This is a genomic window from Ureibacillus yapensis (assembly GCF_003515775.1).
In the GTDB taxonomy this organism is placed as follows: domain Bacteria; phylum Bacillota; class Bacilli; order Bacillales_A; family Planococcaceae; genus Ureibacillus; species Ureibacillus yapensis.
This window is the reverse complement of record NZ_QWEI01000001.1, coordinates 461,371-692,056: the sequence shown is the minus strand read 5'-3', so window position 1 is coordinate 692,056 and position 230,686 is coordinate 461,371. Positions and strand designations below refer to the sequence as shown.

The following is a 230,686-nucleotide window of genomic DNA, read 5'->3' as shown; positions in this document are numbered from 1 at the left end:
CATCCGCATTACAATTTTTGCTCGTAAGGACGAAATTGAAATTATGAAACTAGTGGGGGCAACGAATTCCTTTGTTCGCATTCCATTTGTGCTGGAAGGTATGTGGCTTGGCATTTTGGGGTCAATTATACCAATCACGGTAATATCTGTTCTTTATTCAAATATTTATAAACTCATTCAGCCAAGTATGAACGGTGAGTTATTACAGTTGCTGGACACGACGCCATTACTTTATCAAGTGAATGCGCTACTTTTGGCAATCGGTGTCTTTATAGGTATATGGGGAAGTTTTATGTCGGTTAGAAAGTTTTTAAAAGTCTAATGCTCTCCATTTAGCGAAAAAAGTAGAATAATGGGCGAGAAAGCGAAAAGGAGTCAAAATCTGTGAAAATACGTAAAAAACCATTTGGAATTATGATATCATCTGTAGCGTTGGTGCTTGCCATGCAAATGCCGGTTTCCTATGCTGCAAGTTTATCCGATTTAAAAGATCAAAAAAGCAATGTTGAAGGTCAAAAAGAACAGTTAAACAGCGAGATTCATGAAAAAGCTTCCGAAATTAATTCAATTGAAAAGAAGCAAAAAAAGCTCTTGGAACAAATTACAAAAATAACAGATAAAATTACGAATACAAATAACGAAATCAGCATCGTTAAACAAGAAATTCATGTTGCTGCCGGTGAAATCGAGAAATTGAAAAGCAATATCACAGCACTTCAAGAAAAAATCGACCAGCGCAATGAGCTGCTTGCCGAGCGTGCTCGTGCACTTCAAGCAAATGGCTCTGTTGGCTTTTTGGATGTATTGCTTGGCGCCAATAGTTTCGTAGAATTTATCGATCGCTATTCGGCTGTTAATACATTAATGGATGCCGATCGCCAAATCATGAAAGAGCAAAAAGAAGACCAACTTAAGCTGGAAGAAGAAAAAGTAGTCTTGGAAAATACGAAGCAAGAATTGGAAAGTAAAAAAGCTGAACTTGATAGTTTAAAAGCTTCTTTAGATTCCCAGAAAAAAGAAAAAGACAATTTGATCGATAAGCTGGAAGCGCAACAAAAACAAGCTACTAGTGAAAAGAAAAAATTGGAAGTTAAATATGAAGATGCAGTTGAATTGAGTGATGATCTTAATGCGCAAATTGCTGCCGAACAACAAAGATTACTTGAAATTGCCCGTCAACAAGAAGCGGAAAGAAAAGCAAGAGCTGAAGCCGCAGCAGCTGCTGCAGCGAAAGAACGAGCTGCAAACAGTAATGCAAACAGCAACGCAAGAAGCAATTATAGCAGCAACTCTTATAGTGGTGGAGGCCAAAGTGGTGGTTCGGCACCGTCCGTGTCGGCAGGAAATTGGACAAAACCAGCGAATGGTACTTTCACAAGTCCATACGGTGCGCGTGTTCACCCGATTTCAGGATCTTATAACTTCCACTATGGCATAGATATTGCAAACGGAATTGGAACACCAATCGTATCGGCTGCAGACGGTGTGGTTACATATGCTGGTCCTTTATCTACTTATGGTAATGTCGTAATGGTTACACATTCAATTGATGGACAAGTCTTTACGTCACTTTACGCACATTTAAGCAGTATTAATGTAGGTGTGGGAACACAAGTTTCAAAGGGACAAAAAATCGCTGGTATGGGAAGCACGGGTGCTTCAACAGGCTCACATTTACACTTTGAAATCCATGTAGGTACTTGGGTGAACCAAGCTACAGGTAGTGTAAACCCATTAAATTATGTTTCTTTATAATTGAAAGAGTAGCAGGCTAAGACATTTTGTCAAAATTAGCCTGCTTTTTACTATTTTCCAACCCTATCAAATTTCCTTAAAATCCGATTCATATGTTATTCTAATGTAAGGAAATCATGTCTAAATTACCCACCTGAAAATAGTTTTTAATGTGGAGTGTGGAAAATGAAAAAAGCAATAGGTCTAGTCGTAGTGATGATGTTGGTCGCTATTATGGTAGGCACTTATATAAAAAATCAAATCGAATCAGGCAAGGCTATTTCGGAAAGAGCGGTTTCTTATGAAATGGATTTAAACAAAGAAGGACTGGAAAAAGGGCAATTGGCACCGGACTTTACCCTTCAAACATTGTCAGGTGAAAGCCTCACTTTATCCGAATTTAAAGGAAAAAAAGTGGTGCTGAATTTTTGGGCTACTTGGTGTCCGCCGTGTAAAGAAGAAATGCCGCATTTACAGGAGTTTTATGAAGAATACGGTGAAGAAGACAATGTGGAAATTATCGGGTTAAACTTTACCTATCGAGATGGCTCCATTGAAAAAGTCCAGCAATTTGTCGACAGCTACGACTTAACTTTTCCGATTGCCCTAATTGAAGAAGCCGGAGTAGATCAACGATATCAAGTGTTAACGATTCCCTCGACATTTATGATTGATTCCAATGGGCGCATCCAGCACCATATCGTCGGCCCTCTTGACCAAAAAGCCTTGCGGGAGTATGTAGCAAGTTTGGAATAATTGTTTGCTTTAAGATAAATTGAATACCAAATTTCGGCTTTTCCATGTGTTATCTCTTTTTGTTTTTTCATAGATTGAACGAGAGGAGGTAAAACATTGAGGAAAAGTCGATTTTTTTTCTTGCTGGCTGCTGTGTGTGTAATAATCGCCGGCTTTATATTTTGGCAAAACGCAAAAACAACCCAAACTGAATCCAAAAGTGTGAGCGGCGTACCTGTGATTGATGAAGCTTATTCTTTAATTACGCAAAAATCTGTTTACGGCACTTCAGAGGCTCAGCTGATCGAAGGAGCCATTCGGGGGATGGCCAATGCGATAAAAGATCCCTATAGTACGTACTATACGGAAAAAGAAGCGGCTTTGCATAAGCAATCTTTAGCTGGACAACGAGTCGGGATTGGCATTGAAATCACGGAGAAAAATGGAAAATTCATTGTGGTGTCCCCGGTTAAATCCTCTCCAGCTGAAAAAGCCGGCATTCGCCCATATGACGAAATTGTACAAGTTGATAATGTTCGGGTTGAAGGAAAAACGATCGGCGAGCTCATGCAAATGATTCAGGGTGAAGCTGGCGAAAAAGTAACGCTCGTTTTTTATCGCCCGAGTACAGAACGGCATATTAAAGTAAGTGTGGAACGGGCAGAAATCAATAACGATACCGTTGTTTCAAAAGTATTATCGGTGGATGATAACGAAATTGGCTATGTTTCGATTTCCATGTTCGGCGAAAAGACTGCAGAAGAGTGGCTGGAAGCAACAAAGAAACTAATCAGCGAAGATGTGGAAGGCATCATTGTCGACTTGCGGGATAATCCGGGCGGGTATTTACATAGCGTCGCAGCTGTCGTAAGTAGCATCCAAAAGGATGATACCATCTTTGCTTATATGCAAAACGGCCAAGGGGCAATGGAACCGTTAAAAACAAAAAAAATTGAAGCGGAAGATTTTTATCTAGAAAAAATGAAGAAACTGCCGATCGTCCTTTTGCAAAATGAAGGCAGTGCATCGGCAAGTGAAGTTATGGCAGGGGCGGTTCGAAGCTGGGAACGTGCATTAATCGTCGGTACCAAAAGCTTTGGAAAAGGGACAGTCCAGGAAACATGGGATCTTCAAAACGGTGGGGAATTAAAGCTTTCTACAAATAAATGGCTGACGCCGGCAAGAGAATGGATACACGGAAAAGGAATACAAGCGGATGTGGAAGTCGAGCAGCATCCATTATTTTCACTTGAAATCCTCCCTTTGGCAGGGGAGTATGGTGAAGGAGATTTCAATGAAGAAGTAGCATATACACAAAAAGTCTTAAAAGGATTGGGCTATACTATTACAAGAACAGACGGTTTTTATGATGAACAAACGGCAGCAGCAGTCTTGTTGTATCGCGAAAAAAATGATTTAAAAGATGGACGGCATATGGATGATCAATTCTTTGCAAGCATACGTGAACAAGTGATGAACTATAAACAAAATGTCGAAAATGACTTGCAACTGAACATGGGGCTGAGTGTTATGATGAACCGCCTAAACGGAGATATCTAGCCGATTTATCGCAGGTTGGCGGAAAATCCCTGTTTCCTTGTATGAAAATTGCAAGTTCATGCGGAAATCGGTCGTTTTTATCTACGCAATTGCCGCCTCGTTTGATACAATGACAATAGTTAGTTGTAAACAGGCGGTGGAAAAATGGTGACAGAACTATTATTAGAGATTGCCAGAGCCCTTGGGCGTTTATTTCTGAACCCAGTCTTTTATCTGGCAATCATAATGGCGATCTATTTGGGCTATCGTCGGGTAAAAAGGGAGCGTAAATTCTTCCATATTCGTATTTTATGGGGATGGTCGGAAACGGTTGGCTTGCTGAAGGAAGGATTGCTGGTGTCTTTGTGCATTTCCGTTCTTTCCATAGGTTTTGGCTTAACGTTGCCGACACAGTTCTTGTATGCAGTGACCATTGCTAGTTTTATAGCACTTATCATTTATGTATTTCATTTGCTATCCCCAATTGTACTTTTCACAGTTAGTTTAGCTGCACTTTACTTGCTTGACTTTTTTGAAGTGTCCTTCCAAATATTTGGGTTGAATGTGAATGGTGTGGATGTGAATGATGGTACAGCTGTAACAGCCACAATTTTGGCTGGGTTATTGCTGGTGGCGGAAGGATTGCTAATACGCAAATACGGTGCTCAATATGCCTCGCCCATCGTAGAACATTCCAAAAGAGGATTAAAGGCGGTAGCTTATTTAAGCAAAAAGATTTGGGTGCTGCCCATCTTTTTTGTAGTTCCTGGAGAGGCAATCCAAGCGTATTTTCCTTGGTGGCCGCAATTTTCTTTAGGACAGACGGAATTCTCGCTGGTTTTGTTTCCTATTATTATAGGATTTCAGCAAATGGCCCGTCATACGTTGCCGGTTTATTTGTATCCTAAACTTGGTCGTGCCGTTCTGATTTTAGGTGAAATTGTGATTATTGGCGGACTTATTACTTATATTGGCGCACTTTTCTCTTCGATACCACCTATTGTGGCTTTAGGGGTGCTGGTCGTTGGGTTGGTGGCCCGTATGATGATTTCCATTCGGTTTGCAATCCGCGAACAGAAGGATGTTTATGCGGTATCGGCGAAGTCGAGTGGCGTGATGATTGCTGGTATTTTGCCAGACTCACCGGCAGAAAAAATGGGCTTGAGTGTTGGCGAAATCATCCGTAAAGTCAATGGGGTGGAAGTGCATAGTGAGCGTCAATTATATGAAGCATTACAAATCAATGCAGCCCATTGCCGCTTGGAAGTGCTGGATCACCAACACGAAGTGCGGTTAACGCAGCATGTTGTTCATAATAATGACCATTACCAGATTGGCTTATTAGTTGCTGAATAGTTTTATAGGAAAAAGGGGCAATCCTGAAAGTTAGACTTTCAAGGATTGCCCCTTTACTGATTAATGCAGGAAAAATCGCAAAATAGCCATTGTCACAACCCCTGTTACTACTGTTTTCGATAAGCTTTTTGTCCAAATCGCAACAAGCAAAGTAGGGATAAATGCAATGAAATTCAAAAAATCCAATGTTACGAAATTATGTTCGACTCGGAAAAGGGATTCCAGCACAAGTGCACTTAAAATACAAACCGGTATGTAAGCTAGCCACTTCAATACGATATTTGGCATTTTTACATTGCGGACCAACATAAACGGAAAGACACGCGGAATCCATGTGACGAGAGCGCAGCCAAGCATCAATAAAATCATCGACAGGGAAGTTGTCATTTTTCCGTCACCACCCCAATGGTTGCCACAATCACGGTTGCAATGAGCACGGCCAGGTGACCCGGCACAAAGTATAACAAACTATATAGTAAAACCGCCATCAATCCAATGAGTTTTAAATAATGCAATAATTTACTTTTTCCTACGTTGGTCAAGTTGAGCACAAGCAATGCACCAAACATTGCAATTAATGCAAAATCCAATCCGAGACTTTCAGCATTGGGAAGCCATTTTCCGATCAATCCTCCAATTGTGCAAGAGGCAATCCAAGTCAGATAGGCAGTTACATTCAACCCGTCCATCCAATTTCCGCCAAGATGCTTTTCCTTCATGACCTTCGTAACAGCTACCCCAAATGTTTCGTCTGTTAGCAATGTACCAAACCCAACATTGCGTAAGGTAGAATAACGTGTAAGGTATGGTGCTACCGTCAAGGACATCAATAAATGCCTTAAATTTACAATGAATGTAGTAATGATAATAACCGAAAAAGGAGCCCCCGCTACATATAACCCACAAAAAATAAATTGGGCAGAGCCGGCATAAACAAGCACGGACAATAGAAAAATTTCAAGAACGGATAAATCGGAAGTGATGCCAATTACCCCGAAGGCCAACCCGATGCTGATATACCCCAATAAAGTTGGTAAGCAATCTTTGACTCCTTGCGAGAAAGAATCGGTTGTGATGGTAGATTCTTTTAAATTTGCTTGCATGCTGAATAGTTACCCTCTCTTCTAAAATATTGAATCATGAAAACGATCAGTTATCCTATAACTTTAATGGACATTATTAATGAAAACAACCGCTATTCAAAAAAGTGCAACAAATCCCACATTTATTTCGTTATTAAAAATATATAGGAAATGATGGATTGCAAATCGATAATGGCCGTTTACGTATCTTTTCTCCTATAATAAAATAATAGTATAATCATCTTTTTGGTATGAAAACATTCTTATGTTTCTTGAAAATAACATGGATCACTCGGTTTAACTTTAAATAATCTGGCAAAAGATATAAACAACATATTAAAAAGGGCAGCAGTGGACAAAGTGAAATAGAAGGCACCATGACAATTATATACAATTTGACAATAAATTGAGGTGGGACATGTGCACGATTTTTTTACAGTCGAAAATATCGAACAATTAACAACGCAATATCGGACACTTGGACCGCTGATCGGGATTCTGATTCCATTTATAGAAGCTTTTCTTCCGTTTATACCATTGGTTGTCGTCGTTGTGGCGAATGCAAGCACCTATGGTTTATTGCTTGGATTTATACTCTCGTGGGCAGGAACGGTTCTAGGCTCATATGCGGTTTTCCTCCTTGTGCGGAGATTTGGCAAACATCCCCGCTTTCGCAAATTTATAGAAAAAGAAAAAGTGCAAAAATTGATCAATTGGGTGGATATGCGTGGGTTAAGCCCATTATTTATTCTGCTTTGCTTTCCGTTTACTCCATCTGTTCTAGTAAATATCGTGGCTGGTTTGTCGCACATTAAGAAAAAATATTACCTGATTGTCCTAATGGCAGGGAAATTTATCATGATTGCAAGTATGAGTGTCCTAGGTTACGACCTGAAAGCTCTCATAACGGACCCTATTAAATTAATTTTCGCAGGAGTAGGGATTTTCTTGCTATGGATTATTGGAAAAGGAATAGAAAAACATTTAAATAAAAAAATTGAACGTGATTTAAGAACAGCAGCAAAAAAAAAGAAAAATAAAGAAATGAATGCCTCAGTCAACAAAGAGCGATTGCTGTAATCGCTCTTTTTTCTATTCATTCAGCAATGGAAATGAAGTAAAGGTTTTGGGTGGTGAATACAATCCCAACAATAGTTCTAACTGCAAAAAAGTATTATAATAGTTTGATGGAAAACACCCAAATATTTATTTTGGAAATAAGATAAATAAGAACATGCGTTCTGTTATAATAGAGATAAAAGTAGAGGTAGAAAGAAGGGAAGTTATGTCGTTACGAGTGATAAGTGGACGAGCGGGTACCGGGAAGTCGACTTTAATTCATAAAGAAATCGTCAAGGAATTAAAAGAACGCCCTCTAGGTGCACCGATCTATTTAATTGTTCCCGATCAAATGTCTTTTCAAGCAGAGCATATGCTGACGAATGATTATGGAGTTACGGGCATTATCCGTGCTCAAGTCATGACGTTTAAACGCTTGGCATGGTATATCCTGCAAGAAACCGGAGGAATTGCAAAAGAGCAGCTCGACCAAATCGGATATCGAATGCTGATCCGCCGATTGCTTTTGGAACACAAGGAAGAACTCTCATTATTTCGCCAAGCAGCCGATAAGCGCGGCTTTACTCAAGAAATTGAACTGCTCATTAAAGAGTTTGGCCAATATAACATTGATAGTGCAGCATTAAAAGAAGCAATCGACAGATTGGAAAGCTCCGGAGCGCCGAATACTTTAATTGCAAAAGCCAAGGACCTTCAGTTTATTTTGACGAAATTGGAAGAGTTGCTGGGAGACCGCTTTGTTGATAGCGATGGATTTTTCCCTGTGCTGATTGAACAGCTTCCAAATTCGAAAAAACTTAAAGAAGCGCATATTTATATTGATGGATTTACTGCTTTTACGGTAAGAGAATTCGAGATTGTGAAACAATTGCTTTCGTTGGCAAAGAAAGTCACGGTTGTTTTGCCTTTTGAAAATGAACAAGACAAATATAATGAACAAGCAGTATTTTATCGACCAGCCTTGATGTATGACAAACTTCTTCAAGAAGCTTATAAATTTCAAATTGAAGTAGAACCACGAATTCATTTAGATAAAACATATCGGTTTCAGAATAATGATTTACTGCAGGTGGAATCACAATTTCATGAACCGGTACCTGTTCCGGTTGAATCGACAGGTTTCCTGGAAATTATTGAAGGGGCAAACCGCCGGGCCGAAGTGCATGCAATTGCCCGGGAAATATGTCGAATTGTAAGGGAAGAGGGAATGCGTTACCGAGATATCGGGATTATGTATCGCCAAGCGGATATTTATGATCCTCTTATACGAACAACCTTTGCCCAATATGATATTCCATTTTTCACAAATGAAAAGAAGCCGATGCTGCATCACCCATTATTTGAATTTAGTCGGTCCATTTTGGAAATAATTTCGACCAATTGGCAGTATGAACCTGTTTTTAGAAGTGTGAAGACTGATATGTTTTTCCCTTTAAACAGCAATTTAAATGAAATGAGGGAAAAAGCCGACCTCTTTGAAAACTTTGTGATTGAACAAGGTATTTTCGGCTATCGTTGGTTCGAAGATTCTCGTTGGTTTTACAAGAAATATCGCGGGTTGGAGTTTTATTCGAAAAGACAAACCGATGCAGAGCTGGAAATGCAGAAACTGATCGATGAAATGAAAGAGTTGATCAGGGAGCCGCTGCAATCACTGCAGGATGCGTTGAAGAAAGCCGAAACCGGGCGGGAAATTGCGATGGCATTATATGAGTGCATCGATAAATTGCAAATCTATGAAAAGCTTCAGGCTTTAAAGGATACGGAACTGGAAGAACATGATTTGCATGGTGCAAGTGAGCATGACCAAGCCTGGAATCGCTGGATTAATGTAATGGACCAATTCGTTCTGATGTTCGGAGAACAAAAGCTAACAATTGAAGAAGCGGCAAAAATATTGGATGAAGGGTACGATACGCTGGAATTTTCAAAGATTCCCCCATCAATAGATGAAGTAACTGTTGCTACAGTGGAATATTCCCGCTTTGACAATAAAAAGTGCGTCTTTGTCATCGGGGTAAATGATGGCGTTTATCCGATGCGTATGGATTATGAGGGGCTAATTACCGATGTGGAAAGAGAATGGTTCACGCAAATTGATACCGAACTATCGCCAACATCCAAATACCGCCTATTGCAAGAAGCATTCTTGATTTATCGAGCCTTTTCTTCTCCCACAACCCGGCTTTACGTAACATTTGCCAGCAGCGATGAAGAAAGCAAGGCTTTATTGCCTTCTTTATACATTAATCGATTGCATAAGCTCTTTGAAGTAAATGGAGTAAAGACGCTTGTCCATAAACGTGTCCTGATTGATCCAATCGAGGAACTTCAGCCGAATAATGTTTTGTCATACTTACAACATCCCAGAACTTCCCTTGCTTATTTGATCATGCAATTGCGCCAGACGGAGTATTCACAAACGCTGGCACCGGAATGGCGAGCTTTAAAGGCATTTTATGAGCAGGATGGCTACTGGAGACATGCATTAAAAACTGTCATGCGTCCGTTGGAAAGAAGAAATGCCGCCGAAAAACTGGCTGTCGAAGTTACGGAACAATTATATGGTACAGAACTTACTTCCAGTGTCTCGCGTGTTGAACAGTTTTATCGTTGTCCATTCTCGCATTTCACAACGTACGGCTTGAAATTGGAGGAACGTGCGGTTTATCGGCTTGAAAACTTTGCAATGGGCGATCTTTTCCACGAAGCCTTAAAATGGATTACTCTTGAAACGGAAAGATTAAACTTGCAATGGAATCGTCTAACAAGAGCGCAATGCAGCCAGCTTGCACGACAGGCAGTAGAGTATATTGTACCGGTGTTCTCTCATCAGATTTTGTTAAGCAGTGCAAGGTACCGCTATATTCAACGGAAATTAGTCCGTATCGTGGAAAGAACGATGATGGCTTTATCACAGCATGCCAAATCATCCTTCTTTAAACCGATTGCGATTGAAGCTGCATTTGGGCCAAACGAAAAGCTGCCGCCTTTGGAGATTGATTTGCAAGGTGGGCGCAAAATGCGGCTGCGTGGCCGAATTGACCGAATCGACCGCGCGAAAATTGGCGACAAATCCTATTTGCGTGTGATTGATTATAAATCTTCCAGCCGCGACCTAGATTTAAATGAGGTCTACCACGGCATTTCGCTTCAGTTGCTGACATACTTGGATGTCGCCATGGAAAATGCAGATGTATGGTTCCAGGGCGAAGTGAACCCTGCAGGCGTTTTATATGTTCATGTGCATAATCCCATTTTAAAAATGGAGCAAGAACTGGACGAGATGGCGCTGGAATTGGAGCGCATGAAAAAATACCGAATGAAAGGGCTTCTGACAGAAAATGCGGAGTCACTGATTGCAATGGATGAAGAACTGGAAGAGGGAGGAAGCTCGAAAATCGTTCCGGTTTATTTAAAGAAAGATGGAACGGCTTCTTCTTCGTTATCCCGCGTTGTACAACCAAGTGACATGAGTCAAATCAAACATTATGTAAGAGATAAACATAAAAAAGCTGGTAATGGAATTTTAAACGGCGAAACAGGCATTTATCCATATCGTTTGAAAGGAAGAACAGCTTGTGATTTTTGCAGTTTCAAATCTGTTTGCCAATTCGACCCGACGGACAATGAACAAATGTATCATCATCTGCATGCAGAAAAACCAACGGAGATTGTATCAAAAATAAGAGAGGAGTTGAAAAACGATGGGTCTATCAATTCCTGAAAAACAACCTAATGTTACATGGACGGACGAGCAATGGAAAGCCATCTGGGCTACCGGACAAGACACCCTTGTGTCAGCTGCTGCCGGTTCAGGCAAAACAGCCGTATTGATCAATCGAATGATTGAAAAAGTCATTTCAACCGAAAATCCCATCGATGTTGATGAATTGCTGGTCGTGACTTTTACAAATGCTTCGGCAGCTGAGATGAGACACCGTATGGCGGAAGCGCTGGAAAAAGAAATTGAAAAAAATCCGCACAGCCAGCATTTGCGACGCCAGCTAAGCTTGGTCAATAAAGCGCAAATTTCAACACTCCACTCATTTTGTTTGGCGATTGTCCGTCAGTATGCGTATTTAATCGAAATTGATCCAGGTTTCCGAATTGCCAACGAAGGAGAGTCTGCGTTATTGCGCGACGATGTCTTGGCGGAAGTGCTGGAAGAGGCATACGACCAAGAAGACGAGGAAAAAGTGAATGCAGTTTACCGGTTGGTTGATAGTTTTACTTCCGACCGGGATGACCAGGCAATAGAAACATTAATCGATAAATTATATGACACTTCACGTGTTCATCCTGAACCGCTAAGATGGTTGCGCAATCTAGCGCAGCAATATGATTTGCCTGAAGACATCACAATCGATGAGCTGGATTTTATCGGACCGTTAAAAAACTCCATTTTATTTAGTTTGGAAGAAGCGAAAGCTCACATCGAGAAGGTTCGCCACTATTCTTTGGAACCGGATGGTCCTTATGCATATGGCGAAACGGCGCAGCTTGATTTTGCTTTAATCGAGGAAGCGATACGTCTTGTAAAAGCAGGGACCTGGCAGGAGGCATATGATTATTTCAATGCATTAAAGTGGTCGACATTAGCACGAATGAAAAAAGATAGTTGTGATCCGCAGCTTCAAGAAATGGCAAAGAAAAAACGAGATCAGGCTAAGAAGGTTGTCACTGGAATCAAAGAAGCGTTCTTTTTGCGAAAACCCGAGAGATTGTTGCAAGAAATTCGCTTGATGAGGCCGATCATTGAAACGCTCGTTGAACTAACGGAAAAATTTAGCGAAAAGTTCAAGCAAGCAAAGCTTGAACGAGGCTTGGTTGATTTTTCCGATTTGGAACATTATGCGCTTGAAATTTTAACAGTGGAAGAAGATGGCGAACTCCAGCCATCTCCAGTGGCCATGGATTTTAAAAAAAAATTTAAAGAAGTATTGGTCGATGAGTATCAAGATACAAATATGCTACAAGAGACAATCCTGCAGCTCGTCAAAAACGGCAGTAAAGAAGATGGAAACCTATTCATGGTGGGAGATGTGAAGCAGTCTATATATCGTTTTAGGCTGGCTGAACCAATGCTGTTTTTAAATAAATACGGCCAATTTGAGGAGGAACCTGTCTCCAATGGCTTAAAAATTGACTTAAATGCAAACTTCCGAAGCCGTAAAGAAGTCTTGCATGGAACGAACTATGTGTTTGAACAAATTATGGGAGAGACTGTCGGGGAAATTCATTATGATGAAAAAGCAGGTTTAAAGCCTGGTGCGCCATATGATGATGTGGAGATACCGATTGAACTTGCCATACTTTATGAAGAACAAGAAGATGAAATGGAAGAAGTCGATGAAGATGCCGAAATGGATGCTTTCATCGAAGAGGAATTAAAAAAATCACAGCAAGAAGCAAGATTTATTATTAAAAAAATTCGCGAACTGATTGATGGCGGGGCAACTGTATACGATGCAAAACAAAAAGATCCTGCCAAACGCATCCGTCCAATGGAATATCGCGATATCGTGATTCTCATGCGATCCATGACTTGGTCAGGGGATTTGGTAGAAGAGTTTAAATCTGCTGGAATCCCATTATATGCCGAATCGTCAAAAGGCTATTTTGAAGCGCTGGAAGTCATGATTATGTTGAATGTCTTAAAAGTGGTAGATAACCCATATCAAGATATCCCACTTGCTTCCGTATTGCGGGCGCCATTTATCGGCTGTACGGAAAATGAATTGGCAAAAATCCGGCTCGTCAATAAAAAGTCTCCATTTTATGAAGCGGTAAAACAGTTCGTGGAAGAAGAGCAATCTGGCATCAATAGGGAGACCGCAGAAAAATTGCGCATATTTTTAACACAGCTTGAAACTTGGCGCAATCTTGCAAGAAGAGGTTCCTTATCCGATCTCATTTGGAAGATCTTCATCGATACGAATTATTATGAAATGGTCGGGGCAATGGCAAACGGAAAACAGCGCCAAGCCAATCTTCGCACGTTGCATGACCGGGCGTTAATGTATGAAAAAACCTCATTCCGAGGCTTGTTCCGCTTTTTGCGATTTATCGACCGGATGCGAACACGCGGGGATGATTTAGGTGTGGCGAAGTCAATTGGTGAAAAAGATGATGTAGTGCGACTTGTAACCATCCACTCATCGAAAGGGCTGGAATATCCTGTTGTTTTTGTAGCTGGACTAGGGAGAAACTTTAACAAGATGGATTTTAACCTGCCATACCTTTTTGATCAGCAATTTGGATTGGCTGTTAAAGCGATTGATCCGGACGACCGCATCATGTTCACTTCCTTGCCGTTTCTGGCGATGAAAGAGAAAAAAATTCTCGAAATGAAAGCGGAAGAGATGCGTATTTTATATGTGGCGATGACCCGCGCCAAGGAAAGGTTGATTTTAGTCGGCTCCGTTAAGGATTGGGAAAAAGTTCGCTCTACTTGGTGTGAGGTACAACAACTTCCGACAGATAGCATGCTGCCTGATTTTATGCGGGCACGTGCGAATAACTATCTGAATTGGATTGGTCCTGCCATTGCAAGACATTCTTCGTTTGGGAATTTAAGCGATGAAGCATTTACGGCGATTGATCATCCTTCGAAATGGACTATTTCACCGATTTCCAATACATTTTTCATGAATTCCTCACTGTCCGAAAATGAGGATAAAACCGCAGAACAATTATCGGAACAAGTTGATGAATCATTATTGGATGAATTGCGCAATCGATTTACATCAAAGTATCCTTATCGCAACGCCGTGCAGAAAAAATCGAAAACAAGCGTGTCGGAAATCAAACGCATTGAAAGTTTGCGCCGCGAAGAAGAACCAGAAACTGCTGTGTTGCAAAAAAGGCAAACTTCCTTGATGAAGAGACCGCTGTTTTTACAGGAAAAAGCTTTATCGGCAGCCGAGATGGGGACGGTCATTCATACTGTCATGCAACACTTGCCGCAACAAGGCTTTTCTTCAATCGATGAAGTAGAGAGCTATCTGCAAGTGTTGGTGGAACGAAGATTGCTTACACAAGTGGAAACAGACGTGGTCGACCCAAGCAAAATTCTTCACTTTTTCTCCACACCTATCGGACAGCGTTTTGCATGTGCAAAACAAATTCATCGCGAACTACCTTTTACCTTAAGCATGGCAGACGAGGAAGGCGATTCCCAAATTATTCAGGGGATTTTGGATTGTTTGTTTGAAGATGAACATGGAACCTGGGTGCTGCTTGATTATAAAACCGATAAAATTCTGCCAAGGTTTAAAGAAGAACCTTATTTAACAAATGAAATGAAAAAACGATATGATGTGCAGTTAAGAATATACTGCCAAGCTGTCGAATCCATTTTAGGAATTACCGTCGATGAAAAAATATTATATCTTTATAATGCACAAAAAGAGCTCCGCCTGGATTAGCAAGAAAAGCAGCCTATTAATTTTCTAAATTAATAGGCTGTATTTCTCCAAGCGGAGTCTGGAATATTGTAGAATAATTGTAAAACGCCTTAAGGAGAAAAATTGTGAATTTCCAACCTACTTCTTTAAATGAGAGAGTTGACTCTCTTGATATTTTGCGCGGATTTAGTTTGCTCGGTATTTTACTGGTAAATATATTCGCTTTTTATTTACCCATGCCACATGTTGATTTGGGAAATTGGTTTACTGAAGCCAAAGATATTATTTGGCATCAAACATTGGATATTTATGTGCAAAGCAGTTTTTACCCTTTGTTTTCCATGCTATTTGGCTATGGCATGGCCATGCAGTTTATGAAAGCCAAACAGACAGGTAGCAATTTTTATAAATTCAGTTCGAAACGATTAATCATTATTCTGATCATCGGCCTCATCCATGCCTTCTTCATTTGGTGGGGAGATATATTAACGATGTATGCTTTTTGCGGCTTCTTCCTCATATTGTTTCTTCGATTTGGAAGTGGTTGGCTATTAACTTTTGCCTTTGTCATCAATGGATTGATGCAATTATTCTTTATCGGTATTTTCGCTTTATCCGGCATGGCCAATATGGAGGTCGAACCTCTTGCGGTTGACATTCAAACCATCAATAATGCCATCACCGCTTATGGAATTGGCAGTTGGACAGATGCTTTTGTCCAACGACTGAAGGATTTATCGGTCCAGATGAGCATTGCCATGTGGATATCAGCCTTAATGACCATCCTTCCTTATATGCTTATAGGAGCTGCTGCAGCAAAATGGCGGCTAGTCGAAAGATCGAAGGAATTAAAAGGATTTTGGCTTATCTTGACCATCATCTGCTTGACTGCGGGATTGTTTGTTAAAAGCGCACCCTATCTGTTTGGCCGTACTTACCTATTGGATTATTTAAAAGTTTACGTGGGTGGTCCAATTCTTGCAATTGGCTATACAAGTGCCATACTTTGTCTTTGCATGGTTCCGGTGGTGCGGAAAATTCTCAAGCCCATCGCCAAAGCTGGGCGCATGTCGCTGACGATTTATATCATGCAGTCCATCATACTATCTATTATTTTCTATAATTTTGGCTTCGGATTGTATGGAGAAGTGGATGTTCCGATGGGGACAATGATTGCTCTTGCATTATTTGTAATCCAAGTTATTTTTGCAGAGCTTTGGTTTACGAGGTTTAAACAGGGACCATTGGAATGGGCAGTTAAGAAATTGACTTATAGAAATTTATCTTCTGAAAAGTGAGCAATTTCAAAAAAATTAATGTATCATGAAATTAATCTAGCACTCTCATTATTAGATAGCTAGAATGCAAAACAACAAAGGAAAAAAGAAGGAGCCTTTATTCATGAAGATTTTATCGTTTAAATTAAATGGTGAAGTGAAGTTCGGTCCGAAAGTGAAAAAAGAGGAAGCAGTTTGGGATGTTCTGGCAATTCAAGAGGAACTTAATATTGTCCCTTCTTTTCCAACAAAAATTATTGATGGAATCGCATTAGGTTTTGACTTTGTTGAACAAATTCGTAAATTGGTAGAAGCCGTGGCCCATACAGAGCAAGCGGCACAGTTCAAATATTCTTTTACAGAAATTGAGTGGCTTTCACCGATTCCAAGAACTCCAAAGAATATTATTTGTATTGGCAAGAACTATGATGAGCACGCGAAAGAAATGGGTGTGGAAGCTGCACCGCAAGATTTGGTTGTTTTCACCAAATCGCCAACAACGATTGCTGCGGACGAGCAAGTGTTATCCATTCATGAAGGCAAAACAGATTCGCTGGATTATGAAGGGGAATTGGCAGTTGTCATCGGCAAGAAAGGGAAAGAGATTCCTAAAAAACAGGCTTATGACTATATTTTCGGTTATACTATCGCCAACGATTTGACTGGGCGCGATTTGCAGGATCGTCATCAACAGTATTTCATCGGAAAGAGTTTGGAAGGATCTTGTCCACTCGGACCATATATTGTATCAAAGGATGAAATTGCCGATCCGCAAAATTTAACGATTGTGACAAAAGTGAATGGGGAAGTGCGCCAAAATGGCTCGACAAAAGATATGATTTTCCCAGTGGACGAGCTAGTGTCCATTCTTTCAAACTATGTCACTTTAGAGCCGGGTGATGTCATTTTAACAGGCACACCAGCAGGAGTAGGAAAAGGGATGAAGCCGCCTACTTTCCTAAAATCGGGGGATGAAATTAAAGTATCCATCCAGGGAATCGGTACTTTGTCAAATCGATTCGAGTAAATTTTCGTCCAAGCAATTAAAACTCTAGTAAATAGGTTTATATTTGAATCCCGAAACGACACTATGGTAGGATAATGCTGATAAAGAAAATTAAGGTGGGGAAAACATGGACTTTTTAACAGGCTCTACGCATCTGCACATAACTACGTGGGTAGTTGCACTCGTACTATTTTTCGTGGCAGCGTTTGTGTCAAAATCTAAAGGGATTCATATGGCTTTACGTTTGTTTTATATTCTAGTCATTATTACAGGTGTTGCATTATTCATCGAAGCCATGGATTATGGACAAGGCATGCAGTACGGCATTAAATTCTTGTTGGGTATTTTGGTTATTGGCATGATGGAAATGGTCTTGGTTCGTCAAGCTAAAAACAAGCCGACAACAATATTCTGGGTATTATTTGCCGTCTTCTTATTCGCCGTATTATTCATGGGCTTCAAATTGCCAATGGGTCTTAATTTCTTGGCTTAAACAATAAGTTAATAGAGAATGTTAATCGCAAAGTAACGAGTACTTTGCGATTTTCTTTTGGCCAAAAATGGGGCTAATGAAATGCTGCGTACAAGATGCAGGCTCATGGATAACCGTTTAAGCAACAACCAAAGTTGACCAAAAATAAAGCCTCACCCGCAACTCCGGAGCTTAGTATCATAGCAGTATGGGATTAATGACAGATTGTCACGTATTTGTCGCAATTTAACATATATATTAACGATTTTCTTGTAAAGGATAGCAGAAAAACTTACAATTTTGGTAAAATGGCGATGGTATGGTTTTTACTTCATTCAGCTCATCTGTGGACTTTGGTAAAGGTGTCAATGACAGCCATATAAGTCTAAAGTGTAATGAAAGCGCAGCAAGCGACAGGTACCAAGCAATCTATTTTTATTTATAGAAATGCCTGTGAAGTAAGAGGCCATTTGATAGGAGATGGAAATATTTGAAACTTATAAAATGGATTAGCGCAGCGGGTTGCACAGCGCTATTGGCAGCATCTTTTTCTTTCACTGCTGTTGCAAAGGTGCAGGAAACGAAAACAATCGCGGATGAAACCATATATGATTTACTGGTTGACCGATATTTTAATGGAACTGCAGAAAATGATTTCGACACAGATCCGAAAGATATATCCCAATTTGCAGGTGGCGATTTTAGAGGGTTAGTTGATAAATCCTCTTTAATCACAAAAATGGGCTTTAGCATTGTTTCCATCGGCTCGGTCTTTGAAACCGAAACTTACGACGGTTCCATGGTTACAAGTTATAGTGAACTCGAACCACACTTCGGTACAAGCGAGGAATTGCAAAATGTGATTGCCGCATTTCAAAAAAGCAATATGAAAGTAATGGTGGATTTCCCATTAACCAATGTGAGTGAAAATCATGAATGGGCACAAGATCCTTCCAAATCCGACTGGATTGCAAGCACTTCAGAAGGCAAGGTTCAATGGGATTTGCAGAATGAAGAGGTGCAGCAAGCGTTGCTGGATGCAATTGTGGAATTTAGCTCAGCCTATGATTTCGGAGGGATGCGTTTAACGAATTTGGGAGACGCTCCTGTGGAATTTGTGAATGATCTAATCTCTGCCATCAAATCTGAAAATGAAAACCTTTATGTCATATCCAATGAAGAAAGCGATGCAAATTTTGATGCAAAATACTTTAACGACACAACGGAAGCCTTTCGGAATGCTTATAAAAATGTCAATGAAGATTCGTCAACTTTGCTAGACCATATTGAATCATTTGCCGAAGGGGAGCAAGCACCGCCCCAACTGATGCTTGATTCTTTATTGACCGACCGCTTTACGCTAACTGTTGAAGCTTATCCTCCAACACGTACACGGCTTGGCATTGTTTCTACATTGCTTTTGCCGGGTGTGCCCGTTATGCAGTATGGAACGGAAATTATCATGAATGGAGAAGCGGGTCCGGAGGCGCATCAGCTTTATAACTTTAAAACGGATGAGGAAATGATCGATTTTATCGGCAATATCCAAACATTGCGCACCCAATCCGATACTTTGCGCAACGGGGAATTTAAACTTTTAAAAAATGAAGATGGTTTCCTGGCATTTGAACGCTCTTCCGATGAGGAAACATGGGTGGTTGTCGTCAATAACACGGGTGAAACAACACGCCTGGATATTTCGGAAGAAGATATCGGTACCGGTAAAGAACTTCGCGCCATGCTGGATAGCGATACGGTTCGCATGAACGAAGACGGCAATTACCCGATTGTCCTTGACCGTGAAATTGTCGAGATTTTCCAGGTTACCGAAGAAAGAGGCATCAACAAGGGATATTTAGCCGCATTGGGCCTTGTTTATCTCTTATTTATTGCCTTCATCATTGCCATTATCAAACGCGGAAAGCGCAGACGTTCTGATCAGCAGTAGTGACTAGCGCAGAATGTTCTTGTTAAGTGGCCTTGAACATGCTAGAATCGGACTTAATATTAAACGAAAGAGATGATGGGTGGACAATGGATAACTAACCTAATTTTTTACCATTTGAAATTATATATTTCAGATCATAAAATTTAGGATTAGTCTGCTCATTTTTCATTTAACTAAATTATTGTTAATCTAGGTGCCAAAAGGGCAAGTAGCTTATTAAATGACGGCAAAAATGCGAATTGACTAATCCTTCCAAAATTATTTGGGAGGATTTTTTTTCTCCCTAAAATGAAGGGATGATTCTTTTGCTAGAACTAATGCAATTGCAAAATTTAAAAGTAGCCATTCAAGATTATACGATTTTTGAAAACCTAAATACGAATGTACACGAAGGAGATATTATTGGAATTATAGGTAAAAATGGTGCTGGAAAATCTACATTGCTGCAATTACTGAACGGAAATTTTCCGCCTACAAGCGGACACATTAAACACCACCAGAAACTTAACATAACGATGGTAGAACAAGAATGCGAGACGTATTCTTTTGATGAGATCACTCCTAAAGAAGCCGCTTTATTGAGGAAATGGGATGTGCCCATTCATGACTTCTTAAAATTAAGTGGAGGAGAAAGACTAAAAGCCAGACTTGCAAGAAGTTTAGCCGCAGATTCAGAACTTTTATTGTTGGATGAACCAACCAATCATCTAGATGAACAAAGTACAGATTTTCTCGTTAGCCAACTGAAAAGTTATAAGGGAACCATTATTCTGGTATCACATGACCGCTATTTCCTGGACCAAGTTGTTACAAAAATTTGGTCAATCGAAAATAAAACGCTTATAAGTCACCGTGGTAATTATACGAGTTATGTGAAATTCCGTGAAAGCCAAAGACTTACCCAGCAACGTGAATATGAAAAACAACAGAAGATGGTGGAACAGATTGAAGGCCAAATAAACCAACTGACATCCTGGTCAAAATCAGCCCATGCACAATCGACAAAACAGGAATTCCCTAAAGAATATTATCGTGTAAAAGCGAAGCGAAAGGATGCCCAAGTAAAGTCAAAACAAAAACGTCTTGAAAAAGAACTTGAAAAGCTAAAAATTGATGCTCCTGTGGCTGAATACCGAGTAAATTTTTCATTAAAATCAAATCATAAAGTCGGGAAACGTTTTCTGGAAGTGAAGAATTTAGGGAAGTCTTTTAAGGGGCGAGAGCTTTTTAAAGATGCTAACTTTACCATTCAACATGGTGAAAAGGTCTCGGTTACTGGCCTCAATGGTAGTGGTAAAACGACCTTTTTGAATATGGTAGTCGGAAAAGAAACAGTTACTAAAGGCGAAATCTGGGTTTCTCCATCAGCAAGGATCGGTTATTTAACTCAAGAAGTCTTTGACTTGCCTCTAAATCAAACACCCAAACAATTATTTGATAAAGAGTCATTTAAAGAAAGAGGGCTCATTCGAAATTTAATGAAACACTTGGGATTCCTTGACTCACAGTGGACTGAGCCAATTAGGGATATGAGCATGGGAGAGCGCGTGAAATGTAAGTTAATGAAATATATTCTAGAAGAAAAAGATGTACTAATCTTAGATGAACCAACCAATCATCTAGATATGCCTTCTCGGGAACAACTTGAAGAAACGTTAGCACAATATAATGGAACTTTATTGGTTGTGTCTCACGATCGCTATTTTCTTGAGAAAACGACAAGTACCAAGCTTGTTTTCTCAAATCACACTATAAATAAGCAATTTAATCAGGATGAATTATCACTAAAAAAAGATGATTATGAGGAACTGCGATTAACACTTGAAACCGAGCGACAAGAAGTTTTAGGAAAGCTTAGCTTTATGACTGCAAATCATAAAGAATATGAGCAGTTAGACCTTAGATTTAAGGAGCTCACAAAATTGATAAAGAATCTTGAATGAGTTTGGGCTTGTTAAAAACTGGGCGAAATTACAAAAGTAATTTCGTCTTTTTTTTATAGGAGTATCCCCCGGAAATTGTAAGATTTTATAATCATTTTTTTGTTATCCCTAAAAAATTAATGAAACGATTTTACCTTCAAATATTTCATAAATATATAATTTTTTTCATAAAAATATAGAATACTATGAAATTAAATTAAATATGCACATGATTCAAATTAATGAGGCGAACGACGATTGCTGGAAGGGTGGTTAATTTGAAATCAAATGAACTTTTAAAGATTGCTAACTTGTCTACAGGTTTTCGCATAAAAGATTCTTTTTACAATGCGGTAGATGGAGTCTCCCTAACCCTGAAGAAAAATGAAGTGCTTGCCATTGTTGGGGAGTCGGGATGCGGCAAAAGTACTTTGGCTACCAGCATTATGGGGCTATACGATCCTCATAATACTCGCGTTAAGGGTGATATCCTTTTTCAAGATAAAAATCTGGCGGCTCTTTCTGATGAAGAAATGAATGAAATACGCGGAGGCCAGATTAGCATAATTTTTCAAGATCCTTTATCGGCTTTAAATCCACTGATGCGAATTGGCGAGCAGATTGAAGAAGGTTTGCTCTATCATACGAAATTAAGTAAAGCAGAAAGAAAAAATAGAGCGCTGGAGTTATTGGAGCAAGTGGGAATCCGCCAGCCTGAAAGAATCATCAGGCAGTTTCCCCATCAATTGTCGGGTGGGATGCGGCAAAGGGTAATTATCGCCATCGCCGTCTCTTGTAAACCTAAAATCATTATTGCCGATGAACCCACTACGGCCCTTGATGTAACGATTCAAGCGCAAATACTTGATTTGCTTATCGAACTGCAGGCGGAAACAGAAGCTGGAATCATCCTCATTACCCATGACTTGGGTGTTGTAGCGGAAATGGCAGATAGAGTAGCCGTGATGTATGCTGGGGAAATTATTGAAGAAGCTGAAGTTGAAGAGTTGTTTTCAAATCCCAAACATCCTTACACGCGTTCCCTCTTTCATTCCATTCCACAACTGAATTCCAACTCAGACCGGTTAAATGTCATTAAGGGAATTGTCCCATCCTTGGTGAATCTGCCGCGCAGCGGGTGCCGCTTTTCTTCCCGAATACCTTGGATTTCGGCAGAAGCGCATGAGAAAAATCCACAACTTCATGAGGTAGCTCCCGGTCATTTTGTACGTTGCACCTGCTATAGGAACTTCAATCTGAGAGGTAAAAGAGGGGGCAGGAATTATGAGCTTTATACAAATAAATAATCTGCACGTTCACTATCCTGTTCGCGGTGGTTTTTTCAATTCAGTTATTGATCAGGTTTATGCAGTGGATGGGATCTCGATGGAATTCGAAAAAGGGAAGACTTACGGTTTGGTGGGCGAATCGGGTTGCGGAAAGTCGACGACGGGAAAAGCCATCATCGGTCTTGAAAGAATCACTTCCGGCAGCATTTTTTATGAAGGAGAAAATGTCACCAATAAAAGACGCAGCCGCAAATCCGCATTTAACCGGGATGTTCAAATGATTTTCCAGGATTCCCATTCAAGCTTGAATCCACGCAAACGGGTGAAGGACATTATTGCCGAACCCATTCGCAATTTCCTGAAGTTAACCCCAAAAGAAGAAGAGCGTAAAATTAGCGAGTTGCTGGAGATTGTCGGCATGCCGGAAGATGCCAAATTTAAATACCCGCATGAATTCTCGGGAGGACAAAAACAACGTTTGGGCATTGCCCGGGCCATTGCCACCAATCCAAAGCTCATTATTGCCGATGAGCCTGTGTCGGCACTGGATTTATCTGTTCAGGCACAGGTACTTAACTTTATGAAAGATATTCAAAATGAATTTCGCCTTAGCTATTTGTTTATATCGCATGATTTGGGTGTGGTGAAACATATGTGTGATCATATTTCCATAATGTATAAAGGAAGATTTGTAGAAATAGGTACGAAATATGATATTTACAATCATCCTCAACATATTTATACAAAACGGCTGCTTTCAGCTATTCCCGGTGGATCACCGATCGGCAGGGAAAAAAGAAAACGCGAAAGAATTCGCGTAGAACAACATTACAAGGCTGAACATAAAAACTATTTTGATGAAAATGACCGCGTTTTTGATTTAAAGCCAATTTCAAAAACGCATTCTGTAGCGGCTGCTTCTATTTCGAAAGGAGGCAAGTAGAATGTGGAAAACCATTGTCAGAAGGTTTTTGATTATGATTCCGCAGTTGTTTGTATTAAGTGTCATTATCTTTGTACTGGCAAAGTTTATGCCCGGTGACCCTTTTACAGGTCTCATAACGCCGCAAACCGATCCAGCGCGGATTGCGGAATTGCAAGAAAAAGCTGGTTTGCATGATCCCGTTCATATCCAGTATTTGCGATGGATGGGCAATGCCTTTCAAGGAGATTTTGGTCTTAGTTATACGTATAAAAGGGATGTTGCCGCATTGATTGGCGAACGGGCCATGAACACGTTTTGGCTATCTTTGCTAAGCGTCATTTTACTTTATGCCATCGCTATCCCTTTAGGAATTCTGGCGGGAAGATATCAAAATTCCCGGCTGGATAAAGCAATCGTTCTTTATAGTTTTATTACATATGCGATTCCGACATTTGTACTCGCACTTGTTTTTCTATTTTTATTTGGCTATCAACTGGAGTGGTTTCCAACCAAGGGAAGCGTGGAGATTGGCTACGAACCGGGTACTCTCCGTTATTTTTGGAATAAATTCTATCATATTCTCCTTCCGGCGATTACTTATGCCATTTTGGGAACAACAGGCATTATTCAATATTTGCGTTCGGAAATCATTGATGCAAAAGCAATGGATTATGTTCGAACAGCCCGAAGCAAAGGGATTCCCATGCGCAAAGTATACTCAAAACACATTTTCCGCAATTCTTTGCTGCCGATTGCCGCGTTTTTAGGATTTACCATTACGGGATTATTGGGTGGTTCGATATTTATCGAAACAATTTTTGGTTATCCTGGAATGGGGCAATTATTTGTTAGTTCGATTTCTTCGCGTGATTATAGCGTGATTACGGCCCTTGTTATGTTGTTTGGTTTTCTGGCCCTTTTAGGTAGTCTATTGTCCGATATTATCATGAGCATTGTCGACCCGCGAATTAGGATTGAATAGGTGAAAGCAAAGGTGAAGGAGGGAGCCAGATGGCCAAAAAAAGAAAATACAAAAAGAAAAAAAGCTATGTCAATGCACCTCCTACAGGGATGCAAGTCGTTTTTCGGGAGTTTATGAAAGATAAACTGGCACTATTTTCGCTTCTTGCACTAATTGTGGTTATTGTAGGCGTCTTTATCTGGGCATTTTTTATCATCGATCAGCAGCAGCTAATGCGCATCAGTCTTAGAGATAAGTTTGGGGCGCCAGGAGAGAAGTTTATCCTGGGGGCTGATCAAGGGGGCAAGGATATTCTTGGGCAAATTATCGTGGGGGCAAAAAACTCATTAATCATTGCCATTTCAATCACCCTCATCACAGGCATCTTCGGGATTATCGTAGGGCTGCTTTGCGGTTATTTTGGAGGATGGATCGATAATTTATTTATGCGGATAGTCGACTTTTTCGTCACGATTCCTTCCCTGATGCTGATCATCGTTTTTGTAACGGTTGTTCCTAAATATTCCGTTGGGGCGTTTATCTTGATCATGAGCCTTTTTTTATGGACCGGAACGGCCAGGCTCATTCGGTCAAAGGCATTGTCGGAGAGCAAACGAGATTATGTGCTGGCATCGAAAACGCTCGGTACGAACGACTTTGTCATTATTGTCCGAGAAATCCTTCCAAATTTAAGTTCGATTATCATAGTGGAGCTCACATTGAATTTTGCGGGAAACGTTGGCATTGAAACAGGGCTATCTTATCTGGGATTTGGGTTGCCGCTTTCCACTCCATCTCTCGGGACACTGGTAGCCAATGCCAACAATCCGCTTGTCTTGCAGCAATATTGGTGGGTATGGCTGCCGGCATCTATTTTCATACTGTTTATGATGCTTGGAATCAACTACGTGGGACAGGCATTGAGAAGAGCGGCCGACTCCCGTCAACGACTCGGCTAGAGGTACCGCCATATTTGCAAAAGTGAATATGTTAAGGATAAATTCGGTACAAAACGAAAGGGGAGGAATAAGAATGAACAAAACAAAGTGGTCATTGATCGCACTACTAATTTCAGTATTACTGATTCTGGCAGCATGCAAAGATAATAAAGAAGAGCAGACAGTTGAAGAAAAAGAGGAAACAATTGAAGTATCATCTGAAGGAACAAAAGGCACAACTGAAAACTCCGAAGCGTTATTTGATTTGGCAGTGGCAAATGAAGCCGATGCAATTGAAGGTGGAACACTTAAAGTGGCAATGGTGAAAGATGAACCATTTCAAGGCGTATTCTCATGGGAGCTTTATGAAGATGGCTATGATGCGGACTTGATGGAATGGATGACGAACGCACTATTTGATGTGGATGAAAACTTTATGATTACGGATGAAGGAATTGCTTCGTTGGAAGTGGATCAAGAAAATAATAAAGCGGTCGTAAAAATTCGTGAAGGAATCAAATGGTCCGACGGCGAACCGCTGACAATTGAAGACGTAATTTTGCCATACCATATTATCGGGCACAAAGATTATACTGGGGTTCGCTACGATACGGAATTCCAAAACATTATCGGTGCGGAAGAATACCATGCCGGAAAGGCTGAAACAATCAGCGGCCTTAAAAAAATCGACGACTATACGCTGGAAATTAGCTTTAAACAATTATCCCCGGCGGTCAACTATTCGGGCAATGGCTTATGGGCCTACGCAACACCGGCACATCAAATTGCGGACATTCCTATAGATGAACTGGTGGAATCGGATGCCGTTCGTAAAAACCCTGTCACATTGGGCGCATTCAAGATTGATAAAATCGTGCCCGGTGAATCTGTATCATTCGTAAGAAATGAAAATTACTGGAAAGGTGCAGCAAAACTCGATGGTGTTGTAGTGGAAGTTGTACCATCGAGCTCCATTTCAGTAGCAATTGGTTCGGGTGAATACGATCTAGTACAATATTTCAATGCAACAAAAATGCAGGAAATTCAAGATCTTGATAACATCACGATTTTAGGGCGCCCAGAGCTTTATTATTCATATGTAGGATTTAAAGTGGGAAAACTTGATACGAAGCAAGGCAAAGTAATTACGGATCTGAAAGGTTCAAAAATGGGAAGCCAAGAATTGCGTCAAGCAATGGGATACGCTCTGGACATTGAACAGGTTTCCGAAGTGTTTTACAATAACTTGCGTGAGCGCGCGAATTCTTTGATTCCACCGGTATTTGAAGCGTTCTATGATTCGGAATTGGATGGATATACGTATGATCCGGAAAAGGCGAAGTCTCTTTTAGAAGAGGCGGGCTATGTAGATGTGGATGGCGATGGGCTGCGTGAAGATCCAAACGGCAAGCCGCTTGAAATCAAATTGGCTGCGATGGCAAGCGACTCCACGCAAGAAGAAATTATTGCTTTTTACTTGCAGAACTGGGCAGATGTTGGCTTGAATGTCACCTTATCGACTGGCCGATTAATCGAATTCAATGCATTCTATGATATGGTGGAAGCAGATGATCCGGAGATTGATGTATTCATGGGCGCTTGGGGGACTGGGACAAATCCATCTCCAGCCGGCTTGTATGGTGAAGCGGATCAATTCAACTTCAGCCGCTATACTTCCGATATTTTGGAATCCACGGTGAAAGCGATCGATTCACCGGATGCATTTGATACGCAATACCGCGCAGAGCAGTTCAAAATCTTCCAGCAGCATATTGAAGAAGTGGCCACAACAATCCCAATGCAATTCCGCTATGAAATTTTCCCGGTCAACAAACGGGTGAAAAACTTTAGTGTGGATTATGCTAACGAATTTAAAGATCATTTGCACGAAATCGAGTTAAGTGCTGAAAAGCCTGTTTCTTCAAAATAATCGCTTTAAAATGAATCCGGGAGCATTGCTCCGTGGATTCATTTTTTTGTTGAAGAAGATTGCAGGATATGATGACTTCCAATCGTAAGCAGAAATTTCAACCTTTGTGAGGAGGATAGGGCGCTCTAAGACTAAAAATCTTGACATCTTGCGAGCCAGTCCACGAGAAAGTAACTTATAAACAAAAGTGGAGACTCTACAGCCCGAAATGTCACATTGACAGCAAAAAAACGAGCTGCTCCTCTTGGGAACAACTCGCTTCAAAGTTAGTAATCCTTGTCCGTAAAGAAAATCGCAATGGTGCCAGGACCTGCGTGGGCGCCAATGACAGCACCGACCATGGTCATTTCAAACGCTTTTGGATGTAATTTTTCTTCGATGATGGCCTGAACTTCTTTGGCAAACTCCAGATCATCACCGTGGCTGATTCCGACAATTTTATTCGAAAAATCGCCGCCGCGCTCGGCCATTAGCTCGACCATTCGGTTAATGGCTTTTTTGCGGCCACGGATTTTCTCCAACGGAATTATTTTCCCGTCTTCTACATGCAAGATAGGCTTAATGCTCAGCAATCCACCGATAAAAGCGCTCGACTTGGAAAGTCTGCCGCCTGCAGCCAAATAGTTTAAGTTTTCCACCGTGAACAGTTGGGTCATATGTTGGGCCATGCGGGTAATTTTTTGGGTCATCTCCTCAAAAGAAACCCCTTCATTTCGCAGCTTGACCGCTTCTTTAACCAATAATCCATAACCCAGCGAAGCACATTTGGAATCGATGATTTTTAATTTTAAGTCCGGATAATTTTCGCGTACTTGGGAAGCAATCATCATCGCTGTACTATATGTACCCGATAAATTGGAAGAAAAGGCAATATAAATTCCTTCCTCCTTATTTTTTGCCAGATTTTCAAATTGGTTTAGAAAGTATTCCGGTGAGACTTGGGACGTTTTCGGTACTGCTCCTTGCCGCATTGCGTCGTAAATTACTTTCGGTTCAATTTCAACAATATCATTGTATTCTCTTTCATTTACATCTACTCTTAGCGAAAAAAGCCCGACATTTTCATCTGAAAAAAAATGCATCGGCAAATCGCAGCCGCTATCCGCAAATATTTTCATTGTCATACCTCCCTGAAAGACATTTATTATAAGGGGAAAAATATTTCCCCATGAATTGTTACAATTTCAGTCTTTCTCTCAAGAACTCGGCAATGCCATCTTCGTTATTGCTTAATGTGACCTCGTTCGCAATACTTCTTAATTGCTCGATGCCATTGGACATGGCAACGCCCACACCAGCATAATCAATCATTTCCAAGTCATTGTCTTCGTCGCCAAATGCGATAATTCGCTCGCGGGGAATATTCATCTCTTTCGCAATCAGCGAGATTCCGACCGCTTTGCTCAACCCTTTTCGAACAATTTCAATAATATGGAACGGAGCACCCCACCGGCGATGTTCGATCAGCTCGGCATGCACACTTTCCAAGTGATCACGAATCTTTGCAACATTTTCTTCTTCTGCATGAATCAATAAACTCGTTGGATCTTCCGATAAATTCCCTCTTAAATTTCCAATCGTTACCTGAGGGTCGCCCATTTGGAAAATATCCATCATGCGCGTATCCTCTGTATGAATAAACACATCATCCAATACTTCGGCAATCAAGTTTTCATATTGATATTTGTCGACGGAATCGACTACATCATGAACAACACTCAAGTCGATTGGGGAATGAACCATTTCCCATGCCCTATTTCTGGGATGATGGATCAGGGCGCCATTAAAGTTGACAATCGGGGTCGTCAACATCAATTCATTATAATACAGCTGGCTGGCCCGAAATGGACGGCCAGTTGCAATCATTACTTGATGTCCTGCTTCTTTTGCTTTAAATAAAGTCGTTTTTGTTTTTTCGGATATGGTTTTTTCATCCGTTAATAATGTACCATCCAAATCCAATACAATTAAATGTTGTTTCATAAAGGAATTCTCCCTTCTCTATTAAACGATTTTATCCTCTAGATAGTAAGTTAGTCAAAATTTTGCATTTGGCGTTTCCAAAGAAGCGCAATAATTTTCTGACAATGTTATGATGAGGTAGAATTAGTTTTTTCGTTAACGAACAAAACTATTAGTCGTAGATGCTTAAAGCACAAAAAGGCATGCTTTTGAGGAGTGAAACAAGATGCGTGTTCAAGATGATATGTGGAATGGAATCCCTTTATTACATGTTTATGAAGAGTCAATGGATGAACAGTCACCCGTTGTTATTTTTCTTCATGGCTTTCAAAGCGCAAAGGAGCATAACCTGCACTATGCGTATCAATTTGTAAAAAACGGTGTTCGCGTCATTATGCCGGATGCTGAATTGCATGGAGCGCGATCCGAAAATCTATCGGAAATGGAAATGAATATGCGCTTTTGGTCGATTGTCCTCAACTCCATAAAAGAAGTGAGTTTCATTTATGAGGAATTAAAGATAAGAGGTTATGCAACAACGAATAAAATCGGCGTTGCAGGAACATCAATGGGTGGAATTGTAGCTTCCGGATGTTTAAAGCAATATGAGTGGATTGATGCAGCTGCCATTTGCATGGGAGCGCCGGGTTATGTGGAATTAGCAAATTGGCAAATCGACCAATTTGAAGCAGCTGGCGTCAAATTGCCGATGATGGAGGAAGAAAAAGAAGCGATTCAAGAGAGTTTATCGAATTTTGATATTACCGTTGACATCAAGCGTTTTAATCAGCGTCCTGTCATGTTTTGGCACGGACATAAAGACGAAACGGTCCCATTCCATCCTACATATCATTTTTATACTCAATTGCGCTCATACTATGCTGAGGCACCGGAGCGCCTGCAATTTATGGAATCGCCCAACTCGGGACACCAAGTGCCACGGAGCGGGGTACTCGCGGTTACCTCGTTTCTTTCACGGCATTTGGCATAAAGATTTTCATTTGCTATGATAAAGAGGTAAACACTATGAAGAGAGGGGAAAGAAGAGATGGCAATCAGCGAAGAAATGAAAGAAAGCATTTTGGGTGCACTGGAAAACGTAATTGACCCTGAGCTCGGCATTGATATTGTCAACTTAGGTTTAGTATATGATGTGGACTTGGACGAAGAGGGATTGGCGACTATTACAATGACGCTCACATCAATGGGCTGCCCACTGGGTCCAGTGATTGTGGACCAAGTCAACACTGCTTTAGGTGAACTGCCGGAAGTAAAGAAAGTAGATGTCAACATTGTATGGCAACCGGCATGGTCAAAAGAAATGATGTCCCGTTATGCCAAAATGGCATTGGGAATTCGATAAGAAAAAATTCACCCTTTCCACTGTGGAGGGTGATTTTTTTCTGCTTTTAAAAGTAGTTCCTACATCCAGCTTCAGCGCCGGCCCCTCGAGGTCGCTTCAGTCCCTCGGTCGAAAGCTGAAAAGATGCTTTCGATTCGGGCCTTCCAGCGCTTGTATCTGCCGCTCCGCTTTCGATACACAACACATCTGTCGGTGCTAACCCGGGCGCTTCCGCTTCTGAATTAGTCAATCCGGCAAACGGATATCGGGCATTCATCACAGCAAATTCCGTGTTTTAAATGCTCCAAATCCAAAATCGTAATATACCCTTTTTCAAATGTAATCACATTTTGTTTTTTCAAATCATTTAACATGCGGTTGATCATTTCCCGACTGGTTGCGCACATATTGGCAATATCGGTATTTGTTAAATTGATGTCGATGAACACTTGATTTGGGCCAATCGCCTTTCCGTAACTATTGGATAAGCGGATTAACGTTGAAAATAACGCTCCCTTTTTGCCATGAATGACAAGGTCGCGAATAAGGCTTTGGTTTTTTAGATTTTCAACTTGAATCCATTTTAAGTATTCAATCATCAATGCATGCTGCTCGGTTAAAATCATCTCAATCGATCGTTTGCTGATCGTAATTAACTCGGAATGGTTAATTGCCTTGGCCGTTGTTGTATGGGCGGTTGTTGGTGCAAAAAGAGTACTTTCACCGATTACGCTGTTTTTTCCACAAACACGAAAAGTTAATTCTTTCCCATTTTCGGTCTCTTTACTTATTTGAATTGTCCCTTTTTTGACCAAAAATAATTCTTCGGCACTTTCCCCTTCATGAAAAATATGATTTCCTTTTTCAATTTTAATCAATGCGCCATTATTTTCGAATAAACGATATATATCTGTGGGCAAAGTATCCGTTAATCCCATTTTTTCACATCCTTTTGACTCTATTCGGCACTTTTAGTTGGTAAAATGTAGGTAATATAACTATTAAAGGTATAATACCACATCCTTTGAACATGAATCGTAAAGATTGCGTGTTATTTTTTTGCATTTAATCCATCATCCTTGTTATAATTATATTAGTCAAAAAAGGTCAAACAATTTAGCGAATCTAATGTGAAAGGGTGTTTATACAAATGCAATTTCAACAACAAGATAATCGAAGTCCATTAGAACAATTTGGTCGAAATTTAATCGAAGAAGTAAAAAACGGCAAGATGGATCCTGTTATTGGCCGTGATGAAGAAATACGGAATGTGATTCGGATCTTATCCAGAAAAACAAAAAATAATCCCATTTTAATTGGAGAACCCGGAGTAGGGAAAACAGCCATTGTGGAAGGGTTGGCTCAACGGATTGTTCGCAAGGATGTACCGGAAGGGCTTAAGGATTGCATTCTTTATGAATTGGACATGAGTGCATTGATTGCAGGAGCAAGCTATCGCGGACAATTCGAAGAACGATTAAAAGGTGTCCTAAAAGAAGTAAAAGATTCAGAGGGACGCATTATTTTATTTATCGATGAAATCCATACTATCGTGGGCGCGGGCAAAACAGAAGGTGCAATGGATGCAGGCAACATGCTGAAGCCGATGCTGGCACGAGGCGAGCTGCATTGCATCGGTGCCACAACATTGGACGAATACCGCATGCATATCGAAAAAGACCCTGCACTTGAACGCAGGTTCCAGCAAGTGATGGTGCGCCAGCCGTCCGTTGAAGATACGATTTCCATTTTAAGAGGGTTGAAGGAACGCTTTGAGCTTCACCACGGAGTGCGTATCCATGACCGCGCCATTATTGCATCCGCTGAGCTGTCAAACCGTTATATAACGGATCGCTTTTTGCCGGACAAAGCAATCGATTTGATCGATGAAGCATGTGCCATGATTCGCACGGAAATCGACTCAATGCCGCAAGAACTCGATGCCGTGACAAGAAGAATCATGCAGCTTGAAATCGAAGAACAAGCCTTGACGGCCGAAAAAGATGAAGCTAGCAAAAAACGTCTGGATGCATTGCGCGAGGAGCTTACTACATTAAAAGAATCAACAAATCAGTTGCGCAAGCAATGGGAACACGAAAAGCAAGGATTGCAAACGATTCAGAAAAAACGTGAACAATTAGATGTTTTGCGCAGAGAGCTGGAAGAGGCCGAGAGTAAATATGATTTGAACAAAGCGGCTGAACTTCGCCACGGGAAAATTCCGGAGCTTGAAAAGGAACTTTCCGCCTTGGAAAAAGAGCTGGAACAAGGTTCGGACACACGCATCTTGCGTGAAGAAGTAACCGCAGATGAAATTGCCTCCATTATCTCAAGATGGACAGGCATTCCGGTCACGAAGCTTGTGGAAGGCGAAAGAGAAAAACTGCTCCGCCTAAAAGATACTCTGCATGAGAGAGTAGTGGGCCAGGATACGGCCGTAAAATTGGTAACGGAAGCGGTATGGCGTGCCCGTTCCGGCATTAAAGATCCAAACCGGCCAATCGGTTCCTTTATTTTCCTTGGTCCTACAGGAGTAGGGAAAACAGAGCTTGCAAAAGCTTTGGCTGCCCAACTATTTGATTCCGAGGATCATTTTATTCGAATCGATATGAGCGAATATATGGAAAAACATAGCGTATCCAGACTCGTAGGGGCACCTCCGGGTTATATCGGATATGAAGAAGGCGGCCAGTTGACGGAAGCGGTGCGAAGAAATCCATATTCCGTCGTGTTATTGGATGAAATTGAAAAGGCGCATCCGGATGTAGCAAATATTCTACTGCAAATTTTGGATGACGGCCGCATTACAGATAGTCAGGGCCGTTTGGTAAACTTCACAAACACGGTTGTTATTATGACTTCCAATATTGGTTCACATTATCTACTGGAGGCAAAACCTGACCACCAACAAGAGGTGGAAGACTTGGTCATGGGGGAACTGCGCAGCCACTTCAAACCGGAGCTGCTGAACCGTGTAGATGACATTATCATGTTCCATGCCTTAACAACTGAACATTTCCATGCGATTGCCTGGAAGTATATTGAGCAATTGCAACAGCGCGTGGCTGAACAAGAAATCCAACTAAACGTAAGCGAAAATGTAGTGGAATGGGTCGTTGAACACGGCATTGATCCGCAGTTTGGAGCAAGACCGTTAAAACGATTCATCCAGCGCAATATTGAAACAGCAGTCGCTAAAGAGTTGCTAAAAGGTGAAGTACTCCCTGGAGAAACTTTGCAAGTGGCAATGGATGGTGACCAATTGGTTGTAGCTAAATAGAAAAAGAGAAAATAAATGTACAATTCATTTTATATGGGTTGTACATTTTTTATTTTGGCTTAATGACATGTTAAAAAATATTCCAAAGAAAATAGCTTGTATAGGATTGACTTATTTCGTCCTTGAACGGTCCGAAATCAAAACTATGAGAAATAAAAAATGAACCTTTCTTCCTTTTCCAAACGTATTTAAGCAAGAGAAATTTAGACAGAAAATTTAGCCAATGGAGGGGAGAAGATGAATATGAATATGCTCAATAAGTTGATTGAACAAGCTAAAAATCCTGTTGGGATGGTTGGTTCAATCATGTTAAGGATTATGAACTCTGCTCATAGAGATATGAACGAATGGGCATTTGGAAAGATAAAATTAAACGAGGAAGCTGTTGTGTTGGATGTTGGTTGTGGTGGAGGAAGAACACTTCAAATGCTGTCATTGAAAAATCGAACGGGGAAAATATATGGGATTGATTATTCCGAACAGGCGGTAAAAGATTCTATAAGAACCAATAAAGCAGATGTGGAAAATGGTAAAATACAGGTTCAGCAAGCAAGTGTAACCAATATTCCATTCCCGGAAAATACGTTTGATCTCATCACTGCTTTTCAAACCCATTATTTTTGGACGGACATGGAGAACAGTATAAAGGAAGTTTTTAGAGTATTGAAAAAACAAGGTTGTTTCTTCATTATTGCCGAGGCATACAAAATTAATTATCATATGAAAAACTATAAATCAAAGGAAGATATGGAGAGGCTACTTAAAAAAGCGGGGTTTAATAAGGTCGAGTTTTATGCAAGCCCAAATAATAAATGGATATGCATCAGTGGAACAAAGTAGTTTTTATATAAAGAGCATCAAAACAAAAAGCACTTCAATCACGAAGTGCTTTACAACCATATTAGTGATGATCTGGTTCTGGAGTTGGTTCGTTAGGAATAACCGAACTAATTATAATTACCAAAATAGCAAAAATAATACCAAGCACGACGCTAGTAGATGCACTAAATTCAACCGCTAAAATTGAGCTTACTACATAGTTTAGCATAAATACTAATAGTAACGACCAAACTAAAGTCATTAGATATTTCATTTGTTTCACCTCAAAAGAATATTTTAAAATAGTATATCCATATTCATCTGTAATATCATACCATATTCCAATTTAAAAAAGAACAATAAACTTTAAAACAAAACATAATTAAAGGTTGAGGTTCTTTTTTTTATGAGCTATAATTATGACCAAGTACTAAATGTTAGTCGTAAAATGGGGGGATTACAATGAACGCAGGGATCATTGGAATAGGGAAATATGTTCCGGATAAAGTGGTAACAAATTTTGATTTAGAGAAAACGTTGGATACGAACGATGAATGGATTCGTACAAGAACTGGCATAGAAGAAAGAAGACTCGCAGCAGAAGATGAAGAGACTTCGGATTTAGCATTCAAGGCTGCCCAAAGTGCATTGGAAAATGCTGAAATTACGGCAGATCAAATCGGTTTAATCTTGGTAGCGACGGTTACACCGGACACTGCTTTTCCAAGTGTTGCGTGTCAAATACAAGAAAAATTGGGGGCAGCCAATGCTGCTGCAATGGACGTTTCCGCTGCTTGTGCGGGCTTTATGTATGGCATTGCGACGGCGAAACAATTTGTGGAAAGCAAAAGCTTCAAATATGTTTTGGTTGTGGGTGCTGAAAAATTGTCAAAAGTGACCGATTGGACGGACCGCAATACTGCCGTTTTATTTGGTGATGGCGCTTGTGCGGCTGTTATAGGTGAAGTAAGTGAAGGACGCGGTATTCTATCCTTTGAATTAGGGGCAGATGGTACTGGCGGCAAGCATTTGTATTTAAATAGTGAACGTGCGATTGCCATGAACGGACGTGAAGTATTTAAATTTGCAGTGAGACAGATGGGCGAATCGGCTGTTTCTGTTCTTGAAAAAGCAGGATTGTCGAAGGAAGATGTGGATTTCCTTATTCCGCACCAAGCAAACATTCGCATTATGGAAGCTGCACGCGAAAGACTTGAATTGCCGGAAGAAAAACTTTCAAAACGCATCCATCAGTACGGAAATACCTCATCGGCTTCAATTGGATTAGCTTTGGCGGATGAGCTGGAAGATGGTAAGATTAAAGATGATGATATTATTGTTCTTGTAGGGTTTGGCGGCGGTCTCACATGGGGCGGCGCGGTCATCAAATGGGGAAAATAATATAACTGATAAAAAGTAGTCTGGAACCTAAGGGGGAAAAGAGAAACTATGAATAAAAGAGTCGTAATTACTGGTATTGGAGCGGTTACACCTCTAGGAAATACGATTGAAGAGACATGGGAAAACATAAAAGCCGGCAAATCCGGTGTGGGCCCATTAACGCGTCTAGACGTCGAAAAATTCCCTGCCAAAGTAGCGGCGGAAATTAAAGATTTTGATATTGAACAATATGTGGATCGAAAAGAAGCCAGAAAAATGGACCGCTTTACGCATTATGCGTTAGCTTCAGCCATGATGGCAGTAAAAGATGCCGATTTAACAATAAATGATGAAATTGCGCCACGCGTAGGTGTTTGGATTGGTTCAGGCATCGGCGGAATGGAAACATACGAAAATCAATATATTACTTTCCAGGAACGCGGTGTTCGTCGCGTAAGCCCATTCTTTGTTCCAATGATGATTCCGAACATGGCTTCCGGCCAAGTATCGATTTATTTAGGGGCAAAAGGCATTAACTCATGTTCGGTAACGGCATGTGCATCAGGTACCAATTCAATTGGAGATGCATTTAAAGTTATTCAGCGCGGAGATGCGGATGCGATGATTACAGGCGGTGCCGAAGCGCCAATCGTCAACATGGCAGTAGCAGGCTTCTGTTCAAGTACGGCACTTTCATTAAATCCGGATCCTCAAACGGCTTCACGTCCTTTCGATAAAGAGCGTGATGGATTTGTCATCTCGGAAGGCGCAGGTATTCTAGTCTTGGAAGAGTATGAATTTGCCAAAGCGCGCGGTGCAAAAATTTATGCTGAAATCGTTGGCTACGGCGCAACAGGCGATGCTTATCATATTACAGCTCCAGCTCCAGAAGGGGAAGGTGCTGCACGTGCCATTCAACAAGCATTGGAGGATGGCGGCGTTGATCCTTCATTAGTAGGCTATATTAATGCACATGGTACAAGTACACCATATAACGACTTATTTGAAACAAAAGCCGTGAAATCGGTATTTGGAGACCACGCTTATAAATTAGCGATGAGTTCGACAAAATCCATGACGGGCCATTTACTGGGAGCAGCAGGCGGGGTAGAGACAATCTTTACTGCACTGGCGTTAAAAGAAGGAATTTTGCCGCCAACAATCAATTTAACGACTCCGGATCCGGAATGTGATTTGGATTATGTTCCTAATACGGCACGAAACCAGCAAGTGGAATATGCAATGAGCAATTCACTTGGTTTCGGTGGTCATAACGCAAGTTTACTATTAAAAAAGGTTGATTAATCGTATAGTATCCCTTTCATTTTAAAGTAGCATATAAGAAAATGTTTCATAAGTGTCCAGCTCCAGCGCCCAGCCCCTCGAGGTCGCTTCAGTCCCTCGGTCGAAAGCTGAAAAGATGCTTTCGATTCGGGCCTTCCAGCGCTTGTACCTGTCGCTCCGCTTTCGGTACACAAAACATCTGTCGGGGCTAAACAGGGCGCTTGCGCTTTTCTTGTCGATAAATGAAATGCCTTTAGCGAAAAGCTAAAGGCATTTTTATGTTCATCAATGAATATTAAGATACTAAAGGATGGTGGACATGTTTCGATTTATGTTGTTTTTATTTAGTTACGGCATTTGCGTGATGTCAGTTGGCAATTTGCTGCTTTATTTAAATTACCGTACGCTCGGTTATTCATGGCCGGCCGTGTGGTCATTTATCGTTAGCACGCATGAATTGTATTTAGCGATTGTTTCAATCGTTGTTTTGTTTATCTTGATTTTCGACCTAGTCCCATCGCGTTTTCCATTCTTGTAATGGTTTTTGAAGCAATGGCATTTGCTTTTTCGGCTCCTGCATCCAGGATGCGATCCAATTCTGCTGAATCAATGAGTTCGTTAAAACGCTCTTGAACAGGAGTTAAATGTTCAATCAGACTTGTAGCAACGCCTTCTTTAAATGCTCCATATCCCAATCCATCATATTTCTTCACAAGTGAAGGAATATCAATGCCGGTTACAGCCGATTCGATTGTTAATAGGTTGGAGACACCCGGTTTATTGGCTTCATCGAATGCTACATAGCCATCTGAGTCAGTCACGGCGGATTTAATTTTCTTTTCGATTTGTTTTGGTGTATCAAGGAAGCGAATCGTAGCCTTTGTATTTGGATCGGATTTGCTCATTTTCTTTGTAGGTTCCTGCAATGATTTAATGCGGGCTCCCGCCTTAGGCAATTGAATTTCGGGAATCACGAACACCTCACCGTATCGCTTATTGAAGCGCTCTGCAAGGTCGCGCGTTAGCTCGATATGTTGTTTTTGGTCATCTCCCACCGGCACAATATTCGTATTATATAATAGAATATCCCCGGCCATTAATGGAGGATATGTTAGTAAACCGGCAGTGACGGAATCTTTTCCATCCGATTTGTCCTTATATTGCGTCATGCGTTCAAGTTCCCCAATGGTCGCCACACATTGCAGCATCCAGCCTGCCTGTGCATGTGCAGGCACTTCTGATTGGATAAATAATGTAGCTTTTTCAGGATCGATTCCAGTCGCCAAGTAAGTCGCAGCCAGCGTACGGATATTAGAGCGCAACTCCTTTGGATCTTGCGGCACTGTAATGGCATGCTGATCCACGATGCAATAAATGGCATTTCCTTCCTCTTGCAATGCAGGGAATTGCATAAACGCTCCGATATAATTCCCCAACGTAATTACGCCTGTTGGTTGAACACCCGAAAAGATGGTTGTCATTTTGGTTTCCTCCTAAATTTGTTGATTAAAAAATATATACTTTTTTGAACAGTGTCCAGCGAAAGCCGCCCAGCCCGATCAGAGGTGGCGGGGCTAACCAGGGCGCTTGCGCTTTTCTTAACATAAAAAAACATCATGCGTCCTTACGTTTTCACGTAATGGGACGAATGATGTTGAATCCGCGGTACCACCCAGTTTGTCATAAATGACCACTTAAACTTCGTAACGTGAAGTAACCGGGCTAGACTACTGTAATTTCATAAAGCCACTCAAAAGTCCATTCCATTTGCTCCGTCTCCTGTTTGCACCGACCACAGTCTCTCTTTTCACGGAAGGCAAGTGTACTACTCTTTATCATCGTTTTTAGTATTATTTTTCACCATAAATCCTTTTGTATTCAATAAAAAATGATATACAAAAACAAGATTAAAAGCAAATAATATTTTTTCTATAAATAGAATGAAAAACGAACAATATGGGTAATAATGTAACGTGCAATAGTATATGACCATCCTCTAATGCATTTGACTGAAATTTTAGATTTTTATCGTTTGATAATGGCTAATTGAGAATATATTCAATTTGCACCAACGTAGTTTACATTGAATCCATTGGGGGAATAAAAATAGTATACTACAACAAATTAATGGGAATTACGTATATTCGAGCATATTTAGCGATAAATAATATCGTCTTTGCAACTTTTTTTGCTTGGGAGCTATATTCAAAAGGGTAAAAATAATATATAATGAAAACATAATCTTACATTAAACTCATTCTAAATTAATAAAACTTAAAATAGATTTAGGAAGCTAACGGAAAGGAAGTGTAATAATGATTGTAACATTATTTACATCACCAAGTTGTACATCATGCAGAAAAGCGAAGGCATGGTTGGAAGAACACGAAATTCCTTATAGAGAACGCAACATTTTCTCAGAACCTTTAACAATCAGCGAAATTAAAGAAATTTTGAGAATGACGGAAGATGGTACAGATGAAATTATCTCAACCCGCTCAAAAATCTTCCAAAAACTAAATGTGGATTTGGAAAGCTTGCCCCTTCAACAATTATATGAGTTGATTCAGGAATATCCTGGTTTATTGCGCCGCCCAATCATACTGGACGAAAAACGTTTACAAGTGGGATATAATGAAGATGAAATCCGACGCTTCCTTCCTCGGAAAGTGCGTGCATTCCAATTGCTTGAAGCACAAAAATTGGTCAATTAACTATTATTTGGAATATTTTGTTGAGTCAATCGATAAAATCCATTAACGATGGATTTTATCGATTTTTTATCTGAAAAGTTACATAATCCATGTCTTTATAAGAAATGTCTTTTCACCTTTTTTACTTAATTTTTAAAAATTTCTACTTGATTTCATGATTGTCCTCATCTACAATTTCAATATTCAAATTATTTTAGTTTATAAGCTTTTTTTCTTTTCATTTTAATTAGGTCATCATACAATAGAATTATAGAATAACGCATAGATATATAGAAAATGTTTTATTCTGTATGAAACTGCATTGACTGTTTATAAAAAATTCGAAAATTGGCTTAGGATCGCCGTCTCCTGTGAATACGGAAAATCCTGCTATAAAAGCCAAGGCGCATTTCATTTTTAAATGGTTAAACAATCGCAATGCAAAACATACTAAGAACGCTTTCTTTGTTTTTCAACGAATGACTGTGAAGGGAGTTGAAGTCTAATGGACATCGAACGCGTCAACGAAAACACAATAAAGCTCTTTATTACGTATCGTGATATCGAGGACCGCGGATATAGTCGTGAAGAGATTTGGTATAATAGAGCAAAAGGGGAAGAACTTTTCTGGGATATGATTGGAGAAATCAATACAGAAGATTACTTTGATCTTGATGGGCCAATTTGGATACATGTAAATGCTTCAGAACATGGTCTCGAGGTTATTGTAACCCGAGCTAACATAAATTCAGATGGAGAGTCCAACTCATTATTATCAAGTTTTGAAGAACATCGAGATGCCGCAAATCACAAGAATTTAGATGATTCCATCTTTGGTTCCTTCGATGAAGATGATGCAAATCTTGAAGGGATTAACCATGTATCTCTATATAAATTTAAAGACATTGATGAAATCATTCCTGTGGCAAACCGCCTCGTCTCATTTGGACTGCAGTCATCGCTGTATAAATTCGAAAATTACTATTATTTAGCAATCGATTTTACAAATGTGGATGAAAAGGAAGAACGTCAAAATATTCGCTCCATCATCAATGAATATCTTACTGGCTCCAAAATGACGATATATCGCCTGGAGGAATATGGCGAGCCCATCATGCCGGAAGATTGCTTTGAAACAATTATTCAATACTTTGCATAATGCAGCCAAAAATGGGGTGCCCTTATCCAGGCATCTCTTTTTTTGTGCCTCCGGATTGTTGAAAAATTAAACTTGGCTATAATTTACAAATTCAATTGATATAGTGCATGTTTCCTTTTACAATAAATTCAAGGAGGTAGATTATGCTTGTCGCTTATACGGAACAAAATGAACCGTTTGTTTTGAATTCTAGTATGCCTCACACAACATTACACCAACTTCGCACTACTACTAAATTCTATTGTCCACAATGCAAGGAACCTTTAGTATTTAAAATCGGAACTTTTAAAACGCCTCATTTTGCACATCTTTCAACGAATCACTGCGAAAATCAATTTTCCGAAGGTGAAACGGAACAGCACTTAAAAGGAAAAGAGCAGTTGTATCATTTCCTGAAGTCATTAGGTTTACAAGCGGAACTGGAAGCTTATTTGCCCACCATCAAACAACGGCCCGATATTTTAATTAACGCCCAGGAGAGGAGATATGCCATTGAATTTCAATGCAGCCCCATATCATTCGAGCGTTTAAACGAGCGAAATATTGGTTATAACAAAGACAGCATAGCGCCGATCTGGATTCCGGCTACTCCTGCTAAGATTGTTCAAAAAGGAATTCAAAAAGTTGCTTTAAGTGAACAGACAAAACAATTTTTGGCACCGTCTGACCGCCACCACTATCTTATGTCCTACAACCCCAACTTGCGACAGTTTTTTTATATTTCCAATCTAATGTTTTTACATGGCAATAGCTATTTAGCGAAAATACAAGTACTGCCTTTATCCAGACAAAACTTCCCCTTTTTTATTCCCAAGCTGCTCAATAAAAGTGAGTTGAAGCAATTTTTGAGTATTTACGAGCTGCTGAAACATAACTTTCTGCTTTCTCGAGTATTAATAAGTAGGCACGGGGTAAATGACTTAATGTTGAGAAGTATTTATGAGCTTCGCCTTCAGATCAATTCTTTGCCATCCTTTCTTGGGATTCCGCTTAAAGGCAGTGAAGCATTGAAAGTCTTTTCGATTGAATGGCAGATCGCATTATTTTACTTTATCTTTTTTACAAAAATAACGATTGCTGATTTAAATATCCCATCCATTCGATTCTTTTTAAAATGGGCAAAACTCCCGGAAACTCCCCAGTCAATCGAAGTGGTACAAGCTTATTGCCAAATCCTGAATTCTTTGGGGATACAAAATCATTTTCAAAAAGTGCCAGCAGAAGCTTTAGTTGAGCGGTTATGCACCCATTTTCTTGCAATGGGTATTGATTATTGAGAAAATAAACATGTTTTCGAATTTCAAAATGAATGGAATCGGAGGGTTTTGTGTATGGCAAAAAAAGTGTTAACTCGCGACCAAGTACCAGTAGAACTAACATGGGATTTAGATGGAATTTTTCCATCAGACGAAGCATGGGAGCAAGAATTCAAAGAAATTGAAAAATTAATTCCACAAGCAGAAAACTTTAAAGGAAAAGTTGCCGATGGGGCTAAGAACTTATTCGACACTTTGCAATTCAGCGATCAGTTATCGGAAAGATTTGGTAAATTATATGTTTACAGCCATTTAAAGCATGACCAAGATACAACGAACGGCAAATATCAAGCAACGGATAGCCGGGTTCGTTCGTTGGGAGCAAAACTTTCGGCAGCTTGGTCATTTGTTACACCTGAAATATTATCGATTCCGGAAGAGTCCATTGAAAAATATCTTGAAGAATACGAGCCTTTACGTCTTTATCGTCAAATGTTGACAGAATTGAATTTACAGCGTCCACATGTGTTATCGGCTGATAAAGAGGAGTTGCTGGCACAGTTTTCGGAAGTAACAAGAGCTTCCAGCGGGACATTTAGCGCATTGAATAATGCTGACCTGGAATTCCCTCTTGTTAAAAATGATAAAGGGGAAGAAGTGCAGTTAACTCATGGCAATTACATTACGTTCCTGGAAAGTGATCAAAGGGAAGTACGCGAAAGCGCATTTAAGGCGATGTATGAGACATATGGCAAATTTAAAAATACGTTTGCTTCCACTTTAGCGGGTAATGTAAAAGCACATAATGTAAGTGCAACAATTCGTCGCTACGATTCCGCACGTCATGCAGCGATGAGCAATAATAATATTCCGGAAAAAGTTTATGATCAACTGATTTCTACCATCCATGAATTCTTGCCGATTTTACATCGCTACATCTCTTTGCGTAAACGAGTGTTAGGCGTAGAAGAACTGCACATGTATGACTTATTTACACCGTTGGTAAAAGAAGTGAAAATTGAAATGCCTTATGAAAAGGCCAAGGAATTAATGGTCAAGAGCTTTGAACCCCTTGGCGATGAATATCAATCAACTGTCCAAAAAGGTTTGGATAGCCGCTGGGTAGATGTACTGGAGAACAAAGGGAAACGAAGCGGGGCATATTCTTCCGGAACTTATGGAACGAATCCATTTGTCTTAATGAATTGGCAAGATAACGTCAACAATCTATTTACACTTGCACATGAATTTGGCCATAGTATGCATAGTTACTATACACGCCAAAACCAGCCTTATCCTTATGCAAGCTACTCGATTTTTGTGGCGGAAGTGGCTTCAACGTGCAACGAAGAACTCTTGTTTGATTATTTATTGAGAACAACGGAAGATGAACAGCAAAAAATTTATCTATTGAATCATTGGCTGGATGGGTTCCGCAGTACGGTATTCCGTCAAACGATGTTTGCAGAATTTGAGCATTTGATCCATGAACTGGACCAAAAAGGCGAGGCTATTACTGCAGAGCGTTTAACTGAAGTTTATTATGATTTAAATAAACAGTATTTTGGCGACGAGATGGTTGTGGATGAGGAAATCGGTCTGGAATGGGCAAGAATACCTCACTTCTACTATAATTACTATGTCTACCAATATGCCACAGGGCAAAGCGCAGCCACGGCTTTAAGCAAGCAGATTCTGCAAGAAGGGAAACCTGCTGTAGAACGTTATATCAACAACTTCTTAAAGGCAGGATGTTCCGATTTCCCGATCGAAGTGTTGAAAGCTGCTGGGGTGGATATGGAATCTCCAACACCAATTCGCGACGCATGCAAAGTATTCGAAGAGAAGTTGAATGAGTTAGAGAAATTATTAATCAAAGGTTAAACGAAAATGTCCCGTAGCTGCTCATTTACGGGACATTTTATTTGTTTAGGATATTATTTTGTATCCTTTTTAAGGACATGTATTGGCATTTCCTGTTGAAAACGGTTACTATTTGACGAATTTGTGAAACTATTTTAGTAATGTTGCAATTCAATATTATTTCATGATAAAGTAAACACGTGAAATAAATCACATAACAAACACACCCCTTTGTTTGAACGTGAACATTTCTCCCATCCCCTTTGTAAGAGGCGTCACTTGGTGACGCCTCTTTTTTGTGCCTCAAAAAATTTTTCCAATAAAAAAAGGCAAAGAGAGGATCTTTGCCGACTTGTAAAATAGATTAATAGATTTTAAGAATGAGTTCTGCTTATATTTTGTGTTTGTGGCGCCATAGTGTTACTTCGTTATTATGAATGCGTTCAATTTTCTGCTGAAGCATCCGTTTCTTCAACTCACGTTCAGCCTCTTGTTCCGTAATGGAATAGATTTGTGCCACATCATAAGTTGTAAGGATTGGGTAACGTACAAATAACTCATCAAATGATGGTAGAGGATTACTCATAACTTCTTCACTCATCATTTCTTGAAGAATTTGGACGTATACTTCGTAAGGGTACATTCCACTTACTTTCAACCCTTCGTCTTCAATGCGTTCGTTAAAGAAAACAATGCTTGGAACTTCATCCACTTCCATTTCACGTGTGATATGCAAATCGCATTGAAAGGCACGAGCGGCTTCCTTTGAACCAAAGTCAGAAATGAATTCCTCCACATCAATGGCCGTTTCCTTTGCAATGTCGATTAAAGCGGCATAGGAATTGACTTCTTTCGTTTTAAGCAGTGCATGCTCCTGCAGTTTCAGCATATAGCGTGCAGCTGCACGTTTTCCTTGTAATTCAGCTGCCTTGATGGCAATCGAAGGTAAAGCCGGATGCGTAAAATCCAATTGGGTACCCGTCAAACAACCTTTAGTCCGACGACCCAGTGTATTCAGTGAGGCAAGTTTTGTGCTTAAAACATAACGCCAAGTAAAATAATGGTCGTATTCCAGCTGGAGTTTCCGCAAGACCGTTTGCATTCTTAGAGAATTAGCAGAAAGCGGGTCTATGAAAATATATAACTCTATTGGTTTCGTAATAGAAGCGGCGACAGGTTTTGTTAATAATTGAACATGATCCACTCTCATTCCTCCTCATCTTCATTTGGCGAGTTAATCATATGATTAGCCGTTAAGACAAGTCGTTGGTAATATACCTCTCTGAATTTCCCCTCGAGTCCCACCTCATCCATTGCTTCCTTCATGCATTCCAACCATGCTTGCGCCCGGTCAGGCGTAATTTTAAATGGAATATGACGAGCTCTTAGCATTGGATGTCCGTGTTCTTCAGTATATATATTTGGCCCACCTAAGTACTGGGTCTGAAATTGAATTTGTTTTCTAATTGTTTCAGTTAAATCGTCCGGGAAAATCGGTTTTAACTGTGGATGACTCGCAACGCGTTTGTAAAATGCGTGAAGGAGCTCAGAAAGTTTTTCAGCACCAATTTCCTCGTAAGGAATCGTATATTTTCGATTCATAGGTGTACTCCTTTACTTCGTTTAGTATACGTAAGAATGCCAGAGTAATGTATACCGTTTAGTGATTTGTCACAATTAGAATTTTTTTGTGATATCTACATTCTATCAACGTATTTCTATTTTCTCAAACAAATAGCATATCCAGGAATGCCATTGCTAAACCTAAATGAAAGAAAAATGGGAAAAAAGTAACGAAAAAGCACAAGCGCCCTGTGCGTTCCATGATTGGCGAAATTACCGTACATAAAGGAAAGAGGGAACCCAAAGCCTTAAAGGGACCCGGGCTGGCTTGTGCTTGTCAATGTTTTCTATGCTTGATAATAGTTCATAACTTTTTGTACATAGTTCTTTGTTTCTCTGAATGGAGGAATGCCGCCGTATTTTGATACATTTCCGGGCCCGGCATTATAAGCAGCTAAAGCCAATTCAATGTTTTGATCGAATTTTTCAAGCATTTGGCTTAAATATTTTGTACCGCCCATTATATTTTGTGCCGGATCGGTTGAATCCATTACACCAAGGTACCTTGCAGTTCCTGGCATTAGCTGCATCAACCCTGTTGCACCGGCGGAACTGACGGCACCTGCGTTATAGTTGGATTCTTGTTTAATCACGGCAGCGATTAACTTTTCGGGAACTCCAAATTTTGAAGAAGCCTGTTGTATAATTTCATGATATGCATTTGCTCCTTCCAATACATTCTCGAAACCGGCTGTATTTAAATAATCTTTATTTAAAGGTTGTACCGCATTTTGCTGGTCATTTTGCAATAAAGCATTGTAGCCCGATACATTGCCAAGTTGTGGATTGTAGTATAAATCACGGTTTGCCAAATCGGTATCCGAAAAGTTTGAATAAAACCCGAGCAAGTTTTCTGCTTCTGTTAAGGAGGAGGTAGTTGAACTCGTCATTTCCTCCAGTATTTGCGTAAAGATGGAATCTCCGCCTGTTAGTGGCTGAGTGCCGGAAGTTGAATTGCCAATGGTGCCGATTGCCTGTAATTCCATCAATGTTTTCATGGAAGATAGATTCATTACAATCAACCTTTCTCTGATTTTAGTGCTTTCATAAAACGAGCTATTTTTTTATCGGCAATTTGCGTCGGAATTTTATTTTCTTTTAAAAATTGATCAAAAATTTCTTTACCGGTGTGTTCTTCGTTTGTTTCATATTCTACCTCATAATCATCCTGGTTCAAATAAAAAGAGTGGTCCAATACCAAAGTGCCGCCTTTATAAGGCAATTCAACGCGATCGGTTGTCAATGATCCAAAAACGGAAAGCTTCTCGATAGGGACCTCAAGCTTCATCAATTTTTCTTTCACTGTGTTTGCCAAAAACGCTTCTCCTGACAGCATTAGCTGTGCCTGTTCTTCTGTTAACACATCCGTTGTTTCCAAATGGGTATGATCCGCCGTTTTTTCCTTTAATGTGCAGACAATTTTGCTGGAGGTTTCACGGATTCTTAATCCACTCCATAAAGCTTTTAAATGAAATTCCGGCGTATCAAAATAATGATTCGTTTGCCGAACTATCATTTCATCTTTCACATCAAATTTTCTTAACAGCAATTCATACTGTTCTTTCGTCAAACTATTTTTAAATTCAATCTCGATTTCCTGTGGCATGGTTTTTTCCTTTCTGGGTGTTGCGCTTTTCCCATCATGTATTTTTCTACAATCTTTTTCTCTTAATCAAATACGCCTTGGCGTATTTGAGCCTAGATTTTATCGAGCTTGCTCGATAAACTTCCTTTGAAAATCTGTGGCATCCGCCGGAGGCTCAACTTCATTCAGTGGATACTTATACTGTAATGCTTTACTTTTCCATTCATCTAACCTCTGATAGAAGTAGCTTTCAGACATAGAAGTTTGTGACTGCCGCTGACGCTATCGTCACATTAAGACATATGCTGAATGAAGTTGAACTATATGTTAAAATAGACAGAGAAAAAGAGCGGAAGGGAAGTTTACATAATGCGCAACATCTATACTATTGAAAATTGGCAATTTGTACATAATGAATTACATCTAAGTTTAAACGAAAATGAAAACAAAATCCAAATTCAACCTGCAGGAAAAGTCATCACGGACTCTGATCAATTGGCTTTGATTTATTTGGTGGAAGAAAATGAAGAATATAGTTATATTCAATTTCCACAAAACACTTGGTCCTCGATAGTGGAAGGTTTGAAGTCTGAAAAAAATCCAACCCTCGTTTTAGGGGATCAACACATCGAGTTGGTGGAATTCAACGAAGAATTAACCATGCTGCTTTTTAACATCGAAGGAAACGATAACTATGGAAAAGAATTCGTCGAAGCAATCGAAACAGCATTCGCTGAAATATTAAAAGAACAATAAAATTGTAAAATAAGTTGATAGAAAGCGCAGTAGGAGGAGTCTTTCATGGGACCGGGTTTGTGGGGAGTTTTTCTAAGTCCTTATATTCAGGCAGTTGATGAGTTGAAAATAAAATTAAAAGGGATGCGTTCGCAGTTTGGCATAACGGGCTCAACCTCGCCAATTGAATTTGTTACAGGCCGTGTAAAGCCTTTAGCAAGTATCTATGATAAAACACTTGAAAAAGGGATTCCTTTTGAACCATCATTGCAACTCGCTGCAGAATTGCAAGACATTGCGGGGTTGCGCATTATGTGCCAATTCGTGGATGATATTGCGACTGTAGTGGAATTGATTCGGCAAAGAGATGATATGAAGGTAATCGAAGAAAAAGATTATATTAGCAACAGTAAACCTAGCGGGTATCGTTCGTATCATATAATCGTTGAATATCCCGTGGAAACTATCAGCGGGAAAATTGAAGTATTGGCTGAAATTCAAATCAGAACGTTGGCGATGAACTTTTGGGCTTCCATTGAGCATTCCTTGAATTATAAATACAAAGGTTTATTCCCGGAGGAAATTAAAAATCGATTGCAGAGCGCGGCTGAAGCAGCTTTTAAATTGGATGAAGAAATGTCGTCCATTCGAAGTGAAATTCAGGAAGCGCAAGTCTATTTTAGTGAAATCAAAGAAGCGGTCAATCCAAATATTCGAACAACTGATGAAAAGGAGCGTGAATAGTTTGAGGTTTTCCATTCAATCACGAAGAGATTCCCAATCAAATGAACTAATGGAGCTCGCTAAAACTTATTTGACCGATTTTGGCCTCATCTTGGATGAAGAAGAACCGGAATTCGTCATTTCGATTGGTGGGGATGGGACTCTGCTGCACGCTTTCCATCGTCACTCCCATCGGTTGGATCAAGTTGCGTTCGTCGGAATTCATACGGGGCATTTAGGGTTTTATGCTGACTGGAAACCTTCTGAACTAGAAAAACTCGTACTGTCGATTGCGAAAAACGAGTTTAACATTGTGGAATACCCTTTGCTTGAAGTAAATGTTCATACGCAAAGCATGGAAACCGCGCGTTATTTGGCGCTTAATGAAGCAACCGTCAAATCTCCGGACGTGACGCTTGTGATGGATATTGAACTGAATGGCACTCCTTTTGAACGGTTCCGCGGAGATGGCCTTTGTATCTCTACGCCTTCAGGCAGTACGGCATATAACAAGGCTTTGGGTGGAGCAATCATCCATCCGAGCATTCCGGCACTTCAGTTGACGGAGATGGCTTCCATTAATAACCGCGTGTTTCGGACAGTAGGGTCGCCGCTCGTATTGCCAGCTCATCATCGGTGTATATTAAGGCCTGTGACAGAACAAAAGTTTACCATGACCATTGATCATAAACATTTGATTCAAAATGATTTAACGTCGATTACATTTAATGTGGCAAGTGAAAAAGTACGATTTGCCCGGTTTCGGCCTTTCCCGTTCTGGGAACGAGTTCACGACTCCTTTGTTGCAAATGAATAAAAGGTGATGTAATGAAAAAACGATTTCAATTGCAATTCCAAGCGGAAGTGGATGGACAGCTTCTCCGCCAGGCCATCCAAAAGCAGGGAATATCCAAAAAGGCGTTAACTTCTATTAAGTACAATGGTGGATACTTGCTTGTGAACGGCGAGGAAAAGACCGTGCGCCATGTCCTGAAAAAAGGGGATGAAATTACGATCCAGTTTCCGCCTGAACAATTCAGTGACGGATTGATTGTCGAGCAAGGAGAGTTAACCATCCTCTATGAGGACGAGGCTTTGTTGATTATTGATAAGCCGCCATTCGTCAATACCATTCCTTCAAGGGAACACCCAAAAGGAAGTATTGCCAATTTTATTTGCGGCTATTTTGAAAAACAGGGAATCGTTTCGACAGTCCATATTGTGACAAGGCTAGACCGCGATACTTCAGGTGTACTTTGTATTGCGAAAAACCGTCATATCCACCATTTAATGGGGCTGCAACAAAAGCAGCACAAAATGAACAAACAGTATGAGGCAATGGTTCATGGACATGTAATCGAAGAGCAGCAGGCAATCATTGCTCCAATTGGCCGCAAAGAAACAAGCATTATCGAACGTGAGGTTCGAGCGGATGGGCAATATTCCCATACGGATGTAAAAGTGTTAAAAAGAGGGTATACACAGAATGGGGAACCCATTAGCCATGTAAGACTTCAGCTTCATACGGGAAGAACGCATCAAATAAGAGTGCATATGGCCCATATTGGCCACCCGCTTGTCGGAGATGAGTTATATGGAGGGAGCAGGGTGCTTCTGAATCGCCAGGCACTTCACTGTGTGTCGCTCGAAATGAATCACCCTCTTACAGAACAAAAGCTGCAATTTACGAGTGAACCGCTTGAGGATATGAAGGGTTTGTTGATTGGCAAGGGAGATGTTCGATATTGAGCGAACATCTTTTATTTTTTGACTAGAATATTAGAAATCTTTGTCAAGATGGAAAAATGGCTTTACCTTAAAACAAAATCCGCCTATTATTACTTTGAGAGGAGGGGACAAGCATGGTAGAACAACAAAATAATAAAAATGAAGAGCTATTCAATGAAGAAGAATTGCGTCAATATTTGCTTGATGGAGACATTGAACGATTCCGCGATATTTTCTTCGAGCTTCATTCATACGATCAGGCCCAATTTTATGAGAAGGTTGGCCCCGACATACGGCAAACCATCTATCAATTCTTGTCTCCTCAAGAAATGGCGACAATTTATGAAACCATTGAATTAGAAGATGAAGAGTACGAGCAGTTTTTAAAAGAAATGGATACGGCTTATGGAGCGGAAATGCTTTCATATATGTATACCGATGATGCCGTTGACGTTTTAAATGAATTGGATGATGAACACCGTGAAAGCTATCTGGAAATGATGGATAGCGATATCGTAGATGAAATCAATGAGCTTTTGGCTTATGAAGAGTATACTGCCGGGGCCATCATGACAACGGAATATGTGTCCGTTCTTGAAAATTCAACCGTTCGGCAAGCGATGAACGTGCTGCGCAAAGAAGCGCCAAATGCCGAAACCATTTATTATGTGTTCGTCGTGGATGATGCGCACCGTTTAAGCGGCGTTATTTCTTTAAGAGATTTAATTATTTCGGATGAGGATACATTGATTCGCGACATTATGAACGAACGTGTCGTTCATGTAAAGGTTACAGATGATCAAGAGGAAGTTGCCCAGATCATGAAAGATTATAATTTCCTGGCGATTCCGGTAGTTGATGAATATCATGAAATGCAAGGGATTATTACCGTGGATGATATTATTGACGTTATTGATGAGGAAGCATCCGATGACTATTCGAAATTAGCAGGTCTTTCCGATGTGGATGATAAAGAAACAAGTCCCATCAAGGCTGCCAAAAAACGTTTGCCATGGCTGATTATGCTGCTGTTTTTAGGAATGATTACAGCAACGCTGATGGGCCAGTTTCAAGAGACGTTGGAAAAAGTCGCGTTGCTCGCATTGTTTATTCCTCTAATTTCCGGTACTTCCGGAAATAGTGGAACTCAGGCGTTGGCGGTAGCCATTCGCGGAATTGCAACGGGCGATATCGACGAAAAAAGCAAAATGAAAATGCTGCTTCGAGAAGTATTGACAGGCTTAACGATGGGAATTATTTGCGGCATACTTGTCGTTGTGATTATTTTCTTCTGGAAGCAATCACTGGAAGTGGGGTTGCTGGTCGGCGCGGCAATGGGTGTTTCGATTCTTGTCGCTACAATCGCCGGGTCTTTTATCCCGCTGCTTATTCATAAATTGGGGGCAGATCCAGCGGTGGCTTCCGGTCCATTTATTACAACATTAAATGATGTAACGAGTATTTTAATCTATTTAGGATTAGCGACGACATTCCTGGGGCAGCTAAATTAAGTTAGAAATTTCAACTGTGCTTTTTGCAAGATGGAGCTTACGGGGTTCTCCACTTTTTAATCAAGATTCACGTAAAATTTCATTTTGCATATTTATATGTAAAAAGGGATGTGTAAAATGGAAGAACCGCTGTTATTTATTTCAAGCCCACCATTTTATTTTACGGAAGTTGAGAAAACGGAAATCCCGTTTATAGAGGAAAGCACGTCTGTTTTTGTTCCAAATCGTTCTGACCGAATCGTTGATGGATTAATCGCCAGACAACTACACTTTTTTTCACAGCCGACAAATCAATTTAGAACCTTGATTTTTCATTTAACGAATGGCGAAAAAGTAATCGGCAGGTTACAGGGAGTGGAAGGAACAAACGTCCACATCCAATCCATCGATCAAAAGATTGTTATAAACGCCAATGACATTGAAACGATTACTTTAAAGAATGATTAATAAATGACAAACAAAGGATGATTCTAATTAAGGGGATCATCCTTTGTTATGTGCCGATTAGTATTTTATATATCTACGGAAAAAAGAAGAAGACCCAAACGGCCGCGCAATTGGCGGCAGTCTGGGTCCAGATTTCTTAGTGATGGTGAATGTTTAAGTCTACATCTGCAATACATTGAATCGCAGTGAAGTCATTTAAGTCTACTGTTACGCAAGTTTCTGTTCTTCTGAATCGTTTGATTTCCCCGAATGCGATTGGATCCAGCATTTGCGTTCCTTCTAGGAATACTGTGTCTGCTTCTTCTTCATCTACTTCTTCAGCGGCACCTGTTTCAAAATTATATGCAACTGCTCGCAATGTAGCACAGCAATCACCAAATACATCTTCTACACGGAAGAATGGAGTAGCTTGCCAAGTAGATCTTTTTCTAGCCAGTACAGTAAATGGTTTCCCGTGCTTATCTAATAGCATAAACACACGAGTATCCGCGTGGCCATGTTTGGATAGTCCGCCAATCGGTTCAACGAAACAACTCGTTCCGCATTTGTCGTCATGTCTGACTGCATGATTTTGTAATTTTAAAATTGTTTTTACTACTTCACAAATACACCCTTCATCATGAATGAAATCTTCTCTAGATGAGCTTTCTAAATCTTTTCTTCCACAACCCATTTTGTTTCACCCCTCTTAATTTTAGTTCAATCTACAATATGTCATTTCCCCGATGAAAACCGGGCTTTTGTACTGATGGACAGAAAATCATTCCAGCTTTTTTAAAAAAATTCCGTTAGAAATATGTTCCGCTTCCAAGCAAAAAAAACACTGTCGCTTCACTTTCGCGCAAAAAACATGTGTACCTGCCGCTTCGCTTTCGGTACAGTCAAAACATGGTGCTGCTGTCGCTTCGCTTTCGCGCAAAAAAAGATGTGTACCTGCCGCTTCGTTTTCAGTACAGCCAAAACATGGTTCTGCTGTCGCTTTGCTTTCGCGCAAAAAAACATGTGCTTCCTGAAATGAAACATATTGAATAGATTGAAAATCAGAAGTCCATAATGAATAGAAAAGGGGGTTGAATCTTGAAAAAATTCATCATATTTTTTTTCGTCCCATTTTTTTTGATTGGATGCTCTAATGAACAAATCGTGAAAGTGTCCAATAATGCAGCAGATGGAGAAAAAAGAGAAGAGATTGAAAATTTAATACGTGACACTAAAGAAGTGTATACGGGCACAGCCATTTTAGCGGGGGATGAATTACTGGTGGCCATTCAAGTGAATCCTTGGCTTGGCTACAAAGAGCAAAAGGTAGAAAAAAAATTGCAGAAAGAAATAAAAGAAAAGTATCCGGATTTACATGTTCTTGTCTCATCGGATTATAAAATGCATTGGGAGTCTCAAAAGCTTCTTAATGAAAAGGACTCCAAAAAATTAAAAGATGAAGTGAAAAAATTGAAAGACTTAGCTAAGGAGGAAACTTAAATGGATCCACAAGAATACCAGCAACTAGAGCAACAAATCACGCCTCCTACTCCTTATGTAAAAAATGTGCTAAAAGCATTTTTAGTTGGGGGACTCATCTGTACGATTGGACAAGCGATTATGTATTTATACATTATTTTTTTTGATTTTACAGATAAAACAGCAGGAAATGCAACAACAGCGACAATGGTATTTATCGCTGCGGTACTGACGGGGCTAGGCATATACCGAAAACTTGGCGCATTTGCAGGAGCTGGAAGCGCGGTGCCTGTAACGGGATTCAGCAATGCCGTTGTTTCCGCAGCCATTGAAGGCAGAACAGAAGGAATGGTTTTGGGTGTTGGAGGGAATATCTTTAAATTGGCAGGATCGGTCATTTTATTTGGAGTAGGTTCGGCTTTTTTTGTCGCTCTTATTAAACTGATTTTGGTAACGGCGGGCGTGGTGAAATGGTAATTTTATTCACATCCAAACCTTCCATTATTGCTTGTGGTGTTGCCGCTGGTCCTCTTGAACAACGCAGCGTATTTTATTCCTATTTTGACTCGGTCGCTGAAGATGAAAGATGGGGGCAAAAATCAAATGAGCAGGGACATTCAAAAATGATCCAGGAAGCGTGCGATATAGTCATGGAAAAGGCGAAAATTAAAAATCTGGATGTTGATTTCTTTTTAAGTGGTGACCTTGTGAACCAAATGACGCCAACAAACTTTGCTGCGCGGGAACTTGCCATTTCCTTTATCGGGCTTTTCTCTGCTTGCGCCACATCGGTTTCTTCCGTGATTGTTGCCAGTCTTCTAACAGAACTAGGGGCATCCCAATATGCCATTGCAGGAGCGGCTAGCCAGCATAACGCCATTGAACGTCAATTTCGTTACCCGATTAACTACGGTTTCCAAAAACCGGCAACAGCACAGTGGACAGTGACGGCCGCAGGATATGCCCTTATTGGCAAGCATGATCCAAATTTACCGTCAATAGTGGCTGGAACAGTGGGGAAAGTTGTCGATTATGGAGAAGTAAACCCGCTTCATATGGGCGGTGCAATGGCGCCTGCAGCGTATGATACCATTACATCCCATCTAAAGAAACGCCACCAAAAGATAACCGATTATGATTTGATCATGACAGGAGATCTGGGGAAAATCGGTCTGAAAATATTGAAAGCGATGTTTGCCCAAAGCGGCGAAAAACAAGAAGACTTGGAGATTTTCCGTGATGCCGGCGGAGAATTCTATGGTGAAGATGAAAAATTCCAAGCGGGGGCAAGCGGTGCAGGGTGTTCCGCTTCCGTATTCTTCAGCTATATTGAACAGCAGTTGAAAACAGGACGCTTTAAAAGAGTGCTGCTCGTTGCAACAGGCGCACTTCTCTCGCCGCTTTCTTACCAGCAAGGAGAAACAATTCCTTGTACAGCGCATGCAATCGAAATTACAATGGAATGAGGCAAAAAAATGCTTTTTTTTAACTTCTTAATTGCTTTTATGGTTGGTGGAATTATTTGTGTAATAGGTCAGTTATTAATGGATGTCGGGAAATTAACCCCCGGTCATACCTTGGTGACCCTGGTAGTTGCCGGATCTATCTTGGATGGACTGGGTTTGTATGATCCTTTAATAGATTTTGCAGGTGCAGGTGCAACCATTCCTATTACTTCTTTCGGCAACGCCCTAACGCATGGTGCGATGGCAGAAGCAGAAAAGCATGGATGGGTCGGTGTATTAACCGGAATGTTTGAAGTCACAAGTTCAGGGATAAGTGCCGCCATTGTGTTCGGCTTTCTTGCCGCTTTAATTTTTAAACCAAAAGGAAAAGTAGACTAGACGAATACCCCTCTTTCACTTTGTATGCCCACATACTATACAAAGTAGAAAGGAGGGGATTTTTTATGTGGAATTGCGGCCAAGTAAGCCCTGCCTATGATTACTGTGCACCATCTTATACGATGCCTGCATATGATATGTGTGAAGACCATGGTGGACACAAAGGTTCTTACTTTGTATTGATTGTGGTGCTGTTTATTTTATTAATTATTGTAGGAAAGTGTTATCTATAAGGGGGGAAAACAATGCAAAACCCTTTTTTCAGACAAATCGAAAATAAAACCGGCGTAAGTATGGATGAAATCTTCGCTTTAGCAAATGCAATTCAACATGCGGATTTTACCAACGAAAAGCAAGTACGCAAAATCATAAAACGCGTCAGCAAAATCGCAAATAAACCCGTATCTTCAGAGTTGGAAGATCAAATCGTAAAATCCATTATGCAAGACGGAAAATCACTCGACTTAGGAAAAATCCAAAAAATGCTGGGGTAATCTAGAAAAGCGCAAGCACCCCGGTAGCCATCGACAGTTATTTTTTGCGCGAAAGCGAAGCGACAGATATAAGCGCTGGCCGACAACAACGCCACGTCCTGTGGCAGATGTTTTTTGTACCGAAAGCGGCAGCGACAGGTACATTGTCGGCACTTGCACATCCATGTGCGGCGGAAGGCCCTCGGTCGAAAGCATCTTCTCCGCTTTCGACCGAGGGCAGATTTTTTTTGCGCGAAAGCGTAGCGACAGCAGCAGACCGCGACTCGAGGGGCTGGGCGCTGGAGCTGGACAATAATGAAAAGCGGAGAACGCTGTCTAGCTCCGACAACAACTGGAGAAAGCCACTTCGAGGACGCTCTTTGTCCTCTAAGAGGCTTTTGAAGTTGTCGAGGAGCTGGCGTTCGGAGCTGGACAACAAGAAAAGCGCAATTAGATTAATCAGCGCTATCCAAAACGGCATCCGTTTTAGGAGCGGCGTGATGACTCCTATGGTTGAGCGAACCAATAGAAAAGCAGCCGCTGGTCGGCTGCTTTTCATTGTTAAAGTTCTTTTTCCATTGCACGGTGTGGTATGCCGGCATCAAGAAATTCAGGGGATGTTACTTTATAATCCAGTTTTTCATAAAATGGAACCGCATAGCTTTGCGCATTTAGTTTCAACTTTTTAAAATCATGGTTCTTGGCATAGTGTTCGATTTCTTTCATAATGAGCAAGCCCAGTCTTTTTCCCCTGTACTCTTTTAAGACGCATACCCTTTCCACTTTTCCGATTTTTGGCTCCATTTCGCGCAGTCTTGCTGCTGCGATGGTTTTGTCCTCGTCCTTTACAATAAAGTGGGTGGCGGAAGCATCATGTTCATCCAGTTCTAAATGCTCGGGAACACCCTGTTCCTCAACGAAGACCTTTTTCCGAACGGCATATGCCAAGGAAAGCTCTTGTTCATTTTCAACGATTTTTACTAGCAAATTCTATTCAGCTCCAGTTAAACGATAAGTTTCATATGTCGTCCAAGATCCATCTTCGAGTTGATATACTAAATGAATGCGATCGATGGATTCTTGCTCATTTACCCCGATCATACGTAATTGGCCAAAGATATCGTCATGTTCTGTCGCTGTTAAATCTTGGGCAATTGTAATATGTGGAGTAAAGACATGTTTTGGTTTTCCGATATTCAAGGCATTTTGCAAATCTTGATGTATGTTTTGCAGTTGATTTGTTGGTTCAATTTTAAAATAAATGACATTCGTAGTTGGGTAGAACGAACTTACCTTAGATGCGTGAATCATTAAAGGTGCATATTTTTGTGCAATCGAAGCAATGGTTTGGGAGATATCTTGAATATCCGACTCGTCTGCTTCAAAAGCTTCTTTAAGGGTAATATGCGGAGTAATCTTTGAATAATGTGAATCGTAACGCTTGCGATAAGTATTGGCTAAATCTTGAAAACGTTTTGATGGAAATGCAACAATACCATATTTCATCGTTCCTGCCCCCTAAAATTCGTTATACATCCACATTATAACAGATATCGAATGCTGAGACATTTCTCTCGTGTTAAATTAACTGAAATTTTCAATTAAAGCTCTTCTAAGGTCGGGTTTCCAATATTTCCACGAATGGTTGCCATCAAATTCTTCGTAAAACGTTTTAAATCCCTTGGACACGATTAATTCATGAAGAGCACGGTTGGGTGAAAGAAAATCTTTTATTTTTTTGTCGGTCGTTAAAACCTCATCTTCTCCCGTACCGATAATATGGTAAATGGAAAGTGCAGTTTTAGCCGGTGAATTTTCAACCGATTTTAACACATAATCATCTACATAAGGGGATTGTAAAATCGCTTTGCCAAAAATGTTTGGATATTTTAATGCTGCAAGCAATGAAACAGTGGCTGCCATCGAATCTCCAATAACGCCCCTTGTCGACCCCATTTGGAAAGTGGAGAATTCCTCATCCAGGTAAGGAACCAGCTCATGCGCAAGAAAACGCAAGTACGCGTCATGCAGCTTTCCTGTCGGGATATATTTTTGACGGCGGTCTTCTACGCTCTTATAAGGAATTCCAACAATAATTATGTTCTCAATTTCATAATTGTCCAATAATTCATCCGCCAACCGGGTGATGCCACCTAGTTGAAAGTAATCTTTTCCATCTGATGCAATTAAAATGTTATATTTATTTAATGGAGTATAGTTTGCTGGTATATAGATTAATAATTCTTCTTCTTCCTCCAGCGAGTGGCTGTAAAATGAAACTTCCTTGATCGTTCCCTGATTCATGATGGAGTTCTCCTCTCTAAGTCTAAAAGAAATAAAACTCTTTAAAGTTTAGACAATGTCCAGCTACAGCGCCTTAGCCCGTTCTGAGGTCGCGGTCTGCTGCTGTCGCTTCGCTTTCGCGCAAAAAACATCTGTACCTGCCGCTTCGCTTTCGGTACAAAAAACATTTGTCGATGGCTAAGCGGGGCGCTTGCGCTTTACTTGGATGTCCAGCTCCGAACGCCAGCTCCTCGACAACTTCAAAAGTCCCTTACAGGACAAAGAGCGTCCTAGAAGTGGCTTTCTCCAGTTGTTGGGGCTCACAGGATGTGAGTCATGTCGACGGTGCAACACGATGTTGCGTTATCGTCGACTCGGAGCTAAACGGCGTTCTCCGCTTTTCTATATTACCGAAATTGTATCATATCCCATTATTTGCGTGTACTATGTAGTACGAATAGATTTTCTATGGCAGAAGGTTTAAACATTCTATTGAAAGAGGTCGATAAAATGGATAGTAAAAAGCGTATATCATCTGAAACAGTAACAAAAGCTACCAAAGAAGCATTAAAAAGACGTGGAGTGAAAATTGAAGATATTGCTGACATTGTTTATGAAATGCAATTGCCCTATAATGAAGGCCTAACTTTTGAGCACTGCTTGAATTCGGTTGAACGGGTATTGCGAAAACGGGAAGTGCAGCATTCTGTTTTGGTTGGAATCGAACTGGATGAGCTTGCAGAAAAGAAAATGCTTTCGGAACCGCTGCAATCGATTATCGAAGCAGATGAAGGGTTGTTCGGCGTTGATGAAACATTGGCTTTGGGCTCGGTTATGGCATATGGAAGCATTGCCTTAACAACCTATGGGCATCTGGATAAAAATAAAGTAGGAATCATCAAAAAGTTGGATACCAAAATTGGGGAGAACGTTCATACTTTCCTGGATGATCTCGTTGGAAGCATCGCGGCCAGCGCGGCTTCCAGAATTGCCCACCGTATGCGCGACTTGGAAGAAGAAGGCGAAACATTTGCAGATGTTCCGCCGTCGGACCTGGGTCCATCCGATAATTAAATGTTGCACATTAAGGCTGATGGCAACGAAATCATAAATTCACACTAACTAACTTGGAAGGAATATTTATGAAAGCATCCGATATAAAATCTTTAATCACAAGTGGAACCATTATTTTAGCTGTTATTTTATATTTACTGTTTAGATAGCCGGCAGTATAGTTGAAAGGAAATTCGCATTACATGTTTAAAAAGATTCTCCCCTTATTATGCTTAACCTTATTTTTAGGGGCTTGCAATATAAATGAAAACCTGCCAATAGAAGAGCATTTTGCCAGAAATGGAATAGCCGATACAGAAATTGGCGGTACGCATGATGTTACTTCTTTTGAAGAATATCCCCTCGTCAATGTAATAGATGGCGATACAATCAAAATCAAATATAACGGTTCCAATGAATCAGTCCGTTTCTTATTGGTAGACACACCTGAAACGAACCATGAAACGCTTGGTGAACAACCATATGGGCAAGAAGCCAAAGCCTTTACGAAAGCCTTATTGGAAGGACAGGAAACTGTTTACTTGGAATTTGATGTTTCTTATCGGGATAAGTACAAACGTTTGTTGGCCTATGTGTATACCGCAGACGGAAAAAGTGTACAAGAAGAATTGCTGAAAAATGGTTTGGCACGAGTGGCCTACATCTATGAACCCAATACAAAACATGTTGACTGGTTCGAAGCTGTGCAAAAACAAGCAAGAAAACAGGAAATCGGTATTTGGTCAGTTGAAAATTATGCAACGGCTAGAGGATACGATAAAAAAGTGTTTGAGGAAAAGCAAACAGAAGAAAATCATAACTCTAAATCCTCATGCACGATTAAAGGAAATATTAATTCCAGGGGCAAGAAAATTTACCACTCACCTGGACAGCAAAATTACGAATCTACAAATCCTGAAGAACTCTTCTGCTCTGCAAAAGAGGCGGAGGCTGCAGGATATAAAGCTGCTCCAAATTAACGAAAACTCGCAGGTAACGAATCAAACCGTTACTGGCGAGTTTTTTTATGATCTTTTTGTTAATCAGAAAAAGTATAGTACAGATAGACGGCAAGTTGTACTTTCAAATAATCTTCATAGTGGTTAAAGTCCAAATCCAATATTTCCTCGATTTTTTTAATGCGGTGGTAAAGCGTATTCGTATGAATATGCAGCTGCTTGGCAGTAGCAGTCATGGAACGGTTATTTTTTATGTACACAAAAAGGGTATGCAGAAGTTCTTCTTTGTTCTCCCGATTGGTCCATAAAATTGAAAATGTCTCTTGCAAAAAAGCATCGATTTCTTCAAGTGAATGGTTTAAAAAAAGAGTACTGATTCCAATATCCCTATAATTGAGAAGACCTTGTTTCTTTTGTTTTTTCAAATGAAGCAGGGCTTTTTCCGCTTTTAGCTGATTTTCCTCTGCTTGCCCGGGATAGTAATAACCTGTGCAATATCCTGCTCTGGCTACTACTGGAAACTCCTCGTTCCAACGATTGATGATCTTCTCGATGATTTTGAACATGGATGTTTTTCCCCCGGCCTCTTGGGCGGAAGAAAAATAAAGAACTTTGTTATGATAGCTAAAAAGAAGGCTATTTTCCAAAGGGATTTGCTCTTTTAACTGAGTTAAAAGAAGCAATGCGCTATTTTCAAGAGAACGCAAATCGACATTCCCATCCAATTCAATGATGGCTGATTGCAAGAAAGGATGATGCTGTAAACCTAATTCTTTGGCGGCAATTTCAGCCAGCTGGGGATTTTTGATTTTTAAGAAATTTTGGTAGTTCTCATACGTTTTTTTATACAAAATTTCAGTCTGCGATCGAAGCTTCATTATTTCCAGAGATAAAATGGGAGCTCCTTGTTCGATAATGAGCAAATCGAGCTGCGACAAAGGAGAACTTCCTTCTACAATCAGGCAGCCCAGAAATACAGAACCGGACCTGATGGGGTAAATATAGCATTCTATTTGAACCGTATCGCAGATGGATACGTAGCTTGGCTCGGTTTTGTTGGCAAAAATCAGAAAAATATCATCCAGACTTTTATCATAATATTTTATCTGCGCGGGCACGCAATTCCCCTCCAGATAATCTGCATAAACAAGTTTTCTCTCCATAAGACGATCCATCTCAAGGATAATCCCCTTTAATCCTTTGTTGTTATGAATTGATAATTCTGTTAAGTGACGGTGGATCTCATTTTGTTTTCCTAATAATGCGTTTGTTTCCTTGAGTTTTTGCGATAGGCTTGTTACATCATCAAGGCTCTTCTGCACTTCGGTATGAAGCTGGGCATTATGAAGGGCAATCGCAGCCTGGGATGCGAAACTCTCCAACAGCAGGAAATCCGTTTCATTTAGCCCTTCTTCTACATCAAAGCAATGAAAAGTCATTACGCCTATCCGTTTTGTTCCAAAAGAAACCGGCACGGATAAGAGGGATTTGATATTCTCGTTATTAGGATGCGCCTGATCGATAATGGTAAAATTCTCTTCACTTAAATCACTCATTCGGTCATAGATTTCTTCTCTTTTTGTAATGAGTTTTAGACGTCCATCCCTGAAAACTTTTCCTGTAATGGATTGCCCGACGCTTACTTTAAAGTCGCGGATGAGATCATTGAATCCCACATAAGACTTAACAATAAGTTTATCCAAAGATGCATCGTACATTTGAATATGTCCCGCTTCCGCAGTCTCTACAATTTTTAAGGCAAAATGCATAATCTTTTTCAAAACTTCATCCAATTCGAGGGTGGAATTGATTGCCCGAAAGCTTTCCATTAAATTCATCACATGATATTGGGTCTTCTGATTTTCTGCATTAAATTGGTCAAGAAGCGTTTCTTTCCTTTCCATATTTCCTCCTCTTCTGTTGAATCCAACAATTATAATCTATTAACATTGTGTATTTACACATTGACTGACATTTCTGAAATTATATACTATTTAATAAATAATAGGAAGTGTAAACGCTTCCTGCTTGAAAGGTGATTGATGTTTACAAAAAATCACTTTTTACAAGAAATCTAGTTTTTGATTGGTATAGGAGGAGAACGCCATTATGCAAAAAATCCAAGAGAATAATAAAAAAAGACATATCATTCTGGCATTGCTATTTTTAGGTTGGTGTTTATCTTATCTTGACAGGATGGCCATGAATGTCGGAATTGTGGAAATAGCAAAGGATTTTAATCTGAGTCCTTCTGTGATGGGGGTCGTGCTCAGCAGTTTCTTTGCCGGCTATGCGCTAATGCAGCTGCCTGGCGGTTGGCTTGCCGATAAATTCGGATCGCGAAAGGTAATCGCAATCGCTATTCTTTTTTGGTCCATCTTTACGATTTTGACGGGGATGGCTTGGTCCCTTATGACAATGATTATGGTTCGTTTTATGTTTGGGCTTGGAGAAGGAGCGTATCCAGCAGCAAGCTCCAAAGCAATATCCGATGTGTTTCCGAAGAAGGAACGGACAAGCGCGCAAACAATCATGATGTCATCGAATTCACTGGGAGGAGTAATTGCTCCTTTAATTGCAACGCCTTTGCTTGTATGGATTGGATGGCAACACCTTTTCATTTCCATTGGAATCTTGGGATTCTTTGTCGCTGCTCTACTTTGGTATTATTTAAGTCCCAAGAATATGCAGCCAAGCTTTGAAGAAGAAGAAGAAACAGGTGAAAAAGTTACATTTAAAGATGTATTGAAGCTTCGTCTCAGCTGGCAGTTGGCGGTTATGTGGTTTGGCGTAAGTACGGTTGTGTGGGGACTAATTTCATGGATGCCTCCATATCTTGTAGATGTAAGGGGTCTCGATTTGATGTCGATGGGTATGCTGACATCCATTCCAGCATTTGCCGGGGCAATCGGTGTATTGCTTGGCGGACAGCTCATTAAGTCGCGTTTAGCCGGAAAAGAGAAGTATCTTGCAATCGTTAGTTTTATTATCATGATTGTCTCTCTATATCTGTTGTTCAACGCACCTAGCGTTGGATTGGTAATTGTTTATCAGTCGATCTGTATGTTTTTCCATGGTCCGCTTGTAGCGATTATTTTTAGTCTTCCGCATAAGGTTTTCCCGAAGAATGTCATTGGGTCAACATTTGGGATGATCAATCTAGGCGGAATGATCGGGGCATTCCTCGCGCCAATGGTTATGGGCTATTTAATCGAAATATTTAATGGAGTCTACGCTTCTGCATTCATGTATATTATTGCATGTGCGATTTTGGGAATTATTGCGGCAGCGGGGTTGAAGCCAAAAAACAAACATGTTCAAACAACGGTCCATGAGGTAGAGACTCAAAATTAAATAGTTATGGCAAATTGTATGCTATTTCCACGATTACCATAGTGAAAAGGGGATTTGAAATGCTAGTCGATGAATTAATAAAAAAATTGGATGAAAAAAAGGAACACATAATAGAGATTCGCCGTTATTTGCATGCACACCCGGAGCTTTCTTTTCAGGAAGAAGAGACGGCAAAGTATATTAGCGATTTCTATAAAAATGTACCGGTCGATTCGGTTGAAACGAATTTTGGCGGCGAACGTGGTGTGGTTGTAACGATTAAAGGTTCCAAGCCGGGAAAAACGATTGCGATTCGTGCCGATTTCGACGCCTTGCCGATCAAGGAGGAAACGGGACTGCCCTTCGCTTCGAAAAATGAAGGCGTTATGCATGCTTGTGGCCATGATGGCCATACAGCATACATGTTGGTTTTGGCAGAAACTTTGGCGGAATATAAAAATGAGTTAAAAGGGACAATCCGAATCATCCACCAGCCTGCGGAAGAGGCTCCGCCAGGCGGGGCAATCGGGATGATTAAAGCAGGTGTCCTTGATGATGTGGATGCCATCATCGGCATTCATGTGATGAGCAATATGAAAACAGGCCATATTTTTTACAGAAGCGGGAATACCCAAACAGGGAGATCCTACTTTAAATTGGTCGTTCAAGGAAGCGGCGGGCATGGATCCTCCCCTCATTTGGCAAATGATGCAATCGTTGCCGCAAGTTCATTTGTGATGAATATACAAACCATCGTGAGCCGCCGAATCAACCCATTTGATATGGCCTCGGTTACCATCGGGAATTTTGACGGAAAAGGGACCTTTAATGTGATTAAAGATGCAGTTACGATTGAAGGGGATGTTCGTACAATGTCCCCGGAAACGCGGGAAATCGTGGAATCCGAAGTACGCACTTTTACGGAAGGATTGGAAAAATCCTATAAAGTGAATTGTAATCTTGAATACAAAAACGACTATCCTGTCCTGTACAATGATCCCGAAGTGACGGAACAGGTACTGCAAGCACTGGAGCAAGCACCTATTCCGGAAGTGGAGGCAATATTGGAAACTCCTCCGCAGCCGCCTTCGGAAGATTTTGCTTACTATCTAGAGAAAGTACCTGGCTGCTTTTTCTATGTAGGTGCACAGCCTGAGTCCGGGGAGGCCTATCCTCATCATCATCCTAAATTTGATATTAATGAAAAAAGCCTGATCATCTGCGCCAAAGCAATGGCTGCTGTTGTGGCTTCCTATTGTGATGGCAGCGAAGGTTAAGAGAAATTTTGGGATAGGGTTCATTGGTTGGAGTAAGTAGAACGCAGAAAAAAGACGTGTCCTTAGCGCTAATGTAAGACACGTCTTTTTGCTTTTACAAATTCAATTTTTTATTTTCGAAAAAGTTAAAGTTTAAAAATCACTCTGCTGGTCAAATTCCTGTGGCAATTCTTCTTCCTCTTCTTTTAGGAATAAAAAAGACTCGTCCTCTAATTGATGTACTCTTTCTCCATTTAAGCCAATAGCTAAAGCTCCCGAAAAAATTTTCTCCCACCAAGTATCAGTAGATATCATAGAAAATTGCCTCCTTTTTCTGTCCTTTACCTTCCAAATAGGAGATGTTACTTTCAATTACTTTTCCCTTTCTAGAAGGAATTACACGACAAATTGTAGTAAATTGTACATAATTATTATGGGCAATATAAAACGAATTATGTATGAAGCGAGGGATGAAGGTGGCAAGATATACAGCTCAAGATGTTGAAAACATGATAGAAGAGCAAAAAAATTTTTTTTTAACCGGTCATACAAAAAATATAGAATTCCGAAAAAATCAATTGTTGAAGCTAAAAGATAAAATCAAGGAATATGAAAAAGAACTATTGCATGCGTTAAACCTGGACTTGCGAAAAAGTGAATTTGAAGCGTACTCGAATGAAATCGGCATTGTCCTGGATAGTATAGATTATATGGTGAAACATGTTGAGGAATGGGTAAAACCGTTGCACGTAAAAACACCGATTCATTTTCAGCCTGCCAAGAGTTTTATAGTGAGGGAACCTTATGGCGTTGCATTAATTATAGGGCCGTTCAATTACCCTTTCCAACTCGTAATGGAGCCTTTAATCGGGGCAATCATAGCCGGGAACACGGCCATTGTAAAACCTTCTGAGTCTGCAGTGCATACGGCGGAGGTTACGAAAAAAATATTGGAAGAAACCTTCGATGCTTCTTTTGTGAAAGTAGTTGAAGGAGAGAAAGAAGAAGTAACACATCTGATCCACGCTTCATTCGATACTATTTTCTTTACTGGCAGTGTGGCAGTGGGGAAGATCGTTATGCGCGCGGCTGCTGAAAGGCTAACGCCAATCACTTTGGAGCTTGGCGGAAAAAGCCCTGCAATTGTCGACCAAACCGCCAATCTTTCTGTTGCAGCCAAACGGATTGTATGGGGAAAGTTCAATAATACAGGACAAACTTGCGTGGCACCTGATTATTTATTGGTCCATTCTTCGATTTACGAGAAATTCATTCAACAATTAAAGAAGTCCATTGTCGACTTTTATGGCCAAGATGCACAAAAAAGCGGGGATTACGGCCGTATTATCAACATGCGCCAATTCAATCGGCTTCAACAGTTGCTGCAGGCAGGAAAAGAAAATATAACCTTTGGCGGCCGTTTGGATGCATCGGATCTTTATATAGAGCCTACTTTGCTGGAAAATATCGATTGGGATCATCCAATTATGGAAGATGAAATTTTCGGTCCGATCCTTCCTATTATGAAATACGATAATTTAAAATATGCATTATATAAAATACAAAAGCTACCAAAACCTTTGGCGGCCTATTTCTTTTCGGAACATGAAAAAGCCATTGATATGTTTCTTGAGCAACTGCCGTTTGGCGGAGGGTGCATAAATGATACACTAACACATGTGGCCAATCCGTACTTGCCTTTTGGAGGGGTCGGTCCATCAGGTGTAAATGCATATCATGGGAAAGCAAGTTTCGAAAACTTTACTCATCCCAAATCCATCATGAAACGCTCATCTAAATTTGCAAATAATTTATTATTTCCCCCATATAAGCAAAAAGTAAAACTTGTAAGAACGATGCTGAATTAAAGATGCCGTTAACTAATCTCTTGCTTCTCATCTACCGGGAAAGGAAGAAATGCAGGCTTTTTTGGAAGATTTCTTGATTACTTCCAGCCTGGAGATAGTTGGAAAATACATACTTATTTCATGCAATCATAAAATTTTTGAATAACTTATCGAAAAGACTGTCGATATTTAGCGAATTTTGATATCATTATATTATTTAATCTTGGAGGGCTTTCTCATGAAGATGATTTTTGATGAAAAAAGTACAGTGGATTTATTGCGCCAACTCGTAAACATTCCAAGTCCTTCAGGTTATACAAATCAGATTATGGAGTTTATCGGAGCGTATTTACATAACTTGGGCATTGCCTATAAAAAAACACATAAAGGTGCCATTATTGCCAAAGTGGACGGCCAGAATGGCAGCGCGCATCGCCTTTTAACCGCACACACGGATACTTTGGGCGCAATGGTGAAAGAAATCAAGGCGAGCGGCCGTTTAAAATTATCAATGATTGGCGGGTTTAAGTGGAATGCAGTAGAAGGGGAGTATTGCACGATTCATACGGCAGATGGCCAAAAAATTCGAGGCACCATTTTACTTCATGAAACCACGGTTCATGTTTATAACCAGCCAGATACGATCAAAAGAGACGAAAACCATATTGAAGTCCGGATTGATGAAAAATGTTCGAGTGCACAAGATGTTCGAAATATCGGGATAGAAGTAGGCGATTTTGTATCCTTTGATCCACGTTTTGAAGCAACGGACTCCGGTTTTATCAAGTCCAGACATCTAGATGATAAAGCCAGCACCGCCTTACTCTTGCAAATGCTCAAAACCATTAAAGAGAACAACATTGCATTACCAAATACCACACATTTCTATATTTCAAACAATGAAGAAATCGGCTATGGCGGCAACTCCAATATCCCCGAAGAGGTAGTGGAGTATATTGCTGTGGATATGGGGGCAATTGGAGATGGGCAAAACTCGGATGAGTTTACCGTTTCAATTTGTGCGAAAGATTCTAGTGGTCCGTATCATTACAATTTAACAAGACACCTTGTGAAGCTGGCAAAACAGTATGGGATTGATTATAAACTTGATATCTATCCAAACTATAGTTCAGATGTTTCTGCAGCCATTCGGGCAGGTTTTGATGTGAAACATGCATTATTCGGTCCAGGAATTGAGGCTTCACATGCTTATGAACGTACGCATGTAGATTCACTAAATGCGACAGCACAGTTGTTATACGCTTATGTAACGTCAAGTATGGATTCGGAGGAATAATGATGTATACAGAAGAATTATTAAGTGTCATTCCATTAAAACAAATTATTGGTCAAATACCTAATACCATAAAAGATATATCGATTGATTCTAGAAGTGTTCAACCAAAAAGCTTGTTTATCTGCATTAAAGGAGAAACAGTAGATGGGCATGACTTTGCGCAGCAAGCGGTAGATGCAGGGGCGACAGTCATTGTGGCAGATCGCGAGCTTTCATTGGAAGGGGAAGCGGCACAGGTGATTGTGAAAGATACAGACCGCGTGTTGGGTCTTCTTGCCTCGAAATTTTTCGATTATCCGTCCAATGACTTGATGATGATTGGTGTCACAGGCACCAACGGTAAAACGAGTGTATCGGGTATTATCCATCATATGCTTGTAGGGTTTGGAGAGAGATCCGCTCTTTCCGGAACAATCGGATTTGAGCTGAATGGTGTTTTATATGAAACGGCCAATACAACAAATGATGTATTAAGTACGCAGCAAATGATATTCCGCGCCAAAATGGAAGGCTGCAGAGCGATGGTGATGGAAGTTTCGTCCCATGGATTGGCGTTAGGAAGACTGGCTGGCGTTGATTATGATGTAGCAGTGTTCACGAACCTGACGCATGACCATCTTGATTTCCATGGCACGATGGAGGAGTACGGACATGCCAAAGGCTTATTATTCTCTCAATTGGGACAAGATTTTACTAAGCCGAAATTTGTCGTATTAAATGCGGACGATCCATGGTCTGAGAAGTATGAAAAAATGACTTCCTATCCTGTTTGGTCGTACGGACTAAAAAATGATGCAGTTTTCCGGGCAGAAAATTGCAACTATGAAAACGGGATTACCACTTTCGACATGATAACACCGGAAGGCATCTTCCCGGTATCCATGCATTTGCTGGGTGAATTCAACGTATACAATGTGCTCGCAGCAACGGCCGTATTTTATGCCAGAGGATTTTCAATGGAAGACATAATCGAACAAATTGAAGATTTGGCGCCGGTACGAGGGCGAATGGAAAAAGTCAATACGGACCTGCCCCTGCAAATCTTTATTGATTACGCACATACGCCTGATGCGATTGAAAAAGCGATTAACGCAGCTTTGCCGTACAAAAAGCCTGAGAATAAATTAATCTTTTTAATCGGTACAGGCGGCAACCGGGATAAATCAAAACGTCCCGCGATGGCTGAAAAAGCATCGCGCGCCGACTATGTGATCCTTACGACAGATGACCCGCGTTTTGAGGAATATGATAGCATTACAGGCGACCTGGAAAAAGGAATGCTTCATGAAAACTATGCATGCATCGGTGACCGTGCTGAAGCGGTTCGCCACGCGATTTCCATAGCGAATCCTGGAGATATTATTGTCTTTGCAGGAAAAGGGCATGAAGATTATCAAATTATCGGAAACACAAAGTATCCGCACAGCGATGCGGAAATTGCCATCGAAGCAGGACGCTTGAAATTTGTTTAATATTACCCATAAAATATTTGACAACAACTCGACTATCTTGGTCGAGTTGTGTTTTTCTGGAAAGGTAAAAATTCGCAACAATCTATTCCCTTGGATTTTTTTACATAAACAATATTGAATTGGCTTCTAAAAATAGTTGTGCTATGAATGGATATTCTTTTATTATGGTAAAGGATATAAAAAGGAGACGAAAAAATGACTTCAAAATTGGAACAAGATATATTATCTCGTCGTACATTTGCCATCATCTCTCACCCGGATGCCGGTAAAACAACGATTACAGAAAAATTGCTATTATTTGGCGGTGCCATCCGTGATGCCGGTACGGTAAAAGGGAAGAAATCAGGCAAGTTTGCGACCTCGGACTGGATGGAAATCGAAAAACAACGCGGTATTTCCGTTACTTCGTCCGTCATGCAATTTGACTATCATGGCTTCCGTGTCAATATTCTAGATACCCCGGGTCACCAAGATTTCTCGGAAGATACGTACCGTACGTTAATGGCCGTAGATAGTGCCGTGATGGTTGTTGACGCAGCAAAAGGGATCGAGGCCCAAACTTTAAAATTGTTCAAAGTTTGCCGCATGCGCGGTATTCCGATTTTTACATTTATCAACAAGCTGGATCGCCAAGGGAAGGAACCTCTCGAGTTAATCGAAGAACTGGAAGAAGTGCTTGGCATCAATGCTTATCCGATGAACTGGCCGATTGGGATGGGGAAAGAATTTTTAGGGATTTATGATCGTTACAATAAACGAATCGAACAATTCCGCACAGAAGAAGAAGAACGTTTTTTACCGATTGATGAAGATGGGGAATTAGCCATTGACCATCCAATGAAAGTAACTTCCTATTATACGCAAGCAATGGACGATATTTTGCTTTTAAACGAAGCGGGAAATGACTTTTCGGAAGACAAGATTCGCCGCGGGGAATTAACGCCGGTATTCTTCGGTTCGGCCTTAACGAACTTTGGTGTACAAACATTCCTGGAAACGTATCTAAAATTTGCTCCGGCCCCTCAACCTCGTTTAACGGAAGATGAGCAATACATCGATCCGGTAGAGCATAAAGATTTGGCCGGGTTTATCTTTAAAATTCAAGCAAACATGAACCCTGCCCATCGCGACAGAATCGCATTTGTTCGGATTGTATCTGGAAAATTCGAACGCGGGATGAATATCACACTTGCGCGTACCAACAAATCCTTTAAAGTAACGCAGTCAACCCAATTTCTGGCGGATGATCGTGAAACGGTCGATGAAGCTGTAGCCGGAGATATTATCGGCCTTTACGATACCGGTACTTATCAAATTGGCGATACAATTGTTGGCGGAAAGAAAACATTCCAATTTGAAAAGCTGCCGCAATTTACTCCGGAAATATTTGTTCGTGTATCGGCGAAAAACGTCATGAAATCAAAACAATTCCATAAAGGGATTTTACAATTGGTTCAAGAAGGAGCAATCCAGTATTACAAAACCCTTCATACTGAAGAGGTTATGCTGGGGGCTGTTGGTCAGCTTCAATTCGAAGTGTTTGAGCACCGCATGAAAAATGAATATAATGTAGAAGTTCAAATGCAGCCCATTGGCACGAAAATTGCCCGCTGGATTGAAAACGAAGAGGACGTAAAAGAATCGATGTCTTCATCACGTTCAACTTTGGTGAAAGACCGTTATGATAACCTGGTGTTTTTATTCGAAAATGAATTCGCCATGCGCTGGTTCTCCGAGAAAAATGAACACATTAAACTTTATAGTTTGTTATAAAAATTCCCATGGAAATAATTTATTGCAAATGAATTTTGCTATGGTATAATAATATGGAATAAAAATTAAATATCCATTTGGCTTTTGTCAAAGGGGAGTAGCTATAAGTATTTAAATACTTACTTCACAGTCGTCATTACATGGATAAAACCATCGGGTGTGGAAGCATAGCAAATGAAACTTGAAAATCATTCCTATTGCTTAGCAAGACCTTTGCCTATTTTTAGGCATGGGTCTTTTCTTTTTGCCCAAAAATGGCAATGGATATTTAGTGGCATTTATTTATTAAAAACATCTCGATTTGGGTAAAACAATCAATAAGGAGGAAGATGACGTGGAGATATTTTTAGAGTATGCTTGGGTGCTTTTGGTACTCATTGTACTAGAAGGGTTACTGGCCGCCGATAACGCAGTTGTAATGGCGGTCATGGTTAAGCACCTGCCTCAGGAGCAACAGAAAAAAGCGCTGTTTTATGGATTACTGGGGGCTTTTATATTCCGTTTCGTAGCTCTATTCTTAATCACAATATTAGTGAATTACTGGCAAATTCAAGCAATTGGTGCAGCTTATCTTTTATTCATCTCCATCAAGAACATCTATGATCAGAAATTCAAGAAAGAAGAGGAAGATGATGACGGGATTGAAGAGCATTCGAAGAAAGGAAAAGGGTTCTGGCCTACTGTGGCAAAAGTTGAATTGGCAGACATTGCTTTCGCGGTAGATTCAATGTTGGCGGCTGTTGCGATTGCCGTTACGTTGCCGGAAGTCGGTAATTTCCATATTGGCGGCATCAATGCCGGACAATTCGGTGTCATGTTCTTCGGCGGTATCATTGGTATGATTTTAATGCGTTTTGCCGCTCAATGGTTTGTAAAAGTGTTAAACGATTACCCGGATCTAGAAACAGCAGCCTTCCTAATTGTTGGTTGGGTTGGTGTGAAGTTAGTGGTGTTAACATTATCCCATAATAAAGTTGGAGTACTGCCACATGACTTCCCTCATTCAACAACGTGGGAATTGATCTTCTGGGGTGTATTATTGCTGATTGCACTTGGCGGATGGTTTACAAGTGTGGCCAAAAAGAAAAAGCACGAACCACATCAATAGCAATGAAGAGGGGAACAGTTTTTGCTGTTCCTCTTTTCTTTATTATTCATTTTCCATTATAATTGGTTCACTAGAACAAATAAGCAAAAGAGGCGAATGAAGTGCCGAAACGACCAAGACGAACAAGAATTGCTACACCATTTCAGTTATTGGTAAGTTATTATTTTATTGCAATTGCAGGTTCATTTGTTTTATTGCGAATACCTGCTGTATATAAAGAAGGGGTTGAAGTATCGCTCGTTGATAGTTTATTTACTGCAGTAAGTGCAGTAAGTGTTACTGGATTGACTGTATTTGATATATCCGATACCTTTTCTCCTTTTGGAAAGGTCATATTGTTGATCATTCTTCAACTTGGTGCAATCGGTATTATGTCATTGGGTACATTTATCTGGATCATTATGGGGAAAAGAATCGGAATGCGTGAAAGACAGCTGATTATGATTGACTATAATCAGTACAATTTATCCGGCGTGGTACTTTTGTTAAAACAAATTGTAAAAATTCTTTTAATAATTGAAGCAACTGGCGCTTTCATTCTTTCAATTCATTTCCGCCAGTATTTTGATACATGGGGAGAAGCGATTCGCCATGGAATTTTCCATGCCATCTCGTCAACTACAAATGGCGGGTTCGATATAACAGGAAATAGTTTGATTCCATACCATCAAGATTATTTTCTACAGTTTATTACGATGATTTTGATTGTACTTGGAGCAATCGGGTTTCCGGTACTGATTGAGGTGAAGAATTTTCTATTTCGGAAAAATCCTGCGTTTCGTTTTAGTCTGTTCACCAAAATAACAACAGCCACATATGGTATATTATTTGTTGTCGGAACACTCGTTATTTTGCTCATAGAATCGTTCCAGTCTTTTCGGGGGATGGTTTGGCATGAGAAATTATTTACCGCCATGTTTCACTCGATTTCCGCAAGATCGGGAGGAATGACGACATTCGATGTGACTTTGTTCAGCGAAGCAACAGACATTTTCTTGAGCTTTCTAATGTTTATAGGTTCTTCGCCAAGTTCCGTTGGAGGCGGTATCCGTACCACAACTTTTGCGTTGGCGATTTTGTTCATGTATAACTTTGCGAATGGCCGTACAGATATCCAGTTATTTGGCCGGGAAATTTATTTGATCGATATTTACAGATCCTATGCTGTGATTATACTGGCATTTTTTATGGTAATGATTTCAACGATGATTTTGTTAATTACCGAACCGGCTGCAACCACAACGCAGATTATCTTTGAAATCACGTCGGCTTTCGGAACGGCTGGAATGTCTCTGGGGATTACGGAACATTTATCGACAGAAGGAAAGTTTGTTATGATGCTGCTCATGTTCATCGGGCGAGTAGGACTCATTTCATTTTTATACACGCTTGGAGGAAAGGTAGATAAACCACCTTATCATTATCCAAAAGAGCGTGTCATTATAGGGTAATAGATGGTTTGGGCTTCACTTTTTAGCTGTCGTTTAAATCTTTTTCTGCGTCCAGCGTTTCCCTATAGATTCGGTAAACGGGGTGCCTCATAAGTAATTGAGGCACCCCGTTTTATTTCGTAATTATAAAAATATTATAAATTTTCCCATAATAACGTGCAATTCCTGTGGAAATAGGCTAAATTAATAAATAGGAAAAAAACGTAAGTACTATTAGAATAGTATTTAATTTAGAGGCATAGTTATAATGCTTTAAATATTTTTAGACATGGGTATTCGAATGTTTTAAATGAAAACGGACGCAATAGTAAAATAGTAACGCGCCTTATTTTTTCATTAAAATGTCTAGAGGGTAAAAAGGCTTAGGGTAAAAGAGGGTTAAATCGCAAAATTATACAAATATAAACAATAAAATATTATAAAGGAGAACTGGAAATTTAAAAATTGCATTGTTTTACCCATTCAAATATGAAAAAGATTATGGAATAATTTGTATTAAGGTAATGTTAGAATATTTAGTATAGTGTAAAATCGGAAGTCATAAACTGGCAATTGAATTAATAGAATAGATATAAAAGGGAACTGTTATAAAAGAGCGTTTTTCTGATTGAAGGGATTGGGGAGTGGAAAATGGTGAAAACTGTTCGGCCTATTTTTAGGAAATTGTTGCAGACCGTTAAAGAACCAGTGCTGATATTGAATACTTCTTGTCAAATTGAGTCAATAAATGATTTTGCGGCTGAAATGCTGAATATTGATTCTTCGACACAACAGGTAATACAATTGGACGAGTTATCCCAAACTCGTTGGAATAATTTTTTATTAAGCATTAAAAGGAATCTGGGGGGATTTTGCCACCTAAACTTTCAAATTGGAGAGAACCATTTTAAGGATTTTCATTTAATGGGCTATTTCCATGAAAAAAAGGATTTAATTTTTGCAAGAATCTCCCGAATATCAGAAATCCCTCCAGTTTCACTGCAACAAAGTACTATGGAAATCTATTCTATTTTTAACGATATTTCACACGGTGTTATTCTAACTGATTTAAGCGGAAAGATTGTCGATTTCAACGATATAGCTTTAAATTATATTGGTTTCGACAGAAATACAGTATCCAACAAAGATCATGACTTTATTTTTAATACTTTTTTGGATTATGAGTCATCAAAACACCAATACTTTTCGGAACTGATGATTAATGGACGAGCTTCCATAAACGTACTGGTCCCAAGTGAAAATGGAAAAACAACAAAATATTATAAACTGGAAAGTAAATTAAACCATAAAGTAAACCTGATCATTACTACGATTACAGATGAGACGGAAAAAATGGCTTTGCAACAGCTGCTTGAACAACAGCAAACCTTAAATTCAATTGGTCAAATGGCGGCAAGTATAGCACATGAGATTCGTAATCCAATGACTTCATTGAAAGGTTTTGTTGAACTAATCAGACTCAATACAAATGATGATAATCAAAGTTACTTATCAGTCATGGATTCAGAACTGGAACGGATGGAATCCATCTTGAGTGAGTTGTTGTATTTATCCAAGCCAAAGGAACGAAAATATGAAGATACTTCAATCCTTCAAGTTGTCAATGAAGTGGTTGAACTCATGATGCCGCATGCTATGCAACATAACATCGTGTTAAGAGCGGACAAATGCGATTATTTTGATTTTAACATTCAGGGTAATTCCAATCGTTTAAAACAAATGCTGATAAACCTGGTGAAAAACGCCATTGAAGTGATGCCTCATGGAGGAGACATCGTTATTAAATTGGCGAATAAAAATGATAGCATCGAAGTTTCCGTGAAAGATGAAGGCAGCGGTATGTCGGAATCAGAATTGGATGGATTATTTACGCCATTCTATACAACAAAATCAGCCGGGACAGGGCTTGGTTTGGCATTGGTGAAAAAAGTAATCGAGGAGCATAGCGGTTCTATCGAAGTGGAGAGTGAAATCGGCATGGGAACAACCTTTAAACTATTATTGCCGATCAGCCATCAGCAAAAAATACAACAGGATGATGAAACATTTATCAAGATGTGGATGAAGAAAGATTCATTGGATAATTTATCGGTTGTTTAAACTAGTCTTGTAAGTATTTTGACAAAGCTTTCTTTTTATCGCTATAATTCATGTATATATTGATAAAAAGGATGTTTTGTCGTGTCTAATAATGATATTAAGCAATCGCTTAAATTGTATATTGTCTTGTCTCGTGCCAATAAGGCGATTAATGAAGTGACGAATCAGTTTTTCCAAGATCACGGTTTAAACCCTACAGAATTCGCAGTGCTAGAGTTGCTTCATCATAAAGGCCGCCAACCCCTTCAACAAATAGGGAATAAAATTCTGCTTGCAAGCGGGTCGATTACATATGTAATTGATAAACTGGAAAAAAGAGGATATTTGGAACGGGTATCTTGCCCGTCAGATCGCCGGGTAACTTTTGCTGAAATTACCGAGGCCGGTACAGAATTTATGAAGGAATTATTTCCGGAACATGAGGAAAATCTACATGAATTATTAAGTGTTTTAACGCCTGAAGAAAAGGATACGGCTATTGAGCTATTGAAAAAATTAGGTCTCTCTATCAAGGATTTGTCTTATTAGAACAAGATTAAAGGAGTCATCCCTATGCGGGATGACTCCTTTATATATGGAAATTATTTAATTGTCAGACCCATTTTAATCATTGCTTCGGATAAGTCGGCTTCTGCATTATCATATACTGATAATCGCACTACTTTATCTCCTCTTTCAAAAACGAAAGCAATTACTTCTTCAGATTCCAAATCTGCGATATAGGCTGCTTGATTTGATATGTCCTGGCCTTCAACTAAAGGAGCAACATCGTACTGTTCAACATTATCACTGATTGCAGCCATCATTTCTTCTGTATTGGCTACGACATCATCAAAAGCAGCATCATTGACGGATGACACTTCCACGCGCATGAAGACAGAATCGTTTTCGTCATAATAGACTACATCTTTTCCAGGCTCTTCTTGCGTGAATGTAAAACCATCCATGATATTCATGCTGTATTGTTCACCTGAAACAGGAGTTACTTCGGCAGTTTTTGTCTCGCCATTTGAAGTGTAAGTGATGGATTGAGTGTCTTCAGCTTTTGGTTCTTCTTCTGCATTCGGTTCTTCTTGTGCAGGTTGTTCAGCTTCACCATTTTCATCCTCTTCATTTGCAGAGCCATTATTAGGTTCTGCCGTTTCAACAGGTTTTTCGGAATTTACAGGCTCTTGCGTCTCTGTTTCATCTGTTGCTGTTTCGTTGGCAGGCTCTTCTTCTGCCGTGTTGCAAGCAGCTAGTACCCCAATTGACAGCAATAATGTTAAAGAAAGTAAACGGAATTTTTTAGTCATTTTTTTGCCTCCTTTAAAGAATTAAACGTTTAAGGTTTTGGAAAGTTTCACATGTTTTACTAAACAATACCTTACTATCATTTTAAACTCTAGCAGCATACTTTTTCAATATGACGAAAGCGTCATTACACAATGCGACATGGCCTATCCTATTGATTATTTAGAGGGGTAAAATCATGAATAAAAGCAAAATAAATATTTCATGCGAGACTATGATCAGCGGCATGCTTTTCTTCCATTCATAAAGAAACCCCAAAATTAGCCCTGCAGCCAATGCTGCCATAGCCCCCGGCAGAAATCCGCTTAAGGCAACAGATGATGCGAATAGGATACTAGTGATCACGACGGCGAATATTGGGGATACCCACTCTTTTAAATGCTGTTGAACAAATCCCCGCCAGAATAATTCTTCCCCGACTGCAATAATGCAAATGAGCAATAGATAGTGCCAAATAGTACTTGGTCCATATGTGTTCAGGAAATTTGACATAGAGGCGTTCATGCCGGAATATACCTGGGATAAAACGATATAGCCAATTCGGATGATTCCATATATAATGGTTCCATATCCAATCCCATACAGCAAATATCGCCAAGTGGGTAGTTCATCTTTAAATTTGCCATAAATGATCGCAATGGAAATCCCTATTAACAACGTAAAGGTATACAAATACCAAAAAATATCCGCTTCCTTGAAAGTGAAATATAACATACCATAGAAGAACAATAATGAAAGAAGGAGCCCAACAAGCTTTCTTGATTTGTACATATTTATGACCTCCTTCCCAACATCTTAACAGAAAAAAAAAACCCTATCATCTATTAACAAATGAAAAGGGATTTTTATCTATTATTAAAATCTATTAAATGGAAACTAAATTTCGTTAGGATGGTTTAAAATTTTATAGCGTTTGTGGTTGACTACCGTTTTTTCTTCCATATCCAAATCGTGGAAGTTATCCATGATTGTTAAATCTACGATGACGGAGTTTTCATTTACTTTTTCAACAACCCCTTGCAGGCCTTCTTTAAATTCGACAACATTTCCAACCTCTGCTATTTTCATAAGAGACAGCTCCTTATCGACTATTATTAAGAAAGTTAGCATGAAAACAGATTAAATGTAAAGAGGTTTTTTGAATTTTTAATTAACTTAACTAAAATTTAACAATTGGGGGCTAAATTGATGTACGAAAAAATGATTGAACAGTTAAAAAATGGGGAAATTAAAAGTATTAGGATTCCAAAAGGCGAATTTTTACTATTTAGAGATATATTGGTAAAAGATGATAAGTTCAAACATTTTCGCGGTGAAGCCCAGCAAGGCGGGGATGTTGTATTTACCTTTCTGGAGATACCAAGAAGTTAAGGTAAGATGTCGAACTTTGTCTAGCGATTTTCATTCTTATTTCTAAATAAAATTATATAATTAATACATCACATTTTTTTAGGAGGAGTTTTATGGTAAGAGACCTTTTAAACGAACTTGAGAAAAAGCGACAGTTAATGATTAAGTCAGGAGTTGAATATGGTCTGCAAAACCCTAAAACGATTCGTTTGAGCAAGGAATTAGATCGGCTAATGAATGAATATGACATAGAAGATATAAGCAATAAATTGCACCGAGCTGGACAACTAAAGAAAAATGCACAATACGATTTTATTCAATAAAAAAAATTTTAAAAAAATGGTTTAAAAAATAAAAAATGGGGGGATATTATTATTGAACACAGCAACATTCTCATTTCCCCCTTTAAGAGCAGAGGCTAAAGCCTTCTGCTCTCTTTTTTTGCATCGCTCTTCCTAAATGTGTAAAATTTCTGTTACGATTTATTCTAAATTCCCAATAACTGAAAATTTTTTGGTAAACTATTAGAAATTGGCTTATCGCAATTTTGCGGTAAGCCATAGTTGTACATATGAAGAATATAATGGAATTAGGGAGGAAATTACATGAGCCAAAAGAAAAAGATTTCGTTTATCGGCACGGGTGTAATGGGAGCAAGCATTGTTAGACACTTATTAAAAGCGGAACTTGACGTTACAGTGTATTCGCGTACAAAATCCAAGGCGGAACCATTAGTTCAGCTAGGTGCGCAATGGGCTTCAACCCCTAAAGAGGCAGCAAAAGACCAAGATCTTATTTTCACGATGGTTGGTTTTCCTTCAGATGTTGAAGAAGTTTATATGGGAGAAGAGGGAATTTTTCAATCTGCCAAACAAGGGGCAATTGTCATTGATATGACAACTTCACAGCCGACATTGGCGAAAAAAATATATGAAGCGGCCAAAGAAAAAAATATAGCGAGCCTTGATGCTCCGGTATCCGGTGGGGATATCGGCGCTCAAAACGGAACGCTATCCATTATGGTTGGCGGGGATGAAAAAATTTTCGAACAAGTATTGCCGATTTTCCAGCTTTTTGGCTCAAATATTGTCTATCAGGGAGCTGCCGGTGCAGGCCAACATACCAAAATGTGCAATCAACTGCTTATCGCAACGAACATGATCGGTGTTTGCGAATCCATAGCCTATGCATTTAAAGCAGGTCTGGATATTGAAAAAGTGCTGCAGTCGATTTCAACAGGAGCAGCTGGTTCGTGGTCGCTGAGCAATTTAGGTCCAAGAATGATTAAAGGAGACTTGGAGCCGGGTTTTTATATTAAGCATTTTATAAAAGATATGAAAATTGCCATTGATGAAGCCGAAAGAATGAATTTAAACCTTCCTGGCGTCAAGCTTTCGAAAGAACTTTATAACACCCTTCTTGAAAAAGGATATGGAGAGAAAGGAACACAAGCTTTAATTAAATACTATGAGCTTGATTAAGGGATACTGAACATGAAATCACTTTTTAGGAGCGAATGCCTTGAGTAGAACAGCAGGCAGTCAAATGTCAAAAAGCAGGAGCCCAATTGCTTTATACTTATCTTTGCCGATTCTTTCTTGGGCTTTCTATGATTTTGCAAACACTATCTTTTCTTCGAATATTAATACCGTCTTTTTTCCATTTTACATGGATGAAGTATTAGGCACAGATGAGGTTAGACAGCAAGTAGCAAGTACCTTTATCTCCTATGCCAATGCAGTGGCAAGTTTCTTTTTGGTTCTTTTCTCGCCGCTATTTGGTGTTTGGATTGATAATACAGGGTACAAGAAGCGTTTTATCGTTTGGTTTGCTTCCATTTCAATCTTCTTCACCTTCATGATGGGCGTATTTGCAGGAATTGATTTTAATACCGCTTATGCGGGCATTCCATTAAGTCTATTTTTAGTAGTAGTAAGTTTTGTGATAGCAAAGTTCTTCTTTAATTCGAGTTTAGTATTTTACGATACAATGATGGGCGACCTGGGGACAAAAGAAGAGATGCCCCTTATATCGGGATTCGGGGTTGCGGTAGGCTATTTGGGAACAATTTGCGGTTTGCTTGTTTATCTGCTGGTAAGTGATGGGGATTTCCATCGGGCATTTATTCCAACGGCCATTTTATACTTAATATTCTCGTTGCCGCTATTTTTCTTTATCAAAGACAAACCGATCCCGAAAGAACATAGAAAAAAGATTAAGTTTTTGGAGGGATATAAGGAAATCGTTCAAACTTTCAAGGAAATGAAAAAGTATAAAGCCATTTTTACATTCATGATTGCTTACTTTTTCTTGAACGATGCCATTGCAACTACAATTGCCATGATGGCTGTCTATGCAACGGCAATTGTCGGCTTTACATCCGGGCAATTCATTATTTTGTACTTGGTCAGTACGATTTCTACCGTAATCGGATCCATGGTATTTGGCTATATTACCAAATCGATTGGAGCAAGACGCTCTGTCACAATTGTGGCTATTTTAATGACGATTGCGTTGTTTGTGGCAGTTTTTGCAACAGAACAGTGGATGTTCTGGATTGCAGGAAGCATGTTCGGCATTTCCTTGGGTTCTATGTGGGTGACATCAAGAACTTTAATTATCGAATTGTCACCGGAGCATAAACGAGGCCAATTCTTTGGGCTATTTGCCTTTTCAGGAAAGGTTTCTTCTATTATAGGTCCGGCGCTTTACGGTACGGTAACCTTCTTGCTGAGGGATTATGGAACAATTGCCAGCCGGATTGCTTTGGGATCATTAATCGTTTTAACGATTGTAGGGCTTATTATCCATCTTCAAGTGAAGGATGAAGAAAATACATGATATGAGAATCCCTTCCTCTATGTTACAATTTACTTATTAAACCATTAATCGAAGTCATTGAATACTAAGCAAGTAAAGGAGAAAATAGCTTGGAACAAAAAGGGATCTTGCTGGAAAGCGGAACTAACGAACTTGAAATTGTCGAATTTGAAGTTGCGAATAATAAATTTGGCATTAATGTCATTAAGGTAAAAGAAATTATACAACCGATTCCTGTTACTTTTATTCCTCATGCACATCCGCATGTTGAAGGGATTATCCAATTGCGCGGCGAGGTGTTGCCTGTAGTAAACATGCTGAAAGTGCTTGGGATTCCAAACGGCGTTTTTAGTGATCAGCAAAAATATATCGTTGCAGAATTTAATAAACAAAAAGTGGTTTTCCATGTGGATAACGTAACTCAGATCCACCGAATTTCATGGAATGAAATCGAAAAACCTTCCGATATGTACCAAGGAGGTTCCACTCAAGTTATTGGCGTGATTAAACAACAAGAGTCGATGATTTTGCTCTTGGATTTTGAAAGAATCATGGTAGATATTAATCCGGAATCCGGAATCAACGTAGATTCAGTGAAAAAATTAGGGAAGCGGGAAAGATCAGAGAAGAAGATTGTTGTCGCTGAAGATTCACCGTTACTGCGAAAATTATTGCATGATACAATGCAAGAGGCAGGATATGTAAATCTTGAGTTCTTTGAAAATGGACGCGATGCCTATGAATATTTGGAATCTCTCCTTGCGACTGGCAGCAAGATTGAAGAACATGTTCAACTGGTTGTGACAGATATTGAAATGCCGCAAATGGATGGACATCATTTTACAAAAAAAATTAAATCCCATCCTGACTTGAAAATCATCCCGGTCATCATTTTCTCGAGCTTGATAACGGATGATCTTCGTCATAAAGGTGAAGTTGTCGGTGCCGAAGAACAAATTAGTAAACCTGAAATTGCAGAGCTCATCTTGAAAGTAGACGAGTTCATTCTTTAACCACTTTTTAGGGTATCCATAAAATTACATCAATCATGCAATGGCCGGATTCCTTAATTGGATTCCGGCCTTATTGCTTTCCGCGGTTTGCTTCATCAGTGGAGTACCCGGGAATGATGCTAAGGAATTTGGACTGGAATATTTTGATGTACCGAAAGCGAAGAGGCCATCATAAATACGCCAAGGCGCTATTGTTAACGTATTTTTACACCATTCTTAGGGTATAGATGAAACAATAATATATCTAATATAGAGAGAAGTGGTCAGCATCGGAAGTATGGAAAATTTAAAAACAGCAATTATAGATATTGGTTCAAATACCATTCGCCTGGTTCTTTATAAATATAATAAACTTGAAGGTTTAAGAGAGTTCGGGAATATCAAAACAGTAGCGCGTTTGCGAAGATATCTTCAACCTGATGGGGAAATGTCGGAAGAGGGCATTAAATTGCTGGGGCAAACGTTGCGTTCTTTCAAAGAAATTATCGATGATTATGAAGTTGAAGACATAAAAGCTACTGCGACCGCCGCGATTCGCCAAGCAAAGAACAACAAGGCAATTATTGAGCGAATGAAAATTGAAACAGGCATAGGCATTGAACTTTTGACTGAAGAAAAGGAAGCTTATTTTGGATTTATGGCAGTGGCACATTCCATGAATACACCATCCGCCGTTACAATTGATATTGGCGGGGGCTCTACCGAGATTACACTGTTCGAAGAGAAAACATTGAAGAAGGCTACTAGTTTCCCTTTCGGAACAGTTTCGCTAAAAGAAAAGTTTGTTTCGGGCGATATAATAAGTGAAGAAGAAAAAATACAAATGCATGATTATGTAAAAAAGCAGTTTGAACAATTAGACTGGATTAAAAATATGAATCTTCCTGTAATCGCCATTGGAGGAAGTGCACGCAATATTGCACAAGTCCATCAGCATCTTGTGGACTATCCGATTTCGGGAGTACATCAATATGAGATGACGAAGGAACAGTTAACTTATGTAAGTACTTATTTTGAAGGGATGACGTTCGAACAATTAAAGCAATTGGATGGTCTTTCTTCCGATCGGGCAGATATTATCAGCATTGCACTTGAAGTATTTCGTGTGTTAATGGCCGTAGTGGGGGCCGACGTATTTCAAATAAGCAAAAAAGGGTTAAGAGAAGGCATCATCATATCAAGAGTACTGCAAAATGATCCTGATGCTTTCAATAAATACACTGTTTTTGAAAAATATGCCCGGCGCATTACTTTCGAATATGGACGTTCGAAAGAAGAATGTGAATGGCTTCAAACGATTGCACAGCAGTTTTATGAAGAGTGCTGCCGACTTGAGGTATTCGATTATAATGAAAAACATTACGAACTGATCGGAAAAGCAGCACAAGTATTTGCGATAGGAGAATACATCGAACAAGATGCGTCCAATCAGCATACTTTCTATCTGCTTGCCAATCAATCGATTGAAGGAATGGACCATATGGAACGCATCAAGCTTGCGTTGCTGGCATCTTACAAGAACAGGGACTATTTCAGAAGGTTTTCAGCTCCTTTTATGTCATGGATGTGCAGGGAAGAATGGAAATTGCTGCGGGATTTTGGGGCACTTTTGAAATTTATCTATGCCTTGAACGTTTCAAAACGCAATATTGTGTCATCTGTCAAACTTGACAAAATAGATGAAGTTATTCATGTAAACGTTCTGACGGAATATAAACCAATGGCTGAAATTTACCAAAGTGAAAGACAGAAAAAGCACATAGAACGGATCTTCAAAAAGCCGGTACAAATTCATTTTTATAAAAAGGGTGAACAAGATGACAACTGAACATCAATTGGACTCATATGGTGAACAGCACAAACAAGAAACTTTGGAATACAAACGGATGCTGGAGGAAATCGCCAAGCCGCAGTATTACAACAACCGCGAATTAAGCTGGCTGGCTTTCAATGAACGCGTTTTGGAAGAGGCGGAAGATGTTAATAATCCCCTTTTGGAACGATTGAAATTTTTGGCAATCTTTAGTTCCAACCTTGACGAATTTTTTATGGTGCGTGTGGCAGGGTTGCAGGACCAAGTAAGAGCCGGCTATCATAAACCGGAAAACAAGGCAGGTTTGACTCCGAAGGAACAGCTGGAGAGGATTGCCGAAAAGACGCAAGCACTTGTCCGCAGACAAATGGAAGTTTTCAGATATTTACTATTTGAATTATTGCCTCAGGAAAAAGTGTATATTCGGGACTTTAAATCATTAAACGAAAATCAAAAACAATATGTGAATGAACTGTTCGAAGAGACAATCTTTCCTGTTTTGACGCCAGTAGCAGTGGATGCCTATCGACCATTCCCGACATTGCTGGGGAAAACATTAAACTTGCTTGTGATGTTGGAGGAAAACTCGTTTAGTGAACATAGTGAAAAAATGGCGATTGTACAAGTTCCCGCAGTGTTGGAACGTTTTATCGAATTGCCTAGCGACAAAGATGAAAAGGTATTTATTCTTTTGGAAGACGTCATTACTTCCCATATAGATAAGCTCTTCTACGGATATAAAGTAAATTCAACACAAGCTTTCCGCCTAACGCGCAATGCAGATTTAACGATTCACGAAGAAGGCGCACGCGACTTGCTCGTTGAAATTGAAAAAGAACTGAAAAAACGTAAATGGGGAGTAGGCAGCCGCTTGGAAGTGCGTGATGGCGAAATCAGTGACGAGGTTCTGGACTATTTATTGGATGAATTCGAAATCCAAGAGTCCGATGTATTCAAAATCGGAGGTCCGCTGGATTTGACATTTTTATTTAGCTTTGTTAAGAAAATTTCAGTCGGCCGAGAGCATTTACTATATGAAACTTTCTTTCCGCAGCGTCCAAAAGATCTGGATTTAAATGAAAATATTTTTGAAAAGGCACTAACGCAAGATCTCTTTTTCCATCACCCTTATGAATCGTTTGAACCAATTGTTGATTTTATAACGGAAGCTTCAACTGATCCATCTGTTTTAGCGATCAAACAAACGCTATATCGAGTGAGCGGAAATTCACCGATCATTTCCGCGTTGAAACAAGCTGCCGAAAATGGCAAGCAGGTGACAGTATTAGTTGAATTGAAAGCTCGTTTTGATGAAGAAAATAATGTTCATTGGGCAAAAGAATTGGAACAGGCCGGTTGTCTTGTCATTTATGGAATGAATAACTTGAAAACCCATTCCAAAATTACGCTTGTCGTTCGTCAAAATAATGGAAAAATCGAACGTTTTGTTCATTTAGGGACTGGGAACTACAATGATGCAACTGCGAAAGCTTATACGGATATGGGCATTATTACGTCGGAGAAGGAATTCGGTATTGATGCAACAAATTTCTTCAATTATTTAAGCGGTTATACAGAAAAGCCGCAATTCCATCATCTGGTAGTGGCGCCGTTTGATATTCGTGACCAATTTATTGAATTAATCGATGAGGAGATTCGTTGCCATAAGCAATTTGGAAATGGATTTATAAGGGCAAAAATGAATTCATTAACAGATAAAGACTTAATTATGAAATTTTATGAAGCTTCCATACATGGTGTAAAAGTAGAACTTTTAATTCGGGGTATTTGTTGTTTGCGTCCTGGAATTCCAGGGATTAGTGAAAATATTACCGTTACAAGTATCGTAGGGCGGTTTTTGGAACATACCAGAATTTACTGGTTCCACCACAATGGGGAGGATCGAGTCTTTTTATCTTCCGCCGATTTAATGACACGAAATATGATCAAGCGAGTGGAAATTTTATTTCCTATTTATTCAGTCGATATCAAAAATAGAGTTATTGAGATTCTAATGACTCAACTGGCGGATACAGCCAAAGCCCGTATTCAAGATGCCGCTGGAAAATATCATTATAAAGAAGTGCGTGAAGAATCGGTAAAATTAAACTCCCAAGAGCAATTTATAATGGAAGCAATGAGCAGCGTGATAGATGAAGAATAGGATTATTATTTTCTTTTCACTCTGAATCCCTCCGATTTGCCATGAATGAGATTAACTGGGAAATAATTCATGGCAAAATGGAGGGGCATGTTATAATATAAAAGAATAACTGAAACTGTATTTTGCTGCATCTGGTACTAACTAATGGGGGATATCATATGATTACATTTCCAATATTGAAGCTTGAAACATACTTGCGGGACATTATGAAATTAAATGCATTCGATTCCGTTATCATGGTAAAACAACAGCCTGAAGGGAAATACTCTGTCGAAATGATCAATTCCTATGCTTCAGTTTTATCCCCTAAACCTTTTATAAAAGGGATGGATGCAAAAACCTTCTTTGAATGGATTGATTGGGATCAATTGGAAAAAATGCTCCTTCACCCCAAGGAAGAAGTAGAATATTTATCGATAAAAGGCCATTCGAAGAAATTTTTACTTTTTATTGAACCCATACAGACAAAGGAAGACAAGTACTTTGCAGTCATCATCAAACATTTGATGGAAGAGTCCGGTTCTTTAAGCCTTTATTCTTTCAAAAATGAAAATACAGGTTTATTAAACAAAAAAGCCTTAAATACAAGATGGTCCGAGCATTACCAGAGTTATAATGATTTGCGTCAGATTTCATTGTTATTGCTGGATCTGGATCGCTTTAAAAAATATAATGAATCGCTCGGCAAGCAAAGAGCCGACAGAATGGTCAAGTTAATCAGCCAACGGTTTTACAGTGTGCAAGATGATTCCTGCGAGGTTTTCCATTATAGCGGCGATGAATTTGTATTTTTGGTGCGAAGTCATTTAAGGGAAGAAGTGGAGCTGGTTGTTCAGAGGATTTACGATCAACTGAAAGAACCTTTTTTAATTGATGACCAAGAATATTTTGTAACCTGCTCGATTGGAATTTCAACTCTCTCTTCCGAAACTGGCCGGGACTTGGAGACGCTGCTTCAACAGGCGGAACAAGCGTTATTTTATGTAAAAAAACATGGAAGAGCGCATTTTCGATTTTATCGCGAAGAGATGAGCCATACATTCCAAAATGAAGTTTTAATGGAAGCTCATTTAAAAAGAGCAATTGAATTCAATGAACTTTCCATTCATCTACAGCCGCAAATAGACTTTGATACATATGAAATTGATAGCTTTGAAGCTTTAATTCGATGGAATAACCCGAAATTCGGTTTTGTACCGCCTTCACAGTTTATACCTTTAGCGGAGTCATCGGGGCTGATTATACAAATAGGAGATTGGATTTTGGAAGAGGTATGCCGGTATCAAAAAGAGTGGAAAGATAAAGGATACCGAGCCGTTCGTATCGCGGTGAATATCTCACCCAAACAATTCAAACAGGATCATTTTGCAGAAAAAGTAAAACAAATCATCTCAAAATACAAGATAGAGCCGAAATATATCGAATTGGAAATTACCGAAAGTTCAATGGTGAATGTAGAAGAAACGGAAAAGATTCTAAAAAGCCTGAAAGAATTGGGTGTTTTTGTTTCAGTGGATGATTTTGGGACAGGTTATTCGTCACTAAGCTATTTGAAAAAATATCCGATTGATATTATTAAAATTGACCAGTCATTTATAGCCGATCTGAACAAAGATGAAAAAAATGAAGCAATTGTTAAAGCCATTATTGCTCTTTCCCGAAACTTAAAGATGGATGTAATTGCAGAGGGTGTGGAGGAAAGAGACCAGGAAACATTCCTTAAATTGCATCAGTGCAAAAAAGGGCAAGGTTACTTATACAATAGACCTTTACCCGTTGAGGAAATCGTTGAAACCTATTTTATAAGATAAGCGAAACCAACAAATTTTATATTAAATTTGTTGGTTTTATTTTTCGTTTTATTTATCTGTCTTTTCTGAAAATTCGAATGACAGGTTGGTGGACATGTAGTAAAATTGTGAATGAGAATTCATTTTAAGGCTGGGGGGCTTTCGATTGAAGAATGAGACGATCATTATTACGGGTGGTTCTAGCGGCATGGGACTTGCGATGGCAAAACAATTTGTCAAAGAGGGAGCAAATGTTGTCATCTCAGGGCGTGATCAAGAACGATTGGAAAACGCAAAAAATGAAATTTTGGAGATTGGTTCTTCTATAGAAATTTTCCAAATGGATGTAAGGGAAATTGAACATGTTAAAGCAATGGTTGAATTTACTTTAAACAAGTTTGGCAAAATTGACGGTTTGATTAATAATGCGGCAGGCAATTTTATTGTAGCAGCTGAAAAACTTTCGCCGAATGGCTGGAAAGCGGTAATTGATATTGTCTTGAATGGAACTTTTTATTGTACATCGGAAGTTGGGAAGTACTGGATTGAACAGGGAATCAAGGGAAAAATCTTGAATATGGTTGCTACATATGCCTGGGGAGCAGGAGCGGGTGTCATTCATTCAGCAGCCGCAAAAGCGGGTGTTCTCTCGTTAACGCGCTCCTTGGCGGTTGAATGGGGGCACCAATACGGTATTCGAGTAAATGCGATAGCGCCGGGACCGATTGAAAGAACAGGAGGAGCAGGGAAGCTTTGGGAATCGGAAGAGCAAGCAAACCGTACATTAAATTCCGTTCCATTAAAAAGGCTTGGAACTCCGGAGGAAATAGCCGAGTTGGCATCGTTTATAATGTCTGAAAAAGCAACTTATATGAATGGGGAATGCGTAACATTGGATGGCGGCCAGTGGTTAAATCAACATCCATTCTAATCGATGAAAGCTTGGGCACCGTACATGCATCCGTCAGGGAACACTGAATTTCAGAATAGAACACCCCGGTCGATGCATACTAATTACACTTTCTTAAATTTAGGGCGGGAGGTGTAATTATGGGGATGTGGACAATACCAACAATCATTGCCAGCGCCTTAATTGTGGCGGTTTCATACTATCTGACAGCTGGAGTTATGAAAAAGGCGAAACATCAATCAACTGCATCTGATTCACCGATTAGCAAAGTTATAAGAGATCATCCGGTAGCAGCGAATCCCATTATTATTATGTATCTAATTTTTGGGCTTTTCACTGGAATTATCATCTTTTATTACTGGGCCAAGACTGGATATTAGTATGTGAAGTTGAATAGCATGCATTCATTAGAATTCAGCGAATGTAGCAATAGTTATTGGACTTTAAGATTCTTACACTTTTTGGATGCACAAGGAGGTGTCTCAGGGCCATGAGACACCTTTTGTGTTGTTGTGCTTCAAGGGAAGGGCTTCGGTTTCGGAAAAATAGTTGAGTTGGCATAAAGAATAGTCGGTTAAAAACGTCTAATACCCAATCTGCTTTCTGCCTTTGGAAAACCCCCAAGCAAGAAACACCTTACTATCCAAATCGACCTTTCTGCCTACAGTATCTGAAACTCATCCGAAGTAAATTGCGTCAATAAAAATGTGACATTGCGTTTTGTTCGACAGGGCTAATTGGATACATTCTTTCGCATTTCAACAAAAAAATACTGGTTCTGTATCATGGTCAATTGTGAACAAATTGTGATATGATAGAAGGAGAGTGTAGCTTCCCTGTTCGTAAGTGATTGACAGACAAAGGAGTAGAAGGTCATGATTTCAACTAACACTAAAGCATTATTAGATACGCCAATTAGTGACTTTATTATTTCATCCGAGAAAGTGGCCCATGTGCAAATTGGCAATAGTGCTGAGCATGCTTTACTCGTCTTAACAAAAACAGGTTATTCTTCTGTTCCCGTACTTGACATAAAATATCGCCTGCACGGTCTTTTAAGCACCAAAATGATTACAGAATCCATTTTGGGTTTAGAGCGAATAGAATACGAAAAATTGCCGGATATTAAAGTGGACGATTGTATGGATTGCGACGTCACTTATCTGAAAATAACGGATAGCTTTCAAAAAGCGCTGGATCTGGTGATTAACCACGCCTTTCTGTGCGTGGTCGATGATGAAGGAACCTTTGTCGGAATTTTAACGAGACGCGTTATTTTAAAACAGTTGAAGAAATATATTTACCAAGTGGAAGATTAAGAGTATAAAGTGTAAAAGCGGCAAAATCCTATGATTTGGGTTTTGTCCTTTTTTACGCAAATTAACAGATATAAGGGGGAGTTGGATGACGGTTACAGAAGCGGAAATCATTAAGATACTAGCAGAAGAAAAGAACATGCGAAAAGCGGCGGAACGACTTTTTCTCACCCAGCCAGCACTCTCTCAACGACTGCAATCCATTGAAAAAGATTGGGGAGCGCAGCTTTTTATTCGTTCTCAAAAAGGGCTTGCCCCTACCCCCGCAGGAGAGTTGGTGATTCAATATGCCAACGAGACCATTGCCAAAAAGGAAGAAGTGTTTGATACGATTCAGGCGCTTCATTCGAAAGTACATGGAACCTTGAAGATTGCCTGCGCTTCCATTGTAGGCCAAAATTGGCTTCCAAAAGTGCTGAAGGATTTTGTTACACTTTATCCGGATGCGAAGATTTCGCTGATTACGGGGTGGAGTTCCGAAATTGTGAAAGCCATTTATGAAGGAGAAGCCCATGTCGGCATTGTTCGCGGGCAAACGGAATGGAAAGGAAAAAAAATCCACCTTTTCCGAGATATGATGTATCTGGTCGATCAGGAAATTCAAAAATTCGATGATATTTTAACGACAGATCGCCCGTTTATACAGTTCAAGAGTGATTCGAACTACTATCAGGAAATTCAGTTATGGTGGCAGCGTCATTTTTCCTCAAGTCCCAAAAGGCAAATCATTGTGGATCAAATTGAAACTTGCAAGCAAATGGCCATGAACGGAATCGGGTATGCGATTCTTCCTTCCATAACATTGAATGGTGGAGAGAATGTAAACAAAATTCCCCTAACAAACAACGACAAAGATACTGGCTTAACAAGGGATACTTGGTTAATCGGATACGAATCCTCATTTGAATTAAGGCAGGTAAAAGCGTTTGTGGAAGTTGTCACAGACCATGCAAGCTGTCTTTATGATTATACAAAATAAGTATTCCTTATAAGAAAGGCCATCAGTTCAACGAAGACATTTTAATCAATAGCGCTTTCATATTATACGTGCTATTTAATGGAAATTTTAGTACAATCATTTTATTACGGATACTACATAAGAATGGAGTTTGACCATGACGAATAAATTAAATGCGCAAGAAATTATTCAGTTTATCTCAGATGCTAAAAAAGTAACACCTGTAAAAGTTTATGTAAAAGGAGAAGGTGTTGCTGATTTATCATATGGTGAAAATTCAAAGGTTTTCGGTGAAGGAAATAATGCGGTTGTTTTCGGTGAGTGGAACGAGATCGAGGCAAGCTTAAAAGAACATGGCGAAAAAATTGTGGACTATGTAGTAGAAAACGACCGCCGCAATTCAGGGGTACCCTTGCTTGATTTAAAATATCAAAACGCTCGCATTGAACCTGGTGCGATTATTCGCGACCAAGTCACAATCGGCGATCAAGCAGTTATCATGATGGGTGCCATTATTAATATTGGTGCTGAAATCGGCGAAAAAACAATGATCGACATGGGTGCTGTTCTAGGTGGACGTGCAACTGTAGGGAAGAACTGCCACATCGGTGCAGGAACAGTTCTTGCAGGCGTTATTGAGCCGCCTTCTGCAACGCCGGTAATTATTGAAGATGACGTTGTAATCGGTGCCAATGCTGTCGTATTGGAAGGTGTTCGTGTAGGTAAGGGAGCTGTCGTCGCTGCAGGTGCCATTGTTATTGGGGATGTAGAGCCAAATACTGTAGTTGGCGGTGTACCGGCACGCGTCTTGAAAAAGTTGGATGAAAAAACAAAATCCAAAACGGAAATTATTGATGCTCTAAGAAACATTTAAGAAGGTGTGAAGATGGAGTCGCTCATTCAAGTTCGAAGAGAGTTGCACGAAATACCGGAGCTGGGATTTCAGGAGTTTAAAACCCAGCAGTATTTATTGAATAAGATTTCCGGTTTTCCGCAGCGGTTTTTAACGGTGACAACGTGGAAGACAGGTATTGTGGTGAAAATAGAAGGCAGTGATCCCTCAAAAACAATCGGATGGCGTGCAGATATAGATGGCTTGCCTATAGCAGAAGAGACGGGGGTGCCTTTCTCTTCAACTCATGGAGGAAATATGCATGCATGCGGCCATGATTGCCATATGACGGTTGCTTTAGGATTGATTCAGGCGTTTACGGCCAATCAGCCGAAACAAAATGTAATCGTCTATTTCCAACCTGCCGAGGAAGGTCCAGGCGGCGCCGAACCCATGCTTAATTGGCTAAAATCAGAGCGCCCCGACCTTTTGGCGAATGAAATTTATGCACTTCATATAGCGCCCGAGTATCCAGTCGGAACGGTTGCGACACGTGCTGGATTGTTGTTTGCCAATACATCCGAGCTTTTTATCGATTTAAAAGGCTTGGGAGGGCATGCCGCATATCCACATAAAACAAGGGACATGACCGTAGCAAGCAGCAATTTGGTCCTGCAGCTCCAAACGATTGTGAGCCGCAATGTTAATCCAATGGAAAGTGCAGTTGTCACAATCGGGAAGCTAACTTCCGGTACAGTTCAAAATATTATTGCAGAAAATGCAAGGTTGGAAGGGACAATCCGTACACTGAATGCAGAGTCCATGGCGCATGTAAAACGCCGCATTGAAGCAATTTGCGCAGGGATTGAAGCTTCCTTTGAATGCGAAATTTCCATTGATTATGGTTCCATGTATTATGAAGTGAACAACCATCCGGAAAGTGCAAAGAAACTTCTGGACTTTGCGAAAGAATTCGAAGGGGCAAACGCATACGAATGCCCGGCAGCCATGACGGGTGAAGACTTTGGCTATTTCTTGAAAGAAATTCCGGGCGCGATGTTTTGGGCAGGCGCAAATTGTGATTATGGCTTGCATCATTCAAAGCTTAACCCTGATGAAGAATTATTGACCTTCAATAAGAACTTCGTAGAACAATTTATCCGAACTTTATAATAGAAAAGCGGAGGCGGCTCGTCGGAGCTAGCAGCCTCCGCTGGACAATAAGCAATTCAAAAGAGGTATCTCAAAGTGAACTGAGATACCTCTTTCTATTGATTGTATATTCTATTTTTCCGTTGCGGGATGCATTAGACCCGGTGCTTTTTTCTTTGTCCAGGCATAAGCGAGCACAAAACAGCCTAATAAAATGATCGCGCCCAAGATCAATGGAGAGGACAATTTCCATTCAAGCAACACGCCAGCTAAGGAAGGGCCAATCATATTTCCCAAACTCATGTAGGCGTTATTCATACCTGCAGCAAACCCCTGCTCGTCTTCGGCAAATTTGGAGATGAGGGTATTTACCGACGGACGGATAAATACGGTCGCGATTTGGAAAAGAGTTGTTACCGTTAAAATAATGAAAAACCCGCCGACATATATCATTAAAATCATTGTCGCTGCGGCCACAAGCAAATTGACTAAAATAACTTTCATTTCCCCAAATCGTTTAAATAATTTATCGATAATAAACATCTGCAAGATGACGCCCGCAAAACCGCCAATGGTGATGACAATGGCAATATCAATTGGAGAATAAGCAAATTTGTAAGTTAAAAACATGGATAAGGTCGATTGGAAATTTGAAATGCCAAAACTAAAGGTAAAGACCACAATCAGCAAAACAAAATAAGAGGTTTTAACTGAACGAACCATTTGCGTAAAAATATTTTCCCCTTTTGACTGTGCATGCGGTACTGCTTGTTCTTTTACCTGTGGCTTCACATTTGGCAATACAATGTAGGAAAGAATAGCGGCAAGCAGCGCTACAACACCTGCCAAAAAGAATGGAAACTGCAGGTCCACTTTTGCCAGGAATCCACCCAATCCAGGTCCAATCATAAATCCAAGGGAAATGGCCGCTCCGATTAGCCCCATTCCTTTTCCTCGTTCTTCTACGGTCGTAATATCGGCTACATAAGCCATAATAGGGGGCATGATAAAAGCGGCACCCAAGCCACTTAAAAAACGTCCCAAAAATAAGATCCATACCTCGGAAGCCAAGCCAAAGATAATTTGGGCAATTCCATAAACAACTAGTCCACCGATAATAAATATTTTCCTGCCGAATCGGTCAGATAGATTTCCGGCGATTGGCGAAAATAAAAACTGGGCAAACGCAAAGATGGCAATTAAAAAGCCATACACTTCACCGCCCGCATTGAAAACATGCAAGTAGGAAGGCAAAACAGGAATGATTATCCCGACACCGCCCATGGTAATAAACATATTCAACATTAAAATAAATAAGGCGATTTTTTTCTTTTTTTGTGACAACCGCTAGACCACCTTTCCTCAACTTCATCCCCGAAATGTACAGATTAGTAATAACAAGCTTACCATATTGTAAATCTATTAACTACTTTTAAATAGAGCGAAATAAACCTCCAAAGAAAAAAGAAAACCCGTCCTGAAAGTTTAAATTTCAACAACGGGTTCTCCTTGTTATTACTGCAGACTCATTTTAAATTCCAAAAAGTATTCATTATATTTTCCCAACCATTCGAGGCCGAGGTTTTCGTATACTTCCAATTTATCGCGAAGTTCTTCACTGGGATAGAAGCGCTCGTCTTCGATTACTTCCGGGTCCATTAATGCCATGGCTGCCAAATTGGGCGTCGAGTAGCCAACATAGTCATTATTTTGGGCCGAATTTTCAGCATCCAGCATAAAGTTGATAAACGCATGGGCGCCATCTACATTTCCGGCTGTTTTAGGAATCACGAAATTATCGAACCATAAATTGGACCCTTCCTCAGGTACGGCAAAATCCAGATCTTCGTTTTCCCACATCATATCCGCCGCTTGGCCGGACCATGTTAGAGCAACTGTTGCTTCATTGTTAATCATCAAAGGAGTAATTTCATCGCCAATGATCGCCTTGATATTTGGAGATAGCGAAATCAATTTTTCTGTTGCTTGTTGCAATAGCGCTTCGTCTTTTGAGTTTAACGATTCACCTAATGAATTCAGTCCCATGCCCATTACTTCCCGTGCCCCGTCCACCAAGAATACCTTATCTTGCAACGAAGGGTCCCATAGATCTTCCCACGTTGTGAACGTCAAATGGTCTTCAACCAAGGTCGGGTTGAATACGATGCCAACCGTTCCCCAAAAATAGGGAATGGAATATTGATTTCCAGGGTCAAAAGCCAAATCTAAAAAGTAAGGGTCGATATTCTTCAAATTTGGAAGCTTCGAATGATCGATTGGCAGAAGCAGCTCATCTTCAATCATCATCTCGACCATATATTCGGAAGGTACTGCCACATCATAGGCAGAACCGCCTTGTTCGATTTTCGTTTTCATCGCTTCGTTCGAGTCGAAGGTTTCGTAAATCACTTTAATGCCTGTTTCTTCGGTAAATTGATCAATTAAATCAGGGTCAATATATTCACCCCAGTTAAAAACGGTAATCGTGTCCTGACTTCCTGCCGAACCTCGAGATTCAAGCTGGTGAGCAGCAAAGAAGAGGAGCGCACAAACGACTAATATGGCGATTGCGGCTTGAACCAATGATCTCATCGCTGTACCTCCTTGCTTACGTGTTTAGAGCGGTTCGTAACAAAATAATAACCAATTACCACTAAAATCGTTACCAGGAAAACAAGTCCTGAAATTGCATTCACGGTTAACGAAATGCCGGCTCTCGCCATGGAATAGATTTCAACAGATAATGTGGAAAAACCGTTTCCTGTTACGAAAAATGTGACGGCAAAATCATCCAATGAGTAAGTCATGGCCAGGAAAAACCCAGCAAAAATCCCTGGTTGAATATAAGGGAGGATGACGCGTGTCAATACTTGCCGTTTTGTTGCACCTAAATCCAAAGCCGCATCAATCAGAGTGGTATTCATCGCCAATAGTTTTGGCAACACCATTAAGACAACAATCGGAATGGAAAAGGCCACATGGGAGATCAGAACAGATGTAAAGCCCAATTTTATCCCAATCAATGTAAATAAAATCAAGAAACTTGCCCCAATCACAACGTCGGGGCTTACAATGAGCACATTGTTCAAAGAGAGAAGCGTATTGCGCATTTTCTTATTGCGGATGGAAACGATTCCGATTGCCCCGAATGTCCCAATCAGGGTTGCAAGGAATCCAGATAATAAGGCAACAATTACGGTGTTGATCAAAATGATGATTAACCGCGAATCCGCAAACACGGCTTGGTAATGCTCCAAAGTGAAGGATTCGAAATGATTCATGTTGCCGCCGCTATTGAACGAATAAAAGATTAGGTAAAAAATTGGCGCATAGAGTACAACAAAAACTAATACTAAATACAATTTAGAGGCAGTCGATAATTTTTTCATTATGCGCGGCCTCCTTTCTTCTGGCCAGTTAACAGCATAATCACTACCATTATAATGATTAAGAAGACGGCGATGGTCGATCCCATCCCCCAATTTTGCGAGACAAGAAACTGCTGCTCAATTGCCGTACCTAATGTAATGACTTTGTTCCCCGCAATCAAACGCGTGATCATAAATAAAGAAAGCGCCGGGATAAATGTAACTTGAATTCCGGATTTTACGCCATCAATTGTCAAAGGAAAAATGACACGGCGGAAAGTGGTGAAACTGGAGGCGCCTAAATCCCGTGCTGCATATACTAATGTAGGATTCAATTTATCAAGCGAATTGAAAATCGGAATAATCATAAATGGAATAAAAATATACACCGACACAAAGATGAAACTAAAGTCAGTAAAGAGAATTTGCTTTGACTCAAGACCAAAGACTTCGATAAAGGCATTAACCGGACCATACAACCCGAAAATCCCGATAAAGGCATACGTTTTCAATAATAGATTAATCCATGAAGGAATAATGATTAACATTAACCATAAATGTTTGTGCTTTGTTTTGGTCAATAAAAAAGCAGTAGGATAGGCAATGATTAAAGTAAATAAAGTGATCAGGAAAGCATACCAAAAACTCGTTAATGTCATTTTTAAATAGACAGGTGTAAAGAAGGCTTTATAGTTATTGAACGTAAAGTTCCCGTTTAGATCCAGCATCGAATAATAAACAATCAGGGCAATGGGTGCAATGACAAAAAAGGCAATCCAGATCGTATAGGGGAACAGCGAACCTTTTGATGCTTTATTGAACATTTTCTTGTTCTCCATAAGATTCCAGACGTCTATCAAAGTCTTCTTCCGATTCGTTTAATCGCATGACATGAATGCTTTCTGAATCAAAGTTCAACCCTATTTGTTCGCCTACTGCTGCCTTCTTTAGTGAATGAACGAGCCATTCGTTTCCATCATGATCGTAAGTGGAAAGTTCATAATGGACGCCGCGGAATAGTTGTGTATCAACCTTTACAATTAATTTTCCATTATCGACGGTTGTAATTTCCAAATCCTCAGGACGGATCACCACATCTACTTTTTCATTCGGTTTCATCCCTTTGTCTACACAATCGAAAATGCGGCCATTGAATTGGACTTTAAAGTCTTCAATCATGACACCATCCACAATATTGGATTCGCCGATAAAGTCTGCAACAAACCGGTTGATGGGTTCGTCGTAAATATCCACCGGGGTACCGGATTGTTCGATTTTGCCATCATTCAAAACGAATATTTCATCGGACATTGCCAGCGCCTCTTCTTGGTCATGGGTAACGAATACAAAAGTTTTTCCCAGTCGCTGCTGCAATTCGCGAAGCTCATACTGCATTTCGGAACGCAGCTTTAAATCAAGGGCAGATAGTGGTTCGTCCAGTAGAATGACTTCCGGATCGTTGACAATTGCACGGGCAATTGCCACGCGTTGTCTTTGCCCGCCTGACATTTCGGAAATTTCGCGATTGCCATAACCGCCCAAGTTAACAAATTTTAGTGCTTCTTGCACGCGTTCCTGAATTTCTTTTTCCTTCAGTTTTTTTATGCGCAGCCCAAAAGCGACATTTTCAAAAACATTTAAGTGAGGGAAAAGAGCATAATCCTGGAACACCGTATTGACTTGGCGTTCGTTTGCTGGGACGTGGTTGATTTTTTTATCATTAAAATAGATGCTTCCTTTTGTTGGATCGGTAAACCCGGCGATCATACGAAGAATGGTTGTTTTACCGCAGCCTGAAGGGCCCAACAATGTATAAAACTTGCCCCGCTCCAATTCAAAATTAATATTTTTTAAAACGACCGTTCCGTCATCATATGATTTTGAGACATTCTCAAATTTGATTATCGTATCGTTCATTTGCCAACCTCCTTATTTGTTGCTATTCACTAAACTGAATATGGAAATTCTCCACTAAGCGTAAACATATCCTTAAAATAAAAAAATGAGAGAACGAAATGTACCTTATCACCATATTACTATACAGAAAATCCTTTGCAATTCATTGAGTAATATTCGAATAATTTCAAATAAACTAAAGTCTTATAGTGCAGAGTTCCTTGTCGTTTACAGTTTTAGAAAAAAGAAGTGGGGGGAGACATGATTGGTTGTTTTACAGGTTGGCAAGCCTGCACCGAAATTTAAGATGGATGCGGTATTGCCGGATAAAACCTTTGGCACCGTTTCTTTGGAAGAGTTGATTTCCGGGCAAAAGTGGACAGTATTGTTTTTCTACCCGATGGATTTTACTTTTGTGTGTCCCACTGAAATTACGTCTATGTCCGATTATTATGAGGATTTTCATGATTTGGATGCAGAAGTAATTGGAGTCTCGACGGATACGGTTTATACGCATTTGGCTTGGATAAATACAGATCGAGATAAAAATGGCATTGGCCCGTTGCAATACCCTTTAGCTGCCGACCACAATCAACAGGTAGCGCGAAAGTATGGCGTTTTGGTGGAAGAAGAGGGGATTGCTTTAAGAGGGTTATTTATTATTAATCCGCAAGGGGAGCTTCAATACCAGGTGGTTCATCATCAAAATATCGGCCGGGATGTGGAGGAAGTGCTGCGTGTTCTCCAAGCACTGCAAACAGGAAAATTATGCCCGGCAAACTGGAGGCCAGGGGAAGAAACCTTATAACAGGATTTATTCGCACCCGGCATCTTTTGAGGAGGAGTTTTATGAAATTGCGTTCGCCCATGCCCGAGCTGACAGGAGAAACAGCATGGATCAATGGTCAAGTGAAAAGGGAAGAGTTGATGGGAAAACCGACAATCATTCATTTCTGGTCGATCAGTTGCCATTCCTGCAAAGAAAGTTTGTCGGAAGTTCGTTTTTTGAGAGAAAAGTACGGGAATCGCATTCATTTCATTTCAGTCCATATGCCTCGGTCAAAGGAAGATACCAATTTGGAAAAAATAAAGAAAAGAGCTCTAAAGTACAACATGACGCAGCCTATTTTCGTTGATAGCAAGTTGGAATTATCAGATCGTTTTCATAACCAGTATGTTCCTTCATATTATATTTTTGACCGTAAAGGAAACCTTCGATATTTGCAGGCAGGGGATAGTGGATTGAAATTGCTAGAAAAGCGGATTGTGAAACTAATGAATGAGTAGCAAATCGATGAAAATCATTCTTTCGTGCAGTGAACAAACAAAAGTAAAGTCGATTCTTCAAAAACTTAAGGAAGAATCGACTTTTATTTATACTGTTTTAGATTGCGCTAGTTTCTTGAGATAGTATTGTTCCTCTCTTAACATATGTTCTGCCATGGAAACAGTAAAAATACCCAGTACTTCCGCTGTTAACTCCATCTCTTCCAGTTCGTGCAAAAAAGTCTTGAATAAACCCATTTCAATTTCAGCTTCATGATTAAATCTTGCCAGTGCAGGAAATTCACTTGCATTCGTCCGTAAGTAACCTGTTAACTCGACAGCTTTTAAATAGAATTGTTCAAAATGCTTCGTAAACACATGGCTTTTGTCCTTGAGCCTTTTCTCTACACCATCAAGTCTGTCGTTGATGGCTCCTGCATGCCCGGAAGCATCGAGAAGCCAAAGCAGATGATGATGCAATTCATGAAATATGGGTGGAACCTTTCCCTCTTTGAGGAAGCTTAAAAGCAGTTGATATTCTTCCAATTCATTGACCATATGATTTAAAAAAGTTGGAGTAAGATGAATTTTCATACCGCCAGTAATATGGCGTCTTATAAGGGAAAGTTTAAACGATTTGAATTCTTCTACTTCTTCCTCCACGCTATTTGTAAACGGCAGGATTGTCGATTCATCCAATAGTTCAATTTGCGCGAAGAGTTGTTGAAATTGCTGAATAAAATGCGTTGCTTTCGCAATGTCGTCTTTTTCGGACGGATATAATGAATCATGAATAAAATGAGCGTGGTCACCTAGCACGGATAACCAAAAATCATGTTCAAAGACGGCCTGTTCAAAATAGTCCAGTTTTTACAGCTCCTTTTTTATTATTCAGATTAAGTTATTCAAAAGGGTTTTGGGATATTAAACATAAAGCCATATAACTATTATTTATAAAAAATATAAAAAATCGGAAATATTAATCTTTTCATCCTTCCAATATAATTAGCTCAAATAGGAGGGATCACATGCAGAATAGTGTAAAGGACCAGTGGAACGCGAAAGCTTATGATACGAATCATTCATTTGTTTCAAGATATGGCGCGGATTTAGTAGAATTATTATCTCTTCAGGAAAATGAAAAGATATTGGATGTTGGGTGCGGAACGGGAGATTTAGCAAATCAACTAAAAGATAGCGGTGCAGTCGTAACTGGGATCGATCAATCTGCAAATATGATTGAGCAAGCCATAAGCAAGTACCCAGCAATAAAATTTGAAGTGAAAGATGCAACTGAATTGGACTATGCTGAGGAATTTGATGCTGTCTTTTCAAATGCTACACTGCATTGGGTGAAGCCACCGGAAAAGGCTTTGCAATGTATTTATAAAAGCTTGAAATCCGGCGGGCGATTTGTAGCGGAGTTTGGGGGAAAAGGGAACGTTGAAATCATTACGAATGAAATTATTAATCAAATAAAAAAAGCAGGATATATCTTTAGCGATGAGAATTATCCTTGGTTTTATCCAAGTATCGGCCAATACACACCCCTTATGGAGCAAGCAGGATTTCGGGTAGTCTACGCCCAGCACTTTGACCGCCCTACTGAATTAAAGGGTGCTGATGGTTTAAGAAACTGGATCCATATGTTTGCCAATCAATTATTTACCGGGATCGATGCGGCCACGAAAGAATCCTTGATTAGTAAGGTTGAACAATCTCTTCGGTCTTCCATGTACCATAATGGTTCGTGGTTCGCGGATTACAAAAGAATACGGGTAGTAGGGGTCAAAGAGCATAAATAATCATGAATGACCTAATCGATTGACCATATAAATTTGAAACTGGCATTTGTACAAATGATATAGACTAAGTTAAACTAAAAGCATCTGCTTTGTACGGAGGTTTAACATGAAAAAAGAATTTGTTGTTGTAGGATTAGGTCGGTTTGGTGGCAGTATCGTAAGAGAACTAATTAGGCTTGGAGCCGATGTGTTGGCAATAGATGCCAAAGCTGAAAGAGTAGACGAGTATGCAAAGATTGCAACTCAAGCGGTTATTGCTGATACGACGGATGAAGAAACGGTTATCGCGCTTGGAATCCGCAATTTTGAACATGTCATTATTGCGATCGGTGAAAATATTCAGGCAAGTATTTTAACCACTTTGATTTTGAAAGATTTGGGGGTCCAGCAAATTACGGTCAAAGCCACAAATGACTACCATGCAAGGGTACTGCATAGGATTGGTGCGGACCGTGTTGTCCATCCGGAGCGGGACATGGGTATACGTATTGCCAATAATATAATGTCCAGCAATGTATTGGATTATCTAGAGTTATCTGACGAGCATTCCATCATGGAGATTCGGGCGAATGAACGAATTGCGGGATATTCATTAATCGACTTGGATATACGTGCAAAATACGGTATTAATATCGTAGGGGTAAAACGCGGAGAAGCGATTCTTATCTCCCCGGCGGCAGATGAAAAAATATTGCTTGGTGATATTTTGCTTGTGATTGGGGCAGATGTCGATATTAATCGCTTTGTGAAGAAAATGATGAGTTAAGAATTGTAGTTCATAAAAAAGGGCTTAGTTCGCAATTGTGAACTAAACCCTTTTTTTAAGTCAATTGACTATTCTATGCTTAAACTTCCATAATAATCGGCAAAATCATTGGACGTCGCTTTGTTTTTTCAAATAAATATGGTCCAAGTACGTCCGTAATTTCATTTTTCAATTCGGTCCACTGTGTAGACTTCAATTGAATCATTTCATTTAGATGGTTGTTCAACATTTTTTGAGCTTCACTGATGAGTGAACCTGATTCACGCATATAGACGAAACCTCGTGAAATAATGTCCGGGCCAGCCACCATTTTTTGTTTTTTCATATCGACACTTACAACGACAATAACTAAACCTTCTTCAGAAAGAATGCGTCGGTCGCGCAATACAATATTTCCGATATCCCCAATGCCGCTGCCATCAATATAAACATCGCCGGAAGGAATTTTGCCGGCAACGTGCGCTTCGTTTGCACTTAAAGCCAGCACCTCGCCATTTTCCATGACAAAGGTATTCTCAATAGGGACATCGCAATCTTCAGCAAGTTTTGTATGCATTTTCAACATACGGTACTCACCATGAATCGGCATAAAGAATTTTGGCTTCATCAAACGGAGCATCAGTTTTTGTTCTTCCTGGGATCCGTGCCCGGAAGTATGGATATTGTTCAAAGAACCGTGAATAACTTCGGCTCCCGCGCGGAATAAAAGGTTAATGATTTTATTTACGCTCATCAAATTCCCTGGAATCGGTGACGAAGAAAATACAACCGTATCTCCCGGCTGAATTTGAATTTGACGGTGTGTTCCATTTGCAATTCTCGATAAAGCAGCCATCGGTTCACCTTGGGAGCCTGTACATAAAATCAAGACTTCATTGGCCGGCAAGCGGTTAATCGTTTGCGCATCCACAAAGGTTTCCTTCGGAGCAGTAATATAGCCCAGTTCGCGGCCTATGGAAATGGCATTATCCATGGAACGGCCGAATACGGCAATTTTGCGGCCATATTGTGCAGCTGCATCCGTTACTTGCTGAAGACGATGAATATTTGATGCGAATGTTGCAAAGATAATGCGACCATCCACTTTTCGTAAAATGTCATCGATACTTTCTCCTACTTTGCGTTCAGACATTGTAAAGTTCGGAACTTCCGCGTTTGTACTGTCCGAAAGCAAGCAAAGAACGCCATCGCGACCGATTTCGGCCATTTTCGTTAAGTTGGCCGGCTCCCCGACAGGCGTAAAGTCAAACTTAAAGTCGCCTGTATGCACAATATTGCCGGGAGGGGTTTTCACGACAATACCAAATGCATCCGGAATACTATGTGTTGTTCTAAAGAAGCTAACAGATGTTTTTCTGAATTTAATCACATCGTCTTCTTTGATTTCAATCAATTTAGTCGTACGCAATAGGCCATGCTCATCCAATTTATTGCGCAATAGCCCCAAAGCAAGCTTGCCACCGTAAACAGGGATGTTTAACTGGCGCAATAAATAGGGAATTCCGCCAATATGGTCTTCGTGGCCATGTGTGATAAATAAGCCCTTTATTTTATCGATATTACGCACTAAGTATGTGTAGTCAGGAATCACATAGTCGATTCCCAACAAATCGTCCTCCGGAAACTTGATTCCGGCATCAATGACGATGATTTCATCCTGGAATTGTACTGCATATGTGTTTTTTCCGATTTCGCCCAGTCCGCCGAGAGCGAATACCGCAGCTTGGTCATTTTTTACAAATTTCATAATAAATTATGCATTCTCCAAGCGGAAGTTAGGGCTGTTTTGTTCATATTCCAAATAATTGCCCTCCAGTAATTGGATATACTCGATATTATAGTTGCGATCTTTTAGATAATCACGGACTTCTCTCTCAGAAGATGCTTCTAAATATAGACTTTTTGTATTTTCGCGAACTGGTACTTCTGACGCATTTTCTTGGTAATAAACTTTGTAAATCATAAATTCTCTCCTTTGATTAACGTACATTTGCTTGCACCATTACAAATTATTTAAAGCTCTTACATTGCCTGCTAAAACTTCAGTTTGCCATTCTTTCTTGTGGCGTTTTAAGGCATTCTCTTCTTTTTGCCATATTTTTCGGCACGGAAACTCACTATCACTCATATTACCATCAAATGGATGCAGAGTCTCGTTTTACTATCAGGTTGGTGAATTGAATTTTCCTGGTATCTAGTAAAAGAGAAATGTAATTGCCTAAAATCGGGTTGCATTTCCTTTATATTATCACGCGTCTCGCTTAAAATAAAGAAAAGCCCTTCAATTTTGAAGGGCTTAAGCAATTGACTTTTTACCGAGGATGCCATTTAATCGTTTCAAAATTTTCTTTTTGAGTCGCTTCAACATGGCACATCACTCCTTACTTGGATTATACTATTGATTTCTCTATATGTAAAGTATTTTCTATTTACATATAAATATGTGTTGAGAGGTTATGGACATGACAAGAATTCTATTTTTTGATGTGGATGGAACGCTTTATAATAGCAGAAAGGAAATTCCCGATTCTGCCAAAAAGGCGATTCAAAGAGCAAGAAATAATGGATACGAAATTGCTATTGCCACCGGAAGAGCTCCTTTCATGATCGAAAGCGTTCTGGAGGAACTGGAGATTGATACATTTGTTACTTTTAACGGCCAGTATGTCGTCTATAAAGGAGAAGTTCTATTTACGGATAGTGTGCCCAAAGATTATTTAGCCAAAATTATTCGCTTTGGAGAGGCGCGAAATCATCCGGTTGTATTTATTGACGATAAAGAAATGATTGCTTCGGTTGACGACCATTCTTTCATTGAACAAGGAATAACCACATTAAAATATCCCTACCCGCAGAGCAATCCGTTATTTTATGAGGATAATGAAGTGTACCAAACACTGATTTTTATGGAAGAAAAAGATGAACAGCTATACCGCGATTCTTTTCCGGAAGTTAAATTTGTTCGATGGCATCCTTACTCCTGTGATATTTTGCCAAAGGACGGTTCAAAAGCACGGGGAATCCAGTATTTGCTTGAAAGAATGAATATTCCGATTGAAAATTCAATTGCCTTTGGCGATGGGTTGAACGATATTGAAATGCTTCAGGCTGTGGGCACTTCGGTTGCAATGGGCAATGGTCATGAAAAAGCGAAAAAAGCGGCGAATCTTGTTACCGATCATGTTGACGAAGATGGTTTGGCAAGGGCGATGAGCAAGCTGAACATCATTTAAAGCAAATACTCTTCCTATACTATTTTATGTAGTATGTTTAATAATGCTTAGACTATAAATAAAAAATTTTGTTCATAATAAAGAAGGAGTCCTGAAAGCAAAACTTTCAAGACTCCTTTTTGGATTTTACTATAAAAAACATAAGCTTTCGGTACAAAAACATCTGTATCTGTCGCTGCGCTTTCGATACACAAAAAATCTATACCTGCCGCTGTGCTTTCGGTACAGGAAACATTTGCTGCTGTTGCTTCGCTTTCGCGCAAAAAATATCTGCTGCTGTCGCTTCGCTTACGCGCAAAAAACATCTGTCGATGGCTAAGCAGGGAGCTTGCGCTTTTCTTACTAATCCCCTAACGGAAAAGAATCCGGTACTGATGCAAATGGATTTTCAGGATTTATGTGATCATAAAACATGACACCATTCAGATGATCCAATTCATGTTGGAAGGCAATTGCAGGCAATCCTTTTAAGCGCAATTTCTTTTCTTCGCCATCGATTGTCCAAAACTTAACTGTTATTCTGGCATATCGAGGAACATAGCCAGGGACATTCCGGTCAACGGACAAACACCCTTCGCCTGAAGGGATGTATGTTTTTTCGACCGAATGGCTCACAATTTTAGGATTGATGGCAACAAAACTTAATAGTTCGCCTTGGTCATCTTCCAAATGAAGTGCGAACATTCTTTTTAAAGAATTAATTTGATTGGCTGCCAAACCGATACCGGATCGCAGTCCATATTTTTCTGCAATTTCAGGGTTTTGACTGTTAATCAAGTATTCTAGCATGTCATGAGCCAATTTGCGGTCCTCTTCGGTTAGAGGGAATTTTACTTCTTCTGCTCTGGCTCTTAACGTAGGGTGACCTTCACGGATAATATGTTCCATTAAAATCATCTTTTAACTTCCTTTCAACTAACAACTAAATAATTAAAGTATATAAGAAATGACGATTCATCGCCAAATTTTTTCGGGATGAAAAATTCTTGTGGCCACAATGTCCAATCTTTTTAAAAATATCACAATTCACTGGCTTTTGCTTTAGAAAAGTTTAGTCATATCAGTATATGTGAATAAAGATAAAGTGAACCTTTTTAAGGAAAGTTATATCGAAAATAGGAATTTATTCAGCGTTGGCAAATTCTGTTGTAATACAGATTTTGTTTTAATATATAACAGATTGAAAAAGACGATAGAAAATGTAATGAGAAAAAAAGTGCGAAATAAACGATAATCTATGATTGACCGATTGATTTTATTTTTATATACTCAATTTAACAATATATTGTACTAATATTTTTAAAATTAATTTTGATACAGAACTAAGGGAGAGGTGCTATATGGGAGAAAAGTTAAAAAAACAATTTGATCCTGCTGCTACTTTACAGGAAGTCGAAAGCAAATTTGAAATGTTCCAGATTCTGAATGAAGAAGGGAAAATTGTAAACGAGGATGCAGTTCCTGATTTGTCTGACGAAGAATTAGTTGAATTGATGACTCGCATGGTGTTTACGCGAATTTTGGATCAACGCTCCATTTCCTTGAACCGTCAAGGGAGACTTGGTTTCTATGCACCAACAGCGGGGCAGGAAGCTTCACAATTGGCTTCTCATTTTGCTTTGGAAAAAGACGACTGGATTTTACCGGGTTACCGTGATGTTCCACAAATCGTATTCCACGGACTACCTTTATGGAAAGCATTCTTGTTTAGTAGAGGCCATTTTGTAGGAAATCAAATTCCTGAAGGTGTCAACGTGCTGCCGCCTCAAATCATTATTGGCGCCCAGTATGTTCAAGCTGCAGGAGTAGCGCTTGGCATTAAAAAGCGCGGAACGGCAGATGTAGCCATTACGTATACTGGTGACGGCGGTTCATCGCAGGGAGATTTCTACGAAGGCATCAACTTTGCAGGAGCATTCAAAGCACCGGCAATTTTCATTGTCCAAAATAACCAATTTGCGATTTCAACTCCTCGCGATGTACAAACATCAGCAAAAACAATTGCCCAAAAAGGGATTGCCGCAGGTATTCCAAGTGTGCTGGTAGACGGAATGGATCCACTTGCCGTTTATGTAGCAACTCGCGATGCTCGCGAACGCGCCGTAAAAGGGGAAGGTCCTTCATTAATCGAAACAATGTGCTATCGCTATGGACCGCACACAATGTCCGGGGATGATCCAACTCGTTACCGTACAACTGATATCGATAATGAATGGGCAGCCAAGGACCCGATTGTTCGCTTCCGCATTTATCTGGAAGGAAAAGGGTTATGGGATGAGCAAAAAGAAACGGAAGTAATCGAACGAGCAAAAGAAGAAATTAAAGCTGCCATTAAAAAAGCGGATGAAACACCAAAACAAAAAGTTACGGACTTAATTTCAAATATGTACGAGGAAAAGCCGTATAACTTACAAGAGCAATATGAAATCTTTGAAGCGAAGGAGTCGAAATAACCTATGGCACAAATGACAATGATTCAAGCGATTACGGATGCACTGCGCTGCGAACTGAAAGATGACGAAAATGTATTAGTGTTCGGTGAAGACGTAGGTGTAAACGGCGGGGTCTTCCGTGCAACAGAAGGCCTTCAAAATGAATTTGGCGAGGATCGTGTTTTTGATACACCTCTTGCTGAATCTGGAATCGGTGGTTTAGCGGTAGGTCTTTCGTTAACTGGTTACCGTCCAGTTCCCGAAATTCAATTCTTCGGCTTCGTTTTCGAAGTAATGGATTCAATTAGCGGACAACTGGCTCGCTATCGCTACCGTACAGGCAATACTTTCAATATGCCTGTAACAATCCGTTCGCCATTCGGTGGCGGTGTTCATACTCCGGAAATGCACTCCGATAGTTTGGAAGGTTTAATGGCACAGCAACCAGGGTTAAAGGTAGTTATTCCTTCAACTCCATACGATGCAAAAGGGTTACTGATTTCATCCATTCGTGATAATGACCCAGTCATTTTTCTCGAGCACTTAAAACTGTATCGTTCTGTAAAAGGAGAAGTTCCTGAAGAATCTTATACTATTCCTTTAGGCAAAGCAGACGTAAAACGTGAAGGTAAAGATTTATCTATATTCGCGTATGGTTTAATGGTGCATGAAAGCTTGAAAGCGGCCGAAGAGCTTGAAAAAGAAGGATACTCAGTGGAAGTAGTGGATTTGCGTACGGTGCAGCCACTGGATATTGAAACGATTATTGCTTCTGTCGAAAAAACAAACCGTGCAATCGTTGTTCAAGAAGCACAAAAACAAGCCGGCATTGCTGCCAATGTGGTGGCGGAAATTACGGAACGTGCAATCCTAAGCCTGGAAGCACCAGTATTGCGTGTTGCCGCACCGGATACAATTTATCCATTCCCGCAAGCCGAGAATATTTGGCTGCCAAACTATAAAGATATTTTAGAAACAGCTAAAAAAGTATTAACATTCTAATCGAATGATTTGTGAGTAGAAAGGGTGAAATTGATGGCTTTTGAATTCCGCATGCCTGATATTGGAGAAGGTATTCATGAAGGTGAAATTGTAAAATGGTTTGTTAAACCAGGTGACAAAATTCAAGAAGACGATGTTCTGTGTGAAATCCAAAATGACAAAGCAGTTGTTGAAATGCCTTCACCGGTTGAAGGAACAATCGAAGAGATCCTGGTTAATGAAGGTGGAGTAGCGGTCGTAGGAGATGTAATTATTCGAATTGATGCTCCTGGGTACGAAAATCTTCAGTTCAAAGGGGATGACCATCAACAAGAAGAGGCTACTACTACAACAAACGCACAAGTTCAGTCTACTTTTGAAGATGGACAAGAAGTTGAAAAAGAACCAGTAAAAGGTGATTCGAAAGAAGACCCAGCCGTAGATCTTGCACCGGACACTTCAGAGAATAAACGTATTATCGCGATGCCATCCGTACGAAAATATGCACGAACAAAAGGCGTGAACATCCAGCTTGTGAGCGGTACTGGAAAAAATGGACGCATCTTAAATGAAGATATCGACAATTATTTAACTGGCGGGGCTGCAGCTTCAAAAGAGGAAACTCCAGCAAGCGACAATACTGCAGAAGTTAAATCAAGCGAAGAAACAGCTTCTACTCCGGTACCTGTAAATCTGGAAGGAGAATACCCTGAAACACGCGAGAAAATTTCAGGAATTCGCAAAGCAATTGCCAAAGCGATGGTTCATTCTAAACAAACGGCACCACACGTTACCTTAATGGACGAAGTAGATGTGACGGAATTGGTGGCACATCGCAAAAAATTCAAAAATATTGCTTTGGAGAAAAACATCAAATTAACATACTTGCCATACGTTGTGAAAGCACTGGTTTCCACATTGCGTGAGTTCCCTGAATTTAACCGTTCATTTGATGATGCAACAAATGAAATTATCCAAAAACATTACTATAACATTGGGATTGCAGCCGATACGGAAAAAGGTTTGCTTGTACCAGTTATCAAAAATGCAGACCGCAAATCAGTATTCACGATTTCTGCTGAAATAAATGAATTGGCAACAAAAGCCCGTGAAGGCAAATTGTCGTCAAATGAAATGAAAGGCGGCTCTTGTTCGATCACGAATATCGGGTCTGCAGGCGGCCAATGGTTCACGCCGGTAATTAACCATCCGGAAGTTGCAATTTTGGGTATCGGACGAATTTCCGAGAAACCAATAATAAAAAATGGTGAAATTGTAGGTGCACCTGTGTTAGCATTATCATTGAGCTTCGATCATCGTATGATCGACGGAGCCACAGCGCAAAACGCTTTAAATCATTTAAAACGTTTGTTAAGTGATCCGGAACTTTTATTAATGGAGGCGTAAAAAAATGGTAGTAGGAGATTTCGCAATTGAAATTGACACATTAGTAGTAGGGGCTGGTCCTGGTGGATATGTTGCAGCAATTCGCGCTGCACAAACAGGTCAAAAAGTTACAATCGTAGAAAAAGATGTAGTAGGTGGCGTTTGCCTTAACGTAGGATGTATTCCTTCAAAAGCGTTAATCTCAGTGGGTCATCGTTTTGAACAAGCAAAACATTCAGAAGATATGGGTGTCATTGCGTCAGAAGTTAAACTTGATTTTGATAAAGTTCAAGAATTCAAGAACGGTGTTGTCAAGAAGTTAACTGGCGGTGTTGAAGGGCTTTTAAAAGGGAATAAAATTGAGATCGTAAAAGGCGAAGCGTATTTCGTTGATGCCAATTCAGTTCGTATTATCGACGGAGATTCTGCTCAAACATATACATTCAAAAATGCAATTTTAGCAACAGGTTCTCGTCCGGTAGAAATTCCAACGTTCAAATTTACGGAACGTGTCCTTAATTCGACAGGCGCTCTTAACTTGAAAGAATTGCCGAAAAAATTAGTTGTAATCGGCGGCGGATATATCGGTACAGAGCTAGGTTCTGCTTTTGCTAACTTCGGTACTGAAGTAACAATTATCGAAGGCGGCAAAGATATCTTGGCTGGTTTCGAAAAACAAATGACGCAAATCGTGAAAAAAGGCCTTAAGAAAAAAGGCGTTTCAATCGAAGTTAATGCATCTGCAAAAGGCGTCGAAGAAAACGAAAACGGCGTAGTTGTGACTTATGAAGTTGGCGGAGAAGAGAAAACGGTTGAAGCTGATTATGTATTAGTGACAGTAGGTCGTCGTCCAAATACAGATGAATTAGGTCTGGAGCAAATTGGTGTTGAATTTGCAGAACGCGGGTTAATCAAAGTGGACAAACAATGCCGCACTAATATTCCAAATATTTATGCGATTGGTGATATTGTGGACGGACCACAACTTGCTCACAAAGCTTCTTACGAAGGTAAAGTTGCTGCGGAAGCGATCGCTGGGGAAAATTCAGTTGTTGATTACCTGGCAATCCCAGCTGTATGTTTCACAGATCCAGAAATGGCTACTGTAGGATACAGCGAACAGCAAGCAAAAGAAGAGGGATTAGAAGTAAATGTAGCGAAATTCCCATTTGCAGCTAACGGCCGTGCATTGGCACTAAACCAAACTGAAGGTTTCGTGAAACTAGTTGCACGTAAAGAAGATGGCTTGCTTGTAGGTGCTCAAATCGTTGGTGCTGGTGCATCCGATATGATTTCAGAGCTTTGCTTGGCAATCGAAGGCGGCATGACTGCTGAAGATGTTTCATTAACAATTCACCCTCACCCAACATTAGGTGAAATCACTATGGAAACTGCTGAAGTATTACTTGGCAACCCAATCCACATTATTTCAAAATAATCTATACGACAAAACGCATTTTGCTGCAACTTTATGCAGCGAATGCGTTTTTTTTTCACCTCTCCTATCTTGCTCCTGAAATGAGGCAAAATCCATATTTCATAAAATTCCCTTCAAAACTACAAAACATTCTAACAATTTAATATAATAGAATCATTATAACTTACATTGTGAGGGGTAAAATGAAATTGCGTTCCATGCAATCAAAAATCTTTAGCTATAATATTGTCATTATTTTGCTCATTTCCATTGCATTGGCCGTATCTTTTTATTTCATTTTATCGAATGCGATTAAAGAAGAAGTTGGATTAAAAGCATTGCATATTGCCAAAACAACTGCCCAGCGTCCTGATGTGATTGCAGGATTTTATGCAGAAAATCCTACAGAAGTGCTGCAACCCATTGCTGAAAAAATCCTGCAAGATACAGATGCGCAATATGTGGTAATTGGAAATGACCAGGGAATTCGTTATACCCACCCGATCGAAGAACGCATTGGCCAAAAAATGGTTGGCGATGATAATAAAGGAGTTTTGGAAGATGGCTTATCTTATATTTCCGAAGCTACCGGCACTCTTGGAGCGGCCATTAGGGGGAAAACTCCCGTCATTGGGAGGAACGGCAAAATAATTGGTGTCGTTTCAGTTGGATATTTGAAAAAAGATATAAGCTCCATCCTTCTCAAGTATTCTCACAACAGGATAGTGATTCTTGTCTTGATTGTAATGATTGGTTCTATTTTCGCTTCCATTTTATCATCAAGGCTAAAAAAAGAGTTATTGAATTATGAGCCGGTTGAAATCGCAAAACTATTGCAGCAACAAAATGCCCTGATAGAATCCATTCGTGAAGGAATCATTATGATTGATGAGAAAGGCAGGATTACAGTGATCAATTCTGCCGCCTATAAAACATTGGAGATTGATGAAAATAGTCAGGTTATAGGAGTTGATATTCGTACTTTTATACCCAATACGCAAATGTTTGAGATACTGCTTACTGGCGAGCGGCACTTAGATCGGGCGATGGAAATCAAGGGGAAAGATGTGATTGTCAATCGAATTCCTATTTTCAAGGAAGATCAGGTAGTGGGGGTCGTTTCAAGTTTTCGCCCAACTTCGGAAATTGACCGGCTGGCGATGGAACTTTCCCAGGTAAAAAAATATACGGAAGCTCTTAGGTCTCAAACACATGAATATAATAACTTCTTATATACTATCTCGGGCCTTATTCAATTGAAAAATTATGATTCGGCACTTGAGTTAATACATAGCGAGCGGGAATCTCAGGGAAATTTAATTCATTTTATTTCCGAGAGGCTGCAGGACCCCTTTATAAGCGGTATATTGATCGGATTTTTTAATAGAGCAAAAGAATTGAAAGTAAAATTTATACTTGACGAAGACAGCAAACTGGAACAATTGCCCGCACATGTCCAAAAGCACCTTTTTGTTTCAATCTTCGGGAATTTAGTAACGAATGCTTTTGAGGCAGTCGAGCACTTGCCTGAGGAAGAAAGAATGGTACGCATCTTGATTTGGGGCCACGGAAAAGGTTTGTTGATCGAGGTGGAAGACAGTGGAAGAGGAATTGATGGTAAAGTAAAAGATATTCTTTTTGAAAAAAGAGTGTCTACAAAGAATAAAAAGAATCAACATGGTTTTGGCCTAATTAAAGTGAAAGAAAATCTTGAAGAATTGGGCGGCGAGATTTATATAGAAGAAGGGGATTTAGGGGGCGCGTTATTTATAATTGAAATTCCGAAGGGGAGGAATGGCCATGAAGGACAAGGTCGAGGTGTTAATTGTTGAAGATGATAAACGAATCGCCAATATTCATCTAAAATTTATCGAAAAGATAAATGGTTTTCAAAGTATCGGAGTTGCTTATAATGCGGAAGAAGCGTTCGATTGGGTAGAAACTGTCAAGCCTGATTTGGTTTTGCTCGATGTGTTTTTTCCCGATAAACTAGGTACGGATATTTTGGAGTTCATTAAAAGGAATAGTCCGGAAACCGATATTATTTTTATCACGGCAGCTTCCGAAACTGAAATCCTGAAAAAAGCGTTTCGTGGCGGAGTGATCGATTATTTATTAAAACCCGTAACATTTGAAAAATTTAAAGAGTGTTTGGAGACTTATCAAACAAAAAGGCGGTTGCTTGAAAAAAAGTCGCGTCTTGAAGAGCATGAAATCAAGGAGATATGGTCCTCATCAAAAGAGATATCTGCCGGAGAATTGCCGCCCAAAGGAATCGATGTGATTACAAGAGGAAAGGTGTACGATTATTTAGTCTCGTGCCCGGAAGGAACAACGGCAGAAAAGCTGGGGAAAGATATGGGATTGAGTCGATCCACCGCGCGACGCTATCTGGAGCATTTAGTATCCGAAAGCAAAGTATATACAGATTTGATTTATGGTACAGTAGGACGACCGGAAAGACGGTACATTATTGGAAATAATAATTAAAAAATTTATAAAAACAGCGAACTTCTATTTGTAGATGTTTGCTGTTTTTTTGTGAACATTATGAACAAAATTAGCCTTTATAAAGAAAATACCATTTTAATCTCCTTTTATTGTCTTTTGTATTCGCTTTCATTAATTTAATGGTAGACACCATTTCTTAAGAAAGGTGTAAACAAAGGGGGATCATAAAATGAGGAAATTATTGATACTTTGTTTTGCCCTTGCGCTGTCAGTCATTTTAGCAGCATGCAGCGGGGACACGGCATCTAATAATGAAGAAACCAAATCGAAGGGAGAAACAGATTCTACAGAATCCACAGGTTATCCAGATAGCAATATTACCATTGTTGCGCCATCCGGGGCAGGTGGAGGATGGGATTTAACAGCACGTGCAATTGCAAAAGTTATGTCTGAAACTGGTTTAGTCGAGCAGCCTATCACGGTTGAGAATAGAGCCGGCGGTGGTGGTGCTGTATTTATGGCAGAATATGCAACAAAAGAAGTTGACAATGATTATATGCTGATGACAAAATCGCCGCCAATTCTTATAAATAATTTAAAAGCAGAAGGAAATAGCCCTTATGGTTATAAAGATACAACACCGCTTGCTCAATTAACGCGTGATTATGGAGCGATTGTTGTAAAAGCGGATGCACCTTATAACAATTTAACTGAATTATTGGATGCCATTAAAGCCGACCCATCATCCATTACAATGGCAGGTGGCTCAGCTCCTGGGTCAATGGATCATCTTGTTGGGATTTTGCCGGCATTTAAATATGGAATCGACCCAAAAGTTGTAAAATATGTTTCCTATGATGGCGGTGGAGAAGCTGTTGCTGCCTTATTAGGCGGGAATGCGGATGTCATTGCAACAGATGCATCATCGATTGGAGAATATGTAAAATCGGGCGATGTAAGAGTTCTGGCAGTAAGTGCAACTGAACGTCTAACAGGCACGTTGGCGGAAGTCCCGACATTCCAGGAACTTGGCATTGATGCCGAGTTTACAATTTGGAGAGGATTATTCGGTCCAAAGAATATGTCGGAAGAAGCTGTTAATTATTGGGCAGCCAAGCTAAGTGAAATGGTTGAAACAGACGAATGGAAAGCAGAATTGGAACGTAATGGATGGCAATCAGAATATCGCAACGCAGAAGAGTTTACTAAGTTTTTAGAAGAACAAGAGAATGTAATAGGTGAATTATTGCAAGCTTTGGAAATGCATAAGTAACTAGAGGGCTGTCCTATAAGCAGAGTCTTAAAGGACAGCATTTTTTTAAATAAATGGAGGCTGGCCTATGACGAATACTTTCGATAAAAGTATGGGTGTTATCTTATTGGTGATCAGTATTTTATTTGTAACAGAAAGTATGAAAATCTCGGGAAGCGCATATGGATCCGTGATTGGACCCAAAACCTATCCATTAATACTGGGAATCATACTTGGATTCTTAAGTTTACGGTTATTATACGAAACTTTTAGGAAGAATTCTGAAACACCGGAAAAGATGAAGTTAAATTATAAACGATTTGGAATAATATTAGTTTCTGCTATCCTATATGTATTTTTGCTAGAAATAATCGGTTATATTTTAGCTACTTTCCTATTCTTATTGATTTCTTTTTGGGTTATGGAAAAAGGGAAACTTTTATCTACCATACTTATTGCACTCTTTTTTACATTAGGCGTTTATTTGATGTTCGTGACTCTCCTAGGAGGATCTTTACCTAAATTTACTTTATTTTAAGCGGGGGGTTGTAAATGGCAACGTTTCAATTTTTGATGGATGGATTTGCCACAGCTTTACAGTGGCATAATATATTATTTGCACTGGTCGGTGTAATTATAGGTACGGCAGTGGGAGTTCTACCAGGTATCGGACCTATGAGCGGCGTGGCTTTATTAATACCCATTACTGCTACGCTAACATCGGGGCTGCCAACGGAATCAGCTGCAGCCAGTTCGATTATTTTACTGGCCGGCGTTTATTATGGAGCGATGTACGGGGGCTCTACAACTTCTATTTTATTAAATACACCGGGTGAATCTTCGTCGGTGGTTACTGCACTGGATGGCTATCAAATGGCTAGGCAGGGACGGGCTGGTGCTGCTTTATCCATTGCAGCGATTGGATCCTTTGTTGCAGGTATTGTGTCCCTAATTGGCTTAGTATTGCTGGCAGAGCCTCTATCCAATATTGCCTTGGAATTTGGACCAGCTGAATATTTCTCTTTGATGCTTTTGGGTTTATGTGCCGTTAGTGGTCTTGCGGGAAAATCAATGACCAAAGCATTGATTATGACAGTGCTGGGTCTGATGCTGGGGACAATCGGAATAGACGGAGTTTCTGGAATTGCAAGGTTTACATATGACATACCAGTGTTATATGGGGGAATTGAATTTTTAACAATTGCGGTGGGATTATTTGCCTTGGGAGAAGTATTTAAAACGATTCTGGAGAAAGAAGCAGACACAGACCCAATTGCCAAAATTACGCGTATATTGCCAACGAAACAAGATTTAAAAGAAAGCGCCAAACCAATTGCGAGGGGATCTTTATTAGGATTCTTCATCGGAGTACTTCCGGGTGCCGGCGCGACACTGGCATCATTCTTTTCCTATATAACAGAAAAAAAAGTCAGCAAAAATCCGGATTCGTTTGGGAAAGGAAATATCGCCGGAGTAGCGGGACCGGAGTCAGCCAATAATGCGGCTTCTGGCGGCGCGATGATTCCACTATTAACCTTGGGAATTCCAGGTTCAGGAACAACCGCTATATTAATGGGAGCACTCATTATGTATAACGTGCAGCCAGGCCCATTGTTATTCGATGACCACCCAGAAATCGCCTGGGGGCTAATTGCAAGTATGTTTTTTGGGAACTTGATATTATTGATCCTAAATATGCCTTTGGTACGGGTATTCGCTAAAATTATTCAAACACCTCAAAAATATTTGCTGCCGATTATTATTGCTATTTCCTTCTTTGGTGTTTATGCGGTTCAGTATTCGACGTTTGATTTATACTTGCTGCTTGCTTGTGGGGTATTGGGGTATTTATTTTCCAAAAATGACTACCCAGTAGCTCCATTAGTGTTGGCCTTGGTTTTGGGACCGATGATTGAGAATAATATGAGACGTGCCTTAACCATTTCAAACGGCGATTATAGCATTTTTGTTACGAGTCCGTTATCATTGGCATTTTTAATCGTTGCGTTTGCTTGGATTTTCGTACCGATTATCCTGAAATTTACTGGAAGAAAAGTTATTGTAAATGAAGAAGAATAAATCCTGCAGGAGAGATAAAGAATATTTTCTTTGTCTCTCTTTTAATTTCTTAATCCTGAGACAATGCTAACTCTCGAAAATGGAATGCTATAATTGAAGGGATAGTTTAAATTAGGAAGAATTATAGACAACCTATTTTTATAGGGGTAAAATAGCGTTTATTAAGGGGGTGAGTGGCAATAAGAGAAAGTTGCTTTCTATCTATTGCCGATTGATGCGAATCATAAGAATAATTGCTCAAATTCTATTATTGTATATTTTTTATTATATGGGTGTCTTTATTGTTGAATTGACAGGATTGCCATTGCCTTCCAGCATTATCGGCCTGGTACTGTTAGCGGTTTGCCTGAAAATGAAGCTGGTGAAAGTGGAGTATATCCGAGAAGGCGCGGGGTTTTTAATAGCGTTTATGACCTTGTTTTTTATCCCTCCGATTGTCGGCATTATTGATTATCCACAATTGTTGTCAGGCAATGGGATGATTCTGATGGGCACTGTTGTTGCAAGTACTTTGTTTGCCATTCTATGTACAAGCAAATTAAGTGAATTAATCGAGAAAAAAGAAATGGCCATAAAAGAAAAGAAAGAAAGGGAGGATGAAGGAAGTGAAGGCAGTCATTTACATAATTAGTACTGTCCTGGTATATATATTGATGTACCAGTTGCATAAAAGATATCCCTATGCTTTTCTTTTGCCAATCTTAACGACGACCATCGTCCTGGTAGCGGCATTATTATTGTTTGAAATTCCATTTTCCGAATACATGGAGGGCGGAAAGTATATTCAACATCTACTGGGTCCTGCTGTTGTGGCTTTAGCCTACCCGTTGTACAACCAACGGCATCTCATTTCGAAATTTAAATATACGATTCTTTCGGGAATTTTTATCGCCATGATCAGCGGTCTATTAAGCGTGTATTTCATCCTGAAAGCATTAAAATTGGAAGAGCGTTTTATCTTAACGTCCTTGCCAAAATCGCTCACAACCCCCATCGCGATGCAAGTAAGCGAATCAATTGGCGGGATTCCATCGCTAACGGCGGTTTTTGTAATGATTGCCGGGTTCACGGGCGCCTTATTTGGTCCAATTCTTTATAAGATGCTAAAAGTAAATTCACCGATTAGTAGAGGAATTTCAATGGGAAGTGCCAGTCATGGAGTGGGGATTTCAAAATTGAAGGATTATGGGGAAGAAGACCTTTCAATGGGTTCCTTATCAATGGGGTTGAGTGCTGTCATCGGTGCAATTCTCTGCCCGATATTTGTTTTCTTTTTCTTTTAAAATAAAAACACGATTTTCACTACCATTATAGTGAGAATCGTGTTTTATTTTATCGAAATTTGCCTTAAATGATTGGCATACGCTCTTTTATTACGCGGATTGTTTTTAGAGTAAGATCTTCAGGACCCTGTACAGGTAATCCTGCTTCTACATTCATTTTAATATATTCGATATTATCTTCCGTAATTATTTCCCCGGGAATGAAAATTGGGATTCCAGGAGGGTATACCATAATAAATTCTGCGCAAATATACCCAGCAGATTCATCTAAAGGCATTACTTCTGTACTAGCGTAAAACGCATCGCGCGGAGTCATCGCCAACGCTGGAATATCAGGTACATTAACAATCGTTTCTGTTACAGCCGCTTTCAATTCGTATTCTTGCGACATTCTTTGCAATGCATTGACAAGCAGATTAATTTCTTTTTTCGTATCTCCCAATGTAATCAAGCAAAGAATATTGTAAAGGTCGGATAGTTCAACTTCAATATTCGCGTTATTTCGCAGCCATTCTTCCGCTTGATGTCCCGTAATTCCCAAATCTTTTACACTAATAAGGATTTTAGTAGGGTCCATGTCATAAGTTGCAGAAGAATGCAAGATTTCTCTGCCTGCCACTTTTAAATGCGGAATCTTATTGATACGCTTTCTCGCATCTTTTGCAAGGCGAAGGCATTCATCGATTAAATCATACCCATGTACTGCCAACTGGCGTCTAGCGCAGTCCAGCGATGCTAGAAGCGGGTATGAAGTTGAAGTCGTCGTAAGCATAGATAAAACGGACTGAACTCGATTGACAGAAACTAAGCCTTCACGCACGTTCAAAACGGAACTCCCTGTCATGGAGCCGCCTAATTTATGAACGCTTGTTGCGGCCATATCGGCTCCCGCTTGCATAGCGGAAAGCGGTAACTCGTCATGGAATTTGATATGAACACCGTGTGCTTCATCCACTATTACCGGGATATTATGTTCGTGTACCATATCTACAATTCGTTTTAAATCAGTTGCAAAGCCAAAATAAGTAGGATTGATCACCAACATCGCTTTTGCATCTGGAAAAGTTTTAAGTGCTTTTTCAACAGATTCAACAGAAATTCCGTGGGCAATTCCATATTCTTTATCAACTTCTGGAGCAATGAATATTGGAATGGCACCGGAAAGGACAATCGCTGACATTGTTGATTTATGGACATTCCGTGGTACCAATATTTTATCGCCTGGACCGACGACGGATAAAATCATCGTCATGATGGCGCCACTAGTACCTTGAACGGAAAAGAATGTATGATCAGCACCAAAGGCTTCAGCTGCTAAATCTTGAGCTTCTTTAATCGCGCCTTTTGGTGAATGTAAGTCATCTAGTGGAGCAATATTGATTAAATCAATTGATAAAACGTTGTCGCCGACGAACTCACGAAAAGCTGGATCCATTCCTTGACCCTTTTTATGTCCCGGTATATGGAATTGTATCGGATGTCTATTTCGATGTTTGAGCAATACGTCGAACAATGGAGTCTCTAACTGTGACAACGCAGGTACCACCTCACTTTATATAAATTACAAAACAAGAAGAATTATAGCACCTATTCAATTTCAACGCCACAAAAAAATTAAAGGAATTTTTTCTATTAAAGAGAAGTATACAATAATTAAGAGAAAGGGGATATGAAAATGATTTGGGATACCCGGGTTGCAAGATTACTAGAAATCAACTATCCAATCATACAGGGTGGGCTTGCTTATTTGGCTTATTCCGATCTTGCGGCAGCTGTTTCCAATGCAGGCGGATTAGGTCAAATAACGGCCATGAGCTTAAAATCTCCACAACTATTAAGAGACGAAATAAAAAAAGTAAAGGAAAAGACGGATAAGCCTTTTGGCGTTAACTTTGCCATTGGGATGCATGGCACAGGCTTCGAAGAAATGGTTCGAGTGGCAATAGACGAAAAAGTACCTGTTGTTTCAATGACAGGCGGAAATCCGGCACCGATTTTTGAACTTTTGAATGGGACAAATATAAAAAAATTAGTGTTGGTCGCTGCTGTAAGACAGGCTCAAAAAGCTCAACAACTTGGAGCGGATGCCGTAATGGTAGTAGGGCAGGAAGGAGGAGGCCATCTGGGGCGAGATGATGTGGGAACAATGGTTTTGGTTCCCAGGGTGGCAGACAGTGTCTCCATTCCTGTTATTGCTTCAGGCGGCATTGGAGATGGACGTGGTTGGATGGCTGCACATGCGTTGGGAGCGGAAGGAATTGAAATGGGAACGCGTTTTATTGCAACAAAAGAATGCATCCATGCCTCCCCTGAGTATGTTCAGCGTTTAATTCAGAGCTCGGAATCCGATACTACGATTATTAAGCGCTCGATTGGTGCACCAGCACGGGTATTAAGAAATGAGTTTGCGGAAAAAATAATAGAAACGGAAAAAAAGACGCCTACTTACGAAGCTCTTAAAGAGTATATAAGCGGCGAAGTGAACAAAAAATTCATTTACGATGGCGATGAGCAGAATGGTTTTGGTTGGGCGGGCCAAGTAACCGGTCTGATCCAGGACGTTCCATCCGTTCATGAGTTAATCCAGCGAATGGTTGCACAGGCAGAAGAAATAAGAGTAAAATGGGGTCACTAAAGCAAGAAGGCGGGGTCTTTTAATGGAATATTCTTATCCATTTTCAACGGATTGGTCCACAACGGAAATAATTGATGTAGTTACGTTTTTTGAAGGAATTGAACAAGCATACGAAAAGGGAATCAAACGGGAAGATATGCTTGCGAGATATCGGCGTTTTAAAGAAATTGTCCCTTCTCAATCGGAAGAAAAAACAGTATTTCGCGAGTTTGAAGAAGTTAGCGGATATGTAAGCTATAAAGTTGTTAAACTAACAAAAGAGCTGGAAAATGGAAAAATCATAAAAATGTAAAGAATTTGCAGTTTCAAAAGTGCGCATGAATGTTTTTTAGCATTCATGCGTTTTTATTTTCGTTTTTTTCATGGAAGCGGGCTAGCGGATTAGGCAATGGACAACTCACAAAGGTTTTTTCTTTTGGGGGATACAATGTGTGTATCTGCGTTCTCTCTTCCTGCAATAAAATTACTGATCATTTTGGCGCCAAGTGCACTGTAGACTGTCCCGTTTCCGCCGTAGCCGAGCAAATAATAATGATTCGGTTTTGTGGGATGTGGGCCTATGAATGGCAATTGGTCTTTTGATTCAGCGAATGTAGCAGCATAGCAATAATCCACTTCTAAATCTAAATGCGGGAATAGTTGTTTCGTTTGACTTAAAAGCTTTTCCGCGCACTCATTAATTATTTTTTCATCAGTTGGGGCTTCCGGGATATTTTCATCCATGCCTCCAACCATAATTGCCCCTTCTGCAGTTGTTCGCATATACAAATACGGTCTGTTCGTTTCCCAAATCATTGCTTGATTATGCCAGTGAGTATTGGATTCAATTGGTTTTGTCACCATAACATAAGAACGATTGAACACGCTGTTTTCGCTTTCCGCATTAAGATTTTTTTCATAGCCAATAGTATAGATTACATCTTTGGCCAGGAATTGGTGAGAATTGGTTTGCAGCTGAACTTCGTTGTTTTCATAAGTGGTATCTTCAACAACGGTATCTTCAAATAAATGCACACCGTGATTTTGCAAATACGTTAATATGCCAGTAATGAATTTTAACGGGTTAATTTCTGCGTCTTGATACGTCACGATTGCTCCCGGTTTATAGAATGGCATGTACGTTGATAAAGTTAGCCCATCCCAATATTCGCAGGGGAATCTATTGTCGTACAACGTTTCATATTCTTTTTTCAATTTTTCAACATGGGAAACGTCGCTGGCAAAATAGATGCTGGGCCGTCGAACAAAATCAACATCAACAGGAAGCTCTTTTGCGATTTTTTCGATATCGTCTATTGCTTCGTAAGATAATCGATAGAAGCGGACAGCATCCTTTTTTCCAATCTGATCAATAAGATCTGAAAGCATAATATCATTTGAATATTGAAGCAAGCCGGTATTGGCGGCTGTACTGCCCTGTCCAAATTTTCTTTTCTCTAAAATGGCTACAGACAGCCCATCTTTTAATAATCTATAAGCGGTTAAACAACCTGACATACCGCCCCCTATAATAATCGCATCATATCGTTTTTTTGGTTTTTCCGGTTTTTTTGCTTTGAATGGAGTTGATAAAGTCGTCGGCCAATATAATGACCCATTATGAAGATTCATGTAGTACACTCCTTAAATGTCTAAATTGCTCGGTAAACTTTACCCGGTTTCGCTTTTTTATAATCATCCATTCTTTTGGAATTTCTAAAAGTACGCAAAATAATGAGTATGGCGGAAAAGAGTAATCCAGGAAGGGGATATTGGAAGCCGAGGAAAAAATAAGATGGAATTATGTAATGTTTGCTAGGTGGATGTGCATATTAATGATACAACACACCAAAACGAAACACAGAGAGAAGTAAATGAAGGCTGGAAATGAAAAAAAGCAAAAGCTTGTACACTTTTGCCTTTTGCAGCCATCAACCAAGTTGAGATTTGCTTTATTTTCCTATGATCAAGTTGTAGATGGGCAGTAAAGCTTCAAAAGTTTTCTCGGTCGTTTGCAAAAATTGTTCGGGAGAAAGATTGACCGCTTCTTTTTTTGAAATATGACGCCCAACCAGAAATTCACCCTTTTTAACGTCCCTTAAGCGAATGAGCAAGTCTTCAAGCTGTTTTTCCTCACGCCCTATTTTTAAAGAAATTGCGTCTTGTGACATGTGGTCACCCGAAATGATGAAATCATTTGGCAATTTGTCAAAGTGGTCAATATGCTCCAGTAAACGTGTTGCCATTTCAGATTTTTGGGGTGCTTCATAAATAATTGCAACAATGATGAATAAATGTGTATTCCAAAGCCCAACTTGAAAATGAGGAAGCGATTTATAGCCACGTTTATACGGCGCAAAAGCTACCCAGGAATCTTTGGGAGGATTGATTGTTCTTCGGGCATGTTTCGCAACATGTGCAAAGAATTCATCCCCGGTTTGAGCGCTAAAGTAACTGGAAAAAATATCGCCCAATTGCTGGAATTTTGGACGGACAACGGTTGTTAAAGCTTCCATTCGCTGCTCCAGCCCGTCTATTTCAAAAACTTCAAAGTCTTGGTTTGTCCATTGGATTTGGTCCATTAATTGCAGCCTCCTCATTGCATTTCATGTTTATTTTAACGGTTTTTTGGGAAAAATTTTGTAACAAACAACTTCATGAGACAAAAATTTTAAAAATGAAAGGGAAGTGATTTCTATGAAACAGATGATTAAAATTATACGCAAAGTCGACATCGAAAAGCAATATGAACAAGTTCTGCGCCTGGAGCTTGATTATGAGCTGGCCTCCTTGTATGCTGCCATGCAGGAAAAAGATGAAAAAGAAATGGAAAAAAGCAAGAAACGATTAAAAGAAATCCAAGATGAATTAGATGGTCTTCACGCTTATGTTTGACAAGTTAATCGATTGTTAAAATCACTTGCGCCTTCTTGGTCTGCAAGTGATTTTTGTTATAATTAAATGGTAAACCATGAATATTATGAAAATTCCTCGAAATAAAGTAGAACTTCAGTTATTCTAATGGAAAGGTTTATATAAAAAGGTGGGGGCTAAATGGATTTAAAAGTAATAGACAAGTTCGCGAAGGAAATGATTTTAGAGGCGGGTAAACGCATAAGAAGCGCTTTTTCATATGACATCATTATCGAAACGAAAGCAAATCCAAACGATTTGGTAACAAATATTGACCGGGAAACAGAAACTTTTTTTATTAACCACATAAAAGCAACTTATCCTACCCATAAAATTTTGGGGGAAGAAGGGATGGGTGAACGAGTGGACTCGCTTGAAGGCCCCGTCTGGATAATCGATCCGATTGATGGCACCATGAATTTTATAAAACAGCATCGGCATTTTATGATTACAATCGGTTTTTTTGTTGATGGTGTAGGGAAACTTGGGTACATATATGATGTAATGAGGGGGGATTTGTTCCATGCCATACATGGGGAAGGGGCATGGTACAATAATACGCCGCTAAGCAAACTGGAGCCTTTGAATCTTGAGGAAGCAGTTATTGGAATAAACGCTACTTGGGTCGCACCGAATAAAAAAGTAAATCACGAGAAAATCATTGATTTGGTCAAAAAGGTAAGAGGGACAAGATCATATGGCTCGGCAGCAATGGAAATTGCCTTTGTAGTAAGCGGGAAGCTGGATGCCTATATTTCGATGAGGTTATCGCCCTGGGATATTGGCGGGGGAACGGTGATTGCGCAAGAAGTTGGAGCCATTGCTTCCAACTTAAAAGGACAACCCTGCAATCTGTTGTCGCAAGATACGTTTATTATCGCAAACCCATTCATCTATGAACAAATACTGACTGATTATATTGAAGAAAAATAAAATAAAGAGCACGATTTGCGATTGTTTTAACTCGCAAATCGTGCTTCTAAAGGATCAAGAAAGAAATATGTTTTTCGGAGTCCAACGAGCTATTGTCCAGCTCCGGCGCCCAGTCCGAGTCTTGAGGTCGCGGTCTGCTGCTGTCGCTACGCTTTCGCGCAAAAAAAATCTGCCCTCGGTCGAAAGCGAAAAGATGCTTCGCGATTCAGCCGGCGCTTGAGGCTCACACGACGTGAGTCATGTCGGCGTTGCTGCTGTCGCTTCGCTTTCGCGCAAAAAACATCTGCCACAGGACGTGGCGTTATCGCCTACGCGGGGCAAAGCATGGCGCCTACGCTTTTCTATAAAAGCCCTTGGTCGCGGAATTTGCGTTTCGTTTTGAAGCCTACTGACATAACAACATATAATGCAACGATTCCTGCGATTGCACCGAGCCAAGTTTGTGCTGCAATTGCATAGCCGATGGAAATCATCGATAGCATTGCTGCAATAGCAAAAATAAACATAACTGCTTTTGCTTTGTTCATGGGAAATTGCCTCCTTGGTATGTATGTAAAAACCGGATTATTAATAATATTGAGAAACTGTAAAAAAACAAAAAAAGACAATTTACTCTTCTTGTGCTATAATAACACAGTTAATCATTCGAAAAAAGAATATGGAGTGGAATAATGACAAAGTTACGCGAAGATTTACGCAATATCGCAATTATCGCACACGTTGACCATGGGAAAACAACATTAGTAGACCAATTGTTAAAACAATCGGGAACTTTTCGTTCAAATGAACATGTCGAAGAACGTGCAATGGACTCAAATGATATCGAACGTGAACGCGGGATTACAATCCTTGCTAAAAATACAGCAGTAAATTATGAAGGAACAAGAATCAACATCCTGGATACTCCTGGACATGCCGATTTCGGTGGAGAAGTAGAACGTATTTTAAAAATGGTAGATGGCGTTTTATTGGTAGTAGATGCATATGAAGGTTGTATGCCGCAAACACGCTTCGTTTTGAAAAAAGCATTGGAGCAAAAATTAACGCCAATCGTTGTTGTAAACAAAGTGGACAAAGACTCTGCCCGTCCGGAAGAAGTCGTGGATGAAGTATTGGATTTATTAATCGAATTGGGCGCCGATGAAGAGCAATTGGAATTCCCGGTTGTATTTGCTTCCGGTGTTAACGGGACAGCATCGCTGGATTCAGACCCATCAAAACAAGAAGAAAATATGAAGTGCCTATTTGAATCAATTATCGAGCACATTCCGGCACCGGCTGATACACGCGAAGAGCCTCTTCAATTCCAAGTGGCGTTGCTTGATTATAATGACTTTGTAGGACGTATCGGAATCGGACGCGTTTTCCGTGGAACGATTCATGTAGGTCAACAAGTTGCTTTAATGAAACTTGATGGATCTGTGAAAAACTTCCGCGTGACTAAATTATTCGGTTTCTTCGGGTTGAAACGTGAAGAAATTCAAGAAGCGTACTCAGGTGATTTAGTTGCGGTTTCGGGAATGGAAGAAATCAATGTAGGAGAAACAGTTTGTCCGATTGACCATCAAGATGCGCTTCCACCGATGCGTATAGATGAACCAACATTACAAATGACTTTCTTGGTTAACAACTCTCCATTTGCTGGTCGTGAAGGAAAATGGATTACATCAAGAAAAATCGAAGAACGTCTTCGTTCACAGCTGCAAACAGACGTATCCCTTCGCGTAGAAGATACGGATTCACCGGATGCCTGGATTGTATCAGGTCGTGGAGAACTGCATTTATCCATTTTAATCGAGAATATGCGTCGTGAAGGCTATGAATTGCAAGTGTCAAAACCGCAAGTAATCATTCGTGAAATTGATGGCGTACAATGTGAACCGATTGAACGCGTACAAATTGATGTACCGGAAGACAGTGTAGGTTCAGTAATTGAATCTCTTGGTAACCGTAAAGGTGAAATGCTGGATATGATCAATGAAGGAAACGGACAAGTTCGTATTATCTTCATGGTTCCAGCACGTGGATTAATTGGCTATACAACGGAATTCATGAGTTTAACAAAAGGTTTCGGAATCATCAACCATACTTTTGATTCATATCAACCAGTTGTTGCCGGCCGTGTTGGCGGTCGTCACCAAGGCGCGCTTGTGTCCATGGAAACAGGGAAATCAACTACTTACGGCATGATGCAAATCGAAGACCGCGGTACACTATTCGTGGAACCGGGTACTGAAATTTATGAAGGTATGATTGTCGGCGAGAATAACCGCGATAATGATATCACCGTTAATATTACAAAAATGAAACAAAAAACAAACGTTCGTTCAGCTACTAAAGATGCAACAAACGTTATTAAACGCCCTCGTATTTTAACGCTTGAAGAGGCACTGGAGTTCCTTGATGAGGACGAGTATTTGGAAGTAACGCCAGAATCGATTCGTTTACGCAAACAAATTCTTGATAAAAACGAACGCGAAAAACAAGCGAAAAAGAAAAAGAACGCTGAACAATAAGATGTTCACGACTTTGCGGGGAAATGTGAAAGGTGTCCTAGAAGATGAACTATTATGGAATCCTAAACTATATTTCTGCATCTGCACCTACGAATGCGAGTGAGAATGCATTTGTGTTCAACCGTATGTCAGGCATCACTCGTTATCTATACGAAAATATGCCAAGTTACCAGTTGGCTGGTTATGCTACATTTATTTTGGTATTTGTTTTATCTGCAATTGTCTATAAACTTGGCTTTGCGAAAAATGATTTAAAACTCGTACAGAATGTGATCATTTATATTTTCCTTTTTATAGGTTGTATCGTTTTGACATTCTTGGCACTATTCTTGCCGATGATTGAAGGCTTGATTGTGGCAGCATTGATTTTAATTCTGTACAAGACACGTTTATGGCGTGAAAAACGTGAAGAAAAAAGAGCTGCGTCATAATTGAATAGTTTATTGTAAGCATTATGGGTGACCTGAAAGTTGTTGAAAAGCAACTTTCAGGTCGCTTTTTTTATGGTGTCATAGATGCAAAATAGGCGAAAGGAAGATTTGAAGTTTTCTATAAGGAGAAAAAAGCATGTGAGCCAGCGTTCCATAGCAAACCTTTTTATAATGCTATTGAAAGTCAAAAGAAGCTGCGATTCCGAAAGAAAAGCGCTTCATAAGCGGGATGAACTGCAAAACGCGAGAGGGAGGCATCGGAAAAGAGCTTCATAGGCAGGATGAACTGCAAACCTAGAGAGTATACCATTAGAAAAGCCTTTCATAAGCCCGATGAAGTGCAAATGAAGCAAACGTTTCTTTCGAAAAGCCCTTCATAAAATCTTTAAAGATAACATTTATCAAAATCCCCTATGACAACAAATTTCTAGGTATTCACACATTTTTCCCAAAAAGCATACTCTACCTATGATAAACCAGTAAGAATAGGGAGGTTGGGGCATTGAATAAATGGGTAAAGTCTAGTCTGTTTGTTGCAATTTTAAGTCTCGCGGTTCTTCTAGTTACAGCATGCGGCGAAAAGGAAGAACTTCAAAAAGTTAAGGTCGGTGAAGTAACTCGCTCCATTTTCTACGCACCTCAATATGTAGCCATTACCCAAGGCTTCTTTGAAGAAGAAGGGCTGGATATAGAATTATCGACAGTTGCCGGTGGCGATAAAACGATGACGGCGCTTTTGTCGGATGGCATCGATATTGCGCTTGTTGGTTCGGAAACGTCGATTTATGTAACTGCGCAAGGGGCAAATGATCCTATTAAAAACTTCGCACAATTGACGCAGACGGATGGAACGTTTTTGGTTTCAAGGGAAAAGATTGAAGATTTTTCGTGGGATATGCTAAAAGGTACCACATTCCTTGGTCAACGCAAGGGCGGGATGCCTCAGATGGCGGGCGAGTTTGTATTGAAGAAACATGGAATCGACCCCCACGCTGATTTGGAGCTAATCCAGAATATCGATTTTGCCAATATTTCAACAGCCTTTGCTTCCGGTACAGGGGATTTTGTTCAATTATTTGAGCCAACCGCTAGTGTATTCGAGGCAGAAGGAAAAGGGCATATCGTTGCTTCTTTTGGTACCGAATCCGGTCACTTGCCGTATACCGTCTTCATGGCAAAAGACAGCTTTATGAATGATAACCCCGAAACAATCGAGAAATTTACACGTGCATTGAAAAAAGCTCAGGATTTTGTTTATGAATCTTCTGCTGAAGAAGTCGCAAAAGCGATTCAGCCATTCTTTGAAGAGACAGAAGTAGAGTTGATTGCTACCGTAGTGGAACGTTACCGGGAACAAGAATCGTACGCAAAAGATCCGATATTGGATGAAGAAGAGTGGAACAACCTGCAAGATATTATGGAAGAAGCGGGAGAACTGCCAAAGCGTATGGACTATAACGAACTTGTGGACACAACCTTTGCGGAAAAGGTTTTGAAATAGATGGATTTCTTGACGGTTGAAAATGTACACCATACGTATTTATCCAAGGAAGCGGCAACAGAAGCACTCTCAAATATCAACTTAACCATCCATCAAGGTGAATTTGTTTCATTCATCGGTCCCAGCGGATGCGGCAAAACGACTCTTCTTTCCATTATTGCCGGGCTGTTTGAACCAGCGTCCGGTACCGTGAAAATCGAGAATCAATCGGTTTTCGGAAATAAAGATTTATCAATCGGCTATATGCTGCAGCAGGATTACCTGTTTCCTTGGAAGACAATCGAGGATAATATTACTCTCGGTTTGAAACTTCTTAACAAGGACAGTGAAAGCTACGCATCGACAGCCTCAAATCTATTGAAGGATGTCGGGCTGCCGCCTGTTGAAAAGAAATATCCGCGCGAACTTTCTGGCGGGATGCGGCAGCGCGTGGCATTGGCCAGAACCCTTGCAGTTGACCCAAAGATTCTGTTGCTGGATGAACCATTTTCAGCCCTGGATTATCAGTCGAAACTAAAACTTGAGGATTTGGTTTCGAATAAATTAAAAGAATATGGCAAAACAGCAGTTCTTGTCACTCACGACCTAGGCGAAGCCATTGCCATGAGCGATCGAATTTTCCTTTTTTCCGCAAGACCCGGCAAAGTATATCGAGTTTTCGAAGTGCCCGAGGAATTAAGAGCTCTAACGCCTTTTGAAGCACGAGCGCATTCAAGCTATTCCTCCCTGTTCCAGCTTATTTGGAAGGAGCTTGAAAGTCTTGAATAACCAAAAACTTCATGAACAATTTATATTGTCGCTAAAACAGGAAAAGAGATTGGTTCGATTTTATCAATTTTTGATTTTGATTGTCTTTTTTGGATTGTGGGAAGCTGCCTCACATTTAAGGTGGATAGACCCACTCATTTTCAGTTCTCCTTCGAAGGTATTTCATTTGCTTGCCGAAAAGCTGGCAGATGGAACCATATTGGTGCATATTGGCTATACCCTATTTGAAACGGTACTGGGATTCATCATCGGTACATTGCTGGGAACCATCTTAGCTGCGATTTTATGGTGGTCGCCGTTTCTTTCCAAAGTATTCGATCCCTATCTGGTTGTATTAAACTCCATGCCCAAAGTGGCACTTGGACCTATATTGATTGTAGCAATGGGACCCGGCATGACTTCGATTATTACAATGGGCGCGATTATTTCGGTCATTATTTCGACAATCGTGATTTATACATCGTTTCGGAATGTCGATGCCAACTATTTAAAGGTACTCCAAACTTTTAATGCAACACGAAGCCAAATGTTTAAGGAGGCAATCTTGCCTTCCTCGTTTCCGACAATCATTTCAACTTTAAAGGTAAACGTTGGTTTGTCATGGGTGGGGGTTATAGTAGGGGAGTTCCTTGTTTCATCCAAAGGGCTTGGATATTTGATCATCTACGGATTCCAAGTGTTTAACTTCAACCTCGTGCTTATGTCGCTGCTCATCATTGCGGTATTTGCAACAATCATGTACCAGTTGGTGGAAATGCTCGAAAAGAAATTGATTAAAAACGAATAGGCATAATGAAGATCTTTGTGCATTTGCGCGACCGATTTCAGCAAAGGAAACTTTGTCGATGAAAACTAAAAGGCCGGTTTTGAAAAATCATCATTTTTCAAACCGACCTTTTTTATGATTCCTTAGAACTCTTCATCAATCGGAGAGGAAGTTCGGAAAAAACGGAAATTTCCAGTTGCCAATCTTGCCTCCGTATTCGCTGCAATCCGATCATAGCAGGTTTCACACATATACGTATGAATCGGCCGATTGCGTAATTTCTTGGCTAAGGGTGCGTCATCATCAAGCTCGTTGATGGAATCACATATGACACATTTGACTCGCATTTTTTATTGGTCCTCCTATTAGTCAACTCGGATTGCCGCGATATTTTTAATGGGATTGTCAACATTTGAACCATCCGCATATAAAAGATGAACCGGACCGCCATCCATGATGGGTTTACCGTCTTGGCTATACTTAAAAATGAGTGAGTTCGCTTCTTCAATCGAGAAAGCATGCTCTTCTCCGTCTTTTAGCTCGAACACAACTTTTTCTGCATTATCCTGGATTTCTGCATTTTTCAGAAAGTGTTTAATCTGCATACCGAATGTACCCGTTTTCATTCCTTGACGGTCAAATTTTCTTTCTGTTTTTAAAGTAGGAGGGAATGTAGCTCCTTCCATAATTTCGCGCGACCAGTGTTTGCCAGTATTTAAAAGATATTTTAAATCCTCGTCTTCCTGTTCGTTGCCGACGGAAAAGTAGGTTGTTAAATCCAATCGGCGATCATCGAAGATCCAGACAGTAGGATCCAATGTAATTTTATATTTAACTGCACCTTTAATAGGTATGATATTTTCCATTTCCAAAGTCCCCCTATATCTATCAATCCTTTTTAAGTATAACGCTACTTATGGCAATTAATAAAGAAATTTAATCAAAAATCGCCTTTTCATATGTATGCACTTGCATTTTTATCAGCTTACAGATAAACTTTAATAAGATAGAATAGAAGAAATTCAAATGATGGGGGCGTCCTCATGGATACGAAATCACAAGCTTCCTACCAGGATCAAGCTTTGGAATTGCTGCTTAAAGATGCAGATAAAATTGCACGTTTAATAAAAGTTCAAATGGACCATTTAACAATGCCATCGTGTCCTTTATATGAAGAAGTACTAGATACGCAAATGTTTGGCTTATCGCGTGAGATTGACTTTGCCGTGAAGCTTGGATTAATTGACCGTGAACGAGGGAAAGACATCCTTGATACATTGGAAAAGGAACTTTCTTTGCTGCATGAGGCGTATACAAACAAATAATTTAAAACTCAAACGCTATTTTCGCGCTTTGAGTTTTTTTTCTAAGACGAGGAATTTAAAATGAAAAAATATCTTTATCATTATGTCAGGAACTTTGATTATCCGCTATTTTTTACATATATATTTTTATGTTTATTCGGGCTTGTAATGATTTATAGCGCCAGCATGATGGTGGCCATGGTTTATGAAGACCAGGATCCCGATTATTTTTATAAAAGGCAGTTGCTGAATCTTGTCGTAGCATCTGTTGCGTTTTTTGTCGGTGCGTTCATTCCGTATAAACATTATAGTAATAAAAAGTTGATGGTAGTTATGCTTTCCATTATGCTAATTTTAATGTTTTGGGTATGGAACTTTGGGACCGGGGCTGAAGAAACAGGTTCCCAAAGTTGGATCGACCTTGGTTTCATGAACTTTCAGCCTTCCGAATTCGCAAAACTATTTATCATTCTATATTTTGCAGGCGCCTTTTATAGAAAAAGTTTAAAGAATTCCATTGAGAACTTGGGTCCAAACAATATTATCTATCCGATTTTGGTATGGCTGTTCATTATATTCTGTGTGGCCAACGAAACGGATTTGGGTGCCGTGATGATTATTTCTGGAATCGCGATTGCTGTCGTTGCAGCAAGCGGTATTCAATTTAAAAAGTTTCTTAAATTTTTTGGTGTATTAGCTGGATTTGGTTCTGCTTTAATTGGTTTTGTCTTATTAATCAAAGGGGACGAAATTTTAACGGAAAATCGAATTGGCCGCATTAAGGCCTTTTTGAACCCTTTTGAATATGAAGATGGGTCAAGCTACCAAATCATTAATGGATATATTGCAATCGGTTCCGGAGGCTTGGATGGGGTTGGCTTAGGACAGTCCATTCAAAAACTGGGATATCTCCCGGAACCGCAGACAGACTTTATCATGGCAATCATTGCCGAAGAATTGGGGATTTTAGGCGTTATCATTGTATTGGGCGGGTTGGGATTTATCGTTTTTAGAGCTTTAAGTGTCGCACTGAAAACGAAAGATCCGCTAGCCAGAATGATTGCTGCCGGCATTGGGAGCTGGATTGCCGTACAATCATTTATCAACCTTGGGGGATTATCGGGACTTATCCCGTTAACCGGTGTTACGCTGCCTTTTATCAGTTACGGCGGAACATCTATATTATTGCTATCTTTTGCAATGGGAGTACTCATTAATGTTTCCATGTATGTGAAACTGGAAAAGAAGAGATCATAGGGGGTATGTTTTTGTGAAGAAAATCAACAAAATTTTGGTTGCAAACAGAGGGGAAATTGCCATCCGTATTTTTCGTGCCTGCAACGAACTAAAGCTAAAAACGGTGGCAATTTATTCAAGGGAAGATAGTGGTTCCTACCACCGTTATAAAGCGGATGAATCCTACCTTGTCGGCGAAGGGAAAAAGCCGATCGATGCTTACCTGGATATCGAGGGAATCATCGAAATCGCTAAAGATGCAGAAGTCGATGCCATTCACCCTGGTTACGGCTTCCTATCCGAAAACCTTGAATTTGCTAAGCGCTGTGAACAGGAGGGCATTATCTTTATCGGTCCTACTTCACAACATTTGGATATGTTTGGGGACAAAGTAAAAGCAAGAGAACAAGCTATTGCAGCGAAAATCCCAGTCATTCCTGGCAGTGATGGACCAGTTTCAAGCATTGAGGAAGTGATTGAATTCGGGGAGAGTCATGGCTATCCTCTCATGATTAAAGCAGCTCTTGGGGGCGGCGGTCGCGGGATGCGCCTTGTTCATTCAAAAGATGAACTTGCATCAAGCTATGAACGTGCGAAATCCGAAGCAAAAGCGGCTTTTGGTTCAGATGAAGTGTACGTAGAAAAAGCCATTATTAAACCAAAGCATATTGAAGTTCAGATCCTGGGAGATGCTTCGGGCAATATTGTTCATTTGTATGAACGTGATTGCTCGATTCAAAGACGCCATCAAAAGGTAGTCGAAATTGCTCCATCCAACTCCATCTCCGATGATCTTCGCCAACGAATTTGTGATGCAGCTGTACAGTTAATGCAAAATGTTAACTACATAAATGCAGGTACCGTAGAGTTTTTAGTTTCTGGCGATAATTTTTACTTTATTGAGGTAAATCCGAGAATTCAGGTAGAACATACCATTACAGAAATGATTACGGGTATTGATATTGTACATGCCCAGATTAAAATTGCCGAAGGTCACCAGCTGCATTCCAATGAAGTGGGAATTCCGGCACAAAATGAAATTCCTTTATTTGGCTATGCGATTCAATCCCGTGTGACAACGGAAGATCCGGCAAACGACTTTATGCCGGACACTGGCAAGCTGATGGTTTACCGTTCAAGTGGCGGTTTCGGAGTTCGTCTGGATGCAGGGAATGGATTCCAGGGTGCAGTTGTAACACCATATTATGATTCTTTGCTGGTTAAAATTTCAACTTGGGGAATGACATTTAAAGAAGCGGCGAACAAAATGCACCGCAATTTAAGAGAGTTCCGTATTCGAGGCGTTAAAACCAATATTCCATTCCTGGAGAATGTCGTTCTTCATGAAAAGTTTATTACAGGTGTGTTCGATACTAGCTTTATTGATACAACACCGGAATTATTTGATTTCCCGATTCGCAAAGACCGAGGAACAAAATTATTGAATTATATTGGAAACGTCACGCTAAATGGCTTCCCTGGTGTCGAGAAACGATCAAAACCAATTTTGGTTCAGCCTCACAAACCAAAGCTGGACCTTAAATCAACAGAAATTTTGCCTGGTACAAAGCAAATCCTTGATGAGCGCGGTGCGGAGGGGCTTGTTACATGGGTAAAAGAGCAAAAAGATGTATTGTTGACTGATACAACTTTCCGTGATGCCCATCAATCATTGTTGGCGACACGTGTTCGCTCCCAAGATATGTACCAAATTGCCGATTATAATGCCCGCATGCTAAACGATTTCTTCTCATTTGAATTATGGGGTGGCGCAACGTTTGATGTAGCCTACCGCTTCTTGAAAGAAGACCCATGGGCTCGATTGGAAAAATTGCGCAAGCAAATGCCGAATGTTCTTTTCCAAATGCTGTTCCGCGGAGCAAATGCAGTTGGTTACAAGAACTACCCAGATAATTTAATCCGTGAATTTATTCAGGAATCGGCATCTTCCGGAATCGACGTATTCAGAATATTCGATAGTTTAAACTGGATTAAAGGGATGGAAGTCGCTATTGATGAAGTACGCCAAACAGGAAAAATTGCTGAAGCGGCGATTTGCTATACGGGGGACATTTTGGATGATTCCCGCGCAAAATATACAGTTCAATATTACAAAGATATGGCGAAGGAATTGGAAGCTGCAGGAGCTCATATTTTGGCAATCAAAGATATGGCTGGCTTGCTGAAACCGGAAGCTGCATACCGTTTAATTTCAGAGCTGAAAGAAACGACAAATCTGCCAATCCACCTTCATACACATGATACGAGCGGCAATGGGATCTACACATATGCGAAAGCGATTGAAGCAGGAGTAGACATTATCGATACGGCATTGGGTGCTATGTCCGGTTTAACTTCGCAGCCAAGCGCCAACTCATTGTACTATGCGATGAAAGATGGACAACGCGAAGTACGTGCAAATATTGATGCTCTTGAAGAATTGTCATACTACTGGCAAGATGTTCGTACATTTTATGGTGATTTCGAAAGCGGGATGAATAGTCCGCACTCGGAAATTTATGTACATGAAATGCCAGGCGGCCAGTACAGCAACCTTCAGCAACAAGCAAAAGCTGTTGGATTGGGCGATCGCTGGGATGAAGTAAAGAAAATGTATTCACGCGTAAACTTGCTGTTTGGGGACATTGTTAAAGTAACACCATCTTCAAAAGTTGTGGGTGATATGGCATTGTTCATGGTGCAAAATGACCTGAATGAAGAAAATATCTTTGAACGTGGATGGTCTATTGACTTCCCGGATTCTGTAGTGGAATTATTCCAAGGATACTTGGGTCAAATCCCTGGCGGTTTCCCGGTAGAATTGCAAAAAGTCATTTTAAAAGACAGAGAAGCCATAACAGTACGTCCAGGAGAGCTGTTGGAACCAGTAAACTTTGCACAACTTGAAGAAACATTATCCGGAAAACTATCGCGTCCTGTGACAAAACAAGATGTTCTGGCATACGCGCTATATCCTAAAGTGTTTGAAGAGTATATGACAGCATGCAGCCTATTCGGCGATATTTCGGTTTTGGATACACCAACATTCCTGTATGGTTTAAAATTGGGTGAAGAAATCGAAGTGGAAATCGAAAAAGGAAAAACGCTGATTATCAAGCTCATCGAAATCGGAGAGCCGCAACATGATGGCACACGTATCATGTACTTTGAACTGAATGGACAATCACGTGAATTGGTTATCCAGGATATGACAGTTGAAGTTGATGGCAATACATCTGTTAAGGCAGATCCAAGCAATCCAAATCAAATTGGTGCAACAATGCCTGGTACTGTTCTTAAAGTTGTCGTTTCAAAAGGCAGTCCGGTAAAGCGCGGCGATCACTTATTGATCACCGAGGCAATGAAAATGGAAACAACTGTACAAGCTCCAAAAGACGGCGTAGTGAAAGAAGTGTACGCTTCAGCTGGAGATGCCATTTCAACTGGCGATCTATTAATAGAATTTGAGTAATAAAATCATATAACGGGGAAAGGGCAGCGAGTATTTGCTGCCCTTTTTAATATAATAATAATAATAAGAGAGGTTGTCCCAAAACTGGACAACCTCTCTTATGTGTTTATAAAAGTCAGCGATGATTCTTTTCGTTATAATTGCTGCGGGAAACGAGCAATATCATATAGCATAATAAACCGAATAGGCATGAGATAAATAATGAATGCAATAAAGAAACGATTAAGTTAAGTTTCGTAAATATAATCAACATGCCGGTCATCATTTGAGCGAGTAGAATCAGAAATGCAATTATCCAGCCCCAGTAAATAACACGCTGATTTTTGTAATGCTTCATGGTATGTATCAAAATATATAAAATCCATATGAAAATCAATAGTACTGCAAAACGGTGTCCCATTTGGACCCATTCATACATATTGCTTGGCAGTGCAAACGGGGTTTCGTTATTGCAGAACGGCCAATCCGAGCAAACTAGGCTGGACTGTGTATGTCTGACTAATGCTCCTGTATAGACGACTATATAGGAATATAATGTAACGCCAATCGTATGAGTTCTTAGTTTTTTCCCGATATATACTTGATCGGCATCGAATTTAGTATCCACTTCAAACACAATCATTGCCAGCAGCAGCACGGACGCGAATGAAATTAACGAGATACCGAAATGAAGCGCTAAAATAAAGTCACCCTGTCCCCATAATACTTGCGCAGCCCCGATTAAGGCCTGAGCCAACAAGAAAAAAATTGAAACTATTCCCAAAAACTTTACTTCGCGAATGTGCCCAAGTTTTCGCCATGTCCAAATAACCAAAGCGAAGACCAAGATTGACACTGCCCCGGTTACAAACCGATGCGAGAACTCTATCAAGACTTCAGTTGTTATTTCCTTTGGAATAAGGGAACCATTACAATCTGGCCAATTTCGTCCGCAGCCCAGTCCACTTTCTGTTTTTGTAACAAGAGCTCCACCCAAAAGAATAAGCAACATGCCAATCGTTGTAGCCAAGGCGATCCATTTCAGTAAGATATTTTGATAATGTTGCATTTTGAGCCACCTTCTTTACCTATCAATACGCTTATTGAAAAAACATGATTTACAGCAAAGTAGGGCAAATCGATGTCTTTTCTTATACTGATAGCCAATGATTATATGGCAATCAGCATAAAAAGCCTGTCTATTTTTGATAATATCGAATAAACAGATAAAAGACAACTTCAATCAGGGAAAGGTTTCCTGATGAGTAAGGGTTTTCACAAATTGTTCATAATTTCGTGCATTTCCATTCACATATATTCCCATAAAATGCATTACTATAGAGATGTTCAAAGGAAAATTATGCTAGCACACTTGCGTGTTTGTGCAAACTTCATCGAAATTTCACTTAATGTCTAGAAATTAGTGACAATTTTCGATATAGTTGTTGTTAGCGGAATATGCTTACAAAAATGAAAGGAATAATCATTTTCCCTTCTCCAAAACTGCAATTATATTACAAAAAAGACTTCATATTTTATGCACTTATAAGGCTTAAGATTATTTTTGCAGATTAGAATCATAGCTTTGATCTATCAAAGTTGAGGTTGAAAAAAGAAGTTCTTTTTTCTAGTTTTGCTGATTAGGCAAAGGGAACATGCTGGTTTTCTTTCAGAAGTTGTAGGTGAAATTTTAAGCACAAGGCACATCAAGCCTACATGTGCGGCTGGTTAGAAGTTGGCAATCATACTGCACAATCAACGATGAGACTGGAAGATAACAAGGTTATTAGATTTTCTTGTCCAGGCAGTTTTTACTAAACCAGTAAAAATGTATAACGATTTCATCGTTTTTTACAGTTTAGCAGAATGCCAAATTCTAAGGTGTAAGGTTCGACTGAAGAAGAAAATTTCAAACACACCCTTTTTTATTTTTTAACGCAGACTTGTTTATTTTCTTTCGGATTTCTTCCTTCAAGGGGGGATTCACATAGAACCACTAGGCCAATGTTTACAGTTGCACACGAAATTCACAAAGAAAGAGGGGTTAATTAAGCTATGATGAAAGGGCTTAAAAAGTGGCGTCTTTTCTCGCTGTTAGCGGTCATGACTGTTTTTCTTTCTGCATGTGGTGAGGAGTATATTTCTACACTTAAACCAGCAGGAGCAGTGGGAAAAGAACAATTTAATTTACTATTATTCTCGATCACGATTATGGCTTTGGTAGTAATAGTAGTATCAGTTCTTTATTTGTATGCTTTTATGAAAGCTCGCCGTTCTAAACTCGGCGATGACTACATGCCAAAACAAGTAGAAGGAAGCCATACACTGGAAGTAATTTGGACAGTAATTCCGATTGTATTGCTATTGATTTTGGCGGTTCCTACTTTAATCGGTACTTATAAGTTTGCTGATGTAAAAGCAATGGAAGAAGTGGATGAAGAAGGAAACAAGACTGCTCTAACGGTCAATGTTACCGCAAAATTATATTGGTGGGAATTTGAATATCCGGAGCAGGGCATTATCACAGCCCAAGAACTTGTGGTTCCTACAGGCGAAAAAGTTTACTTTAACTTAAAAGCTGCTGACGTGAAGCACTCATTCTGGATTCCGGCTGTTGGCGGTAAAATGGATACTAACGTTGAAAACATGAATAAATTCTATTTGGAGTTTGATGAAGAGTCAGAAGGTCTGAAAGATGGCGTATTCTACGGTAAATGTGCTGAGCTGTGCGGTCCTTCGCATGCTTTGATGGACTTTAAAGTGAAAGCTGTAGACCGTGCTGAATTTGACCAATGGGTTGCGGCAATGCAATCTACGGAAGGTGCAACTGCATCGGCGGATTCAACGGACTTAGGGGAACAAACATTTGCAAATAGCTGTTTAATGTGTCACGCAGTTTCCGGTGTTGGGGCAGCAGGCGCGATGGGACCAAACTTGACGGCGTTCGGGGACCGCAATCGTGTAGCGGGAGTGCTTGAACATTCAAAAGAAAGCTTGGAAGAATGGGTTGCTGACCCTGAAAGCATTAAACCAGGGAACTTGATGACTGGTAAATATGGAGAACTTTCCGATGAAGAAATCAGCGCGGTTGCCGATTACATTATGAGTTTATCTGTAGAACAATAATTCAATCTAGATAGTAACCTTGAAGGAGGTAAAAGTTGTGAGCTCTGTCGCAGTCTCAAATAAAAAAGGCTTTGGGGCAACATTATGGGACTATTTAACAACTGTCGATCATAAGAAACTTGGCGTCATGTACTTATTTGCCGGAACTTTGTTCTTTGCAATCGCGGGTTTTGAAGCGCTTTTAATGCGTATCCAGTTAATGATTCCCAACAATGATTTTGTTTCAGCCGGTACTTTTAATGAACTATTAACAATGCATGGTACAACGATGCTGTTCCTGGCAGCGACACCATTGCTGTTTGGCTTTATGAATGCAATTGTACCTTTGCAAATCGGAGCGCGGGATGTTGCGTTTCCATTCCTGAACTCCTTAGGATTTTGGTTGTTCTTTTTAGGGGCCATCTTCTTGCACTTATCATTCTTTTTGGGTGGCGCTCCTGATGCAGGTTGGACAAACTATGCTTCTTTAGCGTTATATTCACCTGGCCATGGTATTGATTTTTATGTCTTAGGGCTGCAAATTTCAGGTGCCGGTACGTTAATTTCCGGTATTAACTTCATTGTGACGATTATCACAATGCGTGCACCAGGTATGACATTTATGCGTATGCCATTATTCACATGGACTACTTTAATTTCCAGTACATTAATTTTATTCGCATTCCCTCCGCTAACAGTTGGGTTATTCTTCATGTTAGTTGACCGTATGTTCGGAGCAAACTTCTTCGATCATACCATGGGTGGTAACACAATTATTTGGGAGCATTTATTCTGGATTTTTGGTCACCCTGAAGTTTATATCTTGGTGTTGCCTGCTTTCGGATTATTCTCTGAAATCATTCCGGTATTTGCTCGCAAACGTTTATTCGGATACTCCTCAATGGTATTCGCTACAATCCTGATCGGTTTCTTAGGGTTCATGGTTTGGGCTCACCATATGTTCACTACTGGACTTGGAGCTACAGCTAACGCGATTTTTGCTGTTGCAACAATGGCCATTGCCGTTCCGACGGGTATGAAGGTATTTAACTGGATTATGACAATTTGGGGCGGTTCGGTTAAAGTGACTGTACCAATGCTATATGCACTTGGTTTCATTCCATCATTCGTAGCTGGTGGGGTAACAGGCGTAATGCAGGCAGCTGCACCGCTTGACTACCAATTACATGATTCTTACTTTATCGTAGCGCATTTCCACTACGTAATCGTTGGTGGTATCGTTACCGCAATCTTTGGTTCAATGCATTTTTATTGGCCAATCATGTTTAACCGTGCTTTAAACGAAAAATTGGGAGTTTTGACATTCTGGATCTTCTTTATTGGATTCCATTTAACATTCTTCCTGCAACATTTCTTAGGTTTAATGGGTATGCCTCGTCGCGTATTCACTTTCCAGGCAGATCAAGGCTGGGATTTATTTAACTTTATTTCATCAATCGGTGCAATCATGATGGCAATCGGGGTAGTATTATTGGTGATCAATATTATTATTACAGCTAAATCGAAACCATTAAATTGCCGTGATTACTGGGGAGACGGACGTTCACTTGAATGGGCCATCAAAACGCCGGTACCGTTCTACAACTTTAAACAAACGCCGCTTATTCGTGGATTCGACCCTTATTGGCTTGAAAAACATGATGGCAATAAAGAAGGTATGATTTATGCAGAGCCGCTTGGTGATATCCATATGCCAAATAACTCCATCTTGCCTTTAGTCATGTCAATCGGGACATTTATCGCTGCATTCGGTGCACTTTATCATCCAGACGGAGTAGCATGGTCAATTCCGGTTATTATAATAGGTCTTGGTATTACTGTTGCTTCAATGATTTTACGTTCCGTGAAAGATGACCTTGGTTACCATGTTCATGTTGAGGAAGTTATTGCAACTGAAGAACATCTTTATGGAAAAGGGGGTAACAAATAATGGAGCATACGAAATTCACCCCGCAAACGTGGCCCGATAAAGCCGAACAAGCCACTATGGAAGGAAGAAACAAATTCGTAGGCATTTGGATTTTCATCTGTAGTGATATTACGCTGTTTGCCAGTGTATTTGCTACTTACCTTTCTTTAAAAGACAAAGGACCTGCTGGCATGGAATTTTCAGCGGCGGAACTTTTTGAATTGCCATTGGCATTTGTTATGACGATGTTATTGTTAACTTCTTCATTAACATCGGTTTATGCTATGTACCATTTGAAAAATCATAATTTCAAAGGCGTTCAAATCTGGATGAGTATTACTGTATTATTGGGTCTCGGATTCCTTGCCCTTGAAATTTATGAATTCTATCATTATGTTCATATTGGATTTGGTTATACACAGTCAGCATTCTCGTCGGCATTCTTTACATTGGTAGGAACGCACGGATTGCACGTTGTTATTGGTCTGGTATGGATTGTCTGCTTAATCGTTCGTAATGCAAAACGTGGACTTAACTTATACAATGCGCCGAAATATTATGCTGCTTCTATTTTCTGGCATTTCATCGACGTTGTTTGGGTATTCATCTTTACTGTAGTATACTTGATGGGGGTGTTAGGATAATATGGGACACGATACACATGTTCAAGCCAAATCTAAAAAACAGTTTGAATACGATCGTCACCACAACGCAATGCACATGCGCAAGCAAGTAATTAATTTTGCAATAATGATTTTCTTGACATTTGTTGCTTTTGCTGTTGTAGTCGCAGATTTTTCACCTTACTTTATTAAACCAGTAATTTTGCTCTTAGCTGGTATTCAAGTTGTATTACAATTGTATTCTTTCATGCATATGGATGATAAGAAAGCAAGCCATATGGGTGTAATTGCCACATTTGTATGGAGTGGCGTATTAATAATATTCCCAGTCTTCCTTACATTCGTAACGATTATCTGGTGGTAAGAAACAATTCAAAAAAACATCAACTATGCTTTGGCTTAGTTGATGTTTTTTTAGCATATTTGTGAAGTATATATTATAAGTGACCGGAGTCCGAGAAGCGAGAATATGAATTTCCTCAACAAATATGCAAGGATAGCAGTTGGAAAATTGCTGAAAATTGTCATAGTTCGTTCATTGATGTTAAGAGGTAAGCATTCTATAATGAATCTATTGAAAATTAAAGGAGCACAAATCATGCCATTAAGTATATTTGGTTTTCAAGCGCTGTGGAGTCCTTATTTAATAGGAGTTATTGTATTTCTAATAGTAGTCTATTTTTTAGTAACAGTTGTCTGGAGAAAGGACTTTAAGGTTAGTGAGCCCTTAAAGAAAAGTGAGGCAACCTATTTTCTTTTAGCAATGATTTTGTTTTATATCATAAAAGGTTCTCCAATTGATTTAATGTCTCATATCATGTTTACATATCATATGGTTCAAATGGCATTTCTTCTATTATTAGTTCCGCTGTTTCTTATTAAGGGAATCCCTTGGTGGGTTTGGAAAGTGATGATCGAGGCACCAGTTGTCCGCAGTATTTTTAAAATATTTACGCAGCCGGTTGTATCTTCATTTGTCTTTGCGCTGATGTTTTCGCTCTATCATATGCCTGGGGTTTTTGATGCCATCAAATTAGATGAAACGTTCCATGGAATATTTACTTTCTTCCTGTTCTTATCTGCATTCTTTATGAATTGGCCGTTGGTAAGCAACATTCCAGGACAAAAGCAAATGAAGCATTTTTATAAAATTGCTTATGTTATTGCGAATGCGGTACTTATTACTCCTGCATGTGCATTGATCATTTTTAATCCGAATCCAATGTATGCAACTTATACAGATGGAGAGGCTTGGTTAAAAGCGATGGAACTTTGTGTTCCGGCAGCGACATTATCCGGATTATCTCTTTCCGGACCGGAATTGTTCAATAATATGAAACCGCTTGAAGACCAACAATTAGGCGGAGTTTTAATGAAAATCATTCAAGAAATTATTTTTGGGATTGTTTTATTTAAAGTGTTCCGACAATGGTGGAGACAGGAGAAGAAAGATGACCATTTTATTACGGAAAAGTCATTAAGAGAATTTCAAGCAAAGAAACAGAGCCAGCAATTTTAACTTCGTTCAGTCGTGGGTCCAACCCTACACCGAAATAGAAAAAGTAGTTTAATACAACGTCTCAACTTATTTGCATTTTGTGGATTGGTTGGTGATAGGAGGATGAAAAAATGGGTGTACCGGTTCTACCAACAATCAGTACTGCATTTATTGTGATTAGTGCCGTACTGGTCGCAATTGGTTGGGGTCTAATTTATAAAAGAAAAATTGAAGCACACAAGAAAGTGATGCTTGCTGCAGGTGTAGCCGCGTTAATTTTCTTCATTATCTATGCTTCTCGAACAATATTTATCGGAAATACTTCCTTTGGCGGTCCAGATGAATTGAAAGTGTATTATACTTTCTTTCTGGTTTTCCATATTACACTGGCAACTGTGGGAGCTGTCTTTGGAATTGTCAGTATTGTAACGGGATTGAAAACAAAACTTAGCATTCATCGAAAAATAGGACCGATAACTAGTATAATCTGGTTTTTTGTTGCCATAACAGGAGTAGCGGTTTATTTATTACTGTATGTTATTTATGAAGGTGGACAAACAACCTCACTGCTTAAAGCAATTTTTGGGTTCTAGCCTTATTCGATAAAGGCGCATATAATTTAAAACAGCCTATAAGCAAAAGCTTATAGGCTGTTTTAGAAAAATCAGATAGATTTTTCGAAGTTCTGTCAGTGAACAGCGGCGTTATCTTGTTGGTACGCGCTCTTCCGTTGAAACGGGATTATCCAAAGTGCTATCAAGTTTGCTTACTGGCACTTCAAGCCCGTATGATAAAAATTCTCTTTTTACATTTGCCAGAATTTGTTCGCATTCATTCACTAAATGTTTAGGGAATACTTCATCTACATATTCTACACCATGTGGGTAGTAATACTTGCCTAGAGCAGGCTTCAAGATTTTAAGGACTGCCGTGTTGTTTCCAACATCCCCTGAAAGGGCGCTGCAGAAAACACGCAAATAATAGCGACCTTCTTTTAAATCAAAGCGTTTGTCGAAAGTCATGCGGTCATAGTCCCAACCACCATCGCAAACAAGGCCGTTTTTCTCCATAACGCTTACAAGCAAGTCTTGTTCGGCAGTTATATTTTCAAGTGTTTTGTTTTCGAAATACATGATTATTAATCCTCCTTTAGCAAAATCGTACAATAAGTATACGCTCATTTTTTATAATAGAGCAAAAATTCTTTCGTTGCAATGGCAACATTGTGTCAACTAATAAATTGATAGAGTACCATTAATTAACTAAAAAGGATAAAAAATTTATGAAAACTCTTTTTCGAATCTTAATCATCCTTTCATTCCTTGCATTGCTATTTTTCTATACTTCTAGCACAAACAATGAGGAACCTTTAGAAGGGCCAAACTATTCATCTCAAATTATACCAAATATGGAAAAGGATTTACAAATTTCGCAAGAAGGGCTTCCGCGTCCAGAACAAGGATTATCGACCTTTATAGGCAAAAGCAGTGAAGAGTTGCTAAAAAAATACGGTGAACCCAGTCGTTATGATCAGTCCTCTTATGGTTATGAATGGTGGATTTATAATCAAGGTTCACCTGAATTTGCAATGTTTGCAGTAGATAATGGAACCATTACCCAAGTTTATACCAATGCACCCAATCCTGATGTTACGCCTTATAGAATAGGCCAAACTTTGGATGAGATTTATCGAATGACTATTATTGATCCAGAAGTAAATGCGGCAATTGATGAAAATATTTATACATTCACGATGAGTGAGGAAGATATGAATACAAGAATTTTAACGAAATTTGATCAAGTGTTCGCGCAATTATATATTGATAGTGAAACTGGCATGTTAAGCGGAATCCGTTTTATGGATAACAAAAGCTTGGTCATGCATCGTCCGTATGAAATGACTTTTGCAGGCGAGTTATTCTCTGCACCTAATCCCACATCGTACTTACTGGAGGAGAGCAGCAAGGCAAGTGCAAAACAATTAACCGATCTGCTTAATATGTTTCGATTAAATCATGGGTTGCTCCCATTGGTTGATGAGGAGCGATTATCAACTGTTGCGATGCAGCATAGTGAGGATATGTATAGCCAAAATTATCTTTCTCATGAATCTCCTACAGAGGGCTCGTTGAAAGAACGATTAAAAAACGAGGGAATTCAGTATGAAAGGGCGGAAGAAATCATTGCGACCTCTTATATTGATTCCATCGAAGCTGTACATGGATGGTTGAATTCAAGCGTTCACCGGGAGATTATGCTAAATGGGGGATTTACCCATATCGGATCAGGAACATTTATAAATTATTATACCCAAGTATTTATCGAAAAAGAGATGCCACAAATCAAACAATAAAGTATTAGAAACCCTTTTAGTCGAGTAAATTGACAAAAGGGTTTTTTTAATCTTCATTGAACCCAAATTACTAATGTTTTCAAAAGTTTGAGAAAGTCATCTATTCGCCTAAGCACTTTCGTGTGTCACGACTTGATACCGAGTCATAAAATAGGGAAAAGGAGTGACAACTTGCAATTAGCGGAACTTTTAAAAGAATGGCCGTGTTCGGTAAAAGGCGGTTCTATTCGAGTAGAAGTTAAAGGCATCGAGGATTATGCACAGGGTGTAAAAGAAGGGGACTTATTTGTTGTACGTAAAGGACGGAACTCGGACGGCTTAAAATATATCAATATAGCACTTGAGAATGGTGCAGTTGGAGTCGTCATTGAAGATGAAAAACAATTGGATTCGCTGAAACTATCTGTACCGGTAATCTGGGTTCCAAATGTGTTGAAATTCATGTCATACAGCGCAGCGAAAATTAACCGCTACCCGGCAGAAGCGATGCAAGTCATTGCCATCACGGGGACAAATGGAAAAACTACGGTTAGCCACTTTATCGGACAGCTATTATACGCACTACATAAAAACGTAATCGTCATTGGAACAAATGGAATCTATATCAATGGGGTTGAAGTTCATCTAGATTATGAACACCTTACAACTTTGCAGCCAAAACATTTGCACAAAATTCTAAAAGTGGCTTTGAGAAAAGGAGTGGAGTATGTAGTACTGGAAGCGTCTTCAATGGGACTGAGCAAGCATCGCCTGGATGATTGTTCCATTAATATTGGGGTATTTTTAAACCTTGCAGAAGATCATATTGAAGATCATGGTTCTTATGAGAAATATAAAGCGGCTAAGCAACTTCTTTCAAGTCTATCGGAACAACTTGTTTTGAATGGCGACGATTCATTTTGCCGGACGGTCGGCCTTCAAGCGAAAAAGAAAAAAGCCTATTTTGGATTGGGCAATCGCGTAGATTATCAATTGCAACTTCTTGCTGAAGGATTAGTGAGCTCTACTTGTTGTTTGCAAAGCAAAAAAGGCCAAAAAGTATTTTCGATTCCTTTTGTAGGGGAACATCATCTGCAAAATGTGATTGCAGCCATAAGCACGGTCAGTGAGCTAGGTTTTGGGGTGGAAGAAATTACGGAAGCTGTCGAAAAGCTTTCATTGCCAAAGGGTAGGTTGGAAGCAATCGAAAATGAAATGAATCTGGATATCTATATTGACTATGCCCATACCGAAGCGGCATTACGAGCAGTATTGCAAACGTTAAATAAGACAGTTAAACGAAACTTGATCGTTGTGTTTAGTTGCGGCGGAGACCGCGATAAACATAAAAGATTGAAAATGGGGGCAGTCGCATCTAAATATGCAGATATGATTTACTTAACATCGGATAACCCCCGCAGCGAAGACCCTGAGCAAATTAATGCACAGATAGCTGCTGGTTTTTCTCCAAAGCAACACTATGAAATGATTTTGGACCGAGCAAAGGCCATTGAAACTGCCATTCAAAATGCCCAGGAAGGGGATACCATCCTGATTGCAGGGAAGGGGCATGAAACCACACAAACAATTGGTTCTGCCGAAATCAAATTTTCTGATAGTGAGAGTGTAAAAATTGCGCTTGATAAATGCACGAAGAAACAATAGCAAAAGTGGAGAACACCTTTTTAGCCTGTATGGATGGATATGCAATGCTGTTAATCGGGTTTTCCAAAAAAAAATAAAACATTCATCATACAATCTTCCTTAAAATCTGCTATGATAATATCAGATTGGAGGAAAATATTGATGATGATGACATCAGAATGGGCCTTCATTTTAGATGAAGCAGATGAATTGAGTGCAATGATCCTCTCTTCAGAACAAGCTCAAAAATTACGTGATGCATATGCTGCTGTCTATGGTGATGAAAGTCTCGTGCACCAGATTTATGCATTCAATCGCATGAAAGAACAATATGAGGATGTACAGCGCTTCGGCAAATACCATCCCGATTATCATATAATTATGAAAAAAATTCGCCAGCAGAAAAGAAGTCTGGATTTAGATGAGCGTGTAGCGAATTTAAAATTAGCGGAGAACGATTTTCAGGATCTGTTGGATGAGATCAGCCTTCTAATCGGAAAATCAGTTTCCGACGCTGTCAAGGTACCGGTAAGCAATCCATTCTTTGCAACAAGCTCCTCTTGTGGAACAGGTTGCGGAAGTGGGGGAAGCTGCTCTTGTTCGGCATAAACATAGCCGCCCTTTAAGGGGCGGCTGTTTTTATGCGGCGAAAGGGACGCAACTGACATAAACAATTAAAGAGGAAGCTCCAGCATTTAATCTTCTTTTGCGCGATTTTGAATCTGTTCGATTGCCTTTACGGCAATATCCGGTCGGTCCGTTACAATGCCTCTTGCGCCATTTTCGATCAAGCGGCAGATTGTTTCTTCATCATCTATTGTCCAATAATGAACAGGAATGTTCAGTTTGGATAAGAAAGCGATAAACCTAGGCGAATCCAATGCTGCAACGCCATGTTTAGGCGGAATTTGGAATACATCCACTTTCGGATGATAAAGATGGCCAAATTGGCTGGTAAAAGCGGTAAAGGCTTTTCTTACATCATTTTCGCCCGCACCCAGAGCCACTTGATTTTGGGCATATAAATTAAATCGATCTACTTGTTCGCTATAAAAACTAGTTACCACTACCTGGTTTTCTGCTTTGAATTCCTCGATTAGCCTCCATAATTTCGAGGGCATCAGGCTACCTTCATACGATTCGGGATGATCTTTGATATCAATGTTGATATACGTATTCGGGAAGATTTCGAAAAGCTCGCGCAATGCAACAATTTCAACTTTTTGATCTTTATAAGGGCTATTGCCGTCCAAATCGACAAAATGATAGCCAAAATTAAACTGTTTTAATTCTTCCAGCGTATAGTCTTTAATAAAACCCGTTCCCTCGCACGTACGGTCGATCGTTTCGTCATGGAAAACGACAATTTCTTCGTCTTTTGTAAGACGTATATCCAGTTCAAAACCATCCACACCCAGTGCGAGCGCTTTTTCAAAGGCCAACATCGTATGTTCGGGTGCCAGGAGGGAACCTCCACGGTGCGCAAGTACAATTGGCCGGCTATATGTTAATACTTCTTTATCTTCTCTCTTTTGAGGTCTCGAGATTGCTTTGCTGCCAGCCCAAGCTGCTGCGCTGGCCGCTGCGATGGCAATCGCTGCTTTCGTTTTTTTCCCCATTAAAATCCTCCTTCAGCATGCAACATCATAATCGCAATATGATTGTTGTTGCCAACCATCTAAATTTAGGTAAATCATTTGTAAACTCTAAAATGATTATAACGGATATTTCCTCTTTGGTGTCATACAAATAAGCATTGAATTGAGGGTGATTTCAAACTTTCATTGCACCCCTAATAATTTGAGTTTTCGATTCAACCCAATAAAACATACAATAATCATATGCCTTTTACTAAAGGCTTGATTCATTCGGTTGTGCGATCTCACCTTTTGTGTTTTCCATTACACAGTAAAGACTTTTAGCGAATGAAGTTAAACTCTGTTGCTATCAAAATTAACCTTATGGTATTCTTTTATGTAAGAAAAGAGGGAAGTGAAATGCAAGAGCGACAAGGTTTAATCATTTATATTCATCAACTGAAGCATGCCAAAAGTTTGAGAAAATATGGACATGTTCATTATATTTCTCGAAAGTTAAAATATGTCGTCATTTATTGTAATCGTTCAGAAATTGACAGTACAATCAATAAAATACAACGCCTTCCTTTCGTGAAAGACGTTGTAGAATCGTTCCGGCCGTTTTTGAAAACCGAGTTTGAAAACGCAAAACCCGATAAGGCAAAAGAATATGATTATAAGGTTGGATTATAATATAAGTCAGTTGAATTTTCCCGCTTGGGATGATTAGCAAAGTTCAAATGCTATTGTTTTGGAGGGATAAAGTGATTCATTCGCAAAATCCCGATTAAATGTTGATAGAACAAAACAGGCTCCGAGAAGAAGGAAGAATGTTTTATTTCCATTGGTATCGCTTTTTTTCCAAGTTCACCCAATGCCTCTTCGAAAATTTGAAGGCGTTTGGAAGGCTTTTCGGGATTATATGGGATTCCTTCCCGGCAAACATATATTGGCATAAATTTGCTTTCCCCAACCGGCTTTAAAGCCACGGCAATGGAAGCAACTTGTGATGATCCGTTATTTGAAATGAAGATGAATGCGTGATGAAATCTTTTTTCGTTCGTTTTAGTTAATTCACAAAGTTCATAAATATCTCCATAACCTTGCCCAAGTTCGATAAATTGCTGTATCAACTTTTACACATCCTTTCCGATAACAATAGTAACACGACCAATGGGGGAAGGTACATGAAATTTGCAATAAGTTTTTTTGGGTTATTATTGCTCGCAATCAGTGGAATGCTCTTCTTCCAGTTTCAAGTCTATTCGAGTCATCTTGAAACGGGGGAAGACAAATTTTCATATACGCAAGAAATAGAAATTACATACCGCAATGGAAGCTTGGACATCCGCCAGCATTTCCGCAACTTACCAAACCAAGAAGTTAACATCTCTTGGCCAAATCTCGCAGTAAGTACAGATTGTTTTTTGGAAACCAAAACCAGCTGCGATCGCTTAAGCGATGATAAAACGAAATTTCTTAGCGGCGAGGCTAGAAATGCATCATTGTCTTATATTATTCCGCTGGATGGCAAGTTGCGTTCCAAACAATTATTAAAAGATATTTTTGTGACATTAAAAAATGGACAGGCTACATATTCTACAGTACATATATCAACCGACAATCAGCTAAAAGGCCAATGGATTACTGGGTTGCCTTTAGTCGGAAATCAAACTTTATCGCTTGTGAACTATTCCATGTTCAGTGGAACAGGAGGAGTGTCGGAAATTTATTGGCAGCGTGGGGAAATGAACATGCACAAAGTCGCGGATCATCTTTCCATTTACTCAGAATCTACCCTCAACACCAAGTTAAGTAAGCAACTAGAATCTCTCGCTTTTTTAAAGGATGAACATTTGGCGATTGTACATGGCAAAAATTTGTCCGGACAACAAGGAAATCGTATATTGTTTATAGATGAGCTTTCAGCAAATGGCATCAACAAAAAGATTTCTTTATTACAAGTTAGTCGTCTGTATGATTTTGAAGAAAGCCCATCGTGGGTACATGAGGTAGTGGCCTCATTTTTAACAAACTCATCAATCGGCGGCAACAAATCGATTGAAATGGTCGATACTTTAAAGGATAGGTTCACGGAGGAGCAATATCGACTTTGGATTGAACAATTGCAAAGCATCAAAGGTGAATCCATTACAGCGCACCGTTTGGATGAAATGCTGTCGGCTGTTTTCGGGGTTTCAACAAACTATTTTACGATGAATGAAAAAACGAAATCGGTTTATCCATTGTTGTATGTTGATGATCGTGAACTGTTTGTTCAGGATAAAAAGCAAGAGAATGTTACGGTTGTTTTAAAAGATGGGAATGTTTTGTATTCGGTAGATACTATCTTAAAGACATTGGGATATAAAACTTCTGTGGGGGAAAACGGATATTACGTCCAAAATGCAACGCAAAATTTCAGATTCCCGCTTCAGTATGGTTTTTATGTATATAACCAACAGCGGTACAATACGATTTCCGAACCCATCACTACCATAGAAGGCGATTATTACATCGAGGAATCATGGTTGCAGCGATTATTCAATGTGGATATTCAAAAAAACGAAGATTCAATTGCTATAAAGACGAACTAATACTATTTAAAGGCATGGTGATACGATGAGAGTTGTAGCAGGCGAGAGAAAAGGAATGCCTTTAAAAGCGGTGACGGGAACAACAACCCGACCTACTACCGACAAAGTAAAAGAATCGATATTCAATATGATTGGACCATTTTTTGATGGCGGCATTGTTTTGGATTTATTTGCAGGAAGCGGTGGGCTTGGCATCGAAACATTAAGCAGGGGGGCCGATCAAGCCATTTTTGTAGAAAAAGATGGCCGTGCTTTTCAAACATTGCAGGACAATCTTAAAAAGTGCCGATATGAAGAAGTGAGTGAAGTTTACAAGACTGATGCTTCACGCGCTGTAAAAGGGTTGATAAAAAGAGAGATTTTAATTGATTATTTATTTTTGGATCCTCCTTACCACAAAAAGGAGTATTATGATTTACTTTTAACATTAATCGAAAATAATAAGCTCTCAAACGAAGCGATTATCGTTTGTGAACATGCAACAGATGTCGCTTTGCCAACGAATTATGGCGCCTATCGATTAATTCGGCAAGAGACATATGGGAGTACAATTATTTCAATTTATCAAAAAGAGTAGAAGAGATGAATTGATAAGGGAAGAGGGAGAAATTGTTGTCTGAAAAAATTGCAGTTGTACCAGGAAGTTTCGATCCAATCACGAATGGGCATTTGGATATCATTCGACGGGCAGCAGACGTTTTTGATGTTGTCTATGTTGCCGTGCTAAATAATTCTTCGAAAAATCCGCTCTTTTCCATTGATGAAAGAATGGCTTTAATAGCCGAAGTGGCAAAAGACTTGCCGAACATTCGCATTGAAAGTTCATCAGGGCTATTGATCGATTATGCCAGAGCAAAAAATGCAAAAGCGATTGTTCGCGGCTTAAGAGCCATTTCGGATTTTGAATATGAGATGCAAATCACGTCCATGAACAAATTTTTGGATGAATCGATTGAAACCTTCTTTATCATGACCAAAAACCAGTATTCTTTTTTAAGTTCAAGCATCGTCAAAGAAGTAGCACAATACGGCGGTACAGTTACAGGTCTGGTTCCTCCGGAAGTAGAAAAGGCATTGCTGCAAAAATTCAATAAGTAGTTCTCTAATAAATCCAAAAAGTTTAACGACAGAATCCTATATTTGATTCTGTCGTTTTTTTATTAACCATCAGAGGAAGATAAAATAAAAAAGAACGGGAATTAATAGAGTGAATAGTATTCTCATTAAAATATAAGGTTTTAATGAGAGTTGTTCGGTTTTCGCAATGACGCCTACTTGCATGTGTATGCTTAAGCTTTGGCATGTTAAGAACGTTGTGAGCAGGATCGGCAATAGCGTTGGTTGGTTGGCAAACAACTCTTGTCCAATTTGCAAGCCGTTTGTCATTTCAAGCATCGCTGCAATGAGCAGCATCAACTGATCCGGGATATCCGGAAAAAAGCTTTTTACAGAATGCATGACAACCGTGTAAATCGTGGTAAAGAAAATAATGGTCGATGCGACAACAAGAACGGTTGGGATGCTATCCTTTACGCTGCTTGTAAAAGGATTGGTCGTTTTTGCCGGAGCCTCCATTGCAATAGGTTGTCCTTTCTTTTCTTTATGAAAATACCGATACGCCCAGAATAAAAAAAGGAGAGATACTCCATGGTATAAAAATAAAAATTGCCAACTGAAAGTCGTACTATTTAATAAATCATTCCCCACAAAGCCTAAAACGAATAAAGGACTGGGACTATGACAAATACTTAGAAGGATGTTTGCTTCGCGGATGGAAATTTGATCGCTCTTTTTTAAGTAACTGATTGTTGCAGCGCCAGTTGGAAATCCCCCCAGGGCACTAATGCCATACGTTTTAAGATAAAGCTTTAATCTTGATGAGGAGTTGCTTGTATTGGGGGTTAATCGAATAAACCATTGTGTCAAGATCAAGTAGGGCAGCAAATAGGGAAAAAGAGCCTCCATGAAAAGGTTTACACCAAGATCGGTTCCTTCATGGGCGATTCCCGGGAAAAGTAAGAGCAAAAAAATTAACGTAATGCATATCAACAAATAGAATAGTGGAATAAGCATCAACTCTCTTCAAATTTTTGTTTTCCAATAGCGCGAGTGCTAAACTAATATATGCGGCTTAATAAAATTTTAGTCTCAAAAAAGGTTTCTTCAGGAGGTGCTTTACAGATTGAGAAAATCGTTCATATCTATACTTTTGCTGGTCATCGTGGTCTTTTTCCTAAGCTTTTATCAACTGGATTATTATATTATGAAGCCTGGTGGTGCTTACGATGTGAGTGAATTTGTAACGGTGGAAAATAGAGATAAAGATCATGCAGGCACCATGAGTTTAATGACGGTTGCCATGGCTCCCGCGACACCTCTTACATATACAATCGCCCATTTTAGAGAGTATCAGGATATTTATAAAGAAGAAGATGTGCGCCAAGAAGAGGAAGATGAAGAAGAATATAATGTTCGTCAATTGGACCTAATGTCGGGTTCGCAATTCAATGCACTTTATGTGGCATTCAAAAAGGCAAACTTGCCTTATACAATTGAGTACCATGGTGTGACGGTGCTCAATGTTTTGGAGGGTGGCGCAGCAGACGGAAAACTGAAACCGGGAGACAAAATTGTTGAAATCGATGGGCAATTAATTGAAAAAGCGGATGAACTTACTGAAATATTGCGCACGAAAAAAGAAAATGACAAAGTTGAACTCGTCATTAGCCGAAATAATGAACTCCTCGATCGAACGCTTACATTAAAACCGATTCCCGGAGCAGGTAAAGGCCAGGTGGGCATCGGAATCACCTACTCCGAAAGCAAGGCAATTAAAACAAAGCCATACGTAAACGTAAATGCCGAAAAGATTGGCGGACCATCCGCAGGCTTAATGTTTACGCTGGAAATTTTGAATCAATTGCTGGAGGAAGATTTAACAAAAGGATATAGCGTAGCCGGTACTGGTCAGATGTTTGAAGACGGTACGGTTGGACGTATTGGCGGCATCGAAAAGAAAATTGTCGCAGCCGATCAAGATGATGTGGAAATCTTTTTCGCTCCAGATGATCTAATCACCGAAGGAATGCTTCAGGCAAATCCCGACATTCAATCGAATTATGAAGCGGCAGTAGAAACGGCTAAAGCCATTAACACCGATATGAAAATCATCCCTGTGAAAACAGTTGATGATGCACTTAATTATCTAGAACAACTTCAGCCGAAAAATAAATAAGGATTTGCTTTTGAAATTTAGCAGTCTTAAGGAGGTGTCTCATTCATGATGGAGACACCTTTTTCTTTGGTTGAGATTTCAGCGGCAAGTGTTACCTCAAATTAGTGTCCCATAGCTCCAACATCTGAGAAATCTTCAATAGTTTAATTTTTACTTTCCCAATCGCGGTACCTATCATAAGGCAAATCTTTATAAAATAAGGAGGATGGCTCCCCAGATTCTTTTCGAGATCATGCGGAATTTTTTTGCCCCTAGCTTTATAAGATTTACATTCGAATTGGCGGGGTTTGATAGTCAGTCGCGATTTTTTGGCCTGTTGCCAACTCAACCCCCAGTGCATACATATCTGTGGCATGAACATCCAGGGAAAGCATGGCATCATCTTTTGTTGAAGCAACGCGGCTGATTAACGGGAGTGAGAATTCTTTTTTATGCTGGGATAAATAAGCTTGGCCGTTCTGTGACATGCCCAGCAATCGAATGTAGGTCGGGTTTGTAAATTGATGCAATGCTTCCTTTGTAATCCCGGTATAAATATGCGTAACCATCCGCTGTAGTCTTGTCCAAGTATATCGTTTCGATTTAATGGCATTCATCAATTCGTTGAATGAATTGCTTCGCTTCGCTGCTTTTATAAGGGCGAATTCAATGCCTTCATTGACATCTGCATATTGGCTTAACTGCTGGGGCGTATTGCGCAAAATCGCATACTTAAGATATGGCCAAAATTTTTCCCAAGAGATAAACGTGTGGTAGTGTTCCATCCAGCTTTCCAATTCGTTGAATGTATGCTGTGGAACAAACTGCTTTATGTTTTCTATGGAATCATTTTCGGCAATTGCTTTTCTGATGCCCGTGGCGCTTGCTATAGAAGAATCCGGATTAATGTCCTCATGAAAGCCTGCTTGAATCCGAGGAATCGTGATGGGTTCGATCGCCAAATTTAACCGCTTTGCAGCCTCGATATAATGGTAGCCCAAAATATTATTGGGTTGCGATAAATCAATCGTTTTCGCGCTTTCTTTTTGCCGAAGTTCCTCATAAGCCTTGAATAAACTTTGCGGATAACTAATTCCTGTTGTCACATACTGTTTAATAAGCGAATTGTAATGTTCGTTTTGCTTATGAATTAAATCGAATGTATTTAAAAATGGGGAAATGGAGCCTTCTTCGCTTCCAAATGCAAAACTTTTACAGCCAATGGCATCCAATAGTTGAATGGCACCTTCGGCAAAAAGGGTTGCATGTGCTGTAGAGTAAACATACGGAAGCTCAATGACGAGATCCACACCATTCATGAGCGCCATTTTCGTGCGGTGATATTTACTGACGAGAGCAGGTTCGCCTCGCTGCAAGAACTGGCCGCTCATAACAGCGATCACTACATCTGCCTGTGTTTTGCTTTTTGATTGACTTATATGATAAAAATGTCCATTATGGAATGGATTATACTCAACAACAACACCAACTGCTTTCATTATGCTACACTCCTGTTAAGGGCAATATTTTCCTTAAAGTCACTTAACTTCATTCAGTAAGGCTCCACCTTCTATAAGTGGTGATTTGGATATGAAAAGTGAATCAATTCGGTGGGGTTCAAAGCCAGACTGAATGAAGTTATAGCCTCCGGCGGATGTCACAGATTTTTAAGGAAGTTTATCGAGCAAGCTCGATAAAATCTGGACGCAAATACGCCAAGGCGCATTTGATTAATTAAATTATATTACTCAATTCGTATAGTGACAAGAAAATATCTTGACATCTAAAATTACACATTATATAATCAACATTGTTGTCTCGAGGTGATTAATGAATGAAATGGTCAATTCATCAATTATCGAAGTATCGCCAAAATGGGATGCCGATAGATGCAGAAGTACAATTAGATGATGTAAAGAAACGAAATCATGATATACGTCATATTTCCCCTGTTCATGTAAAAGGACACTGTACTTTCGGTGCATCGCAAATGACATGTCAATTTACGATGACAGCGACATTGACGCTTCCTTGTGCTCGAACATGGGAAGATGTTGAATTTCCTATCAAAGTCGACGCAGTTGAAATTTTCAGCTGGATCGATTCTGAACTTCGCGGTAATGACGATGAAGACATCCATTATATCGATGGAGAAGTAATCGACTTAAAACCAGTTTTGGAAGAACTTGTTCTGCTTGAAGTGCCGATGCAAGTATTCAAAGAGAATACGGAAGGTACTGTAGAAGGCGGCAAGGGATGGAGTTATTCAACAGAAGATGATGTAGCTCGTCAAAACGAAAATGACGAACCAAAAGTGGATCCAAGACTTGCTGATTTAGCAAAGTATTTTGATCAAACAGATGAATAGATAATCTGTAAGGAGGTGCCAATAATGGCTGTACCATTTAGAAGAACTTCTAAAACTGCAAAAAGAAAGCGTCGTACGCATTTCAAATTATCTGTACCTGGTATGGTAGCATGCCCAAACTGTGGAGAAGCAACTTTATCTCACCACGTTTGTAAAGCTTGTGGTCACTACAAAGGTAAAGAAGTAGTTAGTAAATAATTCAGTATTTACTAGTATCAAGGCTATTAGAGAGGCCATGGCTCTCTAATAGCCTTTTTTAGTTGCCAAAATCTTGTAAAATGAAATTTTCTCTTTTACTATTAGTTGAAGCGGCAATAAAAAAGGGGATGTGCAGGAATTGGCTTATAAAATAGAAACCTACGAGGATTTCATACTTTTTACAATTGATCGGCAAGAGAAAAGAAATGCAGTAAATGGTGAAGTGATGAAAGGCTTGAAAGAAGCAGTTGCTCTTAGTAAAGAACAGGATCATGTTAAATTTTTTGTCATTACAGGAAGCGGCGACAAAGCTTTTTGCTCCGGCGGGGATTTATCGGAATTTCATCGTTTAAAGACTGAGGAGCAGGCATTTGGCATGTTAAGCGAGATGGGTGCTATTTTATATGACTTAGCGACGCTGGAAATTCCGACCATTGCATTGGTTAATGGAGCGGCAGTTGGCGGGGGCTGCGAAATTGCCACCGCATGCGATTACCGGCTGGTTGCAGGTCATGCGAAATGCGGCTTTATTCAAGGAACTTTAGCCATCACGAGTGGATGGGGCGGAGGTACTTATTTGCTTGAAAGAGGCTTGCGGCATGATTATGCTTTGAAAATGCTAAGTGATGCAACAACCTATGATGCGAGACAACTCTATGAAATCGGGTGGGCTACAAAACTCTTTGATAATTCTGGAGAACGAGCGCTGAACGAGTTTATAGCAAAAATGAGAAACTTGCATCCAACAGTACTTCGTGCTTATAAAGAAATTCAATTGCGAAAATGGAAGGAAAGCAAGATGTATAATCGAGTGATGGAGGAAATTCGATTATGCGCGAAACTATGGGAAAGTGATGTACATCATGAAGCGGTAAACCGCTTTTTGAATAAGTCCAACTAGAGAAAAGAAGATAGTTGCATACACTTAATTATTGGGCAAGAGTCGCTTGAAAGAAAATGGTTATGCTACTTCCTATTTTTCGATTAATGGTATTCTATTTATTCTATTGACATGCATATAGTAGTAAAAAATGCGAGGTGATAGAAATGGATGGAAAGCGACGCAAAGATCAATGGACAGCGGACGACGACGAAAAATTAGCGGAAATCGTCATTCAAGCGGTCCAGAATGGAAAAACACAATTAGAAGCTTTCGCCGAAGCTGCGAGTGTTTTAAATCGAACGAAACAAGCTTGCGGCTTTCGTTGGAATAAAACATTGCGGCAACAATACGGCCAAATGTTGAATAGTGTAAGAAAACGTCCGAAGCAATTAATGCGCAGCCATTTAAAACTAGCACTTAATAGTTTTGATGAACTGACGGAAGCATATAACGAATTGGAAATAAAATATCGTGAACTGCAAACCGAACATGAAAGAATACTAAAATGGCTTCAACAAGGAACAAGTTTCATCGAGAATCATCTTCATCAGCATAAATAAAAGGAAGGTTCAATGTCTTATCTTGTATAATCCAGCGCATCAATGTATTTAGGGTCGCCTACGAGAAAGTAAACGAAATAAATAAAGTTTGCTTTTAGAAAAATAGGCGGCGCAATAATGCATCCAGAGGTATGATGTGAATTGTTTAATAGGGGAATCTAAATAGATCTAAAAGGGCAAGTTTTGCACCAATGGTAAATAAATTTGCACGATCTTATCGAAAATCGTGAATATATCTATTATAATGAATAGAAATGAGACAAAAGGTCTGCCCATAAGGTGGACCTTTACTTTTGTGATCAGACAATATTTGCAGCAGATATGCTCGGCCTGCGTTGTATGAAAGAAGGGAAATTCATGGATATTGTTGTTGTTGGCGCTGGATCGGTAGGGATGTTAATCGCCAGCTATTTGGCAGAAGCTAATGAGCGTGTTACGTTAGTGGTGCGGAGGAAAGAACAAGCGGAAAATCTGGAGAAATATGGTCTGGTTCGTAAAAATATAGATGGTTCCCTCTCAAAATCAAGGATTAGGGTAGCAATGAACTTGGAAAATATATCAAAAGACACTTTGGTAATTATTGCCGTTAAATACGGACAGCTAAAGGAAATCTATAAACAATTGCAAACCCTTCATGTGGAAACTCCCCTTCTTTTCTTGCAAAATGGTTTGGCTCACTTCGATGAAGCTTCTATGCTCCCACAGAGAACCATTGCTTTTGGATCCTGTCAATTTGGAGCACAACGTGAAAATAATGTGACCGTAATCCACCGAGGACAAGGTGTTTTAAAAATCGCTGTTGAAAAAGGAGATTCAAAACAACCCTTCAGCATTTTCTCCAAAAGCAGCAATGAGCTCTTTCAAGTATTCTTTGAGAATAATGCGGAGAAGATGCTGTTCGAAAAAGCTCTATTGAATTGTTTTGTGAACCCTTTAACGGCCATTTTAAAAGTGAAAAACGGCATGTTGATCGAGAATCCGCAATCGCTATTGCTTTTGGAAAATCTTTATAAAGAATTAAAAGCGGCTTTTCCCGAAGAGATGACAAGCGTAAAATTTGAAGATGTAAAAAATTTATGCAGAAATACGGCAGAGAATACGTCTTCCATGTTGGGTGACTTCCTTTATGGACGGCCTACCGAAATAGAAACAATTGTGGGAGCTGTTTTGAAAAGAGCCAGAAAAAAAGGTAAGCAATGTCCCACTTTGCAAACATTATATTCGTTAATTTTGATAATGGAAGGAAGCGGTGAAATGATGTGATCACAATTCTTCAGGTTTTGGTAAGCGGGATTATTTTATGCCCTTTAATTTTATTTATCATTTTATTTGCGATCGGTCGAAAGCGAAAAAAAAGCGCGGCGAAATCCTTTGGTTTTGCGGCGGATTTTACCACATTTGTTTTATTTTTCTCTGTACCTCTTTCAATTTCCAGCTTGTGGGGGATGGATTACAATTCACTTGTTTTTGTGATTGCTCTATTCATAGCGATTATTTTTACATACATAGATTGGCGCAATAAAAAGGAACTGGAAATTTTTCCACTCTTCAAGAAAGTCTGGAGATTGTATTTTCTCTTGTTATCAGCAGCCTATACCGTCATATGGGTCATCGGATTGGTCCAGAGTATACTTGAATATGTTCTCGACTAAATCAACTCAGTCAGGGGTAAATCCACAGGTCCGGCTCTTCTTCGCCAAGTCCTTAGCGCAGTTACACATACGCCAAGGTCCCTTGATTTAAGCATTTTCTTTTGAAGAATAAGAAGGATACTTTACAATAAAGAATGGAAATATAGATAAATAAATAGATATTAGATGGAAATTAGAACAACGATCGATCACTGTTCGTATAGTAGAGGAGATTTTTTATGAAACTGGAACAGATTGAAATACCAGTTAACAATAATTTAATGCAAGATTATTGGGCGGGTAATGAGACATTACTTTCTTTTTTTGATTACAAATTGAACGACGAAGCATTTAAAGTGCGTTTGAATTATTTAAAATCAAAGCACCATTATTCTAAAGAACTTAGCCATATTATTCGCCAATATATGGAACCGCTTGGGATCTCCGAAAAAGCGGCAGAAAATCTGGATGCTTTGGAGAAAGGATCCGTTGCTGTTGTAGGTGGCCAGCAAGCTGGAATTTTAACTGGCCCATTATATTCTGTTCATAAAGCGATATCGGTCATTTTAATAGCAAAAGAGCAAAGCGCCAAGCTTGGGGAGAAAATTGTACCGATTTTCTGGATTGCCGGAGAAGATCATGATCTGGATGAAATCAATCATACCTATACAATAGCGGAAGGTACAATCAAGAAAAGAGTTTATAGTGAACGTTCAAAATTAAAAACAATGGCGTCCGAGACGAAAATCGTAAAAGAAGAACTGCAAAACCTAATTCAAACGGTTTTCCAAGATTTTGGCGAAACGGAATATACGCAAGAACTATATCAACGTTGTATAGAGCAATTGAATCAGAGTGAAACCTTCACTGATTTTTTTGCCCGTTTAATGAACGAATTGTTTAAAAATGAAGGATTGTTAATGATTGATGCTGCTTTTGTTCCTTTCCGTCAATTTGAATCGGACTTCTTTGTGAAAATGATTGAATGCAATGAGCAAATTTCTTCGGTTGTCGCAAAAAAGGAACTGGCCCTGCAGGAAGCTGGCTATGGTACCCCAATCAATGCGTCTGAAAACAATGCCAACCTTTTTTATGTCAAAGATGGGGAACGGTTTTTGTTAACAAGAAATAATCAAGGTTTTGAAGATGCTACCGGCTATATCTCTTTAACGGAAAAGCAATTATTGGAAACGGCAAAAGAACATCCTGAATGCTTGAGCAACAATGTTGTGACAAGGCCTCTTATGCAAGAGATGACCATACCGGTCCTGGCCTTTGTGGGAGGTCCCGGAGAATTAGCCTATTGGGCAACGTTAAAAGATGCCTTCCATGTGCTTGACTTGCAGATGCCGATTTTGGCTCCAAGATTCAGCATTACCCTTGTGGAGCGGAAAATTGAGCAACTGCTGGCTTCATATGAATTAACGCTTCCCGACATTATGAACGGCAAGGCACAGACTTTAAAAGAGCAATACATAGAAAGTATTCAAGAGGAACAGTCAAAACAGTATATTGCATCCTTAAAAGCGGTAATCAATGAGCAATATGAAAAAATTGAGGCACATTTAGAGTCCCAAAACCTTGAATTGCATTCTATTATTGATAAAAACTTGAATTACCATGAAATGCAACTGGATTATTTAAGCAAAAAAATAGAGCAGCAAGTTTTGAGCAAGCACGATAAAACAATTCGCCAATTTTCTGCAATCCAATGTGAACTTTATCCAATCAATAACCTTCAGGAAAGGGTCTTTAATCCATTCCAATATCTAAACAGCTATGGACCGAAGCTTGTGGAAGATTTATGTTCATTGCCAATGGGCCTAACAAGTAAGCACTATGTCATTAGCCTGTAATATTTGAATTGTAAAGTTTAAAAAACGTGTGCCTTTATACCTAACGGTGGATTCGTTGGTTTAATGTTGTGACTTTAGATTCACGAAAAGAGTTTTGAAAGAGCGAAATCTATTCATTAAATAGTGATTTAAGCATAAGTGAATCTTCATTACTAACTATTTTGCGCCTATCACTTTGCTTTTGGCGCAGCAAAAGGGGGTATCTCGATACTGAGATACCTCCTTTTTTATGTCTATTTTCACAGGGCAAAAACTGTAGAAAAGTTCTATGGACACAAATTGTAAAAAGTTCTTAACAATCTCTTTAAAAATGTGGAGGAAAGTGGGGGAATGTGGTACATTATTTACTAAAGTGGGGTGAGTAGCATGTTCATGGGAGAATATCAACATTCGGTTGATGCAAAAGGACGCCTAATTATTCCCTCTAAGTTTCGAGAAAATTTAGGAGAGACTTTTGTAATTACCCGAGGACTTGATAACTGCTTATTTGGTTATCCTATGGACGAATGGCGAAAACTCGAAGAAAAGTTAAAAGAATTGCCCATGACTAAAAAAGATGCACGTGCTTTTGCAAGGTTCTTTTTTTCTGGAGCAACAGAAGTTGAAATAGACAAGCAAGGGAGAATTAATATCCCAACCACACTAGCAAATTACGCAAAACTTGAAAAAGAATGTGTCGTATTAGGCGTATCAAGCAAAATTGAAATATGGGCCAAAGATACTTGGGAATCCTACTTCAATGAAGCTGAAAATTCTTTTAATGAAATTGCAGAAAATTTAATTGGCTTCGACTTTTAGAAAAGTTGTTGGAAAAAGGAGTTAGGTTAATGTTCGATCATACAACCGTGTTATTGAAGGAAACTGTTGATGGATTGAACATCAATCCACAAGGAATTTATGTGGATTGTACATTAGGTGGCGCTGGGCATAGCGAATACTTAGTAAAGCAACTATCACCAGAAGGTCGGCTATTTTGTTTCGACCAAGACATGACAGCAATAGAAAATGCGAAAATTCGTTTAGCGCAGTATTTGGATCGAGTGACATTTGTTCATTCGAATTTCCGTTATGTTAAAGAAGAAATGCAAAAACTTGGCGTCGAAAAAATTGATGGTATTTTATATGACTTAGGAGTGTCTTCCCCACAACTTGATACTCCCGAGCGTGGATTCAGCTATCATCATGACGCACCCTTGGACATGCGTATGGATCAAACAGCCTCGCTTTCAGCATTCCATGTTGTAAACGAATGGGCATACGAAGATTTGGTACGGATCTTTTTCCGTTATGGCGAAGAAAAGTTTTCTAAACAAATTGCCCGAAAAATTGAAGAGGCGAGAAAGCATGCGCCAATTGAAACAACCGCACAACTTGTTGAATTGATTAAGGAAGGAATTCCTGCTCCTGCCAGAAGAAAAGGTGGGCATCCTGCAAAAAGAGTTTTCCAGGCAATTCGAATTGCTGTGAATGATGAGCTGGGAGCAGCAGAGGATTCTCTAATGGATGCAATCGAACTTTTAAAAGTCGGTGGACGAATTAGTGTTATTACCTTCCATTCTTTAGAAGACCGTTTAACTAAAACGATTTTCAAAGAGGCTTCATCACTTCCTGATTTACCTCCCGGGTTACCAGTGATTCCAGATGAATACAAGCCAACTTTAAAATTAATCACAAGAAAGCCGATTGTGCCTACAGAAGAGGAATTGGAGGCCAACAATCGTTCGCGTTCGGCAAAACTCCGAATTGCTGAAAAAATAAATGAGAAAGGACGTGAGTAAATGGCAGTTCGTGTTAGGCAAAATTCTTATATTCAGAACCCAGACATACCACAACAGCAACCACCCCTTAAACAGCAGAGCAGCAAAAAGAAGAAATCCATTGTTACTGCAAAAGAAAAAATGATATACTTGGCATTTGTTGTCATGGTTGCTGTTTTGGCAGTTACAGTACTACATAAACAAGGTTCAATCCAGCAAACAAGTTATGAAATTCAAGAAATCGAATCACAAATCGCGGAAATTGAAAAGCAAAATGTAGATTTAAAAGTTCAAGTAAGTGAGTTGTCCACTTATGAACGCATTTGGGAAAAAGCAAAAGCACTCGGTTTAACACTAAATGAGAAAAATGTGAAGGTAGTGCCGGGAGAATGAAAAAACAGAAATTTCGATTCCAATGGGGAGCCTTTCTAATGTTAGTACTTTATGGAGGGCTCTTTTTTGCATTATTCATCCGTATTTTCTATATTCAGGCAACGGGAGAAGTGGACGGGCAGCAATTGGAAGCGAAAGCCGCGGCACTCTATGAAAAAGAAGCGGTGCTTTCGGCGGAACGTGGACAGATTTTAGATCGAAATGGAAGTGTTATTGCTCAGGATACTTTAAGCTACCGATTAATTGCTGTAGTAAATCCACAAGCAACGACAAATGAAAATAAACCGAGACACGTAGTAGATCCAAAAGAGACTGCATCCGTACTAGCAAACTATATATCAATGGAAGAATCCGAGATTTACAAGATTCTTACGAAAAAACTAAGCGATGGAAGAACGCCGTATCAAGTCGAATTTGGCGTAAGTGGACGAAGTATAAGCCACGAGACAATGACAGCGATAAAAAATGAAAAATTGCCGGGCATTACCTTTGCAAGCGACTCTACACGCTATTATCCGAACGGTCCGTTTGCATCCCACTTAATCGGCTTTGCCTTAAAGGAAGAACAAAAAGATGGCAATTTCAAAACAGTGGGCAAAATGGGACTGGAATATACGTATAATGAAGAACTTACCGGCAAAGACGGGTCCATGCAATATGAAAGCGACATTTTTGGCTATTTGCTTCCCAATAGCGAAAAGATGGTAGAACCCGCAAAAGACGGCAGCAATATCTATCTAACATTGGATAAAACAATTCAAAACTTCCTGGAAGAAGCAATGTCAGATGCCTATAAAAAATATGATCCGGAATCAATGGTTGCGGTTGTGGCAGATCCAAAAACCGGCGAAATCCTCGCAATGTCCCAACGACCGACATTTGATCCCGATACGCGCGAAGGCCTAGATTCATGGAACAATAAAGTAATAGAATCGGTTATCGAACCGGGTTCCACAATGAAGATTTTCACGTTGGCAACTGCGATTGAAACCGGAAACTGGCATCCGAACGCCTACTTCCAATCCGGTGCATATACTTTGCTTGGTGATACAATTCGCGACCATAACCAAGTAGGGTGGGGACCCATTACCTATTTGGAAGGTTTCCAACGTTCATCGAATACGGCCATTGCACATATGCTTGAAGATATCGGGAATGATAAACTGATAGATTACTTCAAGAAGTTTGGTTTTGGGGAAAAAACGGGAATTGACCTGCCTGGCGAAGCCTCCGGAACCTTATTAACAAAATACCCGATTAACTATGTAACGACTGCCTATGGACAAGGGTCGACAACAACTCCAATCCAGCTTGTGCAAGCGATGACAGCTATTGCGAATGATGGAAAAATGATGCAGCCCTATGTGATTGATAAAATAGTAGACTCTAGTACAGGGGAAGTAATTCAGGATGAGGAACCAAAAGCAAAAGGTACACCGATTTCAAAAGAAACTGCAAAACAAGTTAGTGAAATATTGGCTTCCACTATTACATCGGAAAATGGAACGGCGAAAAGATATGCAATCGAGGGATACGAAGTTGCAGGTAAAACAGGGACGGCCTATATCCCGAGATCAGACGGCTCAGGGAGATATTTAACGGGCAATAAAAATAATTATTTCTATTCCTTTTTAGGGATGGCTCCGGCAGAAGACCCACAATTAATTGTTTATGTTGGGGTAAAACAGCCGAAGCTGGAAGCTACTGAACCTGGTTCTCAACCCGTGGCGGAAGTATTTACGTCCGTGATGCAAAATAGCTTGAAATATTTAAATATTAATCCGGAAGATGTAGCAGAAGTACAAGCAACACCAATGAAAGATTATGTCGGCAAAAACGCAGAGAATGTCCAAGTCGAATTGATGAATGAAGGGGTAACACCGATCATTATCGGTGAGGGCGGCAATATTACATCCCAATATCCGGAAAAAGGGATATCGCTGACGAAAGGCAGTTTAGTCTTTTTGAAAACGGATGGCGCCATTACACTTCCTTCCTTTAAAAACTGGTCGCTGCGGAACATGCTTGTATATAAAATGATGTCTGGCCTGTCGATTGAAATTGAAGGGGAAGGATTCGTGGAAAGCCAAAGCGTCTCCGAAGATACAATCATTGGAGAGGGGTCTCCAATCGTGGTGAAATTAAAGACGCCGGAAGAGTCCTATCGTACAGCTCCAATAGAAGAAACGACTGAAGATGGGGAAGAACTGCCGCAAGATTCATAAACCTTTCGAATAGAAGTTGTTTTAAATTCATACTTTGTTAAAAACGAGGTGTGAATTATATTATGAAGTGGATTTCAGCCATTTCAAAAAAAAGGTTAAAGCTAATCATCTACGGGTTTATACTTTTTGGAATAGCGGTACTCATTAGATTGTTTTATGTCCAAGTCATCCAGCATGACAAGCTTACGGAACTTGCGAAACAAAACTGGGATAGGGAAATTCCGTTTGCATCTGAAAGAGGAGAAATTGTTGACCGAAATGGGGAAATTCTTGTCACCAACAAATTAGCTCCTACATTATATTTTATGCCTGCACAAAACGATGATATTGAAGGAGCGGCAAACCAGATTGCCTCGGTGCTGAATCTCGATGCGCAAAAGTTATACGAAAAAATGAACACACGCGCATATTTGGTTAAACTTGCACCGGAAGCAAAAAACATTTCGTATGAACAAGCCGTGCAAATTCAAGGCCTTAAAATAGACGGGCTTTATAGTGGAGTAGACTATGTCCGGCATTATCCTTTTGGGCAATTATTATCGCGTTTTATAGGCTTTACAGGCTATGATACGCAGGGCCTTGCGGGCATTGAATATCAATACGATCAGGTTTTAACCTCAAAAGATGCCGCGATTCGGCTCTTTACGGACGCAAAAGGGAATTCCCTGCCCCATGTTGATGATGAATGGCGAGAGGGTGACCAGGGGGCAACAGTTCAATTGACAATCGATTTGGATGTTCAGAAAGTGGTTGAAAGAGAACTGTCGCAAGCAATGAAAAAGTATGATGCCGACCAGGCGTTGGCAATGGCGATGAATGTAAATACTGGGGAAATATTGGCTTTGTCATCTTATCCTACATACGATCCCGCAAATTTTGAAGATGTTGATCAGTCCATATATAATCGTAATTTACCTGTCTGGATGACTTATGAACCCGGCTCGACATTTAAAATTATTACTTTAAGCGCCGCACTTGAAGAAGGTGTAGTAAATTTAGAGAATGATCGTTTTTATGACAAAGGCTACACAATAGTGGAAGATTCCAGGCTGAGATGCTGGAAACGCGAGGGCCATGGAAGCGAGACTTTTTTGGAAGTCGTGGAAAACTCTTGCAACCCCGGTTTTATCGAGATGGGCCAGCGTGTGGGTTCCCAAAAGCTCATGGAATATATTAAAAAATTTGGTTTTGGGGAAAGTACAGGTTCCAACATTGCGGGTGAAGCATCAGGAATTCTGTTTTCTGAAGAAGCTTTTGGACCGGTAGAACACGCAACAACTTCATTCGGGCAAGGAATTGCAGTGACTCCGATCCAGCAGGTCCAAGCGGTGGCTGCTACCGTAAATGGCGGGAAATTATTTACGCCCTATGTTGTTTCGAAAGTAATTGATTCCGAAACTGGCAATACTATCCTTGAGAATCAGCCATCATTAAAACGAACTGTCGTTAGCGAGGAGACATCCGCGAAGGTACGTTCGGCATTGGAATCGGTGGTTGCCAACGGTTCGGGACGTGCTGCTTTTCGGGATGGATTGCGAATTGGCGGCAAAACCGGTACAGCCCAGAAAGTAGCTAATGGCCGCTATAAGGATGGCGAATATATCGTATCATTTATCGGATTTGCTCCGGCCGATAATCCCGAAATCGTAGTATATGTGGCCATCGATAATCCGAAGGCTGCAACAGTTTTCGGCAGTACAATTGCCGCACCGATCGTCGGACAAATTATAGAAGATGTTGCGCCAACTGTTGGGATTGAAGTGGATCGGGAAGGCCAGATGGAGAAAGAGTATCGCTGGGGGGACGCAATTACCGAACGAGTACCCAATCTTGTCGGCTTTTCAGTTGATGAAATTATGAAATTGCAATACCCCTTCAAGCTGGAATTCCACGGAAAAGGGACAACTGTCAAAACGCAATTACCAGAACCGGAAAACATTATTTCTAATGATGGTACAATCCATCTTTATCTGGAAGAAAACAATTAACATCAAAGATATTGTTAGAATAGAAAATATGAAGTAAGAAAGAGAAATTAAAGGAGATTTAACATGACAATCACAACAACAATAACCATACTAGCGATTTCATTTATCGTTTCCGTGGTTCTGGCGCCTATATTGATTCCCATGCTGCGCCGATTAAAATTTGGACAGAGTATCCGGGAAGAAGGCCCGCAATCCCATATGAAAAAGGCTGGAACTCCTACTATGGGGGGAATCATATTCTTAATCTCGATTATCGCTACGACAGTGATTGTTGGAAATATGTTTGGCATCTTTACGACTCAATCGGTGGTCATCATCCTTGTTTTAGCAGGTTTTGGCTTAATCGGATTTTTGGATGACGGCATTAAAGTCATTTTTAAACGCAATTTGGGGTTAACATCCCTGCAAAAATTAATTGGCCAAATTATCATTTCGGTTGCAGCTTTCCTATTGTTGAGACTGGGATCATTTGATACGTCAATTGGCATTCCGTTTACGGATTGGTCGATTGATTTGGGAATTTTTTATGTAGGCTTTTTAATTTTCTGGTTGGTCGGCTTCTCCAATGCAGTCAATTTAACGGATGGTCTGGATGGATTGGTTGCAGGCACGGCATCCATTGCGTTTTCCGCATTTGGTGTCCTTGCGCTATATAATGAGCAAGCGGATGTTGCGTTATTTACATTTGCGGTAACGGGTGCGCTATTAGGCTTTTTAATTTTTAATGCGAACCCAGCAAAGGTGTTTATGGGTGATACCGGTTCCCTTGCATTGGGAGGGGCGCTTGCTTTAGTCTCGGTTCTGGTAAAAGAGGAACTGCTTTTACTCTTGATTGGCTTAGTATTTGTAGTGGAAACACTTTCAGTTATTTTACAAGTGGCCAGCTTCAAATTAAGAGGAAAACGAATCTTTAAAATGAGTCCCATTCACCACCATTTTGAATTAAGTGGATGGTCCGAACGCAAAGTGGTGGGCGTCTTTTGGTCAACAGCATTGGTTGTTGCTTTAATCGCAGTCGTAACGGAGGCATTAATATGATTCAATATACAAAATTGCAACATAAAAAAGTGTTGGTGCTGGGGTTGGCGAAAAGTGGCGTCGCAGCAGCCGAATTATTGCATGAATTGGGCGCTTTTGTAACTGTCAACGATTCAAAACCCTTTGATGAAAATCCTCAGGCACAAGGGCTATTGGAAAAAGGAATTACCGTTATTTGCGGCAGACATCCAGAAGACTTGCTGGATGAAGGATTCGTATTAATTGTTAAAAACCCTGGTATTCCTTATAACAATCCAATTATTGAAGATGCCATTGGACGCGGCATCCCTGTTATTACGGAAGTGGAACTCGCCTATTTAATAAGTGAAGCGCCGATTATCGGAATCACGGGTACAAATGGCAAAACGACAACGACTACTTTACTCTTCGAAATGTTACAGCGAGGCAATCGCAACCCTTTAATCGCCGGGAATATTGGAACCGTTGCCTGTGGAGTTGCCCGTGAAGCTGCGGAAGACAATGTAATCGTAACGGAACTTTCTTCTTTCCAGTTGATGGGTACAGTTGCGTTCAAACCCAAAATCGCCATCTTGACCAATTTATTTGATGCTCATTTGGATTATCATGGAACTTTCGAGGAATATGCAAAAGCAAAGTTTGCCATTACGAAAAACCAGGATGAAAACGACTGGCTGATTTATAATGCAGGCCAGGACGTTGTAAAAGAACTTGCTTCAAAATCAAAAGCTAGAAAAGTACCGTTCTATTCAGACGGCCGTACAAACGAAGGAATCAGTGCGGATGCTGCAACGATTTATTGGCAAGGCGAACCGTTTATTGAACGTAAAATTATTGCGTTGCCGGGAAAACATAACCTGGAAAATATTTTGGCATCCCTTGCCGCCTGCATTTTATATGGCTGTGATAAAAATGCCCTCGAGCAAGTTTTATGCACCTTTACCGGGGTACGCCACCGTACGCAATTTGTAAGGGAATGGAACGGGCGCAAATTTTACAATGACTCCAAAGCAACCAATTGCCTTGCAACAAAAGTGGCTTTGGATGCCTTTACACAGCCGACGGTTTTAATCGCAGGAGGGTTGGATCGTGGTCATTCATTTGAAGAATTGCGTCTATCGATGAAAAATGTAAGAGGTGTTGTCGCCTTTGGACAAACGGGCGAACGATTTCTTGAATTTGCAAAATCTTGCGGTGTAGAGGAAGTTGTGTTGGCGCAGGATGTTGAGGATGCTGTTTTGCAGGCCGCCCGTATTTCAAAGAGCGGTGAAGTTGTCTTATTGTCACCGGCTTGTGCAAGCTGGGATCAATACAAAAGTTTTGAAATACGCGGGGATTTATTTATTGAAGCGGTAATGAAATTGTAAAAACGATGATAACGGTATAACCTCTGTGCTTGGAGCAAATTCTCCGAGCACGGATTTGTAAAAAAACAGAACGTAATCATGAGAATAGGAAAGGATGCCTTAGCTGAAGTTTACTTATAAAAGGCTATTCATTGGTTCTGCGTTGATCTTGTCCATAATCGGGGTAATCTTCATTTTTTCTGCGGGTACATATTGGAGTTCCATTCATTACGAAGGCCAGTTGCCGTTCTATATGAAGCAAAGTATTTACTTGGTTCTCGCTATCCTCGTCTTTTTGTTCGTGACAAATACGCCGTTTTTCACTCAGGAAAAGACTTGGACTCTACTTTACGTTTTTTCATTGGTTCTATTGATCCTCGTATTGATACCGGGCATCGGCATATGGCGAAATGGCTCCAGAAGCTGGATTGGTCTTGGTCCATTGACGATTCAGCCGGCAGAATTGGTGAAAATTACAACTCTAATGTATTTAAGCTTTTTGCTTAGCAAAGTAAAAAAAGATGAGCGGGTTGTTCAAATAAAGCATTTTCTTATTATCATTCTTCCCAGCGCTTTAATTATGATGCAGCCGGATTTTGGCTCCGTTTTTATTCTGGTGGTCTCTTCTTTTTTATTGCTCTTTATTGCAAGATATCCGATAAAGTTGTATGTCGGGTTCATTCTGTTGGGAATTATGGGGTTGGTAGGATTAATCGCGTCTGCTCCATATCGGTTGAAACGGATTGAGGCTTTTATCAATCCTTGGGCAGATCCCCTGGTTAGCGGGTTCCAGGCAGTTCAGTCCCAATTAGCCATTGGTCCCGCCGGTTTGCTGGGCCATGGTTTTCAGGCAAGCCGCCAAAAGTTTTTATATTTGCCAGAGCCTCAAAATGATTTTATTTTCTCCATTATTTTGGAGGAAATCGGATTTTTGGGTGGCTGTGTTGTATTGGGATTGTTTGGTTTGTTTATTTATGCTGGATGTGGACTGGCAATCCAATCATTAAAGAGTGCCGACTTTTATGCCATATCGGCCCTTGTAGGGATGGTTGGATTTCAGGCCGCCTTGAATATTGGAGTGGTGATCGGCCTGATTCCGGTAACGGGCGTTACACTGCCGTTTATCAGCTATGGCGGAACATCACTGATGATTATTTGGTTTGTAGTTGCCATTATCATTAGCTTTGCAAACCGAAAGGATCCCACGTAGCAGTTAACAGTAAGTTGAATGAATCTATGAAAATGTTAATTCTTGAAGTATAGCAGTAGGCAACTATGTCGGCGAGAATGCAGACGATGTGTTTTCGTCGACGTGGGGCTGGACGAGCCGCCTGCGCAATTAATGTTGTCTAGCTCCGGCGCCCAGCCCCTCGAGTCGCTTCGCCTCCTCAGACAAAGGCAAAAAGCGCCTTTGTATCGGAGGCTCCAGCGCATGGGGCTCACACGAAGTGAGTCATGTCGACGATGCAACACGACGTTGCGCTTTCGTCGACGCGGGGCTAAGCAGGGCGCCTGCGCTTTTAATAGAAAGGAGGAGTAGAAATTATGGATAAAGTAATCGATATTGAAGAGCGTATACCAACCCTGCGAGAAAAACGAAGAAAGCGAACAAATTTCAAATTTATTTTCCTCCTGCTGATTTTTTTAATAACCTTATTTTTACTCCTTTACTTTCAATCTCCCTATAGCAAAATCAGTAAAGTTGAAGTAAACGGCGCCGACTTGGTGGGTGCTGAAGCATATGAAAAGCAATCGGGCTTGCAAACCGGCGATTCGATTTGGGGTTTTAAAGCAAATGACATTGAGGACACAATCGGTAAAGACTATTGGATAAAAGATGTGCAGGTTAAAAGAAAGTGGCTGACGACTGTGCAAATTGAAGTGGATGAATGGGAAACGGTTGCTTACCTTTCTCTTGACCAAAAACTTTATCCGCTGTTGGCAAATGGCGATGTTTTTAAAGAATCCAGCAAACTGAAGCCGATTGATGCACCCTTGTTTTTGAATTTTGAAGATGAAAAGGTTAGAAGACGGTTATTAAAAGAACTCGGAAAACTTGATAAAAATGTTTTATCGATGATTTCACAAATTAATTCCACCCCTTCCAATTCGAATCCTTTCTCTATCACTCTATTTATGAATGATGGCTATGAAGTTCGGGCGGAAGTAACATCATTGGCTGACAAACTGAATTATTACCCATCGATTGTCGCGCAAATCGAAAACGATGGGACCAATCAGAAAGGCATTATCGATATTGAGGTTGGGTCATATTACAAATCTTATGAAGATGAATATGCCCCATTCAGCAATGATTCGAATAAAGAAGAATCCGGTGAGGGAGAAGAGGAAGTGATAACTGATGAAGAAGCCACTTCACCTTAAAAGCGGCAAATTTAAAAGAAAGCAGCTCATCATACTCATTGTATGCATCGCTACAGGATTTATGATTGGCTATTCTTTTAAACTCACGCAAAATCAACAAAAAGCAACGGATCCTTATTGGAATCAAGAAGACTCTTATCGTGAAGAATTGATTGAGCAGCAGGAAAGAAATAAAGAATTGGCGGAAGAATACTATTCCTTGCAAAACAAAATGAGAGAATACGAAAAAACGTTTGCGGAAAATGAAGAAGAGTATGAGCATTTAATCGAAGAAGCAGAAAGATTGCGATTAGTGCTCGGGTATTTACCTGCACAGGGGGAAGGAATTCGGGTAACGCTAAAAGACAACGAATATAATCCGAACTCTACGAATCCAAATGATTATATTGTGCATGAATTCCATGTGTTGTCGGTTATCAATGAATTGAAAATATCCGGAGCAGAAGCCATTTCCATTAATGGACACCGACTCAAATCAAATTCCTATATCAGGTGCAATGGCCCAGTTATAACAGTGGATGGCAAGCAATATCCTGCACCTTTCGTAATTGAAGCTGTCGGTAATTCGGAAACGCTTGTTTCTTCGCTGAAAATAACGGGAGGCGTATTTGACCAATTATTAAATGATCGAATCGTTGTCACGCTGGAAGAACGAAATTTAATCAACATGCCAACCATTAATGATGAAATAGTATCGTAATTATATTCGTGGACAAGCCTGTTTAGCGTTTAGGAGGGGAACCAATGAAGAAAAAAATAGTGACCCGAATAACGATTATATCATTTATCATCGGCTTAATGATTGCGGTTCAATATAATACGGTTCAAAACCCAACTACGAGAGATACCCGTGACATCTGGGAAATCAGACAGGAGCTTTCCAAGCAGAAAGCATTGCATTCGGATTTATTATCGAAAATTGACAGGGTTAACCAATCTATCGGGCAGTATGAAAACGACAGTGAAAGCAGACAAGCGGCATTGTTGAAAAATACGGTGGAAGATTTGAAGCGTCAAGCCGGATTGCTGCCGGTCTCGGGGCCAGGTTTAGTATTGGAGATTGAGCCGGCAAAGGAATTAATCCAATTCGGCTATGAAATTGAACCAATTTCTCCTGATCTGTTGATTCGATTGGTTAATGAAATTTATCGTTACGATGGGCGCTATATTGAAATTGCGGGCCAGCGCCTTACCCATACATCCGCCATTCGATTCATCAGTGGGGAAACAACGATTAACAGTGTGCCAATTGAAGAAGCAGACATTGAAATGAAAATTATTGCCGAAACATATGAAGATGCCGAGAAACTCTACGGCTACTTATATGCATCTTCTTTCAGGGATGATTTTTACCTTGATAATCTAAGTTTGACAATCAATGAGCCGCAGCAAAAAATCACGATTACGGAATTTGAGGGACAATTGCCAACTGATTATTTAGCTGAAAATAACGAAGGGGAATAACTATGTGGTTACCGTTTTTAGGATTACTTTTAGGACTAAGTTTAGGGTTATTAACCGATATGCAAATCCCTGCCGTTTATGAAAACTACTTATCCATCGCTGTACTTGCGGCATTGGATACACTATTCGGCGGTATCCGGGCACACTTGCAGCAGGTATATGATGACAAAGTATTTATTTCAGGGTTTTTCTTTAATATCATCCTTGCGGCGGGACTGGCATTCTTGGGTGTACATTTGGGCGTTGACCTTTATTTGGCTGCCATTTTTGCCTTTGGTGTACGCCTGTTTCAAAATATAGCAGTCATTCGACGAATTTTGATAACAAAATGGGAAGAGAGACATATAAAAAAGGATGAAAATACAGTATAATAGCTGTAAAATGAAAGAATATGTATGGATTTTTTTAGACATCACTTTGGATTTACAATAGAATAAAATATAGTAGGAAACGAAGGAGGTGCGGAATGATGAATCATCAAGATATTTATATTTCACTAGATATCGGTTCATCTTCTATTAAAGTTTTGATAGGAGATATTACAAATAACCAACTCCATGTCATTGGCGTTGGCAATGTAAAATCAAATGGTATCCGAAAAGGCGCAATTGTTGATATAGATGCTACAGTACAATCCATTAAGAAAGCAATCGAACAAGCGGAACGTATGACTGGTATTAAAATAGAGGAAGTCGTACTAGGTATTCCAGCAAATCAAACTACTCTTCAGCCGGTAAAAGGTGTTGTCGCTGTCAATAGCGAAAACCGCGAAATCACGGATGAAGATCTAGACAGAGTCATCGAATCCGCACAAGTGATGTCCATTCCACCTGAACGGGAGCTTGTAAATTTGATTCCGCGTCAATTTATTGTTGATAATCTAGATGAAATCAAAGACCCTCGAGGGATGATTGGTATTCGTCTGGAGATGGATGCTACAATGATTACAACTTCAAAAACTTTGGTTCATAATGTGCTGCGATGTGTTGAGCGGGCAGGTTTAAGTATTAGGGAAATCTATTTGCAACCATTGGCTGCGGGTTTCTACGCTCTTACCGAAGACGAAAAAAACCAGGGGACAGCCTTCATAGATTTAGGTGGAGGTTCAACAACCATCGCTGTTTTTGAAGATGGCCTGCTTACAAAAACAGGAGTAATCGCGGTAGGTGGCGAACATATAACAAAAGATTTATCCATCGTACTGAAAACCCCTACTGAACAAGCAGAAATTATCAAAAAACAGTTTGGACATGCCTTTTATGAGGATGCTTCAGAGGAAGAAATCTTTGAAGTGCCGGTTTCCGGAACGGATGCAATGGATGAATACAGCCAAAAATTCATTTCGGAAATTATCGGGGTTCGTCTGGAAGAAATGTTTGAACTGATTTTAGACGAATTGGCTCGTTTAGGAGTGCGTGATTTGCCTGGCGGAGTGGTCCTTACAGGTGGGGTTGCACAATTAGAGGGAATTGCACAACTTGCACGCCAAGTTATGCAAACACGTGTAAGAATTTATACTCCGGATTATATAGGAGTTCGAGAGCCTGCTTTCACAACAGCTGTCGGTTTAATACGATATGCACATTTTGAGGATGAATTTTATAGTAGAAGTCCAAAACAAGCGCCTGCATATGCGTCTGTTGGTGCGGGAACAACTCCTCCTAAAAAACAATCTCATGCAGTAGAGAAAGAAAATAATCAACAAAACAAAACAAGCGTAATTAATAAAGCTAAAAAATTATTCGACAAGTTCTTTGAGTAAAATATATGATGAGCGTGGCAGGAGGAGAAACTATGTTAGAATTTGATACGAGTATTGACGAACTAGCTAAAATCAAGGTCATTGGTGTTGGCGGTGGTGGTAATAATGCTGTAAATAGAATGATTGAGCATGGTGTGCAAGGTGTAGACTTTATAGCGGTAAATACAGATGCACAGGCTCTGAATCTATCAAAAGCGGAGTATAAGTTACAGATTGGCAATAAGTTGACTAGAGGTCTTGGGGCTGGTGCAAACCCAGAGGTAGGAAAAAAAGCTGCCGAAGAGAGCCGTGAACAATTGGAAGAAGTTCTGCGTGGTGCTGACATGGTATTCGTTACTGCAGGAATGGGCGGCGGTACGGGAACAGGTGCTGCTCCGGTAATCGCTTCTATTGCCCGTGATTTAGGGTCATTGACTGTAGGTGTGGTCACACGTCCGTTCTCATTTGAGGGACGCAAACGCCAAACCCAGGCAATTGGCGGTATTGCGGCAATGAAAGAGGCAGTAGATACACTGATTGTGATCCCAAATGATAAATTATTGCAAATCGTTGATAAGAGCACTCCAATGCTTGAAGCTTTCCGTGAAGCGGATAACGTATTGCGTCAAGGGGTACAAGGGATTTCTGATTTAATTGCAACACCTGGTTTGATCAACCTGGACTTTGCCGATGTAAAAACCATCATGTCGGACAAAGGATCTGCTTTAATGGGAATCGGTATTGCCACAGGAGAAAACCGCGCTACGGAAGCAGCGAAAAAAGCAATTTCGAGTCCATTGCTTGAGACATCGATCGATGGAGCCAAAGGCGTAATCATGAATATCACAGGTGCTTCAAACCTAAGTTTATTTGAAGTGCAGGAAGCTGCAGATATTGTAGCATCTGCTTCTGATGAAGAAGTGAACATGATTTTCGGTTCTGTCATCAATGAAAACCTAAATGACGAAATTATTGTAACGGTTATCGCGACTGGCTTCTCTGATGATATTCTTACACAGCAACAACGCCAGACAAGCTCACGTCCAACGGGTACGATCCGTGGGGGTGGTAGTGGACAAGCTCAACCACAACAGCAAGCTCCAGTTCGTGAACGTGAACGTGTGCAAGAACAGCCAGTTCAACAAGAAACGCCAAGACAAGTTCAACACCAGCAAGATGATTTGCTGGATATCCCTACATTCTTACGTAATCGTCGCAACCGATAAGTCTATATTCGACAAAAAAGGAAGTGTCCCAAAGACACTTCCTTTTTCTGCGTCGAAAGCGAAGCGTCAGGCGCAAAAATCCTTTTTCTGCACCGAAAGCGCAGCGTCAGGCGCAAAAATCCCCTATGATGAAGCTCTCCATTTCTTGAAAAATACATAGAACATACAACTCATTGATTTATGAACTTACAAATCTTCTGTAAAACATGTCTAATTTCTTCAATTTATAAAAAATCTTGTCAAAAAGAAATCCATTATTCGAACGACGTTTTGACATATTCTTCAAACGAACGGTGTTACTCTAATTACAGGAGGACGTTGAAATGATTGGAGAATTACTCGTACTCTATAATACGTTATTTAATTATTTTTTATTGAAATTTACGCAAGAAATAACGGGATTATATGTTAAAAGGAGTAGATTGCTGCTTAGTGCGTTTTGCAGCGGACTCATCGCCAGCATTTTCTATCAGACATTAATAGGAGCATTACTAAGTTTTACGGTGTTAATCGGACTAGCATTTTCCTTTAAACTTCAGTCGCTGATCAAGCAAGGTACTGTACTGTTTTTAGCCAGCTTTTTTTTAGGCGGTGTATTAACAAGCTTACTGCCCTTTTTATTAAATCATTCGGATTTTACTTTTTTTCTTTTATGTACAGCCATTGCTTTTTTAAGCTTAACAGCGATTCACTCAAAATGGAAAAATATGATGCAATCAAAGATCCAGCTTTCATTTGTCGTAGATTGTGACCTCGTTTTATTTAAAAAAGCATTTCAGTTAAAAGGATTTATCGATACTGGAAATGAATGTACGGAACCAATGAGCGGAAAGCCGGTTCATTTTCTCTCCTATCAAGCAGTTTCAAAGGAGCTTCCTGAAGATTTTCATAAAGCGCTGCTGAGCTGGGATGAAAAAAATCCTTATCAACTCAAAATGTTCCCTGCGTATGTCTATCCAAAAGTACGAATCTTAACAATTTCAACCGTCCAACAAGAAAGGTCTACAGTACTTGCCTTTCGTTTTGAAAAACTGGTAATCAAAGGCACTACGACAAAAGAAATTTTTGATCAATATGTGGTCTTTACAAAACAGGATGCAAAATATCCGCAAGATGCACAAATGATTCTTCATGTTTTGGCGCTTTGATTTCATTCAGTGGAGCTTCTAAATTAGATGAATGGAAAAATCGATTCAATGATCGTTGGAAATCTGACTGAATGAAGTTAAGCCTCCGGCAAAATGCTACAGATTTTCAAAGGAAATTGATCGAGCTTGCTCGATAAAATCTGGGCGCACGGGTTTTGGCTGTGCCGAAAGCAAAGCGAGGCAAATTCGCCAAGCCGTATTTGATAGTGATGGTGCCTTCAAATTTATGCATAAAGGGGGAAAATGATTGTTTACTAAAATAATTGCCTTGATTAGAAAAATATTCAGTAAGTTTCGGCTAAAAGGAACCTACTATATAGGAGGACACGACTCATTGCCAGTACCATTGACTAGAGAAGAAGAGATAACAGTTATTGATGCCTTTATGAATGGAGATTTGAGAGCAAGAGATACATTAATTGAAAGAAACTTGCGTCTTGTTGTCTATATTGCAAGACGTTTTGATAATACGGGCACCCCGATTGAAGATTTAATCAGCATTGGATCGATTGGATTAATCAAGGCAATCGAAACATTTAATACCGAAAAGAATATTAAGTTGGCAACGTATGCATCCCGATGTATCGAGAATGAAATCCTGATGCATTTAAGAAAGACAAGCCGCATGAAAGGGGAAGTGTCCTTGGACGAACCTTTGAATTCCGATCCGGATGGAAATGAATTGCTGCTTTCGGATATTTTGGGGACGGAAGAACAAATTATCATGAATGATGTGGAAAAGAAAATCGAGCGGGCGACGATGTTCCAAGCAATCAATGGCTTAAGTGAACGCGAACGCTATATTATGGAATGCCGTTTCGGTTTGAATGGCAAACAAGAAATGACGCAAAAAGAAGTAGCCGATCATCTAGGCATTTCCCAAAGCTACATTTCACGTTTGGAAAAGAAAATCATATTAGATTTGCGTGAGCATCTAAACCAGCCAATTTCTTAAAGCGTAAGGAAGAATGTTAAACTGTTTTATAAGAATAAATTCAATTTGGAAGCGGGGGAAGTTAGCAGCCTCCGCTTTTTGGTGTCCAGTAAACTATGTGGGGCTGGGAGAGTTGCCTTCATTTTTATATTGTCCAGCTCCGGCGGCTAGCTCCTCGACAACTTCGAAAACCCCCGCGAGGACAAAAAGCGTCCTCTAGTGGCTTCCTCCGACGCACATGGACGTGCTAGTGCCGGCAATGCAACAGGACGTTGCGTTGTTGCCGGCCAGTTGTTGTAGGAGCTGGGCGAGCCGCCTTCGCATTTCTGGATGTCCAGCTGCGAACGCCAGCCCCTCGACAACTTCGGTACTGCCTAAAAGGGCAAAGAGCGCCCTTTTGTCAGTCCCTCCAGTTGTGTCGGGGCTAAACGGCGTTCTTCGCTTTTCTGGATGAAATTGGACGATTTCTTGATGCATATTCTTTTTTTTTCCGGACAAACTGAAAAAACAGTTCAGAGATAGAAGTGAAACTTCAGTCGGCATTTCCTGTCTCAATCGCATTAAGAGCCAGAAAATGCGGGGAAAAAACAGACAGTTCGGAGGAAAAGAAGATGGTTCGTACGAAAGTAGAACTTTGTGGTGTAGATACTGCTTCTTTGCCAGTGCTAAAACATGAAGAGATGAGAGAGCTGTTCGTTCGCTTACAAGCAGGGGAAGAATGGGTAAGAGATGAACTTGTATATTGCAATTTAAGGTTGGTATTAAGTATTGTCGGAAGATTTTCTTACCGTGGTGAGCAAGCAGACGACCTTTTCCAAGTAGGCTGCATTGGCTTATTGAAAGCAATTGATCATTTTGATTTGAAGCATAATGTACGATTTTCAACATATGCTGTACCAATGATCATTGGTGAAATCAGAAGACATTTGCGTGATCACCATGCTTTGCGTGTGTCCAGATCTTTGCGGGACATTGCCTATAAAGCTATGCAAGCAAAGGAGAAATTCATATCCGAGAATTTATATGAACCGACAATCGAACAACTGGCCGAAAGCATTGAAATGAAAAAGGAAGATGTTTTATACGCATTGGATGCCATTCAAGATCCATTATCATTGCAGGAGCCTATTTATTCCGATGGCGGCGATGCTGTCTATATTATGGATCAATTAAGAGATGATGATGTATCGGAAGACCAGTGGGTGGCATATGTTAGTGTAAAAGAAAGTATGCAAAAATTAGATGAACGCCAACAAATGATTTTATCCAAACGATTCTATTATGGCGAAACACAAACTGAAATTGCGAAATCACTCGGCATTTCCCAAGCGCAAATCTCTCGTCTAGAGAAAAATGCAATTGAGACAATGCAAAAAGACTATAAATTAGGGTAAAACTGCAGCGCACTTATTTTAAGTGCGCTTTTATTTTATAAAAGCGGAGGCGGCTCGCTTGCCTTCATTTAAAATAGCAACTTAAAACGAAAGGAGATTATATTGCGGTTTTCTGATGTGCAGCAAAAAGAGATTATTGAAGCGGGAAATGGGCGTTTTATTGGGTATATTGTAGATGCGGAGGTTAACGAGAAAACGGGAAACATTGAGGCATTTTTAGTCGCAGAACCAAAAAAGTTCATGTCGTTTATGCAAAATGAAGAACATGTTCGAAAAGTGCCGATTAATGACGTGCTCGTTGTCGGGAAAGATGTAATATTGATAAGAGAACTTTCTTAATACTAATCCTTTACATTGAAAATTACTATTTAGATTGATACAATAAAAGAAACTATTTAGGTAAAGTTGGGTTTAAATTGGCTAAAATCACTACAAACTTGCAAACAATTATGCACAAGATCGAACAAGCTAAAAACCGTGCAAACGCTAAACAAGAGATCAATATTATTGCTGTAACAAAATCGGTATCTATAGAAAGAACCGTGGAAGCAACCGAGGCTGGTCTCATCCACTTGGGTGAAAATCGTCCAGAAGGATTATTGGCAAAAAAAGGCGAAATAGGTAATAATGCAACATGGCATTACATTGGCACGTTGCAGTCAAGAAAAGTAAAACAGGTAATTAATGAAATCGATTACCTTCATTCGCTGGATCGTTTTAGTTTAGCAGAAGAAATCAATAAACGAGCGAACAAAACGATTAATTGCTTTGTACAGGCAAATGTGTCGGGTGAAGACTCCAAACATGGCCTTTCTGCCGAAGATGTGATTCCGTTTATTCAAAGTATGGAACAATTTGAACATATTCGAATTGTCGGCCTGATGACGATGGCTCCCAATACGGAAGATGAAACGATTATTCGCAACGTATTTAAAGAGTTAAAAAAAATGCAGCAAGAAGTTGTTAAGCTAAACTTGCCATATGCACCCTGCCATGAACTATCAATGGGTATGTCGAATGACTACGAAATTGCAGTTGAAGAAGGGGCAACATTTGTAAGAATCGGAACAGCTCTTGTTGGATAGAAATGAGGGATACGAGATGAGCATGAAAAATAAAATCAAAAATTTCTTTTACTTAGAGGAAGAAGATGAAGCAGTAGAAGCGCAAGTTCCAAGTAATACAGTTAACCTGCCGAGAGAACAAACTGTTGTAAAGTCGCGTCCCAAAAAGGAAAGAAAACTGGTAGAGGTTGAAACTCCTCAAGCTCAACCTCGTAATGTAGTCAGCCTACAAGCAGCTAATTCTATGAAAAATTCTAAAGTTGTTATTGTCGAGCCGCGTGTATATGCGGAAGCTCAAGATATTGCAGAGCACCTGAAAAATAAACGTGCCATTATCGTCAATTTGCAGCGCATTGATCGAGAAGCGGGAATTCGGATTATCGATTTTCTAAGCGGCACTGTGTATGCATTAGGTGGAGATATCCAGCGCATCGGAACGGACATTTTCTTATGCACACCGGAAAATGTAGAAGTATCCGGGGAAATCTCGAATTATCTATCCGAGGATTATTAACTTCATCTCCTTTCAGGAATGAAGTTATCCTCTCTTATGCATGTACATAATAAAAGATGTAAAAAAGAGATGAAATCGGAATTAAAAAGTAGAGAGGGTAATTTTTTTATATGAATTTATATTCCATCCTTACAGTAGTTACAATGGCATTCTCGATTTATTCGTTTATGCTGATTATTTATATTTTAATGTCGTGGGTTCCGGCAGCACAAGAATCCTCGTTTGGTCGTTTATTGGCCAAATTATGTGAACCATACCTTGGTTTTTTCAGAAAATTCATTCCGCCTATCGGAATGATCGATTTTTCACCCATCATTGCGATTTTATTGTTATCATTTATTGAGCGTGGTGTAAAAATCATTCTTATAAATCTTTTTGGTTAGTATCTATTTAAGGACAATCCCTACATCAGTAGGGTTTTTTTATATTTACATGGAAAGCTTAAACATAGTACTAGATAAAGCGAGGATTGCTTCATGGAGCACTTGATTCAGCATTTCAGAAAAGATGAACAAACATTTATAGAAAAAGTAGTTGGTTGGCAACGGGAAGTGGAAGATCGATTCGCGCCAAAATTAACAGATTTTCTTGATCCGCGGGAACGTTTTATCGTCTCATCGATCATCCATCAAAGCGAAGACCTTCAGACTACAGCTTATGGGGGCTTCCAGGAAGCGGAGCGGCAAAGAGTTATAATTTATCCGAGCTATTTTGAAGCGCAGTTGGACGACTTTCAAGTTGCTTTTTTCTCCATCAAATTTCCTTCCAAATTTGTTCAGCTAAAACATCCTGACGTATTGGGCGCATTGCTTTCTATGGGAATGGAGAGAAGTAAATATGGCGATATCCGGGTCGAGGACAATATTATACAATTTGCAGCGGCCGGGGAAGTGCAAGATTATATTATGGCCAACCTAACTTCCATCGGTAAAGCGAAAGTGCATGTCAAACCTTTAACCGAAACTGATCGTTTAATTACATTAAGTGAAGAATGGTTTGAGAAATCCTATACGGTTTCTTCCATGCGGCTGGATGTGATATTGGCAACCGTTGCCAATATTTCCCGTCAAAAATCGCAATCTTTAATCAAAGCCGGAAAAGTGAAAGTGAACTGGACGGTAAGGGAGGACGCATCCTTTGAAGTGCAGGAAGGGGATATTTTATCTGCCAGAGGCTTTGGACGGATCAAGATAATGATGACGGAAGGACGTACAAAAAAAGATAAAATCCGACTGCAGATAGGTCGATTAGAGCAAAAATAATAGCTAACTTGAAAATTTGCTAAATTTTGATGTCAAGAAACGACTGTGAATGTATAATAGAGTGAGATGTTTTTAAATAAGAAGGAGTGTTGACCATGCCATTATCACCTCTTGATATACATAACAAAGAATTTACGAGGGGCTTCCGCGGGTATGCAGAAGATGAAGTGAATGAATTTCTCGATCAGATTATTAAAGATTATGAAATAGTTCTTCGCGAGAAAAAGGAACTGGAAGATAAAATCAAAGTAATGGCCGAGCAAATGAGCCATTATAATACGCTGGAAGAGACGCTTCAAAAATCGATTGTGGTTGCACAGGAAGCGGCTGAAGAAGTACGCCGCAATTCCCAGCAAGAATCAAAATTGATTATAAAAGAAGCGGAAAAAAATGCAGACCGCATTTTAAACGAAGCATTGGGGAAAGCCCGGAGAATTGCCATTGAAATTGATGAATTGAAAAAACAATCCAAAGTATTCCGTAACCGGTTCAAAGTGTTGGTCGAAGCTCAATTGGATTTATTGAACACGGATGATTGGGATCACTTAATGGAATATAATGTAGGACTTACAGATATCCAAAAACACGCCAGAAAAGAACAAGATGACTTAGAATTATCGGAAGAAGAGTTAAATAATCTCTTATAATCACCGATTCACTTGACTAAATTTTTAGCTTTTCATATACTAATAAGAAAAGCGGAAGCGCCCTGTTTAGCCGCGACAAGCACTGGAAGGCCCGAATCGAAAGCATCTTTTTAGCTTTCGACCGAGGGACTGAAGTGACTCGAGCGGCTGGGCGCTGGAGCTGGACCAATTGGAGCAATAAACTAAATTAATAATGTGCATTGACGGAGACAGTATTTTTTGAAAGTGGCCAAAAGCGATTCGAGGATGGTGAAAGCTCGAACGAAGCATTCAGGAAGGAACATCACTCCCGAGCCAAATCACTGAACTAATAGGTGCTTGCCTATTGAACAGTAAGTGATTTCGTGAACACGACGTTACAGTGTCTAAGAGGCAATCAAACAACCTTTGATTGCAAATTAGGGTGGTACCGCGAGACTATAGCAACTCGTCCCTTTTCGGGATGATGTTGCTTTTTTTGTCCAGAAAAACGACACTTGGTATTGTTTTTATCAACAAAGTAAAATATAGGAGGAATTTTCAAATGGTAGAGTATAAAGATACCTTATTAATGCCGAAGACCGAATTTCCGATGCGTGGGAATTTACCGGCCAACGAACCCAAAACGCAAGCAAAATGGAATGAAATGGACATCAATGCGAAAGTGTTGGAGCGTACAAAAGATCGTCCGCATTTCGTTCTTCATGATGGTCCTCCATATGCCAACGGAGATATCCATATTGGCCACGCCTTGAATAAAGTAATTAAAGATATGATCAACCGCCATCGTTCCATGACGGGTTACTATGTGCCGTATGTTCCAGGCTGGGATACTCACGGTCTCCCAATCGAGCAAGCTTTGACAAATAAAGGCGTGAACCGCAAAGAAATGTCCATTGCAGAATTCCGCAAGCTTTGCGAGGAATATGCATATGAACAAATCGAAAACCAAAAAGGCCAATTCCGCCGCTTGGGCGTTCGCGGAGATTGGGAAAATCCGTATGTCACATTGCAGCCGGAATTCGAAGCTCGCCAAATTGAAGTATTTGGAAAAATGGCGGAAAAAGGCTATATCTATAAAGGGCTAAAACCGGTATATTGGTCGCCATCTTCAGAAACTGCATTGGCTGAAGCGGAAATCGAATACAAAGATGTAGAATCGTATTCCATTTATGTAGCGTTTGCTCTTAAGGATGCAAAAGGCGTTGTTCCTGAAAATGCAAAATTCATTATCTGGACGACGACTCCATGGACAATTCCCGCAAACCTAGGGATTTCCGTTAATCCGGAATTTACTTATACTGTTGTAGCAGCAAACAACGATCAATATATCGTGGCAAAAGACTTACTTGAAAAAGTAGCGGCTGAATTAGGATGGGAATCTTATGAAGTGGTTCAAGAAGTACAAGGTGCGAGCATGGACCGTTTAGTAGCGGAACACCCGATTTACAAACGCGATTCACTCGTTATGCTTGGCGACCATGTAACAACTGAAGCAGGTACGGGTTGTGTACACACAGCGCCTGGCCACGGTGAAGATGACTATCAAGTAAGTAAACGCTATGACCTGCCGATTTTAAGCCCAGTGGATAACCGCGGTTGTTATACAGATGAAGCACCTGGTTTCGAAGGGTTATTCTATGAAAAAGCAAACCCGGTAATGGTCGAAAAATTGCAAGAGTTAGGTGCATTGTTAAAAGTTTCGAAATTTGTGCACTCCTATCCACATGACTGGCGTACAAAAAAACCGGTTATTTTCCGTGCTACTCCACAATGGTTTGCATCGGTGGAAATGTTCCGTGATGAATTATTGCAAGCAGTACGCGATACGGAATTTACACCATCATGGGGCGAGACGCGTCTATACAACATGATACGCGACCGTGGGGACTGGGTAATTTCCCGTCAACGTGCTTGGGGTGTGCCAATTCCAATTTTCTATGCAGAAAATGGTGAGCCGATTATTACACCGGAAACAATTGCACACATCTCATCCTTGTTCCGCGAACATGGTTCAAACATTTGGTTCCAACGCGAAGCAAAAGAGCTCCTGCCTGAAGGCTTTACACATGAAGGTTCTCCAAACGGACTTTTCACAAAAGAAAATGACATTATGGACGTTTGGTTCGACTCGGGTTCTTCCCACCAAGGCGTGCTTGTTGAGCGCGGCATGAAATATCCAGCCGACCTTTACCTGGAAGGTTCGGACCAACATCGTGGATGGTTTAACTCTTCATTGATTACGTCTGTTGCGATTAATGGATACGCGCCTTATAAAGGGCTATTAACTCATGGATTCGTACTGGACGGCGAAGGGCGCAAAATGAGTAAGTCTTTGGGAAATGTCATCATTCCAGAAAAAGTAATGAACCAATATGGTGCGGATATCCTGCGTCTTTGGGTCGCTTCAGTCGATTATACTGGTGATGTTCGAATCTCGATGGATATGTTGAAGCAAATCTCGGAAGTATACCGTAAAATCCGCAATACGCTTCGTTTCTTGCATGGCAACGTTGCTGATTTTAATCCTAAAACTGATCGCGTTGCTTACAAAGATTTACGGGAAATGGATCAATACATGTACATGCGATTGCAGGATGTACTAAAATCTGTACGTCAAGCTTATGATCGTTACGAGTTTGCATCGGTTTACCATACGATTAATAACTTTGTGGCTGTTGAATTATCAGCATTCTATCTGGACGTAGCAAAAGATGTTGTATACATTGAATCCAAAAACAATCATGACCGTCGTGCAATGCAAACGGTTATGTATGACACATTGCTGACTTTGGTAAAAGTATTAACGCCAATCTTGCCTCATACGGCGGACGAATTATGGTCTTACTTAAACGAAGAAGAAGAATCTGTTCAATTAACAGACTTCCCGGAAGTTGACGAGCAAGACAACTTCCCAGAGCTTCGAGAAAAATGGGAAAAAGTGATTGAGGTTCGCAATGAAGTCCTAAAAGCCCTTGAAGAAGCACGTAATGCAAAAACAATCGGTAAATCGCTGGAGGCAAAAGTAACAATTTATGCGAATGAAGATGTGGAATCACTTCTTGCCGATCCAACGGTCAATTTTGCTCAAAGCTGCATCATTTCACAATTGGAAGTTATTTCGGATAAAGCAAAAGCGCCGGAAAAGGCACTTGTTTTAGAGAAAACTGCAATTGTGGTTGAAAAAGCTGACGGTGAAAAATGTGAACGTTGCTGGTCTTACTCTGAAAGTGTAGGCCAAACACCGGAGCACGCTACTCTATGCAATCGTTGTGCATCGGTTGTTGAAGCGGATTATCAATAATACACAATTCTCTTTGCATACAAAATGATGAAAAACAGATGGAGTCTGCTCTGGATTCTGTCTGTTTTTCTTTTTAGTAACGGTCTTGGTCGCGATTATGATAAAATGTGTAAGATATATACAAACGGGGGAAACACTATGTATAAATACTACGGTATAGCGGCATTTGTTGTTCTGCTTGACCAATGGACCAAGTGGCTGGTCGTAAAAAATATGGAATTGGGACAGCGTATTGCTATATGGGATCCATGGTTTGCACTCCTTTCACACCGTAATCGGGGTGCTGCGTGGGGAATGCTGCAAGGCCAAATGTGGATTTTTATCATTGTTACATTAGTCGTCATTGCGGGAATTATTTATTATTTCCATAAAGAAGCTAAAGGAAAACCTGCTTTTGCAATAAGTCTTATGATTCTCCTGGGTGGTGCCATTGGAAACTTTATTGATCGTCTTTTCAGAGGCGAAGTAGTGGATTTTTTCGATGTACTCATCCCGGTTATAAATTATCATTTCCCGATATTTAATATTGCCGATGCGGCGTTGACAATTTCTGTCATAATGTTAATTATCGTTATGCTCCTAGAAGAACGGAATGAAAAGAAAAAGGTGAAATAATGACAATCGTCACAATTACAATTGATTTAGAAAATGCAGGAGAGCGAATCGACAAAGCGCTTTCGACAATACAGGAAGATTGGTCCAGATCGCAAATATCTGCTTGGATTACGGATGGCATCGTGAAAGTAAACGGCGAAGCGGTAAAAGCGAAGTATAAGGTAAGAGAAGGCGACGTAATTGAGGTGGACGTGCCGGAACCGGAAAGTCTTGAAGTAATACCTGAAAACCTGGAGCTTGAAATTGTTTATGAAGACAAAGATGTTCTTGTCGTCAATAAACCAAAAGGAATGGTCGTTCATCCGGCGCCTGGCCATATGACGGGAACCCTGGTAAACGGATTGATGCACCATTGCAAGGATTTATCGGGAATTAATGGCGTATTAAGACCCGGAATTGTGCATCGGATTGATAAAGATACTTCCGGTTTACTGATGGTAGCCAAAAATGACCACGCCCACCATTCATTGGTGGAACAATTGGTGAATAAAACGGTTACGCGCAAATATACAGCTTTGGTTCACGGTCATATCGCACATGATAAGGGGACAATCGATGCACCGATTGCACGCGATCCAAAAGATCGCCAAAAGCAGGCGGTTGTGGACAACGGGAAGCATGCAGTCACTCATTTTCATGTGAAGGAGCGCCTTGGAAATTATACGCTTGTCGAATGCCGTCTGGAAACTGGACGCACACATCAAATTCGTGTTCATATGAATTATATTGGCTATCCGCTTGTTGGAGATCCGAAGTATGGTCCAAAGAAAACGATTGATTTTGGCGGCCAGGTTCTTCATGCAGGAGTACTTGGATTCATCCATCCAACATCAAAAGAATACCTGGAATTTGAAGTGCCGCTGCCTGATGATTTTGTGGCATTATTGGAACAAGTGAGAAGCGAAGCTTAAAAAAGCTTATTCACAATTTTGAAAGTAAAGTTGAATAGTATTGCAAACCCCCTGAATTGCTAAGCAAAATCAGGGGGTTTTTTGAAGATTTTTATTGCTGCAGATTGTTATAAAGGCGATATGAATCACCTCTATGTTGCCATAGAAAAAAATTTATAATGCAAAAGGAAAAACACAAGGCCTCTAATTTCCCATGGACGATCAATTTTTAATCCAAAGGGAAAATAGACGGCCTCTAATTGACCTTGCGTAAGCAAATTGCATTTCAAAGGTCAAATAGGGGGCTTCTAAATGCCTAACGTGAGCAGATTTGGCTTCAATGGGGAAATACAGCATCACCATTTTCCTATCCATATATATTTTTATACCTCTAAAGGTAATAAATAACGGTAATTCCAAGTTAATACTCAATTTCAATCCAAACTGCATAATAAATCTCTATTAAGCATTAAAATAAATTAATTTTCAAAACAAGGTTGACTTCACAAAATTAAAAGAATATACTTACAACAGTGAAAAACCTACGAGATAGGTATAAACTTACAATGAATTAGATAGATTCACCTTTAATGGCAGTCCAGAGAGGCTGAGAAGGTTGATGTTGAAATGTGTTATGGATTAGAAACTGTTCTAACGGAACAACAGATTTGACTGTTCCACTCCTTAGAATAGGTATCGCTGTATACTATTATGGCGAAATTTGTCCAAACATGTTTGATCGGATACGTTATTCCAACCTCTTGAGCGGATGCTTAGGAGGTTTTTATTTTGTCCAAAATAAGAATAACCCTCTAAAGAACTGCTTATGAAAAATTAATCGGGAAGGAGAAAATGAGAATGGGAAATATTACAGAGCTTTTGGATGCTCCTTCAATGAATCGCGTATTAACACGAATTGCCCATGAAATCATTGAGAGAAACAAAGGAATCGATGAATGTATCTTGGTCGGCATTAAAACACGCGGCGCCTATTTAGCAAGAAGGCTGGCAGAGAAGATTGAACAAATCGAAGGCAAGCCAATCCGCACCGGGGAACTGGATATCACTTTATACCGCGATGATTTAACGACAAAAAATAATGGGGAAGCGCTTGTTCAGCAAGTAGACATAGACTATGTTGTGGCCAACCAAAAAATCGTGCTTGTGGATGATGTTTTATATACCGGACGCACAGTACGGGCAGCATTGGATGCAGTGATGGATCTGGGTCGGCCGGCTCAAATCCAGCTGGCGGTTTTAGTGGACCGTGGACATCGGGAATTGCCGATTCGGGCAGATTATGTGGGGAAAAATATCCCGACTGCCGGGACGGAAAAAATCGTCGTTTGTTTAACTGAGGTAGACAAAGAAGATAACGTTACGATCCATAAATTGGATTAAAAAGAGGGGTAAAATTATGTCAAAAGCGGTTCTGGACATTCATGATAAACCAACAACTGGCCAACTGATCACACTAAGTTTTCAACATATGTTCGCAATGTTCGGTTCAACCATTCTAGTGCCAACATTGGTTGGCCTAAGCCCGTCAATCGCCCTATTATCGAGCGGGATTGCCACAATACTATTTTTGCTGATTACTCAATTTAAAGTACCGGCCTACCTTGGTTCATCTTTCGCTTTTATTGCACCAATCATTACCGTCGCGGGATTGAATGAAGCAGGCGTTGCCGTTAACCCAGGAAACGCAATGATTGGCGCAATGGCGGTCGGTGTGGTGTACGCCATCGTTTCCTTGATAATCTGGAAAACAGGTTATCAATGGCTGATGCGATTATTGCCGCCAATCGTCGTGGCGCCGGTAATTATTGTGATCGGGCTTGGGCTTGCCGGAACTGCGGTGGATATGGCGATGAATATCTTCGTAGAACAAATCGATTCTGCAACTGGAACAGTACATACTGTAAAGCAGTATAGTGGTCTGCACTTCTCGGCTGCACTTGTGACATTGTTTGCAGCCATCATCTTTAATGTGTACTTCAAAAATATATTGAGCGCAATGCCGATTTTGCTTGGACTTGTCGTTGGATATCTCTATTCTTGCATCATCGGAATCGTCGACTTTGGAGCTGTAAAAGATGCTGCATGGTTTGCAATGCCGGAATTTCTGATACCTGGTGTTGATTATGAGCTGAAAATTACATCAACCATCCTGCTTGCGATGGTACCGATTGTCATCGTAACGATTTCCGAACATATTGGCCACCAACTTGTGCTAGGGAAAGTGGTAAACCGCAATTACATAAAAGATCCAGGCTTGCATCGCTCATTGCTTGGAGATGGGCTTGGCACCTTCGTCAGCGCCATAATCGGCGGTCCGCCAAAAACAACATACGGCGAAAATATCGGCGTGCTGGCCATCACGAAAGTGTATTCGGTCTATGTGATTGGTGGAGCGGCAGTACTGGCCATTATCGTCTCTTTCTTCGGAAAAGTAATGGCAATTATTAATACAATCCCGACAGCGGTTCTTGGCGGCATTTCCATCCTATTATTCGGGATTATTGCCTCGAGTGGTTTGCGAATGTTTGTTGAAAACAAAACGGATTTCGGAAATAACCGCAACATGGTCATCGCTTCCGTTATTTTGGTAGTAGGGATCGGTGGGGCAAAAATTGCCATCGGCGACTCGTTTGAAATCTCAGGCATGGCGCTTGCAGCAATTATAGGTGTCTTGATGAACATCCTATTGCCCGGAAAAGATAAAGCGAATATAGAAGAATAATATGAAAAGACCTTTTTAAAGAATTGTCCAGAGAGGCAAAGAAGGGGCATAGAAAGCAAAGTACGAAGTCAATTTTTCTGTACTTTAGCTTGTTATACCTCCTAGCCTCGCGAATCTAGTTTTGCGAGGCATTTTTTCTAAGAATTTACCATCGGGCTAGACTGAAAAGTCCCAAACTTCTGAATATAATTTCAAAGAAGAAGCGTATTAGGAGGAAAAACAATGACAAATTTATTAACGATGAGAAATCTATTATCTATGGAACACTTAACGAATGATGATGTGATGATGATTATTGAAAGAGCTGCCCAATTTGAAGCGGGTGAACTTCCAGCGTTAGCGAAATCCTATCAGGTAGCAAATCTATTTTTTGAACCGAGCACTAGAACAAAAACTAGTTTTGAAATGGCTGAAAGAAATATAGGCTGCACTGTTATCCCGTTTGATACTGATTTTTCCAGCATGATCAAGGGAGAAACGCTGTATGACACAGTCAAAACGTTACAGATGATCGGAATGGATGCAGTCGTGATTCGCGCAAAGGAAGAGGAGTATTATAAGGAGCTGCTTACAGGGATTGATGTGGCAATCATAAATGGCGGAGATGGAACTGGACAGCATCCTTCCCAAAGCTTGCTGGACTTATACACAATATACAAAGAATTCGGCTCTTTCGAGGGATTGAATGTGACAATTGCTGGGGATATAACCCACAGTCGTGTAGCCAAATCAAATGCCACTGCCCTGAAACGCTTGGGCGTTAATGTACGTTTTTTATGTCCATCGGAATGGTCGGGTGAGTTTGAAGCGCATCACTCTTGGGATGGACTGCTTGAAGATAGTGATGTCGTCATGCTGCTGAGAGTACAACATGAACGTCATTGTGCGGACGAATGCTTTTCCAAAGAAGGCTACCATGAACAATACGGAATGACATTTGAACGTGAAGCAAGAATGAAGAAAAATGCCATTATTATGCATCCGGCACCGGTGAACCGCGATGTAGAGATTGCATCGGGACTTGTTGAATGTGAACGTTCAAGAATTTTTGAACAAGTGCGGAACGGCGTTTTTGTCCGAATGGCAATTTTGGAGACCATCCTGAAAGGAAGATGAGCCTGATGAAATTTATAAAGAATGTAAAGATGCTTAATGAGCAAAGTGAATTGATCGAAACAACCGTAACCATTGTAGATGGCCGCATTGAAGCGCTTGGCGCAAAACAGCCAGATGCAGCCGAAATAATTGACGGAAAAGGCCATTTGCTGTCACCAGGATTTGTCGACCTGCATGTTCATTTGCGAGAGCCCGGTTTTGAGCATAAGGAAACAATCGAAACAGGTACAGCTTCCGCAGCAAAAGGCGGTTTCACTACAATTTGCGCCATGCCAAATACAAAACCGGTACCGGATTCGATTGTCAATCTAAAATATATCAATAGTTTAATAGAAAAAAGTGCAAAAGTACGTGTGCTGCCTTATGGATCTTTAACAGTCGCGCAATCCGGAGATGAACGAACAAACTTGGCAGCTTTAAAAGAACACGGTGCTGTTGCCTTTTCGGATGATGGAGTCGGCATTCAGCTTGCATCGACAATGTACGAACAAATGCAGGATGCAGCAAAGCTGGACATGGTGGTTGTAGCACATTGCGAGGATAATTCATTAATATATAATGGCGTCATGCATGAAGGAAAACGCAACAAAGAACTTGGTCTCCCGGGCATTCCATCCATTTGCGAATCGGTGCAAATTGCAAGGGACGTCCTATTGGCTGAAAGTGCAGGAGCCCGTTATCACGTTTGCCACGTTTCCTCAAAAGAGTCCGTTCGAGCAGTAAGAGATGCAAAAGCGGCAGGGATTCGTGTCACGGCAGAGGTTTGTCCGCACCATCTCCTTTTGGAGGAAATGGACATCCCGAGTGATGATGCAAACTGGAAAATGAACCCGCCTTTACGTGCCGCTGATGATAAAGATTCATTGCATGCAGCGCTTCTGGATGGAACGATTGATTGCATCGCAACGGACCATGCCCCACATACGGAGGAAGAAAAATGCTGCGGCATGGTTGGGGCGCCGTTTGGGATCGTTGGTTTTGAAACGGCATTTCCGCTGTTATATACACACTTTGTTGAAACAGGAAAATGGACTTTGAAGCAGTTGATCGATTGGATGGCCATCAAACCGGCGCAAATCTTTAACCTTCCATATGGAAAGATTGAAGTAGGCGCTGCCGCTGATTTAGTCTTAATCGACTTGAGCAAAGAACAAACTGTCAACCCGGAAAGTTTTGAGTCAAAAGGACGCAACACGCCGTTTACAGGATGGAAGGCAAAAGGTTGGCCGGTATTAACTATGGTAGAAGGACGCATTGTTTACGAGGAGGCAAAATAATGAAAAAACGACAACTGATTTTGGAAGATGGCACAGTATTCAATGGCTACGCTTTTGGAAGCGAAAGAGCATCGCAAGGTGAAGTAGTATTTACAACGGGAATGACTGGATATCAGGAAACCTTATCCGATCCATCCTTTTACGGACAAATTGTTACATTCACATATCCTTTAATCGGTAACTATGGCATTAACCGCGACGATTTCGAATCGATATCCCCGGCTATTCGCGGAATGGTTTGTCGTGAACTGGCAAAAGAGCCTTCCAATTTCCGCAGCGATCTTTCATTGCACGATTACCTGGTTTCGCAGGATATCCCCGGCATTGAAGGAATCGATACTCGTAAACTAACTCGGATTATTCGTTCCAAAGGTGCTGTAAAAGCGATGCTGACAGCAGCAGATGAAGAAGCGAATATAGACGAAATAGCAGCAATATTACAAGCAACCCCACTCATTGCAAATCATGTAAAAGAAGTTTCGCCAAAAGCGGCATATCCAAGTCCAGGCCGAGGAAAACGCGTAGTGTTAATCGATTTTGGCATGAAGCATGGTATTTTAAGAGAATTAAATAAACGCGATTGTGACGTACTGGTTGTCCCTTACAATACATCTGCGGAACAAATTTTGGCATGGCACCCAGACGGCATTATGCTATCCAACGGACCTGGGGACCCGGCAGATGTAACGGAAGGAATTGAAACAATCCGCAATTTAATCGGAAAAGTCCCAATTTTCGGTATATGCCTGGGCCACCAATTATTTGCGTTAGCTAGCGGTGCGAAAAGCTTTAAGCTTCCGTTCGGCCATCGCGGCGCAAATCACCCGGTAAAAGACTTGCGTACTGGCCGTACTGAATTGACTTCACAAAACCATGGCTATGCAATCGATGAAAAATCGCTGGAAGGCACTGACCTGGAAGTAACGCATGTGGCGTTGAATGATGGGACAATCGAAGGCCTGCGCCATAAAAAGTATCCAATATTTACGGTACAGTACCATCCGGAAGCATCACCCGGCCCGGAAGATTCCAACCACTTATTTGATGAGTTTATTGAATTAATGGAAATTGAAGCAAAGGAAGGGAAACAACATGCCTAAACGTACTGACATTGAAACTATTTTAGTAATCGGATCTGGTCCAATCATTATCGGGCAAGCTGCGGAATTTGACTATGCAGGCACACAAGCTTGTTTGTCTCTAAAAGAGGAAGGTTATCGAGTAATTCTCATCAACTCAAACCCTGCCACAATCATGACAGATACTCAAATAGCTGACAAAGTATACCTTGAACCGATTTCCTTGGAATTTGTTTCCCGCATTCTGCGCAAAGAACGACCAGATGCAATCCTTCCGACATTGGGCGGGCAAACTGGCTTGAATATGGCGATTGAACTAGATAATTCAGGAATTTTGGAAGAACTGGGCATCGAAATATTGGGTACAAAACTGGATGCGATTCATAAAGCGGAAGACCGTGATTTGTTCCGTAACCTCATGTATGAACTTGGCGCTCCTGTGCCGGAATCCGATATCATTCATAATTTGGATGAAGCACGAAGCTTTGTTAAAAAAATTGGTTATCCTGTAATCGTGCGTCCTGCATTCACGCTTGGAGGAACAGGCGGCGGTATTTGCCACAACGATCAGGAGTTGGAAGAAATCGTAGCTAGCGGCTTGAAATATAGCCCAGTAACGCAATGTCTCCTTGAGAAATCCATTGCAGGGTTTAAAGAAATCGAATATGAAGTCATGCGCGATTCAATCGATAATGCCATCGTAGTATGCAATATGGAAAACTTCGACCCAGTAGGAATCCATACAGGGGATTCCATTGTTGTCGCTCCTTCACAAACTTTATCCGACCGGGAATACCAAATGCTGCGCAATATTTCGCTTGATATTATCCGCGCACTGAAAATTGAAGGTGGATGCAACGTACAGCTGGCGCTGGATCCATATAGCTTCAATTATTATGTAATCGAAGTAAACCCGCGTGTATCCCGTTCTTCGGCATTGGCATCAAAAGCGACGGGTTACCCAATTGCAAAATTGGCGGCGAAAATTGCGGTAGGCTTGACGTTGGATGAAATTATCAATCCGGTAACCGGTTCTACTTATGCAGACTTTGAGCCGGCGCTAGACTATATCGTTGCAAAAATTCCACGTTGGCCATTCGATAAATTCGAGTCGGCAAAACGTAATCTAGGAACACAAATGAAGGCAACCGGGGAAGTAATGGCGCTTGGCCGCACATTTGAAGAGGCGATTTTAAAAGCGGTACGATCCCTTGAAACGGGCCATTCACACATCGAGCTGAAACATCCAGAAGACAATAGCGATACATGGGTTGAAAAGCGAATTCGCAAAGCGGGAGATGAACGATTATTCTTCATTGGCGAAGCGATGCGGCGCGGTGTATCAATCGAAAAAATCCATGAGTGGTCTCAGATTGACTTATGGTTCCTAAATAAACTGCAAAACATTATCAACATGGAAACAACATTAGCCCAAAATGTAAATAATGCAGATATTTTACGACAAGCAAAACGAATGGGCTTTGCAGATAAAAAAATCGCCGAAATCTGGAACACAACTGCGAAAGAAGTATATGACTATCGCAAAGCACAAAACATCATTCCAGTTTACAAAATGGTGGATACTTGTGCAGCAGAATTCGAATCGACAACGCCATACTTCTATGGCACATATGAAGAGGAAAATGAATCAATCGTCACGGAAAAGCAATCAGTGATCGTGTTGGGTTCGGGTCCGATCCGCATCGGCCAAGGGGTGGAGTTCGACTATGCAACGGTTCACTCTGTATGGGCCATTCAGGAAGCAGGTTATGAAGCAATCATCATAAACTCCAACCCAGAGACGGTTTCAACGGACTTCTCCATTTCCGACAAATTATACTTCGAGCCACTGACGATTGAAGATGTGATGCACATCATCGACCTTGAAAAGCCGATTGGTGTGGTGGTTCAATTCGGCGGGCAAACAGCGATCAACTTGGCTGATAAATTAGCTGCAAACGGTGTGAAAATCTTGGGAACAAGCTTGGAAGATATCGACCGTGCCGAAAACCGCGATAAATTCGAGCAAGCGCTGCATCAATTAGGCATCCCACAGCCAGCAGGAGAAACAGCAGTATCAACTGATGAGGCACTGAAAATCGGCAAAAAACTTGGCTTCCCGGTACTGGTTCGTCCTTCCTACGTACTTGGCGGACGTGCAATGGAAATCGTTTATAACGAAGAAGAATTAAAACATTATATGGAAAATGCCGTGGAAGCTTCTCCTGACCACCCGGTATTGGTAGACCGTTACCTAACTGGCCAGGAAATCGAAGTGGATGCAATCAGCGATGGTGAAAATGTATTGATCCCGGGTATTATGGAACACATAGAACGTGCTGGTGTTCACTCAGGGGACTCTATATCCGTCTACCCGCCGCAAAAACTAACGGAACAGCAAAAAGCGACACTCGTGGACTATACTACTCGCCTTGCCAAAGGATTAAACATCATCGGTCTTATGAACATTCAATATGTCCTATCAAAAGGCGAAATCTTTGTGATTGAAGTGAACCCGCGTTCAAGCCGAACAGTGCCATTCTTAAGTAAAATCACAAATATTCCGATGGCAAACATTGCAACAAAAGCAATTCTTGGACAGTCGATTGTCGATCAAGGCTACGAAACAGGTCTTGCAAAGGAACAAAAAGGGGTATTCGTGAAAGTACCGGTATTCAGCTTCGCAAAACTGCGCCGCGTGGATATCACATTAGGCCCTGAAATGAAATCAACAGGGGAAGTAATGGGGAAAGATGCAACATTTGAAAAAGCATTATACAAAGGCTTTGTTGCAGCAGGCATGGAAATTAAAACGCACGGAACGGTCTTGTTTACAGTTTCGGATAAAGATAAAGAAGAAGCAATCGCGTTGGCGAAACGTTTCAACACGGTTGGATACCGCATCATGGCAACTGAGGGAACAGCGAAAGCATTCGCAGAAGCCGGTGTACATGCAGATGTAGTCGGAAAAATCGGTGCAAAAGAAAAAACATTGCTTGAAGTCATCCAGAATGGAGAAGCTCAACTTGTGGTGAATACTTTAACAAAAGGAAAACAGCCAGCTCGCGATGGCTTCCGAATTCGCCGTGAATCGGTGGAAAATGGCGTGCCTTGTTTAACTTCACTGGATACAGCTGAAGCGATGCTGGAAGTAATCGAATCAATGACATTTACGGCAGAAGAAATGCCAAAAGCGGAGGTATTTCATTAATGATTCAACAAGAACGAATGATTGTCGTTCGTCAAAGTGAAATTGCTCAACATATATTTGAACTAACATTGCAAGGTCAAATTGTTCAGGACATGGCTCCTGGACAATTTGTCCATATACGTGTGTCAGACAGCTTTGAGCCACTTCTTAGACGACCGTTAAGTATCGCAAATATTGACAAGGAAGCCGGAGAAGCAACGATCATCTACCGTGCGGAAGGCAGAGGGACAGAAATCCTTTCAACAAAACAAATTGGAGATGAAGTGGATGTTCTTGGTCCGCTGGGAAATGGATTTCCCGTAGACGCGGCACCTGAAGGAGGAACGGTTCTGCTCGTCGGGGGCGGAATCGGTGTACCGCCGCTATATGAACTTTCGAAAGTTTTAAACGCCCGCGGCATTCGTACTATTCAAGTATTTGGCTTTGCAACGGAAGATGTTGCTTTTTATGAAGAGCAGTTTTCCACTTTGGGAGACACTCATTTTGTTACAGTGGACGGTACGAATGGAACAAAAGGGTTTGTAACGGATTTGCTGGAAGAGCTTAAGCCGGAATTTGACCTGTTTTACGCTTGTGGGCCGCTTCCGATGCTTAGGGCGTTGGAACGTTTTTATCCGGAAAAGCCGGGATATTTATCATTTGAAGAACGAATGGGCTGCGGAATTGGTGCCTGTTTTGCCTGTGTATGCAAGACAACGGAAGCAACAGACCAGGATTATGTAAAAGTATGTTCGGACGGACCCGTTTTCCCGAAAGGAGTAATACAACTATGAGTCACTTAAGTATTCAACTCCCAGGGTTGGAATTAAAAAACCCAATTATGCCGGCATCGGGCTGCTTTGGTTTTGGCAAAGAATATGGAAAACTTTATGATTTATCAAAGCTTGGTGCCATTATGATAAAAGCAACAACGGTTGAAACGCGGTTTGGCAATCCTACGCCGCGCGTTGCTGAAACGCCTGCGGGTATGCTCAATGCCATCGGGCTTCAGAATCCGGGCTTGGAGAAAGTAATGAAAAACGAGCTGCCCTACCTGGAGCAATTCGATGTTCCCATTATTGCAAATGTTGCCGGAACAATCACGGAAGATTATGTAGAGGTAGCGGATAAAATTTCAGCCGCGCCCAATGTAAAAGCGTTGGAATTAAACATCTCCTGTCCAAATGTCAAGCATGGCGGCATTACGTTTGGGACAGATCCGGTCATTGCCCGCGAGTTGGTGGAAGCAGTGAAAAAGGTTTCCAAAGTGCCAGTGTATGTCAAGCTTTCCCCGAACGTAACAGATATCGTCGAAATTGCAAAAGCCGTTGAAGCCGGCGGGGCAGATGGCATTACCATGATCAATACTTTGATCGGAATGCGCTTGGATGAGCGAACAGGCAAACCGGTTATCGCCAATGGTACCGGGGGGCTGTCCGGACCAGCCGTAAAACCGGTTGCCATACGCATGGTTTATGAAGTCTATAAAGCGGTAAAGATACCAATTATCGGGATGGGCGGCGTATCGAATGCCCAGGATGTTATCGAGTTTATGTCGGCGGGCGCTTCTGCGGTGGCAGTCGGGACTGCAAACTTTGTAGATCCTTTTGTTTGTCCGAAGATTATTGAAGAATTGCCGGAGAAACTGGATCGGCTCGGAGTTAAGTATGTAAAGGAAATCATCGGAAGGAGCCACCGGTAAATGAACAATAAACCAATCATTGCACTGGATTTCCCTGGTGAAACAGAAGTATTCCAATTTCTTGGCTATTTTAATGAATCGTTGTTCGTCAAAATCGGCATGGAATTGTATTTGCAAGAAGGACCGGCCATTGTTCAAAAAGTAAAAGAACAAGGCCATGATATTTTCCTTGATTTGAAGCTTCATGACATCCCGAATACGGTAAAATCGGCGATGAAAGGCTTGGCCCGATTGGGTGTGGACCTGGTCAATGTCCATGCGGCAGGCGGCATCAGAATGATGGAAGGTGCTCTTGAAGGGTTGGAAGCAGGAACATCAGCCGGCAACAATAGAGCAAAGTTAATTGCTGTTACGCAACTAACGTCCACGACGGAAGAAGAAATGAAAAATGAACAAAAAATCAATTTATCCCTACTGGATTCTGTTCTGCATTACGCAGCAATATCGAAACAAGCAGGGCTCGATGGTGTGGTATGTTCCGTGCATGAAGCGGGGAAAATCGGCGAGACTTGCGGACAAGAGTTTCTCCGTGTAACACCCGGCATTCGCTTGGCTGGCGGTGCGGCCCATGACCAAAAACGAATCGCGACTCCAGATGGCGCACGTGCGGATGGTTCATCGCTGATTGTTGTTGGCCGTGCGATTACGGGCGCGCAAGATCCAGTGGCAGCATATAAAGAAGTTTGCGAATTATGGGGGGAACAATAATGTCAGTACAAAAAGAAATCGCACTTGGAATGTTAAAAGTAGGCGCTGTTGAATTAAATGTTTCGGAATTATTTACTTGGGCTTCCGGCATAAAATCGCCTATCTACTGCGACACGCGTTTAACGATCTCGGATCCGATTATCCGCAAAACGATTGCGAGCGGCCTTGCCCAAAATATCAAAGAATTTTTCCCCAAAACGGAAATCGTAGCGGGAACTGCAACAGCGGGAATTCCACACGCTGCCTGGGTAGCGGATCTTCTGGAATTGCCGATGGTGTATGTTCGTTCAAAAGCAAAAGGACATGGACGCGGAAACCAGATTGAAGGGAAATACCAGGAAGGGCAGAAAGTGATTGTCGTCGAAGACATCGTATCAACGGGCGGTTCCTCCATTACGGCAGTAGAAGCATTGCGTACGGCAGGTTGTGAAGTAGTGGGAGTAGTGTGCGTGTATACATATAATTTACCAAGAGCAGAACAAGCTTTTGAAGAAGCAGGTATAAAATATGTAAGTCTCACAAACTTTGACGTTTTAATAGAAGCCGCAATTGAAACGGGCGCCATCAAAACAGAAGACATTCCGTTTCTTAAAGAATGGCATGAAAAGCTTAAAGCGGGAACAGTTTAATATCAAGGTTTTAATTGCATCGTAATTTAATAAGTTATAAAAACTTTTATTTTTGCTTGTAGACTAAGTCAATATTAACTTTGTCTACAAGCTTTTTTATTAAATGCCGGAAATCCCCTTCTACGAAAAATCGAGTAAATAAGACAAAATCATTTTAAAACCTATTAACGTTTAGTAATATTTGTTAATAAAGGAGATTATGAACTTTTATTTGTGGAAAACAAAAAATATAATAATTTCTAAATCTCTAAAATATAAATGTAAGGCGTAAAGGAGTGAAGAGAATAGTGAATGTTATTTATAAAGATAAACTATTAGGCGTGGAAGAAGTTAGGCCTTTTTTCCATTTATTAAAAGAAAATATTGCCCGCTCCAGGCTGTCAATGACTGTTGTATTTATAAAAGCTTTTTCCGCAACAGAGGAGAAACAAGAGATTAATGATGAAATACAAGAGCAAGTCCAGCAATTTTTAAGATCTAAAGTTCGGGATACCGACTTGTTATTCAAACTCGATCAACCGAATAAATGGGGAATTCTATTGATGCAGAGTGCAGAAAAAGATGCAACGGCTTTTTTGCATCGCATTTTTAATCTTGTAAAAGACAAAGAGATTCCTTTTTATTCGGCAAACCAATTTGCATTATGCGCGATGGCGGCCGAAATAAAAACGAATAAGGTTGATCTCCAACAACTGATAAATGATAGAGACGAAGTTTTTCAGGAAATTGTGGAACCATGGAAAGTGGAAATAGTAACAAAATACAGAAACCCCGAACCCCAAGATATAAAAGTAAGCATCATTGAAAATAATGATATTTTCAGGGGCGTCCTTAAAACAACGATTGAAAAAATACAAATCAAGCACTTTGTTTTGGAAATTGCTGAGTTTGCAGACGGTTATGAGTTTTTAGAGTCTGGTAGGCATTTATCCAGTCATACACACATCGTCATCATGAACGATATTCTCCCAAAGAAAAACGGAATCGAGGTACTTGATCAATTAAGAAGCCTACCCAATCAAAAGAAATTCATCATCTACATGATGACAAAGCGAAATTCACAAACCGATATTATCAGTGCCTACGAAAGTGGGGCGGATGAATATTTAAAAAAGCCTTTTGACTTACGGCTATTCAAGGCTCAACTACTTCGAACATTAGAGAGATTACAATCATGATTATATTAACGGTAGAAATTTTATTATGGGTCATCCTCGCGTTATTGGTTATATGTTTCGCTTTAATACTGTATTTAATTATCAGAAGAAAAGTCCAGGAGAGAAGAAAAAGAGCAGCAAAGGAGTATATTGAAAAAACAGAGGGCCTATGGGAAGCTTTTTTATTGGAAGGTGGAGATTTCAACGAAGAGCAGGTTCCTAAGAATAAAAGTGAAATAATGGCGGTTGAATACATTTTTTTATCTTATATCCAGAATATGTACAATGAGGAAGTCAGCAGAAAAATAGGGGAGTTTTCAAATAAATATTTACTTAATTACTATGAAAAAGAGTTGAAAGGAAAAAACTGGGGTAGGAGAATCAATGCCTTGTATAAATTGATCGATTTTCGGCTTGTCGAACTCGTTCCTTATATCGAAGGATTAAGCCATAAACAAAAAAGTAAAGAAGAGCAATTTTTACTACTAAAAATCTATTCAATTTTTAACAAAGATAAGTTTGATCAAATCATCCTTTCAAATAAATATTCTTTCTCTGAAATTGAATACAAACAAATATTTTCATTGCTTGATGAAAGCATTCTATTGCAATTGACCAACAGGTTGGACGAAATGCAGCTAAATGCCCAGTATGCATTAATTGATACAGTTGGTTATATAGGGAATATCGAATTTGTGCAAATACTGGAAAAGTTGTTGGACAGCAAGAATTCGGAAATTCGCATTCGTTCTTTAAAGGGAATCGAAAAAATGGGATTAGTAAAAAATCTGGAATTATTTTTGCCTTTCGTAACTTCCCCCGTGTGGGAGGAACGATTGATGGTAGCTAAAGTTTTCCTTCATGTTCCCCTAAAATTTACCCTTGAACATTTGATGATTTTATTAAAGGATTCTAATCGGCAGGTACGGCAACAAGCTGCCAGCACTTTTTCAAATTTTCCGGAGGCAGAATCTGTTCTGAATAACGATAGTTTGAGTCCGGTATTGGAAGATTCATTGAATGTTGTACAAGAAATGATAACAAGAAGGTTGTAAATATGATGACGAATATAGTACATGGTTTTATGTGGTTTTTTGGCGGGATCATATTTTTTTACTTGATCGTTGTGATGGCAATTTATGGTTCCATGCTGGTCTTTGCCTTATTGAAAATAAGAAAAGAATATACACTGGACAAAGCTCTTTTGGATGAAGCGCATATTGATGCCTTTTACTCCAAACCGGTTTCCATTATTGTCCCCGCATACAATGAAGAAGTTGGCGTGATCGATAGTGTCCGTTCATTATTGAGCCTCCGATATCCTGAATTTGAAATTATTATCGTAAATGATGGTTCCACTGATGGAACAAAGCAGATAGTTATCGATCAATTTAAAATGAAGCCTGTCGACAGGTTCACCAGTGATGAGATAAAAACTAAAAAAGTGCTTCAAGTATATCAATCCAAAATTCATCCCCAATGTATTTTAATAGACAAGGAAAATGGAGGAAAGGCGGATGCTTTAAATGTAGGCATTAACCATTCGAAGTATCCTTACTTTTGTTCGATAGATGGTGACTCCATTTTGGAAGAGACTTCTTTATTGCGTGTAATGAAACCGATTATCTTGTCTGATGGTGAGGTTATCGCTGTTGGCGGCAATGTGCGAATCGCAAATGGCATACAAATGCAGTTGGGGTCTGTTTTGGGAATGAATTTATCGAAAAATTATTTAGTATTAATGCAAGTAATCGAATATTTACGAGCTTTTTTAATGGGACGTATTGCTTTAAGCAAGTTTAATCTCGTATTAATCATATCGGGTGCTTTTAGTGTCTTTTCGAAAAAATGGGTCATTGATGCAGGTGGCTATGCAATAGGGACGATAGGGGAAGATATGGAGCTGATCGTCAAATTGCATCGACTTATTTATGATAGGAAGGCGAAAAAACGGATTGAATTTGTTCCGGATCCGGTTTGCTGGACGGAGGCTCCTCAAACAATGTCTATCCTTCGAAAACAAAGAAGGCGATGGCACCAAGGTCTGTTGGAAAGCTTGTGGAAACACAAAAAAATGACGTTAAATCCGCGCTATGGTGGAATCGGCTTTATTTCGTTTCCATATTTTTGGTTTGTTGAATGTTTGGGTCCTCTTATTGAACTGACAGGCTATGTCTATATCATAGCTGCTTATTTCATGGGCAGCGTTTATTACGAGATTGCCTTGCTATTATTATTGATGTTTGTAATTTATGGGGGGATCTTTTCAATATTTGCGGTTTTATTTGAAGCGTGGAGCATGAATCGATATCCGAAAATTTCTGATATCTTCCGTATGGTCTTGCTGTCTTTCACGGAAATGTTTTGGTATCGCCCAATTACGCTTTTCTGGCGCTGTGAAGGGATTTTCAATTTTCTAAGGAAGAAAAGCGAGTGGGGCAAAATGGAACGGGTAGGTCTGGCTAGTAAGGAGCAACAGAAATGAAACGGATTTATATCGCAATAATCGTACTTTTAGTTATCATCAGCTTGCCAATTTTGCTATGGTTTTTAGCTCCCCAGAAACAATTGAACGTTGCCATCATTGATAAGACAGTCCCAAATGATTTATATCGCGAGCATCAGGGGCTAGTCTGGGCGTTAAATCATTTAAAATATGAAAAATTAAACAATGAAGAATATGAACTTACGGATTACTTTGGTACAAAACCAAAAGACCATAAGGTTGAATCAATTTCCCTTCCACAGGATTATTCTGATTTTGATGTTATTTATCTGGCAGACAGTTATGGTGTTTATGAAGAAGATTTAAAGGCATCCTCTAAACGTTTCGGTGCACGTTCGGAAAAAATTATTGGTGGACTGGAACTTCGGGAATGGAATCAGATTGCCAGAAGGTTATTGTCCGAAGAAAAAAGCCTGTTTATTGCGGAGTTTAACTCCTTTGCTTCCCCTACACCGCCAGAAACAAAAAATGCCATGCTTGAATTTTTGGGACTTAACTGGGAGGGTTGGGTAGGCCGTTATTTTACTGAATTGGATTATGAAAAAAATAATGAGATTCCCAGCTGGATTGTAGAAAGGTTTCAGGAAAATTGGAATTATGAAGGAGGAGGCTTCATCCTGGTTAATGATTTTTCAAGTGAAGTGGTGGTGCTTGAATTGAATCACCATATTAGCGAGGCTGGAATACGTCTCGAGTATACTCAAGAAGGACAATCACTTTTTGGAAAATCACCTCGCACAAACTATGAATACTGGTTTGATATTATTACTTCCGATAGTGAAGACACCGTACTGGCTAACTATAAATGGAGCCTGACAGAAAAAGGAGAAAAACTGCTGACTGAAAAGAGCATCCCGCTGTCGTTCTCTGCTGTCGTTAAAAACGAACGAGGAAATGCTGACATGTACTATTTTGCAGGGGATTACAATGATGTTGGTCAGTTGCCAAAATTTTATCAGGCAAAAGGACTTGGAGCGTTTTATAAAGTTGGCCAAAAGTTTTCGGATGATGCCTTTTATTGGTCTACTTATCTGCCAATGATGAATTCAATCTTAAAGAATTATCATGCAAAGTTGCATTCAGCTAAATAAATACCCGGCGGCCATAACAGAACTTGTTATAGTCGCCGGTTTTCCTATTCCTGTTTTAAAGCTATTTAGAAAATTAGCGATTAATATTATAAATTGCAGAAAAAAACGCCCGAAAAACAGGGCGTTTTAAAAAATGCTATTGTTTTAATTTCAGTACAAGTTCTTCATTTGGTGTCACAAACAATGTCTTTTGTTCAAAATAAATAACAAAGCCGGGTTTAGCGCCGTTTGGCTTTTTCACATGGCGCACTTCTGTATAATCGACAGGAACGGAAGAAGATTCACGTGCTTTGCTGAAATAAGCGCTCAAGGTTGCTGCTTCCAATAACGTTGTTTCATCCGGCTCGCTTGAATGAATCACGACATGGGAACCCGGAATGTCTTTCGTATGCAGCCAGACCTCACTCTTTTTGGCAACTTTAAATGTTAGGTAATCATTTTGTTTATTGTTTTTTCCTACAGAAATCGGAATGCCGGTGGACGACTTAAATTGTTCCGGCGATGGTTTGGTTGCTTTTTTCTTCTTTTTGCCTGCGCGCATTCTAAGATAACCTTGCTCTGCCAGTTCCTCTCGAATTTCCTCGATATCAGCAGGGGAGGCCTGGTTCACCTGGGCAGATAGCATTTCGAAATAGTTGATTTCATTTTCCGTTTTTTCAATTTGCTCATTTACCATCACAAGTGCATTTTTTGCTTTATTGTATTTTGTATAATAGCTTTGTGCATTCTCGACAGGTGTTTTTCGCTCGCTGATCGGAATCGTGATTTGTTCTTCGTTTTCGCTGTAATAATTTGAAACCGTAACTTCCTTCATTCCTTTTTCGAAAAGATATAAGTTGGCCATTAATAACTCGCCAAAAAGCTGGTAACGATCAAGCTTCGATGCTTGATCCAAATCTTTATGAAGTTTTTTTAACTTAAGCTTCAATTTATTGATTTCATTGGAAAGCCAGCGCTCGAGATCTCCTGCTTGCTGTTTTACTCGGTCGCGTTCCGCTCTTGCATAAAATACGCGGTCAAGTAAAGCGCTTAAAGTATTGTAAGTTGTTTCTGCTCCTTTTAAATGCTCAAGTTTGGTCGGCGAAAAGTAAATTTTTCGGTTTTCCTCCATATAAGTTGGATATTGCCCATTAATTATTTCGTTCATGAACGAGCGGAAAACTTCAACCTTCCCTCCATGCTGCATGCGATAGTTAAGCTCATTGGCATGCATTGGGGAAAAGCCCTTTAAATAGTCAACGATTTCTTTAGCCGACTTTTCTTCGGCAAAAAATTGCCCAATTTCCTCATCCGAGAGAGCCATGGGATTTTTTTTATCTTGTTCGGGTGGCGCAACATAAGGCTGGCCAGGCAAAACAGTACGATAACTGTTCATGGATGGCGGTAGATGTTTTAAGCTATCAAGAATCTTATTGGTTGTTTTATCGATTAAAACAATATTGCTGTGCCGGCCCATAATCTCGATCGTCAAAGTTCGAAAAACTTGGTCGCCGATTTCATTTTTGCTTTCGATCTCGAATTTGATGATGCGTTCGAATGGGTCGGTTTTAATAGAATGAATAAAGCCGCCTTCAATATGCTTACGGAGCAACATGCAAAACATTGGCGGTTCACTTGGATTATCTATGGAATGCTGAGTGATATGTACACGTGCATATGATGGGTGTATGGAACTTAATAGTTTATAATTTTCGCCGTTAGCACGAATTTGCAAAACAATTTCCAATGCGTTTGGCTGGTGAATTTTCGCAATTCGACCGGACTCCAGTTTTTTTAATTCATTTGCCATTGCAAATGTAAATAATCCATCAAAAGCCATGGTTACTTTCCTCATTTCTTGAATCTATTATCAACGGCTCATTTGCCATTTGGCGATTAAATAGAAAAATCTATTTCACATTATACTATAATATGGCCATAGTTCACTCAACTTTTGTTTTTTTGAGGTAAATAATCAGGAGGCTGTGTTATAATTGGAATAGTTTGCAAAGAAAGGTGTGACCAACCTTGGTGCGTAGTATGACTGGTTTTGGCAGGGGTGTCACAACTACGGATAATGTTCAACTAACTGTTGAAGTCCGGTCCGTGAATCATCGGTTTTTGGAGATTTATACAAAGTTCCCGAAAGAATGGCTGGAAGCTGAAATCGCAACGAAAAAGCTGTTGTCGCAATACGTAAGCCGCGGGAAATTGGATGTTGTCGTCAACTTAAAATCACTTGGCAACGAAGCGCATGTTGTGAAAATCAATTGGCCGCTAATAGAAGCGTATAAACTGGCTAAGGAACAGCTTCATGAAATGGTGCCATTGGATGAAAAGTGGTCAATGCAGGAAATTCTTTCCCTTGAAAATGCGGTAACTTATGAAAAAGAAGAATTTTCACTGCAAGAATTGATGGAAGCCGTGGAAAAATCCGTGAAAGAAGCAGCCGAAAAGTTGATTGCCATGCGTGAGCTTGAAGGGCAACAGTTAAAACAGGCTTTAATTGGATATAATGAACAGTTGAAAGAGCTAGTCGGGCGAATTCGAGCCTTATCCGGAGAAGCGGTCAATAAATATCGCGATAAACTGGTGGAACGCATAAAAGAAATCTCGAATCTTGAAAATCTGGAAGACCGATTGCTTGCCGAAGTTGCAATTTTTGCCGAAAAAATGGATATTGCAGAGGAACTTGATCGTTTGGATAGCCATTTTAAGCAATTGGAAAGTACAATTGAGGAATCTCAATCGATTGGACGCAAGCTGGACTTTCTCATGCAGGAAATACACAGGGAGATTAACACGATCGGCTCAAAAAACCAAAATGCCGATATTTCGAATTATGTTGTGCAAGCAAAAGCGATTTTGGAAAAAATGCGCGAGCAAGTTCAAAATATTGAATAATTATAATGGCGTCCATTGCATCAAATAAGGGGACAGCGCGACCTGCTTATTGAAGTTTCGCTTTATGCTGTTATAATAATTAAAATAATTGTTGAATAATGTATAATGTAGGTAGTAAGGGAGAAGAAGAGAACAATGAGAAAAGAAAGAGGTTTATTAATTGTTCTGTCTGGCCCATCAGGTGTCGGTAAAGGAACAGTACGGAAAGAACTATTTTCAAAACCCGGCACAAATTATGAATATTCGATTTCCATGACAACTCGCCTTCCACGCGAAGGTGAAGTGGATGGAGTGGATTATTTCTTTAAATCGCGCAGCGAGTTTGAAACCCTTATCGAGGAAGGTGGATTATTGGAGCACGCGGAATTTGTCGGCAATTATTATGGTACTCCGCTTGCTTATGTGAATGAGACGCTGGATGCCGGGAGAGACGTATTCCTGGAAATCGAAGTTCAGGGAGCATCGCAAATTCGCCAAAAAGCTCCGGATGCACTTTTTATCTTCTTGGCACCGCCAAGTATTACAGAATTGCAAAATCGATTGATTGGACGCGGGACAGAAACGGAAGAAATTATCAAAAAGCGAATCGATACGGCACGCGAAGAGCTTGAAATGATGAGTTTGTACGATTATGTAGTAGAAAATGATGAAATACAAAATGCATGCGATAAAATAAATGCCATCATCATTGCGGAGCATTGCCGCCGTGAACGAGTGGAAAAAACATATTTGTCGATGTTGAGAGGAGAATAAATTCAGTATGTTATACCCATCTATTGACGCTTTAAAAGAAAAAATTGATTCAAAATATTCGCTTGTGAGCCTGGCTTCAAAACGAGCACGCCAAATGCAGGAACAGGACGATGAAAAGCTTTCCAAATATGTTTCTTATAAACCAGTAGGAAAAGCATTGGAAGAAGTAGCAGCCGGTGTATTGAAAAAAGAAAAACAAGACGAAGCAACAGTTTACGAAGACGAAGTGTAATTAAGTGTTATCTAGCGCAAGCCACCCAGCCCCTCGAGGTCGCGGTCTGCCCTCAGTCGAAAGCTGAAAAGATGCTTTCGATTCGGGCCCTCCAGCGCTTGAGTCTCACACGATGTGAGTCATGTCGGCGTTGCCACAGGATGTGGCGCTTTCGCCGACGCGGGGCTAAGCAGGGCGCTTGCGCTTTTATTATTGATATGTTTTAACTAGTAGCTCCCGAAGAAGGTTTCTTTGGGAGCTTATCATTTGAAGGGAGAGTCCGTGATGCAAAAAAATATTTTGCTTTGTGTGTCAGGCGGGATTGCGGTTTATAAAGCAGTTGCACTCGTGAGTAAATTAACGCAAGCGAATTTCAATGTGAAGGTGATGATGACAGAATCGGCACAGAAATTTGTCACGCCTTTAAGTTTCCAAGTGATGTCCAAAAACGATGTATATATTGATACATTCGATGAAAAAGACTCTAGCAGCATCGCCCATATTGATTTAGCGGATTGGGCAGATTTGATTGTTGTGGCGCCGGCTACAGCCAATGTGATTGGCAAACTTGCAAATGGCATTGCGAATGACATGGTCACGACCACTTTACTTGCCGCGACTTGCCCAGTTTGGCTGGCTCCTGCCATGAATGTACATATGTATGATCACCCGGCCGTGAAGAGAAATATCGCTCAATTGGCTGAAGATGGCTGTGCTTTTATTGAACCGTCAGAAGGATTTTTGGCTTGTGGATATGTTGGAAAGGGACGTCTGGAAGAACCGGAAAAAATTACGCAACTGGTGGTCGACTTTTTTATCAAAGAAGCTGGAACTGAATGATAACAGTCGCCGAAGTGATTGTTGATGTTGCTGCCTATCCTGTTGATCGCCCTTTCGATTATTTGGTAGCGCCGGAAATGGCTGCAATCATCGAAGTCGGCAGTCGTGTAAAAGTACCCTTTGGACCACGCAATGTGCTTGGATTTGTAGTGGCAATAAAAGACAACACCGATATATCAATGAACAAGATTAAACCAGTTGCACAATTGCTTGATATAGAACCCGTTTTAACGCATGAAATGCTTGAACTTGCCAAATGGCTTAAGCAGGAAACCATTTGTTATGAAATCGATGCTTTGCAAGCCATGCTTCCTTCCGCTTTAAGGGCAAAATATGAAAAAATCGCCACATTGCAGACTGAAATTGAATTCTTGCCCCCAGCACTGCAGGAGGTCTTTCGAACTTCCCACAAAATCAATGTAAAAGTGTTTGAAAAAAACAATTTGCTTAATGAACTGAAGCAAGCATTAAACGATAAGCACATTTCAATTGAAAATATTGTTAAACAAAAAGGGAAAGTTAAGGAAATAAGAAAAGTTGAAATCCTGGATGATTCCATTAAGCTGTCGGAAATAGTTGATGGCATTTCAAATAGGGCTAAAAAACAAAAGCAGCTCGTGTTATGGATGCAAAATCACCAGGGTGAAATTATGGACCCCAATGTTATTTACAAAGAGGCCGGCGTTTCCCCGCAAGTATTGCAGGCGGTCGTGGAGTTGGGTGCGGCTTCCTTCATTCAGCAGGAAGTATACCGGGATCCTTTTACGAAAGAAGTGAAAAGGACAAACTTTTTAAACTTAACTGATGAACAAGACATTGCGCTAAATAAAATCACTGCGGCCATAAACGAAAAGCGGCCCGAAACCTTTTTGCTGCATGGAGTCACTGGGAGCGGGAAAACAGAAATCTATTTGCAAACCATTGCAAAGGTGTTGGCGGAGGGGAAAGAAGCGATTGTATTGGTTCCCGAAATTTCTTTGACGCCCCAAATAACCGAACGATTTCGGTCGCGATTCGGCGAACTTGTTGCAGTTATGCACAGTGGATTATCTGTTGGCGAAAAATATGACGAGTGGCGAAAAGTACATGAAGGGAAAGTAAAAGTAGTTGTCGGTGCACGTTCCGCCATTTTTGCTCCCTTTGAGAATGTAGGGGTCATTATCTTGGATGAAGAACATGAATCAACGTATAAGCAAGAAGATTCACCAAGGTACCATGCCCGCGATGTTGCCATTTGGCGAAGCCAATATCACCATTGTCCCGTTATTTTAGGGAGTGCAACACCTTCTTTAGAATCATTTGCAAGGGCGAAGAAAAATGTTTATACATTAATTTCGTTAAAAGAACGGGCATTAAAGCAATCATTGCCTACCGTTGAAATTGTCGACATGCGCGAAGAACTGAAAAAAGGAAATCGCTCCATGTTTTCGATGGATTTGGCGGAATCCATTCAGACCCGATTGGATCGCCAGGAACAAATCGTTTTGTTCTTGAATCGAAGAGGGTATTCTTCCTTTGTATTATGCCGCGATTGCGGGACGGTGCTGCAATGCGAGAATTGCGATATTTCATTAACTTACCACCGAAGCAATGAAAAATGTAAATGCCATTATTGCGGCTATGAAATTCATGTACCGAAAACTTGCCCGCAATGCCAAAGCGACCATATTCGTTTTTTCGGCACTGGGACTCAAAAAGTGGAAGAAGAAATCGCAAAATTATTTCCGCAGGCCCGCGTTTTGCGAATGGATGTGGACACAACAAAAACAAAAGGCTCCCACGAACAAATTCTGGAAGCCTTTGGAGAAGGGCAAGCTGATATTTTGCTTGGCACGCAAATGATCGCGAAAGGTCTCGATTACCCGAACATTACCCTTGTAGGCGTTTTGAGTGCCGATACCTCCCTGCATTTGCCGGACTTCCGGGCAGCGGAAAAAACATTTCAGCTGCTAACTCAAGTAAGTGGACGAGCAGGGCGGCACAACAAACCGGGTGAGGTTTTTATCCAAACGTATACACCCGAACATTATGCAATCGAACTGTCAAAAGCCCAAAATTATGAACCTTTTTATGAACGGGAAATGCATATGCGTCATCAGGCAGGGTATCCTCCGTACTATTATCTTGCCTTGATTCAAGTGTCGCATGAAGATGTGTTGATGGCAGCGGATTATGCCGGAAAAGCAGTCGACTGGCTTCGCTCCCAATTATCAAGCAATATCTCTATCATTGGACCTACTGCTTCGGGCATCAGCCGCCTCCAAAATAGATATCGTTACCAATGTTTGATAAAATACAAAATAGAGCCGGAGTTAATTCCAACGTTAATGCAATTAATCAAAATTTACCGATCGGATTGGATTAAAAAAGGAATACTCTTAACCGTCGACTTAGATCCTACGATGATTTGATGAACTAAACTATTTTGTAACGTAATTATATAGCTTAAAGAAGTGTAGAAAGAGGTAAACTTATAATGGCCATAAAAGAAGTTGTAAAGCACCCAGCGAAGGTGTTGACGGAAAAATGCGAAGAAGTAACAGTAATTAATGAAGAAATAATTGCACTTCTTGATGATTTATATGACACGATGGTGGAGTATGATGGGGTTGGGATTGCGGCACCTCAAATTAATGTTCCATTACGTGTAGCCATTGTCGAAATCGGCGAAGACCGAGACATTTTAGAAATGATTAATCCAACTGTACTGGAAACTTCCGGTGCAGAAGTTGATATAGAGGGATGCTTGAGCTTTCCGAACCTTTTCGGAGAAGTGGAGCGCCCAACTTATGTAAAAATCGAAGCTTGTGACCGGGAAGGCCGCGTTTATGAGCTGGAAGCGGGAGGATTTGATGCCCGCGCCATTCTTCATGAAATCGATCATCTTGACGGCGTGCTATTCAATTCGAAATTAATCCGCGTATTGACGGAAGAAGAATTGGCCGAGATGTATGGTGAGGAGGAATAACGATGACTTCAGTGGTATTTATGGGAACACCGGACTTCTCGGTTCCAGTTTTACGAATGATCTATGAAGAAGGATACGAGGTTTTGGCAGTAGTGACGCAACCGGATCGCCCGGTTGGCCGCAAAAAAGTGTTAACGCCTCCTCCTGTTAAAGCAGAAGCCCTTCAACTTGGACTTCCTGTTATTCAACCGGAAAAATTGCGAGGTTCTGAAGAGCTTCAGGAAATCTTAGCTCTGAACCCTGATATTGTTATTACTGCTGCTTTTGGCCAAATTCTTCCGAAAGAATTATTGGATGCGCCTCGTCTTGGCTGCATTAATGTACATGCATCCTTGCTGCCTAAATATCGAGGCGGTGCACCAATCCATCAAGCAATTATCGATGGGGAAGAAAAAACCGGTGTCACGATTATGTATATGGCCGAAAAATTGGATGCCGGCGATATTATTACGCAGCGAGCAATACCAATTGAAGAGGAAGATAATACAGGAACCATGTTCGAGAAATTAAGTATTGTCGGCAAAGAACTCTTAAAGGACACATTACCGTTAATTGTCGAGGGCAAAAACGAGAGAATTCAACAAGACGAGTCCCAAGTGACTTTTGCCCATAATATTTCAAGAGAACAAGAGCGGATTGTATGGTCGAACAGTGCAAAACAGGTATATAACCAAATTCGCGGACTGACGCCATGGCCAACCGCTTATACAAGCTATCAAGGGGAAAACATGAAAATATGGTCGGTAAAAGTGGGACAAACTACAACAGATCGGACACCAGGTCAAGTAGTTCAATTGAACAAAGATAGTTTTGAAGTCGCAACAGGCGATGGCCAAACGATTGCTGTGCTTGAATTGCAGCCGGCCGGCAAAAAACGAATGACAGCACAAGACTATTTGCGCGGAACAGGCATGAAACTTGCGATAGGGGACCAATTCGAATGACAAAAAAGAAACAGCAAATTTGGGATGGGAATGTTCGCGATGCAGCATTAACAATCCTATTAGCCGTGGATAAGCAACAAGCCTACAGCAATCTGCTTTTAAACCAAACCATCAAAAAATATAAATTGGAAGCAAATGACCGAGGACTGCTGACTGAATTAACCTATGGTACACTGCAGCATAAATACACACTCGATTATTATCTGGAGCCTTTTATCAGAGGGAAAATGGACCTTTGGGTAAAATGGCTTCTTCGCCTTTCATTGTACCAGATCGAGTATTTGGATCGGGTACCGGACCATGCTGCGGTCAATGAAGCGGTTGAAATTGCGAAGCGCAGAGGGCATAAAGGGATTGCATCTCTTGTAAATGGTATTTTGCGGTCCATTTTGCGCCAGGGCGTTCGTTCAACAGAGGAAATTTCGGATCCTGTTAAACGTTTGGCAATCGAAACGAGCCACCCTGATTGGTTGGTAGAACGATTGATTGACTCGTATGGCATGGAATCAACAACAAAAATGCTCCATGAAAATAATGTCGCGCCCATTGCCAGCGTTCGAGTGAATACAACCAAGGCAACAGTGCAGGAAGTGCTGCAAATGCTCGAACAAGAAGGAGTACAGGCGGAACAAAGTAAAGTAATGCCTGAATGCTTGCACTTAATCAGTGGGCAAGCGGCACGAACGAAAGCATTTAAAGAAGGCTTCCTCACGATTCAAGACGAAAGCTCCATGATGCCTGCCAATGTGTTAAATCCTCAGCCTGGCTGGCGTGTTTTGGATATGTGTGCTGCACCTGGCGGTAAGACAACACATATGGCAGAAAAAATGAAGAATGAAGGATCGATTTTAGCGACGGATCTACATCCACATAAACTTGACCTGATTGACGAAAATAGTGCACGCCTTGGATTGGGGATTATACAAACAGCTCCGGTCGACGGACGCAAAGCGGCACACCTTTTGCAACAAGAGTCATTTGACGCCGTACTGGTTGATGCGCCGTGCTCGGGATTCGGTGTAATGCGACGAAAACCGGATATTAAATATACAAAACGTGAAGAGGATTTATCGAATCTTCATGACATTCAGCTGGAGCTATTAAATAATGCAGTAAAAGTTCTAAAAAAAGGTGGACGTCTTGTCTATAGTACATGTACTGTAAATAAAGAAGAAAATGAAGAAACGGTCAAAGCCTTCCTAACGTCCCACCCGGAAATGGAGCCGGCTGACCTTGAAAATCTCCCAAAAGAACTTTTGGAACGAAGCCAGCATGGGATGCTGCAAGTATTTCCGCAAGATTTCGGCAGCGACGGATTTTTTGTCGCCGCCTTTCGAAAAAAGACAGAATAGGATAAAAGCGGAGGCGCCCTGCTTAGCCCCGCGTCGGTGAAAACGCCACGTCCTGTGGCGACGCCGACATGACTCACTTCGTGTGAGCCTCAAGCGCTGGAAGTCCCGAATCGAAAGCATCTTTTCAGCTTTCGACCGAGGGCAGACCGCGACCTCGAGGGGCTGGGCGCTGGAGCTGGAAATTAGAGATACAAAAGGAGAATCCAAATACTAATGGATCAAAATAATATTAATGAACGTATACAGGACTTAGTAGAAGAGACTGAACAAAAGCCCGTGCGTCGAGAGAAAAAAGAAAAACCGCAATTAAGAGAATCCATCTACTCTTTACGATTGGATGAATTGCAGCAATGGTTGACAGAGCATGGCGAAAAAGCCTTCCGTGCGGGCCAGATTTACGAATGGTTATATGAAAAACGCGTGAAGTCATTTGATGATATGTCGAATCTTTCCAAATCGCTTCGCGAAAATTTAAAAGAACACTTTGCCTTAACGACACTTTCAACGCTCATCAAACAAGAATCAAAAGACGGAACCATCAAGTTTTTATTCCAACTGCAAGATGGCTATAGCATCGAAACGGTTTTAATGCGCCATGAATACGGAAATTCGATTTGTGTGACAACTCAAGTCGGCTGCCGAATTGGCTGTACTTTCTGTGCATCAACACTTGGAGGGTTAAAGCGCCACTTAATGGCAGGGGAAATCGTGGAACAAGTCGTAAAAGTACAGCAAGAACTGGATGAAGTCGGCGAACGTGTATCGCATATCGTCATCATGGGAATTGGGGAACCGTTTGATAACTATGATAACATGATGAACTTCCTCAAAGTGGTAAACCATGATAAAGGCCTGAATATTGGAGCGCGCCACATTACGGTTTCCACTTCAGGTATCGTGCCTAAGATTTACAAATTTGCGGATGAAGAACTGCAAATCAATTTTGCCGTTTCTTTGCATGCACCAAACCAGGAAGCGCGTCAAAAATTAATGCCGATTGCACGTGCTTATAAACTCGATGAATTATTGGAAGCAGTGCGTTATTATACGAAGAAAACAGGGCGTCGTGTGAGCTTTGAGTATGGCTTGATGGCGGGAGAAAATGATTCGGTGGAAGTGGCGGAGGAATTGGCTGATTTAATCAAAGGCATTAAATGCCATGTCAACTTGATTCCGATTAACTATGTACCGGAACGTGATTATATCCGTACAAGCCGCAGCAGTATTTTTGCTTTTGAAAAAGCATTGAAAAAGCGCGGAGTGAACGTAACGATTCGTCGTGAACAAGGGGCGGATATTGCAGCGGCATGCGGACAATTACGTGCACAAGAACGCCAAGATGAAATTAGTAGGTAGGTGACTACTATGAAATATACAGTGGAAAGTGATGTTGGTCGTAAACGAACGGTGAATGAAGATCGGGTTGCCTTTTTTGAGCATCCCGATCGATTTAAGCTTGCTCTGTTGGCAGACGGTATGGGCGGACATAATGCCGGAGATGTAGCAAGTGAAATGACGATTGAAGAAACGAAAAATTTTTTCCTCAACATAGATGCCGCACAACTCGATTCGATTGAAGCCAAAAAACAATGGATGCTTAAAACCATTCAATCCGTGAATGGAAAAATCTATGAGCATTCTTTATCACATGAAAGCTGTAAAGGGATGGGCACAACGTTAATCCTTGTCTTAATTGATGGAGACGAATGTTTAATCGGGCATATTGGAGATAGCCGGGTTTATCATTTTACTCATGACAACGTTGGTTTGATTACAAGAGATCATTCCTATGTTAATTTTCTCGTGGAATATGGCGAGATTAGTGAAGAGGAAGCAGCCAACCATCCTCAAAAAAATTATATTGTAAAATCTCTCGGAACTGAAAGCTCGATTGAACCGGATTTTTATGAACTGCAATTGGAACCAACTTCGTACGTTTTAATCTGCTCGGATGGCTTAAGCAATAAACTATCTACAGATGAAATGTCGGAAATTTTACATCAGCCTTTATCGCTGAATGAAAAAGGCAAAAAACTGATCCAGCTGGCAAATGATTCTGGCGGGGAAGATAATATTTCCGTAATTTTATTATCCAACAATGAGGAGGTGTAAAGATGCTTGTAGGTAAAAGAATTAGTGACCGGTACAAAATTTTGGAGTTTATAGGCGGCGGCGGAATGTCCAACGTGTATTTGGCCCATGATATGATTTTGAATCGTGATGTAGCCATCAAAATTTTGCGTTATGATGCTGATAATGAAGAAGAATTCCATCGCCGTTTCCATAGGGAAGCAATTTCTGCCTCAAGCCTTGCACATCCGAATATTGTAAGTATTTATGATGTTGGTGAAGACCAGGATCTGCATTATATAGTCATGGAATATATCAAGGGCAAAACATTAAAACAATACATACATGAGTTTTCGCCTTTGTCGCCTGCCCGAAGTGTACAAATCATGAAACAACTAACGTCGGCAATTGCACATGCCCACGACAATCAAATCATTCACCGGGATATTAAGCCTCAAAATGTTCTGGTTGATGAGGAAGGAACTGTCAAAGTAACGGATTTTGGCATTGCCACTTCACTGAGTGCAACAAGTTATACAAAAACGAATTCCGTTATTGGGACTGTGCATTATTTGTCGCCAGAGCAGGCACGGGGTGGAACTGCTACAAACCAATCCGATATTTATGCACTGGGAATTGTATTATACGAATTATTAACCGGAGAACTGCCCTTTTCCGGGGAATCCGCTGTCGCAATCGCATTGAAGCACTTGCAAACGGAAACGCCATCTGTTCGGGCGTTTGATGCATCCATTCCACAGAGCTTGGAAAATATCATATTAAAGGCGACTGCCAAAAATCCCCTTCATCGTTATTTATCCGTGGAGGAAATGGAGGAAGACCTTCAAACCGTTTTATCTCCCAATCGAATGAACGAGAAGAAATTTGTACCGCCTATCGATGACGATGAAACAAAAGCAATTCCGATTATAAAAGAACGCATCCCTATCGAGCAAATTGCAAATACAAAGATTTTATCGCAGGAAACAGGTAAAATCGAAAAAGGCCAACTGCCGAATAAGCCTCACAATGAAGAAAAAGCATCCAAAAAGGAGAAAAACCGTTGGAAAATTTGGGCAATTATTATTGCCTCCATCTTAATCGTAATATTAGCCGGAATTTTGGCGTTTAACTTATTAAGCCCCAAAAAGGCACAAATACCCGAGGTGGCAAACTTGAAAATCGAGGAAGCGATTGAACAGCTGGAAGGAGCCGGGTTTGTTGTTGATGAACAAAGAGAAAAGCATTCTGCGGATGTAGAAAAGGGGCTTGTTCTGGAAACAAATCCAAGAGCCGGATTAACGCGTGTAGAAGGAACCGAAGTTGATTTAATCATCAGTCTTGGAAAAGAAACCGCCGAAATGGATGATTATACCGGCAAACCGGTCGATCAAATATCACCTATTCTGGAAAACGGAGATTTTAAAGGCCTCGATATAAACTATGCCTATTCTGAACAGGCTGAAGGAACAATTATTGAGCAAGAGCCGGCTGCGGGGGAAGAAGTGGTTCCAGCTGAAACAACCGTTACCCTTACTGTCAGCCAAGGTAGAGGTTATGGGACCGTGGCAAACCTATCCGGCTATAACAGAGCTTCTTTGAATGGCTACGAACAAAGTTCAGGGTTCCAGCTGGATATTAAAGAAGATTATTCGGATGATGTACCTGCTGGCGAAGTCATTTCACAAAATCCGCAAGCGAATGAAAGTCTTGCGTGGGGTGGAACCATTGAAGTTGTCGTTTCTTTGGGGCCTAAAGAGAAAAAATCCAAAGTCTATGTCAAAACAGTTGAGATTCCGTATGAACCTAATGAACCAGGCGAAGAACAAAAAGTTCGTATCTTCATACAAGATAAAAATCATACCATGGTTGAACCTGCTGAATCGTTTGAAATCACGGAAACAACGCCATACAAGATTGTACTCGAAATAGAAGAAGGCCAAACTGCAGCATATCGGGTTGAAGTGGATGGCATGACTTTTAGGGAAGATAAGATTCCATATGAATGAGAATTTGAGGAGTGAAAAAATGGCTGAAGGCCAAATCCGTAAAGCATTAAGTGGATATTATTATGTTTACCAGAATGGAGAATTGGTGCAATGCCGTGGACGCGGAGTATTTCGCAATCGAGGAGAATCGCCGCTCGTAGGGGATTTTGTTGATTTTACAAAAGAAGGCAACTCGGATGGAACAATCACTAAAATCCATCCGAGAACAAATGAACTGGTTCGGCCGCCGATTGCCAATATTGATCAAGCCTTACTGGTGTTTTCTGTCAAAGAACCTGATTTTAATACCATTTTATTGGATCGTTTTTTAGTTGTGCTGGAATCTTTTAACGTCGAACCTATCATTTGTTTAACCAAAGTGGATTTATTGACAGACGATGAACAGGAAAAGCTTTCAGGCTATATCGATGACTATCGGGCAATTGGCTATGAAATCATTGAGACTTTTAAAGAAGATTCAACTCTATTGCATCGATTGGAACCTGTTTTACAGGGAAAAACATCTGTATTAGCCGGTCAGTCGGGCGTTGGAAAGTCCACATTGCTGAATACTTTAATTCCGGAGTTGAATCTCGAAACAGGTATCATCTCGCAGAGTTTGGGCCGTGGAAAGCACACGACGCGCCATGTGGAGTTAATTGAAGTGTGCGGCGGTTTACTCGCGGATACACCGGGATTCAGTTCCTTTGATTTTGATACAATTGAAAAGGAAGAATTAACTTCATGTTTCCCTGAATTTCAACGCCTCAGCGAGGGCTGCAAATTTAGAGGATGCCTGCATATCAAAGAACCGAAATGTGCAGTAAAGGATGGGTTGGAGACCGGGGAAGTACGTCCCTATCGTTACGAGCACTATCAACAGTTTTTACAAGAAATTATTGATCGAAAGCCGAGGTATTAGTGATGATTAAAATTGCACCATCGATTTTATCAGCAGATTTTGCAAAGCTTGGACAGGAAGTAAAAGAAGTGGAAGCGGCGGGAGCTGAGTTGATCCACATCGATGTAATGGATGGCCATTTTGTTCCCAATATTACGATGGGGCCAATCGTTGTCGAGGCGTTGCGTCCTGTAACAAATTTACCGCTGGATGTCCATTTGATGATCGAAAATCCGGATGCCTACATTGAGCAATTTGCAAAAGCAGGAGCCGACTATATTTCTGTGCACGTTGAAGCATGCAGACATTTGCACCGTACGATTCAGTTGATTCGCTCTTTGGGTGTAAAAGCTGGTGTGGTATTAAACCCACACACTCCAATTGAAATGATTCAACATATATTGGATGATGTTGATTTTGTATTGTTTATGACTGTAAATCCAGGATTCGGCGGTCAAAAATTCATTTCTTCCGTTGTTCCCAAAATTGAAGCACTATCCAAAATCATCCGTGAGCGTGGGTTAACGATTGAAATTGAGGTAGATGGCGGCATTACGGCCGAAACGATTGGTGCATGCGCAAAAGCCGGGGCTACAATGTTTGTGGCAGGTTCCGCAATCTATAACCAAGAAGACCGGAAAAAAGCATTGCAAGAAATTAAAGCGGCTGGAGAGGCTGTGCTTCAATAATGAAAACCGTTGTAATTTGCTCGGGCGGACCAGAAGAAGACCTTTGTTCTTTCGAAAATTTTCGGCTAGACCAAACGCTTTTTATCGGGGCGGATCGAGGGGCGCTGTATTTGGTTGAACAAGGGATTGTGCCTGCTTTCATTGTGGGGGATTTTGATTCGCTGACTCAGGATGAGTGGGAGCACGTATCGAGGATTGCACTTGATTACCGAAAAGTCGGGGAAGAAAAGGATGAAACCGATACAGATCTGGCTCTTTTAAAAGCACTGTCCTACCAGCCGGAAGAAGTCTATTTAACCGGCGTAACGGGGGGACGGTTGGATCACTATGAAGCCGCTCTTCGTTCGATGTACCGATTTCAAAAGAAATTCCCGCAAACAAAAATAAAAATAATGAACGCTCTCAATGAAATTAGCATACTCTTTCCTGGAGAACATACTATATTACGAGATGAAAAGTTTCGATATATTTCATTTTTTGCTTATGACAATGAAGTAGAAAATGTAACATTGCGTGGTGTAAAATACGAAACGACGAATGACTGCATAGAAGTAGGCACATCTCGCTTTACGAGTAATGAACTGATTTCCAGCCTGGGGTATATCTCCTTTTCATCAGGCATATGTTTAATGATAAGAAGCAGTGACTAAAAAGGAGGGCCAGCACTTGAGAGTTTATACATTTCAATTGCCGAAATTTGTTAGTAATATTACACGTGGTTGCATCAATTTGTTTACAGGCGGCGGAAAGAAGAAGAAAAAGGAATAATTTTAACTTCATTTATTTTTTCAAGAAAAACGCCTCTAAACTAATTGAAATGCATCCAATGATCCGGCCAGCAAGAAAAAGAACTGTCCTCTTAAGGTTATGAGGCAGTTCTTTTTGTTTGCGATTCATTAGGATGAACATGGATGGATTATGTTGGAGGATGGGTAAAGGGATAGCAGAAGTAGAGCGAACAATGCCAATTTGGAGTGAGCTAGCTGTAAGAGTAGAAGCATGTAGCGGGTTAAACGGCCGATTTAAGGCGGTGGTGGAAGCGTCGTCTAATGTTGAGTTTGGTGCTGGTTTGACGGAAAATACTCGATTAGGAAGCATCTAAAGCAGTGTTTGGAGCTAACATGTTGGGGAATACTCGATTAGAAGGTGTCTAAAGAAGTGTTTGGAGCTAGCTTGATGGGAAATGCTCAATTAGAAAGCATCTAAAGCGGTGTTTGGAGCAAAAATGGTGAAAAATACTTGATTAGGCAACGTCTAAAGAAGTATGTGAAGCTAACTTATTCGAAAACACTTGATTAGAAATCGACCAAAGTTAAAGTTTTATGGAAAATAGGCAATTAAACGCTTCTAAACGCCGGTTTGAAGGTGGCTGAAGACGAAACGGTAGATTAGAGCGGGTCTAAACGCCCGTTTGGAGATGCTTAATGAGAAAACAGTCGAATTGAGTGCATTTAAACGCCCGTTTGACGTTACTCTATAAAAAAACGGTCGAATACAGCAAGAATCAGCATGCCTGTCTACACGTTTTCTGACCATGAAGCAACCAACCCCAATCTACCGCGCCTGACATTTCCATATGCACTTCAGACGCTTAATGATGTGTATCCTAAGCTGACCCTAGCTCCAAGAAGCTTTTCATATTTCTGCCAAAACCATACCCACACCCAAATCCAAAAGCGCTCCACTTCCCAAAATTAAAAAACATCAATTTTTACAATCGTAAAAATTGATGTTTTAAAAGTTAAGACGATGATTAAACGCGTTCAACTTTACCAGATTTTAATGCACGAGCAGAAACCCATACACGTTTTGGTTTACCGTTCACTAAAATACGAACTTTTTGAAGGTTTGCGCCCCAAGTACGTTTGTTAGCGTTCATTGCGTGTGAACGGTTATTGCCTGAACGAGTTTTACGACCAGTTACTACACATTGTTTAGGCATGTATATTCCCTCCTTACAGATGAATCTGAAAGATTGTTTTTCAGTTCTTTATTTCACATACTTTAATAATTTAACATAGACAGGAACCTGATGCAATAGTTTTCATTTAACCTTTCAAGAAAAAATCCTTTACACCATAAAAAATGTGCCGAAAAAGGGTATACTAGATAAATAAAAAAATGAAAATATTTCTCAAATATGGACGTATTCCATGGTTTTCTTTTATAATAAATTTTTGTGTAGTACAATAGAGTTAGTGAAAACGAATCAAGGAGGCAAAGTCATGTCCATTGAGATAAATAATGATCTGGGCCATATTGATATTTCAAATGATGTAATCGCACAAATTGCCGGCGGCGCTGCAATTGAATGCTACGGTATTGTGGGAATGGCATCAAAACATCATATTCGCGATGGTTTAACGGATATTTTAAGAAAAGAGAACTTTGCAAAGGGCATACTTATTCGTCAAGAAGGCCAAGACCTTCATATTGACATGTATATTATCGTCAGCTATGGCACGAAAATATCCGAAGTGGCTTATCAAGTGCAATCAAAAGTAAAATACACAGTAAATAAAACATTAGGAATGAGCGTTAAATCAGTTAACATATTTGTTCAAGGCGTTCGTGTTATGAATGTGTAAGAGGAGGATTTAAATCGGATGAAGTCACTAGACGGAATCAAATTTGCAGAAATGGTGCAAATGGGTGCCCATAATTTATCTCAAAATGCAAATTTTGTTGACTCTCTAAATGTTTTCCCGGTTCCAGATGGAGATACAGGTACCAATATGAACTTGTCCATGACATCAGGTGCAAAAGAAACGGAAAGCAATGTTGGAAAACATATTGGAAAAACAGCTCAAAGCTTATCGAAAGGATTGTTGATGGGTGCACGCGGCAACTCGGGTGTCATCTTGTCGCAATTATTCCGTGGTTTTGGAAAAGCCATTGAAAAAGAAGAAGAAATCAATGCAATGCAATTTGCAAATGCATTTCAGGCGGGTGTCGATACAGCTTACAAAGCGGTTATGAAGCCTGTTGAAGGAACGATTTTGACGGTTGCCCGTGAAGCTGCAGCAAAAGCTGTAGAAGTTGCGCAATCCCAGGACAATATAATTACGGTTATGGAAGCATTGGTAAATGAAGCGAAAAGCTCGCTTAACCGTACGCCCGACCTCTTGCCGGTATTAAAAGAAGTAGGCGTGGTCGATAGTGGAGGCCAAGGATTATTATTCGTATATGAAGGATTCCTTGCGTCATTAAAAGGGGAAGCGCTTCCTCAGAAAAACGATGCTTCATTGGATGATTTGATCAATGCCGAGCATCATCGTGCACAGGACTTTATGAACTCAGAAGATATTGAGTTTGGCTATTGTACTGAAATCATGGTTCGTCTGGAACAAGAGAAAGAACCATTTGACGAAGCGAAATTCCGTGAAGAACTAAATGTGATGGGTGATTCCTTACTGGTGGTTTCGGATGATGAAATTGCAAAAGTACATATTCATTCGGAAACGCCTGGTGCAGTACTTTCTGCAGGCCAGAAATACGGCAGCTTGATTAAAATTAAAGTTGACAATATGCGTGAACAGCATTCGGCAATCGTCAATGAATCAACGGAACCAGTCGTGCAAGCGACTTCCAATAAAAAAGAAAAACATCCGTACGCCGTGATTACAATCGCTATGGGTGAAGGAATTTCCGGGCTGTTGCGCAGCATTGGCGCTTCCTATGTGATTGAAGGCGGGCAGACGATGAACCCTTCAACGGAAGACATTGTAAAAGCTGTGAAAGAAGTAAATGCCGAGCGCGTTTTAATCTTGCCGAATAACAAAAATATCGTAATGGCAGCAGAACAAGCCGTTGAATTATTGGACATTGAGGCTGCAGTGGTACCAACGAAAACGATTCCACAAGGGATGGCTGCTATTTTGGCATTTAACCCGGAAGCGTCTGTTCAGGAAAATAAAGAAGGTATGACAGATGCATTCTCGCATGTGAAAACAGGGCAGGTAACGTATGCAGTGCGAGATACGTCCATTGACGGTGTGGAAATTCATAAAGATGATTTCATGGGATTGGCAGAAGGGAAAATTATTCTTTCCACTCCAAATTTGTTGGAAGCAGCTCAAAAAGTCGTTTCCCAACTCGTGGATGAAGATTCCGAAATTATTACCGTTCTCTACGGTGAAGATGCAACTGAAGACCAAGCGAATGAATTGGCAAGCTTCATTGAAGAGAATTATCCGGATGCAGAAGTTGAAATAGTAGAAGGTAAACAAGCCTTATATCCGTTTATTTTATCAATCGAATAGCTCAAGGTTTTCCAATAAAAAAGCCGACCCTCAAGTTGTTGAAAAAACATCTGGGGGTCGGCTTTTGAATTTCAGGGAATAAGTTGAAACGATAGGATCTAAAAAAACTTAAGTTTTGGAAACTATATACTTTGTAAGTCTAGGAATCTTCGTGATAAACTATCATTATAATGATAATTGATTTTCGTTACCTTTATCAGCATAAGTAGATTGTTAATTTCATTTAAACAAAGGGGAGAGCAAGATGAAGTTTACTTCAGTATTTGACATTATTGGTCCTGTCATGATTGGGCCATCTTCTTCTCATACGGCCGGGGCAGCACGAATCGGTCGAGTGGCGAGAGATTTATTTGGCAAAAAACCAACTTGGGCGAAAATCCACCTCTATGGTTCCTTTGCCGAAACGTATAAGGGGCATGGAACGGATGTGGCAATTGTCGGCGGTTTATTGGATTTTGATACTTTTGATGAACGAATCAAAACGTCTTTCGAGCACGCGAAAAACGCAGGACTGGAATTTGAGATCATTCCGGAAGAAGCCAACAAAGAACATCCTAATACGGCACGCATTGTGATGGGGGATGACACAACGGAAATGTCGGTAGAAGGAATTTCGATTGGCGGCGGGAAAATTGAAATCAGCGAAGTGAACGGCTTTAAATTGCGGTTAACAGGTGGTCTGCCTACGATATTGGTTGTCCATGATGACCGCGCAGGGTGTATTGCCAACGTGGCAAACAGTTTGGCGATGCATCATGTGAATATCGGGCACATGGAAGTATCGCGCATTGAACGTGGCCAAACCGCTTTAATGGTGATCGAGGTCGATCAAAATATCGATGATCGCATTTTGCATCAAATTTCACTGATTCCAAATATCACGAAAGTATCCAAAATAAATAACTAGGGAGTGGGCTTTAATGGATGTATTATTTCATAATGTAAGAGAATTGGTCGAACTTGCTGAAAAAGAAAATAAGCTTATCTCTGATATCATGATTGAACAAGAAATGAATATGACAGGGCGCACTAGAGAAGAAATTTTCACTCAAATGGATAAGAATCTTGTTGTCATGGAAGAAGCGGTGGAACGAGGTTTAAACGGCGTCCAATCGGTTTCTGGATTAACGGGCGGCGATGCAGTGCTGCTTCAAAAATATATTCAATCCGGCAAAAGCCTTTCAGGCGATTTGCTGCTTGATGCCGTTAGTAAAGCAGTTGCAACAAACGAAGTGAATGCCGCAATGGGAACAATCTGTGCAACACCGACAGCAGGTTCTGCGGGCGTTGTGCCTGGAACTTTGTTTGCCGTGAAAAATAAATTGAATCCTACGCGCGAGCAAATGATTAATTTCTTATTTACTTCCGGCGCTTTCGGCTTTGTAGTTGCCAACAATGCTTTTATCTCCGGTGCAGCAGGCGGTTGCCAAGCTGAAGTGGGATCGGCTGCCGCAATGGCTGCAGCAGCGATTGTTGAAATGGCTGGAGGTACACCTGCCCAATGTTCGGAAGCCTTTGCCATCACACTGAAAAATATGCTTGGCTTGGTATGCGACCCGGTTGCGGGACTTGTGGAAGTTCCATGTGTAAAACGAAATGCAATGGGCGCAGCAAATGCAATGGTAGCAGCGGATATGGCGCTTGCCGGCGTCACTAGCCGTATTCCTTGTGATGAAGTAATCGGTGCAATGTTTAGAATCGGTCAATCGATGCATCCAAGCTTAAAAGAAACTGCTCGTGGAGGTCTGGCTGCAACGCCAACAGGCAAGGCCCTTGCCGCGAAAATTTTTGGAAGTGCAGTTAAAGTTGACTAATATCACTGAACCGGTCAATACATTAAAAGGAATAGGAAAAGAAACAGAATCCCAGTTAAATGAAATGGGAATTTACACGATAGAGGATTTAATCTGGACGTTTCCTTACCGGCATGAGGATTTTCGGCTAAAAGATTTAGCACAGACGCCGCATAACGAGAAAGTCACGATTGAGGCACGGGTGGAAAGTGTTCCATCCGTACTTTATTTAGGAAAAAATAAATCGAGAATACAAGTAACAGTGTTAGCGGGAAGACATCTTGTCAAAGTTGTCTTCTTTAATCAAAATTACTTGCGAACAAAGCTGACGCCAGGACAAGTGGTCACGGTTTCGGGTAAATGGGA

Annotated in this window: 223 protein-coding genes and 2 other annotated features (2 of these 225 running past the window's edge); of the genes, 177 read left to right on the top strand and 46 right to left on the bottom strand. The window is 40.3% G+C overall.

The annotated features are described in order from the left end of the window. The 5 genes from ftsX to D1B33_RS03295 all read left to right on the top strand — a co-directional run. A protein-coding gene (ftsX, locus tag D1B33_RS03315) for a permease-like cell division protein FtsX (RefSeq protein ID WP_118874903.1) crosses the window boundary here: on the top strand, positions 1-322 show its final stretch. Its footprint begins 575 nt before the window's first position; only the last 322 of its 897 coding nucleotides appear in the window; its start codon lies beyond the left edge, outside the window; its stop codon occupies positions 320-322. A 62-nt stretch (positions 323-384) separates the two neighbouring features. Next, positions 385-1,755, top strand: coding sequence for a murein hydrolase activator EnvC family protein (locus D1B33_RS03310; RefSeq protein ID WP_233549365.1), 1,371 nt, complete (start codon positions 385-387; stop codon positions 1,753-1,755). A 165-nt stretch (positions 1,756-1,920) separates the two neighbouring features. Further along, entirely contained in the window at positions 1,921-2,490 is a 570-nt protein-coding gene (locus D1B33_RS03305; protein ID WP_118874902.1) for a TlpA family protein disulfide reductase, read from the top strand. 96 nt (positions 2,491-2,586) lie between these two features. Continuing rightward, the gene (locus D1B33_RS03300) at positions 2,587-4,029 is read left to right on the top strand and encodes a S41 family peptidase (RefSeq protein ID WP_118874901.1); all 1,443 of its coding nucleotides are present in this window, start codon (positions 2,587-2,589) and stop codon (positions 4,027-4,029) included. Between the two features lie 144 nt (positions 4,030-4,173). Then, a complete protein-coding gene (locus D1B33_RS03295) occupies positions 4,174-5,364 on the top strand; it encodes a PDZ domain-containing protein (protein WP_118874900.1) in 1,191 nt (396 codons plus the stop codon). 60 nt (positions 5,365-5,424) lie between these two features. Here the strand turns inward: D1B33_RS03295 and D1B33_RS03290 are convergent, their stop codons facing one another. Together D1B33_RS03290 and D1B33_RS03285 are read right to left on the bottom strand one after the other, a co-directional pair. Further along, positions 5,425-5,751 carry an AzlD domain-containing protein gene (locus tag D1B33_RS03290; RefSeq protein ID WP_118874899.1) on the bottom strand — a complete coding sequence of 109 codons (327 nt, stop codon included), beginning with the start codon at positions 5,749-5,751 and terminating at the stop codon, positions 5,425-5,427. Continuing rightward, positions 5,748-6,467 carry an AzlC family ABC transporter permease gene (locus tag D1B33_RS03285; protein ID WP_118874898.1) on the bottom strand — a complete coding sequence of 240 codons (720 nt, stop codon included), beginning with the start codon at positions 6,465-6,467 and terminating at the stop codon, positions 5,748-5,750. The genes D1B33_RS03290 and D1B33_RS03285 overlap by 4 nt, the downstream gene beginning before the upstream one ends. A gap of 399 nt (positions 6,468-6,866) precedes the next feature. Here D1B33_RS03285 and D1B33_RS03280 point away from each other — a divergent pair, with 399 nt between their 5' ends. The 13 genes from D1B33_RS03280 (at position 6,867) to D1B33_RS03220 (ending at position 27,603) form a co-directional block, all read left to right on the top strand. Continuing rightward, positions 6,867-7,526 carry a TVP38/TMEM64 family protein gene (locus tag D1B33_RS03280; protein ID WP_118874897.1) on the top strand — a complete coding sequence of 220 codons (660 nt, stop codon included), beginning with the start codon at positions 6,867-6,869 and terminating at the stop codon, positions 7,524-7,526. A gap of 205 nt (positions 7,527-7,731) precedes the next feature. Continuing rightward, positions 7,732-11,253, top strand: a complete 3,522-nt coding sequence (gene addB, locus D1B33_RS03275; RefSeq protein ID WP_118874896.1) for a helicase-exonuclease AddAB subunit AddB — start codon at positions 7,732-7,734, stop codon at positions 11,251-11,253. Next, entirely contained in the window at positions 11,234-14,956 is a 3,723-nt protein-coding gene (addA, locus tag D1B33_RS03270) for a helicase-exonuclease AddAB subunit AddA (RefSeq protein ID WP_118874895.1), read from the top strand. The genes addB and addA overlap by 20 nt, the downstream gene beginning before the upstream one ends. A 104-nt stretch (positions 14,957-15,060) precedes the next feature. Next, entirely contained in the window at positions 15,061-16,233 is a 1,173-nt protein-coding gene (locus tag D1B33_RS03265; RefSeq protein WP_118874894.1) for a DUF418 domain-containing protein, read from the top strand. A 103-nt stretch (positions 16,234-16,336) separates the two neighbouring features. Then, a complete protein-coding gene (locus tag D1B33_RS03260) occupies positions 16,337-17,239 on the top strand; it encodes a fumarylacetoacetate hydrolase family protein (protein WP_118874893.1) in 903 nt (300 codons plus the stop codon). Positions 17,240-17,345: 106 nt separating this feature from the next. Next, positions 17,346-17,711, top strand: a complete 366-nt coding sequence (locus D1B33_RS03255; protein ID WP_118874892.1) for a YisL family protein — start codon at positions 17,346-17,348, stop codon at positions 17,709-17,711. 469 nt (positions 17,712-18,180) lie between these two features. Then, entirely contained in the window at positions 18,181-19,638 is a 1,458-nt protein-coding gene (locus D1B33_RS03250; RefSeq protein ID WP_118874891.1) for an alpha-amylase family glycosyl hydrolase, read from the top strand. Between the two features lie 296 nt (positions 19,639-19,934). Continuing rightward, the gene (gene abc-f, locus D1B33_RS03245; RefSeq protein WP_325049406.1) at positions 19,935-21,581 is read left to right on the top strand and encodes a ribosomal protection-like ABC-F family protein; all 1,647 of its coding nucleotides are present in this window, start codon (positions 19,935-19,937) and stop codon (positions 21,579-21,581) included. Between the two features lie 221 nt (positions 21,582-21,802). Beyond that, entirely contained in the window at positions 21,803-22,867 is a 1,065-nt protein-coding gene (locus tag D1B33_RS03240; RefSeq protein ID WP_118874890.1) for an ABC transporter ATP-binding protein, read from the top strand. Beyond that, on the top strand, positions 22,845-23,792 hold the full coding sequence (locus tag D1B33_RS03235) for an ATP-binding cassette domain-containing protein (protein ID WP_118874889.1): 948 nt from the start codon (positions 22,845-22,847) through the stop codon (positions 23,790-23,792). Before D1B33_RS03240 ends, D1B33_RS03235 begins: the two co-directional genes overlap by 23 nt. Position 23,793: 1 nt before the next feature. Next, positions 23,794-24,756, top strand: a complete 963-nt coding sequence (opp4B, locus tag D1B33_RS03230; protein WP_118874888.1) for an oligopeptide ABC transporter permease — start codon at positions 23,794-23,796, stop codon at positions 24,754-24,756. Positions 24,757-24,785: 29 nt separating this feature from the next. Next, positions 24,786-25,694 (top strand): ABC transporter permease, encoded by a 909-nt coding sequence (locus D1B33_RS03225; RefSeq protein ID WP_118874887.1) that lies wholly within the window; start codon positions 24,786-24,788, stop codon positions 25,692-25,694. 73 nt (positions 25,695-25,767) lie between these two features. Further along, complete coding sequence (locus D1B33_RS03220; RefSeq protein WP_118874886.1) at positions 25,768-27,603, top strand: oligopeptide ABC transporter substrate-binding protein; 1,836 nt, start codon at positions 25,768-25,770, stop codon at positions 27,601-27,603. 266 nt (positions 27,604-27,869) lie between these two features. Here the strand turns inward: D1B33_RS03220 and D1B33_RS03215 are convergent, their stop codons facing one another. Next, on the bottom strand, positions 27,870-28,721 hold the full coding sequence (locus tag D1B33_RS03215; RefSeq protein ID WP_118874885.1) for a DegV family protein: 852 nt from the start codon (positions 28,719-28,721) through the stop codon (positions 27,870-27,872). Between the two features lie 58 nt (positions 28,722-28,779). Continuing rightward, the gene (locus D1B33_RS03210; protein ID WP_118874884.1) at positions 28,780-29,586 is read right to left on the bottom strand and encodes a Cof-type HAD-IIB family hydrolase; all 807 of its coding nucleotides are present in this window, start codon (positions 29,584-29,586) and stop codon (positions 28,780-28,782) included. 205 nt (positions 29,587-29,791) lie between these two features. On the opposite strand from D1B33_RS03210, the gene D1B33_RS03205 reads away from it, so the two are divergent. Together D1B33_RS03205 and D1B33_RS03200 are read left to right on the top strand one after the other, a co-directional pair. Further along, the gene (locus tag D1B33_RS03205; protein WP_118874883.1) at positions 29,792-30,556 is read left to right on the top strand and encodes a prolyl oligopeptidase family serine peptidase; all 765 of its coding nucleotides are present in this window, start codon (positions 29,792-29,794) and stop codon (positions 30,554-30,556) included. A 57-nt stretch (positions 30,557-30,613) separates the two neighbouring features. Continuing rightward, positions 30,614-30,928: a metal-sulfur cluster assembly factor gene (locus D1B33_RS03200; RefSeq protein ID WP_118874882.1), complete on the top strand. Its 315-nt coding sequence runs from the start codon at positions 30,614-30,616 to the stop codon at positions 30,926-30,928. Positions 30,929-30,974: 46 nt separating this feature from the next. Here the strand turns inward: D1B33_RS03200 and D1B33_RS18310 are convergent, their stop codons facing one another. Together D1B33_RS18310 and D1B33_RS03195 are read right to left on the bottom strand one after the other, a co-directional pair. Then, positions 30,975-31,184: a hypothetical protein gene (locus D1B33_RS18310; RefSeq protein ID WP_158582905.1), complete on the bottom strand. Its 210-nt coding sequence runs from the start codon at positions 31,182-31,184 to the stop codon at positions 30,975-30,977. After that, positions 31,150-31,845, bottom strand: coding sequence for a Crp/Fnr family transcriptional regulator (locus D1B33_RS03195; protein WP_118874881.1), 696 nt, complete (start codon positions 31,843-31,845; stop codon positions 31,150-31,152). Before D1B33_RS03195 ends, D1B33_RS18310 begins: the two co-directional genes overlap by 35 nt. Positions 31,846-32,057: 212 nt before the next feature. Between D1B33_RS03195 and D1B33_RS03190 the strand changes: the two genes are divergently transcribed. Together D1B33_RS03190 and D1B33_RS03185 are read left to right on the top strand one after the other, a co-directional pair. After that, complete coding sequence (locus D1B33_RS03190) at positions 32,058-34,187, top strand: ATP-dependent Clp protease ATP-binding subunit (RefSeq protein ID WP_118874880.1); 2,130 nt, start codon at positions 32,058-32,060, stop codon at positions 34,185-34,187. Positions 34,188-34,430: 243 nt separating this feature from the next. Then, complete coding sequence (locus tag D1B33_RS03185; protein ID WP_118875205.1) at positions 34,431-35,027, top strand: class I SAM-dependent methyltransferase; 597 nt, start codon at positions 34,431-34,433, stop codon at positions 35,025-35,027. Positions 35,028-35,088: 61 nt separating this feature from the next. On the opposite strand, the gene D1B33_RS03180 is transcribed toward D1B33_RS03185, so the two are convergent. Further along, positions 35,089-35,268, bottom strand: coding sequence for a DUF2929 family protein (locus tag D1B33_RS03180; protein ID WP_267897023.1), 180 nt, complete (start codon positions 35,266-35,268; stop codon positions 35,089-35,091). Positions 35,269-35,468: 200 nt separating this feature from the next. Here D1B33_RS03180 and D1B33_RS03175 point away from each other — a divergent pair, with 200 nt between their 5' ends. From D1B33_RS03175 to D1B33_RS03165, 3 genes are all read left to right on the top strand, one after another. Further along, positions 35,469-36,407, top strand: a complete 939-nt coding sequence (locus tag D1B33_RS03175; RefSeq protein ID WP_118874878.1) for a beta-ketoacyl-ACP synthase III — start codon at positions 35,469-35,471, stop codon at positions 36,405-36,407. 48 nt (positions 36,408-36,455) lie between these two features. After that, positions 36,456-37,691: a beta-ketoacyl-ACP synthase II gene (gene fabF, locus D1B33_RS03170; RefSeq protein WP_118874877.1), complete on the top strand. Its 1,236-nt coding sequence runs from the start codon at positions 36,456-36,458 to the stop codon at positions 37,689-37,691. Between the two features lie 298 nt (positions 37,692-37,989). Continuing rightward, positions 37,990-38,208 carry a hypothetical protein gene (locus D1B33_RS03165; protein WP_118874876.1) on the top strand — a complete coding sequence of 73 codons (219 nt, stop codon included), beginning with the start codon at positions 37,990-37,992 and terminating at the stop codon, positions 38,206-38,208. On the opposite strand, the gene trpS is transcribed toward D1B33_RS03165, so the two are convergent. Beyond that, a complete protein-coding gene (trpS, locus tag D1B33_RS03160; RefSeq protein ID WP_118874875.1) occupies positions 38,162-39,151 on the bottom strand; it encodes a tryptophan--tRNA ligase in 990 nt (329 codons plus the stop codon). The two genes, D1B33_RS03165 and trpS, sit on opposite strands and share 47 nt — an antisense overlap. 156 nt (positions 39,152-39,307) lie before the next feature. Continuing rightward, positions 39,308-39,518, bottom strand: a binding site (T-box leader). Between the two features lie 470 nt (positions 39,519-39,988). Between trpS and spxA the strand changes: the two genes are divergently transcribed. The 4 genes from spxA (at position 39,989) to pepF (ending at position 44,662) form a co-directional block, all read left to right on the top strand. Then, positions 39,989-40,384 (top strand): transcriptional regulator SpxA, encoded by a 396-nt coding sequence (spxA, locus tag D1B33_RS03155; protein WP_199677348.1) that lies wholly within the window; start codon positions 39,989-39,991, stop codon positions 40,382-40,384. A 484-nt stretch (positions 40,385-40,868) separates the two neighbouring features. Next, positions 40,869-41,522 (top strand): adaptor protein MecA, encoded by a 654-nt coding sequence (gene mecA, locus D1B33_RS03150; protein WP_118874873.1) that lies wholly within the window; start codon positions 40,869-40,871, stop codon positions 41,520-41,522. 143 nt (positions 41,523-41,665) lie between these two features. After that, positions 41,666-42,799: a competence protein CoiA gene (locus D1B33_RS03145; protein ID WP_118874872.1), complete on the top strand. Its 1,134-nt coding sequence runs from the start codon at positions 41,666-41,668 to the stop codon at positions 42,797-42,799. 54 nt (positions 42,800-42,853) lie between these two features. Further along, positions 42,854-44,662, top strand: a complete 1,809-nt coding sequence (gene pepF, locus D1B33_RS03140; RefSeq protein WP_118874871.1) for an oligoendopeptidase F — start codon at positions 42,854-42,856, stop codon at positions 44,660-44,662. 370 nt (positions 44,663-45,032) lie between these two features. Here pepF and D1B33_RS03135 read toward each other — a convergent pair whose 3' ends face one another. From D1B33_RS03135 to D1B33_RS03120, 4 genes are all read right to left on the bottom strand, one after another. Continuing rightward, positions 45,033-45,845 carry a DsbA family protein gene (locus D1B33_RS03135; RefSeq protein WP_118874870.1) on the bottom strand — a complete coding sequence of 271 codons (813 nt, stop codon included), beginning with the start codon at positions 45,843-45,845 and terminating at the stop codon, positions 45,033-45,035. A gap of 2 nt (positions 45,846-45,847) precedes the next feature. Further along, a complete protein-coding gene (locus D1B33_RS03130) occupies positions 45,848-46,243 on the bottom strand; it encodes a globin domain-containing protein (protein ID WP_118874869.1) in 396 nt (131 codons plus the stop codon). A 308-nt stretch (positions 46,244-46,551) separates the two neighbouring features. Further along, positions 46,552-47,277: a lytic transglycosylase domain-containing protein gene (locus tag D1B33_RS18805; RefSeq protein ID WP_325049404.1), complete on the bottom strand. Its 726-nt coding sequence runs from the start codon at positions 47,275-47,277 to the stop codon at positions 46,552-46,554. Positions 47,278-47,282: 5 nt separating this feature from the next. Continuing rightward, on the bottom strand, positions 47,283-47,870 hold the full coding sequence (locus D1B33_RS03120) for a CYTH domain-containing protein (RefSeq protein ID WP_118874868.1): 588 nt from the start codon (positions 47,868-47,870) through the stop codon (positions 47,283-47,285). Positions 47,871-48,218: 348 nt separating this feature from the next. On the opposite strand from D1B33_RS03120, the gene D1B33_RS03115 reads away from it, so the two are divergent. From D1B33_RS03115 to D1B33_RS03090, 6 genes are all read left to right on the top strand, one after another. Then, positions 48,219-48,605 carry a UPF0738 family protein gene (locus D1B33_RS03115; RefSeq protein ID WP_118874867.1) on the top strand — a complete coding sequence of 129 codons (387 nt, stop codon included), beginning with the start codon at positions 48,219-48,221 and terminating at the stop codon, positions 48,603-48,605. A 45-nt stretch (positions 48,606-48,650) separates the two neighbouring features. After that, positions 48,651-49,328 (top strand): GTP diphosphokinase, encoded by a 678-nt coding sequence (gene yjbM / locus D1B33_RS03110; protein ID WP_118874866.1) that lies wholly within the window; start codon positions 48,651-48,653, stop codon positions 49,326-49,328. A 1-nt stretch (position 49,329) separates the two neighbouring features. Then, positions 49,330-50,124 carry an NAD kinase gene (locus tag D1B33_RS03105; RefSeq protein WP_233549363.1) on the top strand — a complete coding sequence of 265 codons (795 nt, stop codon included), beginning with the start codon at positions 49,330-49,332 and terminating at the stop codon, positions 50,122-50,124. A gap of 11 nt (positions 50,125-50,135) precedes the next feature. After that, on the top strand, positions 50,136-51,056 hold the full coding sequence (locus D1B33_RS03100; protein WP_118874864.1) for an RluA family pseudouridine synthase: 921 nt from the start codon (positions 50,136-50,138) through the stop codon (positions 51,054-51,056). Positions 51,057-51,169: 113 nt separating this feature from the next. Then, positions 51,170-52,546, top strand: coding sequence for a magnesium transporter (mgtE, locus tag D1B33_RS03095; RefSeq protein WP_118874863.1), 1,377 nt, complete (start codon positions 51,170-51,172; stop codon positions 52,544-52,546). 117 nt (positions 52,547-52,663) lie between these two features. After that, positions 52,664-52,993 (top strand): 4-diphosphocytidyl-2C-methyl-D-erythritol kinase, encoded by a 330-nt coding sequence (locus tag D1B33_RS03090; protein ID WP_118874862.1) that lies wholly within the window; start codon positions 52,664-52,666, stop codon positions 52,991-52,993. Positions 52,994-53,129: 136 nt separating this feature from the next. Here the strand turns inward: D1B33_RS03090 and D1B33_RS03085 are convergent, their stop codons facing one another. Both D1B33_RS03085 and D1B33_RS03080 read right to left on the bottom strand, forming a co-directional pair. Then, positions 53,130-53,666: a CotY/CotZ family spore coat protein gene (locus D1B33_RS03085; RefSeq protein WP_118874861.1), complete on the bottom strand. Its 537-nt coding sequence runs from the start codon at positions 53,664-53,666 to the stop codon at positions 53,130-53,132. 87 nt (positions 53,667-53,753) lie between these two features. Beyond that, complete coding sequence (locus D1B33_RS03080) at positions 53,754-53,987, bottom strand: hypothetical protein (protein ID WP_118874860.1); 234 nt, start codon at positions 53,985-53,987, stop codon at positions 53,754-53,756. Between the two features lie 83 nt (positions 53,988-54,070). Here D1B33_RS03080 and D1B33_RS03075 point away from each other — a divergent pair, with 83 nt between their 5' ends. The 6 genes from D1B33_RS03075 to D1B33_RS03050 all read left to right on the top strand — a co-directional run bounded on the left by D1B33_RS03075 (position 54,071) and on the right by D1B33_RS03050 (position 56,789). Next, positions 54,071-54,472 (top strand): YhcN/YlaJ family sporulation lipoprotein, encoded by a 402-nt coding sequence (locus D1B33_RS03075; protein ID WP_158582904.1) that lies wholly within the window; start codon positions 54,071-54,073, stop codon positions 54,470-54,472. Then, positions 54,473-54,928 carry a stage V sporulation protein AC gene (gene spoVAC, locus D1B33_RS03070; protein ID WP_118874858.1) on the top strand — a complete coding sequence of 152 codons (456 nt, stop codon included), beginning with the start codon at positions 54,473-54,475 and terminating at the stop codon, positions 54,926-54,928. After that, positions 54,922-55,917 carry a stage V sporulation protein AD gene (locus D1B33_RS03065; protein ID WP_118874857.1) on the top strand — a complete coding sequence of 332 codons (996 nt, stop codon included), beginning with the start codon at positions 54,922-54,924 and terminating at the stop codon, positions 55,915-55,917. Before spoVAC ends, D1B33_RS03065 begins: the two co-directional genes overlap by 7 nt. 9 nt (positions 55,918-55,926) lie before the next feature. Then, positions 55,927-56,295: a stage V sporulation protein AE gene (gene spoVAE, locus D1B33_RS03060; protein ID WP_118874856.1), complete on the top strand. Its 369-nt coding sequence runs from the start codon at positions 55,927-55,929 to the stop codon at positions 56,293-56,295. Positions 56,296-56,360: 65 nt separating this feature from the next. Further along, a complete protein-coding gene (locus tag D1B33_RS03055) occupies positions 56,361-56,528 on the top strand; it encodes a YjcZ family sporulation protein (RefSeq protein ID WP_325049403.1) in 168 nt (55 codons plus the stop codon). 12 nt (positions 56,529-56,540) lie between these two features. Then, on the top strand, positions 56,541-56,789 hold the full coding sequence (locus tag D1B33_RS03050) for a stage VI sporulation protein F (protein ID WP_118874855.1): 249 nt from the start codon (positions 56,541-56,543) through the stop codon (positions 56,787-56,789). Between the two features lie 540 nt (positions 56,790-57,329). Here D1B33_RS03050 and D1B33_RS03040 read toward each other — a convergent pair. From D1B33_RS03040 to D1B33_RS03030, 3 genes are all read right to left on the bottom strand, one after another. Then, positions 57,330-57,755, bottom strand: coding sequence for a GNAT family N-acetyltransferase (locus D1B33_RS03040; RefSeq protein ID WP_118874853.1), 426 nt, complete (start codon positions 57,753-57,755; stop codon positions 57,330-57,332). Between the two features lie 3 nt (positions 57,756-57,758). Further along, positions 57,759-58,274, bottom strand: coding sequence for a YjcG family protein (locus D1B33_RS03035; RefSeq protein ID WP_118874852.1), 516 nt, complete (start codon positions 58,272-58,274; stop codon positions 57,759-57,761). 78 nt (positions 58,275-58,352) lie between these two features. Then, the gene (locus tag D1B33_RS03030; protein ID WP_118874851.1) at positions 58,353-59,072 is read right to left on the bottom strand and encodes an alpha/beta hydrolase; all 720 of its coding nucleotides are present in this window, start codon (positions 59,070-59,072) and stop codon (positions 58,353-58,355) included. Positions 59,073-59,561: 489 nt separating this feature from the next. Here D1B33_RS03030 and D1B33_RS03025 point away from each other — a divergent pair, with 489 nt between their 5' ends. After that, positions 59,562-60,125, top strand: a complete 564-nt coding sequence (locus D1B33_RS03025) for a phosphatidylglycerophosphatase A family protein (RefSeq protein ID WP_118874850.1) — start codon at positions 59,562-59,564, stop codon at positions 60,123-60,125. 182 nt (positions 60,126-60,307) lie between these two features. Further along, positions 60,308-61,084 (top strand): thermonuclease family protein, encoded by a 777-nt coding sequence (locus D1B33_RS03015; RefSeq protein WP_118874849.1) that lies wholly within the window; start codon positions 60,308-60,310, stop codon positions 61,082-61,084. Between the two features lie 59 nt (positions 61,085-61,143). On the opposite strand, the gene D1B33_RS03010 is transcribed toward D1B33_RS03015, so the two are convergent. Next, complete coding sequence (locus D1B33_RS03010) at positions 61,144-62,967, bottom strand: helix-turn-helix domain-containing protein (protein ID WP_118874848.1); 1,824 nt, start codon at positions 62,965-62,967, stop codon at positions 61,144-61,146. Between the two features lie 205 nt (positions 62,968-63,172). On the opposite strand from D1B33_RS03010, the gene D1B33_RS03005 reads away from it, so the two are divergent. Both D1B33_RS03005 and D1B33_RS03000 read left to right on the top strand, forming a co-directional pair. Further along, positions 63,173-64,417, top strand: coding sequence for an MFS transporter (locus tag D1B33_RS03005; protein WP_118874847.1), 1,245 nt, complete (start codon positions 63,173-63,175; stop codon positions 64,415-64,417). Positions 64,418-64,476: 59 nt separating this feature from the next. Then, complete coding sequence (locus D1B33_RS03000; RefSeq protein WP_118874846.1) at positions 64,477-65,673, top strand: M20 family metallopeptidase; 1,197 nt, start codon at positions 64,477-64,479, stop codon at positions 65,671-65,673. 132 nt (positions 65,674-65,805) lie between these two features. Here the strand turns inward: D1B33_RS03000 and D1B33_RS18540 are convergent, their stop codons facing one another. Further along, a complete protein-coding gene (locus D1B33_RS18540; RefSeq protein WP_199677338.1) occupies positions 65,806-65,967 on the bottom strand; it encodes a hypothetical protein in 162 nt (53 codons plus the stop codon). A gap of 155 nt (positions 65,968-66,122) precedes the next feature. Between D1B33_RS18540 and D1B33_RS02995 the strand changes: the two genes are divergently transcribed. The 8 genes from D1B33_RS02995 to D1B33_RS02960 all read left to right on the top strand — a co-directional run bounded on the left by D1B33_RS02995 (position 66,123) and on the right by D1B33_RS02960 (position 77,228). Next, positions 66,123-67,520 (top strand): aldehyde dehydrogenase, encoded by a 1,398-nt coding sequence (locus tag D1B33_RS02995; protein ID WP_118874845.1) that lies wholly within the window; start codon positions 66,123-66,125, stop codon positions 67,518-67,520. Positions 67,521-67,743: 223 nt separating this feature from the next. Next, the gene (locus D1B33_RS02990) at positions 67,744-68,796 is read left to right on the top strand and encodes a M42 family metallopeptidase (RefSeq protein ID WP_407656701.1); all 1,053 of its coding nucleotides are present in this window, start codon (positions 67,744-67,746) and stop codon (positions 68,794-68,796) included. A 2-nt stretch (positions 68,797-68,798) separates the two neighbouring features. Next, positions 68,799-70,268 (top strand): UDP-N-acetylmuramoyl-L-alanyl-D-glutamate--2,6-diaminopimelate ligase, encoded by a 1,470-nt coding sequence (locus D1B33_RS02985; RefSeq protein WP_118874843.1) that lies wholly within the window; start codon positions 68,799-68,801, stop codon positions 70,266-70,268. Positions 70,269-70,463: 195 nt separating this feature from the next. Beyond that, complete coding sequence (locus tag D1B33_RS02980) at positions 70,464-72,041, top strand: peptide chain release factor 3 (protein ID WP_118874842.1); 1,578 nt, start codon at positions 70,464-70,466, stop codon at positions 72,039-72,041. Between the two features lie 334 nt (positions 72,042-72,375). Then, positions 72,376-73,149 carry a TerC family protein gene (locus tag D1B33_RS02975; protein ID WP_118874841.1) on the top strand — a complete coding sequence of 258 codons (774 nt, stop codon included), beginning with the start codon at positions 72,376-72,378 and terminating at the stop codon, positions 73,147-73,149. 101 nt (positions 73,150-73,250) lie between these two features. Then, entirely contained in the window at positions 73,251-74,600 is a 1,350-nt protein-coding gene (locus tag D1B33_RS02970) for a TrkH family potassium uptake protein (protein ID WP_118874840.1), read from the top strand. A 630-nt stretch (positions 74,601-75,230) separates the two neighbouring features. Beyond that, on the top strand, positions 75,231-76,700 hold the full coding sequence (locus tag D1B33_RS02965; RefSeq protein ID WP_118874839.1) for an ATP-binding protein: 1,470 nt from the start codon (positions 75,231-75,233) through the stop codon (positions 76,698-76,700). Positions 76,701-76,781: 81 nt separating this feature from the next. Further along, on the top strand, positions 76,782-77,228 hold the full coding sequence (locus D1B33_RS02960; RefSeq protein WP_118874838.1) for a MarR family winged helix-turn-helix transcriptional regulator: 447 nt from the start codon (positions 76,782-76,784) through the stop codon (positions 77,226-77,228). A 53-nt stretch (positions 77,229-77,281) separates the two neighbouring features. Here the strand turns inward: D1B33_RS02960 and D1B33_RS02955 are convergent, their stop codons facing one another. From D1B33_RS02955 to D1B33_RS02945, 3 genes are all read right to left on the bottom strand, one after another. Beyond that, positions 77,282-77,995: a hypothetical protein gene (locus D1B33_RS02955; protein WP_118874837.1), complete on the bottom strand. Its 714-nt coding sequence runs from the start codon at positions 77,993-77,995 to the stop codon at positions 77,282-77,284. Between the two features lie 160 nt (positions 77,996-78,155). Beyond that, positions 78,156-78,764: a CPBP family intramembrane glutamic endopeptidase gene (locus D1B33_RS02950; RefSeq protein WP_118874836.1), complete on the bottom strand. Its 609-nt coding sequence runs from the start codon at positions 78,762-78,764 to the stop codon at positions 78,156-78,158. A 105-nt stretch (positions 78,765-78,869) separates the two neighbouring features. Further along, positions 78,870-79,061, bottom strand: a complete 192-nt coding sequence (locus tag D1B33_RS02945; protein ID WP_118874835.1) for a YkvS family protein — start codon at positions 79,059-79,061, stop codon at positions 78,870-78,872. A 120-nt stretch (positions 79,062-79,181) separates the two neighbouring features. On the opposite strand from D1B33_RS02945, the gene D1B33_RS02940 reads away from it, so the two are divergent. The 14 genes from D1B33_RS02940 (at position 79,182) to D1B33_RS02875 (ending at position 94,132) form a co-directional block, all read left to right on the top strand. Further along, positions 79,182-79,364, top strand: a complete 183-nt coding sequence (locus D1B33_RS02940; protein ID WP_118874834.1) for a hypothetical protein — start codon at positions 79,182-79,184, stop codon at positions 79,362-79,364. 92 nt (positions 79,365-79,456) lie between these two features. After that, positions 79,457-79,666 carry an aspartyl-phosphate phosphatase Spo0E family protein gene (locus D1B33_RS02935; RefSeq protein WP_118874833.1) on the top strand — a complete coding sequence of 70 codons (210 nt, stop codon included), beginning with the start codon at positions 79,457-79,459 and terminating at the stop codon, positions 79,664-79,666. 282 nt (positions 79,667-79,948) lie between these two features. After that, complete coding sequence (locus tag D1B33_RS02930; protein WP_118874832.1) at positions 79,949-80,824, top strand: NAD(P)-dependent oxidoreductase; 876 nt, start codon at positions 79,949-79,951, stop codon at positions 80,822-80,824. Between the two features lie 64 nt (positions 80,825-80,888). Further along, positions 80,889-82,184 (top strand): MFS transporter, encoded by a 1,296-nt coding sequence (locus D1B33_RS02925; protein ID WP_118874831.1) that lies wholly within the window; start codon positions 80,889-80,891, stop codon positions 82,182-82,184. A gap of 89 nt (positions 82,185-82,273) precedes the next feature. Beyond that, on the top strand, positions 82,274-83,176 hold the full coding sequence (locus D1B33_RS02920; RefSeq protein WP_118874830.1) for a chemotaxis protein: 903 nt from the start codon (positions 82,274-82,276) through the stop codon (positions 83,174-83,176). A 277-nt stretch (positions 83,177-83,453) separates the two neighbouring features. Next, entirely contained in the window at positions 83,454-85,004 is a 1,551-nt protein-coding gene (locus tag D1B33_RS02915; RefSeq protein WP_118874829.1) for a Ppx/GppA family phosphatase, read from the top strand. Next, positions 84,994-87,153 (top strand): RNA degradosome polyphosphate kinase, encoded by a 2,160-nt coding sequence (locus tag D1B33_RS02910; RefSeq protein ID WP_118874828.1) that lies wholly within the window; start codon positions 84,994-84,996, stop codon positions 87,151-87,153. The genes D1B33_RS02915 and D1B33_RS02910 overlap by 11 nt, the downstream gene beginning before the upstream one ends. Before the next feature lie 158 nt (positions 87,154-87,311). Next, complete coding sequence (locus D1B33_RS02905) at positions 87,312-88,964, top strand: putative bifunctional diguanylate cyclase/phosphodiesterase (RefSeq protein ID WP_118874827.1); 1,653 nt, start codon at positions 87,312-87,314, stop codon at positions 88,962-88,964. Between the two features lie 145 nt (positions 88,965-89,109). Then, complete coding sequence (fadH, locus tag D1B33_RS02900; RefSeq protein WP_118874826.1) at positions 89,110-89,874, top strand: 2,4-dienoyl-CoA reductase; 765 nt, start codon at positions 89,110-89,112, stop codon at positions 89,872-89,874. A gap of 119 nt (positions 89,875-89,993) precedes the next feature. Beyond that, the gene (locus tag D1B33_RS02895; RefSeq protein WP_118874825.1) at positions 89,994-90,233 is read left to right on the top strand and encodes a short-chain dehydrogenase; all 240 of its coding nucleotides are present in this window, start codon (positions 89,994-89,996) and stop codon (positions 90,231-90,233) included. 495 nt (positions 90,234-90,728) lie between these two features. Next, positions 90,729-91,172: a cyclic-di-AMP-binding protein CbpB gene (gene cbpB / locus D1B33_RS02890; RefSeq protein WP_118874824.1), complete on the top strand. Its 444-nt coding sequence runs from the start codon at positions 90,729-90,731 to the stop codon at positions 91,170-91,172. An 85-nt stretch (positions 91,173-91,257) separates the two neighbouring features. After that, positions 91,258-92,148, top strand: a complete 891-nt coding sequence (locus D1B33_RS02885; protein WP_118874823.1) for a LysR family transcriptional regulator — start codon at positions 91,258-91,260, stop codon at positions 92,146-92,148. Between the two features lie 136 nt (positions 92,149-92,284). Continuing rightward, complete coding sequence (gene dapD, locus D1B33_RS02880) at positions 92,285-93,001, top strand: 2,3,4,5-tetrahydropyridine-2,6-dicarboxylate N-acetyltransferase (RefSeq protein WP_118874822.1); 717 nt, start codon at positions 92,285-92,287, stop codon at positions 92,999-93,001. A 12-nt stretch (positions 93,002-93,013) separates the two neighbouring features. After that, entirely contained in the window at positions 93,014-94,132 is a 1,119-nt protein-coding gene (locus D1B33_RS02875; protein WP_118874821.1) for an N-acetyldiaminopimelate deacetylase, read from the top strand. Between the two features lie 111 nt (positions 94,133-94,243). Here D1B33_RS02875 and D1B33_RS02870 read toward each other — a convergent pair whose 3' ends face one another. The 5 genes from D1B33_RS02870 to D1B33_RS02850 form a co-directional block, all read right to left on the bottom strand. Continuing rightward, entirely contained in the window at positions 94,244-95,455 is a 1,212-nt protein-coding gene (locus tag D1B33_RS02870; RefSeq protein ID WP_118874820.1) for an MFS transporter, read from the bottom strand. Positions 95,456-95,626: 171 nt separating this feature from the next. Beyond that, positions 95,627-96,703, bottom strand: coding sequence for an ABC transporter substrate-binding protein (locus D1B33_RS02865; RefSeq protein ID WP_118874819.1), 1,077 nt, complete (start codon positions 96,701-96,703; stop codon positions 95,627-95,629). Next, positions 96,700-97,500, bottom strand: coding sequence for an ABC transporter permease (locus D1B33_RS02860; protein WP_118874818.1), 801 nt, complete (start codon positions 97,498-97,500; stop codon positions 96,700-96,702). Before D1B33_RS02860 ends, D1B33_RS02865 begins: the two co-directional genes overlap by 4 nt. Continuing rightward, positions 97,500-98,303, bottom strand: coding sequence for an ABC transporter permease (locus D1B33_RS02855; RefSeq protein ID WP_118874817.1), 804 nt, complete (start codon positions 98,301-98,303; stop codon positions 97,500-97,502). Before D1B33_RS02855 ends, D1B33_RS02860 begins: the two co-directional genes overlap by 1 nt. Further along, positions 98,293-99,396 carry an ABC transporter ATP-binding protein gene (locus D1B33_RS02850; RefSeq protein WP_118874816.1) on the bottom strand — a complete coding sequence of 368 codons (1,104 nt, stop codon included), beginning with the start codon at positions 99,394-99,396 and terminating at the stop codon, positions 98,293-98,295. The genes D1B33_RS02855 and D1B33_RS02850 overlap by 11 nt, the downstream gene beginning before the upstream one ends. 244 nt (positions 99,397-99,640) lie before the next feature. Here D1B33_RS02850 and D1B33_RS02845 point away from each other — a divergent pair, with 244 nt between their 5' ends. Both D1B33_RS02845 and D1B33_RS02840 read left to right on the top strand, forming a co-directional pair. Continuing rightward, the gene (locus D1B33_RS02845) at positions 99,641-100,183 is read left to right on the top strand and encodes a peroxiredoxin (RefSeq protein WP_267897018.1); all 543 of its coding nucleotides are present in this window, start codon (positions 99,641-99,643) and stop codon (positions 100,181-100,183) included. Between the two features lie 41 nt (positions 100,184-100,224). Next, complete coding sequence (locus D1B33_RS02840; protein WP_118874815.1) at positions 100,225-100,662, top strand: TlpA family protein disulfide reductase; 438 nt, start codon at positions 100,225-100,227, stop codon at positions 100,660-100,662. 87 nt (positions 100,663-100,749) lie between these two features. Here D1B33_RS02840 and D1B33_RS02835 read toward each other — a convergent pair whose 3' ends face one another. After that, positions 100,750-101,460: a DUF2935 domain-containing protein gene (locus D1B33_RS02835; RefSeq protein WP_233549361.1), complete on the bottom strand. Its 711-nt coding sequence runs from the start codon at positions 101,458-101,460 to the stop codon at positions 100,750-100,752. 209 nt (positions 101,461-101,669) lie between these two features. On the opposite strand from D1B33_RS02835, the gene D1B33_RS02830 reads away from it, so the two are divergent. Together D1B33_RS02830 and D1B33_RS02825 are read left to right on the top strand one after the other, a co-directional pair. Next, complete coding sequence (locus tag D1B33_RS02830) at positions 101,670-102,446, top strand: class I SAM-dependent methyltransferase (RefSeq protein WP_118874813.1); 777 nt, start codon at positions 101,670-101,672, stop codon at positions 102,444-102,446. Between the two features lie 106 nt (positions 102,447-102,552). Next, complete coding sequence (locus D1B33_RS02825; RefSeq protein ID WP_118874812.1) at positions 102,553-103,212, top strand: potassium channel family protein; 660 nt, start codon at positions 102,553-102,555, stop codon at positions 103,210-103,212. Positions 103,213-103,291: 79 nt separating this feature from the next. Here D1B33_RS02825 and rnjA read toward each other — a convergent pair whose 3' ends face one another. Both rnjA and D1B33_RS02815 read right to left on the bottom strand, forming a co-directional pair. After that, complete coding sequence (gene rnjA, locus D1B33_RS02820; protein WP_118874811.1) at positions 103,292-104,959, bottom strand: ribonuclease J1; 1,668 nt, start codon at positions 104,957-104,959, stop codon at positions 103,292-103,294. Positions 104,960-104,965: 6 nt separating this feature from the next. Beyond that, positions 104,966-105,175 carry a DNA-dependent RNA polymerase subunit epsilon gene (locus tag D1B33_RS02815; protein WP_118874810.1) on the bottom strand — a complete coding sequence of 70 codons (210 nt, stop codon included), beginning with the start codon at positions 105,173-105,175 and terminating at the stop codon, positions 104,966-104,968. A gap of 499 nt (positions 105,176-105,674) precedes the next feature. Here D1B33_RS02815 and D1B33_RS02810 point away from each other — a divergent pair, with 499 nt between their 5' ends. Continuing rightward, the gene (locus D1B33_RS02810; RefSeq protein ID WP_118874809.1) at positions 105,675-106,445 is read left to right on the top strand and encodes a Cof-type HAD-IIB family hydrolase; all 771 of its coding nucleotides are present in this window, start codon (positions 105,675-105,677) and stop codon (positions 106,443-106,445) included. Positions 106,446-106,492: 47 nt separating this feature from the next. Here D1B33_RS02810 and D1B33_RS02805 read toward each other — a convergent pair whose 3' ends face one another. Then, on the bottom strand, positions 106,493-106,708 hold the full coding sequence (locus D1B33_RS02805; protein ID WP_118874808.1) for a hypothetical protein: 216 nt from the start codon (positions 106,706-106,708) through the stop codon (positions 106,493-106,495). 79 nt (positions 106,709-106,787) lie between these two features. Then, a complete protein-coding gene (gene def, locus D1B33_RS02800; protein ID WP_118874807.1) occupies positions 106,788-107,342 on the bottom strand; it encodes a peptide deformylase in 555 nt (184 codons plus the stop codon). A 443-nt stretch (positions 107,343-107,785) separates the two neighbouring features. On the opposite strand from def (D1B33_RS02800), the gene pdhA reads away from it, so the two are divergent. From pdhA to D1B33_RS02745, 11 genes are all read left to right on the top strand, one after another. After that, positions 107,786-108,898: a pyruvate dehydrogenase (acetyl-transferring) E1 component subunit alpha gene (pdhA, locus tag D1B33_RS02795; RefSeq protein ID WP_118874806.1), complete on the top strand. Its 1,113-nt coding sequence runs from the start codon at positions 107,786-107,788 to the stop codon at positions 108,896-108,898. A 3-nt stretch (positions 108,899-108,901) separates the two neighbouring features. Beyond that, positions 108,902-109,879, top strand: coding sequence for an alpha-ketoacid dehydrogenase subunit beta (locus D1B33_RS02790; protein WP_118874805.1), 978 nt, complete (start codon positions 108,902-108,904; stop codon positions 109,877-109,879). Between the two features lie 33 nt (positions 109,880-109,912). Further along, entirely contained in the window at positions 109,913-111,265 is a 1,353-nt protein-coding gene (locus D1B33_RS02785) for a dihydrolipoamide acetyltransferase family protein (RefSeq protein WP_118874804.1), read from the top strand. A 4-nt stretch (positions 111,266-111,269) separates the two neighbouring features. Then, positions 111,270-112,682 carry a dihydrolipoyl dehydrogenase gene (gene lpdA / locus D1B33_RS02780; RefSeq protein ID WP_118874803.1) on the top strand — a complete coding sequence of 471 codons (1,413 nt, stop codon included), beginning with the start codon at positions 111,270-111,272 and terminating at the stop codon, positions 112,680-112,682. Between the two features lie 182 nt (positions 112,683-112,864). Then, positions 112,865-114,493, top strand: a complete 1,629-nt coding sequence (locus D1B33_RS02775; protein WP_118874802.1) for an ATP-binding protein — start codon at positions 112,865-112,867, stop codon at positions 114,491-114,493. Then, a complete protein-coding gene (locus D1B33_RS02770) occupies positions 114,462-115,151 on the top strand; it encodes a response regulator (RefSeq protein WP_118874801.1) in 690 nt (229 codons plus the stop codon). Before D1B33_RS02775 ends, D1B33_RS02770 begins: the two co-directional genes overlap by 32 nt. Before the next feature lie 190 nt (positions 115,152-115,341). Next, a complete protein-coding gene (locus tag D1B33_RS02765; protein WP_118874800.1) occupies positions 115,342-116,385 on the top strand; it encodes a tripartite tricarboxylate transporter substrate binding protein in 1,044 nt (347 codons plus the stop codon). A gap of 67 nt (positions 116,386-116,452) precedes the next feature. Beyond that, entirely contained in the window at positions 116,453-116,902 is a 450-nt protein-coding gene (locus D1B33_RS02760) for a tripartite tricarboxylate transporter TctB family protein (protein ID WP_118874799.1), read from the top strand. A 14-nt stretch (positions 116,903-116,916) separates the two neighbouring features. After that, positions 116,917-118,443: a tripartite tricarboxylate transporter permease gene (locus tag D1B33_RS02755; RefSeq protein ID WP_118874798.1), complete on the top strand. Its 1,527-nt coding sequence runs from the start codon at positions 116,917-116,919 to the stop codon at positions 118,441-118,443. Between the two features lie 169 nt (positions 118,444-118,612). Further along, positions 118,613-119,074, top strand: a complete 462-nt coding sequence (locus D1B33_RS02750; RefSeq protein WP_233549360.1) for a CidA/LrgA family protein — start codon at positions 118,613-118,615, stop codon at positions 119,072-119,074. Beyond that, positions 119,040-119,726, top strand: a complete 687-nt coding sequence (locus D1B33_RS02745; RefSeq protein WP_118874796.1) for an LrgB family protein — start codon at positions 119,040-119,042, stop codon at positions 119,724-119,726. Before D1B33_RS02750 ends, D1B33_RS02745 begins: the two co-directional genes overlap by 35 nt. A gap of 64 nt (positions 119,727-119,790) precedes the next feature. Here D1B33_RS02745 and D1B33_RS02740 read toward each other — a convergent pair whose 3' ends face one another. Next, positions 119,791-121,260, bottom strand: coding sequence for an aminotransferase class I/II-fold pyridoxal phosphate-dependent enzyme (locus D1B33_RS02740; protein WP_118874795.1), 1,470 nt, complete (start codon positions 121,258-121,260; stop codon positions 119,791-119,793). Between the two features lie 141 nt (positions 121,261-121,401). Here D1B33_RS02740 and D1B33_RS02735 point away from each other — a divergent pair, with 141 nt between their 5' ends. Then, positions 121,402-122,361, top strand: coding sequence for an NAD(P)H-dependent flavin oxidoreductase (locus D1B33_RS02735; RefSeq protein ID WP_118874794.1), 960 nt, complete (start codon positions 121,402-121,404; stop codon positions 122,359-122,361). A 22-nt stretch (positions 122,362-122,383) separates the two neighbouring features. Further along, positions 122,384-122,653 (top strand): UPF0223 family protein, encoded by a 270-nt coding sequence (locus tag D1B33_RS02730; RefSeq protein ID WP_118874793.1) that lies wholly within the window; start codon positions 122,384-122,386, stop codon positions 122,651-122,653. 89 nt (positions 122,654-122,742) lie between these two features. Here the strand turns inward: D1B33_RS02730 and D1B33_RS02725 are convergent, their stop codons facing one another. Continuing rightward, positions 122,743-123,972 carry an NAD(P)/FAD-dependent oxidoreductase gene (locus tag D1B33_RS02725; protein ID WP_118874792.1) on the bottom strand — a complete coding sequence of 410 codons (1,230 nt, stop codon included), beginning with the start codon at positions 123,970-123,972 and terminating at the stop codon, positions 122,743-122,745. 320 nt (positions 123,973-124,292) lie between these two features. Continuing rightward, a complete protein-coding gene (locus D1B33_RS02720) occupies positions 124,293-124,922 on the bottom strand; it encodes a YktB family protein (protein ID WP_118874791.1) in 630 nt (209 codons plus the stop codon). A gap of 115 nt (positions 124,923-125,037) precedes the next feature. Between D1B33_RS02720 and D1B33_RS02715 the strand changes: the two genes are divergently transcribed. Beyond that, positions 125,038-125,235 (top strand): hypothetical protein, encoded by a 198-nt coding sequence (locus D1B33_RS02715; protein WP_118874790.1) that lies wholly within the window; start codon positions 125,038-125,040, stop codon positions 125,233-125,235. 159 nt (positions 125,236-125,394) lie between these two features. Beyond that, positions 125,395-126,186: an inositol monophosphatase family protein gene (locus D1B33_RS02710; protein WP_118874789.1), complete on the top strand. Its 792-nt coding sequence runs from the start codon at positions 125,395-125,397 to the stop codon at positions 126,184-126,186. 341 nt (positions 126,187-126,527) lie between these two features. On the opposite strand, the gene D1B33_RS02705 is transcribed toward D1B33_RS02710, so the two are convergent. Further along, positions 126,528-126,713, bottom strand: a complete 186-nt coding sequence (locus tag D1B33_RS02705; RefSeq protein WP_118874788.1) for a DUF5325 family protein — start codon at positions 126,711-126,713, stop codon at positions 126,528-126,530. Positions 126,714-126,857: 144 nt separating this feature from the next. On the opposite strand from D1B33_RS02705, the gene typA reads away from it, so the two are divergent. From typA to D1B33_RS02680, 5 genes are all read left to right on the top strand, one after another. Beyond that, on the top strand, positions 126,858-128,702 hold the full coding sequence (gene typA, locus D1B33_RS02700) for a translational GTPase TypA (protein ID WP_118874787.1): 1,845 nt from the start codon (positions 126,858-126,860) through the stop codon (positions 128,700-128,702). Positions 128,703-128,746: 44 nt separating this feature from the next. After that, positions 128,747-129,133, top strand: a complete 387-nt coding sequence (locus tag D1B33_RS02695; RefSeq protein WP_118874786.1) for a YlaH-like family protein — start codon at positions 128,747-128,749, stop codon at positions 129,131-129,133. 502 nt (positions 129,134-129,635) lie between these two features. After that, positions 129,636-130,634 carry an ABC transporter substrate-binding protein gene (locus D1B33_RS02690; protein ID WP_118874785.1) on the top strand — a complete coding sequence of 333 codons (999 nt, stop codon included), beginning with the start codon at positions 129,636-129,638 and terminating at the stop codon, positions 130,632-130,634. After that, a complete protein-coding gene (locus D1B33_RS02685; RefSeq protein WP_118874784.1) occupies positions 130,635-131,402 on the top strand; it encodes an ABC transporter ATP-binding protein in 768 nt (255 codons plus the stop codon). Beyond that, positions 131,395-132,189, top strand: a complete 795-nt coding sequence (locus tag D1B33_RS02680; protein WP_118874783.1) for an ABC transporter permease — start codon at positions 131,395-131,397, stop codon at positions 132,187-132,189. The genes D1B33_RS02685 and D1B33_RS02680 overlap by 8 nt, the downstream gene beginning before the upstream one ends. A gap of 122 nt (positions 132,190-132,311) precedes the next feature. Here the strand turns inward: D1B33_RS02680 and D1B33_RS02675 are convergent, their stop codons facing one another. Continuing rightward, a complete protein-coding gene (locus tag D1B33_RS02675; protein WP_118874782.1) occupies positions 132,312-132,515 on the bottom strand; it encodes a YlaI family protein in 204 nt (67 codons plus the stop codon). 18 nt (positions 132,516-132,533) lie between these two features. Beyond that, positions 132,534-133,034: a peptidyl-prolyl cis-trans isomerase gene (locus tag D1B33_RS02670; RefSeq protein WP_118874781.1), complete on the bottom strand. Its 501-nt coding sequence runs from the start codon at positions 133,032-133,034 to the stop codon at positions 132,534-132,536. A gap of 177 nt (positions 133,035-133,211) precedes the next feature. On the opposite strand from D1B33_RS02670, the gene D1B33_RS02665 reads away from it, so the two are divergent. Genes D1B33_RS02665 through pyc form a run of 3 tightly spaced genes read left to right on the top strand, consistent with a single transcriptional unit; the run spans position 133,212 to position 138,180 of the window. Further along, entirely contained in the window at positions 133,212-133,493 is a 282-nt protein-coding gene (locus D1B33_RS02665) for an Fpa/YlaN family protein (RefSeq protein ID WP_118874780.1), read from the top strand. Positions 133,494-133,553: 60 nt separating this feature from the next. Then, on the top strand, positions 133,554-134,729 hold the full coding sequence (locus tag D1B33_RS02660; protein WP_118874779.1) for an FtsW/RodA/SpoVE family cell cycle protein: 1,176 nt from the start codon (positions 133,554-133,556) through the stop codon (positions 134,727-134,729). Positions 134,730-134,742: 13 nt separating this feature from the next. After that, on the top strand, positions 134,743-138,180 hold the full coding sequence (gene pyc / locus D1B33_RS02655) for a pyruvate carboxylase (protein WP_118874778.1): 3,438 nt from the start codon (positions 134,743-134,745) through the stop codon (positions 138,178-138,180). A 115-nt stretch (positions 138,181-138,295) separates the two neighbouring features. Here pyc and D1B33_RS02650 read toward each other — a convergent pair whose 3' ends face one another. Further along, positions 138,296-139,228, bottom strand: a complete 933-nt coding sequence (locus D1B33_RS02650) for a COX15/CtaA family protein (protein WP_118874777.1) — start codon at positions 139,226-139,228, stop codon at positions 138,296-138,298. A gap of 986 nt (positions 139,229-140,214) precedes the next feature. Here D1B33_RS02650 and coxB point away from each other — a divergent pair. The 6 genes from coxB to D1B33_RS02620 all read left to right on the top strand — a co-directional run bounded on the left by coxB (position 140,215) and on the right by D1B33_RS02620 (position 145,908). After that, positions 140,215-141,285, top strand: a complete 1,071-nt coding sequence (coxB, locus tag D1B33_RS02645) for a cytochrome c oxidase subunit II (RefSeq protein ID WP_118874776.1) — start codon at positions 140,215-140,217, stop codon at positions 141,283-141,285. 37 nt (positions 141,286-141,322) lie between these two features. Continuing rightward, entirely contained in the window at positions 141,323-143,215 is a 1,893-nt protein-coding gene (locus D1B33_RS02640) for a cytochrome c oxidase subunit I (RefSeq protein ID WP_118874775.1), read from the top strand. Next, positions 143,215-143,838, top strand: coding sequence for a cytochrome (ubi)quinol oxidase subunit III (locus tag D1B33_RS02635; protein ID WP_118874774.1), 624 nt, complete (start codon positions 143,215-143,217; stop codon positions 143,836-143,838). Before D1B33_RS02640 ends, D1B33_RS02635 begins: the two co-directional genes overlap by 1 nt. A gap of 1 nt (position 143,839) precedes the next feature. Continuing rightward, positions 143,840-144,181: a cytochrome C oxidase subunit IV family protein gene (locus D1B33_RS02630; protein ID WP_118874773.1), complete on the top strand. Its 342-nt coding sequence runs from the start codon at positions 143,840-143,842 to the stop codon at positions 144,179-144,181. A gap of 234 nt (positions 144,182-144,415) precedes the next feature. After that, the gene (ctaG, locus tag D1B33_RS02625; RefSeq protein WP_118875201.1) at positions 144,416-145,336 is read left to right on the top strand and encodes a cytochrome c oxidase assembly factor CtaG; all 921 of its coding nucleotides are present in this window, start codon (positions 144,416-144,418) and stop codon (positions 145,334-145,336) included. A 110-nt stretch (positions 145,337-145,446) separates the two neighbouring features. Then, positions 145,447-145,908, top strand: a complete 462-nt coding sequence (locus D1B33_RS02620; protein WP_118874772.1) for a DUF420 domain-containing protein — start codon at positions 145,447-145,449, stop codon at positions 145,906-145,908. 111 nt (positions 145,909-146,019) lie between these two features. Here D1B33_RS02620 and D1B33_RS02615 read toward each other — a convergent pair whose 3' ends face one another. Next, positions 146,020-146,448 carry a YugN family protein gene (locus D1B33_RS02615; RefSeq protein ID WP_118874771.1) on the bottom strand — a complete coding sequence of 143 codons (429 nt, stop codon included), beginning with the start codon at positions 146,446-146,448 and terminating at the stop codon, positions 146,020-146,022. Positions 146,449-146,597: 149 nt separating this feature from the next. Between D1B33_RS02615 and D1B33_RS02610 the strand changes: the two genes are divergently transcribed. The 3 genes from D1B33_RS02610 (at position 146,598) to D1B33_RS02600 (ending at position 149,900) form a co-directional block, all read left to right on the top strand. Beyond that, complete coding sequence (locus tag D1B33_RS02610; RefSeq protein ID WP_118874770.1) at positions 146,598-147,668, top strand: CAP domain-containing protein; 1,071 nt, start codon at positions 146,598-146,600, stop codon at positions 147,666-147,668. Positions 147,669-147,839: 171 nt separating this feature from the next. Continuing rightward, positions 147,840-149,312, top strand: a complete 1,473-nt coding sequence (locus tag D1B33_RS02605; RefSeq protein WP_118874769.1) for a UDP-N-acetylmuramoyl-L-alanyl-D-glutamate--2,6-diaminopimelate ligase — start codon at positions 147,840-147,842, stop codon at positions 149,310-149,312. 141 nt (positions 149,313-149,453) lie between these two features. Then, positions 149,454-149,900, top strand: coding sequence for a YlbF/YmcA family competence regulator (locus D1B33_RS02600; RefSeq protein ID WP_118874768.1), 447 nt, complete (start codon positions 149,454-149,456; stop codon positions 149,898-149,900). Between the two features lie 86 nt (positions 149,901-149,986). Here the strand turns inward: D1B33_RS02600 and D1B33_RS02595 are convergent, their stop codons facing one another. Next, the gene (locus tag D1B33_RS02595; RefSeq protein ID WP_118874767.1) at positions 149,987-150,910 is read right to left on the bottom strand and encodes a glycerophosphodiester phosphodiesterase family protein; all 924 of its coding nucleotides are present in this window, start codon (positions 150,908-150,910) and stop codon (positions 149,987-149,989) included. Between the two features lie 378 nt (positions 150,911-151,288). On the opposite strand from D1B33_RS02595, the gene D1B33_RS02590 reads away from it, so the two are divergent. Then, positions 151,289-151,561 (top strand): YlbG family protein, encoded by a 273-nt coding sequence (locus D1B33_RS02590; RefSeq protein ID WP_118874766.1) that lies wholly within the window; start codon positions 151,289-151,291, stop codon positions 151,559-151,561. Between the two features lie 50 nt (positions 151,562-151,611). Here D1B33_RS02590 and D1B33_RS02585 read toward each other — a convergent pair whose 3' ends face one another. Next, positions 151,612-152,001, bottom strand: coding sequence for a DUF7147 family protein (locus tag D1B33_RS02585; protein ID WP_118874765.1), 390 nt, complete (start codon positions 151,999-152,001; stop codon positions 151,612-151,614). 54 nt (positions 152,002-152,055) lie between these two features. Between D1B33_RS02585 and D1B33_RS02580 the strand changes: the two genes are divergently transcribed. From D1B33_RS02580 to coaD, 3 genes are read left to right on the top strand one after another with little or no spacing between them, the layout of a single operon-like run. After that, on the top strand, positions 152,056-153,465 hold the full coding sequence (locus D1B33_RS02580) for an RNA polymerase II (RefSeq protein WP_118874764.1): 1,410 nt from the start codon (positions 152,056-152,058) through the stop codon (positions 153,463-153,465). 25 nt (positions 153,466-153,490) lie between these two features. Beyond that, positions 153,491-154,042, top strand: coding sequence for a 16S rRNA (guanine(966)-N(2))-methyltransferase RsmD (rsmD, locus tag D1B33_RS02575; protein ID WP_118874763.1), 552 nt, complete (start codon positions 153,491-153,493; stop codon positions 154,040-154,042). A 35-nt stretch (positions 154,043-154,077) separates the two neighbouring features. Further along, positions 154,078-154,563, top strand: coding sequence for a pantetheine-phosphate adenylyltransferase (gene coaD / locus D1B33_RS02570; RefSeq protein ID WP_118874762.1), 486 nt, complete (start codon positions 154,078-154,080; stop codon positions 154,561-154,563). Between the two features lie 69 nt (positions 154,564-154,632). Here the strand turns inward: coaD and D1B33_RS02565 are convergent, their stop codons facing one another. After that, on the bottom strand, positions 154,633-155,538 hold the full coding sequence (locus tag D1B33_RS02565; RefSeq protein ID WP_118874761.1) for a hypothetical protein: 906 nt from the start codon (positions 155,536-155,538) through the stop codon (positions 154,633-154,635). 109 nt (positions 155,539-155,647) lie between these two features. On the opposite strand from D1B33_RS02565, the gene D1B33_RS02560 reads away from it, so the two are divergent. Next, the gene (locus D1B33_RS02560) at positions 155,648-156,700 is read left to right on the top strand and encodes a SepM family pheromone-processing serine protease (protein WP_233549359.1); all 1,053 of its coding nucleotides are present in this window, start codon (positions 155,648-155,650) and stop codon (positions 156,698-156,700) included. Between the two features lie 266 nt (positions 156,701-156,966). Here the strand turns inward: D1B33_RS02560 and D1B33_RS02555 are convergent, their stop codons facing one another. Further along, positions 156,967-158,178, bottom strand: coding sequence for a nucleotidyltransferase (locus D1B33_RS02555; protein ID WP_118874760.1), 1,212 nt, complete (start codon positions 158,176-158,178; stop codon positions 156,967-156,969). Between the two features lie 335 nt (positions 158,179-158,513). Here D1B33_RS02555 and D1B33_RS02550 point away from each other — a divergent pair, with 335 nt between their 5' ends. From D1B33_RS02550 to D1B33_RS02310, 47 genes are all read left to right on the top strand, one after another. Beyond that, complete coding sequence (locus D1B33_RS02550; RefSeq protein ID WP_118874759.1) at positions 158,514-159,047, top strand: YceD family protein; 534 nt, start codon at positions 158,514-158,516, stop codon at positions 159,045-159,047. A gap of 24 nt (positions 159,048-159,071) precedes the next feature. Beyond that, a complete protein-coding gene (gene rpmF, locus D1B33_RS02545) occupies positions 159,072-159,245 on the top strand; it encodes a 50S ribosomal protein L32 (RefSeq protein WP_107933823.1) in 174 nt (57 codons plus the stop codon). Positions 159,246-159,384: 139 nt separating this feature from the next. Then, positions 159,385-160,146 carry an enoyl-CoA hydratase/isomerase family protein gene (locus D1B33_RS02540; protein WP_118874758.1) on the top strand — a complete coding sequence of 254 codons (762 nt, stop codon included), beginning with the start codon at positions 159,385-159,387 and terminating at the stop codon, positions 160,144-160,146. A gap of 146 nt (positions 160,147-160,292) precedes the next feature. Next, complete coding sequence (locus tag D1B33_RS02535) at positions 160,293-160,688, top strand: transcriptional regulator (RefSeq protein WP_118874757.1); 396 nt, start codon at positions 160,293-160,295, stop codon at positions 160,686-160,688. 357 nt (positions 160,689-161,045) lie between these two features. Then, positions 161,046-161,951 carry a ketopantoate reductase family protein gene (locus D1B33_RS02530; protein ID WP_118874756.1) on the top strand — a complete coding sequence of 302 codons (906 nt, stop codon included), beginning with the start codon at positions 161,046-161,048 and terminating at the stop codon, positions 161,949-161,951. Next, positions 161,948-162,340, top strand: a complete 393-nt coding sequence (locus tag D1B33_RS02525) for a DUF3397 domain-containing protein (protein WP_118874755.1) — start codon at positions 161,948-161,950, stop codon at positions 162,338-162,340. The genes D1B33_RS02530 and D1B33_RS02525 overlap by 4 nt, the downstream gene beginning before the upstream one ends. A gap of 218 nt (positions 162,341-162,558) precedes the next feature. Further along, entirely contained in the window at positions 162,559-164,175 is a 1,617-nt protein-coding gene (gene bshC / locus D1B33_RS02520; RefSeq protein WP_118874754.1) for a bacillithiol biosynthesis cysteine-adding enzyme BshC, read from the top strand. A gap of 366 nt (positions 164,176-164,541) precedes the next feature. Next, positions 164,542-164,973: a division/cell wall cluster transcriptional repressor MraZ gene (mraZ, locus tag D1B33_RS02515; RefSeq protein ID WP_118874753.1), complete on the top strand. Its 432-nt coding sequence runs from the start codon at positions 164,542-164,544 to the stop codon at positions 164,971-164,973. Between the two features lie 29 nt (positions 164,974-165,002). Then, a complete protein-coding gene (gene rsmH, locus D1B33_RS02510; RefSeq protein ID WP_118874752.1) occupies positions 165,003-165,953 on the top strand; it encodes a 16S rRNA (cytosine(1402)-N(4))-methyltransferase RsmH in 951 nt (316 codons plus the stop codon). Beyond that, positions 165,954-166,325, top strand: a complete 372-nt coding sequence (ftsL, locus tag D1B33_RS02505; protein WP_118874751.1) for a cell division protein FtsL — start codon at positions 165,954-165,956, stop codon at positions 166,323-166,325. Continuing rightward, complete coding sequence (locus D1B33_RS02500) at positions 166,322-168,550, top strand: penicillin-binding protein (RefSeq protein ID WP_199677337.1); 2,229 nt, start codon at positions 166,322-166,324, stop codon at positions 168,548-168,550. Before ftsL ends, D1B33_RS02500 begins: the two co-directional genes overlap by 4 nt. Positions 168,551-168,612: 62 nt before the next feature. Continuing rightward, positions 168,613-170,538, top strand: a complete 1,926-nt coding sequence (locus D1B33_RS02495) for a stage V sporulation protein D (protein WP_118874750.1) — start codon at positions 168,613-168,615, stop codon at positions 170,536-170,538. A 63-nt stretch (positions 170,539-170,601) separates the two neighbouring features. Next, positions 170,602-171,576, top strand: coding sequence for a phospho-N-acetylmuramoyl-pentapeptide-transferase (gene mraY / locus D1B33_RS02490; RefSeq protein ID WP_118874749.1), 975 nt, complete (start codon positions 170,602-170,604; stop codon positions 171,574-171,576). After that, positions 171,573-172,922, top strand: a complete 1,350-nt coding sequence (gene murD, locus D1B33_RS02485; protein WP_118874748.1) for a UDP-N-acetylmuramoyl-L-alanine--D-glutamate ligase — start codon at positions 171,573-171,575, stop codon at positions 172,920-172,922. Before mraY ends, murD begins: the two co-directional genes overlap by 4 nt. Before the next feature lie 103 nt (positions 172,923-173,025). Then, complete coding sequence (locus D1B33_RS02480; RefSeq protein WP_233549386.1) at positions 173,026-174,111, top strand: FtsW/RodA/SpoVE family cell cycle protein; 1,086 nt, start codon at positions 173,026-173,028, stop codon at positions 174,109-174,111. Positions 174,112-174,446: 335 nt separating this feature from the next. Then, the gene (locus D1B33_RS02475) at positions 174,447-175,286 is read left to right on the top strand and encodes a cell division protein FtsQ/DivIB (RefSeq protein WP_118874746.1); all 840 of its coding nucleotides are present in this window, start codon (positions 174,447-174,449) and stop codon (positions 175,284-175,286) included. Continuing rightward, entirely contained in the window at positions 175,264-175,986 is a 723-nt protein-coding gene (locus D1B33_RS02470; RefSeq protein ID WP_118874745.1) for a DUF881 domain-containing protein, read from the top strand. The genes D1B33_RS02475 and D1B33_RS02470 overlap by 23 nt, the downstream gene beginning before the upstream one ends. A 44-nt stretch (positions 175,987-176,030) precedes the next feature. Next, positions 176,031-176,750, top strand: a complete 720-nt coding sequence (locus D1B33_RS02465) for a DUF881 domain-containing protein (RefSeq protein WP_118874744.1) — start codon at positions 176,031-176,033, stop codon at positions 176,748-176,750. Between the two features lie 2 nt (positions 176,751-176,752). Next, entirely contained in the window at positions 176,753-177,121 is a 369-nt protein-coding gene (locus D1B33_RS02460) for a small basic family protein (RefSeq protein WP_118874743.1), read from the top strand. Between the two features lie 98 nt (positions 177,122-177,219). Continuing rightward, on the top strand, positions 177,220-178,512 hold the full coding sequence (gene ftsA / locus D1B33_RS02455; RefSeq protein ID WP_118875198.1) for a cell division protein FtsA: 1,293 nt from the start codon (positions 177,220-177,222) through the stop codon (positions 178,510-178,512). Positions 178,513-178,544: 32 nt separating this feature from the next. Then, positions 178,545-179,717, top strand: a complete 1,173-nt coding sequence (gene ftsZ, locus D1B33_RS02450) for a cell division protein FtsZ (RefSeq protein ID WP_118874742.1) — start codon at positions 178,545-178,547, stop codon at positions 179,715-179,717. A gap of 323 nt (positions 179,718-180,040) precedes the next feature. Beyond that, positions 180,041-180,865, top strand: coding sequence for a sigma-E processing peptidase SpoIIGA (locus D1B33_RS02445; protein WP_118874741.1), 825 nt, complete (start codon positions 180,041-180,043; stop codon positions 180,863-180,865). Positions 180,866-181,112: 247 nt separating this feature from the next. After that, positions 181,113-181,820 (top strand): RNA polymerase sporulation sigma factor SigE, encoded by a 708-nt coding sequence (gene sigE, locus D1B33_RS02440; RefSeq protein WP_118874740.1) that lies wholly within the window; start codon positions 181,113-181,115, stop codon positions 181,818-181,820. 590 nt (positions 181,821-182,410) lie between these two features. Further along, complete coding sequence (gene sigG, locus D1B33_RS02430; protein ID WP_118874738.1) at positions 182,411-183,193, top strand: RNA polymerase sporulation sigma factor SigG; 783 nt, start codon at positions 182,411-182,413, stop codon at positions 183,191-183,193. Positions 183,194-183,295: 102 nt separating this feature from the next. Next, positions 183,296-183,532: a PRC-barrel domain-containing protein gene (locus D1B33_RS02425; protein WP_118874737.1), complete on the top strand. Its 237-nt coding sequence runs from the start codon at positions 183,296-183,298 to the stop codon at positions 183,530-183,532. Between the two features lie 77 nt (positions 183,533-183,609). After that, complete coding sequence (locus D1B33_RS02420; RefSeq protein WP_118874736.1) at positions 183,610-184,278, top strand: YggS family pyridoxal phosphate-dependent enzyme; 669 nt, start codon at positions 183,610-183,612, stop codon at positions 184,276-184,278. A 16-nt stretch (positions 184,279-184,294) separates the two neighbouring features. Continuing rightward, the gene (locus D1B33_RS02415) at positions 184,295-184,771 is read left to right on the top strand and encodes a cell division protein SepF (protein ID WP_118874735.1); all 477 of its coding nucleotides are present in this window, start codon (positions 184,295-184,297) and stop codon (positions 184,769-184,771) included. A 110-nt stretch (positions 184,772-184,881) separates the two neighbouring features. Then, positions 184,882-185,154: a YggT family protein gene (locus tag D1B33_RS02410; RefSeq protein WP_118874734.1), complete on the top strand. Its 273-nt coding sequence runs from the start codon at positions 184,882-184,884 to the stop codon at positions 185,152-185,154. 93 nt (positions 185,155-185,247) lie between these two features. After that, a complete protein-coding gene (locus tag D1B33_RS02405) occupies positions 185,248-186,033 on the top strand; it encodes a YlmH family RNA-binding protein (protein ID WP_118874733.1) in 786 nt (261 codons plus the stop codon). Between the two features lie 95 nt (positions 186,034-186,128). Continuing rightward, positions 186,129-186,680 (top strand): DivIVA domain-containing protein, encoded by a 552-nt coding sequence (locus D1B33_RS02400; protein ID WP_118874732.1) that lies wholly within the window; start codon positions 186,129-186,131, stop codon positions 186,678-186,680. A gap of 191 nt (positions 186,681-186,871) precedes the next feature. Then, positions 186,872-187,118 (top strand) — a binding site (T-box leader). Between the two features lie 85 nt (positions 187,119-187,203). Then, complete coding sequence (gene ileS / locus D1B33_RS02395; protein ID WP_118874731.1) at positions 187,204-189,963, top strand: isoleucine--tRNA ligase; 2,760 nt, start codon at positions 187,204-187,206, stop codon at positions 189,961-189,963. A 138-nt stretch (positions 189,964-190,101) separates the two neighbouring features. Further along, on the top strand, positions 190,102-190,578 hold the full coding sequence (gene lspA / locus D1B33_RS02390) for a signal peptidase II (RefSeq protein ID WP_118874730.1): 477 nt from the start codon (positions 190,102-190,104) through the stop codon (positions 190,576-190,578). After that, complete coding sequence (locus D1B33_RS02385) at positions 190,578-191,489, top strand: RluA family pseudouridine synthase (RefSeq protein ID WP_118874729.1); 912 nt, start codon at positions 190,578-190,580, stop codon at positions 191,487-191,489. The genes lspA and D1B33_RS02385 overlap by 1 nt, the downstream gene beginning before the upstream one ends. An 837-nt stretch (positions 191,490-192,326) precedes the next feature. Further along, complete coding sequence (gene pyrR / locus D1B33_RS02375) at positions 192,327-192,869, top strand: bifunctional pyr operon transcriptional regulator/uracil phosphoribosyltransferase PyrR (RefSeq protein ID WP_118874727.1); 543 nt, start codon at positions 192,327-192,329, stop codon at positions 192,867-192,869. A 16-nt stretch (positions 192,870-192,885) separates the two neighbouring features. Further along, complete coding sequence (locus D1B33_RS02370; protein ID WP_118874726.1) at positions 192,886-194,211, top strand: solute carrier family 23 protein; 1,326 nt, start codon at positions 192,886-192,888, stop codon at positions 194,209-194,211. A gap of 240 nt (positions 194,212-194,451) precedes the next feature. Continuing rightward, positions 194,452-195,327 (top strand): aspartate carbamoyltransferase catalytic subunit, encoded by an 876-nt coding sequence (locus tag D1B33_RS02365; protein ID WP_118875197.1) that lies wholly within the window; start codon positions 194,452-194,454, stop codon positions 195,325-195,327. Next, positions 195,324-196,604, top strand: a complete 1,281-nt coding sequence (locus D1B33_RS02360; RefSeq protein ID WP_407656679.1) for a dihydroorotase — start codon at positions 195,324-195,326, stop codon at positions 196,602-196,604. The genes D1B33_RS02365 and D1B33_RS02360 overlap by 4 nt, the downstream gene beginning before the upstream one ends. Beyond that, positions 196,604-197,704 (top strand): carbamoyl phosphate synthase small subunit, encoded by a 1,101-nt coding sequence (locus tag D1B33_RS02355; RefSeq protein ID WP_118874725.1) that lies wholly within the window; start codon positions 196,604-196,606, stop codon positions 197,702-197,704. The genes D1B33_RS02360 and D1B33_RS02355 overlap by 1 nt, the downstream gene beginning before the upstream one ends. Then, complete coding sequence (carB, locus tag D1B33_RS02350) at positions 197,697-200,894, top strand: carbamoyl-phosphate synthase large subunit (RefSeq protein ID WP_118874724.1); 3,198 nt, start codon at positions 197,697-197,699, stop codon at positions 200,892-200,894. The genes D1B33_RS02355 and carB overlap by 8 nt, the downstream gene beginning before the upstream one ends. Further along, positions 200,894-201,667, top strand: a complete 774-nt coding sequence (locus D1B33_RS02345; RefSeq protein ID WP_118874723.1) for a dihydroorotate dehydrogenase electron transfer subunit — start codon at positions 200,894-200,896, stop codon at positions 201,665-201,667. The genes carB and D1B33_RS02345 overlap by 1 nt, the downstream gene beginning before the upstream one ends. Further along, a complete protein-coding gene (locus D1B33_RS02340) occupies positions 201,664-202,575 on the top strand; it encodes a dihydroorotate dehydrogenase (RefSeq protein ID WP_118874722.1) in 912 nt (303 codons plus the stop codon). Before D1B33_RS02345 ends, D1B33_RS02340 begins: the two co-directional genes overlap by 4 nt. Beyond that, positions 202,576-203,283: an orotidine-5'-phosphate decarboxylase gene (gene pyrF / locus D1B33_RS02335; RefSeq protein ID WP_118874721.1), complete on the top strand. Its 708-nt coding sequence runs from the start codon at positions 202,576-202,578 to the stop codon at positions 203,281-203,283. It abuts the gene before it with no gap. Continuing rightward, complete coding sequence (gene pyrE / locus D1B33_RS02330) at positions 203,283-203,912, top strand: orotate phosphoribosyltransferase (RefSeq protein WP_118874720.1); 630 nt, start codon at positions 203,283-203,285, stop codon at positions 203,910-203,912. The genes pyrF and pyrE overlap by 1 nt, the downstream gene beginning before the upstream one ends. Before the next feature lie 287 nt (positions 203,913-204,199). Further along, on the top strand, positions 204,200-205,090 hold the full coding sequence (locus tag D1B33_RS02325) for a response regulator (RefSeq protein ID WP_118874719.1): 891 nt from the start codon (positions 204,200-204,202) through the stop codon (positions 205,088-205,090). Then, the gene (locus D1B33_RS02320) at positions 205,087-206,124 is read left to right on the top strand and encodes a HEAT repeat domain-containing protein (protein ID WP_118874718.1); all 1,038 of its coding nucleotides are present in this window, start codon (positions 205,087-205,089) and stop codon (positions 206,122-206,124) included. Before D1B33_RS02325 ends, D1B33_RS02320 begins: the two co-directional genes overlap by 4 nt. Positions 206,125-206,129: 5 nt before the next feature. After that, positions 206,130-207,554: a glycosyltransferase family 2 protein gene (locus tag D1B33_RS02315; protein ID WP_118875195.1), complete on the top strand. Its 1,425-nt coding sequence runs from the start codon at positions 206,130-206,132 to the stop codon at positions 207,552-207,554. Next, entirely contained in the window at positions 207,551-208,666 is a 1,116-nt protein-coding gene (locus tag D1B33_RS02310; RefSeq protein WP_118874717.1) for a hypothetical protein, read from the top strand. Before D1B33_RS02315 ends, D1B33_RS02310 begins: the two co-directional genes overlap by 4 nt. Before the next feature lie 136 nt (positions 208,667-208,802). Here the strand turns inward: D1B33_RS02310 and D1B33_RS02305 are convergent, their stop codons facing one another. After that, on the bottom strand, positions 208,803-210,485 hold the full coding sequence (locus D1B33_RS02305; protein ID WP_118874716.1) for an Rqc2 family fibronectin-binding protein: 1,683 nt from the start codon (positions 210,483-210,485) through the stop codon (positions 208,803-208,805). Positions 210,486-210,673: 188 nt separating this feature from the next. On the opposite strand from D1B33_RS02305, the gene D1B33_RS02300 reads away from it, so the two are divergent. From D1B33_RS02300 to D1B33_RS18380, 16 genes are all read left to right on the top strand, one after another. Further along, positions 210,674-211,549 carry a YicC/YloC family endoribonuclease gene (locus D1B33_RS02300; RefSeq protein ID WP_118874715.1) on the top strand — a complete coding sequence of 292 codons (876 nt, stop codon included), beginning with the start codon at positions 210,674-210,676 and terminating at the stop codon, positions 211,547-211,549. A gap of 135 nt (positions 211,550-211,684) precedes the next feature. Continuing rightward, positions 211,685-212,302, top strand: coding sequence for a guanylate kinase (gmk, locus tag D1B33_RS02295; RefSeq protein ID WP_118874714.1), 618 nt, complete (start codon positions 211,685-211,687; stop codon positions 212,300-212,302). 7 nt (positions 212,303-212,309) lie between these two features. Further along, positions 212,310-212,534, top strand: coding sequence for a DNA-directed RNA polymerase subunit omega (gene rpoZ / locus D1B33_RS02290; RefSeq protein ID WP_118874713.1), 225 nt, complete (start codon positions 212,310-212,312; stop codon positions 212,532-212,534). Between the two features lie 264 nt (positions 212,535-212,798). After that, positions 212,799-213,353: a bifunctional phosphopantothenoylcysteine decarboxylase/phosphopantothenate--cysteine ligase CoaBC gene (coaBC, locus tag D1B33_RS02285; RefSeq protein WP_118874712.1), complete on the top strand. Its 555-nt coding sequence runs from the start codon at positions 212,799-212,801 to the stop codon at positions 213,351-213,353. Next, a complete protein-coding gene (gene priA, locus D1B33_RS02280; protein WP_118874711.1) occupies positions 213,350-215,764 on the top strand; it encodes a primosomal protein N' in 2,415 nt (804 codons plus the stop codon). Before coaBC ends, priA begins: the two co-directional genes overlap by 4 nt. A gap of 65 nt (positions 215,765-215,829) precedes the next feature. Further along, complete coding sequence (gene def / locus D1B33_RS02275; RefSeq protein ID WP_118874710.1) at positions 215,830-216,321, top strand: peptide deformylase; 492 nt, start codon at positions 215,830-215,832, stop codon at positions 216,319-216,321. Between the two features lie 2 nt (positions 216,322-216,323). Next, positions 216,324-217,265 (top strand): methionyl-tRNA formyltransferase, encoded by a 942-nt coding sequence (fmt, locus tag D1B33_RS02270; RefSeq protein ID WP_118874709.1) that lies wholly within the window; start codon positions 216,324-216,326, stop codon positions 217,263-217,265. Next, complete coding sequence (gene rsmB / locus D1B33_RS02265) at positions 217,262-218,617, top strand: 16S rRNA (cytosine(967)-C(5))-methyltransferase RsmB (protein WP_118874708.1); 1,356 nt, start codon at positions 217,262-217,264, stop codon at positions 218,615-218,617. Before fmt ends, rsmB begins: the two co-directional genes overlap by 4 nt. A 213-nt stretch (positions 218,618-218,830) precedes the next feature. Beyond that, on the top strand, positions 218,831-219,973 hold the full coding sequence (rlmN, locus tag D1B33_RS02260) for a dual-specificity RNA methyltransferase RlmN (protein ID WP_118874707.1): 1,143 nt from the start codon (positions 218,831-218,833) through the stop codon (positions 219,971-219,973). A 9-nt stretch (positions 219,974-219,982) separates the two neighbouring features. Then, complete coding sequence (locus tag D1B33_RS02255; RefSeq protein ID WP_118874706.1) at positions 219,983-220,729, top strand: Stp1/IreP family PP2C-type Ser/Thr phosphatase; 747 nt, start codon at positions 219,983-219,985, stop codon at positions 220,727-220,729. 2 nt (positions 220,730-220,731) lie between these two features. Beyond that, positions 220,732-222,696, top strand: coding sequence for a Stk1 family PASTA domain-containing Ser/Thr kinase (gene pknB / locus D1B33_RS02250; RefSeq protein WP_118874705.1), 1,965 nt, complete (start codon positions 220,732-220,734; stop codon positions 222,694-222,696). A 19-nt stretch (positions 222,697-222,715) separates the two neighbouring features. After that, positions 222,716-223,597, top strand: coding sequence for a ribosome small subunit-dependent GTPase A (rsgA, locus tag D1B33_RS02245; RefSeq protein WP_118874704.1), 882 nt, complete (start codon positions 222,716-222,718; stop codon positions 223,595-223,597). A 2-nt stretch (positions 223,598-223,599) separates the two neighbouring features. After that, positions 223,600-224,265, top strand: coding sequence for a ribulose-phosphate 3-epimerase (gene rpe, locus D1B33_RS02240; protein WP_118874703.1), 666 nt, complete (start codon positions 223,600-223,602; stop codon positions 224,263-224,265). Beyond that, complete coding sequence (locus D1B33_RS02235) at positions 224,265-224,915, top strand: thiamine diphosphokinase (protein ID WP_118874702.1); 651 nt, start codon at positions 224,265-224,267, stop codon at positions 224,913-224,915. The genes rpe and D1B33_RS02235 overlap by 1 nt, the downstream gene beginning before the upstream one ends. Positions 224,916-224,931: 16 nt before the next feature. After that, entirely contained in the window at positions 224,932-225,033 is a 102-nt protein-coding gene (gene spoVM, locus D1B33_RS02230; protein ID WP_118874701.1) for a stage V sporulation protein SpoVM, read from the top strand. Between the two features lie 160 nt (positions 225,034-225,193). Further along, the gene (locus tag D1B33_RS18380; protein WP_158582903.1) at positions 225,194-225,367 is read left to right on the top strand and encodes a hypothetical protein; all 174 of its coding nucleotides are present in this window, start codon (positions 225,194-225,196) and stop codon (positions 225,365-225,367) included. A 651-nt stretch (positions 225,368-226,018) separates the two neighbouring features. On the opposite strand, the gene rpmB is transcribed toward D1B33_RS18380, so the two are convergent. Then, positions 226,019-226,207: a 50S ribosomal protein L28 gene (rpmB, locus tag D1B33_RS02225; protein WP_036202868.1), complete on the bottom strand. Its 189-nt coding sequence runs from the start codon at positions 226,205-226,207 to the stop codon at positions 226,019-226,021. A 283-nt stretch (positions 226,208-226,490) separates the two neighbouring features. Here rpmB and D1B33_RS02220 point away from each other — a divergent pair, with 283 nt between their 5' ends. From D1B33_RS02220 to recG, 5 genes are all read left to right on the top strand, one after another. Next, on the top strand, positions 226,491-226,853 hold the full coding sequence (locus tag D1B33_RS02220; protein WP_118874700.1) for an Asp23/Gls24 family envelope stress response protein: 363 nt from the start codon (positions 226,491-226,493) through the stop codon (positions 226,851-226,853). Positions 226,854-226,871: 18 nt separating this feature from the next. Then, positions 226,872-228,527 carry a DAK2 domain-containing protein gene (locus D1B33_RS02215; protein WP_118874699.1) on the top strand — a complete coding sequence of 552 codons (1,656 nt, stop codon included), beginning with the start codon at positions 226,872-226,874 and terminating at the stop codon, positions 228,525-228,527. 244 nt (positions 228,528-228,771) lie between these two features. Beyond that, entirely contained in the window at positions 228,772-229,434 is a 663-nt protein-coding gene (sdaAB, locus tag D1B33_RS02210) for an L-serine ammonia-lyase, iron-sulfur-dependent subunit beta (protein WP_118874698.1), read from the top strand. A 13-nt stretch (positions 229,435-229,447) separates the two neighbouring features. Then, positions 229,448-230,341 carry an L-serine ammonia-lyase, iron-sulfur-dependent, subunit alpha gene (sdaAA, locus tag D1B33_RS02205; protein ID WP_118874697.1) on the top strand — a complete coding sequence of 298 codons (894 nt, stop codon included), beginning with the start codon at positions 229,448-229,450 and terminating at the stop codon, positions 230,339-230,341. After that, positions 230,334-230,686, top strand: the 5' end (the start) of a protein-coding gene (gene recG, locus D1B33_RS02200; RefSeq protein WP_118875194.1) for an ATP-dependent DNA helicase RecG. It continues 1,693 nt past the right edge of the window; the window shows 353 of its 2,046 coding nt (coding positions 1-353); its start codon is at positions 230,334-230,336; its stop codon lies beyond the right edge, outside the window. The genes sdaAA and recG overlap by 8 nt, the downstream gene beginning before the upstream one ends.

Excerpts from the sequence above, each read along its gene's own strand:
- D1B33_RS03305 (WP_118874902.1), top strand. The coding sequence starts at position 1,921 with ATGAAAAAAGCAATAGGTCTAGTCGTAGTGATGATGTTGGTCGCTATT.
- D1B33_RS03295 (WP_118874900.1), top strand. The coding sequence starts at position 4,174 with ATGGTGACAGAACTATTATTAGAGATTGCCAGAGCCCTTGGGCGTTTA.
- D1B33_RS03290 (WP_118874899.1), bottom strand. The coding sequence starts at position 5,751 with ATGACAACTTCCCTGTCGATGATTTTATTGATGCTTGGCTGCGCTCTC.
- D1B33_RS03285 (WP_118874898.1), bottom strand. The coding sequence starts at position 6,467 with ATGCAAGCAAATTTAAAAGAATCTACCATCACAACCGATTCTTTCTCG.
- addB (WP_118874896.1), top strand. The coding sequence starts at position 7,732 with ATGTCGTTACGAGTGATAAGTGGACGAGCGGGTACCGGGAAGTCGACT.
- addA (WP_118874895.1), top strand. The coding sequence starts at position 11,234 with ATGGGTCTATCAATTCCTGAAAAACAACCTAATGTTACATGGACGGAC.
- D1B33_RS03260 (WP_118874893.1), top strand. The coding sequence starts at position 16,337 with ATGAAGATTTTATCGTTTAAATTAAATGGTGAAGTGAAGTTCGGTCCG.
- D1B33_RS03255 (WP_118874892.1), top strand. The coding sequence starts at position 17,346 with ATGGACTTTTTAACAGGCTCTACGCATCTGCACATAACTACGTGGGTA.
- abc-f (WP_325049406.1), top strand. The coding sequence starts at position 19,935 with ATGATTCTTTTGCTAGAACTAATGCAATTGCAAAATTTAAAAGTAGCC.
- D1B33_RS03240 (WP_118874890.1), top strand. The coding sequence starts at position 21,803 with ATGAGGCGAACGACGATTGCTGGAAGGGTGGTTAATTTGAAATCAAAT.
- D1B33_RS03235 (WP_118874889.1), top strand. The coding sequence starts at position 22,845 with ATGAGCTTTATACAAATAAATAATCTGCACGTTCACTATCCTGTTCGC.
- opp4B (WP_118874888.1), top strand. The coding sequence starts at position 23,794 with ATGTGGAAAACCATTGTCAGAAGGTTTTTGATTATGATTCCGCAGTTG.
- D1B33_RS03225 (WP_118874887.1), top strand. The coding sequence starts at position 24,786 with ATGGCCAAAAAAAGAAAATACAAAAAGAAAAAAAGCTATGTCAATGCA.
- D1B33_RS03220 (WP_118874886.1), top strand. The coding sequence starts at position 25,768 with ATGAACAAAACAAAGTGGTCATTGATCGCACTACTAATTTCAGTATTA.
- D1B33_RS03215 (WP_118874885.1), bottom strand. The coding sequence starts at position 28,721 with ATGAAAATATTTGCGGATAGCGGCTGCGATTTGCCGATGCATTTTTTT.
- D1B33_RS03210 (WP_118874884.1), bottom strand. The coding sequence starts at position 29,586 with ATGAAACAACATTTAATTGTATTGGATTTGGATGGTACATTATTAACG.
- D1B33_RS03205 (WP_118874883.1), top strand. The coding sequence starts at position 29,792 with ATGCGTGTTCAAGATGATATGTGGAATGGAATCCCTTTATTACATGTT.
- D1B33_RS03200 (WP_118874882.1), top strand. The coding sequence starts at position 30,614 with ATGGCAATCAGCGAAGAAATGAAAGAAAGCATTTTGGGTGCACTGGAA.
- D1B33_RS18310 (WP_158582905.1), bottom strand. The coding sequence starts at position 31,184 with ATGAATGCCCGATATCCGTTTGCCGGATTGACTAATTCAGAAGCGGAA.
- D1B33_RS03195 (WP_118874881.1), bottom strand. The coding sequence starts at position 31,845 with ATGGGATTAACGGATACTTTGCCCACAGATATATATCGTTTATTCGAA.
- D1B33_RS03190 (WP_118874880.1), top strand. The coding sequence starts at position 32,058 with ATGCAATTTCAACAACAAGATAATCGAAGTCCATTAGAACAATTTGGT.
- D1B33_RS03185 (WP_118875205.1), top strand. The coding sequence starts at position 34,431 with ATGAATATGCTCAATAAGTTGATTGAACAAGCTAAAAATCCTGTTGGG.
- D1B33_RS03180 (WP_267897023.1), bottom strand. The coding sequence starts at position 35,268 with ATGACTTTAGTTTGGTCGTTACTATTAGTATTTATGCTAAACTATGTA.
- D1B33_RS03175 (WP_118874878.1), top strand. The coding sequence starts at position 35,469 with ATGAACGCAGGGATCATTGGAATAGGGAAATATGTTCCGGATAAAGTG.
- fabF (WP_118874877.1), top strand. The coding sequence starts at position 36,456 with ATGAATAAAAGAGTCGTAATTACTGGTATTGGAGCGGTTACACCTCTA.
- D1B33_RS03165 (WP_118874876.1), top strand. The coding sequence starts at position 37,990 with ATGTTTCGATTTATGTTGTTTTTATTTAGTTACGGCATTTGCGTGATG.
- trpS (WP_118874875.1), bottom strand. The coding sequence starts at position 39,151 with ATGACAACCATCTTTTCGGGTGTTCAACCAACAGGCGTAATTACGTTG.
- mecA (WP_118874873.1), top strand. The coding sequence starts at position 40,869 with ATGGACATCGAACGCGTCAACGAAAACACAATAAAGCTCTTTATTACG.
- D1B33_RS03145 (WP_118874872.1), top strand. The coding sequence starts at position 41,666 with ATGCTTGTCGCTTATACGGAACAAAATGAACCGTTTGTTTTGAATTCT.
- pepF (WP_118874871.1), top strand. The coding sequence starts at position 42,854 with ATGGCAAAAAAAGTGTTAACTCGCGACCAAGTACCAGTAGAACTAACA.
- D1B33_RS03130 (WP_118874869.1), bottom strand. The coding sequence starts at position 46,243 with ATGAATCGAAAATATACGATTCCTTACGAGGAAATTGGTGCTGAAAAA.
- D1B33_RS18805 (WP_325049404.1), bottom strand. The coding sequence starts at position 47,277 with ATGAATCTATCTTCCATGAAAACATTGATGGAATTACAGGCAATCGGC.
- D1B33_RS03120 (WP_118874868.1), bottom strand. The coding sequence starts at position 47,870 with ATGCCACAGGAAATCGAGATTGAATTTAAAAATAGTTTGACGAAAGAA.
- D1B33_RS03115 (WP_118874867.1), top strand. The coding sequence starts at position 48,219 with ATGCGCAACATCTATACTATTGAAAATTGGCAATTTGTACATAATGAA.
- yjbM (WP_118874866.1), top strand. The coding sequence starts at position 48,651 with ATGGGACCGGGTTTGTGGGGAGTTTTTCTAAGTCCTTATATTCAGGCA.
- D1B33_RS03100 (WP_118874864.1), top strand. The coding sequence starts at position 50,136 with ATGAAAAAACGATTTCAATTGCAATTCCAAGCGGAAGTGGATGGACAG.
- mgtE (WP_118874863.1), top strand. The coding sequence starts at position 51,170 with ATGGTAGAACAACAAAATAATAAAAATGAAGAGCTATTCAATGAAGAA.
- D1B33_RS03090 (WP_118874862.1), top strand. The coding sequence starts at position 52,664 with ATGGAAGAACCGCTGTTATTTATTTCAAGCCCACCATTTTATTTTACG.
- D1B33_RS03085 (WP_118874861.1), bottom strand. The coding sequence starts at position 53,666 with ATGGGTTGTGGAAGAAAAGATTTAGAAAGCTCATCTAGAGAAGATTTC.
- spoVAC (WP_118874858.1), top strand. The coding sequence starts at position 54,473 with ATGGATCCACAAGAATACCAGCAACTAGAGCAACAAATCACGCCTCCT.
- D1B33_RS03065 (WP_118874857.1), top strand. The coding sequence starts at position 54,922 with ATGGTAATTTTATTCACATCCAAACCTTCCATTATTGCTTGTGGTGTT.
- spoVAE (WP_118874856.1), top strand. The coding sequence starts at position 55,927 with ATGCTTTTTTTTAACTTCTTAATTGCTTTTATGGTTGGTGGAATTATT.
- D1B33_RS03055 (WP_325049403.1), top strand. The coding sequence starts at position 56,361 with ATGTGGAATTGCGGCCAAGTAAGCCCTGCCTATGATTACTGTGCACCA.
- D1B33_RS03050 (WP_118874855.1), top strand. The coding sequence starts at position 56,541 with ATGCAAAACCCTTTTTTCAGACAAATCGAAAATAAAACCGGCGTAAGT.
- D1B33_RS03035 (WP_118874852.1), bottom strand. The coding sequence starts at position 58,274 with ATGAAATATGGTATTGTTGCATTTCCATCAAAACGTTTTCAAGATTTA.
- D1B33_RS03030 (WP_118874851.1), bottom strand. The coding sequence starts at position 59,072 with ATGAATCAGGGAACGATCAAGGAAGTTTCATTTTACAGCCACTCGCTG.
- D1B33_RS03025 (WP_118874850.1), top strand. The coding sequence starts at position 59,562 with ATGGATAGTAAAAAGCGTATATCATCTGAAACAGTAACAAAAGCTACC.
- D1B33_RS03015 (WP_118874849.1), top strand. The coding sequence starts at position 60,308 with ATGTTTAAAAAGATTCTCCCCTTATTATGCTTAACCTTATTTTTAGGG.
- D1B33_RS03010 (WP_118874848.1), bottom strand. The coding sequence starts at position 62,967 with ATGGAAAGGAAAGAAACGCTTCTTGACCAATTTAATGCAGAAAATCAG.
- D1B33_RS03005 (WP_118874847.1), top strand. The coding sequence starts at position 63,173 with ATGCAAAAAATCCAAGAGAATAATAAAAAAAGACATATCATTCTGGCA.
- D1B33_RS03000 (WP_118874846.1), top strand. The coding sequence starts at position 64,477 with ATGCTAGTCGATGAATTAATAAAAAAATTGGATGAAAAAAAGGAACAC.
- D1B33_RS18540 (WP_199677338.1), bottom strand. The coding sequence starts at position 65,967 with ATGATATCTACTGATACTTGGTGGGAGAAAATTTTTTCGGGAGCTTTA.
- D1B33_RS02995 (WP_118874845.1), top strand. The coding sequence starts at position 66,123 with ATGAAGGTGGCAAGATATACAGCTCAAGATGTTGAAAACATGATAGAA.
- D1B33_RS02990 (WP_407656701.1), top strand. The coding sequence starts at position 67,744 with ATGATTTTTGATGAAAAAAGTACAGTGGATTTATTGCGCCAACTCGTA.
- D1B33_RS02985 (WP_118874843.1), top strand. The coding sequence starts at position 68,799 with ATGTATACAGAAGAATTATTAAGTGTCATTCCATTAAAACAAATTATT.
- D1B33_RS02980 (WP_118874842.1), top strand. The coding sequence starts at position 70,464 with ATGACTTCAAAATTGGAACAAGATATATTATCTCGTCGTACATTTGCC.
- D1B33_RS02965 (WP_118874839.1), top strand. The coding sequence starts at position 75,231 with ATGGTGAAAACTGTTCGGCCTATTTTTAGGAAATTGTTGCAGACCGTT.
- D1B33_RS02955 (WP_118874837.1), bottom strand. The coding sequence starts at position 77,995 with ATGACTAAAAAATTCCGTTTACTTTCTTTAACATTATTGCTGTCAATT.
- D1B33_RS02950 (WP_118874836.1), bottom strand. The coding sequence starts at position 78,764 with ATGTACAAATCAAGAAAGCTTGTTGGGCTCCTTCTTTCATTATTGTTC.
- D1B33_RS02945 (WP_118874835.1), bottom strand. The coding sequence starts at position 79,061 with ATGAAAATAGCAGAGGTTGGAAATGTTGTCGAATTTAAAGAAGGCCTG.
- D1B33_RS02940 (WP_118874834.1), top strand. The coding sequence starts at position 79,182 with ATGTACGAAAAAATGATTGAACAGTTAAAAAATGGGGAAATTAAAAGT.
- D1B33_RS02935 (WP_118874833.1), top strand. The coding sequence starts at position 79,457 with ATGGTAAGAGACCTTTTAAACGAACTTGAGAAAAAGCGACAGTTAATG.
- D1B33_RS02930 (WP_118874832.1), top strand. The coding sequence starts at position 79,949 with ATGAGCCAAAAGAAAAAGATTTCGTTTATCGGCACGGGTGTAATGGGA.
- D1B33_RS02925 (WP_118874831.1), top strand. The coding sequence starts at position 80,889 with ATGTCAAAAAGCAGGAGCCCAATTGCTTTATACTTATCTTTGCCGATT.
- D1B33_RS02915 (WP_118874829.1), top strand. The coding sequence starts at position 83,454 with ATGGAAAATTTAAAAACAGCAATTATAGATATTGGTTCAAATACCATT.
- D1B33_RS02910 (WP_118874828.1), top strand. The coding sequence starts at position 84,994 with ATGACAACTGAACATCAATTGGACTCATATGGTGAACAGCACAAACAA.
- D1B33_RS02905 (WP_118874827.1), top strand. The coding sequence starts at position 87,312 with ATGATTACATTTCCAATATTGAAGCTTGAAACATACTTGCGGGACATT.
- D1B33_RS02895 (WP_118874825.1), top strand. The coding sequence starts at position 89,994 with ATGGGGATGTGGACAATACCAACAATCATTGCCAGCGCCTTAATTGTG.
- cbpB (WP_118874824.1), top strand. The coding sequence starts at position 90,729 with ATGATTTCAACTAACACTAAAGCATTATTAGATACGCCAATTAGTGAC.
- D1B33_RS02885 (WP_118874823.1), top strand. The coding sequence starts at position 91,258 with ATGACGGTTACAGAAGCGGAAATCATTAAGATACTAGCAGAAGAAAAG.
- dapD (WP_118874822.1), top strand. The coding sequence starts at position 92,285 with ATGACGAATAAATTAAATGCGCAAGAAATTATTCAGTTTATCTCAGAT.
- D1B33_RS02875 (WP_118874821.1), top strand. The coding sequence starts at position 93,014 with ATGGAGTCGCTCATTCAAGTTCGAAGAGAGTTGCACGAAATACCGGAG.
- D1B33_RS02865 (WP_118874819.1), bottom strand. The coding sequence starts at position 96,703 with ATGAGATCATTGGTTCAAGCCGCAATCGCCATATTAGTCGTTTGTGCG.
- D1B33_RS02860 (WP_118874818.1), bottom strand. The coding sequence starts at position 97,500 with ATGAAAAAATTATCGACTGCCTCTAAATTGTATTTAGTATTAGTTTTT.
- D1B33_RS02855 (WP_118874817.1), bottom strand. The coding sequence starts at position 98,303 with ATGTTCAATAAAGCATCAAAAGGTTCGCTGTTCCCCTATACGATCTGG.
- D1B33_RS02850 (WP_118874816.1), bottom strand. The coding sequence starts at position 99,396 with ATGAACGATACGATAATCAAATTTGAGAATGTCTCAAAATCATATGAT.
- D1B33_RS02840 (WP_118874815.1), top strand. The coding sequence starts at position 100,225 with ATGAAATTGCGTTCGCCCATGCCCGAGCTGACAGGAGAAACAGCATGG.
- D1B33_RS02830 (WP_118874813.1), top strand. The coding sequence starts at position 101,670 with ATGCAGAATAGTGTAAAGGACCAGTGGAACGCGAAAGCTTATGATACG.
- D1B33_RS02825 (WP_118874812.1), top strand. The coding sequence starts at position 102,553 with ATGAAAAAAGAATTTGTTGTTGTAGGATTAGGTCGGTTTGGTGGCAGT.
- rnjA (WP_118874811.1), bottom strand. The coding sequence starts at position 104,959 with ATGAAATTTGTAAAAAATGACCAAGCTGCGGTATTCGCTCTCGGCGGA.
- D1B33_RS02815 (WP_118874810.1), bottom strand. The coding sequence starts at position 105,175 with ATGATTTACAAAGTTTATTACCAAGAAAATGCGTCAGAAGTACCAGTT.
- D1B33_RS02810 (WP_118874809.1), top strand. The coding sequence starts at position 105,675 with ATGACAAGAATTCTATTTTTTGATGTGGATGGAACGCTTTATAATAGC.
- def (WP_118874807.1), bottom strand. The coding sequence starts at position 107,342 with ATGATTTTAATGGAACATATTATCCGTGAAGGTCACCCTACGTTAAGA.
- pdhA (WP_118874806.1), top strand. The coding sequence starts at position 107,786 with ATGGGAGAAAAGTTAAAAAAACAATTTGATCCTGCTGCTACTTTACAG.
- D1B33_RS02790 (WP_118874805.1), top strand. The coding sequence starts at position 108,902 with ATGGCACAAATGACAATGATTCAAGCGATTACGGATGCACTGCGCTGC.
- D1B33_RS02785 (WP_118874804.1), top strand. The coding sequence starts at position 109,913 with ATGGCTTTTGAATTCCGCATGCCTGATATTGGAGAAGGTATTCATGAA.
- lpdA (WP_118874803.1), top strand. The coding sequence starts at position 111,270 with ATGGTAGTAGGAGATTTCGCAATTGAAATTGACACATTAGTAGTAGGG.
- D1B33_RS02775 (WP_118874802.1), top strand. The coding sequence starts at position 112,865 with ATGAAATTGCGTTCCATGCAATCAAAAATCTTTAGCTATAATATTGTC.
- D1B33_RS02770 (WP_118874801.1), top strand. The coding sequence starts at position 114,462 with ATGAAGGACAAGGTCGAGGTGTTAATTGTTGAAGATGATAAACGAATC.
- D1B33_RS02765 (WP_118874800.1), top strand. The coding sequence starts at position 115,342 with ATGAGGAAATTATTGATACTTTGTTTTGCCCTTGCGCTGTCAGTCATT.
- D1B33_RS02760 (WP_118874799.1), top strand. The coding sequence starts at position 116,453 with ATGACGAATACTTTCGATAAAAGTATGGGTGTTATCTTATTGGTGATC.
- D1B33_RS02755 (WP_118874798.1), top strand. The coding sequence starts at position 116,917 with ATGGCAACGTTTCAATTTTTGATGGATGGATTTGCCACAGCTTTACAG.
- D1B33_RS02745 (WP_118874796.1), top strand. The coding sequence starts at position 119,040 with ATGAAGGAAGTGAAGGCAGTCATTTACATAATTAGTACTGTCCTGGTA.
- D1B33_RS02735 (WP_118874794.1), top strand. The coding sequence starts at position 121,402 with ATGATTTGGGATACCCGGGTTGCAAGATTACTAGAAATCAACTATCCA.
- D1B33_RS02730 (WP_118874793.1), top strand. The coding sequence starts at position 122,384 with ATGGAATATTCTTATCCATTTTCAACGGATTGGTCCACAACGGAAATA.
- D1B33_RS02725 (WP_118874792.1), bottom strand. The coding sequence starts at position 123,972 with ATGAATCTTCATAATGGGTCATTATATTGGCCGACGACTTTATCAACT.
- D1B33_RS02720 (WP_118874791.1), bottom strand. The coding sequence starts at position 124,922 with ATGGACCAAATCCAATGGACAAACCAAGACTTTGAAGTTTTTGAAATA.
- D1B33_RS02715 (WP_118874790.1), top strand. The coding sequence starts at position 125,038 with ATGAAACAGATGATTAAAATTATACGCAAAGTCGACATCGAAAAGCAA.
- D1B33_RS02710 (WP_118874789.1), top strand. The coding sequence starts at position 125,395 with ATGGATTTAAAAGTAATAGACAAGTTCGCGAAGGAAATGATTTTAGAG.
- D1B33_RS02705 (WP_118874788.1), bottom strand. The coding sequence starts at position 126,713 with ATGAACAAAGCAAAAGCAGTTATGTTTATTTTTGCTATTGCAGCAATG.
- typA (WP_118874787.1), top strand. The coding sequence starts at position 126,858 with ATGACAAAGTTACGCGAAGATTTACGCAATATCGCAATTATCGCACAC.
- D1B33_RS02695 (WP_118874786.1), top strand. The coding sequence starts at position 128,747 with ATGAACTATTATGGAATCCTAAACTATATTTCTGCATCTGCACCTACG.
- D1B33_RS02685 (WP_118874784.1), top strand. The coding sequence starts at position 130,635 with ATGGATTTCTTGACGGTTGAAAATGTACACCATACGTATTTATCCAAG.
- D1B33_RS02675 (WP_118874782.1), bottom strand. The coding sequence starts at position 132,515 with ATGCGAGTCAAATGTGTCATATGTGATTCCATCAACGAGCTTGATGAT.
- D1B33_RS02670 (WP_118874781.1), bottom strand. The coding sequence starts at position 133,034 with ATGGAAAATATCATACCTATTAAAGGTGCAGTTAAATATAAAATTACA.
- D1B33_RS02665 (WP_118874780.1), top strand. The coding sequence starts at position 133,212 with ATGGATACGAAATCACAAGCTTCCTACCAGGATCAAGCTTTGGAATTG.
- D1B33_RS02660 (WP_118874779.1), top strand. The coding sequence starts at position 133,554 with ATGAAAAAATATCTTTATCATTATGTCAGGAACTTTGATTATCCGCTA.
- D1B33_RS02650 (WP_118874777.1), bottom strand. The coding sequence starts at position 139,228 with ATGCAACATTATCAAAATATCTTACTGAAATGGATCGCCTTGGCTACA.
- coxB (WP_118874776.1), top strand. The coding sequence starts at position 140,215 with ATGATGAAAGGGCTTAAAAAGTGGCGTCTTTTCTCGCTGTTAGCGGTC.
- D1B33_RS02635 (WP_118874774.1), top strand. The coding sequence starts at position 143,215 with ATGGAGCATACGAAATTCACCCCGCAAACGTGGCCCGATAAAGCCGAA.
- D1B33_RS02630 (WP_118874773.1), top strand. The coding sequence starts at position 143,840 with ATGGGACACGATACACATGTTCAAGCCAAATCTAAAAAACAGTTTGAA.
- ctaG (WP_118875201.1), top strand. The coding sequence starts at position 144,416 with ATGCCATTAAGTATATTTGGTTTTCAAGCGCTGTGGAGTCCTTATTTA.
- D1B33_RS02620 (WP_118874772.1), top strand. The coding sequence starts at position 145,447 with ATGGGTGTACCGGTTCTACCAACAATCAGTACTGCATTTATTGTGATT.
- D1B33_RS02615 (WP_118874771.1), bottom strand. The coding sequence starts at position 146,448 with ATGTATTTCGAAAACAAAACACTTGAAAATATAACTGCCGAACAAGAC.
- D1B33_RS02610 (WP_118874770.1), top strand. The coding sequence starts at position 146,598 with ATGAAAACTCTTTTTCGAATCTTAATCATCCTTTCATTCCTTGCATTG.
- D1B33_RS02600 (WP_118874768.1), top strand. The coding sequence starts at position 149,454 with ATGATGATGACATCAGAATGGGCCTTCATTTTAGATGAAGCAGATGAA.
- D1B33_RS02595 (WP_118874767.1), bottom strand. The coding sequence starts at position 150,910 with ATGGGGAAAAAAACGAAAGCAGCGATTGCCATCGCAGCGGCCAGCGCA.
- D1B33_RS02590 (WP_118874766.1), top strand. The coding sequence starts at position 151,289 with ATGCAAGAGCGACAAGGTTTAATCATTTATATTCATCAACTGAAGCAT.
- D1B33_RS02580 (WP_118874764.1), top strand. The coding sequence starts at position 152,056 with ATGAAATTTGCAATAAGTTTTTTTGGGTTATTATTGCTCGCAATCAGT.
- rsmD (WP_118874763.1), top strand. The coding sequence starts at position 153,491 with ATGAGAGTTGTAGCAGGCGAGAGAAAAGGAATGCCTTTAAAAGCGGTG.
- D1B33_RS02565 (WP_118874761.1), bottom strand. The coding sequence starts at position 155,538 with ATGCTTATTCCACTATTCTATTTGTTGATATGCATTACGTTAATTTTT.
- D1B33_RS02555 (WP_118874760.1), bottom strand. The coding sequence starts at position 158,178 with ATGAAAGCAGTTGGTGTTGTTGTTGAGTATAATCCATTCCATAATGGA.
- D1B33_RS02550 (WP_118874759.1), top strand. The coding sequence starts at position 158,514 with ATGAAATGGTCAATTCATCAATTATCGAAGTATCGCCAAAATGGGATG.
- rpmF (WP_107933823.1), top strand. The coding sequence starts at position 159,072 with ATGGCTGTACCATTTAGAAGAACTTCTAAAACTGCAAAAAGAAAGCGT.
- D1B33_RS02535 (WP_118874757.1), top strand. The coding sequence starts at position 160,293 with ATGGATGGAAAGCGACGCAAAGATCAATGGACAGCGGACGACGACGAA.
- D1B33_RS02530 (WP_118874756.1), top strand. The coding sequence starts at position 161,046 with ATGGATATTGTTGTTGTTGGCGCTGGATCGGTAGGGATGTTAATCGCC.
- bshC (WP_118874754.1), top strand. The coding sequence starts at position 162,559 with ATGAAACTGGAACAGATTGAAATACCAGTTAACAATAATTTAATGCAA.
- mraZ (WP_118874753.1), top strand. The coding sequence starts at position 164,542 with ATGTTCATGGGAGAATATCAACATTCGGTTGATGCAAAAGGACGCCTA.
- rsmH (WP_118874752.1), top strand. The coding sequence starts at position 165,003 with ATGTTCGATCATACAACCGTGTTATTGAAGGAAACTGTTGATGGATTG.
- ftsL (WP_118874751.1), top strand. The coding sequence starts at position 165,954 with ATGGCAGTTCGTGTTAGGCAAAATTCTTATATTCAGAACCCAGACATA.
- D1B33_RS02500 (WP_199677337.1), top strand. The coding sequence starts at position 166,322 with ATGAAAAAACAGAAATTTCGATTCCAATGGGGAGCCTTTCTAATGTTA.
- D1B33_RS02495 (WP_118874750.1), top strand. The coding sequence starts at position 168,613 with ATGAAGTGGATTTCAGCCATTTCAAAAAAAAGGTTAAAGCTAATCATC.
- mraY (WP_118874749.1), top strand. The coding sequence starts at position 170,602 with ATGACAATCACAACAACAATAACCATACTAGCGATTTCATTTATCGTT.
- murD (WP_118874748.1), top strand. The coding sequence starts at position 171,573 with ATGATTCAATATACAAAATTGCAACATAAAAAAGTGTTGGTGCTGGGG.
- D1B33_RS02475 (WP_118874746.1), top strand. The coding sequence starts at position 174,447 with ATGGATAAAGTAATCGATATTGAAGAGCGTATACCAACCCTGCGAGAA.
- D1B33_RS02470 (WP_118874745.1), top strand. The coding sequence starts at position 175,264 with ATGAAGAAGCCACTTCACCTTAAAAGCGGCAAATTTAAAAGAAAGCAG.
- D1B33_RS02465 (WP_118874744.1), top strand. The coding sequence starts at position 176,031 with ATGAAGAAAAAAATAGTGACCCGAATAACGATTATATCATTTATCATC.
- D1B33_RS02460 (WP_118874743.1), top strand. The coding sequence starts at position 176,753 with ATGTGGTTACCGTTTTTAGGATTACTTTTAGGACTAAGTTTAGGGTTA.
- ftsA (WP_118875198.1), top strand. The coding sequence starts at position 177,220 with ATGAATCATCAAGATATTTATATTTCACTAGATATCGGTTCATCTTCT.
- ftsZ (WP_118874742.1), top strand. The coding sequence starts at position 178,545 with ATGTTAGAATTTGATACGAGTATTGACGAACTAGCTAAAATCAAGGTC.
- D1B33_RS02445 (WP_118874741.1), top strand. The coding sequence starts at position 180,041 with ATGATTGGAGAATTACTCGTACTCTATAATACGTTATTTAATTATTTT.
- sigG (WP_118874738.1), top strand. The coding sequence starts at position 182,411 with ATGGTTCGTACGAAAGTAGAACTTTGTGGTGTAGATACTGCTTCTTTG.
- D1B33_RS02415 (WP_118874735.1), top strand. The coding sequence starts at position 184,295 with ATGAGCATGAAAAATAAAATCAAAAATTTCTTTTACTTAGAGGAAGAA.
- D1B33_RS02410 (WP_118874734.1), top strand. The coding sequence starts at position 184,882 with ATGAATTTATATTCCATCCTTACAGTAGTTACAATGGCATTCTCGATT.
- D1B33_RS02405 (WP_118874733.1), top strand. The coding sequence starts at position 185,248 with ATGGAGCACTTGATTCAGCATTTCAGAAAAGATGAACAAACATTTATA.
- D1B33_RS02400 (WP_118874732.1), top strand. The coding sequence starts at position 186,129 with ATGCCATTATCACCTCTTGATATACATAACAAAGAATTTACGAGGGGC.
- ileS (WP_118874731.1), top strand. The coding sequence starts at position 187,204 with ATGGTAGAGTATAAAGATACCTTATTAATGCCGAAGACCGAATTTCCG.
- lspA (WP_118874730.1), top strand. The coding sequence starts at position 190,102 with ATGTATAAATACTACGGTATAGCGGCATTTGTTGTTCTGCTTGACCAA.
- D1B33_RS02385 (WP_118874729.1), top strand. The coding sequence starts at position 190,578 with ATGACAATCGTCACAATTACAATTGATTTAGAAAATGCAGGAGAGCGA.
- pyrR (WP_118874727.1), top strand. The coding sequence starts at position 192,327 with ATGGGAAATATTACAGAGCTTTTGGATGCTCCTTCAATGAATCGCGTA.
- D1B33_RS02370 (WP_118874726.1), top strand. The coding sequence starts at position 192,886 with ATGTCAAAAGCGGTTCTGGACATTCATGATAAACCAACAACTGGCCAA.
- D1B33_RS02365 (WP_118875197.1), top strand. The coding sequence starts at position 194,452 with ATGAGAAATCTATTATCTATGGAACACTTAACGAATGATGATGTGATG.
- D1B33_RS02360 (WP_407656679.1), top strand. The coding sequence starts at position 195,324 with ATGAGCCTGATGAAATTTATAAAGAATGTAAAGATGCTTAATGAGCAA.
- D1B33_RS02355 (WP_118874725.1), top strand. The coding sequence starts at position 196,604 with ATGAAAAAACGACAACTGATTTTGGAAGATGGCACAGTATTCAATGGC.
- carB (WP_118874724.1), top strand. The coding sequence starts at position 197,697 with ATGCCTAAACGTACTGACATTGAAACTATTTTAGTAATCGGATCTGGT.
- D1B33_RS02345 (WP_118874723.1), top strand. The coding sequence starts at position 200,894 with ATGATTCAACAAGAACGAATGATTGTCGTTCGTCAAAGTGAAATTGCT.
- D1B33_RS02340 (WP_118874722.1), top strand. The coding sequence starts at position 201,664 with ATGAGTCACTTAAGTATTCAACTCCCAGGGTTGGAATTAAAAAACCCA.
- pyrF (WP_118874721.1), top strand. The coding sequence starts at position 202,576 with ATGAACAATAAACCAATCATTGCACTGGATTTCCCTGGTGAAACAGAA.
- pyrE (WP_118874720.1), top strand. The coding sequence starts at position 203,283 with ATGTCAGTACAAAAAGAAATCGCACTTGGAATGTTAAAAGTAGGCGCT.
- D1B33_RS02320 (WP_118874718.1), top strand. The coding sequence starts at position 205,087 with ATGATTATATTAACGGTAGAAATTTTATTATGGGTCATCCTCGCGTTA.
- D1B33_RS02315 (WP_118875195.1), top strand. The coding sequence starts at position 206,130 with ATGACGAATATAGTACATGGTTTTATGTGGTTTTTTGGCGGGATCATA.
- D1B33_RS02310 (WP_118874717.1), top strand. The coding sequence starts at position 207,551 with ATGAAACGGATTTATATCGCAATAATCGTACTTTTAGTTATCATCAGC.
- D1B33_RS02305 (WP_118874716.1), bottom strand. The coding sequence starts at position 210,485 with ATGGCTTTTGATGGATTATTTACATTTGCAATGGCAAATGAATTAAAA.
- gmk (WP_118874714.1), top strand. The coding sequence starts at position 211,685 with ATGAGAAAAGAAAGAGGTTTATTAATTGTTCTGTCTGGCCCATCAGGT.
- rpoZ (WP_118874713.1), top strand. The coding sequence starts at position 212,310 with ATGTTATACCCATCTATTGACGCTTTAAAAGAAAAAATTGATTCAAAA.
- coaBC (WP_118874712.1), top strand. The coding sequence starts at position 212,799 with ATGCAAAAAAATATTTTGCTTTGTGTGTCAGGCGGGATTGCGGTTTAT.
- priA (WP_118874711.1), top strand. The coding sequence starts at position 213,350 with ATGATAACAGTCGCCGAAGTGATTGTTGATGTTGCTGCCTATCCTGTT.
- def (WP_118874710.1), top strand. The coding sequence starts at position 215,830 with ATGGCCATAAAAGAAGTTGTAAAGCACCCAGCGAAGGTGTTGACGGAA.
- fmt (WP_118874709.1), top strand. The coding sequence starts at position 216,324 with ATGACTTCAGTGGTATTTATGGGAACACCGGACTTCTCGGTTCCAGTT.
- rsmB (WP_118874708.1), top strand. The coding sequence starts at position 217,262 with ATGACAAAAAAGAAACAGCAAATTTGGGATGGGAATGTTCGCGATGCA.
- rlmN (WP_118874707.1), top strand. The coding sequence starts at position 218,831 with ATGGATCAAAATAATATTAATGAACGTATACAGGACTTAGTAGAAGAG.
- D1B33_RS02255 (WP_118874706.1), top strand. The coding sequence starts at position 219,983 with ATGAAATATACAGTGGAAAGTGATGTTGGTCGTAAACGAACGGTGAAT.
- pknB (WP_118874705.1), top strand. The coding sequence starts at position 220,732 with ATGCTTGTAGGTAAAAGAATTAGTGACCGGTACAAAATTTTGGAGTTT.
- rsgA (WP_118874704.1), top strand. The coding sequence starts at position 222,716 with ATGGCTGAAGGCCAAATCCGTAAAGCATTAAGTGGATATTATTATGTT.
- rpe (WP_118874703.1), top strand. The coding sequence starts at position 223,600 with ATGATTAAAATTGCACCATCGATTTTATCAGCAGATTTTGCAAAGCTT.
- D1B33_RS02235 (WP_118874702.1), top strand. The coding sequence starts at position 224,265 with ATGAAAACCGTTGTAATTTGCTCGGGCGGACCAGAAGAAGACCTTTGT.
- D1B33_RS18380 (WP_158582903.1), top strand. The coding sequence starts at position 225,194 with ATGGGTAAAGGGATAGCAGAAGTAGAGCGAACAATGCCAATTTGGAGT.
- rpmB (WP_036202868.1), bottom strand. The coding sequence starts at position 226,207 with ATGCCTAAACAATGTGTAGTAACTGGTCGTAAAACTCGTTCAGGCAAT.
- D1B33_RS02220 (WP_118874700.1), top strand. The coding sequence starts at position 226,491 with ATGTCCATTGAGATAAATAATGATCTGGGCCATATTGATATTTCAAAT.
- D1B33_RS02215 (WP_118874699.1), top strand. The coding sequence starts at position 226,872 with ATGAAGTCACTAGACGGAATCAAATTTGCAGAAATGGTGCAAATGGGT.
- sdaAB (WP_118874698.1), top strand. The coding sequence starts at position 228,772 with ATGAAGTTTACTTCAGTATTTGACATTATTGGTCCTGTCATGATTGGG.
- sdaAA (WP_118874697.1), top strand. The coding sequence starts at position 229,448 with ATGGATGTATTATTTCATAATGTAAGAGAATTGGTCGAACTTGCTGAA.